The 228,425-nt window shown below is 72.1% G+C and carries 196 protein-coding genes, 1 tRNA gene, 2 rRNA genes, 1 other RNA gene and 2 pseudogenes (1 of these 202 running past the window's edge); 95 read left to right on the top strand and 107 right to left on the bottom strand.

The annotated features are described in order from the left end of the window. Window positions 1-15, bottom strand: an RNA gene (gene rnpB, locus K2F47_RS20875) — RNase P RNA component class A; it reaches 378 nt to the left of the window's first position. Between the two features lie 68 nt (window positions 16-83). Between rnpB and K2F47_RS20870 the strand changes: the two genes are divergently transcribed. Continuing rightward, entirely contained in the window at window positions 84-947 is an 864-nt protein-coding gene (locus K2F47_RS20870; protein WP_242906325.1) for an alpha/beta fold hydrolase, read from the top strand. Here the strand turns inward: K2F47_RS20870 and K2F47_RS20865 are convergent. Genes K2F47_RS20865 through K2F47_RS20855 form a run of 3 tightly spaced genes read right to left on the bottom strand, consistent with a single transcriptional unit; the run spans window position 944 to window position 3,605 of the window. Beyond that, window positions 944-2,047, bottom strand: coding sequence for a bifunctional RNase H/acid phosphatase (locus K2F47_RS20865; RefSeq protein ID WP_242906322.1), 1,104 nt, complete (start codon window positions 2,045-2,047; stop codon window positions 944-946). The genes K2F47_RS20870 and K2F47_RS20865 overlap by 4 nt on opposite strands. Further along, the gene (locus tag K2F47_RS20860) at window positions 2,044-2,787 is read right to left on the bottom strand and encodes a zinc ribbon domain-containing protein (protein ID WP_242906320.1); all 744 of its coding nucleotides are present in this window, start codon (window positions 2,785-2,787) and stop codon (window positions 2,044-2,046) included. Before K2F47_RS20860 ends, K2F47_RS20865 begins: the two co-directional genes overlap by 4 nt. Then, on the bottom strand, window positions 2,784-3,605 hold the full coding sequence (locus tag K2F47_RS20855) for a Nif3-like dinuclear metal center hexameric protein (RefSeq protein ID WP_242906318.1): 822 nt from the start codon (window positions 3,603-3,605) through the stop codon (window positions 2,784-2,786). The genes K2F47_RS20860 and K2F47_RS20855 overlap by 4 nt, the downstream gene beginning before the upstream one ends. Window positions 3,606-3,718: 113 nt before the next feature. On the opposite strand from K2F47_RS20855, the gene K2F47_RS20850 reads away from it, so the two are divergent. The 5 genes from K2F47_RS20850 to K2F47_RS20830 all read left to right on the top strand — a co-directional run bounded on the left by K2F47_RS20850 (window position 3,719) and on the right by K2F47_RS20830 (window position 7,195). After that, window positions 3,719-4,339, top strand: a complete 621-nt coding sequence (locus tag K2F47_RS20850; RefSeq protein WP_242906313.1) for a pyridoxamine 5'-phosphate oxidase family protein — start codon at window positions 3,719-3,721, stop codon at window positions 4,337-4,339. Window positions 4,340-4,400: 61 nt separating this feature from the next. Then, window positions 4,401-4,754 carry a DUF6191 domain-containing protein gene (locus K2F47_RS20845; protein WP_242906312.1) on the top strand — a complete coding sequence of 118 codons (354 nt, stop codon included), beginning with the start codon at window positions 4,401-4,403 and terminating at the stop codon, window positions 4,752-4,754. Window positions 4,755-4,798: 44 nt separating this feature from the next. Next, on the top strand, window positions 4,799-5,197 hold the full coding sequence (locus K2F47_RS20840; RefSeq protein ID WP_242906311.1) for a hypothetical protein: 399 nt from the start codon (window positions 4,799-4,801) through the stop codon (window positions 5,195-5,197). A gap of 3 nt (window positions 5,198-5,200) precedes the next feature. Further along, complete coding sequence (locus tag K2F47_RS41430; RefSeq protein WP_242906310.1) at window positions 5,201-6,475, top strand: DUF2510 domain-containing protein; 1,275 nt, start codon at window positions 5,201-5,203, stop codon at window positions 6,473-6,475. A 60-nt stretch (window positions 6,476-6,535) separates the two neighbouring features. After that, complete coding sequence (locus K2F47_RS20830; protein ID WP_242906308.1) at window positions 6,536-7,195, top strand: DUF1361 domain-containing protein; 660 nt, start codon at window positions 6,536-6,538, stop codon at window positions 7,193-7,195. Here K2F47_RS20830 and K2F47_RS20825 read toward each other — a convergent pair. The 6 genes from K2F47_RS20825 to K2F47_RS20800 form a co-directional block, all read right to left on the bottom strand. After that, window positions 7,192-7,545 carry a hypothetical protein gene (locus K2F47_RS20825; RefSeq protein WP_242906307.1) on the bottom strand — a complete coding sequence of 118 codons (354 nt, stop codon included), beginning with the start codon at window positions 7,543-7,545 and terminating at the stop codon, window positions 7,192-7,194. The two genes, K2F47_RS20830 and K2F47_RS20825, sit on opposite strands and share 4 nt — an antisense overlap. A gap of 215 nt (window positions 7,546-7,760) precedes the next feature. Further along, the gene (locus tag K2F47_RS20820) at window positions 7,761-8,432 is read right to left on the bottom strand and encodes a hypothetical protein (protein WP_242906306.1); all 672 of its coding nucleotides are present in this window, start codon (window positions 8,430-8,432) and stop codon (window positions 7,761-7,763) included. Beyond that, window positions 8,429-9,658, bottom strand: a complete 1,230-nt coding sequence (locus K2F47_RS20815) for a glycosyltransferase (RefSeq protein WP_242906305.1) — start codon at window positions 9,656-9,658, stop codon at window positions 8,429-8,431. The genes K2F47_RS20820 and K2F47_RS20815 overlap by 4 nt, the downstream gene beginning before the upstream one ends. 30 nt (window positions 9,659-9,688) lie before the next feature. Beyond that, the gene (locus tag K2F47_RS20810) at window positions 9,689-9,955 is read right to left on the bottom strand and encodes a hypothetical protein (RefSeq protein WP_242906304.1); all 267 of its coding nucleotides are present in this window, start codon (window positions 9,953-9,955) and stop codon (window positions 9,689-9,691) included. Further along, on the bottom strand, window positions 9,952-14,262 hold the full coding sequence (locus K2F47_RS20805) for a beta-ketoacyl synthase N-terminal-like domain-containing protein (protein ID WP_242906302.1): 4,311 nt from the start codon (window positions 14,260-14,262) through the stop codon (window positions 9,952-9,954). Before K2F47_RS20805 ends, K2F47_RS20810 begins: the two co-directional genes overlap by 4 nt. Then, the gene (locus tag K2F47_RS20800) at window positions 14,259-20,753 is read right to left on the bottom strand and encodes a type I polyketide synthase (protein WP_242906298.1); all 6,495 of its coding nucleotides are present in this window, start codon (window positions 20,751-20,753) and stop codon (window positions 14,259-14,261) included. The genes K2F47_RS20805 and K2F47_RS20800 overlap by 4 nt, the downstream gene beginning before the upstream one ends. Before the next feature lie 276 nt (window positions 20,754-21,029). Between K2F47_RS20800 and K2F47_RS20795 the strand changes: the two genes are divergently transcribed. The 3 genes from K2F47_RS20795 (at window position 21,030) to K2F47_RS20785 (ending at window position 24,190) form a co-directional block, all read left to right on the top strand. Next, a complete protein-coding gene (locus K2F47_RS20795) occupies window positions 21,030-22,796 on the top strand; it encodes a RelA/SpoT family protein (protein WP_242906296.1) in 1,767 nt (588 codons plus the stop codon). 25 nt (window positions 22,797-22,821) lie between these two features. Beyond that, the gene (locus K2F47_RS20790) at window positions 22,822-23,274 is read left to right on the top strand and encodes a universal stress protein (protein ID WP_242906295.1); all 453 of its coding nucleotides are present in this window, start codon (window positions 22,822-22,824) and stop codon (window positions 23,272-23,274) included. Window positions 23,275-23,359: 85 nt separating this feature from the next. Continuing rightward, the gene (locus tag K2F47_RS20785) at window positions 23,360-24,190 is read left to right on the top strand and encodes a hypothetical protein (protein ID WP_242906294.1); all 831 of its coding nucleotides are present in this window, start codon (window positions 23,360-23,362) and stop codon (window positions 24,188-24,190) included. A 12-nt stretch (window positions 24,191-24,202) separates the two neighbouring features. Here K2F47_RS20785 and K2F47_RS20780 read toward each other — a convergent pair whose 3' ends face one another. Next, window positions 24,203-24,850 carry a hypothetical protein gene (locus K2F47_RS20780; RefSeq protein WP_242906293.1) on the bottom strand — a complete coding sequence of 216 codons (648 nt, stop codon included), beginning with the start codon at window positions 24,848-24,850 and terminating at the stop codon, window positions 24,203-24,205. Window positions 24,851-25,012: 162 nt separating this feature from the next. Beyond that, a complete protein-coding gene (gene glnII, locus K2F47_RS20775) occupies window positions 25,013-26,026 on the bottom strand; it encodes a glutamine synthetase (RefSeq protein WP_242906292.1) in 1,014 nt (337 codons plus the stop codon). A gap of 220 nt (window positions 26,027-26,246) precedes the next feature. Here glnII and K2F47_RS20770 point away from each other — a divergent pair, with 220 nt between their 5' ends. The 6 genes from K2F47_RS20770 to K2F47_RS20745 all read left to right on the top strand — a co-directional run bounded on the left by K2F47_RS20770 (window position 26,247) and on the right by K2F47_RS20745 (window position 32,080). Continuing rightward, a complete protein-coding gene (locus K2F47_RS20770; protein WP_242906291.1) occupies window positions 26,247-27,134 on the top strand; it encodes a DUF6891 domain-containing protein in 888 nt (295 codons plus the stop codon). 279 nt (window positions 27,135-27,413) lie between these two features. Then, complete coding sequence (locus K2F47_RS20765) at window positions 27,414-28,070, top strand: Crp/Fnr family transcriptional regulator (protein WP_308198435.1); 657 nt, start codon at window positions 27,414-27,416, stop codon at window positions 28,068-28,070. Between the two features lie 144 nt (window positions 28,071-28,214). Then, on the top strand, window positions 28,215-29,432 hold the full coding sequence (locus tag K2F47_RS20760) for a hypothetical protein (protein ID WP_242906289.1): 1,218 nt from the start codon (window positions 28,215-28,217) through the stop codon (window positions 29,430-29,432). After that, window positions 29,429-30,358, top strand: coding sequence for a hypothetical protein (locus K2F47_RS20755; RefSeq protein ID WP_242906287.1), 930 nt, complete (start codon window positions 29,429-29,431; stop codon window positions 30,356-30,358). Before K2F47_RS20760 ends, K2F47_RS20755 begins: the two co-directional genes overlap by 4 nt. Before the next feature lie 4 nt (window positions 30,359-30,362). Further along, entirely contained in the window at window positions 30,363-30,860 is a 498-nt protein-coding gene (locus tag K2F47_RS20750; RefSeq protein ID WP_242906285.1) for a Pycsar system effector family protein, read from the top strand. 173 nt (window positions 30,861-31,033) lie between these two features. Next, window positions 31,034-32,080, top strand: a complete 1,047-nt coding sequence (locus K2F47_RS20745) for a right-handed parallel beta-helix repeat-containing protein (RefSeq protein ID WP_242906284.1) — start codon at window positions 31,034-31,036, stop codon at window positions 32,078-32,080. 3 nt (window positions 32,081-32,083) lie between these two features. Here the strand turns inward: K2F47_RS20745 and K2F47_RS20740 are convergent, their stop codons facing one another. Continuing rightward, a complete protein-coding gene (locus K2F47_RS20740; protein WP_242906281.1) occupies window positions 32,084-33,049 on the bottom strand; it encodes a helix-turn-helix domain-containing protein in 966 nt (321 codons plus the stop codon). Between the two features lie 75 nt (window positions 33,050-33,124). On the opposite strand from K2F47_RS20740, the gene K2F47_RS20735 reads away from it, so the two are divergent. After that, on the top strand, window positions 33,125-34,498 hold the full coding sequence (locus tag K2F47_RS20735) for an alpha/beta hydrolase-fold protein (RefSeq protein WP_242906280.1): 1,374 nt from the start codon (window positions 33,125-33,127) through the stop codon (window positions 34,496-34,498). Between the two features lie 2 nt (window positions 34,499-34,500). Here K2F47_RS20735 and K2F47_RS20730 read toward each other — a convergent pair whose 3' ends face one another. From K2F47_RS20730 to K2F47_RS20720, 3 genes are all read right to left on the bottom strand, one after another. Further along, complete coding sequence (locus tag K2F47_RS20730; RefSeq protein ID WP_242906279.1) at window positions 34,501-35,094, bottom strand: class I SAM-dependent methyltransferase; 594 nt, start codon at window positions 35,092-35,094, stop codon at window positions 34,501-34,503. 135 nt (window positions 35,095-35,229) lie between these two features. Next, window positions 35,230-38,202, bottom strand: coding sequence for a tetratricopeptide repeat protein (locus K2F47_RS20725; protein WP_242906278.1), 2,973 nt, complete (start codon window positions 38,200-38,202; stop codon window positions 35,230-35,232). A gap of 278 nt (window positions 38,203-38,480) precedes the next feature. Further along, on the bottom strand, window positions 38,481-38,702 hold the full coding sequence (locus tag K2F47_RS20720) for a hypothetical protein (RefSeq protein ID WP_242906277.1): 222 nt from the start codon (window positions 38,700-38,702) through the stop codon (window positions 38,481-38,483). Window positions 38,703-39,488: 786 nt separating this feature from the next. On the opposite strand from K2F47_RS20720, the gene K2F47_RS20715 reads away from it, so the two are divergent. Then, window positions 39,489-41,909 (top strand): NACHT domain-containing protein, encoded by a 2,421-nt coding sequence (locus tag K2F47_RS20715; RefSeq protein WP_242906276.1) that lies wholly within the window; start codon window positions 39,489-39,491, stop codon window positions 41,907-41,909. Between the two features lie 341 nt (window positions 41,910-42,250). Here the strand turns inward: K2F47_RS20715 and K2F47_RS20710 are convergent, their stop codons facing one another. From K2F47_RS20710 to K2F47_RS20690, 5 genes are all read right to left on the bottom strand, one after another. Continuing rightward, window positions 42,251-43,285: an aldo/keto reductase gene (locus K2F47_RS20710; protein ID WP_308198434.1), complete on the bottom strand. Its 1,035-nt coding sequence runs from the start codon at window positions 43,283-43,285 to the stop codon at window positions 42,251-42,253. 142 nt (window positions 43,286-43,427) lie between these two features. Continuing rightward, a tRNA-Val gene (locus K2F47_RS20705) sits at window positions 43,428-43,499 on the bottom strand. 88 nt (window positions 43,500-43,587) lie between these two features. Then, window positions 43,588-45,042, bottom strand: a complete 1,455-nt coding sequence (locus K2F47_RS20700) for an aldehyde dehydrogenase family protein (protein WP_242906274.1) — start codon at window positions 45,040-45,042, stop codon at window positions 43,588-43,590. A gap of 85 nt (window positions 45,043-45,127) precedes the next feature. Then, on the bottom strand, window positions 45,128-46,084 hold the full coding sequence (locus tag K2F47_RS20695) for an AraC-like ligand-binding domain-containing protein (RefSeq protein WP_242906273.1): 957 nt from the start codon (window positions 46,082-46,084) through the stop codon (window positions 45,128-45,130). Between the two features lie 78 nt (window positions 46,085-46,162). After that, window positions 46,163-46,555 carry a nuclear transport factor 2 family protein gene (locus K2F47_RS20690; protein ID WP_242906272.1) on the bottom strand — a complete coding sequence of 131 codons (393 nt, stop codon included), beginning with the start codon at window positions 46,553-46,555 and terminating at the stop codon, window positions 46,163-46,165. 192 nt (window positions 46,556-46,747) lie between these two features. On the opposite strand from K2F47_RS20690, the gene K2F47_RS20685 reads away from it, so the two are divergent. Next, window positions 46,748-48,241, top strand: coding sequence for a GMC family oxidoreductase (locus K2F47_RS20685; protein WP_242906270.1), 1,494 nt, complete (start codon window positions 46,748-46,750; stop codon window positions 48,239-48,241). On the opposite strand, the gene K2F47_RS20680 is transcribed toward K2F47_RS20685, so the two are convergent. The 4 genes from K2F47_RS20680 to K2F47_RS20665 all read right to left on the bottom strand — a co-directional run bounded on the left by K2F47_RS20680 (window position 48,225) and on the right by K2F47_RS20665 (window position 51,508). After that, a complete protein-coding gene (locus K2F47_RS20680) occupies window positions 48,225-49,418 on the bottom strand; it encodes a geranylgeranyl reductase family protein (protein WP_242906268.1) in 1,194 nt (397 codons plus the stop codon). The two genes, K2F47_RS20685 and K2F47_RS20680, sit on opposite strands and share 17 nt — an antisense overlap. A 58-nt stretch (window positions 49,419-49,476) precedes the next feature. Continuing rightward, on the bottom strand, window positions 49,477-50,133 hold the full coding sequence (locus tag K2F47_RS20675) for a dienelactone hydrolase family protein (RefSeq protein WP_242906266.1): 657 nt from the start codon (window positions 50,131-50,133) through the stop codon (window positions 49,477-49,479). Between the two features lie 50 nt (window positions 50,134-50,183). After that, window positions 50,184-51,092: a PAC2 family protein gene (locus K2F47_RS20670; protein WP_242906264.1), complete on the bottom strand. Its 909-nt coding sequence runs from the start codon at window positions 51,090-51,092 to the stop codon at window positions 50,184-50,186. 137 nt (window positions 51,093-51,229) lie between these two features. Then, complete coding sequence (locus tag K2F47_RS20665) at window positions 51,230-51,508, bottom strand: hypothetical protein (protein ID WP_242906262.1); 279 nt, start codon at window positions 51,506-51,508, stop codon at window positions 51,230-51,232. A gap of 179 nt (window positions 51,509-51,687) precedes the next feature. Between K2F47_RS20665 and K2F47_RS20660 the strand changes: the two genes are divergently transcribed. Beyond that, a complete protein-coding gene (locus K2F47_RS20660; protein ID WP_242906261.1) occupies window positions 51,688-52,872 on the top strand; it encodes a saccharopine dehydrogenase family protein in 1,185 nt (394 codons plus the stop codon). Here K2F47_RS20660 and K2F47_RS20655 read toward each other — a convergent pair. The 3 genes from K2F47_RS20655 to K2F47_RS20645 all read right to left on the bottom strand — a co-directional run bounded on the left by K2F47_RS20655 (window position 52,817) and on the right by K2F47_RS20645 (window position 55,697). Then, complete coding sequence (locus K2F47_RS20655) at window positions 52,817-53,689, bottom strand: fumarylacetoacetate hydrolase family protein (RefSeq protein ID WP_242906260.1); 873 nt, start codon at window positions 53,687-53,689, stop codon at window positions 52,817-52,819. The two genes, K2F47_RS20660 and K2F47_RS20655, sit on opposite strands and share 56 nt — an antisense overlap. 28 nt (window positions 53,690-53,717) lie before the next feature. After that, on the bottom strand, window positions 53,718-54,746 hold the full coding sequence (locus K2F47_RS20650) for an endo alpha-1,4 polygalactosaminidase (RefSeq protein WP_242906259.1): 1,029 nt from the start codon (window positions 54,744-54,746) through the stop codon (window positions 53,718-53,720). Between the two features lie 171 nt (window positions 54,747-54,917). Further along, entirely contained in the window at window positions 54,918-55,697 is a 780-nt protein-coding gene (locus K2F47_RS20645) for an IclR family transcriptional regulator (RefSeq protein WP_242906258.1), read from the bottom strand. Between the two features lie 76 nt (window positions 55,698-55,773). Here K2F47_RS20645 and K2F47_RS20640 point away from each other — a divergent pair, with 76 nt between their 5' ends. The 5 genes from K2F47_RS20640 (at window position 55,774) to K2F47_RS20620 (ending at window position 60,834) form a co-directional block, all read left to right on the top strand. Beyond that, the gene (locus tag K2F47_RS20640; RefSeq protein ID WP_242906257.1) at window positions 55,774-56,709 is read left to right on the top strand and encodes a zinc-binding dehydrogenase; all 936 of its coding nucleotides are present in this window, start codon (window positions 55,774-55,776) and stop codon (window positions 56,707-56,709) included. Window positions 56,710-56,737: 28 nt separating this feature from the next. Beyond that, entirely contained in the window at window positions 56,738-57,586 is an 849-nt protein-coding gene (locus K2F47_RS20635) for an MBL fold metallo-hydrolase (RefSeq protein WP_242906256.1), read from the top strand. Window positions 57,587-57,620: 34 nt separating this feature from the next. After that, a complete protein-coding gene (locus tag K2F47_RS20630) occupies window positions 57,621-58,379 on the top strand; it encodes an SDR family NAD(P)-dependent oxidoreductase (RefSeq protein ID WP_242906254.1) in 759 nt (252 codons plus the stop codon). A 21-nt stretch (window positions 58,380-58,400) separates the two neighbouring features. Continuing rightward, the gene (locus tag K2F47_RS20625; RefSeq protein WP_242906251.1) at window positions 58,401-59,693 is read left to right on the top strand and encodes an alpha-glucosidase/alpha-galactosidase; all 1,293 of its coding nucleotides are present in this window, start codon (window positions 58,401-58,403) and stop codon (window positions 59,691-59,693) included. Window positions 59,694-59,814: 121 nt separating this feature from the next. Next, entirely contained in the window at window positions 59,815-60,834 is a 1,020-nt protein-coding gene (locus K2F47_RS20620; protein WP_242906249.1) for an amidohydrolase family protein, read from the top strand. Window positions 60,835-60,894: 60 nt separating this feature from the next. Here K2F47_RS20620 and K2F47_RS20615 read toward each other — a convergent pair whose 3' ends face one another. From K2F47_RS20615 to K2F47_RS20575, 9 genes are all read right to left on the bottom strand, one after another. Further along, complete coding sequence (locus tag K2F47_RS20615) at window positions 60,895-61,704, bottom strand: carbohydrate ABC transporter permease (RefSeq protein ID WP_242906247.1); 810 nt, start codon at window positions 61,702-61,704, stop codon at window positions 60,895-60,897. Then, window positions 61,701-62,645 (bottom strand): carbohydrate ABC transporter permease, encoded by a 945-nt coding sequence (locus tag K2F47_RS20610; RefSeq protein WP_242906246.1) that lies wholly within the window; start codon window positions 62,643-62,645, stop codon window positions 61,701-61,703. The genes K2F47_RS20615 and K2F47_RS20610 overlap by 4 nt, the downstream gene beginning before the upstream one ends. Beyond that, window positions 62,642-63,958 carry an ABC transporter substrate-binding protein gene (locus tag K2F47_RS20605; RefSeq protein WP_242906244.1) on the bottom strand — a complete coding sequence of 439 codons (1,317 nt, stop codon included), beginning with the start codon at window positions 63,956-63,958 and terminating at the stop codon, window positions 62,642-62,644. Before K2F47_RS20605 ends, K2F47_RS20610 begins: the two co-directional genes overlap by 4 nt. A gap of 149 nt (window positions 63,959-64,107) precedes the next feature. Next, on the bottom strand, window positions 64,108-65,166 hold the full coding sequence (locus tag K2F47_RS20600; RefSeq protein ID WP_242906242.1) for a potassium channel family protein: 1,059 nt from the start codon (window positions 65,164-65,166) through the stop codon (window positions 64,108-64,110). Window positions 65,167-65,323: 157 nt separating this feature from the next. Then, the gene (locus K2F47_RS20595; RefSeq protein WP_242906241.1) at window positions 65,324-65,683 is read right to left on the bottom strand and encodes a hypothetical protein; all 360 of its coding nucleotides are present in this window, start codon (window positions 65,681-65,683) and stop codon (window positions 65,324-65,326) included. A gap of 197 nt (window positions 65,684-65,880) precedes the next feature. Next, on the bottom strand, window positions 65,881-66,339 hold the full coding sequence (locus tag K2F47_RS20590) for a peroxiredoxin (protein WP_242906240.1): 459 nt from the start codon (window positions 66,337-66,339) through the stop codon (window positions 65,881-65,883). 147 nt (window positions 66,340-66,486) lie between these two features. Then, on the bottom strand, window positions 66,487-66,915 hold the full coding sequence (locus tag K2F47_RS20585; RefSeq protein WP_214618704.1) for a DUF3052 domain-containing protein: 429 nt from the start codon (window positions 66,913-66,915) through the stop codon (window positions 66,487-66,489). Between the two features lie 243 nt (window positions 66,916-67,158). Then, a complete protein-coding gene (locus tag K2F47_RS20580; protein WP_242906239.1) occupies window positions 67,159-67,566 on the bottom strand; it encodes a secondary thiamine-phosphate synthase enzyme YjbQ in 408 nt (135 codons plus the stop codon). Between the two features lie 107 nt (window positions 67,567-67,673). Then, window positions 67,674-67,880: a DUF1918 domain-containing protein gene (locus K2F47_RS20575; RefSeq protein WP_242906234.1), complete on the bottom strand. Its 207-nt coding sequence runs from the start codon at window positions 67,878-67,880 to the stop codon at window positions 67,674-67,676. Window positions 67,881-68,192: 312 nt separating this feature from the next. On the opposite strand from K2F47_RS20575, the gene aceE reads away from it, so the two are divergent. After that, window positions 68,193-70,982, top strand: a complete 2,790-nt coding sequence (gene aceE / locus K2F47_RS20570; RefSeq protein ID WP_242906233.1) for a pyruvate dehydrogenase (acetyl-transferring), homodimeric type — start codon at window positions 68,193-68,195, stop codon at window positions 70,980-70,982. 75 nt (window positions 70,983-71,057) lie between these two features. Here aceE and K2F47_RS20565 read toward each other — a convergent pair whose 3' ends face one another. Beyond that, a complete protein-coding gene (locus K2F47_RS20565; protein ID WP_242886748.1) occupies window positions 71,058-71,429 on the bottom strand; it encodes a VOC family protein in 372 nt (123 codons plus the stop codon). Then, window positions 71,402-71,899: an ATP-binding protein gene (locus K2F47_RS20560; RefSeq protein WP_242906229.1), complete on the bottom strand. Its 498-nt coding sequence runs from the start codon at window positions 71,897-71,899 to the stop codon at window positions 71,402-71,404. Before K2F47_RS20560 ends, K2F47_RS20565 begins: the two co-directional genes overlap by 28 nt. Window positions 71,900-72,118: 219 nt before the next feature. On the opposite strand from K2F47_RS20560, the gene K2F47_RS20555 reads away from it, so the two are divergent. From K2F47_RS20555 to K2F47_RS20520, 8 genes are all read left to right on the top strand, one after another. Beyond that, window positions 72,119-72,973, top strand: a complete 855-nt coding sequence (locus K2F47_RS20555; protein ID WP_242906224.1) for a helix-turn-helix domain-containing protein — start codon at window positions 72,119-72,121, stop codon at window positions 72,971-72,973. After that, window positions 72,970-73,158: a DUF397 domain-containing protein gene (locus K2F47_RS20550; protein ID WP_242906223.1), complete on the top strand. Its 189-nt coding sequence runs from the start codon at window positions 72,970-72,972 to the stop codon at window positions 73,156-73,158. The genes K2F47_RS20555 and K2F47_RS20550 overlap by 4 nt, the downstream gene beginning before the upstream one ends. Window positions 73,159-73,375: 217 nt before the next feature. After that, the gene (locus tag K2F47_RS20545) at window positions 73,376-73,759 is read left to right on the top strand and encodes a hypothetical protein (RefSeq protein ID WP_242906222.1); all 384 of its coding nucleotides are present in this window, start codon (window positions 73,376-73,378) and stop codon (window positions 73,757-73,759) included. A gap of 49 nt (window positions 73,760-73,808) precedes the next feature. Beyond that, window positions 73,809-73,997 carry a DUF397 domain-containing protein gene (locus K2F47_RS20540; RefSeq protein WP_242906221.1) on the top strand — a complete coding sequence of 63 codons (189 nt, stop codon included), beginning with the start codon at window positions 73,809-73,811 and terminating at the stop codon, window positions 73,995-73,997. A gap of 64 nt (window positions 73,998-74,061) precedes the next feature. Beyond that, window positions 74,062-75,006 (top strand): RNA polymerase sigma-70 factor, encoded by a 945-nt coding sequence (locus K2F47_RS20535; protein WP_242906219.1) that lies wholly within the window; start codon window positions 74,062-74,064, stop codon window positions 75,004-75,006. 80 nt (window positions 75,007-75,086) lie between these two features. Continuing rightward, entirely contained in the window at window positions 75,087-76,268 is a 1,182-nt protein-coding gene (locus K2F47_RS20530) for an NAD(P)/FAD-dependent oxidoreductase (protein ID WP_242906217.1), read from the top strand. 366 nt (window positions 76,269-76,634) lie between these two features. Continuing rightward, window positions 76,635-77,747, top strand: coding sequence for an alpha/beta hydrolase family protein (locus tag K2F47_RS20525; protein WP_242906215.1), 1,113 nt, complete (start codon window positions 76,635-76,637; stop codon window positions 77,745-77,747). 150 nt (window positions 77,748-77,897) lie between these two features. Then, on the top strand, window positions 77,898-79,484 hold the full coding sequence (locus K2F47_RS20520; protein ID WP_242906214.1) for an alkaline phosphatase D family protein: 1,587 nt from the start codon (window positions 77,898-77,900) through the stop codon (window positions 79,482-79,484). Window positions 79,485-79,530: 46 nt separating this feature from the next. On the opposite strand, the gene K2F47_RS20515 is transcribed toward K2F47_RS20520, so the two are convergent. The 3 genes from K2F47_RS20515 to K2F47_RS20505 form a co-directional block, all read right to left on the bottom strand. Further along, entirely contained in the window at window positions 79,531-79,959 is a 429-nt protein-coding gene (locus tag K2F47_RS20515; RefSeq protein WP_242906213.1) for a hypothetical protein, read from the bottom strand. A gap of 163 nt (window positions 79,960-80,122) precedes the next feature. Beyond that, window positions 80,123-80,827 carry a helix-turn-helix transcriptional regulator gene (locus K2F47_RS20510; protein WP_242906212.1) on the bottom strand — a complete coding sequence of 235 codons (705 nt, stop codon included), beginning with the start codon at window positions 80,825-80,827 and terminating at the stop codon, window positions 80,123-80,125. A 36-nt stretch (window positions 80,828-80,863) separates the two neighbouring features. Further along, a complete protein-coding gene (locus tag K2F47_RS20505) occupies window positions 80,864-81,886 on the bottom strand; it encodes a PHP domain-containing protein (protein ID WP_242906211.1) in 1,023 nt (340 codons plus the stop codon). An 81-nt stretch (window positions 81,887-81,967) separates the two neighbouring features. Here K2F47_RS20505 and K2F47_RS20500 point away from each other — a divergent pair, with 81 nt between their 5' ends. From K2F47_RS20500 to K2F47_RS20455, 10 genes are all read left to right on the top strand, one after another. Continuing rightward, a complete protein-coding gene (locus tag K2F47_RS20500; protein ID WP_242906210.1) occupies window positions 81,968-83,248 on the top strand; it encodes a sensor histidine kinase in 1,281 nt (426 codons plus the stop codon). Continuing rightward, complete coding sequence (locus tag K2F47_RS20495) at window positions 83,245-83,910, top strand: response regulator (RefSeq protein ID WP_242906209.1); 666 nt, start codon at window positions 83,245-83,247, stop codon at window positions 83,908-83,910. The genes K2F47_RS20500 and K2F47_RS20495 overlap by 4 nt, the downstream gene beginning before the upstream one ends. Before the next feature lie 334 nt (window positions 83,911-84,244). Continuing rightward, a complete protein-coding gene (locus tag K2F47_RS20490; protein ID WP_242906208.1) occupies window positions 84,245-85,192 on the top strand; it encodes an alpha/beta hydrolase in 948 nt (315 codons plus the stop codon). Then, entirely contained in the window at window positions 85,185-86,330 is a 1,146-nt protein-coding gene (locus tag K2F47_RS20485) for an acyltransferase family protein (protein ID WP_242906206.1), read from the top strand. The genes K2F47_RS20490 and K2F47_RS20485 overlap by 8 nt, the downstream gene beginning before the upstream one ends. 54 nt (window positions 86,331-86,384) lie before the next feature. Further along, window positions 86,385-87,401, top strand: a complete 1,017-nt coding sequence (locus K2F47_RS20480) for an alpha/beta hydrolase (RefSeq protein WP_242906205.1) — start codon at window positions 86,385-86,387, stop codon at window positions 87,399-87,401. Between the two features lie 97 nt (window positions 87,402-87,498). Then, window positions 87,499-88,680, top strand: coding sequence for a PucR family transcriptional regulator (locus tag K2F47_RS20475; RefSeq protein WP_242906203.1), 1,182 nt, complete (start codon window positions 87,499-87,501; stop codon window positions 88,678-88,680). Between the two features lie 102 nt (window positions 88,681-88,782). After that, window positions 88,783-89,706 carry an ACP S-malonyltransferase gene (locus K2F47_RS20470; protein WP_242906200.1) on the top strand — a complete coding sequence of 308 codons (924 nt, stop codon included), beginning with the start codon at window positions 88,783-88,785 and terminating at the stop codon, window positions 89,704-89,706. Beyond that, on the top strand, window positions 89,703-90,671 hold the full coding sequence (locus K2F47_RS20465; protein WP_242906197.1) for a beta-ketoacyl-ACP synthase III: 969 nt from the start codon (window positions 89,703-89,705) through the stop codon (window positions 90,669-90,671). Before K2F47_RS20470 ends, K2F47_RS20465 begins: the two co-directional genes overlap by 4 nt. A gap of 54 nt (window positions 90,672-90,725) precedes the next feature. Further along, window positions 90,726-90,977 (top strand): acyl carrier protein, encoded by a 252-nt coding sequence (locus tag K2F47_RS20460; protein ID WP_156214943.1) that lies wholly within the window; start codon window positions 90,726-90,728, stop codon window positions 90,975-90,977. 74 nt (window positions 90,978-91,051) lie between these two features. Further along, complete coding sequence (locus K2F47_RS20455; protein WP_242906196.1) at window positions 91,052-92,359, top strand: beta-ketoacyl-[acyl-carrier-protein] synthase family protein; 1,308 nt, start codon at window positions 91,052-91,054, stop codon at window positions 92,357-92,359. 198 nt (window positions 92,360-92,557) lie between these two features. On the opposite strand, the gene K2F47_RS20450 is transcribed toward K2F47_RS20455, so the two are convergent. Continuing rightward, entirely contained in the window at window positions 92,558-93,052 is a 495-nt protein-coding gene (locus K2F47_RS20450) for a DUF3145 domain-containing protein (protein WP_214618695.1), read from the bottom strand. Window positions 93,053-93,384: 332 nt separating this feature from the next. Here K2F47_RS20450 and K2F47_RS20445 point away from each other — a divergent pair, with 332 nt between their 5' ends. The 4 genes from K2F47_RS20445 (at window position 93,385) to K2F47_RS20430 (ending at window position 98,222) form a co-directional block, all read left to right on the top strand. Continuing rightward, complete coding sequence (locus K2F47_RS20445) at window positions 93,385-94,524, top strand: S8 family peptidase (RefSeq protein ID WP_242906195.1); 1,140 nt, start codon at window positions 93,385-93,387, stop codon at window positions 94,522-94,524. Window positions 94,525-94,618: 94 nt separating this feature from the next. After that, window positions 94,619-95,140 carry an RNA polymerase sigma factor gene (locus K2F47_RS20440; RefSeq protein WP_242906194.1) on the top strand — a complete coding sequence of 174 codons (522 nt, stop codon included), beginning with the start codon at window positions 94,619-94,621 and terminating at the stop codon, window positions 95,138-95,140. After that, window positions 95,137-95,586, top strand: a complete 450-nt coding sequence (locus K2F47_RS20435) for a hypothetical protein (RefSeq protein ID WP_242906193.1) — start codon at window positions 95,137-95,139, stop codon at window positions 95,584-95,586. Before K2F47_RS20440 ends, K2F47_RS20435 begins: the two co-directional genes overlap by 4 nt. Window positions 95,587-95,612: 26 nt before the next feature. Beyond that, a complete protein-coding gene (locus tag K2F47_RS20430; RefSeq protein WP_242906191.1) occupies window positions 95,613-98,222 on the top strand; it encodes a CHAT domain-containing protein in 2,610 nt (869 codons plus the stop codon). Window positions 98,223-98,289: 67 nt separating this feature from the next. On the opposite strand, the gene K2F47_RS20425 is transcribed toward K2F47_RS20430, so the two are convergent. The 4 genes from K2F47_RS20425 to K2F47_RS20410 all read right to left on the bottom strand — a co-directional run bounded on the left by K2F47_RS20425 (window position 98,290) and on the right by K2F47_RS20410 (window position 104,244). Next, window positions 98,290-99,117 carry a sulfurtransferase gene (locus tag K2F47_RS20425; RefSeq protein ID WP_242906188.1) on the bottom strand — a complete coding sequence of 276 codons (828 nt, stop codon included), beginning with the start codon at window positions 99,115-99,117 and terminating at the stop codon, window positions 98,290-98,292. 106 nt (window positions 99,118-99,223) lie between these two features. After that, window positions 99,224-100,339 (bottom strand): alkaline phosphatase family protein, encoded by a 1,116-nt coding sequence (locus tag K2F47_RS20420; protein ID WP_242907501.1) that lies wholly within the window; start codon window positions 100,337-100,339, stop codon window positions 99,224-99,226. Window positions 100,340-100,482: 143 nt separating this feature from the next. Continuing rightward, window positions 100,483-101,064, bottom strand: a complete 582-nt coding sequence (locus tag K2F47_RS20415; RefSeq protein WP_214618690.1) for a DUF5998 family protein — start codon at window positions 101,062-101,064, stop codon at window positions 100,483-100,485. 732 nt (window positions 101,065-101,796) lie between these two features. Continuing rightward, complete coding sequence (locus K2F47_RS20410; RefSeq protein WP_242906187.1) at window positions 101,797-104,244, bottom strand: bifunctional acetate--CoA ligase family protein/GNAT family N-acetyltransferase; 2,448 nt, start codon at window positions 104,242-104,244, stop codon at window positions 101,797-101,799. A gap of 168 nt (window positions 104,245-104,412) precedes the next feature. Between K2F47_RS20410 and K2F47_RS20405 the strand changes: the two genes are divergently transcribed. After that, the gene (locus tag K2F47_RS20405) at window positions 104,413-105,339 is read left to right on the top strand and encodes a carbohydrate kinase family protein (RefSeq protein WP_242906186.1); all 927 of its coding nucleotides are present in this window, start codon (window positions 104,413-104,415) and stop codon (window positions 105,337-105,339) included. A gap of 755 nt (window positions 105,340-106,094) precedes the next feature. On the opposite strand, the gene K2F47_RS20400 is transcribed toward K2F47_RS20405, so the two are convergent. After that, window positions 106,095-107,132 carry a LysR family transcriptional regulator gene (locus K2F47_RS20400; RefSeq protein WP_242906185.1) on the bottom strand — a complete coding sequence of 346 codons (1,038 nt, stop codon included), beginning with the start codon at window positions 107,130-107,132 and terminating at the stop codon, window positions 106,095-106,097. A gap of 155 nt (window positions 107,133-107,287) precedes the next feature. On the opposite strand from K2F47_RS20400, the gene K2F47_RS40780 reads away from it, so the two are divergent. Further along, window positions 107,288-107,419 carry a hypothetical protein gene (locus K2F47_RS40780; RefSeq protein ID WP_272497281.1) on the top strand — a complete coding sequence of 44 codons (132 nt, stop codon included), beginning with the start codon at window positions 107,288-107,290 and terminating at the stop codon, window positions 107,417-107,419. 306 nt (window positions 107,420-107,725) lie between these two features. Here the strand turns inward: K2F47_RS40780 and K2F47_RS20395 are convergent, their stop codons facing one another. Both K2F47_RS20395 and K2F47_RS20390 read right to left on the bottom strand, forming a co-directional pair. Next, entirely contained in the window at window positions 107,726-108,193 is a 468-nt protein-coding gene (locus K2F47_RS20395) for a winged helix DNA-binding protein (RefSeq protein ID WP_242906184.1), read from the bottom strand. A gap of 1,555 nt (window positions 108,194-109,748) precedes the next feature. Further along, complete coding sequence (locus K2F47_RS20390; protein ID WP_242906183.1) at window positions 109,749-111,842, bottom strand: RecQ family ATP-dependent DNA helicase; 2,094 nt, start codon at window positions 111,840-111,842, stop codon at window positions 109,749-109,751. A gap of 183 nt (window positions 111,843-112,025) precedes the next feature. Here K2F47_RS20390 and K2F47_RS20385 point away from each other — a divergent pair, with 183 nt between their 5' ends. The 3 genes from K2F47_RS20385 (at window position 112,026) to K2F47_RS20375 (ending at window position 114,904) form a co-directional block, all read left to right on the top strand. Next, entirely contained in the window at window positions 112,026-113,354 is a 1,329-nt protein-coding gene (locus K2F47_RS20385) for a threonine/serine exporter family protein (RefSeq protein WP_242906182.1), read from the top strand. A gap of 82 nt (window positions 113,355-113,436) precedes the next feature. Next, window positions 113,437-113,763 carry a DUF8820 family protein gene (locus K2F47_RS20380; protein WP_242906178.1) on the top strand — a complete coding sequence of 109 codons (327 nt, stop codon included), beginning with the start codon at window positions 113,437-113,439 and terminating at the stop codon, window positions 113,761-113,763. A 4-nt stretch (window positions 113,764-113,767) separates the two neighbouring features. After that, window positions 113,768-114,904, top strand: a complete 1,137-nt coding sequence (locus K2F47_RS20375; protein ID WP_242906174.1) for a DUF6745 domain-containing protein — start codon at window positions 113,768-113,770, stop codon at window positions 114,902-114,904. A 13-nt stretch (window positions 114,905-114,917) separates the two neighbouring features. On the opposite strand, the gene K2F47_RS20370 is transcribed toward K2F47_RS20375, so the two are convergent. From K2F47_RS20370 to K2F47_RS20315, 12 genes and pseudogenes are all read right to left on the bottom strand, one after another. Continuing rightward, window positions 114,918-115,772, bottom strand: coding sequence for an STM4011 family radical SAM protein (locus K2F47_RS20370; RefSeq protein WP_242906172.1), 855 nt, complete (start codon window positions 115,770-115,772; stop codon window positions 114,918-114,920). Further along, window positions 115,772-117,061 carry an STM4012 family radical SAM protein gene (locus tag K2F47_RS20365; protein ID WP_242906170.1) on the bottom strand — a complete coding sequence of 430 codons (1,290 nt, stop codon included), beginning with the start codon at window positions 117,059-117,061 and terminating at the stop codon, window positions 115,772-115,774. The genes K2F47_RS20370 and K2F47_RS20365 overlap by 1 nt, the downstream gene beginning before the upstream one ends. Next, window positions 117,061-117,864, bottom strand: a complete 804-nt coding sequence (locus K2F47_RS20360; protein WP_242906168.1) for an STM4013/SEN3800 family hydrolase — start codon at window positions 117,862-117,864, stop codon at window positions 117,061-117,063. Before K2F47_RS20360 ends, K2F47_RS20365 begins: the two co-directional genes overlap by 1 nt. Beyond that, window positions 117,852-118,949, bottom strand: a complete 1,098-nt coding sequence (locus K2F47_RS20355; protein ID WP_242906167.1) for an STM4014 family protein — start codon at window positions 118,947-118,949, stop codon at window positions 117,852-117,854. Before K2F47_RS20355 ends, K2F47_RS20360 begins: the two co-directional genes overlap by 13 nt. Then, the gene (locus K2F47_RS20350) at window positions 118,946-119,893 is read right to left on the bottom strand and encodes an STM4015 family protein (protein WP_242906165.1); all 948 of its coding nucleotides are present in this window, start codon (window positions 119,891-119,893) and stop codon (window positions 118,946-118,948) included. Before K2F47_RS20350 ends, K2F47_RS20355 begins: the two co-directional genes overlap by 4 nt. Before the next feature lie 65 nt (window positions 119,894-119,958). Beyond that, entirely contained in the window at window positions 119,959-121,401 is a 1,443-nt protein-coding gene (locus K2F47_RS20345) for an AAA family ATPase (protein ID WP_242906163.1), read from the bottom strand. A gap of 192 nt (window positions 121,402-121,593) precedes the next feature. Further along, on the bottom strand, window positions 121,594-122,376 hold the full coding sequence (locus K2F47_RS20340; RefSeq protein WP_242906162.1) for a MetQ/NlpA family ABC transporter substrate-binding protein: 783 nt from the start codon (window positions 122,374-122,376) through the stop codon (window positions 121,594-121,596). A gap of 91 nt (window positions 122,377-122,467) precedes the next feature. Next, complete coding sequence (locus tag K2F47_RS20335) at window positions 122,468-123,124, bottom strand: methionine ABC transporter permease (RefSeq protein ID WP_242906160.1); 657 nt, start codon at window positions 123,122-123,124, stop codon at window positions 122,468-122,470. Between the two features lie 431 nt (window positions 123,125-123,555). Then, window positions 123,556-124,527 (bottom strand): annotated as a pseudogene (locus tag K2F47_RS20330) (methionine ABC transporter ATP-binding protein); the annotation flags it as partial. Window positions 124,528-125,090: 563 nt separating this feature from the next. Beyond that, window positions 125,091-125,909, bottom strand: a complete 819-nt coding sequence (locus tag K2F47_RS20325) for a DUF4097 family beta strand repeat-containing protein (protein ID WP_242906157.1) — start codon at window positions 125,907-125,909, stop codon at window positions 125,091-125,093. Then, window positions 125,906-126,553 (bottom strand): response regulator transcription factor, encoded by a 648-nt coding sequence (locus K2F47_RS20320; protein ID WP_242906156.1) that lies wholly within the window; start codon window positions 126,551-126,553, stop codon window positions 125,906-125,908. Before K2F47_RS20320 ends, K2F47_RS20325 begins: the two co-directional genes overlap by 4 nt. Continuing rightward, window positions 126,541-127,812 carry a sensor histidine kinase gene (locus tag K2F47_RS20315; protein ID WP_242906155.1) on the bottom strand — a complete coding sequence of 424 codons (1,272 nt, stop codon included), beginning with the start codon at window positions 127,810-127,812 and terminating at the stop codon, window positions 126,541-126,543. Before K2F47_RS20315 ends, K2F47_RS20320 begins: the two co-directional genes overlap by 13 nt. A 273-nt stretch (window positions 127,813-128,085) precedes the next feature. Between K2F47_RS20315 and K2F47_RS20310 the strand changes: the two genes are divergently transcribed. The 3 genes from K2F47_RS20310 (at window position 128,086) to K2F47_RS20300 (ending at window position 130,070) form a co-directional block, all read left to right on the top strand. Next, window positions 128,086-128,586: a hypothetical protein gene (locus K2F47_RS20310; protein ID WP_242906153.1), complete on the top strand. Its 501-nt coding sequence runs from the start codon at window positions 128,086-128,088 to the stop codon at window positions 128,584-128,586. Between the two features lie 94 nt (window positions 128,587-128,680). Next, window positions 128,681-129,274, top strand: coding sequence for a hypothetical protein (locus K2F47_RS20305; RefSeq protein ID WP_242906151.1), 594 nt, complete (start codon window positions 128,681-128,683; stop codon window positions 129,272-129,274). Between the two features lie 106 nt (window positions 129,275-129,380). Continuing rightward, on the top strand, window positions 129,381-130,070 hold the full coding sequence (locus K2F47_RS20300; protein ID WP_242906149.1) for a class I SAM-dependent methyltransferase: 690 nt from the start codon (window positions 129,381-129,383) through the stop codon (window positions 130,068-130,070). Between the two features lie 24 nt (window positions 130,071-130,094). On the opposite strand, the gene K2F47_RS20295 is transcribed toward K2F47_RS20300, so the two are convergent. Continuing rightward, window positions 130,095-131,261: a lactate 2-monooxygenase gene (locus K2F47_RS20295; protein WP_242906148.1), complete on the bottom strand. Its 1,167-nt coding sequence runs from the start codon at window positions 131,259-131,261 to the stop codon at window positions 130,095-130,097. Between the two features lie 194 nt (window positions 131,262-131,455). On the opposite strand from K2F47_RS20295, the gene K2F47_RS20290 reads away from it, so the two are divergent. Further along, on the top strand, window positions 131,456-133,945 hold the full coding sequence (locus K2F47_RS20290; RefSeq protein WP_242906146.1) for a DNA gyrase/topoisomerase IV subunit A: 2,490 nt from the start codon (window positions 131,456-131,458) through the stop codon (window positions 133,943-133,945). A gap of 98 nt (window positions 133,946-134,043) precedes the next feature. Here K2F47_RS20290 and K2F47_RS20285 read toward each other — a convergent pair whose 3' ends face one another. The 4 genes from K2F47_RS20285 to K2F47_RS20270 all read right to left on the bottom strand — a co-directional run bounded on the left by K2F47_RS20285 (window position 134,044) and on the right by K2F47_RS20270 (window position 138,699). Next, window positions 134,044-134,394, bottom strand: coding sequence for a DUF1801 domain-containing protein (locus K2F47_RS20285; protein ID WP_242906145.1), 351 nt, complete (start codon window positions 134,392-134,394; stop codon window positions 134,044-134,046). 126 nt (window positions 134,395-134,520) lie between these two features. Next, on the bottom strand, window positions 134,521-135,186 hold the full coding sequence (locus K2F47_RS20280) for a response regulator (RefSeq protein WP_242906144.1): 666 nt from the start codon (window positions 135,184-135,186) through the stop codon (window positions 134,521-134,523). Between the two features lie 32 nt (window positions 135,187-135,218). Continuing rightward, window positions 135,219-136,427 (bottom strand): sensor histidine kinase, encoded by a 1,209-nt coding sequence (locus K2F47_RS20275; protein WP_242907498.1) that lies wholly within the window; start codon window positions 136,425-136,427, stop codon window positions 135,219-135,221. 181 nt (window positions 136,428-136,608) lie between these two features. After that, window positions 136,609-138,699: a DNA gyrase/topoisomerase IV subunit B gene (locus K2F47_RS20270; protein ID WP_242906143.1), complete on the bottom strand. Its 2,091-nt coding sequence runs from the start codon at window positions 138,697-138,699 to the stop codon at window positions 136,609-136,611. Window positions 138,700-138,867: 168 nt separating this feature from the next. Between K2F47_RS20270 and K2F47_RS20265 the strand changes: the two genes are divergently transcribed. The 4 genes from K2F47_RS20265 (at window position 138,868) to K2F47_RS20250 (ending at window position 142,236) form a co-directional block, all read left to right on the top strand. Then, entirely contained in the window at window positions 138,868-139,770 is a 903-nt protein-coding gene (locus K2F47_RS20265) for an ABC transporter ATP-binding protein (RefSeq protein ID WP_242906142.1), read from the top strand. Beyond that, the gene (locus K2F47_RS20260; RefSeq protein ID WP_242906141.1) at window positions 139,767-140,840 is read left to right on the top strand and encodes an ABC transporter permease; all 1,074 of its coding nucleotides are present in this window, start codon (window positions 139,767-139,769) and stop codon (window positions 140,838-140,840) included. The genes K2F47_RS20265 and K2F47_RS20260 overlap by 4 nt, the downstream gene beginning before the upstream one ends. Window positions 140,841-140,959: 119 nt before the next feature. After that, window positions 140,960-141,190: a DUF7455 domain-containing protein gene (locus K2F47_RS20255; protein WP_242906140.1), complete on the top strand. Its 231-nt coding sequence runs from the start codon at window positions 140,960-140,962 to the stop codon at window positions 141,188-141,190. A gap of 251 nt (window positions 141,191-141,441) precedes the next feature. After that, window positions 141,442-142,236 (top strand): YaaA family protein, encoded by a 795-nt coding sequence (locus tag K2F47_RS20250; protein ID WP_242906138.1) that lies wholly within the window; start codon window positions 141,442-141,444, stop codon window positions 142,234-142,236. Between the two features lie 77 nt (window positions 142,237-142,313). Here the strand turns inward: K2F47_RS20250 and K2F47_RS20245 are convergent, their stop codons facing one another. The 3 genes from K2F47_RS20245 to K2F47_RS20235 form a co-directional block, all read right to left on the bottom strand. After that, entirely contained in the window at window positions 142,314-143,984 is a 1,671-nt protein-coding gene (locus K2F47_RS20245) for an RNA polymerase sigma factor (RefSeq protein ID WP_242906137.1), read from the bottom strand. 256 nt (window positions 143,985-144,240) lie between these two features. Then, entirely contained in the window at window positions 144,241-146,406 is a 2,166-nt protein-coding gene (locus K2F47_RS20240) for a SpoIIE family protein phosphatase (RefSeq protein ID WP_242906136.1), read from the bottom strand. A 433-nt stretch (window positions 146,407-146,839) separates the two neighbouring features. Continuing rightward, on the bottom strand, window positions 146,840-147,421 hold the full coding sequence (locus K2F47_RS20235) for an HhH-GPD-type base excision DNA repair protein (RefSeq protein ID WP_242906135.1): 582 nt from the start codon (window positions 147,419-147,421) through the stop codon (window positions 146,840-146,842). Window positions 147,422-147,576: 155 nt separating this feature from the next. Here K2F47_RS20235 and K2F47_RS20230 point away from each other — a divergent pair, with 155 nt between their 5' ends. From K2F47_RS20230 to K2F47_RS20185, 10 genes are all read left to right on the top strand, one after another. Next, window positions 147,577-148,281: a molybdopterin-dependent oxidoreductase gene (locus K2F47_RS20230; RefSeq protein ID WP_242906134.1), complete on the top strand. Its 705-nt coding sequence runs from the start codon at window positions 147,577-147,579 to the stop codon at window positions 148,279-148,281. Then, complete coding sequence (locus K2F47_RS20225; RefSeq protein WP_308198433.1) at window positions 148,265-149,089, top strand: formate dehydrogenase subunit gamma; 825 nt, start codon at window positions 148,265-148,267, stop codon at window positions 149,087-149,089. The genes K2F47_RS20230 and K2F47_RS20225 overlap by 17 nt, the downstream gene beginning before the upstream one ends. 142 nt (window positions 149,090-149,231) lie before the next feature. Continuing rightward, window positions 149,232-149,486 (top strand): hypothetical protein, encoded by a 255-nt coding sequence (locus K2F47_RS20220; RefSeq protein WP_242906132.1) that lies wholly within the window; start codon window positions 149,232-149,234, stop codon window positions 149,484-149,486. A gap of 173 nt (window positions 149,487-149,659) precedes the next feature. Continuing rightward, window positions 149,660-151,198, top strand: a complete 1,539-nt coding sequence (locus K2F47_RS20215) for a hypothetical protein (protein WP_242907496.1) — start codon at window positions 149,660-149,662, stop codon at window positions 151,196-151,198. A 94-nt stretch (window positions 151,199-151,292) separates the two neighbouring features. Continuing rightward, window positions 151,293-152,924, top strand: a complete 1,632-nt coding sequence (locus tag K2F47_RS20210; protein ID WP_242906131.1) for a TY-Chap domain-containing protein — start codon at window positions 151,293-151,295, stop codon at window positions 152,922-152,924. A 78-nt stretch (window positions 152,925-153,002) separates the two neighbouring features. Further along, window positions 153,003-154,448 carry a TY-Chap domain-containing protein gene (locus K2F47_RS20205; RefSeq protein ID WP_242906130.1) on the top strand — a complete coding sequence of 482 codons (1,446 nt, stop codon included), beginning with the start codon at window positions 153,003-153,005 and terminating at the stop codon, window positions 154,446-154,448. Next, entirely contained in the window at window positions 154,445-154,813 is a 369-nt protein-coding gene (locus K2F47_RS20200) for a UCP033725 family protein (RefSeq protein WP_242906129.1), read from the top strand. The genes K2F47_RS20205 and K2F47_RS20200 overlap by 4 nt, the downstream gene beginning before the upstream one ends. Before the next feature lie 55 nt (window positions 154,814-154,868). Next, complete coding sequence (locus tag K2F47_RS20195; RefSeq protein WP_242906127.1) at window positions 154,869-155,621, top strand: LamB/YcsF family protein; 753 nt, start codon at window positions 154,869-154,871, stop codon at window positions 155,619-155,621. Then, a complete protein-coding gene (gene pxpB, locus K2F47_RS20190; protein ID WP_242906126.1) occupies window positions 155,618-156,232 on the top strand; it encodes a 5-oxoprolinase subunit PxpB in 615 nt (204 codons plus the stop codon). Before K2F47_RS20195 ends, pxpB begins: the two co-directional genes overlap by 4 nt. Beyond that, window positions 156,229-157,077 carry a 5-oxoprolinase subunit C family protein gene (locus tag K2F47_RS20185; protein ID WP_242906125.1) on the top strand — a complete coding sequence of 283 codons (849 nt, stop codon included), beginning with the start codon at window positions 156,229-156,231 and terminating at the stop codon, window positions 157,075-157,077. Before pxpB ends, K2F47_RS20185 begins: the two co-directional genes overlap by 4 nt. Window positions 157,078-157,108: 31 nt before the next feature. On the opposite strand, the gene K2F47_RS20180 is transcribed toward K2F47_RS20185, so the two are convergent. Further along, a complete protein-coding gene (locus K2F47_RS20180) occupies window positions 157,109-157,855 on the bottom strand; it encodes an SDR family NAD(P)-dependent oxidoreductase (protein WP_242906124.1) in 747 nt (248 codons plus the stop codon). A 107-nt stretch (window positions 157,856-157,962) separates the two neighbouring features. On the opposite strand from K2F47_RS20180, the gene K2F47_RS20175 reads away from it, so the two are divergent. Beyond that, window positions 157,963-158,607 (top strand): TetR/AcrR family transcriptional regulator, encoded by a 645-nt coding sequence (locus tag K2F47_RS20175; protein ID WP_242906123.1) that lies wholly within the window; start codon window positions 157,963-157,965, stop codon window positions 158,605-158,607. Here the strand turns inward: K2F47_RS20175 and K2F47_RS20170 are convergent. Then, entirely contained in the window at window positions 158,596-159,693 is a 1,098-nt protein-coding gene (locus K2F47_RS20170; protein WP_242906122.1) for a winged helix DNA-binding domain-containing protein, read from the bottom strand. The two genes, K2F47_RS20175 and K2F47_RS20170, sit on opposite strands and share 12 nt — an antisense overlap. Before the next feature lie 65 nt (window positions 159,694-159,758). Then, on the bottom strand, window positions 159,759-162,353 hold the full coding sequence (locus tag K2F47_RS20165; RefSeq protein ID WP_242906121.1) for an AAA family ATPase: 2,595 nt from the start codon (window positions 162,351-162,353) through the stop codon (window positions 159,759-159,761). A 672-nt stretch (window positions 162,354-163,025) separates the two neighbouring features. Here K2F47_RS20165 and K2F47_RS20160 point away from each other — a divergent pair. From K2F47_RS20160 to K2F47_RS20145, 4 genes are all read left to right on the top strand, one after another. Then, window positions 163,026-164,012, top strand: coding sequence for a sensor histidine kinase (locus K2F47_RS20160; RefSeq protein ID WP_242906116.1), 987 nt, complete (start codon window positions 163,026-163,028; stop codon window positions 164,010-164,012). 67 nt (window positions 164,013-164,079) lie between these two features. Beyond that, entirely contained in the window at window positions 164,080-164,685 is a 606-nt protein-coding gene (locus tag K2F47_RS20155; protein WP_242906114.1) for a response regulator transcription factor, read from the top strand. Between the two features lie 114 nt (window positions 164,686-164,799). Further along, a complete protein-coding gene (gene rnhB / locus K2F47_RS20150) occupies window positions 164,800-165,558 on the top strand; it encodes a ribonuclease HII (protein WP_372490897.1) in 759 nt (252 codons plus the stop codon). Between the two features lie 91 nt (window positions 165,559-165,649). Further along, window positions 165,650-166,282 (top strand): HhH-GDP family DNA glycosylase, encoded by a 633-nt coding sequence (locus K2F47_RS20145; protein ID WP_242906112.1) that lies wholly within the window; start codon window positions 165,650-165,652, stop codon window positions 166,280-166,282. Between the two features lie 36 nt (window positions 166,283-166,318). Here K2F47_RS20145 and K2F47_RS20140 read toward each other — a convergent pair whose 3' ends face one another. From K2F47_RS20140 to K2F47_RS20130, 3 genes are all read right to left on the bottom strand, one after another. Continuing rightward, complete coding sequence (locus K2F47_RS20140; RefSeq protein WP_242906110.1) at window positions 166,319-166,981, bottom strand: nitroreductase family protein; 663 nt, start codon at window positions 166,979-166,981, stop codon at window positions 166,319-166,321. 91 nt (window positions 166,982-167,072) lie between these two features. Continuing rightward, window positions 167,073-168,587 carry a TerD family protein gene (locus tag K2F47_RS20135; protein WP_242906108.1) on the bottom strand — a complete coding sequence of 505 codons (1,515 nt, stop codon included), beginning with the start codon at window positions 168,585-168,587 and terminating at the stop codon, window positions 167,073-167,075. Between the two features lie 121 nt (window positions 168,588-168,708). Further along, window positions 168,709-169,350, bottom strand: a complete 642-nt coding sequence (locus tag K2F47_RS20130; protein ID WP_242906106.1) for a TetR/AcrR family transcriptional regulator — start codon at window positions 169,348-169,350, stop codon at window positions 168,709-168,711. A gap of 124 nt (window positions 169,351-169,474) precedes the next feature. Here K2F47_RS20130 and K2F47_RS20125 point away from each other — a divergent pair, with 124 nt between their 5' ends. Continuing rightward, the gene (locus K2F47_RS20125) at window positions 169,475-170,602 is read left to right on the top strand and encodes a Gfo/Idh/MocA family protein (RefSeq protein WP_242906101.1); all 1,128 of its coding nucleotides are present in this window, start codon (window positions 169,475-169,477) and stop codon (window positions 170,600-170,602) included. Here the strand turns inward: K2F47_RS20125 and lplAB are convergent. Beyond that, entirely contained in the window at window positions 170,571-171,620 is a 1,050-nt protein-coding gene (gene lplAB, locus K2F47_RS20120) for a lipoate-protein ligase LplAB (RefSeq protein WP_242906099.1), read from the bottom strand. The two genes, K2F47_RS20125 and lplAB, sit on opposite strands and share 32 nt — an antisense overlap. Before the next feature lie 759 nt (window positions 171,621-172,379). Here lplAB and K2F47_RS20115 point away from each other — a divergent pair. Beyond that, complete coding sequence (locus K2F47_RS20115; RefSeq protein ID WP_242906097.1) at window positions 172,380-172,934, top strand: hypothetical protein; 555 nt, start codon at window positions 172,380-172,382, stop codon at window positions 172,932-172,934. A 49-nt stretch (window positions 172,935-172,983) separates the two neighbouring features. Here K2F47_RS20115 and K2F47_RS20110 read toward each other — a convergent pair whose 3' ends face one another. Further along, window positions 172,984-173,451, bottom strand: a complete 468-nt coding sequence (locus K2F47_RS20110; protein ID WP_242906095.1) for a hypothetical protein — start codon at window positions 173,449-173,451, stop codon at window positions 172,984-172,986. 490 nt (window positions 173,452-173,941) lie between these two features. Further along, on the bottom strand, window positions 173,942-174,541 hold the full coding sequence (locus K2F47_RS20105) for a TetR/AcrR family transcriptional regulator (protein ID WP_242906094.1): 600 nt from the start codon (window positions 174,539-174,541) through the stop codon (window positions 173,942-173,944). An 85-nt stretch (window positions 174,542-174,626) separates the two neighbouring features. Between K2F47_RS20105 and K2F47_RS20100 the strand changes: the two genes are divergently transcribed. Next, entirely contained in the window at window positions 174,627-175,319 is a 693-nt protein-coding gene (locus K2F47_RS20100) for an SDR family NAD(P)-dependent oxidoreductase (RefSeq protein ID WP_242906092.1), read from the top strand. A gap of 1,185 nt (window positions 175,320-176,504) precedes the next feature. On the opposite strand, the gene K2F47_RS20095 is transcribed toward K2F47_RS20100, so the two are convergent. From K2F47_RS20095 to K2F47_RS20070, 6 genes are all read right to left on the bottom strand, one after another. Further along, the gene (locus K2F47_RS20095; RefSeq protein ID WP_242906090.1) at window positions 176,505-176,969 is read right to left on the bottom strand and encodes an OsmC family protein; all 465 of its coding nucleotides are present in this window, start codon (window positions 176,967-176,969) and stop codon (window positions 176,505-176,507) included. A gap of 17 nt (window positions 176,970-176,986) precedes the next feature. Next, window positions 176,987-177,613, bottom strand: coding sequence for a GntR family transcriptional regulator (locus K2F47_RS20090; protein ID WP_242906088.1), 627 nt, complete (start codon window positions 177,611-177,613; stop codon window positions 176,987-176,989). Window positions 177,614-178,253: 640 nt separating this feature from the next. Beyond that, complete coding sequence (locus K2F47_RS20085; RefSeq protein WP_242906086.1) at window positions 178,254-178,985, bottom strand: Imm10 family immunity protein; 732 nt, start codon at window positions 178,983-178,985, stop codon at window positions 178,254-178,256. Window positions 178,986-179,129: 144 nt separating this feature from the next. After that, window positions 179,130-179,993: a hypothetical protein gene (locus K2F47_RS20080; protein ID WP_242906084.1), complete on the bottom strand. Its 864-nt coding sequence runs from the start codon at window positions 179,991-179,993 to the stop codon at window positions 179,130-179,132. After that, the gene (locus tag K2F47_RS20075) at window positions 179,990-180,334 is read right to left on the bottom strand and encodes a PadR family transcriptional regulator (protein ID WP_242906082.1); all 345 of its coding nucleotides are present in this window, start codon (window positions 180,332-180,334) and stop codon (window positions 179,990-179,992) included. The genes K2F47_RS20080 and K2F47_RS20075 overlap by 4 nt, the downstream gene beginning before the upstream one ends. Before the next feature lie 169 nt (window positions 180,335-180,503). Next, the gene (locus tag K2F47_RS20070; RefSeq protein ID WP_242906080.1) at window positions 180,504-180,995 is read right to left on the bottom strand and encodes an alpha/beta hydrolase; all 492 of its coding nucleotides are present in this window, start codon (window positions 180,993-180,995) and stop codon (window positions 180,504-180,506) included. Between the two features lie 346 nt (window positions 180,996-181,341). Between K2F47_RS20070 and K2F47_RS20065 the strand changes: the two genes are divergently transcribed. Further along, window positions 181,342-181,551 (top strand): response regulator transcription factor, encoded by a 210-nt coding sequence (locus tag K2F47_RS20065; RefSeq protein WP_242906078.1) that lies wholly within the window; start codon window positions 181,342-181,344, stop codon window positions 181,549-181,551. 105 nt (window positions 181,552-181,656) lie between these two features. On the opposite strand, the gene K2F47_RS20060 is transcribed toward K2F47_RS20065, so the two are convergent. The 3 genes from K2F47_RS20060 to K2F47_RS20050 all read right to left on the bottom strand — a co-directional run bounded on the left by K2F47_RS20060 (window position 181,657) and on the right by K2F47_RS20050 (window position 185,760). After that, on the bottom strand, window positions 181,657-184,458 hold the full coding sequence (locus K2F47_RS20060) for a vitamin B12-dependent ribonucleotide reductase (RefSeq protein ID WP_242906076.1): 2,802 nt from the start codon (window positions 184,456-184,458) through the stop codon (window positions 181,657-181,659). 123 nt (window positions 184,459-184,581) lie between these two features. Continuing rightward, entirely contained in the window at window positions 184,582-185,055 is a 474-nt protein-coding gene (nrdR, locus tag K2F47_RS20055) for a transcriptional regulator NrdR (RefSeq protein ID WP_242906074.1), read from the bottom strand. A gap of 375 nt (window positions 185,056-185,430) precedes the next feature. Next, window positions 185,431-185,760: a LysM peptidoglycan-binding domain-containing protein gene (locus K2F47_RS20050; RefSeq protein ID WP_242906073.1), complete on the bottom strand. Its 330-nt coding sequence runs from the start codon at window positions 185,758-185,760 to the stop codon at window positions 185,431-185,433. Window positions 185,761-185,935: 175 nt separating this feature from the next. Here K2F47_RS20050 and lexA point away from each other — a divergent pair, with 175 nt between their 5' ends. After that, entirely contained in the window at window positions 185,936-186,634 is a 699-nt protein-coding gene (gene lexA, locus K2F47_RS20045) for a transcriptional repressor LexA (RefSeq protein ID WP_242906072.1), read from the top strand. A gap of 161 nt (window positions 186,635-186,795) precedes the next feature. Here the strand turns inward: lexA and leuS are convergent, their stop codons facing one another. Both leuS and K2F47_RS20035 read right to left on the bottom strand, forming a co-directional pair. Next, on the bottom strand, window positions 186,796-189,264 hold the full coding sequence (gene leuS, locus K2F47_RS20040) for a leucine--tRNA ligase (RefSeq protein WP_242906071.1): 2,469 nt from the start codon (window positions 189,262-189,264) through the stop codon (window positions 186,796-186,798). A gap of 231 nt (window positions 189,265-189,495) precedes the next feature. Continuing rightward, on the bottom strand, window positions 189,496-190,194 hold the full coding sequence (locus K2F47_RS20035; RefSeq protein ID WP_242906069.1) for a hypothetical protein: 699 nt from the start codon (window positions 190,192-190,194) through the stop codon (window positions 189,496-189,498). 194 nt (window positions 190,195-190,388) lie between these two features. On the opposite strand from K2F47_RS20035, the gene K2F47_RS20030 reads away from it, so the two are divergent. Both K2F47_RS20030 and K2F47_RS20025 read left to right on the top strand, forming a co-directional pair. Then, complete coding sequence (locus K2F47_RS20030) at window positions 190,389-191,033, top strand: lytic polysaccharide monooxygenase auxiliary activity family 9 protein (protein WP_242906068.1); 645 nt, start codon at window positions 190,389-190,391, stop codon at window positions 191,031-191,033. A gap of 290 nt (window positions 191,034-191,323) precedes the next feature. Further along, on the top strand, window positions 191,324-192,868 hold the full coding sequence (locus K2F47_RS20025; protein ID WP_242906067.1) for a long-chain-fatty-acid--CoA ligase: 1,545 nt from the start codon (window positions 191,324-191,326) through the stop codon (window positions 192,866-192,868). A 25-nt stretch (window positions 192,869-192,893) separates the two neighbouring features. Here K2F47_RS20025 and K2F47_RS20020 read toward each other — a convergent pair whose 3' ends face one another. After that, window positions 192,894-194,897, bottom strand: coding sequence for a glycosyltransferase family protein (locus K2F47_RS20020; RefSeq protein ID WP_242906065.1), 2,004 nt, complete (start codon window positions 194,895-194,897; stop codon window positions 192,894-192,896). 374 nt (window positions 194,898-195,271) lie between these two features. On the opposite strand from K2F47_RS20020, the gene K2F47_RS20015 reads away from it, so the two are divergent. Together K2F47_RS20015 and K2F47_RS20010 are read left to right on the top strand one after the other, a co-directional pair. Further along, window positions 195,272-195,973, top strand: a complete 702-nt coding sequence (locus K2F47_RS20015) for a hypothetical protein (protein WP_242906063.1) — start codon at window positions 195,272-195,274, stop codon at window positions 195,971-195,973. 372 nt (window positions 195,974-196,345) lie between these two features. After that, the gene (locus K2F47_RS20010) at window positions 196,346-196,978 is read left to right on the top strand and encodes a YbhB/YbcL family Raf kinase inhibitor-like protein (RefSeq protein WP_242906061.1); all 633 of its coding nucleotides are present in this window, start codon (window positions 196,346-196,348) and stop codon (window positions 196,976-196,978) included. A 219-nt stretch (window positions 196,979-197,197) separates the two neighbouring features. On the opposite strand, the gene K2F47_RS20005 is transcribed toward K2F47_RS20010, so the two are convergent. The 4 genes from K2F47_RS20005 to K2F47_RS19990 all read right to left on the bottom strand — a co-directional run bounded on the left by K2F47_RS20005 (window position 197,198) and on the right by K2F47_RS19990 (window position 201,693). Further along, a complete protein-coding gene (locus K2F47_RS20005) occupies window positions 197,198-198,463 on the bottom strand; it encodes a class I SAM-dependent methyltransferase (RefSeq protein ID WP_242906059.1) in 1,266 nt (421 codons plus the stop codon). Window positions 198,464-198,533: 70 nt separating this feature from the next. Beyond that, the gene (locus tag K2F47_RS20000; RefSeq protein ID WP_242906057.1) at window positions 198,534-199,901 is read right to left on the bottom strand and encodes an FAD-binding oxidoreductase; all 1,368 of its coding nucleotides are present in this window, start codon (window positions 199,899-199,901) and stop codon (window positions 198,534-198,536) included. 230 nt (window positions 199,902-200,131) lie between these two features. Continuing rightward, on the bottom strand, window positions 200,132-200,659 hold the full coding sequence (locus K2F47_RS19995; RefSeq protein ID WP_242906056.1) for a DUF1707 and DUF4870 domain-containing protein: 528 nt from the start codon (window positions 200,657-200,659) through the stop codon (window positions 200,132-200,134). 278 nt (window positions 200,660-200,937) lie between these two features. Next, window positions 200,938-201,693, bottom strand: coding sequence for a polysaccharide deacetylase family protein (locus tag K2F47_RS19990; RefSeq protein ID WP_242906055.1), 756 nt, complete (start codon window positions 201,691-201,693; stop codon window positions 200,938-200,940). Between the two features lie 636 nt (window positions 201,694-202,329). Between K2F47_RS19990 and K2F47_RS19985 the strand changes: the two genes are divergently transcribed. The 3 genes from K2F47_RS19985 to K2F47_RS19975 all read left to right on the top strand — a co-directional run bounded on the left by K2F47_RS19985 (window position 202,330) and on the right by K2F47_RS19975 (window position 205,752). After that, the gene (locus K2F47_RS19985) at window positions 202,330-202,701 is read left to right on the top strand and encodes a hypothetical protein (protein WP_242906054.1); all 372 of its coding nucleotides are present in this window, start codon (window positions 202,330-202,332) and stop codon (window positions 202,699-202,701) included. 554 nt (window positions 202,702-203,255) lie between these two features. Then, window positions 203,256-204,890, top strand: a complete 1,635-nt coding sequence (locus K2F47_RS19980; RefSeq protein ID WP_272497280.1) for an MFS transporter — start codon at window positions 203,256-203,258, stop codon at window positions 204,888-204,890. A gap of 415 nt (window positions 204,891-205,305) precedes the next feature. Next, entirely contained in the window at window positions 205,306-205,752 is a 447-nt protein-coding gene (locus K2F47_RS19975; protein ID WP_242906051.1) for a DUF6196 family protein, read from the top strand. A gap of 868 nt (window positions 205,753-206,620) precedes the next feature. On the opposite strand, the gene K2F47_RS19970 is transcribed toward K2F47_RS19975, so the two are convergent. Next, complete coding sequence (locus K2F47_RS19970) at window positions 206,621-207,631, bottom strand: DUF4192 domain-containing protein (RefSeq protein ID WP_242906050.1); 1,011 nt, start codon at window positions 207,629-207,631, stop codon at window positions 206,621-206,623. A gap of 60 nt (window positions 207,632-207,691) precedes the next feature. Further along, window positions 207,692-208,184 (bottom strand): annotated as a pseudogene (locus K2F47_RS19965) (phosphoribosyltransferase). Window positions 208,185-208,702: 518 nt separating this feature from the next. On the opposite strand from K2F47_RS19965, the gene K2F47_RS19960 reads away from it, so the two are divergent. Continuing rightward, a complete protein-coding gene (locus K2F47_RS19960) occupies window positions 208,703-210,754 on the top strand; it encodes an ATP-dependent DNA helicase (RefSeq protein WP_242906049.1) in 2,052 nt (683 codons plus the stop codon). Between the two features lie 2 nt (window positions 210,755-210,756). On the opposite strand, the gene K2F47_RS19955 is transcribed toward K2F47_RS19960, so the two are convergent. From K2F47_RS19955 to K2F47_RS19945, 3 genes are all read right to left on the bottom strand, one after another. Then, on the bottom strand, window positions 210,757-211,968 hold the full coding sequence (locus tag K2F47_RS19955) for a pyridoxal phosphate-dependent aminotransferase (RefSeq protein ID WP_242906048.1): 1,212 nt from the start codon (window positions 211,966-211,968) through the stop codon (window positions 210,757-210,759). Window positions 211,969-212,033: 65 nt separating this feature from the next. Further along, on the bottom strand, window positions 212,034-214,544 hold the full coding sequence (locus tag K2F47_RS19950; protein ID WP_242906047.1) for an ABC transporter permease: 2,511 nt from the start codon (window positions 214,542-214,544) through the stop codon (window positions 212,034-212,036). Then, on the bottom strand, window positions 214,541-215,320 hold the full coding sequence (locus K2F47_RS19945; protein ID WP_242906046.1) for an ABC transporter ATP-binding protein: 780 nt from the start codon (window positions 215,318-215,320) through the stop codon (window positions 214,541-214,543). Before K2F47_RS19945 ends, K2F47_RS19950 begins: the two co-directional genes overlap by 4 nt. Window positions 215,321-215,533: 213 nt before the next feature. On the opposite strand from K2F47_RS19945, the gene K2F47_RS19940 reads away from it, so the two are divergent. From K2F47_RS19940 to K2F47_RS19930, 3 genes are all read left to right on the top strand, one after another. Beyond that, window positions 215,534-216,220, top strand: a complete 687-nt coding sequence (locus K2F47_RS19940; RefSeq protein WP_242906045.1) for a TetR/AcrR family transcriptional regulator — start codon at window positions 215,534-215,536, stop codon at window positions 216,218-216,220. 61 nt (window positions 216,221-216,281) lie between these two features. Next, window positions 216,282-217,304, top strand: a complete 1,023-nt coding sequence (locus K2F47_RS19935) for an AurF N-oxygenase family protein (protein ID WP_242906044.1) — start codon at window positions 216,282-216,284, stop codon at window positions 217,302-217,304. Further along, on the top strand, window positions 217,301-218,119 hold the full coding sequence (locus tag K2F47_RS19930) for an SDR family oxidoreductase (RefSeq protein ID WP_242906043.1): 819 nt from the start codon (window positions 217,301-217,303) through the stop codon (window positions 218,117-218,119). The genes K2F47_RS19935 and K2F47_RS19930 overlap by 4 nt, the downstream gene beginning before the upstream one ends. A 4-nt stretch (window positions 218,120-218,123) precedes the next feature. On the opposite strand, the gene K2F47_RS19925 is transcribed toward K2F47_RS19930, so the two are convergent. From K2F47_RS19925 to ctaD, 4 genes are all read right to left on the bottom strand, one after another. Further along, window positions 218,124-219,404, bottom strand: coding sequence for an ABC transporter substrate-binding protein (locus K2F47_RS19925; protein WP_242906042.1), 1,281 nt, complete (start codon window positions 219,402-219,404; stop codon window positions 218,124-218,126). A 19-nt stretch (window positions 219,405-219,423) separates the two neighbouring features. Further along, window positions 219,424-219,807, bottom strand: coding sequence for a DUF742 domain-containing protein (locus tag K2F47_RS19920; protein ID WP_242906041.1), 384 nt, complete (start codon window positions 219,805-219,807; stop codon window positions 219,424-219,426). Next, on the bottom strand, window positions 219,807-222,242 hold the full coding sequence (locus tag K2F47_RS19915) for a sensor histidine kinase (protein WP_242906039.1): 2,436 nt from the start codon (window positions 222,240-222,242) through the stop codon (window positions 219,807-219,809). The genes K2F47_RS19920 and K2F47_RS19915 overlap by 1 nt, the downstream gene beginning before the upstream one ends. A gap of 184 nt (window positions 222,243-222,426) precedes the next feature. Continuing rightward, entirely contained in the window at window positions 222,427-224,085 is a 1,659-nt protein-coding gene (gene ctaD, locus K2F47_RS19910) for an aa3-type cytochrome oxidase subunit I (RefSeq protein WP_242906038.1), read from the bottom strand. An 83-nt stretch (window positions 224,086-224,168) separates the two neighbouring features. Between ctaD and K2F47_RS19905 the strand changes: the two genes are divergently transcribed. After that, window positions 224,169-224,693: a 2-thiouracil desulfurase family protein gene (locus tag K2F47_RS19905; RefSeq protein ID WP_242906037.1), complete on the top strand. Its 525-nt coding sequence runs from the start codon at window positions 224,169-224,171 to the stop codon at window positions 224,691-224,693. Here K2F47_RS19905 and K2F47_RS19900 read toward each other — a convergent pair. Then, window positions 224,635-225,285 (bottom strand): TetR/AcrR family transcriptional regulator, encoded by a 651-nt coding sequence (locus K2F47_RS19900; RefSeq protein ID WP_242906035.1) that lies wholly within the window; start codon window positions 225,283-225,285, stop codon window positions 224,635-224,637. The two genes, K2F47_RS19905 and K2F47_RS19900, sit on opposite strands and share 59 nt — an antisense overlap. Window positions 225,286-225,383: 98 nt before the next feature. On the opposite strand from K2F47_RS19900, the gene K2F47_RS19895 reads away from it, so the two are divergent. From K2F47_RS19895 to K2F47_RS19885, 3 genes are all read left to right on the top strand, one after another. Continuing rightward, complete coding sequence (locus tag K2F47_RS19895; RefSeq protein WP_242906034.1) at window positions 225,384-226,091, top strand: SDR family NAD(P)-dependent oxidoreductase; 708 nt, start codon at window positions 225,384-225,386, stop codon at window positions 226,089-226,091. Window positions 226,092-226,169: 78 nt separating this feature from the next. After that, window positions 226,170-227,039: a helix-turn-helix transcriptional regulator gene (locus K2F47_RS19890; protein WP_242906032.1), complete on the top strand. Its 870-nt coding sequence runs from the start codon at window positions 226,170-226,172 to the stop codon at window positions 227,037-227,039. 85 nt (window positions 227,040-227,124) lie between these two features. Further along, the gene (locus K2F47_RS19885) at window positions 227,125-227,970 is read left to right on the top strand and encodes an oxidoreductase (protein ID WP_242906030.1); all 846 of its coding nucleotides are present in this window, start codon (window positions 227,125-227,127) and stop codon (window positions 227,968-227,970) included. 77 nt (window positions 227,971-228,047) lie between these two features. Here K2F47_RS19885 and rrf read toward each other — a convergent pair. After that, window positions 228,048-228,164, bottom strand: a 5S ribosomal RNA gene (gene rrf / locus K2F47_RS19880). A gap of 161 nt (window positions 228,165-228,325) precedes the next feature. After that, a 23S ribosomal RNA gene (locus K2F47_RS19875) occupies window positions 228,326-228,425 on the bottom strand; the annotation flags it as partial.

Here is a 228,425-nt window from a genome sequence, read left to right as displayed (position 1 = left end):
CGCCCGGCCGGCTCGTCCGCCGTGGGCCCAGCGTACCGCGTGCCCAGGGATTGGACGGTCCGCTCCGGGGTAGCGCGGAGAGAATGATCTTCGAGGGATTCACGCTGGAGCGGATCGACGTGGGCGAGGCGGAGCTGCGGGTCCGGTACGGGGGGACGGGAACGCCGCTGCTGTTGCTCCACGGCCATCCGCGCACGCACGCCACATGGCACAAGGTCGCTCCGCTTCTGGCCGACCGGCATACCGTCGTCTGTCCTGATCTGCGGGGGTACGGGGGCTCGTCCAAGCCGGAGACCGACGCCGAGCACGCGCCCTACTCCAAGCGGGCGATGGCCCGTGATCTCGTCGCCCTCATGCGGGTGCTCGGCCACGAGCGGTTCGCGGTCGCGGGGCACGATCGGGGCGCGCTGGCGGCCTTCAGGACGGCCATGGACCATCCCGACGCCGTGACCGAGCTGGTGGTGATGGACGGCCTGCCGGTCGTCGAGCATCTGGAGCGCTGCGACGCCCGGTTCGCCGCGGCCTGGTGGCACTGGTGGTTCTTCGCCCAGGACGAGAAGCCCGCGGAGCGGATCATCAACGCCGACCCCGACGCCTGGTACACCGCCAGCAGCGAGCACATGGAGCCGGAGGCGTGGGCGGACTTCCAGGGCGCGATCCACAACCCGGCGACCGTGCGCGGGATGCTGGAGGACTACCGCGCGGGCCTCGGCATCGACCGCCGCCACGACGAGGCCGACCGCGCGGCCGGGCGCCGTGTGCGGTGCCCCACGCTCGTGCTGTGGTCCACCAGGGACGATCTGGAGCAGCTGTACGGCGATCCCGTGGCCATCTGGCGCGACTGGGCGGAGGACGTCAGGGGCGCGCCCATCGAGTCCGGCCACCACATGGCCGAGGAGGCGCCCGCCGAGGTCGCCGCCGCGATCGGCGGGTTCCTCGACGGCTAGCGCTCCAGGTGGTGGGTGTCGTTGAACAGGCGGAGGGTCGCGGGGCCGTCGGCGTACCAGTCGACCGCCGACAGGGACGCCACGTCCAGGTGCATCCGGTACAGGGACGGCATGGGCGCGCCCAGGGCGTCCTTCACCAGGAGCTTGATGGGGGTGACGTGCGAGACCACCAGGACGGACCGGTGGCGGTAGCGGACCTTCAGCTTGTCCAGTGCGGTGCGGACGCGGCGGGAGACGGTCGTGAAGCTCTCCCCGCCGGGCGGCGCGGCGTCCGGGTCGGCCAGCCAGGCGTCGAGGGCGGCGGGGTCGCGGTCGCGCGCCTCGGCGAAGGTGAGGCCCTCCCAGGCGCCGAAGTCGGTCTCGCGGAAGCCGTCCTCGACGCGGACGTCCAGGCCGGTGGCGGCGGCGACCTCGGCGGCGGTGTCGCGGCAGCGCGAGAGGGGGGAGGTGACGATCGCGTCCAGGTCCCGGTCCTTGAGGGCGAGCCCGGCCGCGCGGGCCTGGGCGAGGCCGCCCGGGGTGAGCGGTGTGTCGACGGTCCCGGCGAAGCGCTTCTCGATCGACAGCGGCGTCTCGCCGTGCCGGAGCAGCAGCGTGGTCGTCGGTTCGGTCGAGGGGGGCGCGGCGGCCGGGGGCGGCGCGGGCGGGGGCTCCTCCTCGGTCCGGCGCGTCCAGGTCTCGCCGCGCGCGGCGGCGTCCATGGCCTCGTTCGCGAGCCGGTCGGCGTGCGCGTTGCGGCCGCGCGGGATCCAGCCGTAGGTGACCGGGCCGAGGCTCTCGGCCAGCTCGCGGGCCTGGAGCGCCAGCGGGATCATGTCCGGGTGCTTGATCTTCCAGCGGCCCGACATCTGCTCGACGACGAGCTTGGAGTCCATCCGGACCTCGACGCGGGCGGCCGGGTCGATGCCCGCGGCGGCGGCGAGCCCCGCGATCAGGCCCCGGTACTCGGCGACGTTGTTGGTGGCGAGGCCGATCGACTCGGCGACCTCGGCGAGCACCTCGCCGGTGACCGCGTCCCGGACGAGCGCCCCGTACCCGGCGGGCCCGGGGTTGCCCCGGGACCCGCCGTCGGCCTCGATGACCAGCCGCCGCGCCGTCACAGCCCGGACTCGGGGGTGCGGACGAGAATCCGGCGGCACTCCTCGCAGCGGATGACCTCGTCCTCCGCGGCGGCGCGGATCCGGTTCAGGTCGACGGTGTTGAGCGCGAGGTGGCAGCCCTGGCAGGCGCCCCGGAACAGCTTGGCCGCGCCGACGCCGCCGAACTGGCCGCGCAGCTTCTCGTAGAGGCCGAGGAGGTCCTCGGGGACGTCCTTGGCGACGGCGGTGCGGGCGGTGCTCGTCGTGCCGGCCTCGTCGTCGATCTCGTGCTGGGCGGCGTCGCGGGCCTGGACGAGGCCCGACAGCTCCTCCTGCGCGGCGGCCTGCTCGGTCCGCAGCGCCGCCACCCGGCCCTGCGCCTCCTCGGTCCGCTCCATGATCTCCAGGACGACCTCCTCCAGGTCGGACTGGCGGCGGGTGAGCGACTCGATCTCCGCCTGGAGGCCGCTGAGGTCCTTTGCGGAGGTCACCTGGCCGGAGTCGAGCCGCTTGCGGTCGCGGTCGGCGCGGGTGCGGACCTGGTCGACGTCCTGCTCGGCCTTGCGCTGCTCCCGTTCCAGGTCGCCGACCTCGGTCTCGGCCGCCACGATCGCGTCGCGCAGCTCGGTCAGGCGGCCCTCCAGCCGCTCGATCTCCGCCAGCTCGGGCAGCGTGCGGCGGCGGTGCGCCAACCGGTCCAGCGAGCTGTCGAGGTCCTGCAAGTCGATCAGGCGAAGCTGGGCTTGCGGTGCGGCTTTCACAATGCTCCTTCGAAATGCAGGCGCCACGCGTCGGTGACGAGCGTGGACACCCGGGTCTCCAACGTGCCCGCTTCCTTCGACGCCCCGGTGAGCCGCCGCTCCGCGTCGGCCAGCCAGGGCCACTCGGTCGCCCAGTGCGCGGCGTCCACCAGCGCGGGGCCGTCCTGCTCGGTGAACTCCGAGGCGGGATGGTGCCGCAGGTCGGCGGTGAGGTAGACGTCGGCTCCGGACGCGCGCGCCGCGTCCAGCAGCGAGTCGCCCGCGCCGCCGCACACCGCCACGGTGCGGACGGGGCGGTCGGGGTCGCCCGCGGCGCGGACGCCCCACGCCGTGGCGGGCAGCCCGGCCGCCGCCCGCGACGCGAACTCCTTCAGCGTGGCCGGTTCGGCCAGCTCGCCGACGCGGCCGAGGCCGCGGCGGGGGTCGTCGTCGGCCGGGACCAGCGGGTGCAGCCCGCCGGTCAGGCCGACCGCGCGCGCCAGCGCGTCCGACACCCCGGGGTCGGCGCGGTCGGCGTTGGTGTGCGCGGTGTACAGCGCCACCCCGTTCCTGATCATCTGGTGGACGAGCCGTCCCTTGGGGGTGGTGGCGGCGACCGAGTGCACCCCGCGCAGCAGCAGCGGATGGTGCGTGACCACCAGGTCGGCGCGCCACTCCAGCGCCTCGTCCAGGACGGCGGCGGCCGGGTCGACGGCGAACAGCACCCGGCCGACCTCCTGGTCGGGGTCGCCGCAGACGAGCCCGACGGCGTCCCAGGGCTCCGCCCACGAGGGCGGATACAGCTCGTCCAGAACGGCGATCAGGCGGGATAGGCGCACGTCCCGCAGGTTACCGCGCCGAGCCGCTCCCGCGGAGCCACCGAGCGTTACCGCCCGGCGCCGGGGGTCTGAAACGATATGTCCCGGGAGAGCCCGACCGAGGGGAGAACGCCATGTCGGCTTCCGGTGCCGCAGCTCGACCGGAGCCCACCACCGAACCGCGACCCGTGCCCACCCACCCGGACCCCGCGTCCGCGCGGCGGCCCACGCTGCCGTTCGCGGCGCCGGAACGCGCCGCGAACCCCACGGCGGACCGTCCGCACATGCCCGGCTACGGCATCCTGGGCGCGGACGAGGGCAGCGGCCTGCTTCCGTGGGCGTGGGCTGTGGAGCGCCTCCGCGCCGCCCGCAACTTCTGGCTGTGCACGGTGCGGCCGGACGGACGGCCGCACGCGATGCCCGTGTGGGGTGCCTGGTCCGGGGAGGAGCTGATGTTCAGCAGCAGCGTCCCGTCCCGGAAGATGGTGAATCTGAGGGCCAACCCCAACGTCGTCGTGACGACGGAGGAGGCCGAGGAACCCGTGGTCATCGAGGGCACCGCGAAGGTCGTCACCGAACTGGGCGCGCTCCAGCGGTTCATCGACCTCGTCAACGCCAAGTACGCCACCGGCTATCGTGTGGACTTCCTGGACCCCGTGGTGAACGCGACCGTAGCGGTACGGCCGCAGCGGGCGTTCGGGATGCGCCAGGGAGACTTCACCGGATCTCCCACCCGGTGGTCGTTCGGGACCTGAGGTCAGGGACGCCTGTCCGCCCGCCGGGATCAATCTGGAGACTCATCGCGTTGGAGAGTGTGTGAAGTCACCCTTTCGCCGCCGCAAGCGCGTCAAGGGCCGTGCCATGGGCCACAGGTCCGAGCCGGCCGAGCAGGAGATCGTCGAGTGGCCCCGCGAGGGGACGGGCAAGTCGTCCCTGATGGGCGCCATCCGTGGTGACGGCGAGACCGGTGCCGGTTTCGGCGGCGGCATGTTCGAGGATCTCGCCTCCGCGTTCGAGGGCTCCAAGAAGGTCAAACAGGAGGAGCAGCAGCGGGAGCGGATCCTGCGGCAGGACGACCACGAGCAGGCGGGGTCCGGGGAGTCGCGCCGCGACGACCTGGACTCCGGCAAGATCCGCATCCGCCGCACCGAGCCCGGTGTGGCCGACTGACCCTCGTTCGAACACAAGTTCGAACATCGGGTTATCCTGACCGAGTGAGCGCCCATGTCCCGCCCGGCTGGCCCGCGCAGGTGCACCCCCCGGGCACCGACCGCTTCGAGGACACCGCCATGGCCTGGCTGCTCGAACTCGTGCCGCCCGAGTACCGGCGCTACGGGGTCCTGCGCCGCTACCCCCTGACGCTCGCCCGGATGGCCCGCCACCACGTGGCGGCGTCCGTCGAGGCGGCCCGCGAGGGCTTCCGGACGGCCCGCGTCGACCTCGGCGCGCTCGTCCCGCCGCACGGCATCGACGCGGTCATGGACACCTACCGCCGCGAGGGCGCCCGCCTCGTCGCGCTCCAGGAGGCCATCGCGCTCGTCGAGACCGCGATGCGCGCGATCGCCGACCCCGACGACCCGGCGCACCGCCGCCCCTTCACCCCGAAGCTCTGACCGGTGAGCGCCGAGCCCGGGTGGTACCCCGATCCCCACTGGATGGGACGCGAACGCTACTGGGACGGGACCGCGTGGACAGAACAATCTCGCCCCTACGAGGGCAAGCCCGCCCGGATGCACCGTCCCGCCTCCACACCCCCTCCCCGGGAGGCGGCCGCCCCGCCGCCCCGTTCTGACGCGTTCTCCCGTCCGGCACCGGCCGCCCGTCCCGCTCCCCCGGAACCGGCACGGAACTCCCCGCCTCGGGACACGGCCATCCCGCCCACGCCCCCGAGGCCGCCGATCCCGCGTCCTCCCCTGGACGACGACACGTCGGCGAACGACACCGCGGCGAACGACACGGCCTCGAACGACACGTCGGCGAACGGCCTCCCGGAGGACGACGTGCCTTCGCCGCCCGACCTGGTCAAGGCGCCGCCGCGTCCGGCGCCGTCCCCGCGTCCCGCGCCGTCTCCGCAGCGCGGGGCGTCGATCGGCCTTCCCGTCATCCTGGGCGTGGAGGCGGCGGCCGTCGCGCCCGCCTCCTACGCGCTGCACCTGATGTGGCCCGTGTGGGGCCCGGTGGCGCTGGTCGGCGGGTGGGTGGTGGTCACGCTGCTCGCGCTGGCCCCGTCCACCGCGCGCCACGTGCACGGCCACCGCCCCGTCGACGACTCCGAGGCGGCCGGGATCGGGGCGGCGTGGCAGGACGTCCAGGAGCGGCTCGGCCTGCACCCCCGCACCTACCGGCTGCTGGTCACCGACTCCGGCGAGCTGAACGCCTGCGCCCCGGCGGGCCGCGTGATCACGGTGACCTCGCACGCCGCCCGGACGCTGTCGCCCGAGCAGCTCGCGGGCGTCCTCGCCCACGAAGTGGGCCACGCGCTCGGCCCGCGCCTCCTGCCGGTGTTCGTGCACGCCCAGCTCACGCTGCCGAACCGCGCGGCGCAGTGGGTGCTGCGCGCGCTGTGGTCGCCGGTCCGCCCGATGTGGCGGCGGGCCGTCGGCTGGCACCGTCCGGTCGGGTTCGTGCCGGTCTTCCTGTTCGCCGCGTTCGCGTGCGCGGGGTCGCTGCTGGTGGCGATCCCGGCGGCGGCCGCGTCGGCGGCGGCGGTGGTCGCGCGGCTGTTCACCGCCCGCTCCGACGCGCGGGCGGACGTCGTCGCCGTCCGCGCGGGCCTCGGCCCCGACCTGCTGTCGGCGCTGGAGCAGACGCTGGAGGAGGCGAGCGAGCGGGGCGAGGTGCCGGTGCGCCTGGCCCGCCGCACCCACCGCCTCCGCCGCCGCCTTTCCTGAACCCTCGCGCGGCGACGTCCTTTCTCACATTCGTCGGCGGCGGTCATGCATTATGGGGAAATGAACCTTGTGGAGCAGGTGGCGCCCAATCTGGACGGTGTTCTCCGCCGGGACGCCTGGTGGATGGGATGGAATCTGCTGCTGGCATGGATTCCGGTGGGGCTCGGCTGGGTGCTCTTTCGAGGGCGGAGCCTGTCGCGGTCGCCATTCTGGTGGATGGGGCTGGTGCTGTTCGCGCTGTTCCTGCCCAACGCGCCCTATGTGGTCACCGACCTCGTCCATCTGCGCAGTGACATCGTGCTCTCGACGCAGGACGGGCCGGTGGTGACGGCCGTCCTGCCGGTTTACGCGGTGCTCGTCGGATCGGGTTTCCTCGCCTACTATCTGGCGCTCGGCGGGGCGTTGCGCCATCTCACGCGGATCGGGCTGGGGGCGTGGCGGTGGCGCGTCACGGTGGCCGCGCACGCGCTCTGCGCCATCGGGATCTTCCTCGGACGGTGGGCCCGGCTGAACAGCTGGGAACCCGTCGTCGCCCCGCAGGCGGCGCTGGAGCGGATCGTCCTGCACCTGACGTGGCAGCGGGCCCCGATGTTGATCCTCGGGGTCTTCGCGGTGATATGGCTCGGGCACTTCATGACCCGGGCGCTCGCGGTGGCGTTCCGCGACGCCGCCCTGGAGGGGGCGCGGCGGGTTCAGGGTGTCCTGACGACGTCGTCCTAGCCCTGGGGAGCGGGAGGCTGCTGTCCCCAGGGCTGCCCGGGGGCCTGCTGCTGGGGCTGCTGCGCCTGGTAGGGCTGCGGCGGGCCGTAGGGCGCGGGGCCGGGGAGCGCGGCCGGGGCCTTGGAGCCGCCGGTCGCGATCTGGAACCCGACGCCGATGACGATCAACGCCAGCCCGGCGACGCAGTAGTTGAGCATGGCCGAGAGCTGGAGGGTGATCTCCGCCTTGTTCTCGTCGGGGTCGTCGATCCCGGCACCGGCGACGGTGCTGCCGAACAGCGCGAAGCCCACGATGATGAAGCCCGCCGCCGCGAAGATGATGAAGGCTGGGTTGATCTTCGTTCCTGACATGCCGTGCAGAATACCGAAATAGGCGGAGGTCAGAGCGGTGCCGCCTGATATCGGGACAAACGCGGGAGGCGGCCGCGCGTCTCCGGGTCCCCGTGGAGACGGGGGTTATAACCACCCCGCGGACGTCCGCATCAAGGGCAGGGCTCAGCGCGAGTTTTCCGACAGAAGGCGGCGGCCGTCCATTTTTGGTATGTCCGAAATAGCCGCCTGGCCGATCACGCCTTCTCCCTGAGGGGATGGCGGACGTGGGCGAGCGCGACGCCCTCGGCGAGCGTCCGCCACCACGTGTACGGGGTCAGGACGGGACGCAGCAGCGCCATGCGGTGCAGGTCCCGGGGCGACAGCGGCGTCCCGCAGAAGACGACGTAGGGGACGGCGCAGTAGGCGATGACGGCGACCGCGCCCCAGTCGGCAGGCAGCGTCGCCAGCACGGCCGAGAGCGTGCACACCGAGCGGGCGACCGTCCGTCCGACGGAGACGCCCGCCGCCCGCAGGGACGCGGCGCGGCCACGGCACGCGGGCGCGCGCGGGGTCAGGTGGCAGGCGACGACGGCCCGGTCGGACGGGCCGGACCCGCCCCCGACGACGCTCGCGAACCCGGGGTCGTGCGGGGCGCGGGCGAGGTCGAGGGCGCGCACGACCGGGAGGTCCGCCGGGATCAGGTCGAGGCGCCGCAGGTCGCGTCCGTGCGCCAGGGCGGCCTGCCGGGTCTGCGCGGGCAGCACCGCGCCCGCGGCGACGACGAGCGCCCCGGCACCGGCGGCGCCGTCCCAGCGCAGCGGCGCGCGGGGCGGCGCGGGCAGCACCCGCAGCCCGGCGACGCGGCGGCGCAGCCGCGCGGCGTCGGCGAGGAGCAGGGCCGCCACCAGCAGGGGAAGCCAGCTCACGCGAGATCCTCCAGGCGGTCGGCGGCCTCGGCGGCGCCCCCGGCGGCGGCGAGCGAGTCGCGGACGCGGCGCGCGGCGGCCCGGTGCGGCCCGTCGGCGAGCACGGTCTCCAGCGCGGCGCGCAGCTCGTCCGCGCGGACGCGGGCGAAGCGCACCGGGACGCCCGCCCCCGACGCCGCGACCTGCCGGGCGATGACCGGCTGGTCGTCGCGGATCGGCGCGATGACCAGCGGCAGCCCGTGCGCGAGGGACTCGCAGACGGTGTCGTGCCCGCCGTGGCAGACGACGACCGAGAGCCGTTCGAGGAGCTTGCGCTGCGGGACGTGCTCGCGGACGAGGACGTTGTCCGGCACGTCGGCGAGCCGCACCGGCCCCGCGATGACGGCCTGCACGTCCAGCCCCCGGACGGCGTCCGCGGCGACCTCGCTGAATCGCTCGCCGGACGGCCCGTGCCCCGTGCCGAGGGAGAACAGGACGGTGGGCCGCCCGTCCAGCCACTCCCAGGGGAAGTCGGTCGGCGCGGGACGGCCGAGGGCGGGCCCGACGAAGGCGAAGTGGCCGGGGAACGGCGAGGAGCCGCCGACCAGCGCGGAGGTCGAGAAGACCAGCACGAGCCGGTCGGAGAAGCGCGGGTCCGGCGGGCTCTCCACCCCGTGCGCGCGATGGAACGCGCCGATCTGGTCGCGCACCCACCCCTCGATCTGGGGCAGGCCCGCGAGCGGGCGGGCGAGCCCGGCGGACGTCGCGGCCGACGTCGCCCAGGGCAGTTCGCGGAGCCGGGCCGCGACGGGCGCGGCGAGCACGAGCCGGTCGGCGACCACGATGTCGGCGCGGAACCGGTCGATGGCCGTGCCGACGCCCGGCGTCATCGCGTGCCCGAGCGGGACGACGAACTCCTCCCACAGGAACCGGAACGCGGCGGCGCCGCGCATCCTCAGCCGCGCCTCGCGGAGCGCGGGCAGCCGGTCGCCGAACCCGGGATCGACCGAGGTGAAGATCTTGGAGCCGGCGCGCAGGAGCGGTTCGAGGGTGGTGCGGTGTCCCGTCCAGGCGACCTTGTGGCCGCGCCGGACCAGCTCGGCCGCCACCGCCACGGTCGGCTCGACGTGCCCGGTGAGCGGCGGGACGGCGAACAGGAACCGCCGCTCGGGCCGCTTCTCGCGCACGATCCGCGGGCGGGGCCGGTCGCCGAGCAGGGACGGCACCTGGACGCGGCGCGGGCTCATCGCGCTCCCCCGCGACCGGGCGCGATGGGATCAGGCATGCGCGGCCTCGATGTGGGCCACGACGTCGCCGACCGTCAGGCCCGCGATCCGGTCGAGGTCGAGGCCGGCGACGAAGGCCGGGACGTCGGCGTCCGCGTAGCGCTCCCCGAGCAGCTCGACGAGCGCCACGAACTCGATGCTCTCCAGGGCCAGCTCGTCGCCGAACGCGGTGTCCGGACCGACCTCCACGTCCAGGAGGAAGTCCTCGCCCACCACCTCGGTCAGCATCCGGACGACCTCGTCCAGGACGTCGCTCATGCTCTGCTCTCCTCCATGTCGGTGCCTCCGGACGCCGCCGTCCAGGCGACGACGTGCCCGTCCAGCTCGCGGGTCGGCACGGTCGTGACGGTGCCGTCGCCCGCGACCAGGACCCGGCCGGGCTCGACCGCCGTCACGACGAGGTCGGGACGCTCCCGGCCCGCGGGCAGGTAGTGCAGCACGGCCTGCTTCGCCGCGCGGACCTGCGCGTTCTCGATGCCCTCCGAGCAGTCGGCGAGGCCGATGCCCGCCGGTTCGCCGCCCGGCCGGACGATCGCGGCGCCGAGCTCGCCGTCGCAGGCGATCGACAGCGTCAGCGGTTCGGCGAAGCTGTCGTTCCGGGCGGTGCGGGGGGTCGTCCCCTCACAGGAGATAGGCCCGGTGACGGTGGGACGGTGGGCGCCGTCGTCCCGGATGGTCAGCTCGGCGGGGAACAGCGGCCCGTGCCCGGCGCGCCAGAGGTGGTCGCGCACGGCGTCCTTCGCGGCGATCCGGCCGAGCAGCCACGGCCCCTGCGCGAAAGAGGGCAGCGCCTCGTACTCGGCGCGTTCGGCGGCGCACAGGTACTGGCGCATGAGCAGGTCGCGGGACGCGGCGCCGTCCCAGCGCTTGCGGGCCAGGCACCATCCGCCCTCCTGCGGCTCCCCGGTGCCCGACACCTCGGGCGTGAACCGCATCCGCCAGACGGCCTCGTCGGTGTAGAAGCGGTGCGTGGTCCAGCCGTCGACGCGTCCCCACAGGCTCCCGTCGGGGCGGACCATCTCGACCGCGCAGCGCATGGTCGTCTCGGTCAGGGTCTGGTTCCAGACGGTCGTCCTCAGCTCCTCGCCGGCGGGCGGCAGCGGCCCGTAGAGGGCGAGCCGTTCGACGCCCACGGGGAAGACGGTCTGATCGTCCTCGCCGTAGACCTGGAGCCAGTGCCCGCACAGCTGCCCCGCGCCGTCCAGGAGCGCGCCGGGCGCGGGCAGGACGGTGAGGACGCCGCGCAGGCCGTCCTGCGCGAGGGCCGTGATCTCGGTGACGCCGCGGAACAGCGGGCCGTGGAACATCCAGCGCTCCTCGTACAGCCGGTCGGCGGTGACGACGGGCGGGCCCTCGCCGGTGAGCGGCGTCCGGTCGGGGGTCGGCGGCATGGGGTAGGACGCGTCGAGCAGGACGGTCCCGTCGGTGTGGCCGGGGATGACGACCTTCACCCGGCGCGGGCCGCCGCCGTCGTCGACCAGGTGCGCGCGGATGTCGGCGCAGGTCGGCGGCGCGGCCACCACCCACCGGACGGCGCGGACGTCGGCGAACCCGATCACGACCAGGTCCGGGAGCAGCTCGCGGGCGGCGGCGGCCATCACCTCCAGCAGCGTCGCCAGCGGGACGATCGGGAACCGGTCCGACATGTCGGGCCAGTCGGGGGGCTGCGGGAACACGCAGTGGTCGGCGAGGAACGGCATCGCCTCCAGCGAGAACACCCGCGAGACGACCAGCTCGGCCGCGGCGGACGGCGGGCCGCCGGGGGCGGAGCCCGCGCCGCCGCCGCTGCCGAGCGCCTCCAGCACGGTCTGCGCGCCGGACGTCGCGTCGTTGAGCAGCGCCTCCAGCTCCGCGAGGACGGGGTCGCCGTCCGGCAGCTCCGGGACGCCGGAGTCCGTGCCGATCGGCGGGACCGCGCCGTCCAGCCTGACCAGCGGGGTACCGAGGTCGAGCCGCATCCCCCCGGCGGGCTCGGGCGGCGCCGGGGACGCGCCGTACCCGTCGGCCCACAGCGCCGCCACGACCCGGCGCAGCTGCGCCATCCCGTCGCGCTTCGGTGCGTTCACCGCGATCGCGAGGTGCTCGCGCGCGCCGAGCCGGTCGCCGACGAACCCGGTGAGGCCGCCCGGCCCGACCTGGACGAACGCCCGCACGTGCGCGCTCCCGTACAGCTCCTCGATCAACTCGCTGAACCGCACGGGCTCCAGCAGGTGCGCGGCGGCCAGCGCCCGCACCGCCTCCGGCGAGGAGGGGAACGGCGCGACCGTCGTCGCCGACCACAGCGGCACGCGCGGCGCGCGGACCGGCAGCGCCTCGAACGCCCGCCGCACCCGCTCCCCGTAGCCCTCGGCCGCCGGGGTGTGGATGCCGGCCCGGAACGGCAGCTCCCGCCCGATGACGCCCTCGGACGCGAGCCGCCCGAGGATCTCCCGGATATCCTCCGCCGGGCCGCACACCACCGACTGGTGCGGGCAGTTGTCGTGGCTGACGTGGACGCCGGGGCGCCCGCCGATCGCCTCCTGGGCGCGGTCGGCGCCGCAGCCCAGCGCCGCGTACACCAGGTCGGGGGCCTCGCCGGTGTCGTCGTCGAGGGAGGCGACGAACGCCTCGACCGCGTCCGCGTCCCACACGCCCGCGACGGCCATCGCCGTCCACTCGCCGAGGCCGTGCCCGGCGGCCAGGTCGGGTTCGACGCCCAGCTCGGCGAGCGCGGCGGCCAGCAGCCGTCCGACGCCCAGCGCGTCGGCGGCATGGCCGATCATGTCGGTGCGGCCGGTCGGGACGAACGCGGGCAGCCCGAAGTGCCGGGCGACGTCGTCCACCCGGGGGTCGAAGGCGGGCTCGAAGCCGGGGAACAGGAACGCCAGCCGCCCGCCGCCCGCCAGCAGCGGGCGCGGCGCGAACCACACGTCGCTGCGGCCCCGCCAGGCCGTGCCGCGCTGCACGACGGCGCGCGCGAGGTCGAGGCGGCGCGGGGTGGGGCCGACGATCGCCAGCCGCACCGGCAGGTCGGGGACGTGCTCGGGCTGCCGCGCGAGCAGCCGGTCGTCGGGCACGGCGAGCAGCTCGGCCAGCTCGTCGGCGGTGCGGGCCGCGAGCCGCAGCACGCCCTCCTCCGCCGCGTCGGGCGGCCGCAGCCTGCGGGGCGCCCGTGCCGACGGCGGCTCCTCCAGGATCACGTGGGCGTTGGCGCCGCCGAACCCGAACGCGTTGACGACGGCCCGGCGCGGCGCGTCGCCGGTGCGGTCCCACTCCGCCGCCTCCTGGACGAGCCGCAGCCGTCCCCCCTCCAGCGCGGGATGCGGGTCGGTCACGTTCAGGGTGGGCGGCAGGACGCCGTCGCGCAGCGCGAACGCCGCCTTGATCAGCCCCGCGATCCCGGCGGCGGGCATCGCGTGCCCGATCATCGACTTCACGGTGCCGAGCCCGATCGGCGGGCCGCCGGTGCCGAACGCGCGGCGCAGCGTCGCGAGCTCCGCCTCGTCGCCCGCCGGGGTCGCGGTCCCGTGCGCCTCGACCAGCCCGACCGCGCCGGGCTCGGCCGGGTGCAGGCCCGCGTCCCGCCAGGCGCGCTCGACCGCGAGGACCTGCCCGTCCACCAGCGGGCTCATGATGCTGGACGCGCGCCCGTCGCTGGAGGACCCGGCGCCGAGGATCACCGCGTGGATCCGGTCGCCCGCGCGGACCGCGTCCGACAGGCGTTTGAGCAGCACGACGCCGGTGCCCTCGGCGAGCAGCGTCCCGTCGGCGGCGCGGTCGAACGGGCGGATGGTCCCGGTCGGGCTCAGCGCCCTGAGCTGGCTGAACACGCTCCACACGGTCGCGTGGTGGGCGTGGTGGACGGCGCCCGCCAGCATCGCGTCCGCGTGCCCGCCGCGCAGCGCCCGCACCGCGTGCTCCACCGCCAGCAGCGAGGACGCGCACGCCGCGTCCAGCGTGTAGGCGGGGCCGCGCAGGTCGAAGCGGTTGGCGATCCGGGACGCGGCGAAGCTCGGCACGAGCCCGATCGAGGCGTCCGGGTCGTCGGGCCCGAGCCGGTCGCAGAACGCGCGGCGGATCTCCTCCAGCCGCTCCTTCTCCAGACCCGGCAGCAGCTCCCCGAGGACCCCCGCGAGCTGGTGGGACGTGCGGACCCGCTGGTCGAACCGCGCGACGCCCGGCGTGATGTAGCCGCCGCGCCCGATCACCACGCCGATCCGCTCCCGGTCGGGCAGCCGCTCGTCGCCGCCCGCGTCCGCGATCGCCTCGCCCGCCGTCCGCAGCGCGAGGAGCTGGTCGGGCTCCATGCCGCGCACCGCCGCGGGCATGATGCCGAACTTCGCCGGGTCGAAGGTGGCGAGGTCGTCGACGAACCCGCCGCGGCGGCAGTAGAACCGGTCGCTCTGCGGCGCCCGGCCGTAGGCCGCCGGGTCGTAGTACAGCGCGGGGTCCCACCGCCCTGCCGGGACGTCGGTGATCGCGTCGAACCCGGCCAGCACGCCTCGCCACAGCTCGGCCGCCGACCCGGCGCCGGGGAACACCGCGCCCGCGCCGACGATCGCGATCGGCTCCCGCTTGTCGATCACCGGGCGGTCCCGTTCCAGGGCGCGCGGGAGACCGGTGCCCTGCCGGCCGCCGCGGTGAACACGACGTGCGGTTCGTCGCCGTGCGCGATCTCCCGCAGCAGCGCGGCCGTCCCGGCCTCGGGGTCGATCAGCCCGCCGCCGTGCCGCGCCTGCTCGGGAGGCGCCGCCCCGGCGTCCGCCCACGGCCCCCAGTCGGCGACGAGGACCCGGCCTGCCAGGCGCGTCCGCCACACGTGGGCGAGCGTGCCGCACGCGTCGCCGGCCGCCGCGTGGGCGGCCCGCCCCCGGTCGCCGTGCACGCCCGCGGCGCTCCCGAACACGACGAAGAACCCCACGTCGGGACGGATGGACGCCGCGAGCGCGCACGCGCCGTCCACCCTCGTCCGGTACACGCGCTCGAACGAGCCGGGCTCGTCGGCGAGGCCCGCGCCGTGCACGACCCCGTCCAGGCGTCCGTGCCGCAGGTACACCTGCTCGACGACGTCGCGCACGGCCCGCGGGTCCCGCACGTCGCCCGCGTGGTAGCGGACGGACGCCGCGTCCGCGCGCAGCGCCGCCAGGTTCCGGCGGACCTCCCGCTCGGCCGGCACCCGCCGGACCGTCGCCTCGACCTGCGCCGGGGTGCGCCCGCCGCGCGCGATGATCGCACTCCGCAGCGCCGCCTCGTCCTCCAGGCCCTCGAAGGCGGGCTCGGCCTCCCGGGTGCGTCCCATGATCTCGATGTGGCAGCCGCTCGTCCTGGCGAGAGCGCGCGCCACCCGCGCGGTGATGCCCCTGGCCCCGCCGGTGAGCAGCACCACGGCGTCCGGGCCGAGCCCGGTGACGGGCTCCCCCGCGAGTTCGGACGGCGCGACCGTGAGCCCGCGCCGCACGTCCCCCTCGTGCCCGACCACGACCGGCTGCTCCGCGTGCGACAACTCGGTGAGGATGCGCTCCGCGATCGCCCTGGGCGCGTCCTTGGTGTCGACGTCCACGGCGCGGACGAGCGTCTCCGGGTATTCGCACGCGACCGTCCGCGCGAGACCCCGCAGGCCCGCGCCCGGCGCCGGATCGGCGGCGGCGCCATCAGGACCGCTCTCGAAGCCGCGTCCGAAGCCGCCGCCCGCGCCGCTCGCGAGGACCAGCCACCGCAGGCCCTCACCGAGGGCCCGCCGTATCCCCTCGTAGGCGGAGGGCAGCACCGCCGTCGCGCCGGGCCGCAGCGCCCCGAGGTGGACGAGGCCGTCGCACGCCCCGTCGACGGTCAAGGGGGTCCGCACCTGCGCGCCGTGCCGCTCCAGCATGGCGGCCAGCTCCAGCGCGATACCGCCCCCGTCGTCGACGATCAGGAACCGGCGCCCGGCGAACGCCGCGCCCGCCTCGTCCGACACCGGCAGCGCCTCCAGCGGGACGGTCCGCACGACCTGCCGCACGATCCCCCCGCCGCCCGCCGGGCCCGACAGCGCTGACGTGCCCACATGGGTGCCCGGTCTGGGCGTGCCGCGCACCGGGGCGCTGCGTCGCGGCGCCTGGTAGAGGCCGGAACGGGTGGCGCGGGGCGGCGGCACCGGGGCCGGGGACGGCGGCGCGGCCTCGGGCGCGCCGAGGTGGCGCAGCACCACCTCGCGCTGCGCGGCGACCATCTCGCGGCCCGCGCGCAGGAACTCCAGGACGGCGGCATCGGAGCCGGGTTCCGGACGTTCGCTCATCGCTTCTCCTGTAACACGCTGGTCTCCTGTATCGGGCGGGGCGTCGGCATCACGCGGGGCTCCGACGGGCCGGGCTCCTACGGGCTGGGCGGGGCGGAGCGCGCCGTCGGGGTAGCCGCCGTCGGCGGTGCGGACGAGATGGCCGTTCACCAGCCACCCGGGAGCGGGCTCGGGCGGGGCGGGGGCGTCGCGTCCGGCGAAAAGCGGCAGCGGGTCGACCGGCACCCCGGCGGCGGCCAGCTCGGCGAGCGCGAGCAGGAACCGGGGCAGCCCGCGCTCGCCGGGGACGTCGCAGCTCACGGCGGTGTGCGGGCGGCCGTCCAGGATCGCGCCGACGAGGCCGGTCAGCACGCGTCCGGGGCCGGTCTCGACGAACACGCGCGCCCCCGCGGCGTGCATCGCCTCGATCTGCTCGACGAAGCGGACGGGCGCGGCGAGCTGCCCGGCGAGCGTCGCGGCGAGGTCGGCCGGGTCGCCCTCGTAGGGCGCGGCGGACGCGTTGGACCAGACCGGGAACGCGGGCGGGCGCGGGTCGCGGGCGAGGAGGTCGGCGCGGAACGCGGCGGCGGCCGGGGCGACGAGCGGGCTGTGGAACGCGCACGCGACGGGCACGCGCTCGGCGCGTACACCGCGTTCGGCCAGGACGGCGAGGGCGCGTTCGAGCCCCGCCTCGGTGCCGGAGACGACGACCTCGCGGGGCGCGTTGTGGTTCGCGACGACGATCTCGGAGACGCCCGTGAGCGCCGCGCGGACCTCGCGCAGCGGCGCGGTCACCGCCGCCATCGCGCCCGGCTCGGGGCCCGCCGCGTCCAGGACCGCCCCGGCGCGCGCCGCGCTCAGCTCGACCAGTCCGTCCTCGTCGAAGACGTCGGCGGCGCACAGCGCGGCCAGCTCGCCGTGGCCGTGCCCGGCGGCGAGGCCGGGACGCACGCCGGCGGCGGTGAGCAGGCGGTGGACGGCCAGTCCGGCGATGCCGAGCGCGGGCTGCCCGACGCGCGGGTCGGCCAGCGCGTCCCGCTGGCGGCGCTCCTCGTCCGGGGTGAACGCGGCGGGCGGGAACATCGCGGCCGCGTACCGGCCGCCGCCGAGCCGCAGCAGGCGCTGGAGGCGGGGGAAGGCGACGAACAGGTCGGCGAGCATGCCCGGCCGCTCGCTGCCCTGCCCGGGGAAGAGGAACGCGACCTCGGGGGCCGCCGCTTCGTCCGGCGCGACGAACACTCCGGGTGCGGAGCGGAACTCGGCGGCGGCGTCGAGCTTGGCGGCGAGGTCGTCCAGGCCGACGGCCACGAGCGCGACCCGCACCCGGCCCTCCCCGGACGCGCAGGCGCGGGCCCGCGCGCGCAGGCTCCCGGGCAGCGCGCGAATCCGGTCGATCTCGGCGCGCGCGGCGGCCCGGTCGTCGCCGCGCACCAGGAACAGCTCGGCGGGCCACTCGGCCAGCCCCGACACGGGCTCGGGCGCGCCGTCGTACCCCGACAGCACGGCGTGGAAGTTGGCGCCGCCGACCCCGAACCCGCTGAGCCCCGCGTACCGGTCGGCGGGCGCGGCGGCCCAGGGCCGGGCCGTCCGGCCGAAACCGAAGGGGCCGGACGGGTCCCACGCCCTGTTCGGGCGCTCCAGGTGCAGCGTCCCCGGCAGGACGCCGGTGTGCAGCGCGTACGCGGTCTTGATCAGGCCCGCGAGCCCGGCGGCGCACCGGGTGTGCCCGATCTGCGACTTGACCGAGCCGAGCGCGACGCCGCCGGGCGCCGCGCCGGCGAACGCCGAGGCGAGCGTGTCCAGCTCGGTACGGTCGCCGATCTCGCTGCCGGAGCCGTGCGCCTCGACGAGCCCGACCCCCGACGGCGCCACCCCCGCCCGCTCGTAGGCGCGCTCCAGCGCGCGCCGCTGCCCCCGCGCGCGGGGCGCGGCGAGGCCGGGCGAGCATCCGTCGCCCGCCCCGGCGACCGCCCTGATCACCGCGTAGACCCGGTCGCCGTCGCGTTCGGCGTCGGCGAGGCGCTTCAGCGCGACGCACGCGACGCCCTCGCCGAGCGCGATCCCGTCGGCGGACGCGTCGAACGCCGCGCAGCGCCCCGACGGCGACAGCGCCCGGGCGGACGCGAACAGCAGGTAGTCGCGGATGCCGGTGCGCAGGTCGGCGCCGCCGCACAACACCAGGTCGCTGCCGCCCGCCGCGAGGTCCTTGCAGGCGGCGTCGAGCGCGGCCAGCGACGCGGCGCAGGCGGCGGCGACGGTGTAGTGCGCGCCGCCGAGGTCGAGCCGGTCGGCGATCCGTCCGGCGATCACGTTGGTGAGCACGCCGGGCAGGGAGTCCTCAGTCGGGCGCGGGAGCTGCTCGTCCAGGCCGGGCGGGACCTCCCCCAGGTAGGACGGGAGCGTCGCGCGGATGCCGTAGGCGGCGGCGAGGTCGCCCCCGCTCTCGGCGCCGAAGTACACCGACGCCCGGGACCGGTCGAACGGGCGGTCGGCGTACCCGGCGTCCCGCAGCGCGCGGGACGCGATCTCCAGAGCGAGCAGCTGGACGGGCTCGACGCTGCCGAGCGCGTCCGGCGCGATCCCGTACGCGCGGGCGTCGAAGGGGACGTCCGGGATGAACCCGCCCCACCGGGACGGGGTCCGGCCGTCCTCGGCGGGGCCGAAGTACAGCTCCGGGTCCCAGCGTCCGGCGGGGACCTCGGTGACCGAGTCGACGCCGCCGACGATGTTCGCCCAGTACGCGGCCGCGTCGGGCGCGCCGGGGAACACGCAGGCCATCCCGACGATCGCGATGTCGGCGGGCCGCGCCGGGACCGGCCCGGGGCGGGCCGAGATCCCGAGGTCGGCGGCGCGGGCGGCCAGCAGCGCGGTCGCGCCCTCGGTGACCTCGGCGTGCAGGTCCGCGACCGGGACGGCGGCCGAGCGCAGCGCCGCGACCTGGCCCATCAGGAACAGGCCCTCGGCGCGCTGCTCGGCGGCCTCGACCGGCTGCGGGTCGGGCAGCGACGGGCGGCGGCGCAGCCCCTTGGCGGCGACGCGGAGCCGGCCGAGGTTCAGCTCCTCCAGCCGCCGCCACACCTCCCGCTTCGGCATCCCCACCGCCGTCAGCTCGCGGCGGGCCTCCTCGAACGCGATGACGTAGGGGGTGCGGGCGCAGCGGGTCGCGTTCCCGGGGGAGGTCTCCAGCAGCGCCGTCCCGCCGCACTCGACGGCGACCTCCTGGTAGCCGGGCAGGATCGCACCCGCCTCGACCGCCTCGGGCGTGAACAGGTACGCGGTGCCCATCAGCACGCGGATCTCGGCGCCCCGCGCGGCCAGCGGCCCCGCCAGCGCCGCGACCATCGCGGCGGACCGCACGTCGTGGACGCCGCCCGCGAACATCAGCGACAGCTCCGACGCGTCGCCGCCGAACCCCATGAGCCGCTCGACCTGCGCGTCCCAGAGCGGGAAGCTCGCGCGCGGGCCGGCCCGGCCGCCGCACTCCAGCCCCTCGAAGACGAACCGGCGGGCGCCCTCGGCCAGGTATCGCTCCAGCAGTCCCGGCGACGGGACGTGCAGGAACGTGCTGACCCCCACCTCCTCCAACGGTTCCACCTCCGCCGGACCGCAGCCCGCGACCACCGCGAACGGCGGTGCCGCCGCGCGGACCGCCGCGAGCTGCGCCTCGCGGACCTCGCGCGGCGCGGACGCGAGCACGCCCACGCCCCACGGGCGCGTCCCGAGCCGGTCGGCGGTCTCGGCGAGCAGCTCGCGCATCCGGTCGCCGTCCTTGGGCGCGGACGCGAGGAACGGCAGCCCGCCCGCGCGCGCGACGGCCTCCGCGAACTCGGGGCTGTCGCTGACCTGCGTCATCGGTGCCTGCGCGACCGGCAGCGCGGCCGCCGACCGGGGCGCGAGCGGCGCGGCCCGCACGGCGGCGGCGATGTGCTCGGTGATCGCGTTCCGGACGGCCTGGACCACTCCCCCGGCGGTCTTGTACCGCGCGGCGAGGGACGCGGCGAGCGGGCCGTCCTGCCCGACGTGCAGCAGGCCGTCCTCGCCCGGCAGGCCGGGGCGCACGTACACGCGGTGGTCGTCGACGACCACCGTGTCGCCGCCGTCCATCGCCGTGAGCGCGGCGACGACGGGCGCGGGCAGGTCCATCTCCCGGACGAGCGCGAGCTGCGCGTCCAGCACGACCCCCGCCGCTCCGCCCGCTACCGCCGCCCCGGCCGTGTGCGGGCCGATCCCGCCCGCCGCGTACACCGGGACGTCCGCGGCGGGATCGGCGGCGAGGCACTGGAGCAGCACGAACGTCGTCAGCTCGCCGACCCGGCCGCCCGCCTCGCGGCCGCGCGCGATCAGACCCGTCCCGCCGGTTCCGGTGAGGCCCTGGGCGACGGGCAGCGCGGCGGCGGCCTCCTCCGGGGCGACGACCTCGATCAGCAGCCGCCTGCCCCGGGCGAACCCGGCGACGTCCAGCGAGTCGTCGCGGATCAGGGCGGGCGCGTCGACCAGCACGGCCTCGACCGTGTCCGGCAGCTCGGCCGGGCGGACCTCGCAGCCCGCCGGGACGCGGACGCCGAACGGCCCCGTCCACCAGCGGCGCACGTCGGCGAGCGCGGCGAGCGCCGCCGCGCGGCCCGTGCCGAGGTCCAGCACGCCGAGCCCGCCCGCCCGCGCGACCGCCACGGCCAGCCGGGACGCGGGACGGCCGAACGGGGAGACGCCGATGATCTCGGGCGCGCGGCGGCCGTCCGGGCGGCGACCCGGACCCGGCTCGCGCCGCTCCGCCCCGTCCCGGGCCCCGGCCCCGTCCCGGGCCCCGCCCGTGTCCGCCGCCATGCGCTGCCCCCCGACGTCCCGCGCGGCCCGAACCCCGGCGGCGCGGCTTGAAACCCTGGTTCGACGGTGCGCCACACTACGGTCGGTGACATCGTGATCGCGGGGCGACACACCCGGGAACGCGGGTGGAACGGCACCGCAAAGGAGTTTGGGAGTTCCCTTGGCCTGGACAAAACCCGTGCCGGTCGCGCACCGCGACGGAGTCGTCACGCATAATGTCGGATACACCCCGGAGCATTCGCGCGCCGGGGCCCAGGCGGTTCAGGACGGGTGCGTATGGCTACCCTCGATCCGACGAACAGCACACCCGGGATCACGACGGCTACCCCGGGCAGGTTCCGGTTGCCGTTACGCCGCCGAGGCGCGGCCACCCGGGACGGGCCGCTGCGCGCGGCCCTCGCCCCGCTGCTCTCGGCGCACCACGCCGCCCATCCCGGCGCCGACCAGACCGAGCTGCTGCGCGGGTACGCCGTCGCCGAACGGCTCCACCGGGGGCAGCTCCGCCGCTCCGGCGCCCCCTACATCACCCACCCGCTCGCCGTCGCGATGATCCTCGCCGGGATGGGCATGGACACCGCCACGCTCGTCGCCGCGCTCCTGCACGACACCGTCGAGGACACCCCGTACACGATCGGCGAGGTCCGCGCCGGGTTCGGCGAGGAGATCGCCGTGCTGGTCGACGGGGTGACCAAGCTCGACGGCGAGCGCTGGGGCGAGCGCGCCGAGGCCGAGACGTTCCGCAAGATCGTGCTGTCGGCCGCCGCCGACCTGCGGGTCCTGGTGATCAAGCTCGCGGACCGGCTGCACAACCTGCGGACGCTGCGCTACCAGCCCGAGCACAAGCGCGCCCGGTATGCCAAGGCGTCGCACGAGCTGCTCGTCCCGTTCGCGGAGCGGCTCGGCATCTACGTCCTCAAGCGCGAGATGGACGACCTCGCCTTCGCCGCCCGCTCCCCCGACGCGCACGCCGCCACCGAGCACGCCGTCCGCGCCGCGCTCCGCGACGCCGGGGGCGCGTTCGGCCCGGCCGTGCGCCGGGTCCGCCGGTCGCTGGCCGAGCACGGCCTGCGGGCGGCGCTGCGGGTCAGGCCGTCGCACCTGTACGCGGTGCACCAGTCCTTCGGCGGCGAGCTCGCCGGGCTGCGGCCCTGCGAGGCGGCCCGGCTGCTGCTGCTCGTGGACGGCTCCGACCGCGACTGCTACGTCGCGCTCGGCGCGGTCCACGCGGTGCTGCACCCGGTCGCCGGGCAGGTCCGCGACTACATCGCCACGCCCAAGGACAACATGTACCGGTCGCTGCACACGCGGGTGATCAGCCCCGCCGGCGACCCGTTCGAGGTGATCGTCCGCAGCCGCGCCATGCACCCGGTGGCCGAGTACGGCATCGTCGCGCACGTCCGCGACGCGGCGGGCGGCGCGTCCGGCGGCACCGCCACCGCCGTCGCGGGCCGCCGCGACCTGGTCTGGCTCAGCCGCCTGCTCGCCTGGCAGTCGGGCGCCACGTCCGCCGCGTTCCTGGACGGCCTGCGCGCCGACCTCGCCGCCGACCTCGCCGCCGGGAACGTCGCCGCGCTCACCGCGCGGGGCGAGGCCGTCGCGCTGCCCGCCGGGGCGACCGCGCTCGACTTCGCCTACGCCCAGGGCGCCGCCGTCGGCGACCGCTGCATCGGCGCCGTCGTCAACGGGCGGCTCGCCCCGCTGTCGGTGCAGATCCGCAGCGGCAACGTCGTCGAGATCCTCACCGACCCGTCCGCCGCCCCGTCCGAGGACTGGCTCGACCTCGCCGCCACCGTGTCCGCCCGCGTCCACATCCGGCTCGGGCTGGCCAGGCGGCGGGCCGAGGAGGCCGCCGAGGCCGGGCGGCGGCGGCTCGTCCAGGCCCTGGCCGGGCGGCACGTCGACCTGCTCGCCGCCGAGGCGCGCGGGGAGTCCCTCGCCGTCGCCCGATCGCTCGGCTACCCCGAGACCGACGCCATGTACGGCGCGCTCGGCACCGGCGCGCTGCGCCTGGACGACCTGCTCGCCCGCTTCGCCCGCCCGTGATCGCCGCCCCACTACGCTGGGCCGCATGAGCGACGAGAGCCCGTTCGAATACGGCGTCGACGGCCCCAAGGTGATCGTCGTCGGGGTGGACGGGTCGGACACCTCCCTGCGCGCGGGCGCCTACGCCTGGGGCCTCGCCCGGCGCGGCGGCGGCCGGCTGGTGATCGTCCAGGTGACCCCGACCGCCGCGCTGAGCACGCTCACCCCCGGCGGCGCCGCCGTGCTGCGCGAGACCGCCGACGAGACGACCGCCTACCTGCGCGGCGAGCTGGAGCGGGCCGCCGCGAGCACCCCCGTCCCCTACGAGCTGGTCACCGAGCAGGGCGACCCGTACACCGTCCTCGCCCGCGTCGCCGACGAGACCCGCGCCGACGCCGTCGTGGTCGGCGCGTCCGCGCAGGCCGGGCACCGGCTGATCGGCTCGGTCGCCGTCCGGCTCGTCCGGTCGGGGCGCTGGCCGGTCACCGTCGTCCCCTGACCGGGCCCGGTTGGCCCGGCCGCGCAGTGGAAAGGTAACCGACCAGGAGAAGCCGGCTCGGGGATGAGAGCGCGGAGGGGTCGCGATGCCAGATCCATGCCTGACGGAACTCCGCTGGGCGGGGTCGTGCCTGAGAATCGCCGGCCAGATCGAGCGGGGCGCCGCGCCGGTCCCCGAGATCGAGCTGCTGCTGCGCGAGCGCGACGGCGGCTGCGTGCTGCGGGTCCCGGCGTCCGTCGCGGTGCGGGACGGCGCGGTCGGCTTCGCGGCGATGCTGGACGTCGCGTCCTTCGAGGGCGGGTACCCGCTGCCCGGCGGCCTGTGGGACGTGGACGTCGCGATCGGCCGGCCGACGGAGAACGTCGTCCTGCCGCTCGGCCGCGACCACGCGTCCGGCATCGACACCTCGCCGCAGCGCCGGTTCCTGCCCGGCCCCACCACGGTCGTCGCCTACTTCGGCTTCCGGGGCGGGCTCGCGATCGACGTCGGCGGCCGCCCGCACGCCGCCGGGTCCGCCCCCGCCGACCGGCTGGCCTGGGACGAGCGGGACGAGGAGGTCTCGGTCACCGGCCACCTCGACCTCCGGCGGATCACCGCGCCGATCTCCGGCACGCTGAACCTGCTGGAGCGCCGCACCCGCCAGTCCTACCAGGTCATCGCGATGCTGGAGGAGCTCGCGAGCGGCCTCGGCTACACGGCCAGGGTCCCGGTGACACGCGCGTTCATCGACGACCCGCTGCCGCGCGGCACCTGGGACGTCACGCTCTGCCTCGGCTTCTCCGGCCTGCACCGCGAGCTGCGGGTGATGGCGCCCGGCGCGCCCGTCGACGTCCAGGTGCGGCGGCGGCTCCGGCACGTCCGCGTGGTCTCCAGCACCGCCCCCGACCCCCTGACGATCACCGTGGGCCGCGCCTGACCACCGGCGCAGTCAGAGTTCGCCGTGCCGGAAGCGGCGGCGCGGGCGGCGCGCGGCGCGGGCCGCGTCTCCCAGCGACGCGGCCACCACCGCCGCCAGCAGCGCGACCACCGCGGCCCCGCCCGCCAGGTTGAGCCCGGCCGTGACGAGCGCCGCGTCCGGCGGCGCCTGCGGGAGCAGCGGCAGCGCCGCGACGACGAGGACGCCGGCGCCGCCGATCCAGGCGAACGCCCGGACCGGGCGCGCCGCCGTCGCCAGCAGCAGGTGCATCAGCGCGGTCGCCTGGATCGTCCCCGCCATCGCGCACAGCGCGTAGCTGGTCGCCGCGGCGGCCGTGCCGGTGTGCGGCCCGGCGAACACCGGGACCCGCACGTCCAGCATGCCGCGCACCCCCAGCACGACGACGAAGGCGAGGCCGGCCGTGAGCATCGCGCAGGCCAGCCCCGTCCACCACAGCGGGCGCAGCGCCGGGTCGGACCCGGCGGAGATCTCCTCGTGCAGGGCGACGAAGTCCTGGTACCGTCTCGCCGGCGCCTCCGCCGGGCGCCGCCGCGCCGCGGAGGGACACCGGAACGAGCGCTCGAAGGGCCGTGGCGCAGGGCGGCCGGCGTGCCTGCCGGGCAGGCCGCCGGAGTACCGCCCGAATGGCGAATCGGGCATGTCCCCTCCCCCGGTGCGAACGAGTAGGTGCTACCCGGCACCGATCGGTGGAACTCCCCCAACCCGAACAATTTGCCTCCCCTTGGCCACGTCCGGAAAAGGGAGAATCCCGAGGGCGCGGCCCTCGGGATCCTCCGGAACCCGCCTCCCGGCGGGGTCTGCTCAGACCTGCCCGGCGCGCTCCAGCGCCGCGCAGCAGGTGCCCGTGATCAGGCGGGCCACCACGTACGGGTCGACGTTGGCGTTCGGACGCCGGTCCTCGATGTAGCCCTTCTTCTCCGCCTCGACCTGCCACGGGATGCGGACGGACGCGCCCCGGTCCGACACGCCGTAGCTGAACTCGCTCCAGGCGGCGGTCTCGTGCATGCCGGTCAGCCGCCGCTCGATGTCGGCGCCGTACCCGGCCAGGTGCTCCTGCGCCTTCTCCGCGAGCGCCTCGCACGCGGTGATGATGGCGTCGTAGCCCTCGCGCATGGCCTTGGTGGAGAAGTTGGTGTGCGCGCCCGCGCCGTTCCAGTCGCCCTCGACCGGCTTGGGGTCGAGGGTGGCCGCGACGTCGTGGTCCTCAGCGATGCGGTAGAGCAGCCACCGGGCGATCCACAGGTGGTCGCCGACCTCCAGGGGCCCGGCCGGGCCGATCTGGAACTCCCACTGCCCGGGCATGACCTCGGCGTTGATGCCGGAGATCTTCAGGCCCGCGTCGATGCACGCGTCCAGGTGCGCCTCGACGATGTCCCGCCCGAAGACCTCGTCGGAGCCGACGCCGCAGTAGTAGAAGCCCTGCGGGGCCGGGTAGCCGCGCTCGGGGAAGCCCAGCGGGCGCCCGTCCTTGTAGAACGTGTACTCCTGCTCGATGCCGTACCAGGAGTCCTGCGCCGCGTACTGCTCGGCGACCGGGCGCAGCAGGGCCCGCGTGTTGGTCGGGTGGGGCGTCCCGTCCACGAGGAAGACCTCGCACAGGACGAGCTTGTGGTCACCGCCCCGGATCGGGTCGGGACAGGAGAAGACCGGCTTGAGCACGCAGTCGGAGTTGTCGCCGGGCGCCTGGTTGGTGCTGGAACCGTCGAACCCCCAGTCGGGCAGGTCGGCGCCGTCGGCCAGGATCCGCGTCTTGGACCGCAGCCGGGCGGTGGGCTCGGTGCCGTCGATCCAGATGTACTCGGCCTTGTAGCTCAACGTGTTCCCTCCGAGGGCCTTGTGGGTTCCGAGCGCCGTGGTCCGGGACGCCGCGGGTGCGGGCGCCGCGGGTTCCGGCGTCTCCGACGGTGCCAACAGGCCGTTTCGGACCTGTTGCCCAAATGTGAACGGCATGTAAAACGAGCCCTGAGCAGTACGAACACGATGAGATAGTGCTCACACTCACGAAACGTCCCCTGTTCCGGTCATACTCGCGGCCATGGACCACGAGCGCATCCACCTCCTCCTCGCACTGGGGGAGAACGACTTCGACGGCGTCGTCGAGGAGTCCGAGGCCGCCCCCGAGGCCGTCGCCGGGGAGTTCGCCGCCTACCTCGCCGACCAGCGGACCTGGCCCGAGGTGACCGGCACCGACCGGCTCCTGCGCGCCTTCCGCGACCTCGACGTCGCCGGGATCGTGGCCCGCGCCGACTTCGCCTGCTGCCAGAACTGCGGGATCTCCGAGATCGGCGCCGAGGTCCCCGAGGGAGAGCAGCGGCGCGGCTACGTCTTCTGCCACCGGCAGGACGTCGAGCGCGCGGTCGCCGGTGAGGGGCTGATGCTCGCCTACGGCATTTTCCGGGACGCCGAGCACCCGCCCGAGCAGGCCGAGATCGGCGCCGAGGTCGCCGAGGCGCTGCGCCGCCACGGCCTCGACGTCACCTGGGACGGCGACCCCGCCAAGCGCGTCGAGGTCGATCTCACCTGGCGGCGCCGCCGCCACGGCGACCTCGCGACCTGGCCGGGCGCGCCCGAACCCGCCCGCGACCGCGACCTCCACGTCACCTACCACGACTACGCCCGGGGGCGCGGCCTGGAGGACGACACCCCCATGACGCTGGCCGAGGCGCGCGACGTCCTGTACGACCTGACGCCCTACACCGGCAACTTCGTCAACGTCGAGGGCCGGACGGGCGGCGGGTTCAGCCTGATCTGGAACGAGGGCCCCGCCCTGTGGCTGACGATCAACGACCGCGTCAACCGCCGCAGCCACGGCCGGGCGGCCACGCTCGCCGAGGCGGCGGAGATGCTCACCGCGCTCGTCCAGCAGGACGCGGCGGCCCTCGCCGTCCTCGGCGAGCACGAGACCGAGGACTGGCCCGGGTGACACCCGGCCCTCCCGCCCGCCATTGATCGAAAACACGGCGGCATTGATCGAGAACGCTGCGGCATTGATCGAGAACACGGCGGGCCGCCCTCCGCACCTTTCCCATTCATGATCGAAAGCCGCGCCGCACCGTTTTCGTACCGTTCCATACGCGCCGCATTCCGCTTTCTCCTGGAAATGCGTGACCCGCCAGAACCGATGTGGGTATCGTGAGTTCCACCACCGGGTGTGCTCCGAGATCGATATCGGTCGATGACCCCAGACTGGCGCTGATGCGATGTGACCGGTTTCAACTCCATCCTTCCGGAGGGCGGGTGGGCCCGGCTGGCGGGAGCCGGATCCGCCCGGACATTTCTGCCCGGCGAACTCATGCTCCACCAAGGGCGAAAGGACGACCATCTCCTCGTCCTGCTGCACGGGCGCGTCAAAGTGACCTGGAGCGGCGCGGACGGAAATGAGATTGTGCTCGCCGTCCGCGGCGCCGGCGACGTCCTCGGCGAAATCGCCCCGCTCAGCGGCACCGGGCATTCCGCGAACGTCTCCGCGATCGACTGGTGCGCGGTGCGAATTGTTCCGCTGACCGACTTCGACCGGGCGATCAAGGAAATGAACTCGGCGCACGCGCTGATCAACCACGCGGTGAACCGGCTGCGCGAGGGCGAGATCTTCCGGGCCGAACTGCCCACGCTGCCGGCCGAGCAGCGGGTGATCCGGACGCTGCTGCGCCTCGCCGTCTCCCCCACGGCCCGGTACCGCCCGGGGAACGCCGCCGAGGTGCCCCTCGACCAGCGGGAGTTCGGCCGGACCGTGGGGCTGTCGCGGGGCGTGGTCTCCGGCGACCTGGCGAAGCTGGCCGCGCGGGGCCTCATCCAGACCGGCCGCGGCCGCATCCTCATCCACGACCTGGACGCGCTGCGCCGCATGGTGCGCGGCTGACCGCGCCGAATTTCCGGCTGCTACGTCCGATTCAGGACACACCGGAGGCGCGACCTCCCGGAAACTGGCCGGGGGGAGCCGGGTTGCCCGGCCCCACCGCCTGCTGGTTCAACAGATCCAGTACGTTTGCGAGGACCAATTCAAATGCACGCTGACGAGATACTCGCCGAGCATTTCGTGTTCGGCGTCGACATCGAGAACTACGGCGGACGCGGCATCCGGCACCAGGGGCTCCTCCAGGAGCGGCTGCGTTCGATCATCGAGGCCGCCGCGCACGAGGCCGGGCTCGATCCTTCCGGGTGGAAGATCCAGGGCGAGGGCGACCGCCAGTACGTCGCGCTGCCCGGCGGCGCCGACCTCACCCGGGTCGTCGGGACGTTCGTCCGCGCGCTCGACGACCGGCTGCGGCTCCACAACGAGGACCACAGCGCCAGCCTGGAGCTGCGGGCGCGGATCGCGATGCACTGCGACGTGTTCGCGCCCGCCGCCTTCGGCACCGCCGGGCCCGCCTTCGACGAGGTGGCCCGGCTCCTGGCGGCGCGTCCGGCGGGCCAGGCCCTGGAGCGCGACCGCGACGCGACCCTGGTCCTGCTGGTGTCGCCGGAGGTGTTCCGCAAGGTCGTCCGCTCCGACCTCGCCTCCCTGCGCGAGCGGGACTTCACCGAGATCCGGGTCCCCCACCCCGACAGGGGATACGACAGGACGGCCCACATGCACCTGCCCCGCCCCCACCCCCACCACCCCGGCGACGCACCGTCCCCCGAGCCCCCCGCGCAGGCCGCGCCGCAGGGCCCGCCGCCCGGGATCTCGATCTCGGGCGACGGCCACCGCGGCCTCGCCATCGACAACACCGTCGGCGGCGACCTGACCATCCAGGTCAGCGAGGCGGCCAAGGCCGACCCGCACGCGGAGGGCATGACGGCGTTCCGGCACCACGACTACGAGGAGGCGACCGACCAGCTGCGCCGCGCCGCCGCGCAGGCCACGACCCCGCAGGACGCGGCGGGCCTGCGGTTCCGGCTGGCGCTCGCGCTGCTGCACGGGCAGCGGCCCCGCCTCCAGCGGCGGCCGACCATCCAGCGGACCGAGCGGGAGCTCGGCAAGGTGCTCGCCCTCGACCCCGACCACGCCGGCGCCCTGCTGCTCTGGGCGATCATCAAGCAGGACTACTACGAGATGAACGGCTTCGACTACACCGGCCCGCCGCCCGAGCGGATGGTGGCCGCCCTCGTCCGGGCGCCGCTCGGCCGGGGGCCGGCCGAGCTGGCGGCGGAGATCGTCGAGCACGTCCCGGCCTGGGACAACCCGATCTGGTCGTCGCTCCGCGTGCGGATCGCCGCTCCTCCGGGGCAGGGCGGATGACCGCCACCGGCGAGATCGCGACGGCACCGGGGCCCGCCGCGCCGCGTCCGGACTACGCCGTCCGCGCCTACTTCGTGGCCCCGCCGAACCCGCGCGACCTCACGCTCGGACGGTTGTTCCTGGCCCTCGGACTCGGCGCGATCATCGGGAGCTTCGTGCTGTACGTCCTGTCGGCCGGCCTTTCGTACTCGGCGCCGAGCGCGGGCACCATCATCTTGTGGGTCCTCGCGGGGTTCGGGGTCCTGCTCGGGAACCTGGCCGGATGGCCGCTGCTCGTCCTCTCGATCATCCGGTTCCACCGGTACCAGCGCCAGCGGGGCGCCCGCAACGGCGCCGCGTCCGACCAGCAGATGGACTACTGGTTCAGCCACGACATGAACGCGATCGAGCAGCGGGCGTGGCAGGAGATGGGCATCCCGCAGGAGGTGATCACCCGGCGCCCCCTCACCGTCGTGGGGCCCGCGCTGCCGACCGACTACACGATCGGCCTGGACGGCAAGCCCCGCTACGCCAGCTACGAGGTGGCCGTGGTGGTGCTCACCAATATCCAGGTGTGCGTCTACAACTGCGTCCTGAACATGATGACGGGGCTCCGCGAGCTGGAGACGACCCACGAGTTCACGCTCACCGACGTCACCACGATCGGCACGATGAACGACCGGCTGGCGACACACGGCGGCGCCGCCTCCTCCGGCAACCTGACCAGGATGGCGGGGCCCATCGCCATGAGCTATCTGACCCCGGCCGACGTCAGCGTCCGGCAGGAGTTCCGGATCACGCTGACCAGCGGCGACGCCCTCGCCGTCAACGTCGGCTGCCACGTGAACGGCACGACGCTGAGCGACGAGCGGACCCGCCACTACGTGCGCGGCACGGTGCAGGCCCTGCGCGCGACGCTCCGCCAGCTCAAGCAACCGAGGGAGTGAGCGCATGAACCCGACCTCCGACCCCGGCCGCGACCAGAACGACGCCGCCGTCGCGGTGACCGTGATGGCCACCTTCCAGGGCTACGTCCAGCACGCCGAGGCGAAGATCTCCACCCTGCTCGTCGCACACACCGGCGCGATCGTCGCGGTCATGACCGCGCTGCCGTCCCTGCCCGAGCCCGGCGGGCCGTACGGTCTCATGATGTCGGCCCTCTACCTCACGTTCACGATCGCCTTCCTCCTGTCGGGCCACCACCTCATCCAGGCGCTGCGTCCCCGGCCGCACACCCCCGTCCCGCCCAGCGCGTTCGGCGTGTTCGGCGTCTCGTCCCAGTTCCCGTCGGACGGCCAGGCCCAGCGGGACGCGGCGTGGCAGATGGTGCGGCTGTTCGCGTTCCTCGCCGAGACCAAGAACCGGCACGTGGCCAAGGCGATCCCCGGCACGGCCGTGATGCTCGCCTCGTGCCTGGCGTGCATAGCCGCGGGCCCGGTTCTGCACTGAAGCGACGGAGCCAAAAGCGCGCGAAACCGGCCCTTTTCAATCGACCGCCCGTATTTTTTACCGTCCGCACATCGCAGGCAGAACATTCCAGGGTCAGGATGATCACCGAGGAATTCATGACCGCGCCGGGCCCTGGCGGCCCGCGCGGGCGGTAGAAAAACGGGGGAAACAGAATGAGGCGGATTATTACGACCGTACTCGGAACAACGGTCGCCGTCACCGGGATCACCGGGGTCGCGCCCGCGGCGCGGGCGGCGGGGGGTCGGGTGATCGTCGTCCCGCCCGGGCACTCGATCCAGCACGCCGTCGACCGGGCCCGGCCCGGGGACGTCATCAAGCTCAGAGCCGGGCACTACGACGGCGGCGTTCTCGTCCGCAAGAGCATCACCATCCACGGCGAGGGCAACAGGACGATCCTGCGCCCCGGCCACCTGGACCACTGCGCCAGGGCCAAGCACCCCGGCATGGGCATCTGCGTCGTCGGCCGGGCGAAGTACCCGGTCCGCGACGTGACGATCCGCAACCTGGTTGTCCGGGACTTCGCCGACACCGGCGTCTACGGCATCCACACCGACCGCCTTTCGGTACAGGCCGTCCTCGCCCGCAACAACGGCGAATACGGCATCGCCGAGTTCGCCTCCACCCGCGGCCACTTCCGCTGGAACTGGACCGTCGACAACAGCGACGACGCCGGGCTCTACGTCGGCGACACCGTCAACGCGCGCGGCACCGTCGTCGCCGAGAACCATTCCATCGGCAACGCGATCGGCGTCCTCGTCCGGCACGCCCGCCACGTCCAGGTCCACGACAACACCATCGCCTACAACTGCGTCGGCGTCGCGCTCGTCGACGACAGCCAGCCGTCCGGCCAGGGCAACACCGCGGTCTGGAAGAACCACGTCTCGAAGAACAACCGCTTCTGTCCGGCGCACGAGGAGATCCCCGCGCTCGGCGGGACGGGAATCCTGTTCTTCGGCGGCGACCACAACACCGTCGCGCGCAACATCGTGATCGGCAACCGGGGGCAGCTCCCCTACTCCGGCGGCATCGTCCTGTTCCGCGGCACGCCGCCGCGGAACCGGCCCGCGCACCACAACCTGATCAAGTCCAACCACGTCCACGGGAACGCGCCCTACGACCTGGTCGACAAGAGCGGAAGCCGGACGAACCGCTTCCGCGACAACAAGTGCCGCACGTCGAACCCGCGCGGCCTCTGCTGACCGTCAGGGCCCCGTTCCCGCATCCCGGGAACGGGGCCCGGCTCCGCCGCGCAGGAACCGCTCCCCGAGCGGCGTCAGCGCGTGGTGCACTGTCTTGCCCCGGCGCTCGCTGGTGAGGAGGCCCGCGCCGCGCAGGGCCGAGGCGTGCTGGGACGCCGACGCCGCGCTGACCCCGAGCCGGGACGCGAGGGCCCCGGTCGTGAGCTCCCCGTCCGCGCCGACCAGCCGGATCACGGCCGCACGCGTCCGGCCGAACACCTGGGACGGACTGCCCGCGGGCTCGCCGGGCGGCCGGGCCGCGGGAACCACCACGCCCACCGGCCAGTCTCCGGCGACCCGGACGCGTGGCGCCGTGACGAACGGCGAGAACAGGAACTGGAGCCCCCGGCCCCGGAGCCGGACGTCACCGTCGCGCAGCGTCTCGATCTCCAGCACGGGAGGCGCCCAGCGGATGGCGGGATGCAGGCGGCCGAGCGCGGCACCGATCCCCTCGCTCGCCATCGTCCGGGCGACACCGGACGCCTCGGCGCGCAGGTGCGGGGTCAGCACGGCCCACCGGTCCGCCAGCGCGGCCCGGTGGAAGTCGCGGAGCCCGCTGATCAGCGCCCGCATCGTCTCGGCATCCCCCGTGGCGAGGCGGGTCATCCACGCGGTCGGCGGACGCGGGCCGTACGAGCGCTCCAGCTCGGCGCGGATCCGCCGGACCGGCGTCGAGGCGACGGCGTCGAGCTCCCCTTCCAGGCCCGGCGTGTCCGCGTGCGGCGTGAGGAAGTCGGGGAGCAGCCGTCCGGGCGGCGCCAGATCGAGCACCATCCGGGACGGGCCGCCGAGCCGCGCGCGCGTCCGCCGCGCGGCGGGCTCCGGCCCGCGCATGGCCTGGGCGCTGAAGACGGTCTGGGTGATCGGCGAGAGGCCGGGCAGGACGCGGAGGCGGGTCAGATCCTCGTAGTCGAGCCAGAGCCGCAACATGACCGGAACGTACAACATTTCAGCTATTTCCAAAATGATTGCACCCGGGACGGGGCCTCGTGGAGGGTGCGGGCCATGAACCGATTCCGCCTGCTTCGCCTCACCCTCCCCGCGATGGTGGTGGCCGCCGCCCTGGCCCCGGCGCCGCCCGCCGAGGCCGAGACGACCGTCCGCACGGGCAGCCTCGACGGGGTCCCCTACCGGGTCGAGGTTCCGGACCACTGGAACGGAACGCTGCTGCTGTGGAGCCACGGCGCCTACAGCCTGGAGGCCCCGGCGCCCTCGGAGATCGAGCTGACGAACCACCCGGCCACCCGGAAATGGCTGCTCGACCACGGCTACGCGCTGGCGGCCTCGAAACTCCGCACGCCACGCGGCTGGGGCGTGGTCGAGTCGGGCCTGAAGGACCAGATCGACCTGCTCGACTGGTTCACGGCGAACGTGGGCAAACCGAAGCGAACCATCTCGGCGGGCGCTTCCGCGGGCGGCCTCACCGCGGTCCTGCTGGCGGAACGCAACCCGGGCCGCTTCGCCGGCGTCGCCTCCCTCTGCGGAGTCGTCGGCGGCACGACAGGCCACTTCAACAGCGCCCTGGACGCGAACTTCGCGGTGAAGACACTGCTGGCACCCGACCTCGACGTCATCCGGATCAAGGACCCGCAAGCGAACACGTCCAACGCCCGCCGAGCACTCGGCGCCGCCCTGGCCTCCCCCATCGGCCGCGCCCGCCTCGCCCTCGCCGCGGCCCTGGCCGACATCCCCGCCCGCTACACCTCCCGCGCCCCGTCCCCGGGCACGGTCGCCGCCCAGGTGGAACAGCAGACCTACTACGCCGCCTACGACCGCGGCGCCTTCTGGGGGCTGAGCCGCACCGACATCGAGCAGCGGGCCGGCGGCAACCCGTCCTGGAACACGGGCGTGAACTACCGGAAGCTCCTGGCCCGCTCAACTCAAAAGACCCTGGTGGTACGCGCCTACCGCGAAGCCGGCCTCGACCTCACCAAGGACCTCGCCCGCCTCAACTCAGCCCCGCGCATCAAGGCGGACCCGGCAGCCGTCCGATACCTGAACCGCTACGGCACCCCCACCGGCCGGACGCCCTCCCCCGTCGTCACCCTGCACTCAACGGGCGACGGCAGCGTCCCCACCGACAACCAACGCTGGTACGCCACCCAAGTGCACCGCCCGGCGAACCTGAGGCAGCTCTACGTCGACCGCGGCTACCACTGCACCTTCACCGCGTCCGAGGAAATAGTCACCCTGCGAACCCTCCTCACCCGCCTGAGCACCCACCACTGGCCCACCACCCGCCCAACAGCACTCAACAAGTCCGCCGCCGAACTCGCCCCCGACACCCAGACCGTGTTCGACACCGACCCCGAACCGGCCCTGTATCCGACGACCCCGTCCTTCACCCGCCACCACCCAGGCCCCTACCTGCGCCCCTGACCTCAAGCCCGCAGACGCAGCCTGAACCATTGCGGGTTGGTCTTGTTCATCGGCCACCCCAGCCCAGCGGTCTCCGCGGGCTCGGCCGCGAGCATCTCCCATCCAGGAAACGCCTCCTCGACCTCCGCCTGAGACACCCCACCCATACGCGAACTCATCCGGTTGGGCCCGAAGGCAAGCATCAACAAAGTGGCATCAGGCTTGGCAAGGGCAGAAACTCCCCGCCCCACCGCACCCCGCTGATCAGCGCCGAACCCTTGGAAGCAGCCGATATCAAGAAAGAAATCGAACGCCCCCAGATCGCTCGACAGATCCGTCACGTCCCCCACAACGTAGGTCGCCCCACCGGTCTCACGCGCCTTCGCGGCCTCGATCGCGGCCGGCACATAATCAACGCCCACGGCCTCCCACCCCCGTCGCGCGAGCTCCGGCGTGAACTGCCCTCGCCCGCACCCGAGATCGAGCGCACGCCCCAGCGGCCGCGACCGCCCGGCCTCCTCCCGATCCAGCACCGCCGCGATACTGGCCGCCGCCGCCTTCCCGTACCGCTCCCACGGAGTGAACCGCAACCGATACAGCCGAGCGTAGTTAGTCATCCGACCGACCTCCCCCTGCGCGAGCCGGCCCACCCCAGGCCCGAGCCCGACACATCTACTACTGCCGATAGTACTACGACTCGTAGTAGATGACCATGCGGGAAGCCATCTTCGCGACTCCGCATCCGCCGGGGACTACCCGAGCCACTGAGGCAGATCCGTACCTGTGACTCGACGCCAGACAGCGGTGACCGTATCGGCGTCGCGCGCATGCGCATGCCGGAGGAGTTCGGCGCAAGCCTCTGCGATCTCTGTCAGATCATGCTCGGCGGCCAACAGGAATCCCGCTACCAGGTACTGTGCTCCCTCTTCGACTCGATCAAGGCCGACCAATGCCTTGCCCATCGTGAAGAAGCTCTCTGTCAGTGAGGACAGGAAGGACTCCGGCCGGACCTCAGCCAGAACGCGGTAGATCCCCAGCGCCTCGCTGGCCGCCTCCAACGCCTCCTCCCCGCGCCCCGCCTCCGACCCAAAGTTGGACTGGTTGCTCAACGACGCGGCCAAGTGGGGCAGGAAGACATCAGGCCGAGCCTCAGCCAAACCACGGTAGACCCCCGCCACCTCCGCAGCCCTCTCCGACGCCTCCTCCCACCGCCCCGCACCCGCCAGATAGACGGACTGGTTATTCAACGACTCGGCCAAGTTGGACAGGAAGACATCAGGCCGAGCATCGGCCAAAGCACGGTAAATCCCCACCGCCTCGGTGACCACCTCCAACGCCTCGTCCCGCCGCCCCACACCCCCTAGACGGTCGGACTGGCTTCCCAGCGATCTGGCCAGGTCGGGCCGGAAGGCATCAGGCCGGGCCTGGGCCAATCCACGGTAGATCCCCACCGCCTCGGTGACCACCTCCAACGCCTCGTCCCGCCGCCCTACATCCGACAGGTGGTTGGAGTGGTTGTTCAGCGATCCGGCCACGCTGGGCAGGAACGCGTCCGGCCGGGCCTCGGCCAACACGCGGTAGATCCCCACCGCCTCCGCAGCCCTCTCCAACGCCTTCTCCCGCCGCCCCACAACCGACAGACAAGTGGACTGGTTGCTCAACGACCCGGCCAGGTGGGGCAGGAACGCGTCCGGTTGAACCTCGGCCAACACGCGGTAGATCGCCACCGCCTCGGTAGCCGCCTCCAACGCCTCGTCCCGCCGCCCCACATCCGACAGGCAGGTGGACTGGTTATTCAACGATCCGGCGAGGTGGGGCAGGAACGCGTCCAGCCGGGCGTGGGCCAACCCGCGGTAGATCCCCACCGCCTCGGTGGCCGCCTCCAACGCCTCGTCCCGCCGCCCCACATCCGACAGGCAGGTGGACTGGTTGCTCAACGACGCGGCCAGGTGGGACAGGAACGCATCCGACCGGCCCCCGACCAACCCGCAGTAGAGGCCCACCTCCTCGGTGGCCGCCTCCAACGCCTCGTCCCGCCGTCCCAACTGGGTCAAAACGGTCGCGAGTTTCCCGCTCCAGCGGGCGAGGTCCGCAGGGTCGGCGTCAGCCGGCAGGAGCTCCCGCACCCGGCGCGTGGCCGCCGCACCTGCGGAAGCCAGCGCCACCGTCGGATAGGGCATCTGCTCCGCGATGCGCTGAAGATCCTCCGTCCCGACCGGGACGTCCTCCAGAACACCGGCCAGCAGATCGCCCAGCCGGGTACCGGTCTGGACGGCCACCACGATCGCAGCGTCGGCCAACCGCACGAGATCGTGCCGCAACACTTCGTCGAGCAGTTCGGCAGCACGGTCGTGATGGGCGCAGGCACGGGTCAGGACCGTCAGCGCCTGAACCACCCGCCCCGGCTCCTGGTCAGCGAAACAGGCCCGGCGCAGCAACTCGTGCTCGACGAGCTGGTCGGTGGCGTGCCGCTCGGCCACCAGGTCGGGTCGCAGCACGTCCACGCCACCCGCTTGACCCGGGTACAACTGCCGCAGCCACCGCGCCAACGCCCCCACCCGCTCCTCCCGCGCCCCCTCCAGATCCGGGACGCGCCGGATCACCCGCCGGACCGCTGCCTCCCCGGCGTCCTGAACGTCCAGCAGCACCGCCGCCGCAATCACCTGCTCCAACACCGGCAACGCGACCCCCACCCCAGCCCGGCGGGCGGTCTTGTCCCACAGCCGACGCTCATGCCCCAGCAGCCGGTCCAACACCCCCAGATCCGCCGCCGCACGCCCTCCACCGCCGCCCTGCTCGGCGTCCAGTACCGCCACCAGCGCCGCCGCGTGCAGCACCAGTACCGGCAACCGCACCCCTGGACCGACCGTGAACGTCACCCGCGGGACCGGCCGCCCCCGCGCCGCCGCGAAGAACGGCAACGCCTCCTCGATCACCTCGACGTCGCCCCGCTGATCGTCCAGCACCGCCGCCAACTCCAGCACCGGGGTCCGCGCCGCCAGCGCCCGCGTCGCGTCCGACTCGGTGTCCAGCGCGGTCCACCACTCCCCGGCCTGCCGAGCCAGCAGCAGCACCCGTAACCCGCGTGCGTCCCCCGCCGCCTCACGCGCCGCCACCTCGGCCAGCATCGCCGCCAACTCCGGACGTGTCTCGGCATAGTCGACCAGCAGCAGCACCCGCCGCCCCACCCGCCCGGCCGCCTTCACCGCCGCGACCTCATCCCCCGGCCGCACCGGCTGGTACTCCCACCGCTCCAGCGGCAACGACTCGGCCAGCCGCAACGCCAGCCGGGTCTTGCCCACCCCGCCGCGCCCCGTCACCAGCCACACCGGACAGACCGGCCCGTCGTCTGCGCACCACTCCCGCAACCGCCTCAACTCGTCCGCACGCCCGATGAAGTCGACGACCGCACGCTCGGGCCGCAGCAACCCCGCCACACTCCGATCGGACGCGGCCACCTCCCGCGTCGCCGCCAGGGCACCCCGGCGCGACTCCACCTCCGCCACCCGCGCCTGCCGCTCCTCCGCCCTCGTGCGGTGGACGGCGATCACCTCACTGACATACGAACCCGCGGCCCCCGCCGCGATCGCCCCCAGCACCCCGAGCAGCACCCGCAACACCACCGGCCACGTCCCGGGCAGCATCGGCACCACCGCCGCCATCACCCCGGACGCCACCAGAAGCACCACGAACAAAACCAGCCGCCAACGCCCCCCACCGTCCATGCCCCCAGCATCAACGACGACCAACCCCCGCACACCGAAACACCGCCCATGACCCAATACGGCCGCGCCCCTGCCCACGCGGGCAGAAGGGCGTCGCTGTCGGCGTCAACGCGCCGGGTGGCACCGTCGAGCACTCCACTCCCGGGCTAGGTGAGCTGACAGGGCGTCCCGCAAAGTGGGCAGAAGGCGCGCTTGGCCGTCGAAATGACTTCCAATCCGCAGCCGCGACAACGACCCTGTTCATACAGCGCCGGCTCCGGACCGAAGCCACCGTCGTATTAGTCGCGATCGGGCCAGGCGACCGCCTCGATGAACGGCTGCTCGTCGGAGGAGTCTCCGCCTGACCGCCGGGAGACTTCAGCGAGGACCAGCACCGAGGGCACGGTGCCGCTTCGTTCCCCGTGAGCCGGCAGCACACGCTGGAGGACATCGACCAGTTCAAAGACGGTCAGGCGCAGCAATTCCTGCGCCAGACGGTCACGCTCATCATCGTCGGTCACCGGCACAAGCTACTCAAAAGGTACGCGGTGGTCGCCCTCATCGCCTCACGAAGTTTCGCAAGCGGGGGGCAGAGACAAGGCGGAGAGACCTCCTACGTGGCGCGACTCCGCACTACCGGCGAACAACATCTCCCGCTCGGGTGGCCGCTCTCGAAGCAGTCTTCTGCACCAGGAAAGCCGCTTTCGACGTCTTCTACGTCCACTTCGGCGGACGCCGTCACCGGACGCATCTGATACCGACAACAACCCCGGTCTCACCGAATGGTTGACACCACCCCTGTGGGACGACGACGGTTCCGCAGACCAACCCGGCCCACAGCGGCTGGGCCGCGCCAGGTCGGCATCAGCGCCACCACGCTCACCAACGACTGACGGTCCTCCCTCCCACCCGGAAGGGATCAGCGATTCATGACCACCACCGCCGAGAGACCGGTCGGCTCCCGGAGCGTCACCGCCGTTGATCTGCTCGCCGGCGGCCGCTCACCCAACTCTGAAGGCAGAGGTGGTCAAATGCCGCCCGCGCACCTCCCCATCGCCAACCGCCTCGCCGCCGCCCTCGTCGACCAAACCCGCCGCGCCCTCACCGAACTCATCCTCAACCACAGGCCGGCCACGGCACTCCTGGGCCAGATGAGAACTTTTTCCACGTCTTTAAAGGCGTCCGCGAAGCGTCGCCGGACTTCTCGACAGCCAGCTCCCAGGAAACGGATCATGCCGACGTAACCGGGAGCTAACAAGTCGGGTATTCCGGCGCGGTGCCGGCAGATCGTTGACAGCATGTGGTCCGTGGCGGACAAACATAGACCTCACTGGCCTCTCACCCTGGCCACCACAGCAATCGCCATACTGATTCTGGGCACCGATGCCGGCCTGACCTATGTGCTGTGGAGACACGGGCCCGCAGCGGCGACCATCTTTGCCACGCTGGCGGCGGTTCCCCTGGCAGCTGCGGCATTGTTCCCCGCGATAGCCGGCGGATGGCGCAGCCGAGGCGACCAATTGAACGTCTGCACCCCTGAGCAACTCGACCGGGCTCAGCAACTCCTGGCCCGGCTTGTGCTACAGCAGTGGCGCCAGGAGATCATCATCCGTCAGCTGGATGACCCCGCCCCGCTGGCGGTCCGCTGGCGCCTGACCGAGCTGCCCGTCATGGACCATCCCGGCCTGCTCACCCAGCCCAGGTCACTGCGGTCGCTGCTCGCCTTGGGCCAGCCCCGCTTCAGTGGCCGCACCGACCGCATCGCCGACATCGCCGCACAGTTTCGCAACCTCACCCGCCGCCGCCTGGTCATCTTGGGCGATCCCGGTATGGGCAAAACCACGCTGGCCGTGCTGCTGCTGCGCCACCTTCTCCAGCACCCCCAACCCGGCGAACCAGTCCCCATCATGTTCGCCCTGTCGGGGTGGGACCCTGACGCCCAACCCTTTCACGACTGGCTCACCGACCGCCTCAGTGACGCATATCCCGTACTTCGTGCTCACACCCTGGGCCCCAACGCTCCTCAAGACCTGGTCACCGACCGGCGCATCCTGGCCATCCTCGACGGCCTCGACGAGCTCCCCGAAGCCCTACGCCCCAAGGTCATCACCGCACTCAACTCGACCCTCACCACCGCCGACGCCATCATCCTCACCTGCCGCACCAACGAATACGAAGCCGCCGTACGCGCCCGGAAGGGTGACGCCCTGACCGCCGGAGCCGTCATCGAACCCAGTCCCCTCCAACCCGCCGACGCCGCGGCCTACCTGACCCACCTCCTTCCCCCTCGCCCCTCAGGCACCTGGCCCGTCCTCCTCGGCGCCCTTGCCCAGGGCACCACCACCCCCCTCGCCCAGGTCCTCACCACACCGTTGGCGTTATGGCTGCTGCGCAAGGTCTACATCGACGCCCACACCGACCCCGCCCCCCTGCTCACCCCTCACCGCTTCCTCACCCCAGAGCAGATCACCGATCACCTCCTGGACCACCTGACCCAGGCGCTCGTCAACGCCAACCCACCTCATCAGCGCACCAACGGCGGCGAAGACCAGCGCCCCCACCCCTTCCGGCCCCGCTACGCCTGGAAACCCAATGACGTCCAGCGCTGGCTGTCCTTCCTCGCCCGCCACCTTCACACCACCAACACCACCGACGTCGCCTGGTGGCAACTCCACCAAACGCTTTCTTCTCACACCATCAGGCTCACCGCCGCACTCACAGTCGGACTGACGGTCGGGCTCATAGGCGGACTCACAGTCGGACTCACGGGTGGGCTTGTAGGCGGGCTCGCGGGCGGCCTCGCCGTCGGACTCGCAGGTGGGCTCGCGGGCGGGTTCACCGTCGGGCTCTCGGGGAGGCTCACCGGCAGCATCTCGGTCGGACTCGCGGGCGGGCTCGCAGCCGGGCTCGGGGGCGGATTCGCGAGCGGACTCACGGTTGGATTCGCAAGCGGGCCCGTCGGCGAGCCCAAGGGGGGCCTTACAGCAGGACTCGCGTTCGGGCTCGTGTTCGGCCTCGCGGTCGGATTCCAGGGGTGGCTACATAGTTCAGGACCTACCGGCCCCAGTGCTGAACCCTCCTACGCGGACCTACGGCTACGAGGCCGGACGCGCTCACTCATACGCAAGCTCGCGTTCGGCCTCGTGTTCGGACTCGCGTCCGGGCTTGCGAGTGGGCCCACGTTCTGGTTCGGGGGCGAACTCGCGGGTGCACTCACGGTCGGAATGGCCGGCGGGCTTGCGACAGGGCTCGCCGGCGGGCTCGTGTTCGGGCTCCCGACCGGGCTCGCATTCGGGCTCACGGAATGGGCGAAGAACCCACAAGCAAGCGAAACAGCACAGAATCCCCCCGACTCACTTCGCCGCGACATTCAAATAACCTCCCTTGAGTCGCTCGCGGTCGGGCTCGCATTCGGGCTCGGAGGCGGGCTTGCGATCGGGCTCGCAGGCGAGCTCGCGGGCGGACTCGCAGACGGACTTACGGGCGGGCTTGCCGTTGGGCTCGTGGTCGGGCTCGGGGGCGGGCTCACAGGTGCATTCACAAGCGCCAGTGGCACCTACCTCATCACGCTCGTCCACTTGTCCGTCCGCCACCGGGCGCCGCGCCACCTGATGAGATTTTTGGAAGACGCTCACCGGCTCGGGCTCCTGCGCCAAACCGGAGCCGTCTACCAGTTCCGCCATGCCAAACTCCAAGAAAGACTTGCGAACACCCACACCCGTACCTGAGAACCCGACCTCAGACGACGTGACGGATGGTGTCCCATGGCGGTTAGGCGTAATTGAAGCGGAGTTTCGCAGCCTATTGCAGTTGCTTCTACAGTCGAGATAGCCAGGAGACCAGATCTCGATGATCGCACGGCTTTACTCCTCGCCGCGATGGACGGCATCGTCGCTGACGACGAGGCGACGGATCAGGAGCCGTAGCCACCCAGTTAGTCACTCACAAAAGCGAAGGCCATGGTCCAGGTGAGCGGATCATGGCCAGCTCGGTCTTCTACCGGTCGGCCAGCGCCTCCAGCTCCCGGCCGTAGGTCTTGAACGCCTCGCCGGCGCGAGTTCCGTCCAGGTCAGCGGTTCGATCCTGTACGCGTCGCCGGGAAGCCCGCCACAGGCTGCCGCTTGTAGAAGGACTCTTGCAGGTAGGCGGCCTCGTGCGGCTGGTAGGGCTCCTCCAGGTAGGCGGCCTCGTCGTCGTCGAGTTCGACGTCCACCGCGGCGACCGCGTCGGCCAACTGGGCCGGCTTGGTGACCCCGACGATGGGCGAGGTCACCGCCGGGTTGCGCATGACCCAGGCCAGGGCGACCCGCGCCGGGGACAGGCCCCGCTTGCCCGCGATCTCGTGGACGCGCTCGGCCACCGCCTGGTCCTCGTCGCGGTAGAGGATCCTGCCGCCCGCGTCGGTCTCGGCACGCGCCGTGGCGGTGTCCCGGGCCCGCGTCAACCTGCCCCGCGCCAGCGGGCTCCACGGGATCACGCCAATGCCCTGGTCGGCGCAGAGCGGGAGCATTTCCCGCTCCGCTTCTCGGTGGATGAGGTTGTAGTGGTCCTGCATCGACACGAACCGGGTCCAGCCGTTCAGGTCGGCCAGGAACAGGGCCTTGGCGAACTGCCAGGCGTGCATGGAAGAGGCTCCGATGTAGCGGACCTTCCCGGACTTGACCGCGTCGTGCAGCGCCTCGAGGGTTTCCTCGATCGGGGTTTCGTAGTCCCAGCGGTGGATCTGGTAAAGGTCGATGTAGTCGGTCCCCAGTCGCTTCAGAGAGGCGTCGAGCTCGGCGAAGATCGCCTTGCGGGACAGCCCGGCGCCGTTCGGGCCGGGGCGCATCCGCATCCAGACCTTGGTGGCGAGCACGACCTCCTCGCGCCGGGCGAAGTCCTTGACCGCCTGGCCGACGATCTCCTCGCTGCTTCCGGAGCTGTACCCGTTGGCCGTGTCGAGGAAGTTGACGCCGCTCTCAAGGGCCTGCTTGATGATGTCCCGGCTGGCGTCCGCGCCCAGCGACCAGGGCTCGCCGCCCCGGTCCGGCTCGCCGAAGCTCATGCAGCCGAGGGTGATGGCGGAGACTTCCAGTCCAGTCGTTCCGAGTTTGATGTATCGCACGCGTCGAACGTAGGAGCTGGAGTGCGCTCCAACGCAAATGCGGAGGCGTGGGGACTACGGCGCCCCTACCCGCGGGATCTCATGGTCACTCGGATGAGGAAGGGCCATGATCCGCGACTGCGGATCATGGCCTTGTGGCGGGTGGGCGCGGACGGTTTCGAACCGCCGACTCCTCGCTTGTAAGGCGAGTGCTCTACCCCTGAGCTACGCGCCCGCGTGCTCGTGACCGGGAAAGCGTACCCGGTTCGCGGGGGGTATCGCGAAACGGGGCGGAGGCGGCGAACCGGGTACGCGGGGGCGGGTCAGGAGTCGCCCAGGTGGACCCAGACCCCCTTGACCTCGGTGTAGGCGTCGATGGCGTAGGGGCCCATCTCGCGGCCCCAGCCGCTGGACTTGTAGCCGCCCCAGGGGGCGGCGGCGTCGGGGATGGGGAGCATGTTGACGAAGACGGCGCCGGCGCGGATGTCGGCAGCCAGGCGGTGGGCGGTGGCGAGGTCGCGGGTCCACAGGGACGCGGCGAGGCCGAACTCGGTGTCGTTGGCGCGGGCGGCCAGTTCCTCGGGGTCGTCGTAGGCCAGGACGGGCAGGACGGGCCCGAAGATCTCCTCGCGGGCGATCGTCATGTCGTCGGTGACGGAGCCGAAGACGGTGGGGCGGTAGAAGTTGCCGTTGGAGAGGGGGCCGTCGGCGCGGGAGCCGCCGGTGACCAGTTCGGCGCCCTGCTTCTCGCCCGTGCGGACGTAGGAGTCGACCTGGCTGAGGTGCTCGTGGGAGACGAGGGGGCCGATCTGGGTCTCGGGGTCCAGGCCGGGGCCGAGGCGCAGGGAGGCGGCGGCGGCCGCGAGCTTCTCGGTGAACTCGTCGGCGCGGCGGCGGTCGACGTACAGGCGGGTGTAGGCGGCGCAGACCTGGCCGCTGTTCAGCAGGGCGCCCTGGAGGTTGCCGGCGACGGCGAGGTCGATGTCGGCGTCGCGGGCGATGACGCTGGGGGCCTTGCCGCCGAGTTCGAGCGTGACGCGCTTGAGGTTGCCTGCGGACGCGTGGACGATCTCGCGTCCCACGGAGCTGGAGCCGGTGAAGGAGACCTTGTCGACGCCGGGATGGGCGACCAGGGCCTTCCCGGCGGCCGGGCCGCCGGTGAGCAGGTTGACCACGCCGGGCGGGAAGCCCGCCCGCTCGCACAGCTCGACCAGCCGGACGGTGGTCAGCGGCGTCTGCTCGGCCGGCTTGATGATCACGGTGTTGCCGCAGGCGAGGGCGGGGGCGAGCTTCCACGCGGCGATCATCAGCGGGAAGTTCCAGGGGGTGATCAGCGCGCAAACGCCTACCGGCTCGCGGCGGACGTAGTGCAGGGTGTCCGGGAACGAGACCGGGGAGACCGATCCCTCGATCTTGGTGCACCAGCCGGCGAAGTAGCGGAAGTGCTCGGCGGCGCCGGTGACGCTCACCGAGTGCGCGACGCCGAGGGGCTGGCCCTGGTCGCGGGTCTCCAGCTCGGCCAGCTCCGCCTCGTACTCCTCGATCAGGTCGGCGACGCGCCACAGGAGCCGCGCGCGGGCGCTCGGCGGGATCGACGCCCAGGACGGCTCGGTCAGCGCGGCGCGCGCCGCGTCCACCGCCCGGTCGACGTCGGCGGGGCCGGCCTCCGCGCAGGTCCCGAGGACGGCGCCGGTCGCGGGGTCGGTGGTGGTGAACTCGGCGCCGCCCGCGGCGGCCGTCCATTCGCCGTTGATATGGAGCTGGGTACGCGTGGTCATGGTGGGCCTCCCTTTGGGGCCCAGCTTCGAGGGAGGCGGCGTGGAGCGTCTTGTCTGTCGGTGTACGGCGGTTGACCGGTACCGCTCACTCTGCCGTGATCGTCACCCGGTACTCGCGGGGGCTGGCGCCGTAGGCGGCCTTGAACAGACGGCTGAAGTGGGCGGCGTCGACGAACCCCCAGCGGGCGGCGATGGCGCTGACCGGGCGGTTGAGCTGGAGCGGGTCGCGCAGATCGCGGCGGCAGTGCTCTAGCCGGCGCTGCTTGATCCACATCGAGACCGTCGTGCCCTCCTCGCGGAAGAGCTTGTACAGGTGCCGGGACGAGACGAAGTGCGCGGCGGCGATGCCGTCCGGGCACAGGTCGGGGTCGTCCAGGTGGCGCTCGATGTAGGCGCGGACGCGGATCAGCAGCGCGCGGCGGCCCGCGTCGGGGGTGGGGGCGGTGACGTCCAGGCGCTCGGCGAGCAGCGTGACGAGGAGGTCCACGATGTTGTCGCCGAGCCGGACGCCGGCCTGGTCGTCGAGGTCGTCGAGGTTGCGGGCGAGCTGGACGAGGAACGGCGACAGCAGCGCCCCGACGCCCTGGCGGCCGGAGATCCGGGTGGCGGTGATCCCGGCGATGGCCTCCTCGGGCAGGTGCAGGAGGCGGCGCGGGACCATCAGGACGAGCTGCCGGTAGGAGTCGTCGAAGGCCAGCGTGTAGGGCCGGGTGGTGTCGTAGATCGTGAAGTCGCCGGGGACGAGCGCGGCCTCGCGGCCGTCCTGGGTGAGGACGCAGTAGCCGCTGAGCTGGACGCCGAGCTTGTAGTGGCCCGGGTCGGAGCGGGCGATCAGCGGCCCGGTCCGCCGGACGACATGGGGCGTCGCGGCGACCTCCGCCACCTTCAGCGCGCCCAGCTCGCAGCCGCGCATCCGGCCGTCGAAACGGTCAGGGCGCGACGTTTCGGTGCGTAGCGGAACAAACATGTCCGAGACGGAGCTGCGCCAGAACTCGAACCTTTCGCGCGCGGGCCTGTCCGCGGTGGCGATGAGCGTCGACATGCGTGTTTCCCCAGGTGAGATGCCCGGCCTCCCGGTCACATAGTGCCCTGCGGAGGCCGGTCGCACCAGGGGGGCGTTTCACTCCATGGACGCGCGGACGAGCAGCGTGTCGGTGAACTGCTCGAAACCGACGACCTTTCCGTCCCGGACCCGCCAGACATGGGTGAACCGGACGCGCATCGACTTCCCGGTCGCGGCGAAGGTCCCCGCGTAGTGGCCGAGCGCCACGACCCTGCCCTCGTCGCCGTCGATGATCTCCTCGGCGGTGGCGGTGAAGTCCTTCCACTCGCCGTTGAGGCGGCCGAAGACGTTCTCGCGGATCGCGGGGACGCCGACGTAGGTCCCCGCGTAGGGGAACCCGGCCATCTCCGTCCACTCGACGTCGTCGGCGAACGCCTCGACCATGCCGTCCAGGTCGCCCCGGTCGGAGGCCGCGTAGTGGGCCTTGATGATGTCGAGCGCCTCGCTCATGGTCTCCCTCTTCTGTCGCTGGTCTGCGTCCGGTCGAGCACACCACCGGACGCGCGCGCTTCCTTGGCTGTGTCGGAACAGTGCTTGTCTGTGGCGGCACGACCGGCGCCGGACCCGTCGTACCCGGAAGGCGCCGTGCCTACGCTGACCGCCCCGACAGCGGGAGAATCCAGAGGGACGGGAGGCTGCCGGATGAGCGACCATCAGGCGGATGTGATCGTGGTCGGCGCCGGGTCGGCCGGCTCGGTCGTGGCGCGGCGGCTGGCGGACGCCGGGCACAGCGTCCTGCTCGTGGAGGCGGGCCCGTACCGGGAGGCCCCTGAGGTGGACGACCCGGCCCGCATGCACGAGCTGTGGAACTCACCGCTCGACTGGGGGTTCCAGACCGTCCCGCAGGAGCACGCGCACGGCCGGAGCCTGCACCTGCCGCGCGGCCACGTGGTCGGCGGGTCGCATGCGCTCAACGCGATGATCTGGGTGCGCGGCAATCCCGCCGACTACGACCGGTGGGCGGCGCTCGGCAACACCGGCTGGTCGTGGGAGGACGTCCGCCCGGTCTTCGAGCGCGTCGACGGCCTCGGCACCGGGAGGCCCGGGGCGCTCGACGTCCTCACCGGCTACCAGCCCGATCCCGTGCAGTGCTCGATCGTGGAGGCCGCGCAGGAGGCCGGGCTGCCGTTCAACCCCGACTACAACCGGGGGGCGACGCAGGACGGCGTCTCGTTCATGCAGTTCACGATCCGCGACCACGTGCGGCTCACGACGGCCCGCGCGTACCTGGAGCCGGTCCTCGGGAAGGGCGTCACGCTGCTCCCGGACGCGCGCGCCCGGCGGCTGATCCTCGAAGGCCGCCGCTGCGTGGGCGTCGAGTGGACACGCGCCGGACGGCTGGAGCGGGGCCGCGCCGACCAGGTCGTGCTGTGCGGGGGCGCGATCGGGTCTCCGGTGCTGCTGCTGCGCTCGGGCATCGGAGACGCGGACGTGCTCGGCGGCGCGGCCGTCCACCTGCCGGGGGTGGGCCGCAACCTCCAGGACCACTGGCTGGTGCCGGTGATCGCCGCGACCGACCGTCCGCCGACGCTGTCGCGGGGCCTCCCGCACACCCAGAGCCACCTGTTCTGGCGGAGCAGGCCGGGGCTGCCGGTGCCCGACCTGCAACCGCTGCACTTCGGCGTCCCCCTCTACGAGCCGTGGATGCACGGCCCGCCCGACGGTCTCTCGCTGATGGCGGGGCTGGTCCGGCCGGAGTCGAAGGGCGAGGTCCGGCTGTCCGGCGACGCGGAGCCGCTGATCGACCCGCGCGTGCTGTCCGCGGACGCCGACCTGGACGCGCTGTGCGCCGCCGTCCGGCTCTGCCAGGAGATCATCGCGGCCCCCGCGCTGCGCGAGGGCTGGGGCGCCCAGGAGCTGTACCCCGGCCCGCTCGCGCTGGACGAGGCGGGCCTGCGGGACTACGTCCGCAAGTGCGTGGTCACCTACCACCACCAGGCCGGGACCTGCAAGATGGGCGTGGACGACGCCGCGGTCGTCGATCCCGAGCTGCGCGTCCACGGGGTGGAGGGCCTCCGGGTCGCCGACGCGTCGGTCATGCCGGACGTGCCGACCGGCAACACCAACGCCCCCGCCATCATGATCGCGGAAAGGGCGGCCGACCTGATCCTGGGAGGGGTCAGGACGCCGGGGTGATCCGGGCGAGCGCGGCGGCGAGCCGGTCGGGCGCCCGCCGCCCGCGCGGGTCGCCCATCCCGGCGAGGACGGTGAGCGCGACCCGTCCGAGCGCCGGGCGTGACAGCCCGTGCCGGGCCGCCAGCCGCATGACCCAGGGATGCTCGACGGCCTGGGCGACCGCGCGGCCGAGCGTGAACGCGCCGCCGTGCGCCGACTTCAGCGCGGCCGGGTACCGGTGCAGCGCCCGCTCGCGCTGCCCGGCCGTCGGACGGGTCAGTGCGGTCTCGATCGTCTCGGCGGCTAGCCGGGCGGCCTCCAGCGCGTAGGCGATGCCCTCGCCGCTGAACGGGTTGACCATGCCGCCGGAGTCGCCGACGAGCAGGAGCCCGGCGGCGTAGTGCGGCTGGCGGCTGAAACCCATCGGCAGCGCGGCGCCCCGGACGGGCGCCACCGCGTGCTCCTCCGTGAGCCCCCACTCGGGCGGCAGCGTCGCCAGCCAGCGGTCGAGGACCGTGCGGCAGTCGGCGCCGGTGTCGCGCAGCAGCACGACCCCGGCGTTGCACGTCCCGTCGCCCATTCCGAAGACCCACCCGTATCCGGCGGGCACGTCGCCGACCCGGATCTCCAGGTGCGTGTCGTCGTGCCGCGGGCTGCGGTAGTAGCGGCGGGCGGCGGTGCCGATCGGGCGGTCCCGGCGGCGCCGGAGGCCGGTGGCGACCGACAGCCGCGAGGACGCGCCGTCCGCCGCGAGGACCAGCCGCGCGTGGTGCTCCCGCCCGCCGGCGACCACACCGCAGACCTGCCCGGACCGGTTGCGCAGGGGCGCGGTGACCTTGGTGCCCTCGCGCAGCGTGGCGCCCGCCTTCACGGCCTGGTGGGCAAGGAGTTCGTCGAGGTCGGAGCGTGTCCGGGTGAGCCCGAAGGCGGGCAGCGACCCGCCCGGCCAGCCGATCTCCAGCCGGTGGCGGGCGCCGACGAGCCGGAGCCCCGCGTTGCGGAACCAGCCCGGGTCCCCGATGTCGACGCCGAGCGTCACCAGCTCCTGGACGGCGCGGGGCGTGAGCCCGTCGCCGCAGACCTTCTCGCGGGGGAACGTGGCCTTCTCCAGGACGAGCACGTCCAGCCCGGCGCGGGCCAGGTGACAAGCAGCGGCGGAGCCCGCGGGCCCCGCGCCGACCACGATGACATCGGGCATGGACCCATGTTTCCCAAAGGGACGGCCCCAAACCACCCCGAACGACGCAATCGCCCGTTCAGCGCACCGCCGCGCCGCGCAGGTGCAGGTTGAACCACTCCGCGGCCTGCGTGGTGACCTCCTCCAACGCGCCCGGCTCCTCGAACAGGTGGGTCGCGCCGGAGATGACGTGCAACTCGGCGCGGCCGTCGATCCGCTCCTGGGCGCGCCTGTTCAGCGCGAGCACCTCGGGGTCGCGCCCGCCCACGATGAGCAGCACCGGCACCCGGACGCGCGGCAGGGACGGGCCCGCGAGGTCGGGCCGCCCGCCTCGCGAGACGACCGCCGCGACGTCCGACCGGGCCGCCGTCGCGGCCAGCGCCGCCGCCGCGCCGGTGCTGGCGCCGAACAGCCCGAGCGGGAGCCCGGCGGTGTGCGGCGCCGACTCCAGGCCCTCCGCCAACCGGTCGATGGTGCCGATCAGCCGCATCGTCAGCAGTTCGATGTCGAAGCGCAGGGCGGCCGTCGCCGCGTCGGCCCGCTCCTCGCGCTCGGTGAGCAGGTCCAGCAGCAGCGTGCCGATGCCCGCCGCGTTCAGGCCGCGCGCCACGGCCCGGTTGCGGGGGCTCAGCCGGGAGCTGCCGCTGCCGTGCGCGAACAGCACCATCCCGGTCGGCTCGTCCGGGATGACGAGGTCGCCGGTCAGCGTCGCGTCGGCCAGCCCGATCGTGATCATCGAGACTCCCCTCCCGGGTGCTCGCCTACCCCGCCCGGGAGCGGGTCATGTCAGGCGGGCGGCTCGGGACCGTCCTGCTCGGCGAGGAACCGCTCGAACTGGGCGCCGAGCTCCTCGGCGGTCGGCATGTCCTGCGACTCGGCGAGCAGGTTGTCGCGCTCGGCGGCGCCCGCGAACGCGTCGTACTGCTGCTCCAGCGCCCGGACGACCTTCTCGACCTCGTCGTTGCCGTCCACCTGCTCGGCGATGTCGGCGTCGGTGCGGGCGGCGGCCTCGCGCAGCCGCTCGGCGGGCAGCGACAGGCCGGTCGCCGCCGCGATCGCCTCCAGCGCGGCGACGGCGGCGGCCGGATAGGCCGACTGCGCCAGGTAGTGCGGGACGTGAACGGCCAGCCCGATCGCGTCGTGCCCGGCCTCGCCGAGTCGCAGCTCCAGCAGGCCCGCCGCGCTGCCCGGCACCTGCACCTTGTCGAACCAGGAGTTGCGCGTGACCAGCTCGGGCCGCGTCGCGTGCGAGGTCATCCCCACCGGGCGGGTGTGCGGGACGCCCATCGGAATGCCGTGCACCCCGACGACCAGGCCCACCCCGAGCCGCTTCACCAGGTGCAGGACGGACGCGGTGAACCCCTCCCACAGCCGGTCGGGCTCGGGGCCCGACAGCATCAGGAACGGCGTGTCGGCCTCGTCCTGGACGAGCCGGACGACCAGCTCGGGCGCGTCGTAGGCGGCCCAGTGGTCGCGGTCGAAGGTCATGCTCGGGCGGCGGGCGCGGTAGTCGATCAGCGAGTCGACGTCGAACCGTGCGACGATGCGGTGCTCCAGCGCCTCCAGCAGGTGCTCGCGGACGAGCTGCCCCGTGGATCCCGCGTCGACGAAGCCGTCGAGGCTGTGCAGCAGCACCGGCCCGGCCAGCTCCGGGACGTCGGTGTCCAGCTCGTACAGGTCCTCAGGGTTAAGCAACTTCTCCCCCACATCGTCATGTCGATGGTGCCAACACTAGGACATGGGACGCCGCTTCCCCGGCCCGCGTGTGATCACCGTCGCACCCCGGAAGCGCAGCTCCGGAGAAGCCCTTCCGGCGCGGGGCGGGACGCCCGCTAACCGCTCCAGAGCGGGACCGACAGCAGGATCAGGCTGGCGCCGAGCAGCGCCATCGCCGCGAACCGCCCGGCGTCGTCGGGCACCGCCTCGGCGCCGCCTGCGGATACATCGTCCGGACCGGCGGCGTCAAGCGCCGCCTCGGCGATCGCGGCGGTGTCCGGGGCATCCCGGGGCGCGCCGCGCGCGGCCGGGCGGGGCCGGTGGGCGAGGGCATGGGCGAGCCGTCCGAACAGCAACAACGCGGCGACGTCCATCGCCATGGCGAGCCCCGGCACGGCACCGTCCCCCCTCGACCTGGCCACATTAGGACAGCACCGGCCACCGATCCGGGACGCGCCGCCGATACGCACGGCATCGAAGCGATAACGAAGGGTGATCACTGAATTGCGCGGCGCGGCGCGGGCCCCCTCCGCCGTCCCATAGGTCAGGATCGGTTTACACGAGAGGGGTTTGTATGACCGGCGACCGCCCGTACGACATCGTCCTGTTCGGCGCGACGGGGTTCACCGGCGCGCTGACCGCCGAGTACCTGGCGGAGCACGCCGACCCAGGGACGCGGTGGGCGCTGGCCGGGCGGAACCGCGCGAAGCTGGAGGCGGTCCGCGACCGGCTCGCCGCGCTGAACCCCGCCTGCGCCGACCTGCCCCTGCTCCACGCCGACACCGCCGACGTCGGCTCGGTCGGCGAGCTGGCGCGCACGACGCGGGTCGTCATCACGACGGTGGGCCCGTACCTGGAGCACGGCGAGCCCCTGGTCGCCGCCTGCGCCCGCGCCGGGACGGACTACGTCGACCTCGCCGGCGAGCCCACGTTCGTCGACCGCATGTACCTCGCCTACCACGAGGAGGCCGTCCGGACCGGGGCGCGGCTCGTCCACTCGTGCGGGTTCGACTCGATCCCGGCCGACCTCGGCGTCTACTTCACCGTCGGGCAGCTGCCCGAGGGCGTGCCGCTGCACGTGGAGGGGTTCGTGCGGGCGCGCTTCGCGCCGTCCGGCGGCACGGTGCAGTCGATCATCGGAATGTTCGCCGACGTGCCCGGCATGCTGCGCGCCGAGCGCGACCGGAGGAGGGCCGAGGAGGGGCACGACGACGGCGGGCGGCGGGTCCGCGTGGCGCGGAGCCCGCTGCCGAGGACGCGCGTCACCGGCGGCTGGACGCTGCCGGCCCCGACCATCGACCCGCAGGTCGTGGCGCGCTCGGCCAGGGCGCTCGACCGGTACGGCCCGGACTTCACCTACGGCCACCACGTCGCGGTCAAACACCTGGCCGAGGCGGCGGGCATGGTCGCGGGCGCGGGCACGCTCCTCGCCCTCGCGCAGGTCCCGCCCGCGCGGTCGCTGCTGCGGCGGTTCGGCGTGCCCGGCGGGGGGCCGTCGGAGGAGCGCCGCGCGCGCAACTGGTTCAACGTCACGTTCGTCGGCGAGGGCGGCGGCCGGCGCGTCGTCACCGAGGTCGCGGGCGGCGACCCCGGCTACACCGAGACCGCCCGGATGCTCGCCGAGTCCGCGCTCTGCCTCGCCCACGACGACCTGCCCGACACCTCAGGCCAGGTGACCACGGCGGCCGCCATGGGCGACGCGCTCATCGGCCGGCTGGCCCGGGCCGGTCTTGCGTTCCGCGTGCGGAGCACGGGCTGAGCCTGCACTCGTTGCGCAGCACGCCGAGGCCCTCGATCTCGGTCTCCAGGACGTCGCCGGGTTCGAGCCGGATCGGCGGCGTGCGGCTGTCGCCGATGCCCGCCGGGGTCCCGGTGAGGATCACGTCGCCGGGTTCGAGCGTCATGATCCCGCTGATGTAGGAGACGATCTCGTCCGGCGGGAACAGCATGTCGCCGGTCCAGCCGCCCTGCATCTGCTCGCCGCGCACCTTGCACGACACCACCAGGTCGGCGACGTCGTACAGCTCGTCGGCGGTGACCAGGGCCGGGCCGAGCGGCGTCGTCGCGTCGAACGTCTTGCCCTGGAGCCACTGGGTGGTGCGGCGCTGGTAGTCGCGGGCGCTGACGTCGTTGGCGACCGTGTACCCGGCGATGGCCGCGCGGGCCTCGGCGCGGTCGGCGTGCGCGACGCCGCGCCCGACGATGATCGCCAGCTCCGCCTCCCAGTCCATCGCCCCGGACGTGGCGGGCAGCACGATCGGGTCGCGGGCGCCGATCAGCGAGTTCGCGAACTTCGCGAACAGCGTCGGGTGCTCGGGGGTCTCCAGACCGGTCTCGGCGATGTGCCGCTTGTAGTTGAGCCCCACACAGATGATCTTGCTCGGCCGGGGGATCAGCGGCGCGAGCTCCAGCTCGTCGAAGGGGACGAGCGGCCCGGTCGCGGCGGCGCGGGCGCGCCAGTCCAGGCCGGTGGCGAGCAGCGCGCCCACGTCCGGCGCGTCCAGCGGCGTGACCTGCGTGCCGTCGAGGCGCCCCGCGCGGGTGCCGCCCTCGGTGCGGAAGGTGAGGAGTCGCATGGCTGTTCTTTCGTTCGATCCCGCCGGCTCAGCGGCAGGGGGTGTACGGCTGGTCGGTGAGGAGGTAGTCCTCGCCCTTCTTGATGAAGCCGAAGCGCAGCGACACGGCCTCGCGGCAGAAGGCCAGCGGGTCCGGCCCGCGTGAGGGCTTGTACTCGACGCCGAAGACCGGCTTGCCCGCCGCGATGAACGGCTTCAGCCGATCGCACTCGCGGAACTCCCAGCACTCCTCGTTGACCATGAAGTCGAACGAGGAGACGAGCTGGGGGATCTGGCCGAGGTCGTTCTTCAGCCCGGCCGCGAGGCCGTGGCGATGCGCCATGTCAGCGAGCGCGCGGTTGAACACGAGCTGGCTGTCGGCGCTGACCTGCCACCCGGTGACCCCCGCCCCGTCCTCGTGGGCGTTGACGACGTCGAACTCGACGGCGTCGAACCCCGCTTGAACACATTTGCGGACCCGTGCCTCTTGCATTTTGAGCACGAAGTCGCGCTGCCCCTTGTCGTTGTTGATGTTGGCGTAGTTCTCCTCCGGGAAACCCGGATAGGACTTGCCGATCAGTGATTTCCCGTGGGCCTCGTGCCACTCGACGTACTGCGGGTAGTCCGGACGGACCTTCTCCACCGAACCCGAGTCGATGTAGCAGATCGCCTTGGCGCCGCGGGCGTGGATCGCCTTGACGGCGGCGGTGTTGAGCGTGGTGTTGTTGCCGGCGACCGCGGCGTCGGCGTACAGGTCGATGTCGAACACCTCGGGGCGCACGCACGCGCCCGCGCCGACCTTCCCGTCGTCCCCGTCCCCGTCCCCGACCCCGTTCTTGCGCCCGCCCCCGCCGTTGCCGCCACTGTTACTACCACCGGCATAGGGACGCTCGCAGATATCGACGTTGATGCCTCCCGTCCCCGGGAACTTGCGATCACCCGAAAGCTGGTACTGCCACCGGCTGCCGACGACCGGTCTCCACGGAGCGCCCCGTTCCTCCTTCTCGGACGACCCCGTCGAACACCCCGCCCCCGCCAGCGCAAGCAGCAGCCCGAGAATCACCACGACCTTCGCCACTTGCTTCTCTTTCCGTATCACGGAATGGGCTTCCATGAAAGGCAACCAGCATGACTCGCCCGCTGTCAACCATCCGGCACACTGCGGACATGCCCCCGGGGGCGGGGCGGGTGCCCCATGAGGCCCGCCCGGCCCCCTCCCGGGCGGGGCCCCGCGGAGCGCCGGCGGGCCTCACTCGGCCGGGCCTGCGGGTTCGTCCAGCTCGTCGGCCAGGATCGTGCGCAGCCGCAGCGCCACCTCGGTCACCCGCGCCTTCGGGAAGCGGTCCTTCGGCGCGGTGACGCTGATCCCGGCGGACGGCGTGGAGCGGCCGAGGAAGACCGGCACCGCCGCGCAGCGCACGCCCTCCTCGTTCTCCTCCAGATCGAGCGCGTAGCCGCGCTCCCTGATCTCGGCCATCTCCTCGGCGAGCCGGGCCGGCGAGGTGATCGAGTGCCGGGTGACGGGCCGCAGCTCGTGCGCGGCGGCCCACAGCTTGATCGCCTCGTCGGTCGGGTACGTCCAGGCCAGCAGGGCCTTGCCGACGCCGGTGCAGTACGCGGGATTGCGGCCGCCGATCACCGAGGTCATCGTGATCGGGTGGATGGCCTCGACCTTGTCCACGTAGACGATCTCGCCGCCGTCCAGCACGGCCATGTGCGTGGTCTCGTTCAGCTCCTCGCGCAGCCGCAGCAGCACCGGGTGGACGAGCGCGCGCAGGTCGATCCGGTCGTAGTAGCGGAACGCCGCCGCGAGCAGCTCCGTGCCGAGGAAGTAGGGCCCGTTCGGCTCCGGCTGGGCGGCGAAGCCGCGGTGCCGCAGCGCGCCGAGCAGCCGGTGCAGCGAACTGCGCGGGATGCCGGAGCGGACCGCGAGGTCCTCCAGCGTGACGCCGCGCCCGCTCTCGGAGAGCAACTGGATGATGCGCAGCGCCCTGTCCACGCTGCCCACCGGTGACTCGTTCTTCGCCATGCGACCCTCTCCCCTATGTTTCCGCAATACGGAATGCTAGCCCACGATACGGATCGCTGCTACATTCACGGCTGTGATGAAGGCACTCGTTTTCACCGCGCCGAGCGTGGTGGAACTGCATGACATCGACGAACCGTCCGTGAAACCCGATGAGATCCTCGTGGAGGTCGCCGCCGCCGGGATCTGCGGCAGCGAACTGCACGGCGTGCGCACCCCCGGCTTCCGCACCCCGCCGCTCGTCATGGGCCACGAGTTCGCGGGGACGACCCCCGACGGCCGCCGCGTCGTGGTGAACCCCATTCTCTCCTGCGGTGACTGCGATCTGTGTACGCGGGGACGCGGCAACCTGTGCCGCCGCCGCGCGCTGATCGGCGTGCACCGCCCCGGTGGGTTCGCCGAGCGGGTCGCGGTACCGGCGTCCTCGGTCCACGCCCTTCCGGACGCGCTGTCCTGGACGGCGGCCGGCGTGGTCGAGCCGATCGCCTACGCAGTCCACTCGTGGAACGTGGCAGCGGTCCCGGAGGGCGCGCGCGTCGGTGTCATCGGCTGCGGGACGATCGGCCTGCTGTGCGCGCAGCTCGCGCGGCTGCGCGGCGCCGCGTCCGTGGTCGCCGCCGACCTGTCCGAGCGCCGCGCGGCGATCGCGGGACAGTTGGGCGCCGACGCCACCGGCCCGACGCTGCGCGGGGAGTTCGACGTGGTCTTCGACGCGGTGGGGCTGCCGGCGACCCGGGCCGACGCCCTCGCCCGGCTCGCGCCCGGCGGGGTCGCGGTGGCGCTCGGGCTGGCGAGCGCCGACCCCGGGTTCGACGCGAACGACCTCGTCCGGACCGAGAAGCGGCTGCTCGGCTCGTTCGGCTACACCCCCGCGGAGTTCAGCACGGCCGTCGAGCTCGCCGCAGAATGGGACCTGAGCTGGGTGAACACCTTTCCGTTGAGCGATGGCGCCCGGGTCTTCACCGACCTGATGAACGGCGGCACGGAACCGGTCAAGGCCCTCCTCGCGCCATGACCGGTCAGTAGCAGAGGAGGAGTCGGCGATGGGGATCAGTGAGGGCTTCCGGGAACTGGCCGTCCCGCCCGGCATGGTCGGCGTCTGCGCGCTCGGGCAGGCCGGGTTCCTGCTGAAGGGCGCGAACGGCACGGTCGTCGCCGTCGACCCGTACCTGTCGGACCGGCTGGCGGCCGACTCGGAGTTCGGCCCGCCCGGCCGCTGGGCCCGCCGGTTCCCGCCCCCGTTCGGGCCCGCCGACCTGGACGCCGACGTCGTGCTCGTCACCCACGAGCACGCCGACCACTTCGACCCGCACACGCTCGGCCCCGCGCTCGCGCGCCGCCCCTTCACGGTGGTGGCGCCGCCCGTCCTGCGGCAGGACGCGGAGGCGCTCGGCGCACGGTTCGTCCCGGCGCTGGCGGGCGAGCCGCTGGAGATCGCGGGCATTCGCGTCCACCCCGTCCCGGCGGCGCACTCCCCCGAGTACACCGGGCCGCTCTGCTACGACGTCATGGTGCAGGACGGCGCGCACCGCTTCCTCGGCTACGTCGTCGAACTCGACCCGGGCGTGACCGTCTACCACGCGGGCGACACCGTCCCGCACCCCGAGATCGACCGGGCCCTCGACGGCCTGCGGCCCCGGGTCGCGCTGCTGCCCGTCAACGGCCGCGACCGGATCCGCGAGGAGATGGGGATCGTCGGGAACCTGACCGTCCGGGAGGCGGCGCACCTGGCCGCCGGCGCCGACGCGCGCTGGCTGCTGCCGAGCCACCACGACCTGTTCGCGGTCAACGCCGAGTCGGTGACGACGTTCGTCGACGTCCTCGACCGGGGGTTCCCCGACCAGGAGTACCTCGTGCCGAAGGTCGGCCGCCCGGTCGTGCTCGGCGTATGAACCGCTACCGGCCCGACCACGGAAGGACATGGCGATGCGCGGGCTGACCGGAAAGAACGTCCTGATCTCGGGCGGCACCAGCGGGATCGGGGAGGCCGCCGCGCGCCGGTTCCTGGAGGAGGGCGCGCGGGTGTTCGTGTGCGGCCTCGACCGGGTCGAGGACGTCGTCGCCGGGCTGTCCCCGCTCGGCAAGATCAGCGGGACGACCTGCGACGTCAGCCACGAGGACGACGTCGAGCACCTGGTGGCCGAGGCGGTCGCCGCGCTCGGCGGCGTGGACGTGCTGATCAACAACGCCGGGACGGGCTGGCGCGAGCCGTTCCTGGAGATCACCCCCGAGCACTGGGACACGATCATGGCCGTCAACCTGCGCGGCATGTTCCTGGTCGGGCAGGCGGTGAGCCGGCTGATGGTGCGCGAGGGGACGCGCGGCTCGATCGTCAACATGTCCTCCACCAACGGGCTCGGCGGCGAGGAGGACTACGCGCACTACAACGCGTCCAAGGGCGGGGTCCTGCTGCTGACCAAGACGATGGCGGTGGAGCTCGGGCGGCACGGCATCCGCGTCAACGCCGTCTGCCCCGGCTACATCAGCACCCCGCTCAACGCCGGGATCGAGGCCGACCTCGGCCCGGACTTCGTCGCCGCCTACCAGCGCGACCACATTCCCCTCGGACGCGCCGGGCAGGCCGCCGAGGTCGCCGCCGCCTACGCCTTCCTCGCCTCCGACGACGCCTCGTTCGTGCACGGAGCCGAGCTGGTCATCGACGGCGGCCAACTCGCGATCATGTAAGGGACACCGGTAAGGGGCACCATGGCACGCATCGTCTTCATCGGCGCCGGAAGCGTCGAGTTCACCAAGAACGTCCTGTCGGACATCCTCACGCTGCCGGGGCTCGGCGCGTCGACGCTCGTCCTGCACGACATCGACGCCGAGCGGCTCGGCACCGCCGAGACGATGGCGAACTGGATGGTGGCCCACCTCGGGCTGCCCGCCAAGGTCGAGGCGCACACCGACCGGCGCGCGGCCGTCGACGGCGCCGACTACGTGATCAACGAGATCGCGGTCGGCGGGTTCGAGGCCACGAAGATCGACTTTGAGGTGCCGGCCCGCCACGGCATCCGGCAGACGATCGCCGACACGCTGGGGATCGGCGGGATCTTCCGCGCGCTGCGCACGATCCCGGTCATGGTCGCGCTCGGCAACGACCTCGCCGAGCTGGCGCCGGACGCGCTACTGCTCAACTACACCAACCCGATGACGATGGTCCCGCGCTCGGTGTGGGAGGGGACGCCGTTCAAGAACGTGGTGGGCATCTGCCACTCCGTGCGCGACACGCAGGAGCGGCTGGCGAACCTCGTCGGCGTCCCGGTGGACGAGGTCGGCTTCGTCACCGCCGGCGTCAACCACCAGGCGTTCGTGCTGAAGTTCGAGCATGAGGGCGAGAACCTCTACCCGCGGCTCGCCGAGGTCGTCGAGGCCGACCCGAAGCTGCGCGCGACGGTCCGCGCCGAGATCTTCACGCGGTTCGGGCACTTCCCGACCGAGTCCTCGGTGCACGGCTCGGAGTACCTGCCGTGGTTCCTGCGCCACGACGACCAGGTCGAGCACTTCGGCGTGCAGATCGGCGCCTACCTGGAGTGGTCGCGGGAGAACCTCGACTCCTACGCCGAGACGCGCCGCCGCCTCGCCGCGGGCGAGGGCGTGGAGGTCGAGCCGATGTCGGAGCTGGCCTCGGAGATCATCCACTCGATCGAGACCGGTACCCGGCGGGTCGTGCACGGCAACGTCCGCAACGACGGCCTGATCTCCAACCTCCCGCCGGACGCGTGCGTGGAGGTCCCCTGCGTCGTCGACCGGTCGGGCGTGCGCCCGACCCGGATCGGCGCGATGCCGCCGCAGCTCGCCGCGCTCAACCGCACGTTCCTGAACGTCGGGGACCTGACCGTGCGGGCGGCGCTGGAGGGGCGGCGCGACCACGTCCACCAGGCGGCGGCGCTCGACCCGAACACCGCCGCGACCCTCACCCTCCCCCAGATCCACGACCTGGTGGAGGACATGATCGACGCGCACGGCGACTCCCTTCCCGAGGGGATCCGGCGTTGACCGACGGAGTCGCGCAAGGCCTGTGGCGGGCCGCCGCAATGGACGCCGCCATCGACGTCGCCTGTGACGGCGGCCCGCCGCCCTTCTTATTCACGGGCGCCCCATTTCCCGGAGGTGGAGCATGAAGCTGAGCGAGTACCGGCCCCGCGCGCGACTGCGGGTGGAGGAGTCGCACGTCCCGCGGGCGGCGGTGCCGGCGATCGACGCGCACAACCATCTCGGCCGGTGGCTGACCGGCGACTGGACGATCCCGGACGTGAAGTCGCTGCTCGCGCTGATGGACGCGTGCGGCGTCGAGACGATCGTCAACCTCGACGGCCGCTGGGACGCCGAACTGGAGGCCAACCTCGACCGCTACGACCGCGCGCACCCGGACCGCTTCCTGACGTTCTGCCATGTCGACTGGACGCGGATCGGCCGTCCCGGCGCCCTCGCCGACAGCCTGCGCCGGTCGGTGGAGGCGGGCGCGCGCGGGCTGAAGGTCTGGAAGGACCTCGGCCTGCACATCCGGGACGACTCGGGCCGGCTCGTCCTGCCCGACGACCCGAGGCTCGGCGAGCTGTGGGACGCCGCCGCCGACCTCGGCGTGCCCGTGTGGATCCACACCGCCGACCCGATCGCGTTCTTCGACCCCGTCGACGAGCGCAACGAGCGGTACGAGCAGCTGCTCGCCCATCCCGACTGGTCGTTCGCCGACGCGGACCGCTTCCCGCGCTTCGACTGGCTCATGGACTCGCTGGAGGCGCTGGTCGCCGGGCACCCCCGGACCACCTTCGTCGCCGTCCACGCGGGCTGCCAGGCCGAGGACCTCGGCCGCGTCGGCCGCATGCTCGCCGCCTACCCGAACCTGAACATCGACATCGCCGCCCGCATCGCCGAGCTCGGCCGGCAGCCGCGCGCGACCCGCGAGCTCATGCTGCGCTTCCCCGACCGGGTGCTGTTCGGCACCGACGAGTTCCCCCCGTCCGCCGACCTCTACGCGACCCACTTCCGGTTCCTGGAGACGCTGGACGAGCACTTCCCGCACTCAAGCGACGACCCGCCGCTGATGGGCCGCTGGCGCATCAGCGGGCTCGGCCTGCCCGAGGACGTGCTGGCCCGCGTTTACGCGTCCAACGCGGCCCGCGTCCTCGGCATCTGAGAAGGGCCCTGGGCGCCTGTACGGAGGCGGGCGCCCGGGGCCCTTCGCCCTGCCCGGTTCCTATCCCTTGACCGCGCCCGCGAGCGCCTGCACGAAGCGGCGCTGCCCGATGATGAACACGGCCAGTACGGGGACGGTGGTCAGCACGGTCCCGGCCATGATCTTCGGCCAGTCCGCGCGGTGCTGCCCCTGGAAGGTGGCGAGGCCCGCCTGCACCGTGTACTTGTCCTCGGAGGAGATCGCGACCAGCGGCCAGAACAGATCGTTCCACGCGTAGATGAACGTGATCACCGCCAGCGCCGCGAGCGCCGGGCGCGCGACCGGCAGCACGACCCGGAAGAACACCCCGAAGCGGGAGCAGCCGTCGATGCGGGCGGCCTCCTCCAGCTCGCGCGGGAAGTTCTGGAAGAACGAGGTCATCAGGTACACCCCGAGCGCCGACGCGAGCTGCGGCACGATCAGCGCGGGGAGCGTGTTGATCAGGTGCAGCTCGTGGAAGATCAGGAACGTCGGGATCACGGTGAGCTGGAACGGGATCAGCGTCGTCGCGATGACCAGGACCAGCGCGACCTTCCGTCCGGAGAAGCGCAGCCGGGCGAACGCGTAGCCCGCCATGCTGCACAGCACGACCTGCGAGGCCACGATCGCAGCCGAGACGATCACGCTGTTGAGGAACCACCGCGGGAACTGCGAGTCCGACAGCAGCTCCTGGTAGCCGGACAGGTCCACGCCCGGCGGGTACAGCGGCGGCGGGTACCGGTTGATCTGCGCCTGGGTCATGACCGACGCGCCCAGCATGTAGACGAACGGCAGCACCATCAGGATCGACAGCGGCGCCAGCACGAGGTGCCGCGCATCGGGCCTCTTCACAGCAGGAACCCCTTCCGGCGCCCGAACAGCAGCCCGAGGACGATGGCGACGAGGCTGCCCGCGAACAGCGCGTAGGCGACCGCCGCGCCGTAGCCCGCGGTGAAGTACTCGAAGGCGAGCTGCCAGACGTAGTAGACGATCGTGATGGTGGAGTTGACCGGCCCGCCCCTGGTCGAGGTCAGCAGCAGGTCGAAGAACTGGAGGCAGTCGATCAGCCCCCAGACGGCGAGGAACAGCGAGATCGGCCGGACGGAGGGGATGATGATGTGCCGGAACGTCCGCCAGCGGCCCGCGCCGTCGATCGCGGCGGCCTCCAGCACCTCCGGCGCGATGTCCTGGAGCGCCGCCAGGTAGATCACGACGTTGAACCCGAACTGCGTCCAGACGAAGATCCCGGTGATCACGAACATCGCCTGGGACGGATCGTCCAGGAACCCCTGCGCGGGCAGCCCCGCCCGCGTGAGCAGGCCGTTCACCGCGCCGAAGTCCTTGTCGAACACGAAGGCCATCAGCAGGCCCTCGGCGGCGGCCGAGGCGACGAACGGGACGAGGAAGCACGCCCGGTAGAACGCGATGCCCCGGATCGGCTTGTTCAGCAGCAGCGCGACCACGAGCCCGAGCAGCAGCGACGCCGGGATGTACAGGGCGGTGAGCTCCAGCGTGTTGCGGATCGACTTCCAGAAGACGGGGTCGTCGGCGAGCGCCCGGTAGTTGTCGAGCCCGACGCCCTGCCCCTCGGTGACGAGGTCGGAGTCGGTCATCGACAGCCGCAGCGCCCAGCCCATCGGCAGCAGCGAGAACCCGAGGACCAGCAGTGTGGACGGCCCGGCGAACGACCACCCGGTGGCCTGGTCGGCCAGGCCGCGCCGCCTGCGCCGCCTCGGTGCCCGGCCCGGCGGATCGCGCCGCTCGGTCTTCTTCGCGACGACGGCCGCGCTCACTGGCCGGGCACCTTCAGCAGCGCGTCGGACTTGTTCGCCGCGTCGTTCAGCGCGCTCTGCGGATCGGACTTGCCGAGCAGAGCGGCGGCGATCGCCTGCGCGACGAACCCCGAGACCCGCGGGTACTTGGAGATCACCGGACGGATCTGCTTGGCGTTCACGAGGTTCTCGGTGACGACGTCCACCCCGGGGTACTTCTTCGTGTACTCCTGGTAGCCGGGCAGGCTCGTGATCGACTTGCGGGTCGGCAGCGAGCCGGTGTCGTTCATCCAGACCAGCTGCTGCTCGGGCTTGGTGAGCCAGGTGAGGAACTCGACGGCGGCCTTGACCCGGCGGCTGCCGTGGTCGAAGACGGCCCAGTTGTCCATGCCGGACACCGTCTGGTGGTCGCCGTTCGTCCCGGGCATCGGCGCGATCCCGTAGTCGACCTTCGCGGCCTGGACGTCGGGCAGCACCCACGGCCCCGCCAGGAACATCCCGAGGCGGCCGGACTCGAACAGCTTCTGCCCCTTCTCGGCCGGGCTCGTGTCCACGTAGACCGACTTGTCCTGGAGGGTCATCTGCTGGACGAGCGTGAGCGCCCGCACGCCCGCCGGGGAGTTGAAGGCGGCCTTCTTCTCGTCCTTGGACAGGATCGACCCGCCGTGCTGCCACAGCAGCGGCCACAGCAGCCAGGTCGTCTCCTCGCCGCCGCTGACCGCCCAGGTCGTCCCGTAGGTCTTGTCCTCGGCGTTGGTGAGCTTGCGCGCCATCGAGCGGAAGTCGTCCCAGCTCCAGGTGGGCGACGGGGGCTTGAGGCCGGCGTCGGCCAGCAGCTTCTTGTTGTACAGGACGGTCAGGTCGTCGGCCGCGGACGGGAAGCCGATCACCTTCCCGTTGATCGTCGCCGTCGCCCGGCTGTTCGGCCAGAAGTCGTCCCAGTTGACGTCGGACGCGCCGATGTACTTCTTCAGGTTCGGCACCTTCGGGCTCCGCGCGAGCGCCGCGCCCCACGAGCCGTACATGTAGGCGACGTCGGGAAAGGTGCCGGCGGCGAACGCCGCGGTGACCTTGGGCAGCATCGTGTCCGCGGTCGCGCCGCCGGAGTCGGTCTTGACCTTGATGTTCGGGTGCGACCGGTTGAACGACTCGACCAGCTTGTCCATCGACTTGGCCGCGATGTCGTTCTGGCCGTGCCAGAGCATGAGCTCGACGGGGCCTCCTCCCGAGTCCCCGTCCCCGGACGAGCAGGCTGCGGCGGTGGTCGCGAGGAGCACCGCGGCGACGATCGGCATGAGGTTCTTCAACGGGGATCCCTCCGTCAGCTCACGCATCCGCACTTTCCGTCATACGGAACGCTATTCCAGCATGCGGCAAAAGCTAGCAGCCAGTTTCCAAGCAGGTCAAGAGTTCGCAAGGCCCGTGGGGCCGGGCGGGGTCAGCGCGTGAGCCGGACGCGGTCAGCGTGTGAGACCGGGCTGGGTCACAGTTCGTGCCAGGGGATTTCGGGACGGGACTCGGCGACGACGGCGAGCGACTGCCCGCCGCGGACCGTCTCGTCCGGCCGCGCCGCCAACCGGAAGCGGGCGTTCGGACGGTGGGACTCGCCCACCGCCAGCAGCGTGCAGCCGCGCCTGAGGAAGTCGATCGCCAGGTCGAGGCGCGGCCACTCTCCCGCGTCCTCCGGCACGTCGAGGCGGTAGAGCGTCGAGTCCGCGTCCAGGGTGCTGGCCAGGTTGTGGTAGATCGACGCGACGCCCGGGTTGCGGACGGCGACGGCGACGACGGCGGGATCGTCGATGTCGACGGGCTCGATGTCCGGCCCGATCAGGCCGAGCGCCTCGGTGATCTCGGCGCGGCGGCCGCCGTCGTGCACGCCCGCCAGCAGGTGGACGGCCGGGGACCCGTGCCGCCGCAGGTGGGCCACCACCTGGAGCATGACCCGGACGGTCTCGTCGTCGGTGTGGCCGACCACGACGACCGTGCGGGCGTCGCGCAGGCAGGCGCGGTCGAACGCGGTGTCGTCGAAGGCGACCACGTCGTACAGGTCGGGGTCGGGGTTCTCGCCGGCCAGCTCGTCCGGCCAGAAGATCGTGACGACCTTCGCCGCCGCGAACTCGGGGTCGGCGCGCAGCTGCCCGATGACGGCGCGCAGGCCGTCGCGGTCGTAACCGACGGTCACGATGTGCCGCCGCAGATGCAGCCGCGCCTGGCCGGTGGCCCTCATCGTCCTCCCCTTCGCCATCCACAGCGTCAGCTCGGCGAACAGCACGAGCCCGGCGGTGAGCCCCGCCATGATCACGATCGCGCCGCCGATCCGGCCGCCGGCGGAGGTCGGGAACAGGTCGCCGTAGCCGGTGGTCGTGCCGCTGACGAAGAAGTACCAGAGGTACTCGTGCGGCTTCTTGATCTTGGCGCCGGGCTCCTCGAACACCGCGATCAGCAGCCAGCCGACCAGGAACGCCACCGCTAGAACGAGCGCCGGGGCGCGCCAGGAGCGCGCGACGATGCGGTGGGCGAGCCGCCGGAACAAGATCGGCATCCGCGCAGCGTGGCAGCAGGCGAATCCCCACGTCAAGAGCCGTTCTGCTACGGAGAGTGAGGGTCGCACCGATTGGCCGGGGAATGGCGGCCTGTCGGCGGTGACCGAAGACGGCCAAAAGGCGCACGGCCGGGGTCGGCGGGACGCGACCGGGGCGTCAGCCGGAGGGGCGGCGTTTCAGAACGCGGTTCAGGGCCGCCGCCACCTCTTCCGAGAGCCTGCCGTCCCGCTCCGGCGGCAGGGTGTCGCCCGGTGAGGCGGTCGAGCGGACCGGGCCGCCGGACGGGCGGTCGGCGGCGCGGGTGTGGCCGCAGTCGCGGCACTCCACCTCGCCCAGCCGGCACACCAGGGCGGACGAGCCGCAGTCGGCGCAGTGGTCGAGATCGGCGGCCCAGTCGTGGGCGGCCTGGCAGCCGGGGCAGATCAGCACCTGACGGTCGGCCCGGACGCCGCGCTTCCACGGGCTCGCGCCGCGCACCGGGTCGGTCTGCCGCGCCCCGCAGCGAAAGCAGGGCATCACCCCTCCAGAGGTGCGGGGGCCGGTACCGGAGGGCCGGCACCGGCCCGGTTTCTTGTGGGGGGACGACCCCACACGCCCCCGGGCCGATCTGGTTTCCCGTGGGGAGACGATCCCCATACCCCCGGAACGCCTGTGTTTCTCGTGGAGAAGCTCCCACGCCCTGCCGGGGATGCCCCGGCAACGGCCGGTTGGGCTCAGAGGGCGGCGAGCGCCTTGCGGTACTCGCCGATGTCGCGCGCGTCCGGGACGGCGTTGACGACCTTCCAGCGGACGACGCCCTCGGTGTCGATGACGAACGTGCCGCGCGTGGCGATGCCGCGTTCCTCGTCGAACACGCCGTAGCGCTGCGCCGTCCCGCCGTGCGGCCAGAAGTCCGAAAGCAGCGGGAACGTGTACTTCTCCTGCTCGCTCCAGGCGCGCAGGGCGAACACCGAGTCGACCGAGACCGCGAGCACCTGCACGCCGTCGCCGCCCAGCGTGTGCAGCTCGTCCCGGATCTCGCACAGCTCGCCCGTGCACACGCCGCTGAACGCCAGCGGGTAGAACACCAGGACGACGTTGGCGTCGCCGCGGAAATCCGACAGCTTCACCGGTGCGCCGTGCTGGTCCTTCAGCTCGAAGTCGGGTGCGACGTCGCCTACCTCGACCGCCATGCCTCTCCCGCGGTTCGCCCCCGCCGGACACGGGGGAAGTCGGTCGCCCCCACGGCCGTGGGGACGGACCCAGTCTGCCACCCGGACACGGCGACTCGCGGACCGGCGGGCGATCTGGCGCCGGCCGGCCTCGTGGGGACCCCCGGCCTACTTCTTGACCTTGGGTGCGACCAGTCGCGTCCCCGACCACTCCTTGGCGGCGCTGGTGCTGCTCGTCTGGGACAGCCCGGCCGTCTGGGCGGCCTCGCCGATGTCGCTCGGCTCCACGTGGCCCTCGCGGCCCGCCTTGGGCGTCAGCAGCCAGATGTTGCCGCCGCTGGTCAGCGGGAACATGGCGTCGGTCAGCGCCTCGAACAGGTCGCCGTCCTCCTCGCGCCACCACAGCAGCACGATGTCGACCACGTCCTCGTAGTCCTCGTCGACCAGCTCGCTCCCCGTGACGGCCTCGACGGAGCGGCGCAGCTCCTCGTCGACGTCGTCGTCGTAGCCGATCTCCTGCACCACCTGGCCCGCCTTCAGGCCGAGCCGTTCGGCCAGGCTGCGCTCAGACTGCGCCTGACCCGCGGTCGCGCTCACGAAAGTCCTCCCATGGTCGTCAAATCCGCACGGTGCCTTGTGCACGGTGCAACTCCGGCCCCCCGGGACGGGTGGCCCGCCCACACCAGTGCGGTGTTTGCGGGACAGTCCACACAAGTGGGGGCCCCTCGCGCAAGTGTCTTCCCGGCTTTTGGTCGCCTCATTGGCCCGAATACGGAGGCGGCGGTCATCGGACGCCCACAGAGGGTGACAATCCACGCCGATCCCTTAAACAATCCACGCCTATCCCTTTAGCAGCGACAACCTGACCTGTCGGTCGGGGTTGTCCAGGTTCAGATCGACCAGCGCCACCGACTGCCACGTCCCGAGGGCGAGCCGCCCGTCCAGGACGGGGACGGTCGCGAACGGCGCGACGAACGCGGGCATCACATGGGATCTGCCATGCCCACGTGAGCCGTGGGCATGCCTCCAGCGGTCGTCGGCGGGCAGCAGGTCGGCCAGGGCGGCGAGCAGGTCGTCGTCGCTGCCCGCCCCGAGTTCGATGATCGCCACTCCGGCGGTGGCGTGCGGGACGAAGACGTGCAGCAGGCCGTCCCCGCCCGTCGCGGCGGCGAAGCGCTCGCATTCGGCGGTGATGTCGTGCACGGTCTCCCGCGTACCGGTGGTCACCCGGACCACGGTGCTCTCCATGATCACTGGTGTACCCGATCCACGGCGCGAAATCCCCCGGACGCGCCCCGCCGCAGGGCACGCGCGGGGCGCTGTCGCGGTGCGGACGCGGCCGGGGGCGCGCCGGGTCAGCCGGGCAGGCCCTCGGCGGGCGCGGGGCCCTCGATGACCGCGTCCGGCCCCGGGTAGACGAGGGTCTCGTGGCCGTCGGCGAAACGGACGAGGTAGGGCGGCCCGCCGTCGGGCCCGCGTACCTCGATGATCTCGCCCTGCCGGTCGGTCTGGCCGACCACGTTGCCGTGGACGTGCAGCCGGTCTCCGATGTTCGCGTGCATGTCTCCCCCAAGCTCGTCGTCCCGGATGAGACGGGACATTTCGGGCATGGACCTGTTGTCTCCACCTTCATACGTCCGGGGCGCGGCGTCGAGAGGCATCCGGCACCGGCCTCGGGCGATCGGCCCTCAGGGGGTCCGATACCCCGGTTGACCGGGGAGAATGGGTTACCCAACGGTAGAGATGCGTTAGCCGGCGTAACCGGCGACGATGGATCACAACCGAGGCGACCAACGAGTCATACCGGGGGCCCGGTCGCCGGACGTGGCGATCAAGGCCCCACCAGCACAGACGGCAAGCGCAGAGGGGACCCCGTGGCTTCCGGACGTCAACGCTTCTCAATCATCAGCGACGGCCTGCCGAGCCAGCTTCCGGACATCGACCCGGACGAGACTCGGGAGTGGCTGGAATCGCTGGACACGGTCATCAAGACCGAGGGCCGGGGCAGGGCCCGCTACGTGATGCTCAGGCTGTTGGAGCGGGCCCGCGAGCTCCAGGTCGGCGTGCCCGGCCTGCGCAGCACCGACTTCATCAACACGATCCCGCCGGAGTCGGAGCCCTGGTTCCCCGGCGACGAGCACGTGGAACGACGCATCCGCGCCTATATCCGATGGAACGCGGCGATCATGGTGTCCCGGGCGAACCGCCCGGAGCTGGGCGTCGGCGGGCACATCGCCACGTACGCGTCCGCCGCGTCCCTGTACGAGGTCGGGTTCAACCACTTCTTCCGCGGCAAGGACCACGGCGAGTCGGGCGACCAGGTCTTCATCCAGGGCCACGCCGCCCCCGGCATCTACGCCCGCGCCTACCTTGAGGGCCGCCTCCCCGGCGACAAGCTCGACGGGTTCCGGCAGGAGCACTCGCACCCGGGCGGCGGCCTGTCCTCCTACCCGCACCCGCGGCTCATGCCGGACTTCTGGGAGTTCCCCACGGTGTCCATGGGCCTGACCGCGATCGACTCGGTCTACCAGGCCCGGTTCAACCGCTACCTCTACAACCGCAAGATCAAGGACACGTCCCGCTCGCACGTGTGGGCGTTCCTCGGCGACGGCGAGATGGGCGAGCCGGAGTCGCTCGGCGCGATCGGCCTGGCCGCCCGCGAGGAGCTCGACAACCTCACGTTCGTCGTCAACTGCAACCTCCAGCAGCTGGACGGCCCGGTCCGCGGCAACGGCAAGATCATCCAGGAGCTGGAGTCGTTCTTCCGCGGCGCCGGCTGGAACGTCATCAAGGTCATCTGGGGCCGCGACTGGGACCCGCTGCTCGCCCAGGACGTCGACGGCGTGCTCGTCAACCAGATGAACACCACGCCCGACGGCCAGTTCCAGACCTTCACGGTCGAGTCCGGCGAGTACATCCGGGAGAAGTTCTTCGGCGCCGACCCCCGGCTGCGCAAGATCGTCCAGCATCTGGACGACGACGACCTGCGCAAGCTGTCGCGCGGCGGGCACGACTACCGCAAGGTCTACGCCGCGTTCAAGGCGGCCCGCGAGCACGTCGGCCAGCCGACCGTGATCCTCGCGCACACGATCAAGGGCTGGACGCTCGGCTCCGACTTCGAGGCCCGCAACGCCACCCACCAGATGAAGAAGCTCACCAAGGCCGAGCTCAAGGAGTTCCGCGACCGGCTCTACCTCGACATCCCCGACTCGGCCCTCGAAGCCCCGCTGCCGCCCTACTACCACCCCGGCGAGGACTCCGACGAGATCCAGTACATGCGCGAGCGCCGCGCCGCGCTCGGCGGGTTCCTGCCGAAGCGGGTCGTGCGCGCCAAGCCGCTGAAGCTCCCCGGCGACCCCGTCTACGCGGAGCTGAAGAAGGGCTCGGGCAAGCAGAACGTCGCGACGACGATGGCGTTCGTCCGGCTGCTCAAGGACCTGATCAAGGACGAGAACATCGGCGCCCGGTTCGTCCCGATCGCCCCGGACGAGTACCGCACGTTCGGGATGGACTCGCTGTTCCCCACGTCCAAGATCTACTCCCCGCACGGGCAGACCTACGACGCGGTCGACCGCAAGCTCCTGCTCTCCTACAAGGAGTCCGACCAGGGGCAGATGCTGCACGAGGGCATCAGCGAGGCGGGCTCGATGGCCTCCACGATCGCGGCGGGCACGTCCTACGCCACGCACGGCGAGCACATGATCCCCGTCTACATCTTCTACTCGATGTTCGGGTTCCAGCGGACCGGCGACCAGATGTGGGCCCTCGGCGACCAGATGGGCCGCGGCTTCCTGCTCGGCGCCACCGCCGGGCGCACCACGCTCACCGGCGAGGGCCTCCAGCACGCCGACGGCCACTCCCCGCTGCTCGCCGCGACGAACCCGGCCTGCGTCCACTACGACCCGACATGGTCGTTCGAGCTGGCCCACATCGTCCAGGACGCGCTGCGCCGCATGTACGGCTCGTCCGAGGAGCACCCGGGCGGCGAGGACATCTTCTACTACCTCACCGTCTACAACGAGCCGTACCAGCAGCCCGCCGAACCCGACTCGGTCGACGTCGACGGCCTCCTCAAGGGCCTGTACCGCTACAAGGCGGCGCCAGACGTCACGTCCGGCAACGGCCAGGCACCGCACGCGCAGATCCTCGCGTCCGGCGTCGGCGGCCGGTGGGCCCTGGAGGCCCAGCGCCTCCTCGCCGAGGACTGGGGCGTCGCCGCCGACGTCTGGTCGGCCACCTCATGGAACGAGCTGGCCCGCGAGGCCCGCGCGTGCGACGAGTGGAACCTGCTGCACCCCGACGACGAGCAGCGCGTCCCCTACGTCACCCGGACCCTCGACAACGTCGCCGGGCCGATCGTCGCGGTATCGGACTTCACCCGCGCCGTACCCGACCAGATCGCCCCCTGGGTCCACGGCGACTTCTCCTCCCTCGGCACCGACGGCTACGGGTTTTCCGACACCCGCGCCGCCGCACGCCGCTTCTTCCACGTGGACGCGGCGTCGATCGTCCTCGCCGTGCTGACCCGGCTGGCCAGGAACGGCGAGATCAAGCCGGAGACCCTCTCCCAGGCCATCGACCGCTACCGCCTGAACGCGCAGGTCAGCGACGTGTTCGCGGGCGGCGTCGGCAGCGCGGAGAGCAACACCGGCGGCGACGCCTAACCCCCTACAGGGCGGGCGGTGACGAGATCGCGGAGGTGTAGGCCGCGACCCCGGACCGCCCGCCCCCTCTTTTCGTCAGGGCGCGGGTGTGAAAACCCCGAACCGGTTGCCGGACGGGTCCTCCAGGTAGGCGAACCGCAGCCCCGACACCGTCGTCACCGGCGGCTGGGCGACCTTGCCGCCCGCCAGCTCCGTGCTGACGCACGTCGCGTCCACGTCCTCGACGAGCACCAGGAACATGGCGTGGTTCTCGGCCGCGTCAGACTGGTGGAAGAGCCCGCCCTTGGGGGCGCCCTCTCCCGGGTAGCTGATCAGGTCGTAACCGTCCTCGTCGGGGTCGATGGCGAACTGCCACCCGAAAAGGTCGCCGTAGAAACGCCGAGCGTCCTCCGGCGCGTTCGTCCCCACCTGGAACCACGTCACGGTGTTGAACGCGGGAACTGCCATCTCGTGTCCTCCTCGATCGCTGTGGGAGCCAGCATCGGAGGGTCGGGCGACAACCCCCTGTCGGGGTTTTCGGACGAATACGAGAACTCCGCCCACACGACGGTACGGTCCCCGTCCTCCCGGAACCCCCACCGCTCCGCCAGGGCCTCGACCACCCGCATCCCGCGCCCGCTCTCGGACCCGTCCTCGGGCCTGACGTGCGGACGGCGGCCGTCCGCCCCGTCGTCGGCGACCTCGACGCGGCACACGTCGTCCCCGGCGAGCAGGCTGACGGTCACCCGTCCGCCGTCCCCGGACGCCGTGTGCGCGATGGCGTTGCAGACGGTCTCGCTGCCGACGGTCACGACGTCGTCCACGGGCCGCCCGTCCGGCATCACGTCGCGCAGAAACAACCGCGCATGCCGGACGGACTTCTCCACCCCCGGCAACGTGATCGCCCCGACCACGACCAGCCCCCCGCAGCCGCTCACACCCACGACACCCCCCGCCGGACGACCGCGGCCTCCTCCCCGGAAACCGTCCTGAACCGCAGAACCATGTTCATCTCGGACAGACGCATGGTGCGCCCCTTTCCCTCGGGAACGCCGCCACACTCCCCGCCCCCCGCGCCCGTCCGTGGCTCTCTGAACTTTTTCCGGCTGAATATTCAGCCCCGTGCACGCACGGCCACACTCAGTGACACTGGGCAGATGCCCACCGCATACGCCCCCACAGTCCGACAACGCCGGATCGGCTCAGCGCTGCGCAAAGCCCGCCTACACCGCAACCTGACCCTCGCCACCGCCTCCGGACACTGCGGCCGCTCCGCGGGCTGGCTCAGCGTGGTCGAAAACGGCCTGCACCCCATAGCCCCGGAGGAACTGGCCAACCTGCTCGACTACTACGAAGTCCCCGCAGGCCCCCTCCGCGACTCCCTCCTCCACCTGGCCACTCACACTCCCGGCCGCTGGAACCGCGTCTTCGAGCACCGCATCTCCGCCGCAGCACTCGACCTGGCCAGCCTGGAAGAGGACGCCGCCGAGATCTGCGACTTCGAGTGCAACCTCGTCCCCGGACTCCTCCAGACTCCGGCCTACACCCAGGAACTCGTCGTCATCGGCGCAGCCAAGCACCCGCACAACATCAAGAGCCTGGTCGACTTCCGCAAGTCGCGTCAGCAGGTGCTTTTCCGCCCTGATCCGCCTAGCTACAAGCCGCTCATCGCAGAGGCGGTCCTCTACAACCTGATCGGCGGTGACCCCGCGATCCTCCGCGCCCAGATCCGGCGACTGAGTCAAGTCAGCCAACTCAATCACGTGGACCTGCGCGTTCTCCCTCGATCCGCCAGCGCCTACCTGCAACTCATCACACCGTGCCACCTCATCTCCCTGCGCCCACCTGGGCGACTCACCGTGTCCATCGCAGAACTGAGCTCCGGAATCGTCTTCGTAGAGGACGAGGACGAGGTCGCGGCCCATCAGGAGATCTTCGAGCTGATGCGCTCAGCAGCTCTTAGCAGGACGGCTTCACTCGAACTCATCGACGGGATAGCGTCACAATCATGAGCAACCCCCGATCGTCCCAGCCCCAATGGCGCAAGAGCACCCACAGCGGCGGCAACGAGGGCAATTGCGTCGAGGTAGCCGACCTGAACGACCAGATCGCCATCCGCGACAGCAAGGCCCCCGAAACCCCCCACCTCACCCTCACCCGCCAAGCCTTCGCCACCCTCCTCGCCCGCCTCCGCTAGGCGCACGACCAAGGGCAGACCCCGCCCGTCCACGACCGCGTGCCTCTCCTCGCGCTTTTCGAAAGTCCGGTGCGGCGGACGTGGTCGTCTTTGTAAAACGGAAACGTTACAAACAATCACGTCGGCTTTGGTGGCCAGGTTGCGTCAGCGGGCTTTACAGGGGTGTCCGGCGGGCGCAGAATTTGGGTCCCAGTTCGCGGATCCGTAGCAGGAGAATATGATGCGCCGCTCTGTTTTACGATTCTTCTATGCCGTCCTGTCGGTTATTCCGCTGGTCATCGCCCTCGGCGCCGCTCCGGCGCACGCCGGCGCGACGGGTCAGCAGTGCGCGGTGTTAAGCCCAGGCAACTCCTCCCGTGTGCTGGCCTGCCTAACTGTTGCGAATGGGCAGGCGCAGGGATTTATGTACATTGTCGACGCCGCGAGCCTGACCAGGATATGGCTCTCCATGTTCGAGTGCGCGAACCAGGTCTGCACGGAAGTCTCGCTGCCGAGCGGCTACACCATCCCGGCCCAGCCCGGCAGGAGTTACATCGCCTGCGCCAACGCGATCTACTTCGGCAGCCATCAGCGCGCCTGCACCCCGCAGATCCCGGCCTAGGCAGTGTCTGGTGAATGATCCGCTGACCTGGCGCGATAGCGTCGCAGTCATGAACTCCCCCGGCCCGTCCCGGCCCCGCTGGCGCAAGAGCACCCACAGCGGCGGCAACGAGGGCGAATGTGTCGAGGTAGCCGCCCTGAACGACCAGATCGCCATCCGCGACAGCAAGGCCCCGGCTACGGGCCACCTCATCCTCACCCGCCAAGCCTTCGCCGTCCTCCTCACCCACCTCCGCTAGGGGTACTGCCCAGGGAGGTTGGTCAGCGTGGACGTGGCCTGCGGTTATGGCCGATCATGAGGCAATGTCGCTCCATACGCACGAGGCCGATCCGTTCGAGAGTTCCAGGGGTCGCCTGGAGGCCATCGCCTACCGGCTGCTGGGATCGGCCAGTGACGCGGAGGACGCGGTGCAGGACACGTACCTGCGCTGGCATGCGGCGGACCGGGAACGGATCGAGACGCCTGAAGCGTGGCTGACCAAGGTACTCACCAATCTCTGCCTCAACCGGCTTACTTCGGCACGGGCCAGGCGGGAGACCTATGTAGGGCAGTGGCTGCCCGAACCGGTGCTGGACGGGGACCGGATGCTCGGTCCCGCCGACACGTTCGAGCAGCGCGAGTCGGTCTCCATGGCGATGCTCACGCTCATCGAGCGGCTGTCCCCGAATGAGCGGGTGGTGTACGTGCTGCGCGAGGCGTTCGGGTACGCGCACCGCGAGATCGCGAAGATCCTGGACATCACGGAGTCGAACTGCCAGCAGATCTACCGGCGTGCCAGGAAGCATGTCGCCGTCGAACGGTCCCGCACGGTGGTCGATGCGGCCGCCGCGCGGAAGATCGTGGAGGAGTTTCTCGCCGCGGCCCTCAGCGGCGATACCGAGCCGCTGATCCGGCTGCTCGCCGACGACGCGGTCAGCGTGGTGGACGGCGGTGGCAAGATCGCCGCCCGCAGGACCCCGGTCCTCGGGGCGGTGGGCATCGCCCAGTACCTGCGCGGGATGTTCCGGCCGAGCGACTCCAAACGAGCCCTGGTCGGCGGCAGCCCCGCCTTCTACGCCGCGGTCGTCAACGGCGGTCCCGCCGTGCTGGTCGAGGTCGGCGAGCAGGTCATCGGGGTGGTGTGCCTCGATGCGACTCCCGGCGGGATCGCGGCGGTCCACATCCAGGTCAACCCGGACAAACTCCAGCGCATCGCGCGCCAGTGGGCGGCCGCCGGCCCGCACCGTCCGCTGGCTGAGAATTGGTGACCTGGATCATATTCGCTCGTTGTCAGGGATCGCTCGGCTGTCCGGTCTAGGAGGTGACAGCGACCAGATAGGAGCGAGCCATGAAGCACCGCATCGTCGTCCTGGGGGCCGGGTACGCCGGAGCCAACGCCGCCGGCCGCCTCGCCAGGCGGCTGCGCCGCGAGGACGTCGAGATCACCTTGGTCAACGGCGATCCGGAGTTCGTCGAGCGGGTGCGCATGCACCAGCTCGCGAGCGGGCAGCACTTGCGTCCGCGCCCCCTGCGCGACCTCTATGCGGACACCGGCGTACAGGTCCGGACGGCGCGGGTCACCGCCGTCGATGTGGAGGGCAGGACCGTCGATATCGACGGTGGCACCCTCGCCTATGACACCCTCGTGTACGCCCTGGGCAGCACCATCGCCGATCACGGCGTCCCCGGTGTCGCCGAGCACGCCCACAACGTCGCCGGCAAGCAGGCCGCTCTCCGGTTGCGGGCGCGCCTGAGCGAGGTCGAGCCCGGCGGGACGGTGCTCATCGTGGGCGGCGGCCTGACCGGCATCGAGGCGGCCGCCGAGATCGCCGAAGCCCACCCGGATCTCGAGGTCGCGATCGCCGCCCGGGGCCGCGTCGGGGGCTGGCTCAGCGACAAGGCCCAGCGCCACCTGCGCCGCGTCCTGGACCGGCTCGGCATCACGGTTCACGACCACACCGACATCACGCGCGTCGAACCCGAGGGCGTGGTCACCGGCGCAGGCGGGCGGATCCGGGCCCGGGTGACCGTGTGGACCGCGGGTTTCACCGTCCACCCCATCGCGGCCGCCACCGCCCTTGAGGTGTCCGGCGAGGGCCGGATCGTCGTGGACGCCGGCATGCGATCGGTCTCGCATCCCGACGTGTACGCCGTCGGCGACGCCGCGCTCGCCGAAGGAGCGGGCGGTAAGCCGCTGCGGATGTCCTGCGCCGCGGCGACCCCGATGGCGTGGCTGGCAGCCGACGTCATCGCCGCCCGCCTGACCGGCCGCGAGGTTCCTCAGACCACGATCGGCTACTCCGTGCAGTGCATCAGCCTCGGTCGCCGCGATGGAATCATCCAGCGCGTGACCGCCGACGATCAGGTCACGTCGACCGTCATCACCGGCCGAACCGCCGCACGGATCAAGGAGATGATCTGCGCCGGCGCGGCCTGGACCATCTCCCACCCGACCATGATGATGCCGAGCCGCCGCCGCCACCTCGCGGTCACCGGCGCGGCGGAGACCGGGCTCCTCGTCCGGTCATGACGAAGATTCGCCGGGCGAGCATGTTTGCGGCTCGCCCGGCTGGCGTGCTCCCAAGGCTGTGCTCATGTCCTGGAGCCGACCGGGCCGGAGGCAGTGGAACAGGCGGCCGAGCACGCGGTCGAGGATGTGGCGCAGACGCCGGGCAGGCTGCCCCTGGGGGGTGGCTCAGGGATGTCCCGGGCTCTACCCCGAGATCGTCGACAACGGCTGTTCTCGCCATCGGCGTGCTGCGACCGTCGAGAAATGATCTCTCAATTTCCGGAGCCGTCCGGCCCGAGGCGCCGATCCGTTCTGGTCGCGGTGGGCGCGGCGGGATTGCTCCTCGCCATCGGGGAACCAGCCGGGGCGACCATTCGCGGGAAGCGTGTGCGGTTGTCGCTGCCCGCGCCGAGTGGTCCGCAACGAATTGGAACGACAGCCCTGCATCTGGTCGACCATTCTCGTCGGGACCCGTGGACCGCGCCCGCGCCGCGCGAGCTGATGATCAGTCTGTGGTACCCGACGCTGAATGCCGATGCGCACAGGCGTGCCCCGTGGCTCACTCGGGCGGCGGCGTCGCAGTATCTGAAGAAGGCCGGTAAGGACCTCCGGACGCCGTTGGACGACGTCGTCCTGCCGATGACGCATGCGGGGCAAGGCGCTCCCGTCAGGGCGCACGCGCGCGGGAATCCGGTGGTGCTCTTCTCCCCCGGTTATGGTTCGATGCGTGCGATGGGCACCGCCCTGGTCGAGGATCTCGCCAGCCGCGGATATGTGGTCGTCACCATCGACCACACTTACGACTCACAGTTCGTGGAGTTCCCCGGCGGCAGGCTGGAACTGACCCGGAAACCGGCCGAGCAGTCCGAAGAGGCCGTCGCCAAGGCGTCGAAGGCCCGCCTGGACGACACGAGGTTCGTCCTGGACCAACTCGCGGCCCTCAACGCCGGACGGAACCCCGACGCCGAACAGCGCGGGCTGCCACGCGGGCTCAAGGGCTCCTTCGATCTCTCAAGGATCGGCATGTTCGGTCACTCGCTCGGCGGCGCGGCGGCCGCGGACATCATGGCGGAGGATTCGCGGGTCCTGGCGGGAGCCGACCTGGACGGCACCATTCCGGGGACCGTCGCCGACACCGGCCTCGACCGTCCCTTCCTGCTGATGGGCAACGCCACTCATGGCCGTGACAACGATCCGGACTGGGAGAAGTTCTGGTCGCACCTGCGCGGCTGGCGCCGTGAACTGCGCCTGCGCGACTCCGGGCACCAGACCTTCACCGACCTGTCCCCGATGGGGCAGCAGCTGATGCGGGCGCTCCCGATCCCGCCCCCGGTCGCCGCGCGCCTGACCGAGTCGATCGGCACGATCGACGCCGGACGGGCCGTCGCCGCACAACGTGCCTACATCGGCGCGTTCTTCGACCTTCATCTACGCCACCGCGACGATCACCTGTTGTCCGGCCCGTCCCCGCGATATCCCGAAATCCAGTTCGTGCCTTAACCGTCATCCCCGGGCAGACCCCAGTAGCGAACGCACAATTCGTCCGACCACAGATACCTCTACGAATTGCGATGATCACAGGCTGACCATCGACGGCACCTCGTTCAGGTGGTTTGGTGGTGACTAAACGATCTTGGATCGGAGGGGCCTGTGGGAGCTGTTTCGCGGCGGGGGTTTCTTGGGGTCGGCGGGGCGGCGGCGGCCGCGCTGGTGGTCGGGACCGGGGTGTGGGGGGCGGCGGGGGCTCAGGCGTTCGCTGAGGGGAGGAGTCTGTTCACGCTCGGGATCGCTTCCGGGGATCCGGCGCCTGACGGGTTCGTCCTGTGGACGCGGCTCGCCCCCGATCCGTTCGCGCCTGACGGGAAGGCGGGGATGCCGGAGCGGCCGGTCAAGGTGGAGTACGAGGTCGCGCTGGACGAGGGGTTCCGGCGGGTCGTCCGGCGGGGGGCCGCGGTGGCGACGCCGGAGTTCAACCATTCGGTGCATCCGGAGATCCAGGGGCTGTTGCCCGGACGGGAGTACTTCTACCGGTTCCGGGCGTGCGGGCAGATCTCTCCGGTCGGCCGGACGAGGACGATGCCGCCGGTGACGGCGGATCCCGCCAGGCTCGGGTTCGTCTTCGCGTCCTGCCAGGCTTGGGGGGACGGCTACTACACCGCCTACGACCACCTCGCCGAAGAGGATGTCGAGCTGGTCGTCCACCTCGGCGACTACATCTACGAGACCGAGATCACCGACTCGAACCTGCGCGGGGTCAAGGTGCCGTCGCAGTTCGGTACCGAGGCCAAGGACCTGGCGCGGTACCGGATCCAGTACTCGCTCTACAAGGCCGAGGCGCCGTTGCAGAAGGCGCACGCCCGTTTTCCGTGGATCGTGACGCTGGACGACCACGAGGTCGTCAACGACTGGGCGGGCGACACCGTCATCCTGGGACGCGACCCCAACCCGCCGCCGGAGGTGTTCGCCGCGCGCAAGGCCGCCGCGTTCCAGGCGTTCTACGAGAACCTGCCGCTCCGGCGCGCCCAGATGCCGGACGGGCCGCGCATGATGCTGCACCGGCGCCTGCCGTACGGCAGGCTGGCGACCTTCACCATGATCGACACGAGGTCGTACCGGGACACCCAGGCGTGTGGTGCGGGCGGCCCGATCGCGGACTGCGATGAGCGCCTTGACCCCGCTCGGACGCTGCTCGGCGCCCCCCAGCGCGAATGGCTGGTCGAGGGGTTCCGGACGTCCGGGGCTCGTTGGCATGTCCTCGGCAACCAGGTCCCGATGGCCGAGACCGACTGGGACCCGGGGCCCGCCGAGAAGTTGGCGATGGACCCGTGGGACGGCTACGCCGCCGACCGGGCCAAGGTGCTCGGCGAGGCGCGCGACCGCGGGGTGCGGAACCTGGTCGCGATCACCGGCGACCGGCACCAGAACTACGCCTGCGACCTCAAGCGGGACTTCAACGAGGACGACTCGGCGACGGTCGGCAGCGAGTTCGTCGGGACGTCGCTGACCAGGGGCGGCAACGGCGCTGACATGACCGAGGAGGGACGCAGGTTCCTGGCGGGCAACCCGCACATGAAGTTCTTCAACGGGCAGCGCGGCTATGTGCGGGTCGACATCGACCGTGAGCGCTGGCGGAGCGACTTCCGCGTCCTGCCGTATGTGCAGGAGCCCGGCGCGCCCGTGTCGACGCGCGCGTCCTTCGTGGTGGAGGACGGCAGGCCGGGCGTCCAGCCGGCCTGAGGGGTAGGGCCCGGAGACCCCCGCGGTCTCCGGGCCCCGGTCCCCCCTAGCAGGTCACCTGCACCGAGAACGGCCGGTCATCGTCGACGATCTTGTTGCCCGAGGCCGAGGGCGTGGCGGTGCGGACGAACAGCGTCCGGCTGTCGACCGCGCCGACCAGGATCGAGGAGCTGCCCGGCCCGGGGTCGTTGCCGCCGTTGGTGTTGATCGTCCCGATCAGCGCGCAGCGGCTGATGTCGGTGCTCGCCGTCAGGTTGTAGCGGCCGCCGCCGAAGTGGTTGACGTTGCCGATGCCCGACGAGCTGAGCAGGGCGCCGTTCGCGCCGACCTTGGCGAACAGCGTGGTCGTGGCGATCCGCGTGGTGGGGCGCGACGCGGCGCCGGTGTCCGCCGACGCCCCCGAGACGGCGAAGGCACCGCCCGCGATGGCCGCGGACGCCCCGACCGTCATGAGAATACGTACGGAATTCTTCATGCCTGCCTCCATGAGAATTGCGCTGGAATGCCACATCGGCCCGAGTGAGCACCGGTGAAGTGATCTTGACCGTCCCCCGGTCTCGGGCTTTCCATGACTATGCGCGGTGGCCGCGGGAGGGCGACAGCCCCAGAAACTGGGGGGTTGACAACGCCGTTACCGATCAGACGAATTCGAGGCGGCGGACGACGTAGTCGGGCGGGCCGGAATGCAGGTCCTCGAAGCGGCGTTCGGGTGCGGGCTCGTCGAGCAGGGCGGCGCGGCGGACGCGGTCGATGCGGAACGCGCGGTAGTCGCCGCGCAGGCGGCACCAGCCGAAGTAGTACCAGCGGCGGGACGCGCCGGTGAACGCGACGGGTTCGACGTCGCGCTCGGACTCGGTGCCGCCGCCGTCGACGTAGCCGAGCCGGACGACGCGGCGCGCCGAGACGGCCTCCTCCAGGACGGCCGGGACCGAGGCCGGCTCGTCGACGTCGGGCGGGGTAAGGAAGCGGATGCGGTCGGCCAGTTCGCGGGCCGAGGCGCCGTCACCGTCCGACATGGCGGTGACGATCTTGTGGAGGGCGGTGCGGGCGGCACGGGAGTAGGGGGACCCGTCGGCGCGGGCGAGCGTGATCGCGATCGCGACGGCCTCGGCGGGGGTGAAGTTGAGCGGGGGCAGCGTGCGGCTCTTGTCGAGGGTGTAGCCGCCGCCCCGGCCCACGTCAGCGAAGATCGGCACACCGGCCTGCTGGAGCGCGCCGATGTCGCGCTCGATGGTGCGGACGCTCACCTCGTAGCGGGCGGCCAGCTCCCGGGCGCTGACCCGGCGCGGCGCGCGGGCCCGCAGCTCCTCCACCAGGGCGTACAAGCGGTCGGTGCGGTTCACGCGCCGACCGTACGCGCCCCCTCCGACATTTCCCGGCTAGCGGGCCGTCCAGGCGAGGAGGTCGGCGGCCGGCAGGGTGTTGACCACCCGGTCGGCGGGGACGGCGCAGCGGGCGGCGCGGTCGCAGCCGTGGGGCTGCCAGTCGAGCTGGCCGGGGGCGTGCGCGTCGGAGTCGATCGCGAAGCGGCAGCCCGCCTCGACGGCGAGGCGCAGCAGGCGCTTGGGCGGGTCGAGGCGCTCGGGACGGGAGTTGATCTCCACGGCGACGTCGTAGGCGGCGCAGGCGTCGAAGACGAGCGCGGCGTCGAACTCCGACTCGGGGCGCAGGCCGCCGCGCTTGCCGCCCGCCTTGACGATCCGTCCGGTGCAGTGCCCGAGGACGTTCACGCGCGGGTTCGCGATCGCGGCGACCATGCGCTTGGTCATCGCGACACGGTCCATCCGGAGCTTCGAGTGGACGCTGGCGACGACGACGTCGAGCCGGTCGAGGAGGTCGGGCTCCTGGTCGAGGGCGCCGTCCTCCAGGATGTCGACCTCGATACCGGTCAGGATGCGAAAGGGCGCCAGCTCCTCGTTCAGCTCGGCGACGACGTCGAGCTGGCGGCGGAGCCGGTCGGCCGACAGGCCGTTCGCGACCTTGAGGCGCGGCGAGTGGTCGGTGAGCGCGATGTACCCGTGGCCGAGGGAGCGGGCGGTCTCGGCCATCTCCCGGATCGGGGACCCGCCGTCCGACCAGTCGCTGTGCACATGCAGGTCACCCCGTAGGGCCTGGCGGAGCGCGGCGGCGGCCTCGTCCGGCGGCTCGCCCTCGGTCGCCTCCAGGCGGCGCAGGTAGATCGGGGTCTCGCCGCGCAGCGCCTCCTCGATCACCAGGGCGGTGACCTTGCCGATGCCGGGCAGGGCCGTCAGCGTGCCCTCGCGGGCGCGGGCGGCGAGGTCGTCCGGGGGCGTGCGCTCCACGAGATCGGCGGCCGAGCGGAACGCGCGCACACGGAAGGTCGGCTCGTGTGCGCGTTCCAGCAGGAAGGCGATGCGGCGCAGGGCTTCGACGGGCTCCACGCCCCGACCGTACCCAGGTATGACGGCGGGTGGCACCGCGGTGTCATCCGGCGGGTGCCCCGATTCTCTAGCCTGGGGCTCATGTCCAGCGAGAACACCCACCTGCTGCGGCAAGTGCTGCGGGACGGGATCCTCGCCGCCACCGTGACCGGCAAGGCCGACCCGGCGCCGCTGAACCGCCCCTGGCCGCTGCTGCTGCGCTGGACGCGCTTCATCGGCGTCGGACGGCTGCCCTACGGCGTCGTGGCGAACCTGTTCGGGCTCATGCTGACGGTCGGGCTGATCGCCGGAACCGTGTCGCTGCTCACGACGGAGACGACGCGGCGGGGCCTGGACGTCTCGGGCGGCACGAAGTTCTTCGTCGCGCTCGCGGTGACCGCCCCCCTGGCGCTGCGCGAGCGGTATCCGCTCGGCGCGTGGCGGCTGAGCTTCGTGTCGATGGCGCTGGTGGACGTCAGCGACTGGCTGACCGTCCCCTACGTCCCGGCGGGGGTGTTCGCCGGGATCGTGACGCTGTACACGGTCGCCGAGCGCTGCCCGCGGGACATCACGCTCGGCGTCGGGATCCTGTCGTTCACCGGCGTCTGGATCAAGGATCCGCAGACCGGGGCGGGCGCGTCGGTGCTGCTCCTGCTGCCGCTGATCGCCGGGTACGCCGTCCGGGTCCGGCGGACGGCGCGCCGCGAGCTGGCCGAGCAGGAGCGGCGGCACGCCGACGCCGAGGCGGTGCTGACCGAGCGGCAGCGCATCGCGCGGGAGCTGCACGACGTCGTCGCGCACCACATGTCGATGATCGCGATCCAGGCGGAGGCGGCCCCCTACAAGGTCGACTCGGTGCCGGACGAGACGCGCCGCGACCTCGCCGAGATCCGCGCGACCGCGCTGGACGCGCTGACCGAGCTGCGGCGAATTCTCGGCGTGCTGCGTTCGGAGGACGGCGCCGAGACCGCGCCGCAGCCGAGCCTGGAGCGGCTGGAGGAGCTGCTCGGCAACGCGCGCGCCGCCGGACTGCGGGTGTCGGCGCGGCTGGACGGCGACCTCACCGGGCTCCCGCAGGGCGTCGGCCTCAGCGCGTACCGGATCTTGCAGGAGGCGCTGAGCAACGCCATGCGGCACGCGCCGGGGTCGCGGGTGGAGGTCGAGGTCGTCCGGGACGACGGCGTGGTGTGGCTCGGCGTCGTCAACGGCCCTCCCGGTGAGGGCCATGTGCCGACCCCGTCCCCGCCCGGCGGCGGGCACGGGCTGGTCGGGATGCGGGAGCGGGCCGCCACACTGGGTGGGGAGCTGACCGCCCGTCCGACGTCCGAGGGAGGATTCGCCGTGACCGCCACCCTGCCGGTGAACGCGAAGGACGCCGCATGAGCGTGCGCGTGGTGATCGTCGACGACCAGGGCATGGTGCGCACCGGGTTCGGGGTGCTGCTGAACGCCCAGCCCGACATCGAGGTCGTCGGCGAGGCCGTCAACGGCGAGGAGGGGCTGGCGCGGGTGGCCGAGCTGCGTCCCGACGTGGTGCTGATGGACGTCCGGATGCCGGTGATGGACGGGCTGGAGGCCACCCGGCGGCTGCTGGCCAACGCGGCCGAGGACGCCCCGAAGATCCTCATGCTCACCACGTTCGACCTCGACGACTACGTCTACGAGGCGCTGCGGGCCGGGGCCAGCGGGTTCCTGCTGAAGGACGCCTCCGCGTCCGAGCTGGCCGAGGCGGTGCGGGTGGTCGCGGCGGGCGACGCGCTGCTGTCCCCGTCGATCACCCGGCGGCTGATCGCCGAGTTCTCCCGGCTGGGGGCGCCGCGCGCGCCGTCCCGCAAGCGGCTGGACGAGCTGACCGAGCGGGAGACCGAGGTGCTCGCGCTGGTGGCGCGCGGCCTGTCCAACGGCGAGATCGCGGCGGAGCTGGTCGTCGCGGAGCAGACCGTCAAGACCCATTTCGGGCGGATCCTGATGAAGCTCGGCCTCCGGGACCGGCCGCAGGCGATCGTCTACGCCTACGAGATCGGCCTGGTGCGCCCCGGCGACTAGTCAGTGTTCATTGCAATCTCGGCCCAGCGTGCTCGCCTGGCGGCTCGCACACTGACCGATCCTGTGCGGGCGCGGATCGCTTCGCGATCTTCGCGGTGGGGCCTCGCCTCCGGCGTCGGCCCCACCGCTCAGCTACGCGCCCGCGTGACGGCTGAGGTCGCTGCGGAGGGCGTCCTAGCCCTCGCGGCGGACGCGTCTGATACCTGGCGGGGTGCCGGTAGTACCGGGGGGCGACGGCGCAGGACGGCACCGCCGGTTGATCCGCTCTACAGCGCCCGATTTCTACCTTTCTGGTCAGTGGTTCCCCACATGACCCGACCAGGAAGGACGTCCCATGCGCAGCCGCATCCGCCGCACCGTCGCCGCCGTGGTGGTGCTGGCGGTGATCGGCTCGACCACCGCCGCGACGGGACGTCCCGACCCCTACGGCGCGCCGGGGCCGCTTCCCGGGCTCTCGCCGGCCACTCTCCACGCCCGCTTCGAGGCGACAAGCCGGGAGATCGTCCGCGCGCGGGACACCGCGCGGCGGGTGGGCGACGGCGGGCGCGTCAAGGCGCTCTCGGCGTTCCTCTCGCCCGGACGGCGGTTCCTGTCGTTCGACGCGCGCGGGCACGGACGGGCGGTCGAGGTCATCGGCGACCTCGTCCACGCCGACCGGGTCGCGGTCGTGGTGCCCGGCGCGGACAGCACCCTGACCTCCTACGACTCCGGCAAGTTCGTCGGCGGCGGCAGCCGCGCGCTGTACGACCGGGCGGGCGGCGCCGGGGCGCGGCTCGCGGTGATCGCCTGGCTCGGCTACGACACGCCGTCCACGCTGGGCCCGGGCGTGCTCACCGCCTCAAGGGCCGGGGACGGCGCGCGCGGCCTTCGACGGCTCGTCGGCGACCTCCACCGGACGAACGCGCACGCCCGGTTCGCCCTGCTCTGCCACAGCTACGGGTCAGTGGTGTGCGCCAAGGCCGCGCACCCCCTCGCGTCACTGCCGGTGGACGAGATCGCCCTGTTCGGCAGCCCCGGGACGACCAAGCGCGACGCGTCCGACCTCGGGACGCCCGCCCACGTCTGGGCCGGACGCGCCCACGGCGACTGGATGGGCTACGTCCCGAACGTCCGGTTCCTCGGAGTCGGCTTCGGCGCCGACCCGGTCTCCCGGGACTTCGGCGCCCAGATCTTCGACGCCGGGAGCGGCCCGCACAGCGGCTACCTGAAGCCCGGCTCGCGCGCGCTGGCCAACCTCGCGCTGATCGCTCTCGGCCGCGACCAGGAAGTCACCCATGCGTGACCGGGCGGTCGACGCGTTGCGGGCGTTCGCGATCCTCGGGGTCGTGCTCGGGCACTGGCTGGTCACGGCGTTCGTCATGCCCGGCGGTACCGGCGACGTCCGGGTGGCCAGCCCGCTCGCCGCGATGCCCGGGCTCGTGCCGATCTCCTGGGTGCTCCAGACGCTCGCGGTGTTCTTCCTGGTCGGCGGGTACTCGGCGGCGAAGGGCCTGCGCCGGGGCGAGCCGTGGGGCGTCCGGCTGCGGCGGCGGCTCGCGCGGCTGGCGCGTCCGCTGCCGGTGCTGCTGGTCGCGTGGGTACCGGCGCTCGCCGTCCTCCGCCTCGCCGGATACACCCCGGACAGCCTGTACACGCTGGTCAAGCTGGTGGTGAGCCCGCTGTGGTTCCTGTGCGTGTACGTCGTCCTGACCGCGCTGGCCCCGGCGGTCGCGGCGCTGTGGAGGCGGCTCGGGATGTGGGGCGCCATCCTGCTCGTCGCGGCGACCGGGCTGATCGACGCCGGACGGTTCGCGCTCGGCGCCCCCGGCTGGATCGGCTGGGCCACGGTCCTGACCGGCTGGCTCGTGCCGTTCCACCTCGGCGTCGCCTGGGCGGACGGGGCGCTGCGCGGCCGCCGCGCCGGGCTCGTCCTGCTCACCGGCGGCACCGCCGCGACCGCGCTGCTGATCGTCTGCGCGGGATACCCGGTGAGCATGGTCGGGGTGCCGGGCGCCGCGATCTCCAACCTCAGCCCGCCGACGCTCGCCGCCGTCACGTTCGGGCTCGCCCAGACGGGCCTGGCGCTGCTCCTTCACGGCCCGCTCACCCGCTGGACGCGACACGCCCGGAACCACCGCGCGGTCGCCGCCGCGAACCGCTCGGCGATGAGTGTCTTTCTGTGGCACCAGACCGCGATGATGGCGGTGACGGTCGGCGCGTTCGCGGCGGCCGGAACGTTGCCAGGGCTGCACACCGCCCCCGACCGGCCGCTGTGGCTCGTCGAGCGGCTGCCCTGGCTGGCCGCCTTCGCGGCGGTACTGGCCGGGATCGGCGCGCTCGTCCACCGGTTCGAACGTCCCGGGGCGCCCCCCGACCGGCCCGCGCCGGCGCGCTCCCCGAACCCCGCCCGCGTTCCGGACGTCACACGAGCGACCCCCTGAATTCCAGAACCAGCCGCCCCCGCCGGACGATCACGGATGGTAGAAAGACGGACGATGCCGCCGCCACGCCACACGCCGCCACCGCGCGCCCGACGGCTCAGAAGGATCGCGGCCTGCGCCGCGACCATCTCGGGGCTCATGCTGACCACGGCCGGGACCGGACACGCCGACCCCTACGCCGCGCCCGCCCCCGTCCCCGCCATGGCGCCGTCCACGCTGGACGCCCGGTACGCCGCCGAGCGCGGCTCCATCGAGGCGGCGCTGCGGACGGCGCAGGCCGTCGGCGACCGGCACCGGCAGCGCACGCTCGGCGCGTTTCTCACGCCCGGCAGGCGGTTCCTCTACTTCGACGCGCGCGGGCGCGGGCGCGCCGTCGAGGTCGTCGGCGACCTCGCCCGCGCGCGCCGCGTGGCGGTGCTCGTCCCCGGCGCCGACACGACGCTGACCGGCTTCGACGACCGGGGCGACAAGCCGTGGTCGACGCCGGGCGGCGGGGCGCGCGCCGTCTTCGAGCAGGCCCGCGCGATGACGCCGCGTCCCGGCCTGGCGGTGGTCGCGTGGCTCGGATACGCCGCGCCCAAGACGTTCAGCAGCGACGTCCTCACCGCCGAGCGGGCCGACGAGGGCGCGCGTGAGCTGCGCGCGTTCCTGAGCGGCGTGCGCAACGTGAACCCCGCCGCGCGGATCGGCCTGCTCTGCCACAGCTACGGCTCGGTGGTCTGCGGGCGGGCCGCCCTCGCCGATTCCGCGCCTGGACGGGCCGCATGGAGGCAGGTCACCGACATCGCCCTGTTCGGGAGCCCGGGCACCACCGCGTGGTCGGCCGCGCGGCTCGGCGGCACCGCCCGCGTCTGGGCCGGACGCGGCACCGCCGACTGGATGGAGGACGTCCCGCACGTCCGCATCCTCGGCCTCGGGCTCGGCCCCGACCCCGTCTCCCGCGACTTCGGCGCCCGGATCTTCGACGCGGGCGAGGCCGGGCACAGCGACTACCTCGCGCCGGGCTCGCCGTCCCTGCGCAACCTCACCGGCATCGCGCTCGGCCTTCCCAAGACGGTCATAACACGCTGACCCTCCGTCTACAGAACACTGACCGACAGTGCCGGACAGCAGGCGGGCCGTCCGCTACGGGACAGGTCATCCCCCGGGTGGTGGCACCCTTGGGATCGTGGACAACGCGAACGAGGCCGAGATCCGCGAGCAGACCACCCAGCGCCTGGAGAAGGCCATGGGCACGTTCGGCACCGCGGCCCTGACCAGCATGGAGGAGCAGCTCCCCTGGTTCAGGCGCATGCCCGCCGACCAGCGCTCCTGGATCGGCCTGGTCGCCCAGGCCGGCATCGCCGCGTTCGTGGAGTGGTTCAAGAACGACGAGCGGACCCGCCCGGCGATCGCGGGCGAGGTGTTCGGCACCGCCCCCCGCGAGCTGCTGCGCTCGATCAAGCTCCAGCACACCATCGACATGATCCGCGTGATCATCGACGTGGTGGAGACCCGGCTGGACGAGCTGGCCGCGCCCGGCGGCGAGGCCCAGCTCCGCGAGGCCATCCTCCGCTACACCCGCGACGTCGCGTTCGGCGCCGCCCAGGTCTACGCCCGCGCCGCCGAGACCCGCGCCGCGTGGGACGCCCGCCTGGAGGCCCTCGTCGTGAACGCCGTCCTGCGCGACGAGGTCGATGACGGCATGCACTCCTGGGCCGCCGCCCTCGGCTGGACGTCCAAGCCCGTCACCGTCATCGCCGGGTTCACCCCCGAGGACGAGGAGCCCGAGGTCACCATCGACCAGATGCAGATCGCGGGCCGCCGCGCGCGCGCCGACGTGCTCGCGGGCGTGCAGGGGAACCGGGTCATCGTGATCGTCGGCGGCGAGACCGACCCGATGGAGGCGGCCCGGCCGATCGCGGCCAAGTGCGGCCCCGGCCCGGTCGTCGTCGGCCCGCAGGTCGGCGACCTCTACGATTCCACCCGCTCCGCCCACGCCGCCGTCGCGGGGCTGCGCGCCGCCGCGGGGTGGCCGGACGCGCCGCGGCCCGTCCACGCGTCCGAGCTGCTGCCCGAGCGGGCCCTGGACGGCGACGACGAGGCCCGCCGCCACCTGGTGGACAACGTCTACAACCCGATGCTCGCCGCGGGCGCCCCGCTGCTGGACACCCTCACCACCTACCTGGAGCAGGGATCGTCGCTGGAGGCCACGGCGCGGCTGCTGTTCGTCCACCCCAACACCGTCCGCTACCGGCTGCGTCGCGTCACCGAACTGACCGGCCTCGCCCCCACCGACGGCCGCAACGCCTTCACCCTGCGCATCGCCCTCGTGCTCGGCCGTTTCGTCAAGCGTCCCGTACGTGGCTGAGAGAGGTTCATTGGCCCTTGTAGGGGTCGTACAAACCCCTATGACCAAAGTTCGTGCCGATCGGCATCGGAATGTGGGGGCGATAGCGGCAGGCTGGTCGGCGTGATCCTCCTCGCATCGCCCGGCCAGGGCGCCCAGACCCCCGGCTTCCTCCAGCCGTGGCTAGAGATACCCGGAGTCGCCGACCGCCTGGCCTGGTGGTCGGCCGTCACCGGCCTCGACCTGGTCCGCTACGGGACGACCGCGGACGCCGAGGAGATCCGCGACACCGCCGTGGCCCAGCCGCTGCTGGTCGCCGCGGCGCTCGCCGCCTTCGAGACGCTCTACCCGGCCGACGAGCCGGGCAAGCCGGACGTGGTCGCCGGGCACAGCGTCGGCGAGCTGTCGGCCGCCGCGATCGCCGGGGTGCTGACGCCCGAGGCGGCGCTGGTGCTCGTCCGGGAGCGGGGCCGGGCGATGGCCGAGGCCGCCGCCGTCACCGAGACCGGCATGACCGCCGTGCTCGGCGGCGAGCCCGACGAGGTGCTCGAATCGATCGACAAGCACGGGCTGACCCCCGCCAACGTCAACGGCGCGGGCCAGGTCGTCGCCGCCGGGACGGTCAAGGCCCTCGCCGCGTTCGCCGAGGACCCGCCCGCCAAGGCGCGGCTGCGGTCCCTGTCGGTCGCCGGCGCGTTCCACACCGAGCACATGGCCCCCGCGGTCGACCGGCTCCGCGCGCTCGCACCGGGCGCCCCCGTGGCCGACCCGCGCACGACGCTGCTCCAGAACCGGGACGGTGCCGCCGTCGCGTCCGGCCGGGAGTTCCTCGGACGGCTCGTCGAGCAGGTCAGCGCCCCCGTTCGCTGGGACGCGTGCATGGACACGATGCGGGAGCTCGGCGTCACCGCGATCATCGAACTGCCGCCCGCCGGGACGCTGACGGGCCTCGCCCGCCGCGCCCTCGACGGCGTGGAGCGGCTCGCCCTCAAGACACCCGCCGAGCTCGACAAGGCCCGCGAACTGATCGAGGCTCACACGTCATGACCCCCGCACTGCGCATACCCGAGGTCACCGCCGGCGCCCGCATCCTGGCCTTCGGCGACTACCAGCCCGCCCGGATCGTCACCAACGACGAGCTGTCCAAGACCGTCGACACCACCGACGAGTGGATCCGCAGCCGCGTCGGCATCGCCGAGCGGCGCGTCGCCGGCGACGACGAGGGGATCGTCGAGCTCGGCGTGCAGGCCGGCGCGAAGGCGCTCGCCGGCAGCGGGCTCGCCCCGTCCGACATCGACCTGGTCATACTCGCGACCTGCTCGGCCGAGTCGCCGATGCCGGGCCACGCGCCCGCCGTCGCGCACCGGCTCGGCATCGAGGCGCCCGGCGCGTTCGACATCAACGCCGCCTGCGCCGGGTTCTGCTACGCGCTCGGCACCGCGAGCTCGGCGGTCCGCGCCGGCAGCGCCCGCAACGTGCTGGTGATCGGCTCGGAGAAGATGTCCCAGTGGATCGACTGGACCGACCGCTCCACCTGCATCATCTTCGCCGACGGCGCGGGCGCGGCGGTCGTGACCGGCAGCGACTCCCCCGGCATCGGCCCGGTCGTGTGGGGCAGCGCCGGGGACGGCTTCGACAAGATCATCATTGACGACCGGCACTCGTTCATCCGGCAGGAGGGGCAGGCGGTGTTCCGCTGGGCGACCACCGCCATCGCGCCGATCGCGCGGGAGGCGTGCGAGCGCGCCGGCATCGCCCCCGAGGACCTCGCCGCGATCGTCCCGCACCAGGCCAACCTGCGGATCATCGAGGCGATCGCCCGCAAGATGAAGGCGGTCAACGCCGTCGTCGCCGACGACATCATCCGCTCGGGCAACACCTCGGGTGCCTCCATCCCGCTCGCCCTGTCCCACATGATCGAGCGCGGCGACGTGCCGTCCGGCGCCCCGGCCCTGCTGGTCGGGTTCGGCGCGGGGCTGTCCTACGCCGCCCAAGTCATCCAGATCCCGTAGGCGCGTCCGCGCCCGCACAGCTCTGGACCAACCCACCGAAGGAGAACCCGCACCATGGCAGTCGCCACCGAAGAGCAGATCCTCGCCGGCATCGCCGAGATCATCGACGAGATCGTCGGGGTCGACAAGGCCGAGGTCACCCCGGACAAGAACTTCATCGACGACCTCGACATCGACTCGCTGTCGATGGTGGAGATCGCCGTGTCCGCGCAGGACCAGTTCGGCGTCGAGATCCCCGACGACGAGCTGCGCAACCTCAAGACGGTCCAGGACGTCATCAACTTCGTCCAGAAGCTACAGAGCTGAACCGCGGGGACGGCGCGCCGCCGAGCGGTGCGGCGCGCCAGGCCCATCCGCCCCGTTCGCAAGGAGCAGCACGCATGAGCACGAGCAAGACCACAGTCGTCGTGACCGGTTTCGGGGCCACGACCCCGCTCGGCGGGGACCTTCCGTCGACGTGGTCGGCCCTGCTCGCCGGCAAGTCCGGCATCCGCCCGCTGACCTGGGAGGGCGTCGAGAACCTGCCGGTGCGGTTCGCCGCCACGCTCGCGGTCGACCCCTCGGAGGTGATGCCGAAGCAACTCCTGCGCAAGCTCGACCGCAACCAGTCGATCGCGCTGATCGCCGCGCGGGAGGCGTGGACGAGCGCCGGGTTCGCCAAGCCCGTCACCCGCCGGTCCCGCAAGGAGGAGTCGCCCGCCGGTGTCGACGGCGGCTTCACGGTGGACGGCGAGCGCCTCGGCGTCGTGGTGTCCAGCGGCATCGGCGGCCTGCACACGGCGCTGGACAGCTACGACGTGTACAAGGAGAAGGGCTGGTCGCGGGTCTCGCCCTTCACGGTCCCGATGCTGATGCCGAACGGCGCGTCCGGGCACGTGGGCATCGAGTTCGGCGCGATGGCCGGATCGCACGCCCTGGTCAGCGCCTGCGCGTCCAGCGGCGAGGCCGTCGGCTACGCCGTCGACATGATCCGCGCGGGCCGCGCCGACGTCATCATCTGCGGGGGCACCGAGTCGTGCATACACCCCCTCCAGATGGCGTCGTTCGGTTCCATGCGCGCCATGTCCACCCGCAACGACGAGCCGGAGCGCGCGTCGCGTCCCTACGACAAGAACCGTGACGGGTTCGTCCTCGGCGAGGGCGCGGCCGTCATGATCCTGGAGTCGGAGGAGCACGCCCGGGCGCGCGGCGCGGACATCCACGGCATCGTCGCGGGCTGCGGCTACTCCGGCGACGCCTACGACATCGTCCTGCCCGACCCCACCGGCGCGGGGCAGGCCAAGGCGATGCGGCGGGCCCTCGCCGACGCCGAGCTGGCGCCCGAGGAGATCGTGCACATCAACGCGCACGCCACCTCCACCCCCGCGGGCGACGTCGCCGAACTGGCCTCCATCAAGGCCGGGCTCGGCGAGGAGGCGGCCCGCAAGGTGATCATCACCGCGACCAAGTCGATGACCGGGCACCTGCTCGGCGGCGCGGGCGCACTGGAGTCGATCTTCACGATCCTCGCGCTGCGGGACGGGATCGTGCCACCGGTCGCCAACCTGGACGACATCGACGACGAGGTCGATCTCGACATCGCGCGCGGCGAGCCCCGCAAGCTCCCCGACGGCCCGGCCGCGGCGCTGAACAACTCGTTCGGCTTCGGCGGGCACAACGTGTCGGTCGCCTTCCGCCGGGCGCTCTGACACACGCGCATCTGACACACGCGCATAGGACGGCCCGGTGAGCTTCCGCTCACCGGGCCGTTCCGCGTCGTGGAGGGGCCCCTCGGGCATGGACTGCGGCGCCCCGGCGCTCTGGTGAGCGGCGGGGCGCACGCGCCGTGAAGCCGACGTGGTGCGGGGCGCGCACGGTGCGGGGACGGGCGCGCTCCCCCTCCGGCGTCAGACCGCGGCGTGCAGCCAGCGGACGGGTGCCCCGTCGCCGGCGCGGCGGAAGGGTTCGAGCTCGTTGTCCCACGGGGTGCCGAGGAGACGGTCGAGCTCGTGCTCCAGCGTCGCCTTGCCCACGGCGGCGTTCGCCATGACCGAGCGGAGCCGGTCCTCGGGGACCATGATGTCGCCGCTGGCGCCGATCACGCCGGTGAACACCCCGAGGGACGGGGTGAAGCTGTAGCGGACCCCGTCGCACCCTGGCGTGGGATCCTCGGTGGCCTCGAATCGCAGCAGTTTCCAGTTCCGCAGCGCGGACGTGATGCCCGCCGCGGTGCCCGGCTTGCCCTCCCAATGAAGCTCGGCGCGCAGCGTTCCCGGCGCCGCCGCCTGATCGGCCCATTCAAGGGAAACGGGCACACCGAGAACACCTGCGGCGGCCCACTCGACATGCGGGCTCAGCGCAGGTGGCGCGGAGTGGACGTAAAAAACGCCACGTGCGGTCACCGGACCTCCTGGATCTGTACCGAGGCTCGTCTTCCCCTACGGCCTCGTACGTCCCAAGACGGCGTCCGCGTCCCTCATTGTGCATCATCGGCACCTGTCGCACCACCGTGAGTTCGCTGTTTGTCGAACCCTTGACCACGGGATGCGCACCGTTCACGGTTCCCGACCGTCCAGGGTAGGGCGCGGGAGCGGGACCGCGCAGCGCAAGGGGCCGAAGGGCGGCGGCCCCGCGGACGGCTTTCGCGATCAAGCGTTACCCCGTGTCACAGGTCCGGCACGATGAGTGCGGGAGCGGGATCTCACACATGGGAACACAGCGAAAGCGAGGATCGATGTTCGATCAGCAGGCACGGCTGGAGCGGGTGCTGGAGCGGCACCCGGACGCCGTGGTGGTGGAGCCGGTGCCGGGACGTCCCGCGCTGGTCCGCCGTGACCAGATCCTCGTCACCGGGCACGACGCCGGCCTGGCGCAGGACCGGGTCCGCCGCTGGTTCGAGTCGCGGCACGACGAGGAGGGCGTCACGCGGCTGCGGCTGCGGGCGCCGCTGAAGGTGGACGTGTGCGAGCTCACCGCCGAGCTGGCCGGGGACGGGCGGCACCGCCGGATGAGCGTGGCGCCCAACCACCTCGTGCTGGGGCAGCCGCTCTGGTGGAGCGGGCCGGCCGACCTGGCGCGTCCGGCGGACCCGGTCCCGGCGCCCGAGGGCGAGCCGGGGCGGCGGGACGTCACGGTGGCGATCCTGGACACCGGCCTGTCGCCGCACCCCTGGTACGAGGACGCGGACTGGTTCCGCGAGCAGCGCGAGGAGGTCGCCGAGGTCCTGGACGCCGACTTCGACGCCGAGCTGGACGCGCAGGCCGGGCACGGCACGTTCATCGCGGGCGTGGTGCTGCGGCACGCGCCGTCCGCGCGGCTGCGGGCCCGGCGGGTGATCGGCGGCGACGGCGTCGGCGACGAGGCGGCGGTGATCCGGGCGCTGACGTGGCTGGCGGCGTGGGGCGGCGCGGACGTCGTCAACCTCTCGCTCGGCTGCCACACCTTCGACGACCGGCCGTCCCCGGTGCTGGCGCGGGCGGTCGCGGCGCTCGGCCGCCGGACGGTCGTGGTGGCGTGCGCGGGCAACGCCGCGTCCGACCGGCCGTTCTGGCCCGCCGCGCTCGGGCCGGTGGTCGGCGTCGCGGCGCTGGACGGCGCGGACCGCGCGCGGTTCTCCAACTACGGCTGGTGGGTGGACGCGTGCGCGCAGGGCGTGGACGTGACCAGCAGCTACGTGGAGTTCAACGGCCGGGCGGCCGACTTCCACGGCTACGCGAGCTGGAGCGGGACCTCGTTCGCGGCCCCGGCCGTCGCGGGGAGGATCGCCGGGCTGGCCGCGCGGGAGGACCTCGACGCGGTGACGGCGGCCGACCGGGTGCTGGATCCGACGCACCGCCCTACCCTTCCCGACCTCGGGGTAATCATCAGTTCTTGAGCACGGCACGGACGCGAACCGGTAACCGTGGGTGCCGGGACCGTCACCGAACCCCTAGATTGAAGGGAGCGGGGGGCCTCCGGAGGAGACTTCGATGGCCCTGCAAGACGGGACGGACGAACTGATGAACCGGGCCCGCGACGGCGACGGCGCCGCGTGGGCCCGGCTGGTCGAGCGCTACAGCGGCATGCTCTGGGCGATCGCGCGCGGGCACGGGCTCGGCGACGCCGACTCCGGCGACGTGGTGCAGACCACGTGGCTGCGGCTGGTGGAGCGGATGGACGGGCTGCGCGCCCCAGCGGCGGTCGGCGCGTGGCTCGCGACGACCGCGCGGCACGAGAGCGCGCGGCTGGCGGCGCGGGCGGGCCGCGACCTGCCGCCGCTGGTCGTGGCGGCGCCCGAGTCGGCGCCCGACCAGGTGGTGGTGGCCCGGGAGCGCCTCGGGCAGGTCGCCACCGCCATCGCGACGCTCCCGCGGCGCTGCCAGGTGCTGCTGCGGATGGTCGCGCAGAACGCGGGCCAGGCCGATCTCGCGGCGGCGCTGCGGATACCGGTCGGCAGCGTCGGGCCGACCCGGGCGCGCTGCCTGGAGACGCTGCGCGGGCTCGTCCGGTGAACGACGACGAACTGCTCGCGCGCGTGCGGGCCGCGTTCGACACGCTCGACCCCCTCCCGGAGGCCGTCCTCGCGGCGGGACGCTCCGCGCTCGCCTGGCGGACTCCGTCGGCCGTGCTGGCGGCGCTCACCGGCGACCTGGCCGGGCGGGTCGCGGGCACCGTCCGCGGCGGCGGCGTCCGCGCGCTGACGTTCACCGGCCCCGGCCTGACCGTGGAGGTCGAGGTGGCGCGGTCCGGGTGGGACCGCGAGATCACCGGGCGGCTGATCCCGTCCGCGGACGTCGTCGTGTACGTCCGCCACCCCGACCTCGCGCCGGGCGAGGTGACGGCGCGCGTGGAGGCGTCCGGGCTGTTCTGCCTGCCGCGCGTCCCCGACGGCGTCGTCAGCCTCGACCTGCGGTTCCCGGACGGGACGTCCGTCGTCACGAGTTGGATCCGGTTGTGATGGGGCCCGTGGTGAAACCCCCTGTTGTGAAGGGGCAGGGAGAGCGCGCGCTGCTGCGGCTGGTGGCCATGTCCCCGGTGGCGGCCCGCACCCGCGCGTTGTCGCTTCTGGAGAGCGCGTCCGTGCCGTCCGAGGAGATCCTCGCGCTGCGCGTGGCGGGGCTGGCGTCCAAGGAGCAGGGTCTGCTGGACGACGGCCTGCGCTATCTCCGCAGCGCCCTGGACCTGGCGGAGGGCCGCAGGGGGGCGTCCGTCCCCGACCCGCTGGACCTGCCGTTCGGCGTGGCCGTGCCGCCCGAGCCTTCGGAGGGCTGGGCCGATCCGTACGCGGCGGCGCAGGTGAGGATGAACCTGGTCGGGCTGCTCGCCGCGCGGGGCGAGCCGGGCGCGGCGCTGGCGTGCGCGGGAGCGGCGGCGCCCGTCCTGCGCGGAGCGGACGCCGACCGGCTCGCCGCGAACACGGCGTGCGCGCTCGCCCGCGCCGGACGGCTCGCCGAGGCGCAGGACGTGGCGGCGCGGGCCCTGCGCAAGCTCCGGCGCGGGGACGATCCCGCGACGCTCAACGGCCTGCTGGCCAACCTGGGCCTGGCGCAGGCGCTCGGCGGGGACCTCGACGGCGCGGAGGCGGTCCTGGCGGAGGCGATCGCGGTGGGCGAGGCGGCCGGGCTCGCGCACCAGACGGCGACGGCCAAGGCCAACCTGGGCTTCGCGATGTCGCGGCGCGGGGACCTCTCGCGCGCGCTGCGGCTCTTCGCGGAGGCCGAGCCCGGCCTGGTCGGCGAGCGCCTGGCGCAGTGCCGGTTCGACCAGGCGGAGGCCCTGATCATGGCTGGCCTGGCAGACGAGGCGCGCCCGCTCCTCAAGGACGCCCTCGCGGCGGTCACGGCGAACGGGTACCGGTGCGACGTCGCGGACGGCCTGCTGCTGCTCGCCCACGCCGAACTGGCGGGCGGCCAGGCGGTGCGGGCGGTCGGGACGGCCGAGCGCGCCCGGATCAAGTTCGCCGAGCAGGAGCGCATCGGCTGGATGCTGCTGGCCGAGCACCTGCTGCTGCGGGCCCGCTGGACGTGCGGGGAGCGGTCGCCGCTGCTGTACCGGACGGCCGTGGCCACGGCGGATCGGCTCCAGGACGGCGGCTGGGTCGTCGCGGCGGCCGACGCCCGCGTCGTCGCGGCGCGCGTGGCGCTGGCGCAGGGCCGCCCGGCGGGGCACCTGCTGTCGACGATCGGGAGCATGCGCGGCCCGGCGTCCGTGCGGATCTCGGCCTGGCACGCGATCGCGCTCGAACGCCGCGCGATGGAGGACCACAAGGGCGCGATGGACGCCGTCCGGATCGGGCTGGAGATCGCCGAGGACCACGCGGAGGCGCTCGGCGCGCTCGACCTGCGCGCGCGGGCGGCGGGGTTCACCACGGAGCTGGCCGCCCTCGGGCTCGGGCTGGCCCGCTCCGCGCAGGAGCTGTTCGCGGTGGAGGAGCGGCGCCGCGCGGTGGCCCGCCCGGCGCGGGTGCGCCCGCCCCGGGACCCCGAGCGGGCCGCCGCGCTGGCCGCCCTGCGCGCGCTCAGCGTCGAGCACACCGCCGACACGGCGCGCGGGGGCCTCGGCTCCGCGCTGTCGAACGAGCTGGCCGTCCTGGAGTCGCGGGTGATGGCGCACACCCGGCGCCGCGCCCCCGACGGCCTCGCGCGGCGCTCCCCGGAGCTCGACGACGTCGTCGCGGCGCTGGCCGGGCGGGCGCTGGTCGAGCTGGTCGCGGTCGGCGGCGACCTGCACGCCGTGACGATCGCCGACGGGCGCGTCCGGCGGCGCCGCCTCGGGACGTGCGCGGCCGCCGTCCACCACCTCACGCTGGCGCGGCTCGCGCTCCGCCACCTCGCGGCGGCGGAGGACGACGCGTCCGCCGCGCAGACGCTCGCCCGCTCCCGCGAACGCCTCGGCCGCCAGCTGCTGGGCCCGCTCCAGCTGGACATCGGGGACCGCGAACTGGTCATCGCCCCGCCCGGACGGTTGCACGGCCTGCCGTGGGCGGCACTGCCGCCGCTGGCCGGACGCCCGTTCACGGTCGTCCCGTCGGCGGGGGCGTGGCTGCGGGCCGCGGCCGTCGAACGGGCGGCGGGGCATACCGTGCTGGCCGGAGGGCCCGGCCTGGAGCACACCGCGCGCGAGCTGTCCGCGCTGCGGCGCCTCTATCCGCGGGCGGTCGTCCTGGACGGTCCGGGGGCGCGCGCGGAAGCCGTCCGCGACGCCCTGGACGGCGCCGCGCTCGCCCACATCGCCGCCCACGGGGAATTTCAGCCTGGCAACGCCCTGTTCTCGCGCCTGCGCATGGCGGACGGCCCGCTCATGGTCCACGACCTGGACGAGCTGACCACCGCACCGCGCGTGGTGGTGCTCTCCTCCTGCGACGGCGGACGCGCGGACGAGGGCGACGCCGTCCTCGGCATGGCGGGGGTCCTGCTCGCCCTGGGCACGGCCACGGTCATCACCAGCGTCACCCCCGTCCGGGACGAGGCGGCACCGGAGTTCATGGCCGCCTTCCACACCGCCTTGGCCGGGGGCGGGTCACCGGCGCGCGCGCTGGCGTCCGTCCCGCGAACCCCAGGTGTGATGGGCTTCCTCTGCATGGGACTGGGCTGACCGCCCGCTCAGCACGTCGTCGGCCCCGGGCGCGGCGCGGCCGAAGCCGCGCCGCGTCCGGGGCTGCTCAGTCGCCGGTGGCGACCGGACGGGACGGGTCGGTCACCCAGTGGGACCAGGAGCCGACGTAGAGGGCGGCCGGGATTCCGGCGAGGTTGAGGGCGAGGATCTCGTGCGCGGCCGTCACACCGGAGCCGCAGTAGGCGCCGACGTCGAGCGCGTCGGTCGCGCCGAGCTTGGCGAACCGCTCGCGCAGCAGGCTCGGCGGCAGGAAGCGGCCGTCCACGCCGACGTTCCCGGACGTGGGGGCGTTCCGCGCCCCCGGGATGTGGCCCGCGACGGGGTCGATGGGTTCCCGCTCGCCGCGGAAGCGCTCGGCGGCCCGCGCGTCGAGCAGGACGCCCGCACCGGCCAGCGCGGCGGCGCCGTCGGCGTCCAGGACGGGCAGCCGTCCGGGATCGGCGATGAAGTCGCCCGGCTTGACCTCCGGCTCGGCGGTGGTCACCGGGTGGCCCGCCTCCGTCCACGCCCTGTACCCGCCGTCCAGAACCCGGACGCGGTCATGGCCGAAATAGCGCAGCGCCCACCAGAGCCGGGCGGCGGCGGTGGAGTCGGCGTCGTCGTAGACCACGACGAGCTTGTCCGCCGACACCCCGGCGCGGCGCATGGCGGCCTCGAAGTCGCCGGACTCGGGCAGCGGATGCCGCCCGCCCTCGCCGGGCGGCCCCGCGACGTCCCGGCCGAGGTCGACGAAGACCGCCCCGGGCAGGTGGCCCCGGCGATAGGACTCGATCCCGGGCGGGCCCCCCAGATGCCATCGCACGTCCAGCAGGACCATGGGGGTCTGCTGCCGGAGCAGCCGGTCCAGCGCGGGCACTTCGATGAGAGGATGCACCTCGCCAGTTTGACCGGCCTTGCCCCGATTCGGGAGGGGCGAGTTCTGGTTCGTCACAACTCGTAGCCTAGGCCGCCGCGCACCGCGCCGCCGTTGACCGTGCCGGTCAGGGGCGCGACGTACTCAGCAGCGGGATCAGCAGCTCGGCCGGGACGAGCGAGCCGTGCATGCCGACCATCCGCTCCAGCCACGGCTCCCGCTCGGACGCGGTGATCGCCAGCTCGCCGCGCGCGACCGCGACCACGTCGCCGATCCGCTCCGCCATGCCGGGCGCGAGCTCGCCGAACCAGCCGCTCGCGGCGGCCTCGTCGCGGGACACGACCCAGGCGCGGTCGCCGAGGACGTCCGTCCACGCCGCCAGGACGTCGTCGTGCGCGCCCGGCTCGCTGTAGACGTACCGGCAGCGCGCGTCGCCGCCGAGCAGCGCGACGCCCTCGCGCAACCCGGGGACCGTGTCGGCGTCCACCCGCTCGGACGGGTCGACCATGCCGTGGTCGGCGGTCACGTAGAGCGCCGCCCCGGCGGGCAGGACGTCCGCGATCCGCCGCGCGAGGTCGTCGACGAACCGCAGCTGGACGCGCCAGTCGGCGGACGCGACGCCGAACCGGTGCCCGGTCGAGTCGAGGTCGGGATGGTAGACGGTGACGAACGACCGGTCGCCGAGGCCGAGCGCGTACTCGGCCCGCCCGACGAGCTGGCCGAGGCTGTCGGCGGGCAGGTAGGTCGCACCCCGGGTGGTGGCGCGGCTCAGCCCGGACCCCCGGTAGTAGCCGAGCCCGACGTAGGCGACCTCGACGCCGTCCGCCGCCGCGCGCTCGTACACGGTCGGGGCGGGCTGGAACGTCGCCGGGTCGACCGAGTCGTCCCGCCAGCGCAGGCAGTTGAGCAGCCGCCCGGTGCCCGGCACCGCCACCTGCACGCCGAGCAGGCCGTGCCCGCCGGGCGGCAGGCCGGTGGCGAGCGAACCGAGGCTCGTGACCGTCGTCGCGGGGAACCCGGCCGTGATCGCGCCGCCGTCCATCGCGTTCAGGAACGGCGCGTCGGCCGGGTGGGCGCGCAGCAGCTCCCAGCCGAGCCCGTCCACGATCAGGACGCACACGCGCGGCACCGACGGCAGGCCGAGCACGTTCACCCCGCCCGGCACGCCCAGCGCGGACAGCACCGACGGCGGAAGATCGGCGAGCGCCCCCGCCCCATACCGAGGCGCCTCCGGCCGCGCCACCGAACCCGGGGCGGCGGCCGGACGCGGGGACAACGCGCTCACCCCGGGATCGCGGGCGCTCACCTCGCGGTCCCGGGCGCTGACCACGGGATCGCGGGGGTTCGCCTCGCGGTCGCGGGCGTCCGCCTCGCGGTCGGCGGTGCTCACCGCGCCGTCGCGGTCGAGAGCTCCTCGGCGAAGGCGAGCACCTGCGCGACCGCCTCGGCGCCGTCGGCGGCCTCGCTCACCCGCAGCGACAGGTCGTCGGCGGTGACGCTGCCGGTGTAGCCGTGGTCGGCCTCGCAGTTCTCGTCGCCACAGGTCGCGGGCTCCAGGTCGATGTGGGCGATCGCGCCCCAGCCGATCGTCAGCACGACCTCGGTGGGCGGCACCCCCGGCACGTAGGACGCGGGGTCCGGGACGACCCGGGTCACCGCGACCGACTGGACGCGGTCCAGCTTGACGGCCTCGGTGGTGGTGGACGCGTGCGGCTGGGCCATGCCCTCGCCGGGCGGGTGCTCGTCGGTGTGGCACACCAGCAGCCGGCTCGCCGACAGCACCAGCACGGTCACGTGCCGGCGCACCTCCATCGCGGGGTCGAAGGTGGCCTCGTGGTGCACCACGTAGGCGATGACGCGCTCGTCACCGACGGCCGACTCCACCGCGTCCGCGACCAGTACCGGATAGTAACCGCTGCGCTCGATCGCCGTGCGCAAACCGTGATCGGTCGCTCGGGTTTCCCTCATGGCCCCCATCCTGCCCTGTCCGGGGGCGGGCGCGCACATGCCAGAACCGGCACATGCCCCTGGGACGTGGTCAGGGGACGGGACGCGGGGTACGGGAGGGGTATGGACAAAGATCCGCTGCCGTCCCCGCCCCCGGTTCCGCCGCCCACGCCCGACCCGGCTCCCACGCCTCAGCCGCTGGTGCCGCCCCCCGAGCCGCCGCCCGGACCGGCCCCGCAACCTCCCGGCCCGGTGCCGCCGGGACCCGCACCCGACCCCGTCCCGCCCGGCCCTCCGCCGGAGCCGACACCCCCGGGGCCTCCACCGGACCCGAGCCCGCCGAGCCCACCGGAACCCGACCCCGTCCCGCCAACGCCGGAGCCCAGCCCACCCCCACCGCCCGGCTGAGGTCTCAGCGCAGCCGCCCGGCCGAACGATCAGGGCCGGTGCCCGCCTGACAATCAGGGCCGGTGCCCGGCTGAAGACTAAGGCAGGCGCCGGGCTGACGATCAGGACGGGTACCCGGCGGACGATCAACGCCGCCGCCCAGCTGAGGGGTCAGGGCAGGCGCCCGGCCAACGATCAGGGCCGGTGCCCGGCTGAGGGGTCAGGGCAGGCGCCCGGCCAACGATCGGGGCGGGCGCCCGGCCGACGATCAACGCCGCCGCCCGACTGAGGATCAACCCCGCCGCCCGGCTGAGCATCAAGGCGGGCGCCGGGCTGACGGTCAGGGCAGGGCGCCGGGGGGAGGGGTCAGGGCAGGCGGCGCGGGCCGAGTTCGGGGCGCGGGCCGAGCGGGCGCTCCAGTCGCAGGGTGACGCGGCCGACGGCGGCGCCGGACGCGTCCGCCATGACGGGGTTCAGCTCCAGCCGCGCCACCTCGGGGATCTCGTAGCCGAGCCGCGACACCCGGACGAGCAGCCCCTCCAGCGCCGCGAGGTCGACCGGTTCGGCGCCGCGATGGCCGAGCAGGAGCGGGGCCGTCCGGATCGCGCGGACCAGGTCGGCCGCCTCGGCGTCGGTGAGCGGCCCGAGCCGGTAGGCGCGGTCGTCCAGGAGAGCGGCGGTCTCGTCGGCCAGGCCGAACGACACGACGGCGCCGAACGACGCGTCCTCCATGGAGACGATGCGGGTCGGCACTCCCCCGCCCTCGCCGCCGGCCTCGATGCCGTAGCAGGCGAGGAGTTCGGCGGCCTGCTCGGACGTGACGTGCACCGGGCCCCCGTCCCCGAGTCCGAGCCACTCCTCCACCAGGCCTCGCGCGCGATCGCGGTCGGCGTCGGGCAGGTCCGGGAGACGCCCCACCGGACGCTGCCGCCACTGCGCGTACCGGACGACGTACGCCAGCGCCCGCACCGCGTCCTCCGGCGCCGCGTAGGACGGGACCGACCCCTCGGCGGCGGACCCGTCCGGCCCCGGGACGCGCAGATCGGCGGGCATCCCCTCGAACCCCAGGTACGTCGCCACGATCGGCTTGGACGACCCCTCCGCCAGCCGCACGATCCGCTCGGGGACGCGCAGGTCGTAGCCGCCGATCGTCGGGGGCGTGAACAGCGCGACGACCGCGTCGACCGCGTCGTCCGCGAGCGCCCCGGCGAGCGCGGCCTCGTACTCCTCGGCGCCCGCGCGGGGCCCGAGGTCCAGGCGCGGCCTGACCTCCAGGCCGAGCGCGGTCGCCGCGTCCTGCGCCAGCAGCCCCAGCGAGTCGGAGTTGTCGATGATCGCGATACGGTCCCCGGCCGGGAGCGGCTGGTAGGCAAGCAACTGCGCGACGTCGAACAGCTCCGACAGGTCCTCGACGCGGATGACGCCGGCCTGCGCGAACAGTGCGCTGACCGCGTGGTCGGGCAGGGTCAGCGCCCGCGCCGAGTGCCCGATCGGAACACCCTGCGTCCCGCGTCCGCTCTTCACCGCCACGATCGGCTTACGGCGGCCGAGCCTGCGCGCGAGCCGGGCGAACTTGCGCGGGTTCCCCAGCGACTCCAGATACAGCAGGACGGCCTTGGTCGCCGGGTCCTCCTCCCAGTACTGCATCAGGTCGTTGCCGGACACGTCGGCCCGGTTCCCGGCGGAGACGAACGTGGACAGCCCGAGGCCGCGCGCCGCCGTCCGCTGGAGGATGGCGATGCCGAGCGCGCCGGACTGCGAGAAGAACCCCACCGGGCCGCGTCCCGGCAGGGTCGGCGCCAAAGTCGCGTTCAGCCGCACGTCCGGGTCGGTGTTGGCGATGCCGAGGCAGTTGGGCCCCACGACCCGCATCCCGTAGGCGCGCGCGAGCCGGACCAGCTCCTCCTGGCTCGCCCGCCCCTCCGGCCCCGTCTCCCCGAAGCCGGACGACACCACCACCAGCCCACGCACGCCCTTGCCCGCGCATTCGTCCACCACCCCGTGGACGGCATCCGCGCGGACGGCCACCACGGCGAGGTCCACATCGTCCGGGATCTGGAGGACCGACGCGTACGCGCGCACACCCGCCACGGCCATCGCGGTCGGATGCACCGGATACACCGGACCGGTGAAGTTCCCGCCGAGCAGGTTCCGCAGGACCGTGTGCCCCACGCTGTGCTCGGCCCGGCTCGCCCCGATCACCGCCACCGACCGCGGGAACAGCAGCCGCTGGATCGACCGCGACTCCGCCCGGTGCTCGCGCGCCGTCATGACCTCCAGCGACGTCTCGGTGGGCGCCAGGTCCAGGACGAGCTCGATCACGCCCTCCTCGAACCGCTGCCCGACCTCGTAGCCCGCCTCCCGGAACACCCGCGTCATCCGCCGGTTGTCGGGCAGCACGTTCGCCACGAACCGCCGCACGCCCCGCTCCCGCGCCGCCGCCGCGATGTGCTCCAGCAGCACCGCGCCGAGCCCCCGTCCCTGGTGCGCGTCCTCCACCAGGAACGCGACCTCCGCCGTCTCCGGACGGTCCTCGAAGCTGTCGTACCGGACGACCGCCACCATCTCCTCCCCGATCGTGGCGATCAGCGCGACGCGCCGGTCGTGGTCGACCGACGTGAAGTGCTCGACCTCACGGTCGGTGAGGCTCGGCCGGGGCGAGAAGAACCGGTAGTAGATCGACTCCGGCGACAGCCGCGCGTAGAACACCCGCAGAATCTCGGCGTCCTCGCTCCGGATGGGCCGCAGATGGGCCGTTCCGCCGTCGCTGAGGACGACGTCGGCCTCCCATTGATCCGGGTAACGCTCGGTCACGTACCAGAGCGTAAGGCACGCCGCCCCTGGTGAGCTTGCCGGGAAAAAGGAGGGCTTCCTTGCTTTCGCTGCGCGTTCGAGACCTCTTCGGGGGGCAAGAGCTGTTACGGTCGAGCACACGCCCAGGATGCCGCTCGCGCGGGCCGTGTTGATCGAGGTGATGACTCCATGACGCGCGTGGTCGTGGTCGGCGATCTTATGACAGACACCGTGGCCCGTGCCGCGTTCCCCCTGGCCAAGGGCAGCGACACGCCCGCCGCCGTGACGATCCACGGGGGCGGCTCCGGCGCCAACGTGGCCTCGTGGCTCGCCCTCGAAGGGGTCGAGGTGGCCTTCGTCGGCCGCCGCGGCGCCGACATCGCGGGCCGCAACCGCGACATGGAGCTGATGGGGTACGGGGTCGACGCCCGCCTCGTCATGGACCAGGAGCGCCCCACCGGCACCTGCGTGGTCATGGTCACCCACAAGGGCGACCGCACCATGCTGTCGGACCCGGGAGCCAACGGCGCCCTCCTCCCCGAGGACATCGAGCGCTGCAAGGACCTGTTCGTCCAGGGCACCCACCTGCACCTGTCCGGCTACTCGCTGATCAACGAGGGCTCCCGCAAGGCCGCCCGCCACACCCTGGACCTCGCCCGCCAGGCGCAGATGTCCATCTCCGTGGACGGCGGCTCGTCCTCCCCGCTCAAGCGCATGGGCGCCGAGCCCTTCCTGGAGTGGACGCAGGGCGCCCGCCTCCTGGTCGTCAACCACACCGAGGCCGAGATCCTCACCGGCCGCGACAACCCCGACCAGGCCGCCAAGGTCCTCACCGCCTGGTATCCGCAGGTCGTCGTCAACGTCGGCGCCGACGGCGCCCTCTGGTACACCAACGGCCGCCCCGAACCCGTCACGGTCGCCGCCGAACCCGTCGAGAAGATCATCGACGGCACCGGCGCGGGTGACGCGTTCGTGGCCGGCTTCCTCCCGCCCTGGCTGGACGGCAAGCAGCCCGCCGACGCCCTCACCGCAGGCTGCCGCCTGGCCGCCCAGGCCCTGCAACACCTGGGCGCCCGCCCGTCCCTGGACGTGGTGGACAACCAGATCAAAACCTGACCCACCCCCGTCCCCAACCACTGCCGCCCACACGGGCGGCCAGCCGAACGGGCAACGGGCAGCGAACCGCAGGCACACACGGACCGTGGACGACGCACCACAGGCGTACACGCCCGACAAGCCACACCGACAACGCGCGGACGTCGGACGCGCGCGCCACGCCCGGCGGACGCAGCCGGACGACGGACGCGGGGCCCGTGACCGCCGAACGCAGAACGGCGAACACAGGAAGGCCGTGACTGGCGGACGCAGGAGGCCGTGACCGACGGACGCGGCCGGACGCCGGACACGAACCTGTAACCGACGGACGCAGACAGACGATGGACGCGGGGCCCGTGACCCCCGGACGCAGAACGGCGAACGCCGGGAGGGTGTGACCGGCGGACGCAGAAGGCCGTGACCGACGAACGCGGCCGGACGACAGTCACAGACCTCCAACCGACGGACGCGGAAGGATGGCGGACGCGGGCCTATAACCGACGGACACCGGGGCCGTAGCCGACGGGCGCGAGACCTGCGGATGCGAGAGCCGCGGACGCGAGAGCCACGGACGCGAGAGCCACGGACGCGAGAGCCACGGACGCGAAAGCCGCGGACGCGAGAGCTACGGGTTCGAGAGCTGCGGACGCGGGGGGCGGCGGACGCGGGGGGCGGCGGACGCGGGGGGCGGCGGACGCGGGGGGCGGCGGACGCGAGCCGAAGGTCAGGCAAGGAGGCTGGCCTAGTGGGTCAGGCAGCGGGGGTGGCCTGGGGGGTCAGGCGGAGGGGGTATAGGTGCGGACGTCCTCGCGGACCGCGTCCCACAGGCGGTTGAGCGGGTGGCCGGCGTCGTAGCGTTCGAGGTCGGCGCGGCGGACGAACGCGCCGGTCATCAGCTCGGCCCTGGGCTCCATGTCGTCGCGCAGCTTGATCGCGCGCAGCGGGACCGCGTCGGGATCGTCCTGCCCCGCCATGCCGCGCCCGATCGACCCGGTCACGATCATGCAGCCGCGGACGAAGCCCGACTTCAGGAGCGACAACCCGTAGTGGACGTCGTCGATGTCGGCGACCACGCTCAGCCGGTCCCGGAAGTTCGGACCGTACCAGGTGGCCAGCAGGTCGGCGACGAGCCCGGCGGGCGGCACCACCAGCGGGACGCCGGCGAGGCCGCTCGTGCGCACCGGTCCGTCCGGCAGCTCGTTCTCGGACAGGTTCGTCAGCAGCAGCGCCTGCCCCCGCGCGTACTCGATGACCTCGTACTCGTCGAGGCGGCGGTCGCCCTCCGGCGTGCTGACGATGCTGCCGCAGATCAGATCGACCTGCTTGGTCTCCAGGCGCGACCACAGGTCCTTGGTGCGGACGTGCGCGACCTTGAACTCCACCTCGCGCTGCCGGAACTCCTCCGACACCCGGTCCCACGCCCGCGACACGATCGGCAGCGTGAACTCGGTCGTACCGACCGTCAGCATGCGGCCGAGCCGCCGACGGCTCCAGTGGATGGACTCCAGCCAGCTCCCGATCGTCTGCCTCGCCAGCTCGACCGTCGTCTCGCCGGTGGGCGTGAACAGGAAGTCCTTCCCGCGCCCCTGCCGGACGGTCAGCACCTCCCCGCACAATGCCTGACTGTTGCGGTTCAGCGTGTCGAGCTGCTTCTGCACGCTCGACTGCTCCCGTCCGAGGACCCGCGCGGCACGCAGCGCCGACCCCGTTGAGTGCACCACGAGCAGCGTCCGGAGCTGGTCGAACGTGGTGTCGAGCAGGCCGGACGGGCAGTCGAGAAGCTCGTCGAGGGACGGGGCCACGAGGGGTGACATTACTACCTGCTCCCGAAATGGCCGAGCGTGCATCCCGGCGGGAAATGATGACATTTCCCGCCCAACTTATCTCAAGATGTTCTTTGAAACAGCTGGACAGCGTTTCCTAACCTCTAGAACACTTTGGTCTCGCCCCCGACCGAGGAAGTGCACCCGTGAGCCCGTCCGCCCCCGAGCGCCCCGTCCAGCCCAAGGACGTCCCCGCGAAGATCGTCGCGTCCGTGCCGTCCGAGGTGGTCGTGGAACCGGCCGACAAGCTCGTGTACTCCGGGAAGGCGGCCACCTAGGAACTCCCGGTTCGCCGCGGCTCTTCTCCGCCGCGGCGCCCCGGGCCGATCGTCGGTCCGTGCGCGGGGCCGCGCGCACGGACCGGCCCATCGCCCACCCGCGCCGACAGGGGCGCGCGGGCGGGGCGGCACCGGGCACCAGCCCAGGCCCCACCTGGACTGGCGCCCGCCGCCCCCCGCCACCACAAGTCGCAGAACGCTCCGCCCCGGACCGACCACCCACAGGGAACGGCGCACGCAGGTAACCACGGAGGGGTCCCCCTCACGGCCTCGTGATCGGCTATGAGAACGCCCGTGGTCACCGCCTCAGGCGGGAGTGCCGCCGGTGTTGCGGATCATCCGCTGGAGCACCTGCAACGCGGTGACGTAGTCGGCGTCGTCGATGCCCTCGTGGATGCGGGCCCGGATCGCCGGGGCGTGCCGTCCGAGATCGACCCGCGCCCGCTCCCCCGCCTCGGTGATCCACAGCCGCCCCTCGGCGTCGCGGGTGAGCCAGCCGCGTTCCAGCAGGACCTCCGCCTCGGCCTTCAGATCGTCCTCCGGCCTGATGTAGGAGCGCATCGCGTCCTGCAACTCAGGAATGGTCATGCCGTGGCCGTCAGGCGAGATGTCGTTCTTGGACAGATTGCGCAGCAGCCAGAACTGCGGATGGGTGTAGCCCTGCTCGGCCTGCCGGGCTCGAGTGAACGCGACGAGGGCCTCGTAGGCCAGTCCGGTCCAGTAGGCGGCGGGCTGTGCGGCCAGCTCGGCGTCGGCGGTCTCCTGAGTCGGCATATCTGCTCCCGTTAGGTGGTTGCGTATTCAACCACCGTAGAACCTAGAGCTAAGTTGAGGTCAAGCCGCAAAGCCGCGAACCCGTCCTCCTGGTCGCCGCCAGCGCATACCCCACCCCCAGGCCACGCCGCTGACCGTCTTCGGCCGCCGCCCCAGCACCAACTCTGCACGGAGCTGCGGAACTGGTCACCCCTTCCTTAGGACGGGATCGCGAAAGTCAGGGCAGGACGCCGGAAGCTCGGCCTTGCCGAAAAGGCGGCGGCCACGGTCATAGCCCAGGCAGCCTCCACAAATGTCGGGCCCTTCGGTTCACCGCCGCCAGAGCACGGCGCCCATGATCTTTCCTCCGTGACGCGCTTGTCGGTCCCTTTGGTTCAACGTCGCCAGAGCCATCGCGAGCGCGGCGACGGCTCCGGCCTCCCGGAAGGGAAGCGGCCCACGACCATCGTCCGGGCAAACCCCATCCGCCAGCCGGCACCCTCCTAGGTCAGCGTCACCAGAGCCAGCAGAAGCACGGCAGGAGCTCCGCTTCACTGAGAGTCGGTCGGCGGATGGCCGGAGGCTGGACAGCCTCCATACGCGCATCGGCACCCTCCCCTGTTCGGCACCCCTGTGTTTGGCACTCCCCGTTCGGCAGCGTCGGAACAAGGGAGCATGGCGAGGGGGCCAGCCTCCCTGAGCGTAAAGCGGCCCATGGCCTGTCCGGGCAACCCCATACGCCCGTCGGCACCCTCCTAGGTCAGCGTCACCGGAGCCAGCGGGAGCACGGCGGGGCGCTCCGGCTCCCCGGGGTTCGGTCGGCGGAGGGCCGGAGGCTGGGCAGCCTTCATACGCGCATCGGCACCCTCCCCTGTTCGGCACCCCACTGCTCGGCACCCCCTGCTCGGCGCTACCTCTTCGGCGCTTCCTGCTCGGTACCGCTGGAACGAAGGGAGCGCGGCGAGGGCTCCAGCATCCCTGGGGCCAAGCGGCCCATAGCTATAGTCCGGGCGACCCCCATTTGCCAGTTGGCACCCTCCTAGGCCAGCGTTCCCACGGTCAGCGAGAGCACGGCGGGCGCTCCGGCTCCCCGGGGGTCGGTCGGCGGATTGCTGTAGGCCGGGCAGTCTCCGTACGCGCAGTGGCCCCTCCGCTAGCTCGGCTCACCCGTTTGGCGCCGTTGGAACCAGAGGCGGTGTGGCGAGAAGTTTGGCCTCCTTTGGGAGGTCAGCGGCCCTGGGCAGAGGCCAGCTGATTCTCCGTCGGTGGGACGGCACCTCGCTAGGCCGACGCCGCCAGGGGAGGACGGCGGGGTTCCGGCTTCGCTGGGGAGAGACAGCGGTCCGGGGCCACAGTCTGGACGGTTTCCGCAGTCTGGACGGCTTGCGTGTGGCAGTTGGCGCCCTCCTTGGTCGGGTCGCGAGCGTCGGGGGGAGGGCTTGGTGGGGAGGTAGGTGAGTTGGGTGTAGGGCGGGTGGTTGTGGGTGTCGAGTGGGTGGCTGTGGGTGGGGCCGGTGGTTTGGGTGGGGCCGGTGGTTTGGGTGGGGCCGGTGGTTTGGGTGGGGGTGGTGGCTTGCTAGTTGGGGGTGGCGAGGGTTAGGGGGAGTACTGCGGGGGCTCCGGAGTCTTTGAGGAGGCGGGCGGCGACGGTCATGGTCCAGCCGGTTTCTATGCGGTCGTCCACCAGGAGGACGGGGCCGGGGGCGGTGGAGAGGGCGGTGGCCAGGTCGGGGGGGACGGTCAAGGAGTGCCAAACCGAGCGGAGGCGCTGGGCGCTGTTGTGGCGGCGGGGGACGGGGGCGCCGGTGGGGGTCAGCTCGCCCAGGTAGGGCAGGCGGCCGATCTCGGCTATGCGGTGGCCCAGGCTGGTGACCAGGCGCGGGCGGGAGTGGGAGCCGATCGTGACGACGCCGGCGGGACGGGCGGGCCAGTCCCAGGCGGCGAGGACCTTGACGACCGCGTCGACCATGTCGGTGGGGACGTCGGTGTCGGCGGAGGCGAACAGGTCGCGGAGGCGGTTGCCCCAGCCGATATCGGTGAGGCGGCCGAGGGCGCGGCCCGTCTCGGCGAGGTGCTCGGGTTTGATGCGGCCGGAGACGCCGAGGTCGTCCTTGACGCCCGTGGGCCACATGCGGCGCGGGGCCAGGTCGACGCCGGGGCGGTGCAGGCGGTCGCGGGCCTGGGCGGCGCCCTGGGGGGTGACGTCGGCGGACCGGTGGTCGCCGGTGCAGTTGTCGCAGCGGCCGCAGGGGGCGGCGGACGGGTCGTCCAGCTGGTCGCGGAGGAACTTCTCCCGGCAGGTGGTGGCGGCGATGTAGTCGAGCATCGCCTGCTGCTCGCGGCGGCGTTCGGCGGTGACGCGCTCGTAGCGTTCGCGGTCGTAGGACCAGGGGCGGCCGGTGGCGGTCCAGCCGCCCTTGACGCGGCGGGCGGCGCCGTCGACGTCGAGGACCTTGAGCATCATCTCCAGGCGGGCGCGGTTGAGGTCGACCTGCGGTTCCAGGGCGCCGGTGGACAGGGGGCGGCCGGCGTTCTCCAGGACGTCGAGCGTGGCGCGGACGATGTGCTCCGGCGGGAAGGCCAGGCTGGCGAAGTAGGCCCAGATGTCGCGGTCCTCGGGGCCGGGCAGGAGGATGACCTCGGCGCGGTCGACGCCGCGGCCGGCGCGGCCGATCTGCTGGTAGTAGGCGACCGGGGACTGCGGGGCGCCGACGTGGACGATGAAGCCGAGGTCGGGCTTGTCGAAGCCCATGCCGAGGGCGCTGGTGGCGACGAGGGCCTTCAGCCTGTTGCCCTGGAGGTCCTGCTCGGCCTGGAGGCGCTCGGCCTGCTCGGTCTGGCCGGAGTAGGCGGCGACCTCGTGGCCGCGGTCGCGCAGGTAGCCGGTGATCTCGTGGGCGGCGGCGACGGTGAGCGTGTAGATGATGCCCGAGCCGGGCAGGTCGGCCAGGTGCTCGCCGAGCCAGGCGATGCGCTGCTCGGCGCTGGGGAGCTTCACCACGGCCAGGCGCAGGGACTCGCGTTCGAGCGGGCCGCGCAGGACGAGGGCGTCGTCGCCGGCGAGCTGTTCGGCGACGTCCTTCGTGACGCGCGCGTTGGCGGTGGCGGTGGTGGCGAGGACGGGGATGCCGGGGGGCAGGTCGGCGAGCAGCGTGCGCAGCCGCCGGTAGTCGGGCCGGAAGTCATGGCCCCAGTCGGAGATGCAGTGCGCCTCGTCGACGACGACCAGGCCCGCGCCGGCGGCGAGCTTGGGCAGCACGAGGTCGCGGAAGTCGGGGTTGTTGAGCCGTTCGGGGCTGACCAGCAGGACGTCGACGACGCCCGCCTCGACCTCGGCGAAGACCGCCTCCCAGTCATCGGTGTTGGCCGAGTTGATCGTGCGGGCGTGGATGCCGGCGCGGTCGGCGGCGTCGATCTGGTTGCGCATGAGCGCCAGCAGCGGCGAGACGATCACGGTGGGGCCCGCGCCGCGCTCGCGCAGCAGCCGGGTCGCGACGAAGTAGACGGCGGACTTGCCCCAGCCGGTGCGCTGGACGACCAGCGCGCGCCGCCGCTCGACGACGAGGGCCTGGATCGCGGTCCACTGGTCGTCGCGGAGCCGCGCGCCATCGCCCGCCAGGGCGCGCAGACACCGCTCGGCCTCACCTCGTAGCCCCTCGAAATCGCTCATGCGTCCTTGGTATCAGCGCCCGCCGACCACCCGCACCAGAATCCCGTTCTGTGGATAACCCCAATGATTGTGGGCGGCGACGACCTGGGTAACCTGCCCAGGAAGATCAAGTCCTACGGGTGAAGGGACGCGGGGCGGCGGATGGGCGCGGCGGAACGCTTGCGACGAACTTGGCACACGCTCATGGACGGCCATTCGCCCGAGCCCCCCGAGGACGAGCCGGGCGAGACGGTCGACCCGCGGGCGATCGACCTCGTCCTGCGGGTGGGCGAACTCCTTCTGGCCAGCGGCGAGACGACCGAGCGGGTGAACGAGGCGATGCTCGGGCTGGCGGTGGCCTACGAACTGCCGCGCTGCGAGGTCCAGGTCACGCTCACGAGCCTTCTGGTGAGCGCGCATCCGGGGAAGGGCGCGGCGCCGGTGACGGGGTCGCGGGCCATCCGGCGCCGCACGCCCGCGTACTGGCGGCTCACTGCGCTGCACAACCTCGTGCAGGAGGCGTCCATCGGGATGGTCGAGCTGGAGGAGGCGCACAGGCGGCTCGCGGAGATGAAGCGGGGCCGTCCTCCGTATCCGGCCTGGCTCGTCGTCATGTCGCTGGGGTTCATCGCGGCGTCGGCGAGCGTGCTGTCGGGCGGCGGTCCGCTCGTGGCGGGGACCGCGTTCGTCGCCACCCTGCTCGGCGACCGCGCGGCGGCGGCCCTGGCGCGCCGGGGTGTGGCGGAGTTCTTCCAGCTGACGGTGGCGGCGGCGATCGGCGCGACGGGGGCGGCGCTGGTGGTGGCGATGGGCAACCCCGCGCACGCGGCCACGATCGTCACGGGCGCGATCCTGGCGCTGCTGCCGGGACGTCCGCTGGTCGCGAGCATCCAGGACGGCATCACCGGTGACCTGGTGAGCGCCGGAGCGCGGATGCTGGAGGTCTTCTTCATGATCGCGGCGATCGTGGCGGGGCTGGGCGGGATCGTCTACATCGCGATCCAGCTGAACGTGCCGATCGACGTCAGCCATCTGCCGAGCGCTCCGGCGACGCTGAAGCCCGTCCAGCTACTAGCGGCGGCGGCCGTGTCGGTGACGTTCGCGGTGTCGCTGGCGGCGCCCCGGGACGTCCTGACCGCGTCGGCCCTGGGCGGAGGGCTGATCTGGGTCCTTTACGTGCTGCTCCGAGGGTGGGACCTCCCTCCGGTGCTCGCGTCGGCGGTGGCGGCGACCGTCGTGGGCGTGCTCTCGAACTGGCTCGCCAGGCGCCACCAGGCGCCGGTGATGCCCTACGTGGTCCCGGCGATCGGCCCCCTCCTGCCCGGAACCATGCTGTACCGGGGCATGGTGGAGTTGAACACGGGCGCTCCGGAGGACGGCGTGCTGAGCCTTATTGGAGCGCTCTCGGTGGCGCTCGCCCTGGGCGCCGGGGTCAACCTCGGCGGCGAACTCGTCCGGGCCTTCCAGCGCGTCGGACTGAGCGCCTCCGGCCGCTGGGCCCGCCCGGCCGCCCGCCGCACGCGCGGCTTCTGAGGCCGGACGAGGACGGACCCGGCCCGGACGCGGCCCGGACGCGGCCCCGAGAACTGTCGGTGGCGGGCGTTACGTTCACCGCATGTACCGACAAGGAGACATCCTGATCCTGCCCGTGCCGGAGGAGTCCGTCCCGCAGTCCGTGCGGGAACTGCCGGCCGCCCCCCGCGACGGACGGGGGCGCATGGTCCTCGCGCTCGGCGAGGCGACCGGGCACGCGCACGCGCTGACGGCGCCCGGTTCGCTGCTGCGGGTGCCCGACCCGCTCGCGCCCGACCACCTGCACCTGCCGTCCGGCGGGCGGCTCGTGCACGAGGAGCACGCGGCGATCACGTTGCCCAAGGGCTGGTACCGGGTGATCCGGCAGCGCGAGTACGTGCCCGGCGCCGTCCGGGTCGTGGCGGACTGAGGCCGTGCTCACCGAAGCGCCCCGTGCGGCGCACTTCGTGGTCGGTGACTGGCAGTCGGCGGCGTTCGGCACCGGGCCCGCAGACCGTGCCCGGGCGGAGGCGGGCGTTGCCGCCGCCTACGCGTCCGCCGGTCTGGAGGCGCCCGCGCGGTTCGTGTGGGTGCCCTCCCCCGCGCGCGGGGCGGCCGCGGCGGCCATCCTGGCCGGGCACGGCGACGCGCTGAGAGCGGCCGGTCTGGACGAGCTGGTCGATCTCGCCCACAAAGACCTCGGGGACGTCTCCGCGGGGGTGAGCGTGCTGGGCGAGGTCAGGACGCGTCCGTGGGAAGCGGCACGTGCCGCCGCCTGTTCCGAACAGGGGCCGGAGCAGTGGCCGCGTGTCTGGGGCGAGACGGGTGGTCTGCTCTGGAACCAGGTCCAGTCGCTGGTGACGCGCGTCCGCGCGGCCATCGGCGACCTGGCGGGCGGGGGCGGCGAGGACGCCTCGGCCGCCCAGAACGAGGCCGGGACCCTGCTGCGCGCCGCCACGCTCGACGCCGTCCTCGGCCAGCACGACGGGCCGTGGCTGGCGCTGTTCGAGGCGCTCGGACGGCTCGGCGGCCCGCTGGCGGGCCTGGCGGAGGTCGCGCGTTCCGCGGGCTGGTGGTGGCCGTACGAGGGGCTGGTGATCCTGTCCGAGCGCCCCTCGGACCTCTACCGCGACGAGCCGGGACGGCTGCACCGCGGCGACGGCCCGGCCCTGGCCTACCCGGACGGTTTCGCCCTGCACGCCTGGCGCGGCATGCCGATCCCGTCCGATTTCGTGGAGTCGCTCACCGGCCTCACCGCCGCCCGCATCTCCACCGAGGAGAACGCCGAACTGCGCCGGGTGATGCTGGAGATCTTCGGATACGACCGCTACCTGGCCGAGACCGGCGCCCGGCCGCTGCACCGGGACGAGACGGGCGTGCTGTGGTCCATCGAACTGCCCGGCGACGAGCCCGTCGTCATGGTCGAGGTGGTCAACTCCACGCCCGAGCCCGACGGGACGCACCGCACCTACTACCTGCGCGTGCCGCCCACCACCCAGACGGCGCGCGCGGGCGTCGCGTGGACCTTCGGTGTGGACGAGGCCGACTACGCCCCGCAGAAGCAGACCTGACCTTCACTCCCCCTCACGGGAGGTGGAGCAGGGCGGGGATGCGTTCGAGAATGCCCCCGGCGAACGTGTCGTAGAGGCCGAGCGGCTCCAGGTGCACGTAGCCGATATGGCAGTCGCAGGTGTCCAGCGGGCAGGGACGCGGGGCGAGCGCGTCGAGGTAGGTGCCGTCGTAGAGGTTGCCCAGGACGGACGGGACGAAGTGGCAGCGGCGCACCGTCCCGTCCCCGTCCACCGACACGACGGACTCGCCCGTGCGGCACGGTAGGCCGCGGCTGGCGTGCGGGCGGCGGCTGACGGGGAACAGGGGGTCGATGCGGGTCCAGGCGTCGGCCTCGGCGTCGCTGTACCGGCGCCCCTCCTCCGCGTTGACCCACAGGTAGGTGCCGGTGGGCAGGTCGGCGCGGAGGCGGCGGGCGGCGTCCAGGTGGTCGGGGTGCCCGACGATGCCGACGCTGAACCGGATGCCTCCGTCGGCCAGCTCGCGGCATTTGCCCAGGAACCGCTCGTAGGGCACCTGGCCGGGGTGGTAGGTGGCCCAGAGCGCGAGCCGCAAGGGGTCCGCGTCCGACGTCCACGACACGCGGTGGCTCAGGTTCGTCTGGATCGCGACGCGTTCGACGTGCGGGAGGTGGCTGAGCTCCACCAGGGCGCGCCGGTACCAGGACCGGACGAGCCCCTCCCCCCACGGCGTGAACAGGACCGACACGCGGTGGTCGCGGCCGGAGACCCAGCCGGTGAAGCGCTCGAGCGCCGCGCGGTCGGCGCGGAGCTGCTCCGGCGTGTCGCGGCGCTTGGCGAACGGGCAGTACGGGCAGTCGTAGTCGCAGCTCGCGAGGGGACCCCGGTAGAGGATCGTCAGGTGTTCCATCAGCGTGCTTCGTAGGACGCCATGCGCTCCCGCACATCACGCGAGAACAGCGCCGGGCCTATGGCGTCGGAGTGGGCGAGCCCTTCCGGGGTGAGTTTGATGGTGTCCGGCGTCGATTCGATCCATTCTCGCTTGGCGAACGATGTGAGATCGGCGTTGTAGTCCTCGAACGGGTCCGTCGCGAAGCGCGCGCGGTAGGAGGTCCGATCCAGGCCGGTCGCTTGCAGAAGTGACTGGACGAGGTGACGGCGGCGGCGTTCGTCCTCGTCCAACTCGAATCCCACGCGCGCGCTGGTGAAATCGTCCTCGCGCACGTAGTCGTCGATGATGGCGCGTACCGATTTCGCCTTGACCGCGTACTCGAACGAGTAGTGCAGGGCGGCCGTGTAGGAGCGGGCGCCGCATCCCAGGCCGACCATGCCGTCCGTCTGGCAGCAGTACTCGGTTCCGCCCGCGTCCGGGGACGGCAGGCGGAACATCCGCATCGACACCTGCTCGTAGCCCTCGGCCAGGAGGTGGTCGCGGCCGAGGCGGTAGAGGGCCAGGCGCCAGTCGTCCCACTCCCGGTCCAGCAGGGCGAGGCCGGTGTTCGGGCGGACGTACAGCGGATACAGGTAGATCTCCTCCGGGCGCCACGCCAGCGCGGCGTTCAGCGAGTACAGCCATGTCTCGGGCGTCTGCCCCTCGATGCCGTAGATCAGGTCGATGTTCAGCGTCGGGAAGCCCACGGCCCGGATGCGGTCGAGCGCGGCCTCCACCTCGGCCCGCTTCTGCGGACGGACGGCCGCGCGCGCCTCCTCGTCCACGAACGTCTGCACGCCGATGGAGACGCGCGTGGTCCCCCGTTCGGCGAGGACGGTCAGCCGGTCGGTCGTGGCGGTCTTCGGGGACGTCTCCACTCCCAGCGGGCCCTTGCCGAACCCGGAGAAACGTTCGGCGATGTCGCAGAGGCGTTCCAGTTCGGAGGCGGTCAGATACGTCGGCGTCCCTCCCCCGAAGGCCGCCGTGGCGAAAGTCCCGTTCCCCTCCAGCGCGTCCAAGACGGCGGTGGCCTGACGGTCGAGTGCGCCGAGGTAGGCGCTGGTCAGTTCTTCGGGCGCGCCCGTCCGGGTGAAGAGGTTGCAGAACCCGCACCGCATCTCGCAGAAGGGGATGTGCATGTAGAGGAAGAGCGCGTCGAGGTTCTCGCCCGCCCACACCTCACGCAACGGACGCGGCGGGCGCAGTTCCCTATACGCGGTCTTGTGCGGGTAGGCGTAGACATACGCCTCGTAGGTCTCGGTGGTCATCACGGCAGTACGAACTCCCCGTACGGAACGGTCCAGACGACCTCGTGGCCGATGCGGTGCCCGGTGTGCCCGTCCTCCCCGTAGGCCGTCCCGTGATCGGAGCAGACGATCACGAAGCAGGGGCGGCGCATGAGGGCGAACAGGCGGCCCAGATGGGCGTCGACGTGCCGCAGTGCCGCCGCGTGGCTCGCACGCGTGTCGTCCCGCGAACCCCCGGCGGCCGGGTCCAGGTAGAACCAGTTGGGCTGGTGCAGCGACGCGACGTTCACCAGCAGGAACAGGCGCCGCGTGGCGGGCAGCCGGGAGGTCACCTCGGCGACGCGGTCGATCTGGTGGGGCAGGGACGCCGGGTCGGTGACGCCGAACCCCGGCTCCCAGTGGCTCTCGGCGAACAGCGACGGCAGCGCCGAGCCGAGCGGTGTGAGCTTGTTGAAGAACCCGACACCGCCCACGCATACCGTGTGGTATCCGGCGGCAGCCAGCCCGGACGGGAGGTCAGCGGCGTCGAACGTCCACGTCCCGGGGGCGGTCGTCTCGCTGCCCGGGAACGCCCCGGCGAACAGCCGGGGATGCGGACCCGGCGTTGCCGGGGTCGGCAGGAAGCCGGCCAGCATGGCGGCGTGCGCGGCGTAGGTGAAGCTGCCCGGCGTGTGGCGGCGCTCCCACCGTCCGCCCGGCAGGAGCCCCACGAGCGTGGGCGTCTCGCCGGACGCCGCCAGTTCGGCGGCCACGTCGTAGCGCAGCGTGTCGAGCGTCACCAGCAGCACGTCGTGGCGGCCGATGATCTGGTTCATGTCGTACATGCGGGGACGTACTCCGGCAGAATGGCTCTGACCTGGGCAGTGTAGGTGTCGAGCCCTTCGGCGGGGCCGCCCGGCAGGCCGGTCAGCCCGGGCAGCAGGTCACCGAACGCGTTGACCTCGCCCACCGCGAACCGCCGCATCCCCGTGTGGACGAGCAGGTCCACGCCCACCATCGGGCTCGCGGGGAAGCACGCGGCGGCCCGCGCGCACACGTCCAGCGCCCGCGGCCAACCGCGTTCGCCGAGCGCGCGCCGCACCGCGCCGAGGTCGCCCCTGGCGCCGCCGAGGTGCAGGTTGGTCATCGGGTTGCGGCTCGTCCGGACCACCGCGTGAGTGGGTTCGCCCGCGATGACGACCACGCGCAGGTCGAAGACGCGTCCGCCGATCGCGGCCTTGGGCAGCCACCGCTCCACGTGGAGACCGTCCGGGGCGAGCGCGTCGATGAGCGCCGCGACGTCGGCGTGCGTGTCGTAGGTCTGCACCCGCAGCGAGTTCACGAGGCCGGACGGCGTCCTCACGGCGGAGGTCACAGCCTTGACCCGCGTTCCTCCATGCGCGGCAGGGGCGGTCTGCATGGCGACGACACCCGACGCGGACGATCCGTGCGCGGGCTTGACGAAGACCCGCCGCACGCGCGCCTCGTCCATGCGCCGCCGTAGTTCGTCATAGCTCCGGACGGGCGGGAGCGCAGCCGGAACCGGGACGCCCGCGTCCAGCAGGCGGGCATGCGTGCGGCGCTTGTCGAACATGACCGCGATCTCCCCGGCGTCGCCGAGCAGCCGCGCCCCGGCCCGCGCGGCGGACGCGGCGATCCGCTCCACCGCCGCCGTGAACGTCCGGTACCAGCGGGCGCCTCCGCCCACGCGCGCCGGATTCCCGGGTCCGCGCAGGAGGGCGTCCGCCTCCGGGTCCTCCCCCGGCGAGTCCACGCGGAGCACGTCTCCCGGCCCGAGGGCGAGGGGGGCGCCCCGCAGCACGTCCGTCCAGGGGATGAGGCGCGGCTCGGGGAACCCGGACGACCGGCACGCCGCCGCGTAGAGCGCGGCCCGCCGGTCGCCGGGCGTGCCGACCACGGCGAGGGTCATTCCGACACCGCGATATAGCGCCAGTCGTCGTTCGGCTTCTCCTGCTCGCTCAGGTCGACCTCGACCCCCGGGAGCGCGGCCTTCAGGCGCGCGACCATGGCGTCGGACAGGAAGTGGTGGTGCAGGTCGAGTTTGCGCAGGTGCGTGAGCGGCTGGCCGGACAGCAGCGCCTCGGCGCCCTGGTCGGTCAGGATGCCCATCGCGAGGCTCAGCGACTCCAGCCGCGCCACGACGGGCGCGCCCGCGACCGCGGCAGCGATCTCGTCCTGGATCTGGCTGTCCTCCAGGCCGAGGTGGCGCAGCGCGGGCAGCCGCTCGCCGCCGAGGAACGGCGCGAGGTCGGCGACCGTGGCGTCGCCGCCGTAGTTCTCCTCGCCGAGCCACAGGTCGAGGTGCTCCAGGTTCGGCAGCTCGCTCGCCCCCACCGCCTGGACGATCCGCGCCGGAAGCCCGCCCGACTCGAACCGCAGCACCTTGAGCGCCGCGCTCCTGATCGGCGCGAGGACGAGACCCTCCGAGCCGCGGATGTCGAACCGCTCCAGCGCGGGGAAGGCCGTGAACAGCGGCGAGATGTCGCCGTGCTCGATCCAGGAGATCTCCGACTCCTCCATGGTCATGTCGCCGAGGAACAGCGACCGGAGGGCCGGGAACGACGCGGCGGACTCGGTCAGCAGCGCCGCCGGATCGGCGCTGTTCTCGTCGTAGGACGCGCCCCAGTAGCCGATGACGAGCGCGGTGACCTGCGTGGTGTCGACCGCCTCCAGGAACCGCGCGAACACCGCGTTGAACGGCTCCTCCTCGTACATCGTCCCGACGTACCAGGCGACGTCGGCGGGCGCGGGGAGCTCCTCGCCGTCCGCCACCTCCTCGACGCCGTCCTCGCGGTACGGGAACCGGTGCACCGGCAGACCGGCATATTCGTCCAGATGCTGATTTACGGTCATGGGTCCCCTTCACGTGATCGTTGGGTCCCTGTCCTATCAGCACCGGCGGACACTACGCGCGCGCTTCAGCCGTCCTCGCCGACCCCCAGGAACATGCCGTCGAACTCGTCGGGCTCCTCGGGGTCGCGCGCGGCGCCCAGCAGGCCCCGGGTGAGCGACTGCGCGGGATCGAACATCTCGTCGACCGCCGCGCCGAAGTGGGCGTCGGTGAGGCTCTCGGGCGCGTCCAGGGTGGTGCCCTCGCGGAGCGCGACCAGCACGGCGCGGCGGACGAGCTCCTTGATGAAGGAGGCCGTCACCCCCTCGGTGCGGGCGGCGACCTCCGCCAGGTCGGCGTCGAGCCGGAGTTCGCGTCCGTACAGGCGCAGGAGGCCGATACGCCCCTCCATGTCCGGACGGGGGATCTCCACAGCGAGATCGATGCGTCCGGGACGTTCCGCCAGGGCGCGCTCCAGCATCTCCACCCGGTTGGTGGTGAGGACGAACACGACGTCGGCGTCACCGGAGATGCCGTCCATCGCGTCCAGGAGCGAGAACAGCAGGGGGTTGGCGCCGTCGTCGACGAGGTCGCGGTCCTCCGCGACAAGGTCCACGTCCTCCACGATGACCACGGCGGGCTGGAGGCTGCGGGCCAACGCCACAGCCTGCCCCAGGAACCGCATGGCGGGACCGGTGAGCTGGATGACCGTCGCCCCGAGGAGCCGTCCCATCAAGTATCGGACCGTATGGGTCTTCCCCGTTCCGGGCGGCCCGTACAGCAGCAGCCCGCGCTTGAGGTGCTGCCCCGCGGCGAGAAGCTGCTCGGCGTGCTCGGCGATCCCGACCACGTGCGCCTCGATCGCCTCCAGCCGCCCGTCCGGCAGGACGACCTCGGACGCGGCCAGATGCGGCCGGGGCAGGAACGACACCAGCGCGTTCTCGTGGTACTCGCTCGCGCCGAAGCCGAGCACCTGGCCGCGCATCACGTCCCGCTCGCGGCGGAGCCGGTCCACCTCGTCGCGGACGGCGGCGGCTGTGGCCCGGTCCCGGGCGAAGACGTTGAGCACGCACATCGCCTCGTAGGACTCGCGGGTGAGGACGCCGAGCACGACCGGCGACCCGTCCGGCGCCGTCGTGGGCACCAGCCCGAGCTCCACGACCTCGATGGACTCCTCGGGGCCGACGGCGGCCGTGCCGTACTCGGGACGGCCCAGCGTGTACGTCCCGAGCATGACCGCCGCGCCGATCATCGCACTGAGGTTGTCGTAGTGGCGTTCCGTCCCGGCGATCCCGAACCACTCGGCATCGGGCGTACGGGACGCGAGGTAGGCGTCGATCCCGCGTTGCAGGCACGCGTGCTCCCACGACCAGTACTCCTGGCCGACCATCACCAGGTCGTGGAACGGGACGCCGACGTGCCCGCAGATGCGGCTTACCAGCGGCGAGGCGGCGTTGTCCTCGGTGATCCGCTCCCCCGCCGTGCGGATGAGCCGCTGGAGCCCGGCGGCCAGGGAGCGCGCCGTCTCCAACTCGATTTCCCCGTCTCCGGGGTTTGTCAGGGCATCGGTCACAGGTGTCCCCCAGTTTGTCCGGCCGCCCCCCCGGTCAGCTTAGGCAGCGCCCGCGCGCGCTTGCGACCGGTTAAACAAAGGGACGAGAAACCCCTGGGCGGACGGTCGCACCGTCCACCCAGGGGTCGCCCGATTCGCCGCGACAAGGCGTCACGATGCGATGAGCACGGAGCCCTTGAACTTGTCCTGGACGAACTTCTTCACCTCGGGCCCGCGGAGCAGGTCGACCAGCTTCTTCACGCGCGGGTCGTCCTTGTTCTCCGGAAGGGTGACGATGCCGTTGGCGTAGGGGTTGCCCTCGGCCTTCTCGGCGGCGAGCGCGTCCTTGTTCGGCGCCAGGTTCGCCTCAAGGGCGTAGTTGCCGTTGATGACCGACAGGTCCACGTCGTCCAGCGAGCGGGGAAGCTGCGCGGCCTTCAGCGGCTTGAACTTCAGGCCCTTGGGGTTGCTCGCGATGTCCTTCTCGGTCGCGCTCGTGCCCGCGCCCGGCTTCAGCGTGAGCACGCCGTTGTCGGCGAGCAGCTTCAGCGAGCGGCCCTGGTTGGCCGGGTCGTTCGGCACCGCGACCGTCGCGCCCTGCGGGACGGCCTGGAGGCTCTTGACCTTCTTGGAGTAGACGCCGAGCGGCTCGAGGTGGACGGGCGCGACGAACGCCAGCTTCGTGCCGGACTTCTTCTCGAACTCCTGCATGAACGGCACGTGCTGGAAGTAGTTGGCCGTGACCTGCTTCTCCTTCAGCGACGTGTTGGGCTGCTGGTAGTCGTCGAAGGTCACGATGTCGAGCTTCAGCCCCGCCTTGGACGCCAGATTGTCCTTGACGTACTTCAGGATGTCCCCGTGGGGCACGGGGTTGACCGCGACCTTCAGCGGGGCGTCCGCGTCGTTGGACGCCTCGGACGAACCGCACGCGGTCAGCCCCGCGAGGAGGCTCACGGAGGCCAGTGCGATGGATAGCTTGCGAAGCACGAGGAGTGCCTTTCTGTGCGTTGCTTGCAGGTTCTTATTCGGCCGTGCGTTATCTGTGTTATTTGTGCGTCAGACGCCGGGCGACGAGGTCGCCCACCGCCTGGACGAGCAGGACGATCACGATGAGCAGCACCACGGTCGCGACCATGACCTTGGTCTCGAAGCGCTCGTAGCCGTAGGTGACGGCGAGGTTGCCGAGGCCGCCGCCGCCGACCGTCCCGGCCATGGCCGTGTAGCCGATCAGCGCGATAATGGTGACGGTCAGTCCCGACACCAGCCCGGGCCGCGCCTCGCGCAGCATGACCTTGCCGACGATCTCCCGCCGGGTCGCGCCCATCGCGCGCGCGGCGGCGATGACGCCGGGGTCCACCTCGCGCAGCGCGATCTCGACGAGCCGCGCGTAGAACGGGATCGCGCCGACGGTCAGCGGGACGATCGCCGCCGCGTTGCCGATGCTGGTGCCGACGACGATCCGGGTGAACGGGATGATGGCCACCATCAGGATCAGGAACGGCAGCGACCGCCCGATGTTGACGACCACGCCGAGCACCGCGTTGGCGGGCGGCGCGGGCAGCAGCCCGCCCCGCTCGGTGATCACGAGCAGGATGCCGAACAGCAGCCCGAGCACCGCCGTGAACAGCGTCGCGACCCCGGTCATGTAGAGCGTCTCCCGCGTGGCGGGCCACAGCAGCGGGGTCACTTCGTCCCAGGTCATCGCGTCTCCTCCTCACTGGTCACCGCAGCGCCCCCGGCGCCCGGGGCGTCGCCGTCAACGCGCGCATCACCGTCAACCCGGGCATCGCCATCCACGCTGGCCTCACCCCCGGCGGCGCCCTCACCATCGGCGGCGGACGTCTTGGCCGCCCCGCTCGCCCCGGTGGCCCCGGTGGCCCCGGTGGCCCCGGCGGCCCCGGCGGCCCCGGCGGCCCCGGCGGCCCCGGCGGCCCCGGCGGCCCCGGCGGCACTGGCCGCACCGGCCGCACCGGCCGCACCGGCCGCCTTGGTCTCCTCGGTTGCCCCAGTCGCTGCGGGCGGCTCGGTCGCCTCGGTCGGTGTCTTCTCGTCGGCGGGGGGAGCCTCGTCCCCGGGCGCGCGGGGGCCGCCGTGCACGGTGACCGGCTCGGTCTCCGTGATGGGGGTCTTGACCTCCACGGTGAGGCCGGCGTCACGGAGGAAGGCCAGTTGCGCCGCGTTGACGTGCGGGTCGCCCGGCAGTTCCAGTTGCATGCGTCCGACCCGTTCGCCGCCGATGGTCTCGACGGCGCCGCCGAGGATGTTGACGTCCAGCGAGTACTTGCGGGCCAGCGCCGACACGAACGGCTGGTCGGTGGCGCCGCCGACGAAGGTGACCTCGACCACCGTCGCTCCCGCGCGCGGCGTGACGGGCGGAAGGGGGAACAGTCCCCGCGCGAGCTCCGACCCCGGGCGCGCGAGCAACTCGGTGACCGGTCCCGACTCGGTGAACCGGCCGTCGCGCATGATGGCGGCCGAGTCGCAGATGCGCTTGACCACGTCCATCTCGTGGGTGATCAGCAGGACCGTGAGGCCGAGCCGCCGGTTCAGGTCCCGCAGCAGCTCCAGGATCGAGGCGGTGGTCTCGGGGTCGAGCGCGGAGGTCGCCTCGTCCGACAGCAGCACCTTCGGCCGTCCGGCGAGCGCGCGGGCGATGCCGACGCGCTGCTTCTGCCCGCCGGAGATCCGCGCGGGATGGGCCCGGGCGTGCTCGGTGAGCCCGACCAGGTCCAGCAGCTCGGCGACGCGCCGTTTCCGCTCGGCCCGCGGGACGCCCATGACCTCCAGCGGGAACGCGACGTTCCCGGCGACCGTCCGGCTGCCGAGCAGGCCGAAGTGCTGGTGGATCATGCCGATGCCCTGCCGGGCGCGGCGCAGTTCGGCGCCCCGGAGCGCGAGCAGGTCGCGCCCGTCGATGAGGACGCGCCCCTCGTCCGGCCGTTCGAGGAGGTTGACGCAGCGCAGCAGCGTGCTCTTACCGGCGCCGCTGCGTCCGAGCACGCCGAAGATCTCGCCCTCGGGGACGGTGAGGTCGACGCCGTCGACGGCGGTCACCTCGCGTCCTCTGGCGCGGTAGACCTTGCGAAGTTTTTCGATCTGAATCACAGAGAATCATCCGTGCGTGCGGGCGCCGCTGTGCAGCGACGGCGCGGTGGACCGGAACGGGTGCGGTAAGGAACGGGTGCGGTGGGAACGTGCGGTGAGAGCATGAAGGTGCGGGCGGTCACGGCGTGCGGACCACATTTGACGCGCAAGCCGGGAACGACACTGCCTCGCGCGGACTAACACAGGCCGGGCGGGTACGGAGCGTGGCTCAGCAGGTGGCGTTGGAAGATCATGCGCGACTCGGGTCTCGGGACGGCTCGCTTCGGGGCGCGAGGCTCAGACGGGGGCCCTCAGCGGTCACACATTCGACGGCAGCGCGCACGCCCCATGGCCCGCCGGGTCGGCGGTCCGTAGTGAGGGCATGGGCGTATCGCGGTCATGTCATCAGTTAACCCGCTCGCGACAACTGGCGCAAATCGCGAGATAAGCACGGCGCCATTCCCGGCGCGCACACAGCGTGATCACCCCCCTCGCGACACCCCCCACCGGCCCGCGCGCGGCGGCAGGTACCGGTGGGCGCGGGCGGTGGCACGCTTAGCGGGCGGGTGGGGTGATGGGGCTTGTTAGTCGTCTTTGTCGTCCAGGTAGGTGTGGCCGGAGCCGCCGCGTAGGGAGATCACTTGGGTGGAGCGGTCGTCCAGGATGGCCTGGCCCAGGTGGGACGGGGCGGGGCCGAGCAGGCGGTAGTGCGAGCCCGGCGGCACGATGATCTTCGCGGAGCCGGAGCCGACCGCGGCGTCCACGGTGTCCGGCGGCTCGGTGTAGCGCAGGTCCAGTTCGCCGGAGCCCACCTGCGCCTGGGTCATGGACGCGGTGAGCCCGGTCCCCCTGACCGTGCCGGAGTTCGCCTTCAGGCGCAGGCGGCCCTGGACGTCGGCGACGGTGATCTCGCCCGAGCCGGTCCGCAGGTCGAGGTCGCCGGTCAGCCCCCGGACGTCGATCTGCCCCGACTCGGACACCGCCGACACGCGCACGCCGCGCGGTACCCGCACGTCGATGTCGCCGCCGCATTCGAGGCCCCCGTAGATCCTCACGGTGCTGTTGCAGCGGAACGTGATGTAGAGCACGCCGTTCTTCAGCGACTCGTGCACGGTCGGCTTGGTCGGCGCCCACGTCAGCTTCTTGTAGACCGTGCCCTCGCCCTCGGGACCGGCGCTGACCGTGACCCGCGCGTCGCCCATGTCGAGCCGGACGTCCTTGATCGCATGCCGGTACGGGGTCGTCTCCGTGGAGGTCTGCCGGAAGGCGAGCACCCCGACCCGGAACCCGATCGGCGCGACCAGGACGACCGCCGTCGCGATCGCCAGGAAGATCCACACGCCGCGCCTGCGCGGACGGGCGGGTGCCCCGGGGACCGTGTCCGTCCCGGCGTCCACGGTCATGTCTCCCCCTCCAGGAACCGCAGGACGGCCAGCACGCGGCGGTGGTCGCCCTCGGCGTGCGGGAGGTCGAGCTTGGCGAAGATGCTGTTGATGTGCTTGGCGACCGCGCTCTCGCTCACGACCAGCGCCCCGGCGATGCCCGCGTTGGAGCGCCCCTCCGCCATCACCGCCAGCACCTCCTTCTCGCGCGTGGTGAGCCGGTCGAGGGGGTCGCGGTGGCGGCGCAGGAGGAGTTGGGAGACGACCTCGGGGTCGAGCGCGGTGCCGCCGGCGGCGACCCGGCGCAGCGCGTCCAGGAAGACCGAGACGTCGGCGACGCGGTCCTTGAGCAGGTACCCGATGCCGCTGGTGCTGGTCGAGAGCAGGTCGGCGGCGTAGCGCTCCTCGACGTACTGCGACAGCAGCAGCACCGCGACCTCCGGCGTCTCCCGCCGCATCACCAGCGCGGCGCGGACGCCCTCGTCGGTGAAGCCGGGCGGCATCCGCACGTCCACGATCGCCGCGTCCGGACGGTGCTCGCGGACCGCCGCGAGCAGCCCCTCGGCCTCGCCGACCGCCGCCGCCACCTCGAACCCCGAGGTCTCCAGCAGCTTGATCAGCCCGGCCCGCAGCAGGACCGAGTCCTCGGCGATCACAATGCGCACGGCAACTCCACGGTGACGGTCGTCGGGCCCCCGGCGGGGCTGGTGATCCGGAAAGTACCGTCCACCGAGCGGACGCGGCGCGCGAGCCCGGTCAGGCCCGTCCCGCCGGACGGGTCGGCGCCGCCCACGCCGTCGTCGCCGACCGTCAGCCGCAGCACGTCGCCCCGGCGCAGCACCTCGACGTCCACGGACGTGGCGCGGGCGTGCTTGACCACGTTCGTGAGCGCCTCGGAGACGACGAAGTAGGCGACGGCCTCGACGGTGGACGAGGCGCGCGGCTCCACGTCGACCTCCATCCGGACGGGCAGCGGCACCCGCGCGGCGATGCCCGACAGCGCCGCGTCCAGACCGCGGTCCTCCAGGACGGCCGGGTGCAGGCCGCGGATGAGCGTGCGCAGTTCGGTGAGCGCCTCCTTGGCCTGCTCGTGCGCCTCGATGATCACCTCCATGGCGTGGTCGGGGACGTCGTCGAGCGTCTCGCGGGCCAGCCCCAGGTGGAGGGCGAGCGAGACGAGCCGCTGCTGCGCCCCGTCGTGCAGGTCGCGTTCGATGCGGCGGCGCTCGATGTCGGCGGCGTCCACGACGCTGGCGCGCTTCTCGGCGAGGTCCTCGACGCGGCGCTCCAGTTCGCGGGCCCGGTCGGGGCCGAGCAGCGCGGCGGCGGCGCGCGCGTCCAGCCGCCGGACGCCCGCCGCCGCCCACGGCGTGATCACCAGCAGCAGGAGACCGGCCAGGGTGAGCCACAGCAGCTGGTTGGCGTACGCCTTGTCCGACAGCTCCGGCGAGCTGGTCGCGGGCAGGGCCCACGCGTAGGCGCTGTAGCTTCCGAGGACCACCCCGGTCCCCCACCCCGCGACCACGGCGAAGCCCCCGCATGCCAGCAGCGGCCCCACGAGCAGGTGGTACTGGAGGACGCGCCACAGCTCGGGTGAGCGGAGGTCGCGCAGCGCGTCCCAGGGGCGGCCGCCGTCGAAGCCGGGCATCGGCGCGATCTCGATGCCGAGCAGCGCCCAGCACCGTTCCCGATGCCACGCGGTCAGGGGCCGCGCGGCCAGCAGCACCAGCGCGACCGTCGCGAACGAGAGGACGAGGACCGGCGTGAGGTCGATCGGCGTCCAGACCGTCCAGAGCACGCTGACGATCGTCCAGCCGGCGCACTGCAACGGCACCCCGGAGGCGACGAACACGGTGTCGCGCCACGCCGTCCTGGACCACGGGGCATGCGCGAGGGCGTGCCGGGCCAGGGAGATGGATGCCATGGGGCAACCGTATGGGCCGTGCTCAGCGCGCCGCCATGCAGCTTGTTTCAGCCCGGGGGGTGAACCTAGTGCCACCCCTGAACGGATATCGGCGCTACTGAAGGTGACCGGCGCCTCGGCCAGGGTTGAGGAGGCGCCGGGGAACCGGGCGCCGCCACCCGTCACCGCAGGGAGCACATCGTCATGGTCGTTGAGACGTCGCCGCTGAGGGCCCGCCGTTCGTCGATCTACGGCCCGCCCGCCCGGTCGCGTTCCGTACCCGGATCACGTTCCGTGCCCGGACCTGCGCCGCGTCCCGTTCCGCTGGAGCGGGGCGGGCGGCGGCTCGGGTGGGCCATGATCGGCGGCGGCGCGGCGCTGGTGCCGTGGATGTGGGCGCTGGCCAGGCGCCTCCCGTCCACCACGCAGGTGTCGCACTGGTCGACGGCGTGGGTCGGGCTCGACCTGATGCTGGCGGCCGGGCTGCTCGGCACCGGCGTCCTGCTCACCCGGCGTGACCCCCGGCACGGTCCGGTGGCCGCCGCGACCGGCGCGCTGCTCGTGGCCGACGCGTGGTTCGACGTGATGACCGCTTCGTCCGGTGCCGACCGGGCTCTGGCGGTCGCGCTCGCCGCCGGAATCGAGATTCCGCTAGCGATCCTGTGCGGGATGCTCGCGGCCCGCGCGCTTCCGCAGGTCCCCTCGCGTGGCGCCGCCGCCGGACATGACCGGCACGCCGACCCGCAGGTTAAGCCCGGATGGCAAAGCATCAACGGGAGTACTCCAGACGGGTGAAACCAGACGAGCCGGACCTCTAGAGTGAGTCCCACAGCGGGGCCCTCTTGCGGGAGGGCCCCTCGCCCTGCCTGCACGATCAGAGGTCCCGGACATGAACGACCACGAGGTGCACGAGGAGTGCCTGCGGCTCCTGCGGGACGGCCTGCCCGATCCCGCACCCGACGTCTTCGACGAGGGTCGGGACTTCCTGCCGCTCGGCCTCGACAAGGACGGCGACGTCGCCGCCGTCACCTTCCTGCACCAGCGGGGGGACGGCGCGGCCGACACGGGAGCGTTCATCGAGGGGTGGACGTTCCACCGCAGGGACGGCGAGTGGATGGAGCTCGGCGGCGCCGGCGGGTCGGCGCCCGACCAGCCCCTCACCCGCCGCTCGTCCGGGGAGCTGGGGCGGCACCTGCACAAGTACGGCTCGGGACGGACCGTCCGCAACGCGGGCCGGCTGCTGCCGTGGGGCGCGAAGTGGGTGAACGAGGCGCGGCTGCGCGCCTCGGCCGAGGTCGCGGCGGTCCGCGTCGGCAAGCGGGTGCTGGACGTCCCCGGCCACGGGCACATCGTCGTCGTGTGGTCGGCGCGCCGCGGACCCATCGTCGAGGCGCTCGCCGCCGACGGCGCGGTGCTGGACCAGCTGGACCTCGACCGCCCGTCCGTCCCGGGACGCCCCGCGGCCGATCACGCCGATCTCTGACGGTCTCTTACTGGAGCGTTCTACATTCGGTGCGCGCCCGTGTCGCGCCCGTAGCGGCGTGGGCCGGGCCACGCTTTCCCGGCCGCTCGCTGGGCAGACTCCACACATGGCCGTAACGCGCGACTACGACGCCGACCCGGAGCGCTTCCGCCTCGCGACGCGGGTGACGCGCCAGTACCTGATCGGGGCTCGGAGCCTCCACGAGCACATCTCTGTGAAGCTGCTGAACTCGGCGGTGTCGCGCGTCCTGGACATCGGCTGCGGGGAGGGCGCGCTGGCCGGCGCCCTGCCGGGCCGTCCGCCGTTCCAGCTGGTCGGAGTGGACGCGTCCGCGACCATGCTGCGCGCCCACCCCTCGCCCCGGGTCCGGGCGGACGCGGTGCGCCTGCCCTTCGGCGACGGCGTCTTCGACGCGGCCGTCGCGGTGAACATGCTCTGGCACCTGGACGACCCCGCGCTCGTGCTGCGGGAGGCCCGGCGCGTCCTCGCCCCGGGCGGGCTGCTGCTCGTCACGGCGGTCTGCCGGACCGACAGCCCCGAACTCGCGCCGGTCTGGCGGCCCGCCCCGACCCCGTTCGACGCCGAGGACGCGCCCGCGCGGGTCTGCGAGGTGTTCGGCGAGGTGGAGGTGGAGCGCTGGGACGCGCCGCTGATCACCCTGCCCGACCGGGACGCCGTCCGCGACTACCTGATCGCCCGGCAGGTGCCCCGCGCGGAGGCCACCGAGGCGGCGCGGCGGATACGCACACCGCTCCCGGTGACCAAACGCGGCGCCCTCGTCCTGGCCCGCCGCTAGCGAATGCCAGGGGCGCCCCGGAAGTCACGCTGACGTCAGGATCTCGGGGGTGAGCTGCTCCGGGCGGGTCAGGCCTGACAGAGCCAGGGTCAGTTCGAGTTCCGCCTGGAGGCAGCGCAGCACGTGCTGGACGCCCGCCTGCCCGCCCAGCGCCAGACCGTAGGCGCAGGGGCGTCCGATCAGGACGGCGCGGGCACCGAGCGCGAGCGCCTTGACGATGTCCGCGCCCGTCCGGACGCCGCTGTCGAACAGCACGGCCGCACGCCCGGCGACCGCCTCCACGACGGCGGGCAGCGCGTCCAGCGCGGCGATGGCGCCGTCCACCTGCCGTCCGCCGTGGTTGGAGACGATGACCCCGTCCATGCCCGCGTCCACCGCCCGCCGGGCGTCGTCCGGGTGCTGGATGCCCTTGAGCGCGATCGGGCCGTCCCAGTGTTCTCGCAGGAAGGCCAGATCGTCCCAGGTCAGGCTCGGGTTCCCGAAGTTCGCGACCCAGTGCAGCAGCGCGGCCTGCCGGTTGGCGGCGGTGACCGGCCCGCCGACCGCGCGCTGGAACACCGGGTCGGTGAAGTAGTTCGCGACGCCGATGCCGCGCAGGAACGGCAGGTAGGCGTGGTCGAGGTCGCGGGGGCGCCACGCCAGCGTGAACGTGTCGAGGGTGACGACGAGGGCGGTGTACCCCGCGGCGCTCGCGCGGCTTAGGAAGCTCACGGCGAGGTCGCGGTCCTTCGGCCAGTAGAGCTGGTACCAGCGGGGCGCGCCGTCGCCGGCCGCCTCCGCGACGTCCTCCATCGAGTAGGACGAGGCCGTGCTCAGCACCATCGCCAGCCCCTCGGCGGCCGCCGCCCGCGCCGTCGCGAGCTCCCCGTCCGGATGGAGGATCGACTGGACGCCGACAGGCGCGAGCAGCACCGGCGCGGGCATCGTGGTACCCAGCACGTCCACCGACAGGTCCCGTTCGGCGACGTCCCGCAGCATTCGCGGGACGATCCGCCGCCGGTCGAACGCCGCGCGGTTGGCGCGCGCGGTCGCCTCGCTGCCCGCCGCGCCCGCCACGTACCCGAACGCCCGCGCCGACAGGACGCCCTCGGCGAGGCCCTCCAACCGCGTCAGGTCCGTGGGCAGCTCCGGCCGGGCGTCCCCGAGTCCCCGCAGGTAGATCGAGTTCTGGAAGTCGGCGAGCGGGCTCAAGCGACACCTCCGGCGTGACGTGGGCGGCCGGCCGGACCCGGAGGAACGGCCGGTCGGGACCGCCCGATACGTTCCCTGCCTCCTCAATCTGTCAGTTCCGCGGCGGGTGACGGAACGGCCTCGATCCGCCCGATCGGGCGGCGCGCCCGGCGGTCGGGCGAAAGATGTCCCCGGGACCGGCCACAATGTGGGGCATGGCACGACGCGGATCCCAAGCCCCTCCACCGCCGCCGGACTTCGAAGAGAACATCATCGACGTCGATGTCTCCGAGGAGATGCGCGGCAGCTATCTCGAGTACGCCTACTCCGTCATCTACCAGCGGGCGCTGCCCGACGCGCGCGACGGGCTGAAGCCCGTCCAGCGGCGGATCCTGTACTCGATGAACGAGATGGGCCTGCGCCCCGACCGGGGGCACGTCAAGTGCGCCCGCGTCGTCGGCGAGGTCATGGGCAAGCTGCATCCGCACGGTGACAGCGCCATCTACGACGCGATGGTGCGGATGGCGCAGCCCTGGGCGATGCGGATGCCGCTCGTCGACGGGCACGGCAACTTCGGCTCGCTCGGCGGCGACGACATGCCCGCCGCCATGCGCTACACCGAGGCGCGGCTGTCGCGCGAGGCGATGCTCATGGTCGCCTCCATCGACGAGGACACCGTCGACTTCCGGCCGAACTACGACGGCCAGGAGACCGAGCCCGAGGTGCTGCCGTCGGCGTTCCCGAACCTGCTGGTGAACGGCGCGTCCGGCATCGCGGTCGGGATGGCCACCAACATGGCGCCGCACAACCTCGGCGAGGTCATCGCCGCCGTCCGGCACCTGATCGACCACCCGGACGCCTCGCTGGACGACCTGATGCGCTTCGTCCCCGGCCCCGACCTGCCCACCGGCGGCAAGATCGTCGGCCTGGACGGCATCCGCGACGCCTACGAGCGCGGCCGGGGCACCTTCCGCACCCGCGCCACCACGACGATCGAGAACGTCACGCCCCGCCGCAAGGGCATCGTCGTCAGCGAACTCCCCTACGCGGTCGGCCCGGAACGCGTCAAGGCCAAGATCAAGGAACTCGTCAACGCCAAGAAGATCCAGGGCATCGCCGACCTGAAGGACCTCACCGACCGCAACGTCGGCCTCCGGCTCGTCATCGAGATCAAGAACGGCTTCAACCCCGAGGCCGTGCTGAACGACCTCTACCGGCTCACGCCGATGGAGGAGACGTTCGGGATCAACAACGTCGCGCTCGTCGACCGGCAGCCCCGCACGCTCGGGCTCCGCGAGATGCTCCAGGTGTACATCGACCACCGCCTGGAGGTCGTGCGGCGCCGGTCGATGCACCGCCGCAAGAAGCGCGAGGACCGCCTCCACCTCATCGACGGCCTCCTCGTCGCGCTGCTGAACATCGACGAGGTCATCCAGGTCATCCGGCAGAGCGACGACGCCGCCCAGGCCAAGCAGCGGCTCATGCAGATCTTCGAGCTGTCGGAGATCCAGGCGCAGTACATCCTCGACACGCCGCTGCGCCGCCTCACCCGCTACGACCGGCTGGAGCTGGAGAAGGAGAAGGACCAGCTCGCCAAGGAGATCGCGAAGCTGACCGCGATCCTGGAGTCGGAGAAGAAGCTGCGGGCCCTCGTGTCCAAGGAGCTCGGGGAGGTCGCGGCCGAGTTCGCCACGCCGCGCCGCACCGTCCTGCTGGAGTCCTCCGGGCACACGGCGGCGGCCGCCGTGCCGCTGGAGGTCGCCGACGACCCGTGCACGGTCCTGCTGTCCACCACCGGGCTGATGGCGCGCACGCACGGCGCCGGCCCGCTGCCCGACAGCGGCCCGCGCGCGCCCCACGACGTGCTGCTGTCGGTGGTGCCAGCGTCCGCGCGCGCCCAGGTCGGTGCGGTGACCTCGCTCGGACGGGTGATCCGCGTGGACGTCCTCGACCTGCCGACGCTGCCGCCGACCTCGACACCTCCGTCGCTGGCGGGCGGGGCGCCGGTCACCGAGTACGTCGACCTCGAACCGGACGAGACCGTCGTCGGCATCGCCGCGCTCGACGACAGCGGCGGCGGGCTCGCGCTCGGCACCGAGCAGGGCGTGGTCAAACGGGTCGTCCCCGACTTCCCCGCCAACCGCGACGAGTTCGAGGTGATCGGCCTCAAGGACGGCGACCGCGTCGTCGGCGCCGTCCAGCTGGTGTCGGAGGAGCAGCACCTGGTGTTCGTCACCACCGACGCGCAGCTGCTGCGGTTCGCCGCGTCCAACGTCCGCCCGCAGGGCCGCGCCGCAGGCGGGGTGGCGGGCATCAAGCTCGGCGCGGACGCCCGGGTGCTGTGGTTCGGGGCGCTCGACCCCACCCGGGAGGCGCGGGTCATCACGGTCTCGGGTGCGTCCTCGGCGCTGCCCGGCACCCAGACCGGCGCGATCAAGCTGGCCGACTTCGCCGACTTCCCCAGCAAGGGCCGCGCGACCGGCGGCGTCCGCTCGCACCGCTTCCTCAAGGGCGAGGACGTCCTGCTCCAGGCCTGGGTGGCGCACACACCGCTGCGCGCCTCGGGCGCGAACGGCAGGCCGGTCACGCTGAACGCCGCCCTCGGACGCAGGGACGGCTCCGGCGAGAAGCTCGACAAGCCGATCGCCGCGATCGGCGGTCCCCTGGGGCCGCCCCCCGAGGACGAACCGTCCGAGGAGGAGTGACGCCGGTGTCCCGGGCCTGGTGAGGCCCGGGACACCCCTCTCCCTGGCGCCGCGCGGGCGGCCCGCGCCGATCAGGTCGCGTCGGCGGTCCGCGCCGGTCAGGTCGCGTCGAGGCGGACGGCCTGCTCGATGTAGTCGCGCAGGGCGTCCCCGTCGAGGTCGTCCAGGCTTTTGATCTTGACGTGCCGGGTCCGCCTGCCCACGCCCTCCAGCAGCCCGTGCTCGTCCCTGAACTCGGCGCCGCGCTCGAACGCGAGCGTGAGGTGGGTCTTGCTCTGGCTGATCACGGCGAGGACCTCCGCGCCCCGCCACGCCGGGGACCCGGACGCGAGGCCCTCGACGGCGCCCGGCGCGTGCGCGGCCATCAGCGTCCGCAGGGCGTCGAGGATGCCGGCGTACTTCGGGTCGAGCTGGCCGGCGATGTAGGCGTCGATCTCGTTTCCGGGCATGACGCTGGGTCCCTTCCGTCCGATGCGTCCCGCCGGCCTGACGGCCGATCCGGCCACGCTAGGACGGGCGGAAGCCGCCGCATCAGGGCCCTAGGACCCCAACCCCCGCCCCAGGGGCCCACACGTTCAGGGGGCCAGGTCGTGTTTGAACGCGTAGGTGACGGCCTGGGCGCGGTCGCGAAGGTTCGCCTTGGCGAAGAGGTTGTTGATGTGCGTCTTGACCGTGGCCTCGCTGATGAACAGGTCCCCGGCGATCTCCGCGTTGGAGCGGCCGCGGGCGATCAGTGCGAGGACCTCGGCCTCGCGGCGGGTCAGGCCGTCGGGCAGGTCGCCGCCGCGGCCCCCGCGCCGGGCGGGACGCTCGTCCGCGGCGACCGCCTCGACCAGGCGCCGCTGGACGGCGGGGTCGAGCTGCGCCGCGCCGCCGCGCACCGCCGCGACCGCCCGCGCGATCTCCTCGGCCCCCGCGTCCTTGGTGAGGTAGCCGCGGGCGCCCGCCCGCAGCGCCGCGAAGATCGACTCGTCGTCGGCGTAGGTGGTCAGGACGACGACCTCGACCTCCGGATGGGCCTGTTTGATCAGCCGCGTGGCCGCCACCCCGTCCACGCGCGGCATCCGCAGGTCCATCAGGACGACGTCGGGCCGCAGCTCGCCGACCAGGGCGAGCGCCGCCTCGCCGTCCCCGGCGGACCCGGCCACCTCGATACCGGGGAGCAGTTCCAGCAGCAGGACCAGGCCCTCCCTGACCACCGTCTGGTCGTCGACGACCAGGATCTTCGTCACGTCGCTCACAGCGTCCCGTTCTCGTTCGTCCTCCGGGCGGGTCAGGCGGGCACCCGGAGTGACACCCGGAAGCCCTTCCCGTCCGGCCCGGTCTCCAGCGTCCCATCGATGAGCTCGGCGCGCTCCCGCATGCCCGCCAGGCCGTATCCGCCGCTGTCCAGGCCCAGGTCCAGGCCCGGTTCGGTGGCGCCGGTGTCGGTGACCTCCAGCTCCACCGCGGCGCTCAGGTAGCGCAGGGCCACGTGGGCGCGCGCGCCCGGCGCGTGCTTGCGGACGTTCGTCAGCGCCTCCTGCGCGGTCCGGACGACCGCGAGCCCCGCCTGCGGGGACAGCTCGCGCGGCGTCCCCGTCACCCGCACGTCGCAGGGGCGGCCGGTCCCGGCGTAGAACTCCTCCGCCAGCCCGGCGATCACCTCCTTCGGCTCCGGGATCTCGCCGCGCAGCGTGGCGAGCGCCCGCCGGGTCTCCTCCAGGCCGGATCTGGCCAGGTTCCGCGCGCGCTCCACCCGGTCCAGCGCCTGGACGCGGTCGCCGTCGCGCGACAGCAGCAGCCGCGCCCCCTCCAGGTGGACGAGCTGCGCCGACAGCGAGTGCGCGAGGATGTCGTGGATCTCCCGCGCGATGTGGGACCGCTCGGCCAGCACCGCGTTCGCGGCCTCGGCCCTCCGGGTCGCCTCCTGCGCGATCGACGCCTGCCGGCTGGCGAGGCCGCCCAGCGTCATCCCGGCGAACGCGGCCATCAGCCCGAAGTCGATCTCACCGCCCGGATGCGTCGCGCCCACGGCACCGACCGCGAGGGTCGTGAGCACGCCCACGCCGATTCCCCAGAGCACCGGTATCCGCCGCAGCAGCACCCACAGCGGGACCATGGCGATGAACGTGACCGTGTGCCGCGCGACCGCGTAGAGCGGGACGACCGTCGCGACCGACGCCAGCAGCAGGACGATCCCGTGCCCGCGCCACCGGGAGCCCTTCCCGCGTCCCACCAGCAGCCCGGCGGCCCCCAGCGCGAACATGACCACGTTGAGGACGACGACCGCGAGCCCCTTCCCGTGCAGGGCGGGCTCGGGCGTGTTGTTGAGGAGCGTGCGCACGTACGCCGCCAGCCCCCACAGCGGCATCACGCAGAGGACGAACACCTTCATGATCCGCTCACCGGTGACGGCTCCGCCCGCCCTCACCACGCGCATCCTCACCGCGCCCGTCTTCACGGCGTCACCCTTCGCGGCGTCCATCTTCAGGGCGCCCATCCTCACGCGCCCGCCTTCACGGTGCCGACCCTCGCGGCGCCGAGCCGGTCGGGCCGCCGGGGGGCGGGGTGTCCTGCGAGTTCATGCCCCCGAAGCTACGTGACCGCCGGACCTGCGGGCATCGGCGCGGGGCTGGACATCCCCGTCTCCACCCGGAGGTGGAGCCCCCGCGCGGGCGTGCTCAGACGTCGATGCGCTCGGTGTCGAGCTCGGTGGCGCCCGCGGTGATGAACTCGCGGCGGGGGGCCACGTCGCTGCCCATCAGCAGGTCGAAGATCTTGGCGGCGGCGTCGGCGTCCTCGATGCGGATGCGGCGCAGGATGCGCTGCCGGGGGTCCATCGTGGTCTCCGCGAGCTGGTCGGCGTCCATCTCGCCGAGGCCCTTGTAGCGCTGGACGGGCTCCTTCCAGCGCTGGCCCTTGCGCTCGAACTCCACGAGCTTGCGGGTCAGCTCGCCGTCGCTGTAGCAGTAGACGTACTTGTCCTGCCCCTTCTTCGGCTTGACCAGCTCGATCCGGTGCAGCGGTGGGACGGCCGTGAAGACCCGGCCCGCCTCCAGCATCGGACGCATGTAGCGGTACAGGAGCGTGAGCAGCAGGGTCCGGATGTGCGAGCCGTCGACGTCGGCGTCCGCCATCAGAATGATCCGGCCGTAGCGGGCGGAGTCGAGGTCGAAGGTGCGGCCCGAGCCGGCGCCGATCACCTGAATGATCGCGGCGCACTCGGCGTTCTTGAGCATGTCGGCGACCGACGCCTTCTGCACGTTCAGGATCTTGCCGCGGATCGGCAGCAGCGCCTGGAACTCGGAGTCGCGGGCGAGCTTGGCGGTGCCGAGCGCCGAGTCCCCCTCGACGATGAACAGCTCGCTCCGGTCGTCGGCGGTGCGGCAGTCGACGAGCTTGGCGGGCAGCGCCGAGTTCTCCAGGGCGTTCTTGCGGCGCTGGTTGTCGCGCTGGGTGCGGGCGGCGATGCGGGTCTTGGCGGCGCCCGCGACCTTCTCCAGGACGGCGCGCAGCGGCTGCTTCTGGCCGCGCGGCGGGTTCTCGAACACCGCGCGCAGCTCGCGCATGACGACCTGGGAGACGATCCGGGTGGCCGCGGACGTGCCGAGGATCTCCTTGGTCTGCCCCTCGAACTGCGGCTCGGGCAGCCGGACCGTCACGACGGCGGTGAGCCCCTCCAGGACGTCCTCCTTGATGACGTCCTCGTCGCTGCTCTTCAGCAGCCGCGCCGCCCGGAGCTGCTCGTTGACCACCTTGAGCACGGCGCGGTCGAAGCCGCGCACGTGGGTGCCGCCCTTGGGGGTGGCGATCACGTTCACGAACGAGCGGGTGATCGTGTCGTAGCCGGTGCCCCAGCGCAACGCGATGTCGACCTCGAGGTCACGTTCCACGTCGGTGGGGGTGAGGTGGCCCTGGTCGTCCAGGACGGGCACGGTCTCGGTGAAGTGGCCGCGGCCCTGGAGGCGCAGGACGTCGACGATGGGGGCGTCCTTGGCGAGGTAGCTGCAGAACTCGCCGATGCCGCCGTCGAAGCGGAACCTGGCCTCGGCGACCTCCTCACCGCGCTCGTCGCGGACGTCGATGGTCAGCCCCGGGATCAGGAACGCGGTCTGGCGCATGCGGTCCATGACGAGGGCCTGCTCGACCGTCGCGTCCTTCAGGAAGATCTGGAGGTCGGGCCAGAACCGGACACGGCAACCGGTGACCTTCCGGGCGACCTTGCGGATCTGCCGCAGCCCCGACTTCTTCTTGAAACGTGCGTTCGGACGGCCGTCGTCGGCGAACTCGCCGGGCAGGCCGCGCCGGAAGCTGATCGCGTGGGTGTGCCCCTCGCGGTCGACCTCGACGTCCATCCGGGCGGACAGGGCGTTGACGACGGACGCGCCGACGCCGTGCAGCCCCCCGGACGCGGTGTAGGACACGCCGCCGAACTTGCCGCCCGCGTGCAGCCTGGTCATGACCAGCTCCACGCCCGGCAGGCCCGTCCTCGGCTCGATGTCGACGGGGATGCCGCGGCCGTTGTCACCGACCTCGAAGGAGCCGTCGGCGTGCAGCGTCACGCTGATGTGCGTGCAGTATCCGGCGAGGGCCTCGTCGACGCAGTTGTCGACGATCTCCCAGAGGCAGTGTGCGAGGCCTCGGCTGTCGGTCGACCCGATGTACATGCCGGGTCGCTTCCGCACGGCCTCCAGCCCCTCCAGCACCGAAAGGTGCCGGGCGGAGTAGCCGTGCGGGTCGTCGGTGCTGGCTTCGGCGGTCGCGGCGGTCAACTGCGTGTGCTCCTCGGGGGTAGGACATTCGGCAGCAGAGTACCCCCGGCCGCCGACAATCTTTCGCGAGGCTCGCCGCCGCGGCCCGTCCCGCGGCCGGGTGGAGGTGCCGAATGTCCACCTATGGGTGGGTGCATGCACCTTCACTCGTTCCCTAACCTCCTCCGCATGACGCAAACAATCGAGGTCACCGGCCTCCGCAAGCGATACGGAGACGTCCAGGCGGTGGACGGGGTCACCTTCGCGGTCGAGGAGGGCGAGTTCTTCGGCATCCTCGGCCCGAACGGCGCCGGGAAGACCACGACCCTGGAGATCGTCGAGGGGCTCCGGGAGGCCGACGAGGGCGAGGTGTCGGTCCTCGGGACGTCGCCGTGGCCGCGCAATCCCGGGCTGCTGAACCGCGTCGGCGTCCAGTTGCAGGCGTCCTCGTTCTTCGAGCGGCTGACCGCGCGGGAGCAGCTCCAGACGTTCGGGTCGCTCTACGGCGTCCCGGCGGCGAAGGCCGACACGATGCTGGAGGCGGTCGGGCTCGGCGACAAGGCCGACGTCCGCGTCGAGAAGCTGTCGGGCGGGCAGGCGCAGCGGCTGTCGATCGCGTGCGCGCTCGTCCACGACCCCGAACTGGTCTTCCTGGACGAGCCGACCGCGGCGCTCGACCCGCAGGCCCGCCGCAACCTCTGGGACATCCTCCGGGAGATCAACACCGAGGGCCGGACCATCGTGCTCACCACCCACCACATGGACGAGGCGGAGGTCCTGTGCGACCGCGTCGCGATCATGGACGCGGGGAAGGTGCTGCGCCTCGGTCCCCCGGCGGTGCTGGTGCGGGGCCTGGACGCGCCCGCGCGGATCAGCGTGGCCAGCGGCGTCCTCGCGCTGGACGACGCGCGCCTGCTCCCCGGCGCGGACGGCGCCGACGACGACGGCGTGTCCCTGACGATCTCCACCCGGGACCCGTCGGCGGTGGTGGCGGCGATGGCTTCCAGGGACGCCCTGGACGGCGTCCAGATCCGCGGGGCGACGCTGGAGGACGTCTTCCTCGATCTGACCGGACGGGAGTTCAGGCCGTGAGCACGTTCGCCAGCTTCAAGAGCCTGTCGCGGGCGATGTTCCTCGGCTTCAGCCGGGACCGCGGCGCGCTGTTCTTCACGATCCTGTTCCCGCTGATGTTCCTGGCGATCTTCGGCGGGGTGTTCGGGCACCAGACGACGTCCAAGGTGAAGGTGCTGGAGGTCGGCCGGGCGGCCGTCCTGGACCAGGCCGTCGCGCACGACTCGGGCGGGCTCGGCAAGGTCATGAAGGTGACCAGGGCGTCCGACCGGGCGGCGGCCCTGCGCAAGGTGGAGAAGGGCGACGCGGACGCGGTCGTGGAGCAGCGGGGCGGGGAGCTGGTCGTCCACTACTCGGCGGCGGACCAGGTCAAGTCCGGGACGGTGCGGGGCCTGATGGACTCCCTCGTCCAGTCGGCGAACCAGTCGGCGTCCGGGAAGCCCCCCGCGTACAGACTGGCCACCCAGCAGGTGGAGGACGACTCGCTCAAGGCCATCCAGTTCTTCACGCCGAGCCTGCTGGGCTGGGCGCTGGCGTCCGCCGGTGTGTTCGGCGCGTCCCAGACGCTCGTGACGTGGCGGACGAAGGGCATCCTGCGCCGCCTCCAGCTCTCCCCCGCGCCGATCCCGACCGTCTTCGCGGCCCGGGTGGCGGTCAGCCTGGCCGTGGCGCTCGTCCAGTTCGCGCTGTTCGTGCTGGTGGCGCAGCTGCCGATGTTCGGGCTGAAGCTCGGCCACTCGTGGTGGATGGCGATCCCGATGGTGATGGCGGGCGTCCTAGCGTTCCTGTCGATCGGGATGATGATCGGCGCCTGGGCCAAGACGCAGGAGACCGCGCAGGCGATGACGCAGCTGATCGTCCTGCCGATGGCGTTCCTCGGCGGCTCGTTCTTCCCGCTCGACGCGTCCCCCGGCTGGATGAAGGCTCTTTCCTACATCTTCCCCCTCCGTTATCTCAACGAGGGCATGCTGAACGTCATGGGACGCGGCCTCGGGCCCACGTCCGCCTTGCCGCAAATCGGCGTCCTGCTGGGCGTGGCGGTGGCCGGGGCCCTGATCGCGACACGGTTGTTCCGCTGGGACGCGGTCTGATGTGACCTCGGTCACTAATTGGTCCATTCTGCTCTGGGCGTACGAAGAAACAGGTTGGGAACGTCCACGTCGGGTTAGATGTTCTCCTAAGTACCGACCCCGAGCATGAGGAAGGTGCCGTGACTGGAGCCCTTGCCCCAACCAAGCCGTTGACCGTCGCCGACCGTTGCGACCGCTGCGGCGCCCAGGCCTACGTCCGTGCAGTCCTTGTAGGCGGCGGCGACCTTCTGTTCTGCGCCCACCACGGACGCAGGTACGCGGAGGCCCTGCGCGCCAACGGGGCCGACATTCAGGACGAGACCGACAGGCTCAACGAAACCCCGGCAACCGCTACGGACGACGAGCGGTAGGCATGAAATAGAAGTTCCCCTGTACGGCGGTCACCGGACACGGTGGCCGCCGTTCGCATTCCGCCCATCGGGCAACTCACCAGCCAATTAGGCTTGACTGCACAGTGTCATTAATTGGTCACATAGTGTATCGACGGCGACCGTCCCGGTGACCGGGCCCACCGGCTTCCGTAGGCTCCCGACCAGCCGTGACGGCGTTCGCCCGGCGACAGATCCGCCGGGCACCACCTCGTACCGCGTCTGGGGAGATCGTGCACATCCTGCTTCCGCCATCGGAGAAGAAGGCCACCGAAGGGGACGGCCCCCCGCTCGACCTGGCATCGCTGAGCTTCCCCGGGCTGAACCCCGTCCGGAGACGCGTCCTGGCGGCCCTGGGCAAGGCGGGCCGACGCGACGACGCGGCGGAGATCCTGGCGCTTCCCGCCGGTCAGGTACAGGACGCGCTGGCCCGCAACAAGGTCCTGCGCAAGGCGCCGACCCTGCCCGCGGCGCGGCTCTACACGGGCGTCCTGTACGACAACCTGGACCTGCCGAGCCTGGACGCCGACCTCGCCGCCGACCGGGTCATCGTCTTCTCGGGCCTGTGGGGCGCGCTGAGACTCACCGACCGCGTCCCGCCGTACCGGCTGGCCATGGCGGTGTCGCTGCCGCCTGAGGGCCCGCTGAGCGCCCTCTGGCGCCCGGCGATGCTGAAGGCCCTGAACCTGGAGGACAGCAGGGCCAGGCGAGCCCCGCGAGCACGCTCCGGCAGCGGCCCGGGCGCCCGCCTGATCGTCGACATGCGGTCGGGCCCGTACGCGGCCGTCTGGAAGGCCCCCGCCCCCGCCGTGGCGGTGCGGGTGTTCCGGGAGGCGGTCGTGGGCGGCGTCCCCAAACGGACGGTGGTCAGCCACATGGCCAAGGCGACGCGCGGGCGGATCGCGCACGACCTGCTCAAGGCGGGCGCCGCGCCGAGCACTCCGGACGAGCTGCTGAAGACCGTCGCCGACCTCGGCCACACGGTCGAACTGAACGGCACGAACCTGGACGTGATCCTCCACGCCTGACCTCGTCGCGCGGTCGCGCGCATGCGTTCGGGCCCCCGTCCGATAGTGGACGGGGGCCCGGAACGGCGTCTAGCGGCTCAGTCGAGGTAGTCGCGCAGGACCTGCGAGCGCGACGGGTGGCGGAGCTTCGACATGGTCTTGGACTCGATCTGGCGGATGCGCTCCCGGGTCACCCCGTAGACCTTGCCGATCTCGTCCAGCGTCTTGGGCTGGCCGTCGGTGAGGCCGAACCGCATCGACACCACGCCCGCCTCGCGCTCGCTGAGCGTGTCGAGCACCGAGTGCAGCTGCTCCTGCAACAGCGTGAAGCTGACGGCGTCGGCCGGGACGATGGCCTCGGAGTCCTCGATGAGGTCGCCGAACTCGCTGTCGCCGTCCTCGCCGAGCGGGGTGTGCAGGGAGATCGGCTCGCGGCCGTACTTCTGCACCTCGACGACCTTCTCCGGGGTCATGTCGAGTTCCTTGGCCAGCTCCTCCGGGGTGGGCTCGCGGCCCAGGTCCTGGAGCATCTGCCGCTGGACGCGGGCGAGCTTGTTGATGACCTCGACCATGTGCACCGGGATACGGATGGTGCGGGCCTGGTCGGCCATCGCGCGGGTGATCGCCTGCCGGATCCACCAGGTGGCGTAGGTGGAGAACTTGTAGCCCTTGGTGTAGTCGAACTTCTCGACGGCGCGGATCAGGCCGAGGTTGCCCTCCTGGATGAGGTCCAGGAACAGCATGCCGCGCCCGGTGTAGCGCTTGGCCAGCGACACCACGAGCCGGAGGTTGGCCTCCAGCAGGTGGTTCTTGGCGCGGCGGCCGTCCTCGGCGATCCACTCGAAGTCCTCGGTGTCCTCCTCGGACATCGCGGGGCCGTCGGCGGCGAGGCGCTCCTCGGCGAACAGGCCGGCCTCGATGCGCTTGGCGAGCTCGACCTCCTGCTCGGCGTTGAGCAGCGGGACCTTGCCGATCTGCTTGAGGTAGTCCTTGACCGGGTCGGCGGTGGCGCCGGCCGCGGCGATCTGCTGCGCGGGCGCGTCGTCCTCGTCGTCACCGAGGGTGAACGACTCCTCCTCGTTCGCCGGCGCGGCGCCGTCGGCGCCCGGCTTGCCGGCCGGGGCCTTGGCGGCGGCGGGCGCGGCGGCGACGGGCTCGTCCTCCTCGGGCTCGGGCGCCACCTCCGGCTCGTCGGCGGTGTCGACCGCGAGGTCGGCCTCGAGGTCGGTGAGGTCCTCGTCGAGGTCGACCTCGACGTCGTCCTCGAGCTCGGGGTCGTCGCCGGCCTTCTTGGCCGGGGCCGCCGCACTCGGGGCGGACTGCGCCGCGCCCTTCTTGGCGGCGACGGGCTTCTTCGGCTTGGCCCCCTTGGCGGGGGCGGCCTTCCTGGCCGCGGGCCTGGGGGCCGCGGGACGCGGCTCGGCGGCGGTCTCCGCGGGGACCTCGTCGTCGCTGACGACGGCGGTCACGGTGTCGGGCTGCTCCTTGGCTGCAGCGGCTGTCTTGGGCCTGCGCGCCGGCGGCGTCGCGCGCTTGCGCGGCCGCTTGGGCGCTGCGGAGTCGGCAGCGCTCACCATGACGGTCACACCCTCCTTGCTAAGGCTCCGCAAGATGCTGGAGGCCTTCGACACGGGGATGTCGGCCTCCTCGAACGTACGTCGTACGTCGTCGGCTTCGAGGTAACCCTGGGACCGTCCACGCTCGATCAGTTGCGCGATGACGTGCTCGTGCAGATCTGACGCTTTCGAGGTCGAGCTAGCAGGCGACACAAATACCTCTCGAACGAACGTGTGGCTGGGCTGACCCAAGTGCCCTGACGGGCCCGGCCTCACACTGGGTGGGACCACACACTGGGCGGGACCTCCCCGTGCGGGACCGCAGCGTACCCGCTCTCACTAGGGTCAAGCATTCTGGCACTGCTGCGCATTCCGCTTCTGGAGTCCTGCCCGGTAACACTCCACCTTAGAGGGCGCTGGACGGTCCTTCGTACGTACTACACCGTCTTCGCGCCGCCGTCGGCGGGTGTCACGCGGGCTTGGGCGGGACGTGCAGGGCGAGCACGGTCACATCGTCTACCTGCTCATACCCGGCAAGCATCCGATCGACCAGGAAGTCGACGAGTCTTTCTGGATCTCCTACCACCTCGGGCGGGGCGTCCGCCGCCACGGCGACGAGCTCCTCCAGCCCGGCATCCACCCCGCGTCTACGGTTCTCCACAAGTCCATCGGAATAGAACACCACAGTGTTGCTGGTCTCGATGGAAAAATTTGTCTGCTGTCTCTGGCTCGGCCAGCCGAGCGGGGTCCCGGGCTCCAGCGCACTGACCCGCGCGGGCGCGTCGGGCGAGATCAGCAGGGGCGGCGGATGGCCGGCGTTGCTGAAGGCGCCGTGCCCGGTCTCGGGGTCGATGACCACGTACGCGACGGTGGTGAACTGCTCCTCGTCCTCGGTCGCGCTGAAGAGCCGGTCGAGCCCGGCGAGGACGGCGGCCGGGCGCGGGTCGTTCAGCGCCAGGGCGCGCAGGGCGTTGCGGACGCGTCCCATTCCGGCCGCGGCGAGGACGCCCTTGCCCATGACGTCGCCCACCGCGACGGCGAGCCGGTCGTCGGGAAGGCGGAACACGTCGTACCAGTCGCCGCCCACCTGCACGTGGCGCGTCGCCGGGTTGTAGCGGGCGGCCAGCACCATGCCGGGCAGCTGCGGAAGGTCGCTCGGGAGGAGGCTGCGCTGGAGCTCCTCGGCGGTCTTGTGCTCGCGTTCGAAGAGCAGGGCACGCTCCACCGCGAGGGCGCACTGGCCGGCGAGCGCCTCCAGGAAGACCCGCTCCTCCTCGGTGATCTCCCTGGGCCGGGTGAAGGAGAACCGCAGCGCGCCGATCGGGGCACCGGCCGCCAGCAGCGGCAGGCCCACCCAGGCGCGCTCCTCGGTGTGCTGGCTGAACAGGCCCTTCTCGTCGCGTCCCAGCTGGAGGCGGAGGCTGTCGGGGTGCTCGGCGAGGAACGGGCGGCTCTCGCGCACCGCCACCGACATCACGGTCGGGTCGCCGACCTTGATGTCGTCCCGGACGATCGGCCGCACCTCGCCCTCGGCGCCCGGCTGGGACGGCGCGACGATGCTGAGCCGCAGCTTGTCGTCGTCCAGGAGCGCGACGGCGGAGTAGTCGGCGCCGATCGCCGACCGCCCGACCTCGGTGATCACCTGGACGACCTGGGAGACGGTCAGCGCCTCGGCGAGCATCGAGGTCGCCTGCTGGAGGCGCGCCGTGCGCAGCGCCGCCGCCGAGAGCTGCTCGGTCAGGCGGCCGCGCATCTCCTCGGCCTCGCGCTGGCCGGTGACGTCGGTGTTGGCGCCGACCCACTCGATGACCGCGCCGCCCTGCCAGATGGGCACGGCCCGGACGTCGAAGTGGCGGAAGGTGCCGCTCTTGGTGCGGACGCGGTAGTTGGTCTCGAAGACCCGGTTCTCCGCCACGCACTCTCGCCAGGTGCTCTCGATGCGGGGGCGGTCCTCCGGGTGGACGACCGACAGCCATCCGCCGACCGCGTAGTCGTCGGGCGTCTGGCCGGTGATCGCGCGCCACTCCGGCGCGTCGTCGATCACGCCGCCGCCGGGCGCCGCGACCCACACCACCTGGGCGCTGGCCTCCACGAGCGAGCGGTAGCGCTGCTCCTTGCGGCGGATGACCTCCTCGGCCCGGCGCCGCTCGGTCACGTCCAGGGCGGTCAGGACGACGCCCAGGGCCTCCCCGTCGCCGCCGCGGGCCGGGAGCCAGGTGCAGGCCAGAATCCGCTCCTCGACCGCCGTGGCGAGCGCTGAGGCGTCTCCGGGCGGGCCCGGCGGGCCGGGGGGTGCGGCCGTGGCGCCGCTCTCCGCGGCGGGCACGACCAGGTCGAGGTCGCTGATGGGGCGGTCCTCGTCGAGGACCTTGCGCAGGGCCGTCTCGAACGCGGTCGCCACCTCGGCGGGCAGCGCCTCGGCCGGGCGCCGCTGCTGGAGATCGCGGACGGGGACGCCGAGCAGCGCCGCGAGCGCGTCGTTCGCCCTGCGGCAGCGCAGGTCTCCGTCGAAGAACGCGAGCCCGCCCGGCGCCTCCTTGAGCAGGGTCGCGTACAGCGCGGCGTCGGACGCATCCATGGGCTGACCCTCCATCCCCGAGACGCGGGGATGCGGAACGGACGTTTCGGTGCTCATGGACAACACCTCCGCCCCAGAAGGTCCCGTACCGCGCGGCAATTTTTCATCACTATGAGTGAATGGGAGCAGGCTAGCGCTCCCGCCTCCATCACAACACCGGTCGGAGTCAGGTATTCATCATCCCGATCGTTCGCCTCGGACGGAACCCCTGATGGACAACCTTGTCCCTGGGGCCCCCTGCGACGACCTCGGATTCGGACGCCGTCTCCGCGGCGCGCCGGGAGCGGTCCGCGGGGAGGGCGAGTACGAGATGTTACGGGGCCCGGGGGCCACAGGCAGTGAACCCGGCCGGTTCGGCGAGTTCCGGCCACCGGTGAACCGGTCCGGATTCCCGCCCGCATCACCCGTCTCCCTACGGCAAAAAGATGGCAAAACTCAACTTGCGGCTCGGCCGAAGGGGCGGCAATTTATCCGAGTTGTCGGATTTGGCCTATTTGCCGGTTTTGGCCGCCGCCTTCATCTCCGCCTTGAAGGCCCGGACCTTGGCGAGGGACTCCGGGCCGGTGATGTCGGCGACGGACCGGTGCGAGCCCTCCTCGCCGTACGCGCCCGCCGCCTCGCGCCACCCGTCCGGGCGGACGCCGTACTGCTTGCCGAGCAGCGCCAGGAAGATCTGCGCCTTCTGCTTGCCGAAGCCGGGCAGGGCGTTCAGGCGCTTGAACAGCTTCTTGCCGGTGGCCACGTCGGCCCACACCTTCGCCGCGTCGCCGTCGTAGTTCTCCACGAGGTACTGGCACAGCTGCTGGATCCGCTTGGCCATCGACCCGGGGTAGCGGTGGACGGCGGGCTTCTCCGACAGCAGCGCCGCGAACCGCTCCGGGTCGTGGGCGGCGACCTCGTGGGCGTCCAGGTCGCCGGTGCCCATCCTCTGGGTGATGGTGTAGGGCCCGGAGAACGCCCACTCCATCGCCACCTGCTGGTCGAGGAGCATACCCACCAGGGCGGCGAGCGGGCTGCGCCCGAGCAGTTCGTCGGCCTCAGGCCGCTGCGCTAGTTGAACCTTCGTGGCCATGGGCCCAGCTTAGGACCGCCCGTTACGGCGCGAGGCGGGGCCGCCCGGGCAGCTCCGTGCGAGGGGGTCCGCAGGAGATGGTGCAGATCTGTCCGAAGTGTTACGGACGGGCCGAGGGCATGGCGGCGCGGGGACCCGGGTGTTCGAATGAAGGGGTGAACGAGGAGGAGCAGGCAGAAGGCAGTCCGGTCGGTCGCCGCGTGGTGCTCGGGATGCTCGGCCTGGGCGTGGCGGGGGCCGCCGTGGGGGCGGCGGTGCAGCAGAAGGTGAACCATGCCCTGGCGCCGGTGGGCGGTCTCAGTGACGTCCTACCGGCGGCCGGTGGTTTTCGGTACTACACGGTCACCGGGAGCGTGAAGAAGTACACGGCGGCTACCTGGCGTATGGAGGTGACGGGTCTGGTGCAGGCCCCACGGACCTTCACGATGGCCGATCTCGCGCGGATGCCGCAGACGGCGCTGGACAAGGACTTCCAGTGCGTGACGGGCTGGCGCGTCCCGGACGTCCGCTGGTCGGGTGTGGCGCTGCCCGACCTGCTGCGAACGGTGGGCGTGTCGCCGCAGGCGAAAGCGGTGCGGTTCACGTCGTTCGACGGCACCTACACGGAGTCGCTGACGCTCGACCAGGCGCGGCGTCGCGACGTCCTCGTGGCGACGCAGATGCAGGGCGGGTCCGTCAGCCACGACCACGGTGGGCCCGTGCGCCTGTACGTGGCGCCGATGTACGGCTACAAGTCGCTCAAGTGGCTCGGCGGGATCGAACTGACCGACAAGGTCAGGCCCGGCTACTGGGAGCACCGCGGATACGACGTGGACGCCTGGGTGGGACGGTCGAACGGACGCGATGATGCCCCTACATGAGCCGACCCCCGATGACACGGGCCGCCGCGAGCCCGACCAGGGGGATGCCCGAGTTCGTCCTGGAGCGGTGTGGCTGGCGCGTTTCACACGGGCCGAGCGGTCGATCCACCATGTGACCGCGTTGCTCATGCTGGTGTGCCTGGTGACGGCGGCGTTCCTGTACTTCCCGTTCCTCGCCACGATGGTGGGACGCCGGGAACTGCTCAAGACGGTGCACGTGTGGTGCGGGTTCGCGCTGCCCGTCCCCATCGTCCTCGGTCTTCTCTCCCGGGCGTTCCGGGCGGATCTGCGTCGGTTGAACAGGTTCGCGCCCCACGACTGGGAGTGGCTCCGGCGCGGCGACCGCAGGGCCGTGCGCGCGGGACGCGGGGTACTGCCGGTAGGGAAGTTCAATGCCGGGCAGAAGCTCAACGCCGCGTTCACCGCCGGGGCGATTCTGGTCATGCTCGGGACGGGTGAGGTGCTCACCTTCCCCGGCCCGTGGCCCGACCGGTGGAGGACGGGGGCCACGTTCGTCCACGACTGGCTCTTCCTGCTGATCCTCGCGGTGACGATCGGGCACTTGTGGGAGGCGCTGCGTGACCGCGGCGCGCTCACCGGAATGCTCACCGGGCGGGTGGACCGCGAGTGGGCGGCACGGCATCACGCCGGCTGGGTGGACGTCGCGCCGCAGGCACGGACCGCGCAGGCACGAGCCTCGCAAGCACGGACCGCGCAAGTACAGGTCAGTGACGATTCCCAGGAGACCGCTGGGGCGTCTCCTGGGGAGGATCCAGAATTTGCGAAACGTCGTCCCGGTATGTCTTGACTCTCCTCGCAAAAGCGCTGGAATGGGACACCGAGGCGAAGTCCGGTTGGAAGCTCCCAGCCAGGGTCGGTCCGACGCGCTCCGTCTCGACCCGGCGGTTCGGCCCCGTCCGCCGAAGTCCCGTGCGCGGAGGTTTTCGCAGATGCCCGCACTGACCGATCACCGGAGAGCGGCACACGACGCGCTGACCCGCCTTTCGGAGGAGTTCACGAGCTTCTCCACCGAGGCGGTGAGGCGCTGCGTCACCGACGTCCAAGCGTGCATGACGCATCTGGGGCTCGACGCGTCCCCGGACAAGGTCGAGCGCATGGCGCGCGAGCACCTGCTGGGGATGCTGAAGTCGGAGCCGCCCTCCGGGAGGACTCGGGCGTCCGGCGGCGACGGGGACGCTCGGTAGAGCGGCCTGTACCGGCTCGTCCCATTGCGGCCTTCGCCGGTGTCTTGGACATCGCCCGGCGCCGGATCTGAGAAACTGGGGGCGTGAGTCCCCGCAGCCGCCACCGCTCCCCCGGGGATCCGGCAGGGGACGGCCCGCGTCCCCCCGACGAGGTCTCCGCGATTTTCGACGGCATGCTCCAGCACGCCCGCGAGTTGCTGGCCGTGCGGAGCCCGCTGGACGCCGAGCTCATCGTCAGCGAGATCCTCGGCTCCTGGTGGGGGCACCACGTGCCCGGCGGCGACGTGGAACAGGTCATCGGCGAGGCCCTGGTCGACTACGCCGCACGCGCCGGGACGCCCGCCGCGCTGGCGCTGCTGACGGGAATGGCCTATCTGGGCACCCCCCGGCAGGCCGTGAAGGCCGAACGCGCCGCGTTGGAGCTGATGGAGAACGGCGTGGCCAGGCCCGGGTGGGCCGACCGCGTCGGAATGGTCGCTCCCGAGGAGTGCTACGTCTCCAGGGACGTCTACGGCGACCAGGACTCCATCGTCTGCACCTACACCTACGGCGGCGCGGAACGGCACGCCCTGGTCGTGCTGGTCGACCGCAACAGGGCGGGCGCCGTCCAGAACGTGGGCATCCCGTTCACGACCCCCGCGCGCAGCGGACGGCCGCCGACGAGCGGCATGGTCCGGGACGCATGGGTCTCCTCCCAGGTCGGCAAGCTCCTCGACCACTGCCGCCAGGAGGGCCGCGCCAACCCGCTGATGCGGTTCGAGCAGCTGGACCCGCGCGACACCAAAGCTTTGCTGCAAAGCGCCCTGAATCTCACTGACGAGACCGACGACCCGCCGGTGAACGAGAACTTCGGCTCGTACCACGCGTTCGCCCGGGCCCGCGTGGGAATCCTCCCGCCCGGCGGGCGCCTTCCCCAGCCGCCCGTGTACGGGAACGACCGGCGCGCGGTCATCGCCGCCCGGTTCCTGGCGTCGGACGAGGCGGAGGAGCTGTCCGACCGGTCGGCCGCGCTCCGCTGCGTCGACCGCATCATCGACTACGGCTGCGCCCACGACTTCGGGCGCCCGCTCCGGGTCAGCCCCATCAAGTGCGAGATGTTCCTGCTCGACTGGCTGCCCCGCAAGGTGCTGCTGTCGCCCACCGAGCAGGAGGCCGTGCCGCACGTGCTGGCCGCCTGGGTGCGCTGGGCGGGCAAGCGCACCGGCCTGCCCGACGAGGGCATCAGGGCGACGCTGGACGCCGTCTGGGACGCCACGGCGAAGTTCGCCGAGGCCTACCGCGACCCCGCCGCGTTCGGCCTCGACCGGGAGCTGGTCGACCGGCTGCTCCCCGACGGCGAGCTCGACGCGCTGCCCCGGCGCGCGTTCGCGCTGCCATTCCTTTCGGGCGTCCACCGCCAGAGCGGGCGGCACGGGTCCATCGACCTGTCCACGCTCGACCCCGCGGACCCCGACGACCGCCGGATCCTGCTGGAGTTCGAGCACCCCGGCGCCGACACCGAGCACCTGGACGCCCACGAGCGCCTCGCGGAGCGCCTGTGGAACGGCGACCCTCCCCAGCTGTGGGACACCGCCCAGGCGCTCCTCGACGTCGGCTACGAACGCCACGAGATCCTGCACCGGCTCATCGACGTCCTCGACGCGCACGGAGCCGATCCGGAAGCGCTCCGAGACGCGCTGCGTGTGCTGCGTCACGAACCGCCGCCCGAGTGAACTCCCGGTTTGCGCGTCGCGTCTGCGGCGACAATCATCGGGTCTCGGGCAGATCTCGCGGGGCCGGGGGCGCCCCCGGCCGTAGGGAGTGATCTTGTTGGAGTGGTCCGAGTTCGCCCGGCGGCTGGGTCGCGAGCTGGCGGGTCTCGAACGGGACACCATCCTCATCGTTCGTGAACGCGATGAGAGCCGCCACTACGTCCAGGCCATGCGCGAGCCCGACCGGCTCTACGCCGAGGCCGTCAGCAACAACTTCCTCGACGGCCCGCTGCTGCTCACGCTGGCCGACGAGGAGGTCATGAGCGAGGCGGGCTGGCGCCCGCCCGCCGAGCCCGCGCCCCGCAACTGGTGGACCGAGCTGCCCGAGGCGGGAGTGCCCGGCGGCATGCAGGCGGTCTCGCTGGGCGACTACTCCCGCCTCGCGGACGTCATGGTGACCGCGCTGCGGGACGTCCAGGGCGTCCGGCGCCCCTCCGACCTCGTGTACGAGTCGTTCCACCGGCAGGGGACCGGGCTGATCGAGCTGGTCGACTTCGGCATCGAGACCGCCGACGCGTCCCGGGTCGCCCGGCGCCGCTCGTCCGCCGAGACGTCGGGCACGGGCACGGGTCCGCTGCCGGCGGGAACGCCCCCGGGGGGCACGCCCATGCCGCTGCCGCCGGACGGCGCGCCCGCCTCCGGCGCCGACCTCCTCGAACCGCGTCTCGCCGAGGCCAAGGCGCACGGCGACCACACCACCTACTTCGACCTCCTGGCGAACGCCGACCCGGTGCTCCCGGCGAGCGGGCCCGCGGTGGAGGATCCCGACAGCGCCGAGCTGCCGACCATCACGCTCGGCTCCGTCACCTACGTCACGGTGTTCACCTCGCCCGGGGCGCTCGCGCGCACCGCGAACCCCGGCCTGTACCGGCGCACCTCGTTCGCGTTGCTGGCCTCCGGTTGGCCCGATCCCACCTGGCGGCTCGCCATCAATCCGGGGCTGCCCAGTGAGGTTCTCCTGGACGCCTCGTCCCTTGCCCGCCTCAACAGCGCGCCGGCGCCCGAGGTGGGTGTCCCGAATCCGTATGGGAACGTCGACCCACACGCGCTTTCCGGGCCGAACCCCGTCGCGGGTGGGGCCATCCCCAGCGTGAACGGTTCCGCTCCCAAGGCGAGCCCTGCCTCGAACGGGATTCCCTACAGCGACGACCACACGGCGGTCGATTCCTACACGCTGGACGAGCTGCGGGCCGCGCTCGAATCCGGTGGCGTGCCGAGCGGTGAGCCCGCGAGTGGCGGTGCCCGGACCGGCTCCGCCCCCGGCGGCGGCGTCGTCGGGGGCCACGGCCGGGGCCCCGGTGTCACGAACGCCGATTTCGACAGAAGCGTCGCAGGCGGTGTCGCGAACAGCGGCGGCCCGAGCGCGGTCCCGGGGGGCGGAGACGGCGGCGTTCCCGTGGACGGGCCCCGCCCGACCGCGCCGGAGCCGCAGCCCGAGGTCGCGCCGCTGGGCGCCCCGACGGACCGCGTTCCCGGGCCCGTCCCTGTTCCTGGACCTGTGCCCGCCCCCGGGCCCGGGCCCGTCCCGGAACGGCAGGTCGGGGTGCCGCTCCGGCCGCCGCACGGCGCCCGGCTCTGGCAGTCGACCGGGACGGGTGAGGAGACTCCGCTGGCGGTCTACGACGCCATCGGCGGCGTCTGGACCCCGGTACGCACGGACGCCGTTCCGGCGCCCCACACCGAGTAGGGCGGGGCCCGGCCACCGTCGAGCACGCGGGAGCGACGGGCACGCGGAACCGCCCACGGACGCGAGAGTGGATCCCGATTGGACTGGAACGACTTCGCCAAGCGGCTGACCCTGGAGCTCTCGCGGCTGCCGGTCGGGGCGTTCCTCATCGTCCAGGACGCGAGCGGGCTCCCCTACGTCCAGACGATGCGTTCGGAGGGCGTCCTGGAGGCGGAGGCGGTCGGCAGCGCGTTCCTGCCGCGTCCGCTGGCACCCCACCAGGAGCGCCGGCTGAGGGCACTCGGCTGGGAATCCCCGGACGAGGGCGAGCGGCGCAACTGGTGGCGGTGCTACTCCCTCCGCGACCCCCGCCGTGACCGGGGCGCGCGTGCGTCCGGCGAGAACCTGGAGTCGTGCGCGCTGCTGGCGGGGCTGATGGTCGGCGCCTTCCGGGACGTCTACGGCGTCGGGTCCCCGCTCGGGCTCGTCTACCAGGCCGAGCGGGCCGGCGCCAAGGGCGGCGCGAAGGGCGGCCCGCTCGCGCTGCCCGGTCTCGGGCTCTCCCCTGCGGCCTCCGAGAGAGACCGCCCCACGGAGCGCAACCCCTCGGTCTACAGCCTGAAGACCGCGCTCTCTGAGGCGTGTGAGCAGGGCGACCAGCGGAGGTACCTGGAGATCCTCGCCGATGCCGTCCTGTACCTGCCCGCCCTCGGCGGCCCCGAGGACGACCGCCGGTTCGCCACGGCCCGGTTCGGCGAGGGCACGTTCGTCCTGGCGTTCACCTCGCCCGAGGCGATGGACCGCTCGTTGCAGGGGCAGGCGGTCCGGCACCGGCGGGTGTCGCTGGCCGAGCTGGCGGGCGGCTGGCCCCATCCGAGCTGGCGGCTCGCCGTCGATCCGGGCCTGCCCAGCGCGTCCTACCTGGACGCGAACGCGATCTCCGACCCCGGCGGCGGCGTGGCGTTCGCACAGGTCCCGGCCCCGCGTTCGTCCGCCGAGGGGCGCGCGGCGGGCCGATCCTGGCTTCGGCGCCGGCGGTCACGAGCACGCGTTCCCGAACCGGAAGCGGCGGCGTCCGACGCGCCACCGCGCCCCACCGAGAACGATCATGGTCCGCTCGCCGCCGACGGCGAGGTCGTGATCGTGCAGAAGGTGCTCCGGGACGAGCATGTGCGCCACTACCTGGAAGGCGGCTACGACCTCGTCGCGGGACGCGTCCACCGCCTCCGGGACGTGCGGGAGCTGACTACGCCCGAGGCCCTCGTCCGAGGGCTGGGCCTGCTCTACGAGGGGTCGCCCTTCGCGCCCTCCGCCGAGAGGATCTTCGTGATCCGCTGGGCGGCGGTGTGCCCGTCCCTGTTCCGGGGGTCGGCGTACGCGCCGGGCGGGGCGACCGCGATCCCGGAGTTCACGATCGAGAGCCAGCGGCTGCCGCACGGCGCGGAGCTGCTGCGGATCGAGGCGTCCGGCACCGCGTCGCCGGTGGCCGTGTACGACGCCGATCTGCGCAGGTGGCCGGTCCGGTTGCCGGAAGAGCGGGCATGAGCGTCAGGCACGGCTTCTACGCGGACTGGCGCGGCGGCGAGTACGAGGCGAGCCCGGACGGCGACCGCGTGCGCCTCTACGCGACGCGCGACGCCGACGGCTTCCACCGGACGGGCCCGGACCGGTTCGTGCGGGTGGTACCCGAACCCGACGTCGACCGGCTGTTCTACGTCAGCACCCGTTGCGTGTGGCGCGGCGAACCGTTCGTCGTGCTCGGCGAACAGGACGGCTGGTTGCGGCTGGAGTACTCCGGCGGCGACGCGCGCATAGCGCAAGGAATGGGACTCGAACTGTTCGACAGGGACGTGTACCAGGCGTGGGCGGCACGAGACGAGGTAAGGGACATGCACGAGGAGGTCGTTTGATCTCCCCGTCCGGGCCGGGCGGAGCGCGCACAGGAGACGGTGGTAGTTCTTGAGCATGGCGATCATCGACATCAACGCCGACCTCGGCGAGGGGTTCGGCATCTGGGAGCTGGGCGACGACCTCGCCCTGCTCGACGTGATCACCAGCGCGAACGTGGCGTGCGGGTTCCACGCGGGCGATCCGCTCATCATGCGGCGGGTGTGCGCCGCCGCGGTCGAGCGCGGGGTGACGATCGGCGCCCAGGTGTCCTACCGCGACCTGCCCGGCTTCGGACGGCGCGAGATGGACGTCGCCGCGCCCGAGCTGACCGCCGAGATCCTCTACCAGCTCGCCGCACTGGACGGGATCGCCCGTACCGAGGGCGGACGTGTCGCGTACGTGAAGCCTCACGGCGCGCTCTACAACCGCGTCGCCCGTGACCCGGTGCAGGCCGAGGCCGTCGCGGACGCGGTTCGCGCGTACGACCCCGCGCTGCCCCTGCTGACCCTCCCGAACTCGGCGTTGCACGACGTCGCCGGTGGGCTGGAGGTCGTCGCGGAGTGTTTCGCCGATCGCGCCTACACACCGTCGGGGGCGCTGGTGTCCCGCCGTGAGCCGGGGGCCGTCGTGCACGACGCGGAGGCCGTGCCCCGCAGAGCCGTACGGATGGCCGTGGACGGCACCGTCCAGGCGGTGGACGGCACGGAGGTCGCCCTGCGCGCCCGTTCGATCTGCGTGCACGGCGACACACCGGGCGCGGTGGCGCTGGCCCGGTCGGTCCGGTCGGCGCTGTCCGACGCGGGCGTCTCGCTGGAGGCGTTCGCGTGAAGGTGCGGCGGGCGGGAGACACCGCACTGCTCGTGGAGACGGGCGATCTCGCGACGGCGCACCGGTTGAACATCGCGTTCCGGGACGCGGCACCCCCCGGCATCGTGGACGTCGTGCCGGGCGAGCGGACCGTCCTGGTGGTCGCCGAGCCCGGCACCGACCTCGACCGGCTCGCCGCCCTGCTGCCCGGCCTGCCGCTGCCCGAGGACGCCGCGGGCGGTGCCGAGCCGGTGGAGATCCCCGTCGTGTACGACGGCGACGACCTGGACGAGGTCGCGCGGCTGACGGGCCTGTCCCGCGAGGAGGTCGTCCAGCGGCACGCGTCGGCCGCCTACACGGTCGCCTACCTGGGCTTCTCGCCGGGCTTCGCCTACCTCACCGGCCTCGACCCCGCCCTGCACGTGGCGCGCCGCGAGTCGCCGCGCACGGCCGTCCCGGCGGGTTCGGTCGCGATCGCCGGCCCCTACGCGGCGGTCTACCCGTCGCGCTCGCCGGGCGGGTGGCGGCTGCTCGGCCACAGCGGGTTCGCGTTGTGGGACGTGACGCGCGATCCGCCGTCCCTGCTGCGTCCCGGTACACGTGTCCGTTTCGTCCGCGAGGAGCGTCGTTGATCGAGGTCGTGCGGACCGGGCCCCTGGCGACCGTGCAGGACCTCGGCAGGCCGGGCCACGCCCACCTCGGCGTCCCGCACTCCGGGGCCGCCGACGCGCGCGCCCTGCGCCTGGCGAACCGTCTCGTCGGCAATCCCGAGGGCGCCGCGGGCGTGGAGTTCACCCTCGGCGGCGCCACGCTGCGCTTCCACGCGAGCGCATGGATCGCCGTCACCGGCGCTCCGGCACCGCTAAGTATCGGCGGGCGCGCCTACGGGACGAACAGCCCCTGCCACGTTCCCTCTGGCGCACTCGTCGAGTTCGGCATGCCGCCCTCAGGGCTGCGCAGCTATCTCGCCGTCCGTGGCGGCGTCACGGTGGAGGAGGTCCTCGGCAGCCGCTCCACCGACCTCCTGTCGAGCCTGGGACCCGACCCGCTCAAGCCCGGCGACCGCCTCCCGGTCGGCTCCGTTAAGGGTTTGGACGACATCACGGTCGATGTCGCGCCGGTGTCGCCCATCCCCGACACGCCCGTGCTACGTGTCCTACCCGGCCCGCGCGAGGACTGGTTCCAGCAGGACGCGCTGGAGACACTCACGTCCACCCCCTACACGGTCACGCCGGACAGCAACCGTGTCGGCGTCCGCCTGGACGGCCCTGCCCTCGCACGCGCGCGCGACGGCGAGCTGAGCAGCGAGGGCATGGTGACGGGCGCGCTGCAAGTTCCCCCCAGCGGACTGCCCATCATCTTCCTGGCCGACCACCCGACGACGGGCGGCTACCCCGTCATCGCCGTCCTCGCCTCGTCCTCGTTGCCCGCCGCCGCGCAGCTGCGTCCCGGCCAGACGATCCACTTCCACCTCTAGCCGAACCCGCCTGGCGCGGGGCCGGAGGGTCTCAGGCCAGGGCGCCGCCGTCGATGTCGAGGACGGCGCCGGTCACGAACGACGCCCCCGGCCCGGCCAGGAACACGACGCCTGCGGCGATCTCCTCGGGGCGCCCGTAGCGTCCCATCGCGTTGCTCGCCCGCTGCGCGTCCGCGCTGGGGCCGTCCTCGGGGTTCATGTCCGTGTTCACCGAGCCGGACCTGATGACGTTCACGGTGATGCCACGCGGGGCCAGGTCGCGTGCTGCGCCCTTGCTGTAGCCGATGACGGCGGCCTTGGTCGCCGCGTAGTCGGCCACACCCGGAGCCCCCGTCCGCTGCGACAGGTTCGACCCGATCGTGATGATCCGGCCGCCCCGCTGTAGGACGGGCGCCGCCGCGCGCACCGCCGCCACCACACCGCCCACGTTGACGTCGTACTGGCGCCGGAGTTCCTCCGGGGACGCCCCGTCCGCGTCGCCGAGCACCTCCCGGAGGATCACGCCCGCGTTGTTGACGAGCACGTCGAGCCGTCCGAAGTCCTCCGCGACCCGGGCGACCAGCCCCGCCACCTGCGCGGGGTCGGCCTGGTCCGCCTGGTAGGCCGCGGCCCTGCGGCCGAGCGCCTCGATCTCGCGGACGACCTCCTTCGCCTTGCCGGCGGACGCGGCGTAGCTGATCGCGACGTCCGCGCCCTGCTCGGCCAGCGCGCGCGCCGTCGCCGCCCCGATTCCCCGCGACCCGCCCGTCACCAGCGCGACCTTGCCCTCGAGTGCCATCGTCGTCTCCTCGTCCAGATGAGCGTCCACTTTATGTACCGATCGGTACTAAAGTCGGTAGCGTACTATACCGTTCGATACACAAGCGCAGGAGTGGAGCACGCCACATGGCCACCGGACGCCCCCGCGAGTTCGACGTGGACGAGCGGCTCGACCGTGCCCTCACCGTCTTCTGGCGGCAGGGGTACGAGGGCACCGCCCTGTCGGACCTGACCCGGGCGATGGGCATCAACCGCCCGAGCCTGTACGCGGCCTACGGCAACAAGGAGACCCTCTTCCGCAAGGCCCTCGACCGCTACGTGGAGGGCCCGGCGTCCTACGTCCACACGGCCCTGACCAAGCCCACCGCGCACGCCGTGGCCGAAGCCCTACTGTTCGGCGCCGTCGAGGTGGTCACGCGCGGGCCCGGCGGATGCCTCATCGTGCAGGCCGCGCTCGCCACGGGCGAGCAGAACAACGCCGTCCGCGAGGAGATCGCGTCCCGGCGCCGCGCGGGTGAGTGCGACCTGGCCGCCCGCTTCGAACGTGCCCGGGCGGAAGGGGACCTCCCTCCGAACATCGACTGCGACGCGCTGGCCCGCTATGTCTGGTCGATCTCCTACGGCGTCTCCGTCCAGGCCGCCGGCGGCGCTTCCCGCGACGACCTGCGGAAGGTGGTCGAACTGGCCCTCGCCCTGTGGCCCGAACAGGGCGCGCCCGACGCCGGACGGCCCGCCGCCGGACAACCCACCGCCTCCGCGTCAGCGCGGTAGCGACCGCATGCGCGCCTTCTCCGCCTCCAGCAGGTCGGCGGGGACGTCCTCGAACGCGGTGACGGCGATGTCGCCGTCCATGTCCTCCCAGACGCCCGCGACGCGCCCTTCGTGCAGGACGACCGGGGAGATCCACCCGCCCGCGCGGCTGACCGCCTTCCGGTGCTCGGCGGGGACCAGATAGGTCGCCCCCGTACCGGCCCCCAGCACGTACTGGTCGAACGCGCCGAGCAGCCTGACGGACGACGTGGGTTCCGTGGCGAGCAGCTCGTCCCTGTGCCCCTCCTGCACGTACATGGGGACGCCCTCCACGTCGACCATGGCGAGACCGTCTTCAGCGGCGGCGAACCACGCTTTGACGTCGCGCTTGCGGTTCGCCTTGCGCATCAGCCAGTTGTCGAACTGGTCGGGTGTCGCGGGCCCATGCGCGCCGAGGTAGGCGTGGACGACCGTCCGGGCGGCCTCGTCCATCGGGGGAAGGCCCTTCCAGCCCGGGAGCCACCCTTCAGGCGATGTGAAGGTGACGTTCGTGCCCCGGGGCGGGCCGTAGCAGAGCACGCCCCACCAGGCGAGCGGCTTGAGGAGTGTGCCCCAGCCGGAGCCGAGCACCTCGGCCAGGTGCCGCGACCCCGTCTCCTCCACGACGGCGGTGGTGAGCTCCTCGCGGGTGAGCGCGGCGCCGCCCGCGAGCGCCCCGGTCGCGGCTTCCGCGATGGCCTCCAAGTCGGCCGGGGTGGCGCCGAAGGTCCGCTGCCAGGTGCCCTTCTCCCAGTTGCGGACCGCCGAGCACAGCACCAGGTAGGCGGCGGCCTCGTCCACGGGGAGCAGGTGCAGCGTGCCCCGCATCGCCCAGGTCTTGACGAGGGCCCGTTCGTCCAGGAGGGCATGCGTCACCTCCCCTGGGACGGGTTCCGTCCGCCGTAGCGCGACGGCGGTCTCGGCGGCGGACGCCACCTGCGCCTGCACACCGGCCAGCCGCCGCGCGACGTCCGTCGCCGACGCCGCGCCCGCCGATTCGCCCGCCGGTTCGAGGTACTGCCGCCGCATCCGCCAGGCCAGCACCTGCGCCCATGTCACCGAAGCCATGCCTCGATTACACCGCGTCCCACCGACAGTGCGAACCACCGGGCGCCCGCCCGTGACGGCCCAGGTCAGACGAGGCGGTGCGCGAGGTCGGCGAAGGCGTCCCGGACGTCGTCGGTGGTGAGCAGCGTGAGGTCCGCGGTGGTCGCGGCGGAGCCGAGCTTGGCCGCGCGCAGGGCACGGCACGCGCACGCCTTCTCGTACATGGACCGGGCGAAGCGTCCATTGCCGAGTTCGTCGATCCGGCCCGTCCCGCATGCGCGCTGGAACACCAGGGCGAGGTCGTCCAGGGCCTCTTCCTCCCACTGGTCACCGCCCTGCTCCGCGATGAGCTGCGCTATGCGGAGGAGTTCGTCGGGCCCGTAGGAGGGGAAGTCCACGCGCACGTCGAAACGGGAGGACAGCCCGGGGTTGGACGAGAGGAAACGGTCCATGTCGGCCTCGTATCCGGCCAGGACGACCACGAGCCGGTCCCGGTCGTCCTCGGCGCGCTTGAGCAGTGTCTGCACCGCCTCCGCCCCGAACGCGTCACCGCCCGAGTAGCCCGCGTTGGTCAGCGCGTAGGCCTCGTCCACGAACAGGACGCCGCCGAGCGCGGAGTCGATCACCTTGTTCGTCTTGAGCGCGGTCGCGCCGAGGTGCTCGCCGACCAGATCGGCGCGCTGGGCCTCGACGACCTCCGGGCGGGCCAGCAGCCCGGCCGCGGCGAAGATCCGGCCGAGCACCCGCGCGACCGTGGTCTTGCCCGTGCCCGGCGGCCCGGTGAACACGAAATGCCTGGTCGGCGGGCGGGTGACGAGCCCCTGCTCCTGCCGCATCCGGGCGACCTGGAGCTGCGCGGCGATCTCCCGGACCTGCCGCTTCACCGGTTCCAGGCCGATCATCGCCTCCAGGGAGCCCAGCGCCTCGTCCAGCGTCGGAGTCTCGGCGTAGCCCCGGTACCTCTCGGTGACCTCCGCGAAGGCCGCCTCGACGTCCTCAGCGCGCAGCGTGACCAAGTCCTCGGCGCTGGGCCGGGCCGGTTCGCCGGACGACGAGGCGGACTCGACGACCCGCACGTCGCGAGCGCGCGCCGCCGCCTCGGTGAGCGTCCGGACGAAACGTCCGTTGCCCAGCTCGTCGATGATCCCGCGCCGCTCGACCTCCTCGAACCGGTCCGCGAGGCGGCGCCGGGCCTCCGGGTCGAGCCGGTCCTCGCGGAGGCCGGTGTGGTAGTCGGCTATCCGCAGCAACTCGTCGGGACGGTAGGAGGGGAAGTGCACGCGCGTGCCGAATCTGGACGCGAGCCCAGGGTTGGACGAGAGGAACTCCTCCATCTGCGCGTCGTATCCGGCGAGGATGATGACGAGGTTGTCGCGGTCGTCCTCGGCGCGCTTGAGCAGCGTCTGCACCGCCTCGTCCCCGAACCGGTCGGGCTGGCCCTCGGCCGAGTTCACCAGGCCGTACGCCTCGTCGATGAACAGCAGCCCGCCGAGCGCCGAATCGACGAGCCGGTTCGTCTTGAGGGCGGTGGCGCCGAGGAACTCCCCGACCAGGTCCGCCCGCTGGGCCTCCACCACGGTCGGCTCCGGCAGCAGCCCGAACGCATAGAAGATCTTGGCGAGGACGCGCGCGACGGTGGTCTTGCCCGTACCGGAGGGCCCGACGAACACGAAGTGCCGCATGGGCTTCTCCGTGGGCACCCCGGCGGCGGCCCGCATATGCGCCGCCTCTATGGACGCGGCTATGGAACGCACCTGGCGCTTGACCGGTTCGAGCCCGATCATGCCTTCGAGTTCCTCCAGCGCCTCGGCGACCGACAGCGACGGCGCCTCCTCAGCACGTCCTTCCGGGGAGGACCCCTGTTCGGGTACGGGCGCCGCGTCAACCGCCTGCGCGGCGGCACGCTGCTCTTGGGCCGACTGCGCGGACGCGGGTGTCATGTCCGCCGGCACGAGGTCGTCCCCGGGCGGTGCGCCGCCCGGCTTGTCGTTGGACCCCGCTCCCCCACCGCGCCGGTCGCGCTTGTCGGGTCCTGACGGGTTCTTGGACGGCCCGGGCACACTGTCCCCCTTGGGGTTGGACTGCTCCTGGACCCAGCCCGTCTCGTACGCCTCGGCGGGCACCGTACGCCGCGCCTGGTCCCACCGGTAGAACAGGACGGCCAGCGCGGCGGCCCAGCCCGGCGCCACGTGGGCGGCCGGAAGCGGATGCACGACGGCGGCCGTGACGACCCCGGCCGCGCCCAGGGCGAGCGTCGCGGTCCGCCAGGGCGCGTATCCGCGGAGGCGGAACGCGACGAACGCGACGGGGAGGGCGAGCACGGCGAGCAGCAGGGCAGGGCTCAGGTACGGCGGGTGCCCCTCGTCCGGATAGAGGCCCCCCAGCGGAATCGACAACGCGAGCCATGTCGTCATCACGGCGATGGTGGCCATGCCGCTGGGCGAGCGCAGGGTCAGGTGGACGACGACGAGCAGGATGACCGTGAACGCCGCCGTGCCCAGGGCCGGGGCCGGGCCGTCCAGGAAGACCACGGCCGAGAGCACCAGGGCGACGACCAGCACCCCGCCCAGGAATCGCAGACCCGGGGCGACCTGGAAGTAGCGCACCCGCAGGCGCTCGAATAGATCCCGTGCCCGGGCGCCCTTCGCCGGTCGGGAGCGTGACCTGCCGAACAAAGCCATCAAAGCCGAGTAAAGCGCAGGACGTGCCAGAACGGGACTCCCCACACGGGGTTCCTTGCCACATGGCAGGAGGGACCCGTGCCCGTTCATGGGCGCACCGCGTATGGCACCGGGACATTTGTACTGCCCACAAGCGGATGTCCGGCTCTGTGGAAGGGAGGAGCCGAATCCCTAGCGTCATCCCTAGCGCCGCCACGGGGAAAGCCGGGCGCCGCCGGAACGCGAGGGCCTCGTGCCCACCGATGTGACCAGAAGCTGCGGAGCGATACGAATGGTGAAGGAGTTGCGGCGCTCACCACGGGCCGATGACGCCTTCCGCCCGCTCGGCTGCGGCGGTGGCACCGGTGTTCGCACCGGTCAGGAGGAGCCCACCCGTCCACATACGGTGTTCCCCGTAACGAAGGAGGGTGGCAGGTGAGCTTCTGGAAGGGACCGCCGACCCCACGGCTTCCCGACCTGGATCCGGAGAAGGTGGAGCGGAAGGGGCCCGGTAGGCGAACGTTCCTTTTCTGGATGGTCCTGCTTGCCTGGCCCATCTATGACATGGCCAGCGGCCGCACCGAGCCGCTGTGGTTGGGGTGCATCGCTCTCCTCGCAGTGGCCATGGTGCATACGGCCATCGTCCTGACCGCGTTCGACGGGCGTGTACCCATGCGGCTCCCCATTAGCCTCGTGGCAGTCCAGACGGGGCTCGTCTCCGTTGTCGCGGTCGGTTTCCAGGACGGCTGGTACTCGCTGTTCCCGCTGCTGGGCCTCGCCACCGGCGTCGTCGTGGGCCACGCCTCCAAGCAGACGCGGGGCCCGGAAGCGTCGATGCTGCTGGGCATCGGCGGCGTGTCGCTCGTCAGCGCACTGGCCGGGTGGGTGGGCGGCGAGGACAGCGTGAGCATCCTCGGCAACTCCTACGGGACGATCACGGCGGGGCTGGTGACCGCCGTCATCCTGCGCCTCTTCAGCGCTATCAGGCTGCTCCGCGACGCGCGCGAGGAGCTCGCCGAGGCCGCCGTGACGCAGGAGCGGCTCCGCTTCTCTCGGGACCTCCACGACCTGCTCGGCCACACGCTCTCGCTCATGGTGGTCAAGGCGCAGGCCGTCCGGCTCGTCGCGGACCGCGATCCCGCGCTCGCCGCCGAGCAGGCCACCGACATCGAGACCGTCGGACGGCGGGCGCTGAGCGAGGTGCGGCAGGCGGTGAGCGGCTATCGCGGCCGCGGCCTGGCGGACGAGCTCGACGCCGCCCGTACGGCGCTGTGCGATTCGGGCGTGGACGCGACCGTGCGCCGCTCCGGCCCGCCCCTCCCCACGGGGCCCGACGCGCTGCTGGGCTGGGCGGTGCGGGAGGGCGTCACCAACGTCATCCGGCACAGCGGCGCCCGCCATTGCGAGATCACCGTCCGGAACGAGGGCGAGCGCGTCGTCCTTGAGCTGAAAGACGACGGCGTAGGCCCGAATGGTGCATCGCCTGGCACGAACCTCCATACGGGACTGGACGCGCCTCACGTCAACGGTTTCCATGCGGAGTACGGTGCGCGGGGTGGGCACGGCCTACGCGGGCTCACCGAGCGGATGGCGGTGGCCGACGGGACGGTGGAGGCTGGGCCCGCACCGGGCGGCGGTTTTCTCCTGACCGTCACCGTCCCTGTAGTCCCGTCCCTATGAGCGCCGTCATCCCTGTGAGCGCCCGCCCTATGACCGTGCTGGGGACAATGGGGCCGGGAGGTGGCACGTGATCAGAGTTCTGCTCGCCGAGGACCAGGGCATGATGCGGAGCGCGCTCGCACTCCTGCTGGGCCTGGAGGACGACATCGAGGTCGTCGCGCAGGTGGGGAACGGCACCGACGCCCTGGCCGAGGCGTTGCGGACGCGACCCGACGTGGCCGTGCTCGACATCGAGCTACCCGGCCGCAGCGGCCTGGACGTGGCCGCCGACCTGCGCGAGGAACTTCCCGCATGCAAAGTCCTCATCGTCACCACGTTCGGGCGTCCGGGTTATCTGCGTCGTGCCATGGAAGCGGGCGTCAGCGGCTTTCTCGTCAAGGACGGCCCCATCGAGGACCTCGTCTCGGCCCTGCGGCGGATACTCGCCGGGGAACGCGTCGTCGACCCCGCGCTGGCCACCACCGCCCTCTCCGTGGGGCCGAACCCGCTGACCGCCCGCGAACGGGACGTCCTCACCGCCGCGGCGGACGGATCGACCGTGGCCGACATCGCGGGTCGCCTGCACCTGTCGGAGAGCACCGTCCGCAACTACCTGTCCGCCGCGATTGGGAAGACGAACGCGCGCAACCGCATCGAGGCCGTGGGCACGGCCCGCCACAATGGTTGGCTATGACCGCGCCTCGTGTCGTCGCGCATGCGCCTTGAGGCCGGCCCAGAGCTGTATTCGTGAGCAGTACATGCGCGTCTGCTTCCTGAGGGGGACTCCTTGACCGACCCGACCGGTTTCCTGCCCGGTCTCAGCTCCGCCTCCGCCCCGCGTCCGCGGTTGCCCCGTGTCGCCGGTTACGAGATCGAGCACGAACTCCGGGACGCGCTCGCGGACGGGGACCGCCCCCTCCGGATCGCGGGCGTCGACGAGGTCGGACGCGGCGCCTGGGCCGGGCCCGTCGTCGTGTGCGCGGCGGTCGCGGACCTGAGCCCGCCGCCCGTCCTGCGGGGGCGGGGCGAACGCACCGTCGGCCTCACCGACTCCAAGCTCCTCACCGAGACGCACCGGGAGTCGTTCGCCGAACTGCTTCCCGAATGGCTGGACGCGCACGCCATAGGCGCGTCCTCTCCGGAGGAGATCGACGAGGTCGGCATGACGGAGGCGCTCCGCCGCGCGGCGGTACGCGCGCTCGAAGCGCTGCCCGTCCCGCCCGACATCGTGATCCTGGACGGCAAGCACGATTTCCTCCGCCGCCCCTGGCGGGTGCGGTGCGAAGTCAAGGCGGACCAGCGGTCGGTGACGGTCGCGGCGGCCTCCGTCCTGGCGAAAGTGCACCGGGATCGGCTCATGACCGTCCTGGACGAGGAGTTCCCCGGGTACGGCTTCGGGGAGAGCGCCGGTTACCCGTCCCCCGTCCATCAGCGGGCGTTGGAGGAGTCCGGGCCCACCCCGCACCACAGGATGTCGTGGTCCTACCTGGACGACCTTCCGCGCTGGCGCCACCTGAAGAAGCACCGCGACCCGCTCGCGGGGGAGGGTCAGCTCAGCCTCCTGTGACCTTTCCCGGCGCTCTGCGGTATCGCTCCCAGCCGCCCATGAGTCACCTCTCCCTGCTCGGGTAGGGCGGCGCCAACGGGAGGTACGTGCCATGAACACCACCACCAGGAAGTTGCTGCGGGAGTCCGGCGGGACGTTCGCCGAGGAGGCCGGAATCCCGCTGAAGGACCAGCCCGCCGCGTTGTTCAAGCTGCTGGTCCTCGCCAACCTGCTGAGCGCCCGCATCTCCTCGGGCGTCGCCCTGGCCGCCGCGCGCGAGCTGTTCGACGCGGGCGGCGGGACGCCGCGCGGCATGAGCGGGCTGACGTGGCAGCAGCGGGTCGACGCGCTGGGCCGGGGCCACTACGTCCGCTACGACGAGAGCACCGCGACCCGCCTCGGCGAGGTCGCGCAGATCGTCCAGAACAAATACAGGGGCGATCTGCGCAGGCTCGCCGCCGAGGCGGACCACGACCCGAAGAAGGCCGCCGAACTCCTGAGGGAGTTCCCCGGCATCGGCCCCACCGGCGTCGACATCTTCTGCCGGGAGGCGCAGGCCGTGTGGCCGTGGCTCCGCCCCTACGTCGACTCCCAGGTGAAGAAGGGCGCCGAACGGGTCGGCCTGCCCAGCGCCCCGGACAAGCTCGCCGCGCAGGTACCGGAGAAGGACCTGGCGCACCTCACGGCCGCCCTCGTCAGGGCGTCCCGCGACAGGAAGCTGGCCGAGTCGGTCAGGGCGTCCTGACCTCCGCGGATCATCGCGACGCGGTGGCGCCCGGCATCACAGCCGGACGATGACCTCGTCGATCGGCTTCCGGGTGATGTCGGGGACCATCGCGTCGTCCGCCGGATAGCCGACCGGGATCACGACGTACGCGCGTTCCTCCTGCGGCCGGTCGCAGACCTCGTTCAGGAACCGCATGGGGCTGGGGGTGTGGGTGAGCGTGGCCAGGCCCGCCTGGTGCAGGCCCGCCAGGAGGAACCCCACAGCGATCCCCACGGACTCCTTCACGTAGTACGGACGCGGCGTCTCCGGGCCCTTGTGCACCTCGAAGACGATGATGACCGCGGGCGCGTCCTCCAGGAAGGGCTTGTGCCAGTCGGTGCCCAGGGGCGCCAGCGCCTCCAGCCACTCCGGCGACGCCCGCCGCTCGTAGAACTCGCGCTCCTCCTCCTCGGCGGCCTCGCGCAGGCGCCTCTTGCGCTCGGGGTCGGTCACCACCACGAACCGCCACGGCTGGAGGTTCGCGCCGCTCGGCGCGGTCGCCGCCGCCCGGATCGCGTGATCGATGACCTCCGGCGGCACCGGGCGGCTGGAGAAGTCGCGCACGGTACGGCGCAACGTCATCGAGTCCGCGAACGCCTGCGCGCGCTGGACCGCCTTCTCCCCCGGCACGTCGAAATGGGGCGCCGGAACGACCGGGTACTGCCACTGAGTGCTCATGGGACAGTTCCTACCGCGCGCCTCCGGCCCCGGACAACAGGCAAGACCAGCCAACGTTCCGGGGCCGTTCCAGCAGCAGCGGCGGTGACGCTCAGTCCTTGCCGCGCGAGGCCACCCAGTCGAGGTTCCAGCCGTATGCCTGGTCGACCGTCATCTTCCCCCAGCGCGGACGTCCCGGCGGCGGCAGGACGTAGCGGCCCTCCCGCCGCACGACCAGCTCGCCGTTCACGTTCTCGATGAGCGCGAGCACCGCGTCACGCGAGGCGTCCATGCAGTCGTTCATCTGCATCTCAATGGGAGGAGACCCCACCGGGTACAGCGTGGCGACCGCGTCCAGGCCGCGGAAGTCGTCCGCGCCGTCGTAGATCTCGGCGAACACCAGGATCCGCTTGAACTTCGCGGTGTGGTCGAGGTTGATGGTGAGGTTCTCCCCCGACTCCACCGCGCCCGTGCGATCGTCCTTGTCGAGCTTGATGAACGGCGGGCGGTCGAGCGCGCCCATGTCGCCGAGCGCGTGGATGATGCCCTTCCGGCCGTCCATCAGCTCCCACAGGCAGCACAGGTCCAGGTCGAGGTCGACGCCGCGCCGGCGCTTGCCCAGCCGTCCCTTGGCGACGCCTTCGCGCGCGGTCCAGTTCAGGTTGACGCGCATGTGCCCGGACGTCGCGCCGTGCTTGGTGAGCGACACCGACGGCGAATTCTTGGTGAGGGAGATCTTGCCGCCCTGCGGCTGCGGCGGCGCGCCCTGCGGCTGACCGTACGCGGGCGCGGCAGGCGGGGTGTACTGCCCGGGCTGCGGCGGTGGCGCGTACTGCTCCGCGGGAGGAGGCGTGTACTGCCCGGGAGGAGGTGCCGAGTACTGGTTGGGAGGGGGCGGCGTGTACTGCCCGGGCGGGGGCGGGGTGTACTGGCCGCCGGGCGGGGGCGGCGGAGGCGCGTACTGCCCCTGCTCAGGAGGAGGCGGCATGTACTGGCCCCCCGGCGGGGGCGGCGGCTGCTGCGCCTGCGGCTGAGGGGGCGCCGGCTGCTGCGGAGGGGACGGCTGCGCGGGGGCCGCCGGAGGCGGGGTGGCGCTCTGCCCCGGATCGTCCACCGAGATACCGAAGTCGGTCGCCAGCCCCCCGAGGCCCGAGTCGTACCCCTGGCCGACGGCGCGGAACTTCCACGCCCCCTGGCGCCGGTACAGCTCGCCGAGGACGAACGCGGTCTCCGTGGTGGCGCCCTGGCTGTCGAACCGGGCGACCTCCGTTCCGGCCGCGGCGTCCACCACGCGTACGTACAGGCCCTGGAACTGGCCGAAGGTGCCGCCGTCGGAGGAGGCCGCGATCACGATCTTCTCGATGTCGGGCTCCACCCGCGCGAGCTCCACCGACAGGACGTCCAGGACCGTCGGCCCCTGCTGCTTGCCCTCGTGCCGGACGGCACCCGAACCGTGCGCGGGCTGGTTGTAGAAGACGAAGTCGTCGTCCGAGCGCACCCGTCCCGTGGCCGCGAGCAGGAGCGCGGACGCGTCCGCGTCCGGCACGCCCGGACCACTCTGCCAGCCGAGCTCGACCCGGACCGAGGGAACCGGCACCGCGGTGTTGGCGCCCTTCTGCATGGACATGAACGCTCCTCATCATCAGCCGACGTGACAAACCTAGGGGCAGCCGCGCGGCCCCGCGACCTGCCACGAGGGGAGGACGGACGACACCGTCGCGGAGTTCCGCGCGCCCAGGCCGCCCGGCCTACAGGTGCTTGGCGGTGTCAACGGGAGGAGTGCCCGGTAGGGGCGCCGGCTCGGGCGTGCGGAGCCCGTCCAGGACGACCTGGAGGTTGCGGTCCCACTGCCGGTGGCCCGCGCGGAGGCCCAGCGTGTGCCCGGTCGTGGCGACCGACACCAGCAGGAAGGCGACGTCCTTCCAGGTGACGTCGGCGCGCATGGCCCCGGCGTCCTGCGCCCGCTCGACGAGCATGCGGATGCGGTCGCGCAGCTCGGAACGGGCGTGGTCGAGGGGTCCGCCGAGCGCCTCGTTGATGTCGCACAGCTCGTTGCGCAGGCGGATGTAGGCCCCGGCGAACCCGGTGAAGCCCGCCCAGGGGTCGGGCTCGGCGAGGCCCTCGTCGCCCTTGGCAACGATCTCCTCCAGCACCTCGGCGAGGACCGCTTCGAGCAGCAGCTCCAGGGTGCTGACGCGCCGGTAGAACGTCCCCACGCCGACCCCGGCGCGGCGGGCGATCTCGTGCGCGGTGACCTCGCCGCCGACCTCGGCGGCCGCCTCCCGGGCCGCCCGGACGAGGCGCTCCACGTTGCGCCGGGCGTCGGCGCGCGGCCGGCGGCCCGACCCGTCGTCGAGCAGCCGGTCGACGGCGCTGAAAGTCGAGGTCATGGCCCCATTCTAGCGATAAGCGGACACTTGCGGTCCGATTTAAGTGGACAACTCGCGTCCGGTTGAGCTAGGGTCGGCGAAAGCGGACTCCAGTTGTCCGTTTAGATCGCCAGGGGGGCCACGTATGACCAGCCAGAACATCCGCGTCGGCATCGTCGGTGCGAGCCCCGACCGGGGGTGGGCGGCACGGGCGCACATCCCCGCGCTCCGCGCCCTGCCCGGGTACGAGATCACCGCCGTCGGCACCAGCCGCCGCGCCAGCGCGCAGGAGGCGGCCCGCCGGTTCGACGTCCCCCACGCGTTCACCGACGCGCGGGAACTGGCGGAGCACCCCGAGGTCGACCTGGTCGCCGTCACCGTCAAGGTGCCCATGCACGACGAGCTCGTCCGGGCGGCCCTGGACGCGGGCAAGCACGTGTACTGCGAATGGCCCCTGGCCCGCACCACCGCCGAGGCCGAGGAGCTCGCGCGGCTGGCGCGAGACGCCGGGGTCCGGCACGCGGTGGGCCTCCAGTCCCGCTTCTCCCCTGCCCTCCGGTACGCGCGCGACCTCGTGGCCGACGGCTATGTCGGACGGGTGACCTCCGTCAACGTCTACTCCGCACGCGGCAAGGGCGGCACCGGGGAGATCCCGCCGTGGTGGGCCTACACCTTCGACCCGGTCAACGCCGCGGGAGCGCTGGAGGTGGGCGCCGGCCACACCCTCGACGCCCTGGAGTTCCTGGCGGGCGAGATCTCCGAGCTCTCCGCCTCCCTCGCGGTCCAGCGCACCGAGTACACCGTCCAGAACACCGGTGAGGCGATCACGGCGACCACCCCCGACCAGATCGCCGTCACCGCCACCCTGGCCGGCGGCGCGACGGCCGTCGTCCACGTGCACGACGCCAAGGTCAGCGACGCCCGCACCCGCATCGAGATCGCGGGCACCGAAGGCGACCTGGCGGTGCTCTCCAGCGGCCCCGCCGCCTCCCAGGGCGTCCAGATCGGCGAGCTGGCCGTGCACGGCCGGGGCTCCCGGCTCCCGATCCCCGACCGCTACCTGTGGGCGCCCGAGGCCGCGCGCGACGTGGAGATCGTCAACGTGGCCCAGTTCTACGCCCGGCTCGCCGACGACATCCGCACCGGCACCGACCACACGCCCGACTTCGACCAGGGCGTACACGTCCACCGCCTGCTCGACGCCGTCCGCGAGTCGGCCGGGACCGGGAGACGGCGACCGGTCACGGCACCCGCCCGGTCCACTCCGGCGTAGTGAACTTGTCCGTGACGTACTTGCCGGCCAGCCGCAGCTCGTCCTCGCTCGTCCGGTCGTCCACCAGCCCGTACCGGCCCCGGAAGTGCCCGATCATCCGATCGATGATCTCCTCCCGGGCCAGCCCGGTCTGCCGGCGCAGCGGATCGACCCGCTTCTTCGCGCTCGCGATGCCCTTGTCCGAGATCTTCTCCCGGCCGATCCGCAGCACCTGCGTCAGCTTCGCGGCGTCGATGTCGTAGGCCATGGTTACGTGATGCAGAACCGCCCCCGACGCCAGCCGCTTCTGCGCCGCCCCCGCGATCTTGCCCTGGTCCGAGGTGATGTCGTTCAGCGGCTGGTACCAGGCCCGCACGCCCATCTCACCGAGGGCGCCCAGCACCCAGTCGTCGAGGAAGGCGTAGCTCTCGGCGAACGACATGCCCGCCACCAGCGTCTCCGGCGCGTACAGCGAATAGGTGATCGTGTTGCCCGGCTCGATGAACATCGCGCCGCCGCCGCTGATCCGGCGGACGACCTCCACCCCGTACCGCTCCGCGGCCTCCGCGTCGACCTCGTTGCGCAGCGACTGGAAGCTCCCGATGACCACCGCGGGCGCCGCCCACTCCCACACCCTCAGCGTGGGCGGCCGCCGCCCGGCCCCGACCTCCTCGGCGAGCACCTGGTCGAGCGCCATGTGCAGCGCGGGCCCCTGCGGCTCCTCATGGATCAGCCGCCACTCATGGTCGCGCCAGTCCGACGCCCGCGAGACCGCCCGCCGAACCGCGATCCCCACGGCCTCGGCGGTGATCCCCAGCATCACCGTCCCCGGCGGCAACCCACCCTGGACGCGCGCGCCGACCTCCCGGGCCTCCAGCCCGGCGGGCAGCCCCTCCAGAACGGCGTTGACAGCCTCCAGCGCCTCGTCCGGCTCAAGGAAGAAGTCCCCGCTCACCCGCGGGCCGCGCAGCAGCCCGTCCACGACATCCACATCGACGACCACGAGCTTGCCGCCGGGCACCTTGTATTCACCGTGCATCACACACCCTCAAACCCCGCCACTCCCCCACCGATTCCGTCCCCGCCCAGCCCCACCGCCCCAACCCCAACCCCAACCCCGAAAGCCTGCCACCACTTAACGACGCCTCACCGGACCCGGAACACCGACACACCCGCCCCCGGCAAACTCCTCCAAGCCCCCACCGTCGCGGCCCCCCCGAACGACGGCACCCTCAAGAACGCCCCCGTCCCGCGCACCCCACCGAGACCGGCGCCCAATGCACCTCCGCAACCCCACAAGCGCCCAGTGACGCCAGTCGATCACCAACCCCAGCCCCCACCCGCCCGAGCCCTAGCCCCGGCCACTCCGCCCGACTCCCCAGCCACGCCCGCCCAAGCCCTCCACCTCACCCCTCCGCCCGAACCTTCCGGTCACGCCCGCTCCACCGCCGCCCCAGGCATGCCTGCCCGCCCCCATCCCAGCCACGTCCACCGGCGCCTGGGCTCGTACCGCGCTGCATGCCCTGGGCTGCCCGCCCCCATCCCGGCCACGTCCGCCGCCAGCCCATCTCGCTTGAGCCCCCACCAGCCACGCCGCCCTAACCCTCACCTCAACCACGCCTGACCTACCCCACCGGGGCTACGTCCTCCCAAACCGGCACCCCGACCGCTCCACCTGAACCCCCTGCCGTGCCCACCCGAGCCGCCGCCCTCGTCGCGGCCTGGTCGGCGAGCCGGTAATCAGCACCAGCCCGAAATCGAATCGCGCCACGCGCCCTCCGGCTGTCACGCTGCCCTGATGAATCATGCGGAGGTACTGCTCATCGGAGGCCGGGCGGGGGTCGGCAAGACGACGTGCGGATGGGAGGTCTCGGCCCTGCTACGTGACGCGGCCGTCCCCCACGCGATCATCGAGGGCGACTTCATGGGGCAGGTGCACCCGGCGCCGGAAGGAGACCCCGACCGCGCGAAGATCACCGAGAGCAACCTGACCGCGATGTGGGCGAACTACACCGAGCGGGGTTATCACCGCCTGATCTATACCAACACCCTCAGCGTCCTCCCCGAGACGACACCCATGTTCCAGCGCGCACTGGGCACCGGTGCGCGGATCATACGAGTGCTGCTCACCGCGTCCGACGAGACGGCCCGCGAGCGCCTGCTGGGCCGGGAACTCGGGTCGGAACTGGAACAGGAGTTGCGTGGCGGTATCCGCAAGGCGCGGCTCCTAGACCAACGGGTCTCCACCCAGACGGTGCGCGTGGTGACCGACGGGCGAGCGGTCATGGACATCGCCCAGGAGGTGGCATCCGCCACCGGCTGGCTCAACCCGGCCCACACCCGCAAAAACTAATCGCAATAACACCCAGAGAGACGGCAAAACGCGCCCCTGCGCTTGCCATTCAATCTTTGGGCTTGTCCGGGCAGTCGGTCTCGATCCACGAAGCGTAGAGATCACGGCAGGTGATGTTCAGGGAGCCTGATGTGAAGGCGAACTCGTGCGTGCACCCGTTCGGGTGCGGAAGGATCTCGTCGAGGACGACCGGGCCGGGCAGCGCCTCGTCCTCTGCGGTTTCGACAGCGAAACGCGTGACGCCTTCGTAGCGGATGAGCAGGTCTTCCTCATGCTTCCAGCAGTTATGCCGGAAGAAGAGCGTGAGATCGCCATTGTCAGGCCCGTCGATCCGAGCAAGTTGCAGGTCTTTGACGCACCGTTCGCCCACGAAGTCGTAGTGGTCGACGTCGGCGGCGAAGGCCCGCGCCCCGACGGGCAACGCGGCGCCCAACTCGGGAAGCAGGTCGAGGTAGGACTGCGGGGAGATGACCCCGGTCACCCCGTTGACGGTGGCGTTGAGGTCGACGTACTTCATGCGCTCCTCGCCCTCGAAATATCCAGTATGGCGCACCTAAAATACCGCGTTTCGGGCCCGATCTAAAGGTGAATCTGGAGGCCGCGACACCCCTGCCCAATCATGGACTCTGACGAAAGCGCGCCATCGCAACGAACTCCGCCGACGGTTCTGCCTGCTGGATGCGCGAATACGCCATGAGGCATTGGGCTCCCGTCAGGTTTCCGAACAGAATTTCACAGGGACCACGAGCGAGCAGATGCACTGTCGGAGTTGCGCCGAGGCGATGGCGCGCATGAACGGGCCGGTGCGGACACTGCTGCATCTGTCGCTGGCACCGGAGCATCGACTTCCCCATGGGGCAACGCATTACGTATTGAACCGCGGCCAAATCGACTTGGCTCGCTTGCGGCGGGCGGTGGACGCCCTGCCGCTGCCTCGGGCGGTGAATGGGTGACGTCCAAGCCGGTACTTGTACGGGCGGCCGACCGGGGCAGGGTGGCGTTGACGCTCAGTCCGAGCGGGGTCTGAGCACGTCCTCGACGAGGGTGTCCACCAGGCCGCGCGGGATGGTTGAGCCGGTCAGCGCGCAGTAGACGATCGGGCCGACGAGCGCGTCCATCGTGGCGTCGGGGCCGAGTTTCGGCGCGAACTCGCCTGCCTCGATTCCCTGCGCGAGCATGTCGCGTTCCCGACCACGGCGCGGACCGAAGTAGCGCGCGTGGAAGCTCTTGGCCGTCTCGGGGTCGTGCTGCGCCTGGGCGATGAGCGCGAGCAGAACCTTTCCGGCGGGATCGCGGGTGAGGAACCGCGCGAAGCCGCGGAGGTAGCCGCGGACGCTCTCCACCGTGGACTCCCCGGCCGGGACGGGGATGCGCTTCTCGCTGTCCTCGATGAGCGTGTCCAGCAGGATCTCGACCTTGGACGGCCACCAGCGGTAGATCGTCTGCTTGGCGACCCCGGCGCGGCGGGCGATCGCCTCGATGGTCAGGGCGCCGAAGCCGTGCTCGACGAGCAGGTCGTCTGCGGCGTGGAGCACGGCCAGGCGCGCGGCCTCGTCGCGACGGCTCCCGGAGCGCGGCCTGCGGGGCTGAGAGCTCGTGGCGGGCATGCGGGACACCATACCGCCAGCGGCTTCGTCGATTTGTTTAGACGCAACGTCGCGTCTACTCTAAGGGCTCGCCCACCATGAAGGAGTGATCGTGTCCGACCGCCAAGCGCTCATCATCGGAGCATCCCGGGGCTTGGGGCTCGTCCTCGCCGACGAACTTGCCCGGCGCGGTTGGCGGGTCATCGCCACCACGCGCGAGGTCGGCGGCGAGTTGCAGGCTCGCGCCGATGCCTGGAGCGGAATGCTGGAAATCGAGTCGTTGGAGATGACGAGCGCCGAGCAGTTGACCGCCCTGCGCGAACGCCTGGACGGCCGCCGCCTCGACCTGCTGTTCGTCAACGCCGCGATCGACCGGGGCGACCTGCCCATCAACGAGGTGCCGACCGAGATGTTCACCGGGGTCATGGTCACCAACGCGTTGAGCCCACTGCGCGCCCTCGAAGCCCTGCGCGGGCTCGTCGCTCCCGCCGGAACCGTCGCGGTCATGTCCTCCGAGCAAGGCAGCATCTCGCGAAACACCGAGGACGGCTACGAGCTGTACAAAGCCAGCAAGGCCGCGCTCAACCAGCTGATGCGCAGTTACGCCACCCGCCATGCCGACGATGGACATACCAAGCTGCTCATCGATCCCGGCCACAACAAGACGCGCCTTGGCGGATTCGACGCGCCGCTCATTCCACAGGAGAGCATCCCGGCGGTCGTTGACGTCCTCGAAGCGCAAGCAGGCGCTCCAGGCCTCCAATTCCTGGATCTGCACGGTAAGACCGTTCCGTGGTAAGCGCCAGGCCAACCCCTCGAAGTCGCGCCCCTTGCCGGCCCCGTTCAGCAACCGGCCCGCACCTTCGCGAACGCACCGTCTCCGCCGACTGCACCGCGCCGTTTGCCGACACGCCGCGCCGAAGAGCGCCGGAAAGCCCAACTCGTGCGATGGGCCCTGCCGACGCCCGGACCCCAGCCCCGGAGAGCGGCACCACCTAATCCAGCCAGCCCGGCTCGGCCGCCTGAAGGACGAGCACCGAAGACCCGACTCGCCCCGCCGAGGCCGGCCGCAGTGCCAAGGAGCGCCGCCGTACCAAGCCAGCCAACTCGGTTCGGCCTTCTGAAAGAGGAGCACGGAGAGCCCGACTCGGTCCGCCGGGCTGGGCGCAGGTACCAGGGGGCCGCCGCTCCAAGCCAGCTAGATCGGGTCGGCCGTCGGTAGGAGGGCGCCGGATGGGTCGATTCGCTCCGCCGGGGCCAACCGCAAGCGCCAGGGAACGCCGCCGCACCGATCCAGCCAGCTTGATCGGGTCGGCCCTGTGAAGGAGGAGCACCGGACGGGGCGACTCGCTCCGCCGGGGCCAGTCACAAGGCCAGGGAGCGCCGCCGTACCAAACCAGCTTGATCGGTTCGGCCGTCTGCCGGAGGGGGCCGGATGGGACGAGTTGCTCTGTCGGGCCCGGTCGCAGAATTTGGGGAGGACGGCCACCGCATTCGGCCAGATCGGTTTGGTCGTCCGAAGCTGGACGAGAGCCTGACGCGGGTAACTGGTGGATTCAGAACAGCCAGATAGCGTCGCGGCGGTGCCGGGCGGGTGTTAGCGCGGTGTCGAACGTCTGGGAATGTAGGACGGCGCGGATCTCAAGGCGGAGGCGTTGCCGTGCACGGCGCTCCTGGAGCCTCGACCATTCGGACACCTCTCGATTGCGCGGGTCCGTGCGCGCCCAACTGTGGACGATGGCCCTCCGCCGAACCAGCTCGGGAATGGGACGCCGTCCCTCGCGGGCGGCCTGCGTTCTGCGGGCGGAGCTGTAACGCAGGTCGAAGAGGATGGAGACGCGTTGTGCTGGCCTGACGTCATCGCCGGTCGCACAGCGACTCAAAGGAACATGGTGTGCGGTACGGGACATGCTCCCCCATCGATATCGGGGCTCAGACGGGTTCCAAGATCTCAGCATCCCATCAACCGGGGAACGCGTCGTCGTTATTCGCTGACTGGCTCGTGCCGGACGGGGAAGTTCACCGAGTTCGCGATGAAGCACAACTCGTGAGCACGTTCGTGCAGCTCGCCGACCCGGTCGGTCTTCGCGGGGTCGGCCAGGGTTACGCGGGGGCGCAGGACGACTTCCTCGAACCGTCCTCCGCCGTCCGGGGTTTCGGTCATGGTTCCGTGGGGCGTATCGGTGTAGGAGGTGACCACGATCTTTTCGGTGGCGCACAAGTGCAGGAACCACAACATGTGACACTGCGACACGGACGCGACGAGCAGTTCCTCGGGGTTCCACCGCGCCGGGTCGCCGCGGAAACCGGGGTCGGCGCTCCCCGCGATCGGCGCCTTTCCCTCCGCCGCCACCTCGTGGGCGCGCTCATAGGCACGATAGGAACTCGTTCCCGTGCCCGTGTTCCCGGTCCAGGTCACGGACACTTCGTAGTGGTGGCTCTTCGACATCCCGCAGTCCTTTCCAGTTAGTCCAGGGTCGCCCTGGTGGCGCGTGCATGGTCACCGGCGACCCGTCCCGCCCGAACCCGGTCGCCCTCGGCGATCGCCCGCAGCAGCTCCCGGTGCTCACCCGCGACCGTTTCCGGGCGTTCCGGACGGACGAGCGACACCCGCGTGGAGACGATGATCCGGTCCCACAGCCGTTCGAGGCTCTCCAGCGCGATCGGATTGCCCGCCAGTTCGGCCACCCCCCGATGGAACCGGCGGTTCAGCTCGATCGCGCGATCCAGCTCACCCGCGGCGGTCACCTCCTCCAGATGCGCCGCGTCCCGCTCCAGGTCGGCGAGCGCCGCCGGGGCGATCCGCCCGGCCCGCCACCGGTCGGCGGCCAACTCGGCGGTGAGGGCCTCAAGCGCCGCCCGCACGTCGTAGGCGTGATCCAGGCACTCCGGCGTCATGACGTCCACGACGACACCGCGTCCGACACCGAGGACCAGGCCGTCGCTCTGCAAGCGCCGCAGCGCCTCCCGGACGGGCGTCCGGCTCACCGCGAGCGTCTCGCTCACCGCCATCTCCGTGAGCCGCTCGCCAGGCGAGTACTCACCGGCGACGATCAGCTCCCGAAGCCGCCGGTAGACCGTGTCGACCTGCATACCCACCCCCCATTTTGCATGCAAAGCATACATTGCATGCAGAAGGCCTGGAGCAGCAGCCAGTAGCCCCCAGGGCAGACTCGCTCTGACGCGGTTGGATGCGTACGCTGCCCGCTAGTCGCAATCCCGTCGACGGCGTAACCGCCGCCCCATCGGCCTTGGGACATGCATAGCGAGACCCGGCGCCACCTACAGCATCTCGAGCGCCGAACCTCCACGGTCGCCGAGCTGCGAATGCTCAGGGGGCCTCGTATTCGGCCGCACCCACCGTCTGCGAGCGACCGCCGCTACGTCCGCGTCCTGATAGGCGACGTACCGCTCGAAACTCGTCCACGGTTCGACCTTGAGCGCACCACAGACACTCAGGTGTGGCAGATGTCCTCATCCGCACGCGCCTACGCCACCCAGTGCGGCCAAGACGTTCGAGGCGCACAATTGCGCGCTCGTCTCGTATCGAGACAACGGCTTTTCGCTACGGGAGGCGACACTTGCGCCACGCGCCGCTCGGGCGCTCCCTCCTCGCGTACCTCACACCAGGCACGCGCTCAGCGGATTCGCGGACTAACCGAGAGGAAGTCACTTGCTGCTTGTTCTGGAGGGAGCGCCCTGAGCAGCGCCTATTTGGTGGTTGCAGTGTTGCTCAGAGCTCCAGCCGCTTCGGGTGACTACGGCGGGGGCCTGAGGTGAGTACTCGGCGAAGGCCGTTCCGTAGTTCTTCGAGAGCGGACGCCTCGGGAAGCTCAAGTGTGATGGTGAGTTCTGGGCCGATGCCGAGTTCTTCTGCTGCGGCTCGGCTCAGCTTGATTCGCAGGAGGTCGCCCTCCAGGACGCATTCGCGTACACCTCCGTAGTACGTAGCTGCGGTTTCTGTGCAGAGACAGTAGGTCTCGGTGTCCTCCTCATCGGCGAGCGGGGTCGTGAAGAGCAGCCCCTGGCCACTGCCGTCAGGGTGCTCGGCCAGCCCGACGGTGAAGGTGTCAGGGTCTTCGGAGGTCCCGACGAGCCGCATTGTGGGGGTGCCCGACGGCGGTTCGGGTGGGTCGAGTTGCCACTGCACCTCAGCCCAGAACGCGTCAAGCGGGTCACTCGCAGGAGGAACGGTGTCGAAAGCATCCGCCGTCGCGAAGAACTCGCCCTCCGCCTGGATGTCCAGGCCGGGGTAGAGGTACTTCAGCCGCGTGGAACTGGCAAGCCAGATCATGGCTTCCGCAGCCGTTTTCGGCGGGACGATGAAGAACCGCCGGAGTTCGAAGTCGTCCCCGTGCTGTTCTCTGAGCTGAGCGAGTTCGGCGCTGGCGGCCGCACAGATCGCGGCGCCGTCTTCGACGCGAAACTTGATGGCGTTGAGGAGGTAGTACTCGTCCGAGGTCATGCTCAATGATCTTCCATTGCCCTCGATGACGCCACTTCAACGGGCCCCACGATTCCGCCTGACGACCACGACCCAGTGCCTAATTTGACATGCAGTCCAAAAGCTGAGTTCGCGCACGGTGCGACGGTGCGATTCGTGCTTCGGCTATCGCGGGTGGCGTGTTTCGGGGACGGGGCGGGCTTGCCATGCTGTTGCGGTCATGGCGAGTAGGAGCCCGGTGAGGATCAGCCAGTAGTCGAGGTCCTGTGTGGTCGACGGCGGGTTGACCAGTTGACGCGTCACACCGGGTAGGACGTAGATGGCCGCGGCCAGTGCCCAGCGTGGGGTGCGTGCGACCGCGGTGGCCAGCAGTCCGGCGAGCAGGAGGACGCTTTCGGTGCCCGCCCTGAACAGTTGCCATACCTCGCCGTACTCCCAGGTCCCGGGCAGGTAGGTCAGCGCCAGGGCGGCCGCGGGGATCACGAGCCACCACAACGGCCGGGCACGCAGGTTTCGTGGACGGGCGGCCGCGAGTGCGATGGCTCCGACCGCCAGTACACCGTAGGGGGCCAGCGAGATCCAGTTGTGGTACGCCGGTCCAAAGATCTGTGACGGCCAGGTCGTCGCCTCCATGCCCACGAGCATGGCCCGGCCGGTGGAGAACGCCACGGCCAGGGCGAGCGGTAGGGCCATCAGCACCCAGCCGCGCAGAAGTGCCAGGACGAGCAGTGCCGAGGCGGCCAGCCAGCCGAGGGAGGCGTGGTCGGCGATGCCGTATGCCAGATTGGCCAGCGCCAGCGTCGACAGGCCGAGTCGCACGCCGTCCGTCCACCACGGCGTGGTGGCCGCGCGGGCCCTGGCGGCCAGGCCCGCGGTGAGGAGTCCGGCCGTCTCCCGCGGCGAGGGCACGCGGCGCGGGGTGTCGTTCAGCAGCGTGCCGAGGATCTCGGCGCCGTACTCGGCGCGGTGGCCGGGCGGGAATGCCCGCAGGGCCAGCCGGTACCAGCGTTCGGTGAAGGTTCCGCTCATGCTCCGGCGCTCCCCAGCCGCGGGGAGGTGCGGCCCGTGACGACCTGGGCGGCCTGCTGCAACCGCTGGGCCTCCCGGTGGACGGCCGAGCGCCCGTCTTCGGTCAGCCGGTAGTAGCGGCGCGGACGGCCCTGGACGGTCTCCTCGCCGTCCACAACGATCAGCCCGTCGCCGGTCAGCCGGTCGAGCGCTCCGTAGAGGGTGCCGACGGCCACGCGGACCCGCCCGTCCGACAGCGCCTCCGCCCGCTTGATGATCCCGTAGCCGTGCACCGGCCCGTCCAGCAGCGCGGCCAGCACGAAGTACGTGGGCTCGCTCATCACCGTGGTTCGTTTGACCATACGCGGGACGATATATCGTCCTGCGAGGTATCGGAAGGGGGTTCGATCGCGGTGGCAGCCGCCTGACATCCCGTGTTGGCGACGCGGGGAGGTGCGTTCTCGGAATTCGTCCACGGGAAGTTGGGGGGACGCGCACAACTCCGGCCTGGTCAGGGTTCGCGGTCGCAGGTCACGTCCGTGTGGGGTGCCTGTCGGACGCCAGGTAGGCGTTGACGGCGTCGGTGACGCAGCGGTTCGGGTGCATCCCGTAGACGCCGTGGTGCCGGACGTTCCGGAACGTGACCATGCGGGAGGCGGGCAGCGCGCGGTGCAGGGCCCCGGCGCCCTCGTACACGGTCCGGGTGTCGCCGGTCGTCTGGACGATCATCGCCGGGTGGCCGTCGCCGACCCTGGTCGGAGCCTCCAGCGGCTTTCTCGGCCAGAACGCGCAGGGGAACACGGTGTTGGCGAGCGGACCGTAGACCGGCTGCGTCGCCCGGCTGCGCTGGACGTTGCGCCAGTACCAGCCGAGGTCTCGGGGCGCGGACGCGTCGCCGCAGAAGACGGCGATGTTCATCGACAGCGCGTTGTCGAGCTCGCCGTCGGGCGGGCTGAGGTACTCGCGCAGCAGCTCGGACGGCTCGAACCGTTCGCCCCGCGCGGCCCGGTGCAGCTCGCGCACGATTCCGGCCTGCTCGGCGAAGTGGCGGTCGTCGGCGAGGATCCCGGCCAGGAGCGAGGGGATGATGTGCTCGTCCGCCCGGTACTTTCCGATCAGGAGCAGCCGCCGGGCCGCCTGCGTGCGGCTGGCCGCACCCCGGCCCGCCGACCGCGCGTGATCGTGCTGACGACGAGTACGTGCAGGCGGCGCTCCGCGCGGGTGCGAGCTGCTTCCTGCTCAAGAACTCCTCGCGGGCGCCGTCCGCGCGGTCGTCCGGGGCGAGACCGCGCTCGCGCCGCCGATCACCGGCCGGCTGGTCCGCAGCTACGTCGCGTCCCCGCCGCCCGTCGAGGACGACCCGCTGGAGTTGCTCACCGACCGCGAGACCGACGTCCTGCTGCTGATCGCCCGGGGCCGGTCGAACGCCGAGATCGGCGCGGAGCCGGGCCTGTCCGCCCCGGCCGTGATGAGCCGCGCTAAACGGATCTTCGCCCACTTGGGCGTCACCAACCGCGTCCAGGCCGCGCTGCACGCCCACCGCGCGGGCCTGCTGGACCACGACGGCCCGGCCCCCTGATGGCCCGGTGGTGCAGCCCATCTACCAGCCGGGAGGCGTTGGTGAGGTCCAACGACCGCCTCACCAACGCCTCGCCGCAAGCCGTGCCCTGTCAGATCAGGGCGTTCAGCTGCAACCGCTGGTGGAGCCACAGCCTTCGCAGACGTAGCAGCTGCCCGCCGGGCGCATCTTGGTACCGCACGTGAGGCAGAGCGGCGCGTCGGCGGTGCGGCCCTGGCGGCTCTCGATGACCTCCATCGAAGAGTGCGCCTCGCGGGACGGGGCGGGCGCCGGCCTGGTGATCTCCGCCGACTGGGCGAGGGTCTCGTGGGCGACCTCGTCCTCGGCGGGCGCGGCGCCCGGGTCCTCGCCGTTGGCCTGCATCGCGCGCTCGTCGGCGGTGAAGATGCCGAGGGCGGCGCGCTCGTCGTAGGGCAGGTGGTCCAGGGCGAGGCGGCGGAAGATGTAGTCCATCACCGAGGTCGCCATGCGGATGTCGGGGTCGTCGGTCATACCGGCGGGCTCGAACCGCATGTTGGTGAACTTCTCCACCCAGGTCTCCAGCGGGACGCCGTACTGGAGGCTGATGGAGATCGCCATGGAGAAGGCGTCCATCACGCCGGCGAGCGTGGAGCCCTGCTTGCCGAGCTTGAGGAAGACCTCGCCGAGACCGTCGTCCGGGTAGGACGAGGCGGTCATGTAGCCCTCGGCGCCCGCGACGGAGAAGCGGGTGACGGTGGCGGGGCGCTGCTTGGGCAGCCGCCGGCGGACGGGACGGGTCTCCGCCGGGGCCTCGGCCTTCGGCTCCTCCTTCTTGCCCGCCGCCGAGAGCGGCTGGCCCACCTTGCAGTTGTCGCGGTAGATCGCCAGGGCCTTCAGGCCGAGCTTCCAGCCCTCGAAGTACACCTTCTCGATGTCCTCGATGGTGGCCTGCTCGGGCATGTTGACGGTCTTGGAGATCGCGCCGGACAGGAACGGCTGGGTGGCCGCCATCATCCGGACGTGCCCCATGGGGCTGATCGCCCGCTCGCCCATCGCGCAGTCGAACACCTCGTAGTGCTCGGGGCGCAGCCCGGGGGCGTCCACGACGTGGCCGTTCTCGGCGATGTACTCGACGACGGCCTCGACCTGCTCCTGCTGGTAGCCGAGGGTGGCGAGGGCGCGCGGCACGGTCTGGTTGACGATCTGCATGGAGCCGCCGCCGACCAGCTTCTTGAACTTCACCAGCGCGAGGTCGGGCTCGATGCCGGTGGTGTCGCAGTCCATCATCAACCCGATGGTGCCGGTCGGCGCGAGCAGGGACGCCTGGGCGTTGCGGTAGCCGTGCTTCTCGCCGAGCTTCAGGCAGTCCTGCCACTGCTTGGTGGCGGCCGCGTGGACGGCCTTGTCCACCGAGTCGAGGGTGCGGATCTCGTCGTTGGCGGCGGCGTGCTTGCGCATGACGCGCTTGTGGCCGTCGGCGTTGCGCGCGTAGCCCGCGTACGGGCCGACGACACCGGAGAGCTCGGCGGACCGGCGGTAGGCGACGCCCGTCATCAACGAGGTGATCGCGGCGGCCAGCGACCGTCCGCCCTCGGAGTCGTAGGCGTGGCCGCTCGCCATGAGGAGGGCGCCGAGGTTGGCGTACCCGATGCCGAGCTGCCGGTAGTCGCGGGTCGTCTCGGCGATCTTCTCGGTGGGGAAGTCGGCGAAGGTGATCGAGACGTCCATCGCCGTGATGATCAGTTCGGTGAGCTTGACGAACCGCGCGACGTCGAACGACCCGGAGTCGGTGAGGAACTTCAGCAGGTTGATGCTCGCCAGGTTGCAGGACGAGTTGTCCAGGCTCATGTACTCCGAGCACGGGTTGGACGCGGTGATCCGGCCCGTCTCGGGGTTGGTGTGCCAGGCGTTGATCGTGTCGTCGTACTGGATGCCGGGGTCGGCGCACTCCCAGGCCGCCTTGGCCATGAGCCGGAACAGGTCCTTGGCCTTGACGGTCTCGACGACCTCGCCGGTCATCCGGGCGCGCAGCCCGAACTCGCCGTCGGCCTCGACGGCGTGCATGAACTCGTCCGAGACGCGGACGGAGTTGTTGGCGTTCTGGTACTGGACGCTGCCGATGTCCTTGCCGCCGAGGTCCATGTCGAACCCGGCGTCCCGCAGCGCGCGGATCTTGTCCTCCTCACGCGCCTTGGTCTCGATGAACTCGGCGACGTCGGGGTGGTCCACGTCCAGGACGACCATCTTCGCGGCCCGCCGCGTCGCACCGCCCGACTTGATCGTTCCGGCGGACGCGTCGGCACCGCGCATGAACGACACGGGCCCGCTCGCGGTGCCGCCCGAGGACAGCAGTTCCTTGCTGGAGCGGATGCGCGACAGGTTCAGGCCGGCGCCGGAGCCGCCCTTGAAGATGACGCCCTCTTCCTTGTACCAGTCGAGGATCGACTCCATCGTGTCGTCCACCGAGAGGATGAAACACGCCGAGACCTGTTGCGGGGACTTGGTGCCGACGTTGAACCAGACCGGGGAGTTGAAGCTGAACAACTGGTGGACCAGCGCGTACTTCAGTTCATGGTCGAAGATCTCCGCGTCCTCTTCGGAGGCGAAATAGCCCTCGCGCAGTCCGGTCTCGGTATACATCCGGACGACCCGGTCGACGAGCTGCTTGAGGCTCCACTCGCGTTGGGGCGTTCCGACCGCGCCGCGGAAGTACTTGGACGTGACGATGTTGACCGCGTTCAGGGACCAGAAGTCGGGGAACTCCACCCCGCGCTGCTCGAAGTTCACCGAGCCGTCACGCCAGTTGGTCATGACGACGTCACGACGCTCCCAGCGCATCTCGTCGTACGGATGCACGCCGGGCGTGGTGAAAATGCGCTCGACCTTCAGCCCTTTGCGGCCCCCCTTGCCGCGCCGTGCCGCCGAGCCGCTCACCGTCTCCGTCATGACCTTCCCCCTCTCGGGCCCACCCGCCGGGCCCTGTCCAGGAACAACTCCGCCGCCGCGCGGGCGATGCCCGGCGCGGTGGCGCTTTCACATGTGTGCTGCTGTGTACTGCCAGACCCGTCCCTACCGGGACGGACCGGACTCCCCCGAGGAGTCTGACCTGCGCAGTGATTCGATCTCCTTGGCGAAGTCGTCCAGCGACTCGAAGCTCCGGTAGACCGAGGCGAATCGCAGATAGGCGACTTCGTCGAGTTCGCTGAGCGGCCCCAGGATCGCGAGACCGATCTCGTGCGAGGGGATTTCTGCGGAGCCCGACGATCTGATCGCCTCTTCGACCCGCTGCCCCAGCTTCGCGAGCGCATCCTCGTCGACCGGGCGGCCCTGGCAGGCCCTGCGCACCCCGGCGATGATCTTTTCCCGGGAGAACGGCTCGGTGACCCCGCTGCGCTTGGCCACCATGACGAGCACATTCTCCTGCGTCGTGAATCGCTTGCCGCATTCCGCGCACGCCCGGCGGCGCCGAATGGCGCCCCCGTCGTCGGTCGACCGGCTGTCGATCACTTTGGTGTCAGGGTTGCGGCAGAACGGGCAATGCACGTCTGGTTCCTCCCCTGACGTAAACGCGTCACACCTCTGAACGATGCCATATATAGGTGAAGTACATCGGTGTGACTACTAGATGTTGTGGTCAACCGTACGGGGACGCGCAGGCGTACGCAACCTGTGCCGGCCGCCTCAGACGTTGACCCGCGTCACATCCGCCACGTCCGCCCAGGTCACGACGAAGCTGATGGATCTTGGTCCGGGCGTGTCGCGCGGCGGCCCGGCAATGTGCCCCTCACCAGGACAACCACGGCGGGACGCGACGTCGCGCCCGCTTGGAGGCCCTGTCGCATAAGGCGTCCCGAGACGGCACGGCCCCGACCGTCGAGCCGTGCCACGAGCGGTCGGTCGGGGGCGGTCGCGGGCGCGTCAGCCCGCGGGAAGGCGGATGTGCTGCCCCGGCTGGACAGTGGGGTCGCCCCCGAGGCCATTGAGGTCGATGATGCGCTGGACGACGATGCGCGGGTCGGAGCGGGGGTCGGCGGCCGTGGCGATCTCCCAGAGGGTCTCTCCGGGCTCCACGACGACCGTCTCGCCCGGATCGGACGTCCGGCCGCCCTCATGTCCACCCGCCAGGGCTCCGGGGCCCCTGGTGAGCCAGAGCGCGAGCAGGGTGAGGACGGCGGCGCCGGTCACCACGACCACGCGGCCCCGGCGCGTCAGCCGAATCGGGACATGTTCATGGGGTGAACCGGACATCTCTCCCCTCTCGACGTCGAATGCATTTTCGATCGAACGCCTGTACGATGTTGTACCGCAGGGCACCCGGAAAACGCGACCCCATCTTCGAACAATTGTTTGATCATCGGCGCGGGACGCGATAGCGTTCCATGACAAGGAGTGACGGATCGAGGCGCCCGGGAGGCGACAAGCGATGAGCAAGGTCCGGGAGCTGCCCGACGGGCCCATGGACGAGACGGGCCTGACCCAGCGGCAGCGCATGGTGCTGGAGGTGATTCGCGACTCCGTCCAGCGCCGGGGCTACCCGCCCTCGATGCGCGAGATCGGCGAGGCCGTGGGCCTGACCAGCACCTCCAGCGTGTCGCACCAGCTCCGGGCGCTCCAGCGCAAGGGGTACCTGCGGCGCGACCCCAACCGCCCCCGCGCGGTCGAGGTGCGGGTCCCGGGCACGACGCCGGTGCGGACGGACTCCGACACCTACGAGGGGCTGGGCGGCCAGCCGACCTCCACGCAGCCCGCGCCCGCCTACGTGCCGCTCGTCGGCCGGATCGCCGCCGGTGGCCCGATCCTGGCGGAGGAGGCCGTCGAGGACGTGTTCACGCTGCCGAAGCAGCTCGTGGGCGAGGGCACGCACTTCCTGCTGAAGGTCACCGGCGACTCGATGATCGAGGCCGCGATCGCGGACGGTGACTGGGTGGTCGTCCGGCAGCAGCCGGTCGCCGAGCAGGGCGACATCGTCGCCGCCATGATCGACGGCGAGGCGACGGTGAAGACGTTCAAGCGCAAGGACGGCCACATCTGGCTGATGCCGCAGAACTCCGCCTACGAGCCGATCCCCGGCGACGAGGCGTCGGTCCTCGGACGGGTGGTGGCGGTCCTCCGCAAGATGTGACCCGCAGCGCGACCAGGCCTACCGAAGGCGGTCTCCCCCACCCGGGGCGACCGCCTTCGGCCTGTTCCCGCCCGATTTCCGCTCGCGCCCGACCGCGCCGGGCCGGACACGGCCGGTACCCCGGCCGGGAGAAGCCCGCCGGGGTACCGGATCGTGCGACGTCAGCGCTTAGGGACAATGTTGACGATCTTGGGGGCGCGCACGATGATCTTGGCGATGTCGGCGCCGGCCAGGGCGTCCTGGACCTTGGCAGAGGCCAGCGCCAGCCGCTCCAGCTCCTCGTCCGCGATGGTCGGGGAGATCTCCAGGCGGTCGCGGACCTTGCCCGCGACCTGGACGACGCAGGTCACCGACTCCTCGACCAGCAGCGCCGGGTCGGCGGACGGCCAGCCCGCGCGGATCAGGGGCGCGGTGCCGCCCAGCAGCTCCCAGGCCTCCTCGGCGGTGTAGGGGGCGAACAGCGACAGCACCACGGCGATCGCCTCGGCGGCCTCGCGGACGGCGGGGTCGGCGGCGCCGGGGCCGGAGTCGATGGCCTTGCGGGTCGCGGTGACCAGCTCCATGATCCGCGCGATCGCGACGTTGAAGCGCTGCGTCTCGACCAGCTTGGTCGCCTCGTCGACGGCGCGGGCGGTGGCACGGCGCAGGTCCACGTCACCGGACGCGGCGTCCGCGCCGGGCGCGGAGGAGACCTCGGAGGCGATCCGGTGCACGCGGGCCAGGAATTTGGACATGCCGTGCGGGGACACGTCGGCCCAGTCGATGTCGTCCTCGGGCGGGCCGGAGAACAGCATCGCCAGCCGGACGACGTCCACGCCGAACTCACCGATCTGCTCACCCAGGTCGACCAGGTTGCCGGTGGACTTGGACATGCCGCTGCCGTTCAGGATCACCTGGCCCTGGTTCAGCAGGCGCCTGAACGGCTCGGTGAAGTCCACCATGCCCATGTCGTACAGGACCTTGGTGAAGAACCGGCTGTACAGCAGGTGCAGGATCGCGTGCTCGACGCCGCCGGTGTACTGGTCGACCGGCATCCACCTGCGGACCTGCTCGACGTCGAACGGGCCGTCCTCGTAGCCGGGCGAGCAGTAGCGGAAGTAGTACCAGGACGAGTCGACGAAGGTGTCCATGGTGTCGGTGTCGCGCTGGGCGGGGCCGCCGCACTTGGGGCAGTCGACGTTCACCCAGTCGGACGCGGCGGCCAGCGGCGAGGTGCCCTTCGGCGCCAGGTCGGCGCCGCGCAGGCCCTCGGGCAGCCGCACCGGCAGCTGCTCGTCCGGGACGGGGACCTCCCCGCACGCCTCGCAGTGGACGATCGGGATCGGGCAGCCCCAGAACCGCTGCCGCGACACCAGCCAGTCGCGCAGCCGGAAGTTCACGGCAGCGCGTCCGGTGCCGCGCTCCTCCAGGACCTCGATGATCTTCGCGATGCCCTCGGACTTGGCCAGCCCGTCGATCGGGCCGGAGTTGACGATCGCGCCGTCGCCGGGGGTGGCGACGCCGGTCTCGGCGGGGTCGGCCTGGCCGGTCTCGACCACGACGCGGACGGGCAGCCCGAACTTCAGCGCGAAGTCCAGGTCGCGCTGGTCGTGCGCGGGCACGGCCATGATCGCGCCGTGTCCGTACTCGGCCAGCACGTAGTCCGACGCCCAGACCGGCAGCCGTTCGCCGTTCACCGGGTTGACCGCGTAGCGGCCCAGGAACACGCCGGTCTTCTCACGCTCGGTGGACAGCCGCTCGATCTCGCTCTCGCGGGAGACCTCCTCGCGGTAGGCCTCGAACGCGGCGCGCTGCGCGGGCGCGCAGACCTCCTCGGCCAGCGGCGCGTCGGCGGCGACGACCATGAACGTCGCGCCGTACAGGGTGTCGGGGCGGGTGGTGTAGACGGTGACGGGCTCGTCGCGTCCCTCGATGACGAAGTCGACGTCGGCGCCGGTGGAGCGGCCGATCCAGTTGCGCTGCATCAGCAGGACGCGCTCGGGCCAGCCGCCCTCCAGCTGCTCCATGTCCGCCAGCAGCCGGTCGGCATAGTCGGTGATCTTGAAGTACCACTGGGTCAGCACGCGCTTCTCGACCAGCGTGCCGCAGCGCTCGCAGTGCCCGCCGACGACCTGCTCGTTGGCCAGGACGGTCTGGTCCTTCGGGCACCAGTTGACGTGGCCGCCCTTGCGGTAGGCCAGGCCCCGATCGTAGAAGCGCAGGAACAGCCACTGCGTCCACCGGTAGTACTCGGGGTCGGAGGTGTGCAGCCGCCGCGTCCAGTCGAAGGACGGCGCGTACCGGTGGAACGAGTTCGCCTGCGTCTCGATGTTGGCGTAGGTCCACTCGGCGGGGTGGGAGTCGCGCTTGATCGCGGCGTTCTCGGCGGGCAGGCCGAAGGAGTCCCAGCCGATCGGGTGCAGGACGTTGTAGCCGCGCTGGAACCAGTAGCGGGCGACGACGTCGCCGATCGCGAACGCCTCGGCGTGCCCCATGTGCAGGTCACCGCTGGGGTAGGGGAACATGTCCAGCGCGTAGCGGCGCTCGCGGCCGTCGCCGGCCTCCACGGCCTCGAACGGGTCGAGCTCGGCCCAGCGGGCCTGCCACTTGTCCTGAACCGCCCGTGGGTCGTATTGCTCGTCGCTGCTCACGCTTCCAGACTCCGCATTCTGCTCAACTGGGTCGTCCCCAGACCGCCCGCCGACATGAAACGGCCCCTCGCACAGGAGGGGCCACCACGCTGACGTCGATCCGTCAGCGCGGTCGTATAAGGAGCAGCCTGGCTGGCATACAGCAAGCGTAGCGCAACCGCAAGCCCTCCCGCCGAGAGTTCCGGACCCCTCCTCGGTGCCCTCCTCGGTGCCCGGGCCCAGTGCCTGAACTCAGTGCCCGGACGACTGGCGCGCGAGCGAGACCACGCCGGTCACCTGGACGTGCGTCAGGCCGAGGTCGGCGCCCACGGCGGAGAGCGTGCCCTCCTCGGTGACGCTGAGCGGCCCGTCGGTCAGCGCGACCTCGGCGGCGGCGCGCAGGATGCTCTCCCTGGCCTCGGGCGCGAGCGCGGAGGAGGCCCGCGCCATCTCGACGCGCACCTCGTCGAAGGGGCGGCCGAGGTCGGCGGTGAGCGCGCCGTCGTCGTAGGACGCGTCGCCCGCCTCGCGGACGACGGTGACCGCGCGGCCCCGCGCGGCCGCGTGGGTGTAGTCGCCCGAGCGCAGCACCTGGGCGATGGCCATGCGCAGCAGCATCGCGGGCATCAGCGCGAGCTGGGCGGTGGTCGGCACCTCCAGGATGCCGAGGTTCCAGCGGCCGCGGCAGGTGTCGCACTCGACGAACTCGCCGCCGGTCTTGTTGAGCGGGATGACCGGGATGAAGAACAGCGTGAAGAAGTTGCGGCCCTGCCGGCGCCGGTACTCGCGGTCGCCGCCGCAGTCGGGGCAGTGGAACACACCCCTGCTCAGGGTGAAGAAGACCACCCGCCAGCCGAAGATAATCAAGATCTCGGACCCTTTCTCGGTGAGGCGGCACATCGTAACGGGGACGTGGGCGCCGCCGTGGGGCGGACGGGACACCCCGGCCATGCCGGACATCCCTGGCCGTATCCGGCCAAATATTTGAAACCTTGACGAGACGCCGGTTCGCGCCGAAACTAATAGGAAGGTTTCTTATTAGAAATGGAGGCCGTCCCCGGACCGCTCTTCTCCCCCACCCCGTCGTGGCTACCGACTCCGATCCGGACCCCACCCCTCCAGTCCCCCCGCCAGGAGGATCGCGTATGCCCAGCCAGCCCCGTTCACCCAGCCCGTCCCGTCCAACCCGTAGGTTCCGCTCGCCCCGTAAGAGGGCACTGGCGCTCGCCGCCGTCGCCTCGGCCGGACTCACCGTGGTCGTCGCCGCCCCCGCCTTCTCGCACGGCTACACCAACACCCCCGTCAGCCGCGCCCTGTTCTGCAAGCAGGGCACGGTGAAGGACTGCGGGGAGGTCAAGTACGAGCCGCAGAGCGTCGAGGGCCCGAAGGGCTTCCCCAAGTCCGGCCCCCGTGACGGCACCATATGCGCCGCCGGTGACAGTCGCTGGGCGCCGCTCGACGACCCGCGCGACGGGCAGTGGCCCGCCACGTCCCTGACGAGCGGGCAGTCCTACACCTTCGCCTGGACGCTCACCGCGGCCCACTCCACCGCGTCCTTCCGGTACTTCATCACCAAGGACGGCTGGGACTCCAAGCGGCCGGTGACCCGCGCCGCGCTCGACCTGACGCCGTTCCTGCGCCTGGACTACGGCAACAAGCAGCCGCCGCGCGACTTCTCCCACTCCGGCACGCTCCCCGTCCGGCACGGCCGGCACCTGATCGTGGCCGTCTGGGACATCGCCGACACCGGCAACGCCTTCTACCAGTGCTCGGACGTCGACTTCGGCTGACCTCGACCTCACCCTGCGGGCTGCCGCTCTGCGCCCGCGCCGGGGACCGGACGGGCCCGCGCACCCGTCCGGCCCCCGGCCCCCTCCGGCCGACCGCCTCGTCCCGCCGCCCGGCACGGCGGGGCGGGGCGGTCGCTCTCGGTGACCGGGAGCGGAGGTTCCGCGAAGAACGGCACGTCACGGCACACGGCAGGGGATGGCGCGGGCCGAACCGCATGGAGCAGGATGAGCGGGACGGTTCCAACACTCGCCGGTAACAACCGGCGCGTGCCCACCCCGCGAGGAGTGCCATGCTCAACCTGTCCGTGCTGCTGGAGGACGCCGCTCGCGAGACGCCGGACCGGGACGCCGTCGTGTTCGGCGACATCAGGCTCACCTACGCCTTCGTCGACGGGGTCGCGAACCAGGTCGCGAACCTGCTGCGCTCGCGCGGCATCGGGCCGGGCGACAAGGTCGCGCTCTCGTCGCCGAACCTGCCCTACTTCCCGATGGTCTACTTCGGGGCGCTGAAGGCGGGCGCGGTCGTCGTCCCGCTGAACGTGCTGCTCAAGCCCCGCGAGGTCGCCTACCACCTGGCCGACTCCGACGCGAAGGCGCTGTTCTGCTTCGAGGGCACGCCGGACTTCCCGCTCGGCGAGACGGGCCGCGCCGGGTTCGCGGAGGTGGACGGCTGCGAGCACCTCTTCCTGCTCCCCGCGAGCCTCGCGGCGACCGAGTCGCCGGTCGAGGGCGCCGAGCTGTTCTGGGCGGCGCTCGCGGGCCAGCCCGACACCTTCGACACCGTCCGCACCGAGGCCACCGACACGGCGGTGATCATCTACACCAGCGGGACGACCGGGCAGCCGAAGGGCGCGGAGCTCACGCACGGCAACCTGGTCATGAACGCGATGGTGGACGACACGCTGTACCGGCGCACGCTGCACGACACGTTCCTCGTGACGCTGCCGCTGTTCCACATCTTCGGGCAGACGTGCGTGATGAACGTGGGGCTCTACCGGCGCGCGACGCTCGTCATGCAGGCGCGGTTCGACGCCCGGCAGACCGTCGAGCTGATGGTCGCGGAGAAGGTGAACTTCTTCGCGGGCGTCCCGACGATGTACTGGGGGCTGCTGCACGCGGAGGCGTCGCCTGAGGAGATCGAGGCGATCCGCGCCGAGCTGCGGGTGGCGGTGTCGGGCGGGGCGGCGCTGCCGATGGAGGTCATCAAGGGCGTCCGGGACCGGTTCGGCGTGAACATCCTGGAGGGGTACGGGCTGTCGGAGACCTCGCCGGTGGCCTCGTTCAACCGCCCGGACCGTCCGACCAAGCCGGGGTCGATCGGGCTGCCCATCTGGGGCGTGGAGATGCGGCTGGTCGACGAGGACTGGAAGGCGATCGAGGGCGAGGGGCCCGGGGAGATCGCAATCCGCGGGCACAACGTCATGAAGGGCTACTACGGCCGCCCGGAGGCGACCGAGGAGGCGATCCGGGACGGCTGGTTCCGCACCGGCGACGTGGCCCGCCGCGACGACGAGGGCTACTACTACATCGTCGACCGCTCCAAGGACATGATCATCCGTGGCGGCTTCAACGTGTACCCGAGGGAGCTGGAGGAGGTCCTGATGACCCACCCCGAGGTGTCGCTCGCGGCGGTCGTCGGCGTCCCGCACCCGTCCCACGGCGAGGAGGTCAAGGCGTACGTGATCCGCACGCCGGACGCCACCGTGACCGAGGACGAGCTGGTCGCCTGGGGCAAGGAGCGGTTCGCGTCCTATAAGTACCCGCGGGTCGTCGAGTTCCGCGACGAGCTGCCGATGACCGCCACCGGCAAGATCCTCAAGCGCGAGCTGCGCTGACGGCGGTCTTCAGGTCGCCAGGCCGTCAGAAGAGGATGTGGTCCCTGGCGAAACCGTAGAACGCGACGCGGCTCTCGGAGAGGAGTTCCAGGTCGCTCGGACGCCAGGTGTGGCGCCCCGCGTCCGCGTGCCGGATCGTGACGAAGGAGAACCGGTCGGCGGCGTAGACGCGCACGCCGTCCGCGCGGAGCCGTCTGAACAGGTCGGTGTCCTCGCCGCGGCCGCGGTCGGCGAACCGGTAGGCGCGCATCAGATCGCCCTCGCCGAGGAACGCGCCGCCGCGCAGGACGTCCACGTAGCGGTTCTCCAGGTCGGGGTAGCGCAGCAGCGTCGCGTCGATCGAGTCGAGGTGGGCGTAGTGGGCGAGCTTCCCGACCACGCCCGCGTCGGTGTAGGAGAACGCGGGGACGAGGTCGGTCAGGTAGTGCGGCCCGTACAGCTCGTCGTCGTCCACCTTGCCGACGTAGTCGCCGTCGGCGGCGCCGACCGCCATGTTCAGGCAGGCGCCGAGCGTGCGGGACCGGTCGGCGGCGAGCACGACGACGTCGTCCAGCCCGGCGGCCATGGCCTGCTTCTGCACCTCCAGCGGGTCGAGGTCCAGGCCGTGCAGGACCATGACGAGTTGCAGGGGGCGCCATCGCTGCGCCGCCATCATCTCGACCGCGGGGGCGATCTGCTCGGCGCGGCAGGTCGAGAGCACGAGCGAGACGGTGGGCGGCGCGTCCTGCCGCGCGACCCCCAGTTTCTCCAGGACGGTGTCGACCCGATGCCGGTAGGTGTGCGCCGCGTGGATCTCGCGCAGGGCGAGGTGGGCCTGCCGATCACGCAGCTCGGGGGCGTGCAGGAGCGCGCGGAGGATGCGTCCCGCGTCCTTGCCGTCCTCCACGGCGGGCCCGAAGGGCACGGCGCCCGTCCTGTGGTGGACGATCGGAACCCCGGCGGCGGCCGCCTCGTACGCCCGCCGCCCGTCCGGGGCGAGCATGACCCGGTAGCGCTTGCGAGCGGACGCGGCCTGCTCGTGCGGCCATGCCGGGACGACCCGCTGCCGGTACAGGTACGGGACCCCGGTCGCGGCGAAGTGCGCGCCGAGCCGGGGCGCGGGGGCGATCAGCGGTTCGGCCGCCGCGTCGTACTCCCCCTCGTACAGCAGCGGGTACCGGCCGTGGTCGTGGACGCGGACGGGGTTGTGCAGGCGCGGCTGCGCGGCGAACGGCAGGTGCGTGACGCGGTCGTGGCCGAGCCGCCGCCGGTGCTCGGGGACGGCGCCGGAGTCGACGGTGAACACGTGGTCGAAGTCCCCGGCGGCCTCGCCGAGGCCCGCCCCGGTGTCCCAGTACGCGGACGGGACGCCGCGCTCGCGGCACCAGGCGACCATCTCGGCGACGGGCAGGCCGGTGTCCACCGACTCGACGAGCAGCAGCCCAGGGCGGCTCGCCTCCAGCGTCTCCCGCCAGTCGCGCGGGTCGAGGCCGCCGACCTGCGTCCACTCGTAGCGCAGGGCCGCCTCCAGGACGGGCCCGAGCACGACCGCCGCGACGAGGTCCGGGCGGGCGACCGGACCGTCCGGCGGACGCGGCACGCCCCCCGGCGGTTCGACCGGCTCGGTGTCGGTGACGCGGACGTCGGGGCGGCGCGTCCTGCGGGGTTCGGCCGGGGGCTCGGGCGGCAGGGGGCGCTCGCACAGCGCGTCCCGGACGCGGCGGAGCGCGGCGGGCGCGAGAGGCCTGCGGCGCAGCGCGGTCAGCGCCGCGCCGAGCCGCGTCCAGCGCCGCAGCCGCAGCGCGTCGCACCGCCACCGCTCGGCGTCGGCGCGGTGCTCCTCGGCGGCGCGGGCCCGGTCCAACTCGCCGATGCGGCGCGCGGCGTCGTTGAGCGAGCCGATCAGCCGGCCGATCTGCTCGTCGCGCTCGTCCCGCTGGCGTTCCAGCTCGGCGAGGCGCGTCCGAACGGCGGCGTTGTCGGCCGCGAGCCGGTCGCCGCGCGCCCGCAGGCCGTCGACCTGGTCGGTCGTCGGGTCGATGTCCGGCACGGCAGGCTCCCCGGGGTGCTGGTCGACGGAGTGTGGTGGAGGGGGCGGCGGCGCGGTGGAGGCGGCCGCGCGGCGGCGGGTCCCCCACGGTCACGCTAGGCGGCCCGTGCCCGCCGTCTCCCGTACCCGGCCGGGTCACCGCCCAACGTTCACCGGAGCTTCGCCGGCTCGTCCCGCCGTGGCCGGGCTTTCGACTCGAACTCCGGCATCCGGGCTGGATCGTCCTAACCAGGGCGGACGAACCGGACAAGTGCGTCCCGAACTCCCCTCCCGGACATGGGTCGACGTGACACAGGTCACACAGCGAGGGTTGAACCGAGTGGACGGATAAAGCATCTCTTTTCCACACACTGTGTTGCGAAAGGAACCCCCTGATGGTCCGCCGGTTGATCGCCTGCGCGGTCGTGGGCACCGCAGCCGCCCTCTCCCTCACCGGTTGCCTGGGCGACAAGAAGGACGAGGCCGCGCCCCCGGCCCCGCCCACCCCGCCCAGCAGCGCCCCGTCCCAGCCCTCGTCGCCGCCCTCGTCCGCCTCGACGAACGGCGGCACGCCCGCCGGCTGGAAGACCGTCGGCGGGCCCGAGAACGGCGTCCGCATGTCGATCCCGGACGGCTGGATGGAGATCGACCTCACCAGCGGCGAGGCCGAGCAGGGCCTCAAGCGCCTCGGCCTCCAGGGCGCGAACGAGGAGCTGCTCCGGCAGAGCTTCGCCTCCCTGGAGAAGCAGAAGGCCGTGTACGCGGTCGAGACCAGGGCCGCCGAGCGCGGCTACGCCACCAACGTCAACGCGCTCTGCACGCCGACCCCCGTCTCCTCGGTCGAGGCGCTGGAGGCCGGCACCCGGGCCGGCATGAGCCAGCTCGGCGCGCAGGACGTCGAGATCACCCGGACGACCGTCGCCGGCCGCGCCGGCATCCGCACGACCTACACCCTGCGGACCGCCGCGGGCACCCTCACCGGCCGCCAGGTCCAGGTCGCCGACGGCTCCCGGGCCTGCTCGCTGACCGTCACGGCCAGGGACGGCGAGATGCCGGGCAACGCCGACCAGATCATGGGAACGCTCGAACTCCTCTGACCGCTTCACGCGGGGCCGGGCGCCCCGCGGCCGAGCCCGATGATCTCGGCCGCGGGAATTGCCCGGCCTTTCGCTTTTCACCGGCGACCGCGGCGGCCCGCCATCCCCGCCGATTGTGTTCGCCTTTGTCGATGCGTGCCACGGCGATCTGTATTTCCCTGCCACAATGGCGCGGCACGGGCGCCGGCGTACGCCGCAGATGCCAACAAAAGCCCGAGAAGTGCCCAGAAGTTTCCTACTCGACCGGGTCGGCCGGGACGGGACGGTGGCGCCCCGAAAGCGCTGTCCCTACACTACGAGACGACCAACGTGAATATCAGGGGTAAACGGGGGGAGCACCGAATCCGGAACCGTCCTTCTGAGGAGCACCCCGTGATCACCAGCCGAGTCCTGTTCTGCACACTGCTCGCCGCGGGAACCGTCGGCACCGCGACCGCCGCCGACGCCGCCTCGTCCCCCGCCGCGACGTCCCCCGCCGGCTCGTCCCGCGCCGCCGCGTCCCCGACCGCCCCGAGGGCCGCGTTCTCCATCACCAGCAGCGCCTTCCGTCCCGGCGGGATGATCCCCAAGGTCCACCTGTGCACCAGCGACGGCAGCGGCGACCCGGCCCAGAAGAACGAGTCGCCGCCGTTCACGTGGACGGGCGGGCCCGCCGAGGCCAAGAGCTACGCGATCATCATGCGCGACCTCGACAACAACGCCCTGCTGCACTGGATCATCTACGACATTCCGGCGACCGTGGGCTCGCTCCCGCAGAATGTCGAGCACGTCTACCAGCCCACCGTCCCCGCCGGGTCGAGGCAGATCTACTACCGCGGCAGCGCGAGCCTGTTCGGATACCAGGGCCCCTGCTCGCCGTCCTCGATCAACACCTACGAGTTCACGGTCTACGCGCTGAACAAGGCGACCCTGTCGGAACTCAACCAGAACTCCTCCATCCGGACGGCCGCCCAGGCCATCATGAAGGCGTCCATCGGCTCGACCGCCGTGTCCGGGGAATCGTGAGCCGTCCGGCAGCCCGAAAGGAACACGCGAAACGCCGGGAGCACGAGAAACACAGGTAACACGAAGAAACAGCGGAAACGCGGGCAGCACGGGTAACGCGCGGCACGCGCGGCGAAGGCGCGCGGCCGGGGCGCGCCGCGTCCTGACCGCCGCCGGACGACGACGAGCCGGCCCAAGGCGTCCGGCCGGCTCGTCGTCCCGCGGGGAGCGACTCCCTGGTCACACTCCCCAGTCGGGACGCAGCGGCATGTGGCTGCCGCCGTCGTCGTCCAGCTTGACGCCGAGCGTCTGGTGCAGCTGGATCCAGTTCTGGTTGAACCCGATCACGCAGCCCGCCATGTACACGCGCCACACCCGCGCCGTGCCCTCGCCGACCTCGGCGACGGCCTCGTCCCAGTGCGCGTCGAGGTTCTCGACCCAGCCGGTGAGCGTCCGCGCGTAGTGCTCGCGGAGGTTCTCCTGATGGCGGATCTCGAAGCCCGCGTCGTTCATCTGCGACTGGACGTACCCGGGGCCCTCCAGCTCGCCGTCGGGGAACACGTACCGGTTGATGAACCCGCCCTGCTTGATGGCGGGCGCCGCGTTGTCGGGACGGGTGATGGTGTGGTTCAGCATCCGCCCGCCCGGCTTGAGCTTGCCGTACAGGAACCCGAAGTAGGACGGCAGGTTCTTCTTGCCGATGTGCTCGGTGAGCCCGATCGAGCTGACCGCGTCGAAGCCGGTCTCGGACACGTCCCGGTAGTCCAGGTGCCGGACCTCCGCCAGGTCGGACAGGCCGCGGTCGGCGATCGCCTTCTGCGCCCACTCCGCCTGCTGCTTGGACAGCGTCACCCCGAGGGCCCGCACGCCGTACTCCTTGGCGGCGTGCATCACCATGCCGCCCCAGCCGCAGCCCACGTCCAGCAGCCGCATCCCGGGCTTCAGCCCGAGCTTCTTCGCCACCAGGTCGTGCTTGTGGAACTGCGCCTGCTCCAGCGTCGCGTCCTCGGACGGGTAACACGCGCAGGTGTAGGCCATGGACGGGCCCAGCACCCACTCGTAGAACGTGTTCGACACGTCGTAGTGGTGCGAGATCGCCTTCGCGTCACGGCGCTTGGAGTGCCGCAGCCACGTGGGGACGCGGCTGAACGGCGCCTCCTGCGGCGGCGGGTCCAGCCGGCGCGACATCGCCGCGCGCAGCAGCGGGTCGCCCAGCACCCCGGCGACGATCCGCGCCTTGTCGCGGGGCGTCACGTCGCCGAGCACCTGCTGCATCGTCGTCAGCGCCCGCACCATGTCGCCGCTGACGTCGATCATGCCGCTGACATAGGCGCGGGCCAGGCCCAGCGCCCCGGGCGAATGCAGCAGGTAGGACACCGCGTACGGGGAGCGCACGTCGAACCGGATGTCGGCGCCCGGCACCCCCGCCCGGGACCCGTCGTAGGCCGTGAACTCCACTGGCGCCTCAGCCCCGGCGAGCTGCTCGAAGACCCTGGCCAGCGTCATCTTGATCCCTCCTGTCTCTCCGCCCCGTCGGCCACCAGCCCTCCGAGGCACCCCCCGATCGGACGCCCGGTCAGCGTCCACGCACGCACTTGTCGTAGAGGTCCAGCAGCCGACCCCGGGAATCGTAGGTCCCCTTGAGGCGCCGGTAGGTCTCCCCGTCGTAGTACCGCCAGAACTCGTCCCGGGCGTAGAACGCGGTCGAGTACAGCGACTTGTGCCCTTCCAGCGCGGCGACCTCGCGTTCGATCAGCCGGTTGTGGTGCTCGGGGATGCGTCCCGGTGGGAGCCGCACCGTGCCCCAGAAACCCGCGTTCACATACGTCCGGCCCACTTCGAGGGGGTAGAGCGGCCACCGCTCCTTCGCCCGGAGCGGGCAGAGCCAGATGGGGCTCATCCCGACCTCGTCGTGGAAGAACTCCAGGAACTCCGGCAGCCGCTCGACGGGGACCTCGATGTCCTGGATGACGTCCTCACGCGGCCGCAGCCCGCGCCAGCGCTCCACGCGCGCCACCAGATGGTAGCGGCGGTCGTAGGCGACGAGCTTGCGGTACACGTCCGAGCGCTTGTACTTGTCGGGCCACAGCCGCCTGACGGTCGGGTTCTGCACGCCGAACGCGCCCGAGCACCAGAACCAGTCGGTGTCCCAGCGCCAGATGTAGTCGCGGATCGTCAGGAAGTCGATCGAGCGCTCCTGGATCGACCGGTAGTAGATCTTCTGGCCCTTGTAGTCGGACGTGTAGGGCGCGTCGTCGGCGAAGAAACCGAGCGTGATGTACTGCTCGGCCTTGCTGAAGACCGTCCCGTCCATGAAGTCGACGGTCTCACCCTCGTAGACCCCCGACTCGGTGATCTCCGCCATCGCCTTCGCCAGCACGGTCGCGTCGCCGAACCGCAGGTGGCGGAGCCGCACGTACGGCCGCACCGGCCGCAGTTCGATCTTCAGCCGCAGGCTGTAGCCGAGCGTCCCGTAGGAGTTGGGGAAGCCGTAGAACAGGTCGGAGTGCTCGTTGTCGCGGGACGCCGTGACGATCTGGCCGTCCCCGGTCAGGACGTCCATCTCCAGCACGCCCTCGTGCGGCAGGCCGTCCCGGAACGAGGTGGACTCGATCCCGAGCCCGGTCACCGCGCCGCCCAGCGTGATCGTCTTCAGCTGCGGGACGACCGTCGGCATCAGCCCGTGCGGCAGCGTGGCGTCCACCAGCGCCTCATAGGTCGTCATGCCCTGGACCTGCGCCGTGCGCTCCTCGGCGTCCACGCTCAGCACCCGGTCGAACCCGGACACGTCCAGGCCGGGCGCCTCCGAGGGGTCGCGCCACCGGAACAGGTTCGAGGTCCGCTTCGCGAGCCGCACCGGTGCCCCCGCCGGAATCGCCTCGTAGGACCTCTTGAGCGACTCCACCGCCCGCTGGTGATCGCCCTTGATCGCAAGCTCCGTCATCTACCCCTCCCCGGACACAGTAAATCGATCATCCCATGTACGTTCCATGTAACTCGGACGTTAGGGTCATCACAGGTCGAGAGGGGAATAAAGCCACAACGCATGCGTGCATCTCCGAGCAGCCCTCTCCAGGTGGCGACGGTGCCGCGTAGAGGCGGCCACGTCAACCTTTCCCCGAAGGCGCACGGCGACAAACCCGTTCGCCGCTTCCGTCAGCCGGAAGCGAATCGTTACCGCACCAGCCGCAGGATCCAGGGGTAGCGGAACGACTGGCCGGTCAGCGCGTACACCGCCGCGATCGCCGCGAAGATCCAGGCCACCGCGTACAGCAGCCCGCCGACACCGAACGTGACGATCGTGACGAGCAGCAGCGTCACCTGGAAGTTCACCGCCTCCTTCGCCTGCGTCCGCACATACTCCGACCGCTTCCCGCTGAGCAGCATCAGCACCAGCGGTCCCACGAACAACGTCGGCACCGCGACGGCGTGCGCGGCCGCCGCGAGCATCCGGTCCTCCCCGGTCGGCTGCCCCGGCACGGCCCCCGGGAGCAGCGCCCCCCGCTGCTGGACGGGGACCAGGTCGCGCGTCACCGTCCCCAGGTCGTCGCGCGTCTTGGCCGTCATGGCCAGGTGGACGCGCATGTCGAACTCGTCGTGGTCGATCCGCCCCTCGGCGTAGGCCTCCTGGAGCCGCTCCAGGACCGGCTCGCGCTCGGCGTCCGAGACCCGCAGATGGCCCGCCGCGTAACTGCTGTCCATACCCTCCATGGTCGGAGGCTCCCTTCCCCACGACCATCGGGGATGACCCTGGCCTTCCCCCCACCCGTCCGGCCCCCGCTCAGGGTCGCCGCCGCCCCGAGGCCTCTCGGACGCCAACGCCGGGCTTCGGCGCCGAACGTGGAACCGGGCTTCAGCGCCGAACGTGGAACCGGGCGGCAACGCTGAGCGTAGACCTGGGCCTCGGCGCCGGACGTGGAACCGGGCGTCAACGCTGGGCGTAGAGCCGGGGCCTCGGCGCCGGACGTGAAGGCCGGGCGTCAACGCTGGGCGTAGACCTTGCCGGGCGTCATAGTCCCGCCGAAAAGCTCCGTGACCGTGACGAACACGTACCCCTCCTCCTCCAGCCGGTCGAGGATCTTCGGCACGGCCGCGACCGTCGTCGGGTGGATGTCGTGCATCAGCACCACGTCGCCGGGCCGCACCGACCGCATCACCCGCCGCTCCACCGAGCGGCTGTCGCGGACCGCCCAGTCGAGCGGATCGACCGTCCACAGGACCTGCGCCAGCCCCATCCGCCGCGTGATCGACGTCAGCCGCTTCCCCGTCGACCCGTACGGCGGACGCAGCAGCACCGGCGTCATCCCGATCGCGCGCCGGATGGCCTCCTGCGTGCCGGTGAGCTCGGCGTCGACCTTTTCCTCCGGCGCGTGTCCGAGGTCGGCGTGCGTGTAGCTGTGGTTGGCGATCTCGTGCCCCGCCGCGTACTCGCGCCGCACCAGCTCGGGACGTTCGGCGGCGTTCTTGCCGATGAGGAAGAAGGTGGCCCGCACCCGCCGCGCGGCGAGGATGTCCAGCAGCTTGGGGGTGCTCTCCATCGGCCCGTCGTCGAAGGTCAGCGCCACGCACTTGGCCCGGGCGCAGTCCACGGCCGTGCCGCCCTGCTTCGGGCTCTCCGCCGGACCGGCGTGTTTCGGGCTTTCCACCAGATCGGCTTGCTTCGGACTTTCCACCAGACCGGCGGGCCCCATGACGCCGGGCGTGTCGAACGCCCGCAGAACCCGCTGGGTGACCACGTAAGGGTCGCTGCCCGCATTTGCCCGCGCCTTTACCTGGGACGCTTCGGGCCCATGGCCGGACGCGGCGCTCGGATCGCCCATTCCACCGGGCACTGGCGGCGCCTTGGAGCCCTCCACCGCGCCCGTCCGCGGGCCGTTCGGCACTTCCGGTCCACCATTGCCCTTTACCGAACCCTGGCCGGAAACCGGTCCCCGCCCGACCGCCCCGGAGGACGCGCTTGAGGAAGCGTCCGCGGACGCACCCGCGGAGGCACCCGCCCCATTCCCCGGCCCATTCCCGGACGGCCCGCGCGCATCGGATGAACCGCGCGCGCTCCGCGGCGACTTCGACGGAGGAACGTCCTGCGCCGCCGCTACGAGCCCCACATGCCCGGAATCTGGAGACAGCACGCTCAACGCCCCGCACAACGCCGCCGCGAGCACGCCGAGCGCCCCCCGCCGGACCAGGCACGGCCCGTCCATCAACACCCCCGCCGCCGATTTCCCCGTTCCGCCAGTCTAGGGCTCACGCCCTTGAGCACCTTGAAGGCCGCCGCTGTGTCGGGAACCCGCCGACCGCGAACGATCGTTATCGTCGTACACCAAAACCGGCCCCGGAACGGTTCCGGGTGCCCAGACACGACGGGACAGATCATGAGGTTCCGCGACCGATTCGGGATCCGCAAGAACCGTGGTTCTACGGTGACGAAACTCGACCGGGAGGCAACAGACTCCGACATCGAGGCACTTATCGCCTTCGCCCGCGCCCGCCGTGGCGTGGAGTTCTTCGTCGAACCGGAGACATTCGCCACCGACACCACGGCCGTCGCCGTCGCCCACGACGGCGAATGGACCCGCCGCCGCGTCGGCTCCCCCAAGGTGATCGGGAAGGTGGCCCGCGACCTGGGGCTGCCCGTGTACGACGTCCAGATCGTCGGCTACCCGCCCCGCATGCGCGCCTGGAACGAGCGCAACCGCGACCGCCGCATCGACCCGGGCACCCCCGGCCAGGCCGTCGCCCCCTGACCCGGGACCCACCCGGGCCGGCCCGCCCGGGAGGCGGTCCCAGACTCGTCCGCTCACCCGACGCCGTCGACGAGGTCCGGCGCCCGCAAAGGACAAGTCACCGCATTCCCGCACCACCGAGGCCTGCGGGAACGATCCATGCGAACGGTACGAAAGAACGGCGCCCGGAGCGGGCTTGCGAAACGCCGCCCGGCACCTGCTATGCTCCCTCGCGATATCTCACCAGGGGCCATGCCTCGCCAATCAGCTTCCCGTGTCCGATGGCACGAGGAAGGTGAGAGTCACACGACATCCTGACAAGGCGTCTTGCGATGATTGTGACTTTCCGGCGAGCCCTGACATTGCGCCGCCCCACCTCGGCCCTTTCGCGCGTTGACCGCGCGCCGGCCCCTCGATCCACCGAAACTGCGCCCCGCCCCTAGCGCGCCCGGAACGGAATCCCTCATGGCACAACATGAGGGCCCCCAAAATCCGAACCGGTCGGTGGATCCCGAGCCAGAACCAGATACCAACCTCATTCCACCGGCCGGTGCCCCCATGCGGAGGTCACCGGAATGCCAGCCCCGAAATCGCCCCCGCAACGACCATGGCTGACCCTTACCATCCTGTGCGTCGGCTTCTTCATGGCCCTGCTGGACGGCAGCATCGTCAATATCGCCGTTCCGTCCCTGATCACCGACTTCCACGCCTCCTATGACGAGGTGCTGTGGATTATCGACGCCTACATGCTCGTCTTCTCGACGCTGCTGATCACCACGGGAAAGCTCGGAGACATCTTTGGCTACCGGCGCCTTTTCCTGATCGGCGTCTCCGTTTTCACAATGGCCTCCATCCTCTGTGGAATCTCCGGCTCCCCCGAGCAACTCCTCGCGGCACGCGCCCTCCAGGGCACCGGCGCCGCGATCCTCTTCCCACAGGTGATCTCGTCGATTCTGGTCACCTTCCCACCCCCCATGCGCGGGCGCGCCTTCGGCGTATTCGGCGCGATCGCAGGGTTCGCACCGATCATCGGCCCGATCATCGGAGGATTCGTCCTCGCGCACCTCACCTGGCGCTGCATCTTCCTCATCAACGTGCCCATAGGCGCCACGACCCTAATGCTGGCACGCGTATTCATCCCAGACGCCCACCCCCGCCGCGTCCACAAACTCGACCTGACAGGTGTCGCACTCGTCACCACAGGGCTGAGCTGCCTCGTCTTCGCCCTGATCGAAGGCCAGCGCTACAACTGGGGAAGCATCTGCGGGCCGATAAATATCACCTCGCTCATCACCACAGGCGTCCTACTCATACTGCTGTTCGTCATCTGGCAACGCGTCCAGCGAGGCGAGCCACTAATGCCATGGGAACTGTTCACCTCCGAGCGCAACTTCCCGTCCGGAAATTGGATCGGCTTCGTCTTCCAGTTCGGGATGATCGGCATCTCCCTGGTACTCGTCCTCTACCTCCAACTGGCACGCGGATATTCACCACTGCAAACAGGGCTGTTCCTGCTACCCAACGCCGTCCTCACGGCCGCCGGCTCGGCCTTCGCGGGACGCCTGTCAGACCGAATCGGCGGCAGGCGCGTCCTTATGGCCGGACTGACCGCCCTGGCCCTCGGCCTGATCGTTCTCGCCCTGACGACACGCGCCGACTCCAGCGCGTGGCACCTCCTCCCCGGCCTACTGATCATCGGCCTCGCCAGCGGCGCGACCTTCGCACCCCTGCAACAGGTCACGATGGAACACGTCGACACGCGCCTGGCGGGCGCCGCGTCCGGCGTGGCCAACACCACCCGCCAGATCGGCGGCGTGATAGGCACCGCGGCAATAGGCGTCCTGCTGTCCAGCCGCCTGAATGCGGCCCTCCACCACGAGGCCACCCGGCAGGCCAAAGATTTGCCCCCGAATCTACGTACGCAATTCATCAAAACCACGACGGCCGCCAGCCATCAGGTCAGCCCACCCACCCCACCAAGCGACCTACCTCCCGCCGAAGCGTCCCTGCTAACCGACATCGGCCACAAAACTTTCGCCGCCGCCTACGCAACCGCGATGCAAGCAACACTCCTGACCTCAGCGGCAATACTCGCCACAGCCGCCCTCTTCTGCCTAACCCTAAAAGCACCCACCAAAACCAATTCCCAAGGCGATCGACCCACCCCAGACCCTGATGACGGCACGCCCGAAGCCGCAGAAAGTCGATGACAAGTGGAGAACCACAAACGACGCTCACCCGCGACACCGCCCCCAGCAACCCAACCTCAACTCAGGCACGACCTACCACCCCTGTCTGGCCGAGCCGGACCGAGGCCACGTCACGAGCACACTTCATCGAACCCAGCCAGCTCGCCTACGTTGATGCGCAGGGACGGGGATGGGTACAGGCAGTAGACATACAGAGGTGGACCAGCGCGCCAGCCACGGTGACGGCTGCATACACACCGGTGATCGGCTACCCAGCCAGAGGGCCACCTTGTTGCCCGAATCCGCGCACCCACAGACGGCTGAAGGACGGGACAGAGCAGGGCCACCGCCCCCGCCCCCGTCCGAGACGAAATGAACAAGCCATACACAAGGTTGAGGTTGATCGTTGGCCGGACGGAGTTACGGAGGGGCACCCATGGTCAGTATCAGCGTCGAGACCACGGAGCAGACTGAGGCCCGCCTGCGCGGTGTGATCGCCCAAGCCGAGCTCACCGTGCACGACGGCGTCTGGTGCTTCGAGGAGTTCCCCGCCGACCGGACCCCCGAACTCACGGCGGACACCCTCGCGCTGATCCGCGACGAGGAGAGCTGGAGCCGCCTGGTCCCCTTGCCCCCTGGGCACGGTGCCGCCGAACAGTTCGGGATCTTCTCCTTCCACTTCCCTGCCGACCAGGACAACAGTGGTTTCGTCGGCTGGCTGGCCACCCACCTCAAGGCGGAGCTGGGCACCGGCGTGTTCGTCATCTGCGGCAGCAACCGGGCCCGCGGCGGCATCTATGACTACTGGGGCTGCCCCATCGACATGCTGAACAAGGCGGTCGCAGCAGTCGAGGCGCTACGCACCGCCCGCCCCAGCCAGTAACCCCAAACAACCAATGCGGCACTCCACGGACCCCCAGCGCCAACGGACGGTTCGCCGTGCACCGAAACAGGCGCGGGGCCGGATGTCCCCTCCAGCATGGGGCACGGTAGGTGCCGGGACACCCGCCGAGGGCTGGTGGGTGCGCGCGTGGGCGGGCTTGGATCGGGCGCGGGCGGTCTTGTAGGCGAGGACGGCAGCTTCGCTTCGGCTCTCGCCAGTTCGGCAGCAGTAGCGTCCAAAGGATTGCTGTGGCGGGACATCACCGACCGACATCAGAGCGGCAAGGCCTCCGCCGGGGGCTCGGGTACGCATGTGGCGGCCGGATATGGCGCGGCCGGACTACGGCGCGGGCTCCAGCCCCGGGGACGCCCCGACTTCAATGTGCCAAAACGCCCGGTCGGTGACGTTCGGCCGCCGCGAGCCGTTCGACGCTGCTGCCGCCGAATCGGCACTGGCCAAACCCGTCCCCCCTGCCCATCCTCGCCTGCAAGACTGCCCGCGTTCGACCCTGGTCCGGCCGCGTCGGATCCAGCCGGGTTCGCCTGCGCAGCCCCGGCCGCCGACGGACGCTTCGGCATCGACGGCCCTCCGACTTGGCGGTGACGACCCGCTGCCGTTCGGCGTTCAAAGCTACTGCCAGCATGTTGGCGCCGGTCAGAGCAAAGCCCCCCATCCTCGCCTGCGAGGCGGATCGCGACCGAGCCCGACCGCTCGCGTGCGTGCCCGACCGGCCGCGTACGTGCCCGACCGGCCGCGTACGTGCCCGACCGGCCGCGTGCGCGCCCGACCGGCCGCGTGCGTGCCCGACCGGGCACACCGGGTCTCGCCGGGACGCGTGTGGGCGCGAAGGGCTTTGGCGGCTACGGGGTCAGCTGGCTTGGCGGGTTTCGTCTTCGTGGTAGGCGGCGGCTAATTCTTCGGGGGTCATGCGCATGCGGGCTTTGGTGGGCGGGATGCCGGCGGCCATCACCTCGCGGAGGATGACGGCCATCGAGTAGGTGGGGTCGGCGTCCAGGGCGCGGTCCAGGGCTACGTTGGCCAGGCCGCCGTTGCCCGCGGCGTAGGCGGCGAAGGCCAGGAGGGCGGCGGGGGCGGCCGCGTAGGGGGGTTCTACGCGGCGGACGACGTCGCGCCAGAAGTCGATGTCGGCTGTCGGGTCGTCCTCGTCGATGCGGACCCAGGCTTCGTCGCGCACGCGGAGTTCGGTGAGGAGGAAGGCCAGGCGGGCGACCTCGTCGTTGCTGGGGCGGGTGCCCGCGCGGGCTTGGGCCAGCAGGACGGGGACGACGGCGACGCCCTCCTGCACGAGGAGCGCCTGGAACTGGAACGAGGACGTGCCGTCGCGGGCCCAGCCGAGGAAGCGTCGTTCGGCTCGGAGGGTGGCCTCGCACATGGCCTGGCGGGCGGGGCCGGTGAGGGGACGGAGGGAGTCGGCCAGGTCGGTGCGGTCGGGGAGGGCGACGTGGCCCGCGAGGGTGGCTTCGGCGGCTAGGACGCTGCTCTTGATATCGAACGGGATGCCTTCCGGTGGGCAGCAGTCCTCGTCGCAGGTGAGGGACCACCAGCGTCCATCGGACACGCGGATCGCCTGCATGACCTCGATGCCGGCGGCTGCGAGGGCGGCGCGCATGGTGGTGGTGGCCGGTGTGGACTCCTCGGGCGTGCCGTAGGCGAGCAGGAGGACGCGGAGGTAGCCGTTGCCCGCGAGCATGCCGGACACGTTGACGGGATCGGGTGACGGTAAGTCGACGCGGACCGCGCATGTGCCGTCCGGGCCGTCGAAGGCGATCACGACGAGGCTGCCGGACGGGTGGAACCCCAGGAGGTAGGGGACGACGGCGATGGCGTCTTGCGCTGAGCGAATGACCAGTGGGTTCATGCCTTTGAGGCTCGCAGGGGCGGGCTGGTCAGCGCATCAGAATCGCGTTCTGTGGATAAGTCAGGCGTCGAGGATGCGGGGCGTTACCACCGGGGGTTCTGTCGACCACGGGAAATTGATCCAGCGGTCGGTGCGGCGCCAGACATATTCGCATTTGACGGTCGAATGGGGCTTTTCGTAAATGACCGCGCAGCGGACGTCCGCGACGTGGTCGGCGCAGAAGTCGCGGACTAGGTTTGAGGGTGGCGCCCGTGTCGGCGACATCGTCGGCCACCAGGACCTTCGCGCCCGACAGGTCGATCGCGTTCGGGACGGGTGGGAGCATCACCGGGAGATCGAGGCGCTCGTCGACGCCGGTGTAGAACTCGACGTTCATGACGTGCAGGTTCTTCACGTCCAGCGCGTAGCCGAGGGCCCCGGCGACGAACAGGCCGCCGCGCGCGATGGACAGGATCAGGTCGGGACGGTAGCCGCTGTCGGCGACCTCCTGCGCCAGGTCGCGGCTCGCGGCCCCGAACAACTCCCAGGTCAGGATTTCTCTCTCTGTGGGCACGAGGCCATTTTGGCCGATGGGGCGGCGGCGGGAACGCACCCGTCCCCGGCGGCCCGCGCCCCCAGCGTTCGAGGGGCGCGGCCGCGGTGCATCTCGACAGCGGGACGGTGCGACAGTCCGGCGGGAAGGCAATGCGGCGGTGGGGGGGGCGGAGTCGACGGCCGGGGGTGCGATGGCCTCACGGGGGGTTCTGTTGTCGTTGTCCGGCTGGTTGTGGTCTGCGGCGCTGTAGGGGTGTGGCCCGGAAGAGGAACCAGCGGAGGAGGCCATGGTGCGCGCGTCTGCGGGCGCTGTAGGGGTGTGGCCCGGCGGCACCGCGCCGCGAGTAGTGCCTGTACACCGGTCTGCGGGCGCTGTAGGGGTGTGGGCTGGAGCTTCGGGGGGTGGCCGTATTCGGTCATGGTCGGCGCGAGCGGTTCGCGGGGGCGGACGGACGCGGGTGTCCCTCGTGGGCGGTAGCGTTGGGCGGCGTGCCCGCCCCTGATCTGCTGACCGGCAGCGATACCCAGATTCCTGACATGACGGCCCTGTTGTCCGCGGCCGTCGAGGCCATCGGCGGCGCCACGCGCCCCGGGCAGGTCGATATGGCGCGGGCGGTGGAGAAGGCGATCGCGGACGGGGAGCACGTCGCGGCCCAGGCGGGCACCGGTACCGGGAAGTCGCTGGCCTATCTCGTTACGGCGATCCGGTACGCGGTGGAGAAGCAGACCACGGTGGTGGTGTCGACGGCGACGATCGCGTTGCAGCGGCAGCTCGTCGACCGGGACCTGCCGCGGCTGGCGGAGGCTCTCGGGCCGATGCTCGGGACGGAGTTGAAGTTCGCGATCCTCAAGGGGCGCCGCAACTACCTGTGCCTGCACCGGGTGCAGACGGGCGTCCCGGACGAGGACGAGCCCGGCCAGAGCCTGTTCGACCCGCAGCAGCTCTCCGCGATGGGACGGCAGGTCAAGCGGCTCAACGAGTGGGCCGACGAGACCAGGACCGGGGACCGCGACGAGCTGGTGCCGGGGGTGAGCGAGCAGGCGTGGCGGCAGGTCGCGGTGACGGCGAAGGAGTGCCTGGGCGCGACGCGCTGCCCGCAGGGCACCGAGTGCTTCGCGGAGCTGGCGCGGGCGGAGGCGGGTGAGGCGCATATCGTCGTCACCAACCACGCGTTGCTGGCCATCGATGCGCTGGAGGAGTTCCAGGTCCTGCCCGAGCACGACGTGGTGATCGTGGACGAGGCGCACGAGCTGGTCGACCGGGTCACCTCGGTCGCGACCGGGGAGTTGAGTGCGGCGGCCGTGGAGACGGCGGCGCGGCGGTGCGGGCGGTTGATCGAGGAGGCGACCGCCGACCGGCTCAAGGAGTCGGCGGAGGGGCTCGGCATTCTGCTGGAGGATCTGCCCGCGGGGCGTATGGACGTCCTGTCCCCCGCGCTGGGCACCACCATCACCGTGGTCCGGGACGCCGCGCATGCGTGCATCTCGGCTCTCGGGCCCGACAAGAAGGAGAAGGACCCCGGCGACATGGCGGCGCGCAAGGCGGCGCGTTCCTCGCTGGGGGATCTGCACGACACGGCGGTGCGGTTGCTGGAGGCGTTCCAGCCGGAGATCGCGCAGCGGTTCGACGTGGTGTGGCTGGAGAAGCCGTTCGTCCCGGAGGGGCGTCCGAAGCGTCCTCCGGCGTTGCGGGTCGCGCCGATTGGGGTGGGCGGCCTGTTGCGGAGCACGTTGTTCGAGCGGCGCACGGCCGTGCTGACGTCGGCGACGCTGACGTTGGGCGGGTCGTTCGAGCCGCTGGCCCGGCAGTGGGGGCTGCCGCCGCTGCCCGAGAGCGGTTCCCGGGACGCCAAGACGGCCGCCGAGGGCCTCGCCCACACCGCGACGAAGGACGGCAAGGACGACAAGGAGCTGGTGTGGACGGGCCTGGACGTCGGTTCCCCGTTCGACCATCCGAAGGCGGGCATCCTGTACGTGGCACGGCATCTGCCGCAGCCGGGACGTGACGGCCTCGCCGACGCGTATCTGACCGAGATCACCGAGTTGATCGAGGCGGCGGGGGGCCGCGCGCTCGGGTTGTTCTCCTCGATGCGGGCCGCCCGGCAGGCCGCCGACGAGCTGAAGGACCATCTGTCGCATCCGCTGCTGTGCCAGGGCGAGGACTCGACGTCCCTGCTGGTCAAGCAGTTCGCCGAGGATGAGCGGACGTGCCTGTTCGGCACGCTGTCGCTGTGGCAGGGCGTGGACGTGCCGGGTCCGTCGCTCCAGCTGGTGATCATGGATCGGATCCCGTTCCCGCGTCCGGACGACCCGGTGACCTCGGCCCGCTCGCGCGCGGTCGCGGCGAACGGCGGGAACGGCTTCATGGCCGTCGCCGCGACGCATGCCGCGCTGCTGCTGGCGCAGGGCGCGGGACGGCTGCTGCGGTCCATGGACGACCGCGGCGTCGTCGCCGTGCTCGACCCGCGGCTGGCGACCGCGCGGTACGGCGGTTTCCTGAAGGGGTCGCTGCCGCCGTTCTGGGCCACCACCGATCCCGAGGTCGTGCGGGGCGCGCTGCGGCGGCTCGACCAGGCCGCGACCGCCTGACCTCAGCGGCGGTAGGCCTGGAGGAACTCCCCGATGCGGCCCACCGCGTCCTCCAGGTCGTCGGCGTACTGGAGGGTGACGACGCGGAAGTGGTCGGTGGAGGGCCAGTTGAACCCCGACCCCTGGACGACCAGGAGCTTCTGCTGTTCCAGGAGGTCGAGGGCGAAGCGCATGTCGTCCTCGATCGGGTACATCTCGGGGTCCAGGCGCGGGAACACGTACAGGGCGCCCTGCGGCCGGACGCAGCTCACGCCCGGCAGGTCGTTCAGCAGCTTCCAGGCGCGGTCGCGCTGCTCGCCGAGGCGGCCCGTCGGCAGGACGAGGTCCTCGATGCTCTGGTGGCCGCCGAGCGCGGCCTGGATGGCGTGCTGGCCGGGGACGTTCGGGCACAGCCGCATGTTGGCGAGGATGTCCAGGCCCTCGATGTAGGACTCGGCGTGCTCCTTCGGGCCCGACAGGACCACCCAGCCGGAGCGGAACCCCGCGACGCGGTAGTTCTTCGACAGCCCGCCGAAGGTGAGGCACAGCAGGTCGGGGGCGAGGGACGCGATCGGGACGTGCTCCGCGCCGTCGTAGAGGATCCGGTCGTAGATCTCGTCGGCGAGGATGATCAGGTTGCGGCGGCGGGCGACCTCGACGACCCGGGTGAGGACGTCGCGGGAGTAGACGGCGCCGGTCGGGTTGTTCGGGTTGATGATCACGATGGCGCGGGTGCGGTCGCCGATTTTGGACTCGATATCGTCCAGGCTGGGCTCCCATCCGGCGTCCTCGTCGCACAGGTAGTGGACGGGGGTGCCGCCGCACAGCGACGTCGCGGCCGTCCACAGCGGGTAGTCCGGCGTGGGGATCAGGACCTCGTCGCCGTCGTTGAGCAGCGCCTGGAGGGTCATCACGATCAGCTCGGACACGCCGTTGCCGAGGTAGACGTCCTCGACGTCCACGCCGGTGACGCCGTTGCCCTCGCAGCGCTGCACGATCGCGCGGCGGGCGGCCAGGATGCCCTTGGAGTCGCTGTAGCCGTGCGCCTCCGGCAGGTTGCGGATCATGTCCTGGAGGAGTTCCGGCGGGGCCTCGAAACCGAACGGCGCGGGGTTGCCGATGTGCAGTTTGAGAATCCTGTTCCCCTCGGCCTCAAGCTGCTTGGCGCGCTTGAGCACCGGTCCCCTGATGTCGTAACAGACGTTGGCCAGCTTGCCCGACTGGTTGACCTGCATGGGGACACCCTATCCACGCGGGGGGCCGGTGCCCCCGGGGCGAGCCCCGGGGGCACCGGGCGGCCTCACACCGAGGCGATCGCGGACAGGATGCCGAGCCGCGCCGCGCGCCGGGCCGGGCGGATCGCGGCGAGCGCACCCGCCACGGTCCCGACCAGGGCGATGACCGCCACCTGGACGGTCTGCGGCGCGAACGGGTTGCCGAGCGCGGTGCCGAGCCCCCAGCCGAGGAACAGCCCGAGGCCGAGCCCGCCCGCCGTGCCGAACAGCGCGACGATCACCGACTCCCACCGGACCATCGACCTGACCTGCGGACGGGTCGCGCCGACCGCGCGCAGCAGGCCGAGCTCGCGGGTCCGCTCGTGCACCGACAGCGAGAGCGTGTTGGCGATGCCGAGCAACGCGATGACGATCGCGAGGACCAGCATCCCGTAGACGACGCCGATGAAGCCGTTCATATCCTCGGTCTGGCGGGAGACGAAGGCGTCCCGGGTCTCCACCTCCGGCGCCCCGTACGGCTTGGCGAGCGCGGTGAGCGCCTGTTTCGCGTCGCTCACCGACGCGCCGGGCCGCAGCTCGACGAACGTCATGAGGTCGAGCGGCTGCCGGGTGTGGGCGTTCCAGACCGTCCTCGGAACGAGGTAGTCGCCGACGAGGTCGGCGTTCTCGTAGACGGCGCCGATCTCCAGCCGCTGCCGGGCGCCGTCGGCGAACTGGACGGCGACGGTCGATCCGGGCTCCCACCCCTTGTCGTCGGCGACCTTCTTGGACACCGCGAACGTGCCGGGGTCGACGAGGCCGCCCTGCCGCAGGCCCAGGTCCAGGACGCGGCGCAGCGCGGACGGGTCGGCGACGCGGACGGCCGCGTTCTTCCCGTCCACCCGCATGTTGCCGTTCCCGAGGCCCGCCGCGTTCTGGACCTGCGGGAGGCGCGCGGCCTGCCCGGCGAGCGCCGTGCTGAACCCGGCGGTCTCGTTGCTGCCGCCGTCGACGACGATCGCTCCCTTGAACGACCCGGCGACGCCGTCCTCCAGGGAGGCGCGCAGCGAGCCGATGAACACGGTCAGCAGCGTGACGACGCCGACGCCGATCATCAGGGCGGTCGCGGCGCCGGCGGTGCGGGCGGGGCTGCGGCCGGCGTTGTCGCGGGCGAGCCGCCCGGCGACGCCGCGCAGCCGCGCGGCGGGCCCTCCGGCGAGCGCGGTGACCGGGCGGGCCGCGACGGGCCCGAGCACGACCATCGCGACGACGGTGAGCACCGCGCCCGCGGCGGCCATCGCCATCTGCTCGCCGACCGCGCCGAGCACGACGGTCCCCGCCGCGATCAGCGCCAGCACGCCCCCGACGATGACCCGCGTGTCGGACGGACGGCCCGCCTCTACCGCCACCTCGCGCAGCGCGGCCAGCGGCGGCACCCGCGACGCCTTGAGCGCGGGGCCGAGGGCGGCGACCAGCGTCACCGCGATCCCGACCGGTGCGGCGATCAGCGCGGACGTCGCCGACACGACGAGGCCCTCCATCGCGATCCCGATCCTGAGCTGGGTGAACAGCTGCCGCAGCAGGGCCGCGAACCCGAGGCCGCCCGCGAGCCCGGCGAGCGTCGCGGCGCCGCCGACCACGAGCGCCTCGAAGCCGACGATGGCCACGACCTGGCGGCGGCCCGCGCCGAGGGCGCGCAGCAGCGCCGACTCGCGGGTCCGCTGCGCCGTCGTGATCGCGAACGTGTTGTGGATGCTGAACGCCGCGACCAGCAGCGCGACGCCGCCGAACGCGCCGAGCACGATCCGGAACACGCGCAGGAAGCCGTCCTCGACCATCGTCATGCCCTCGTCGACCTGCGCCTTGCCGGTGACGGCCTCGGTGCCGGGCGCGAGGACGGGTCTGACGCGGGCGGCCAGCTCGTCCTGGCTGACGCCGTCCTCAGCGCGCAGCCAGACCCCGGTGACGAGGCCGGGCGCCCGGGCGACGAACCGGCGCGCCCCCTCCAGGCTGAAGGCGGTGAACGAGGTCTCGCCGAAGGCGTCCTGGTCGCCGAACCTGCTGATGCCGACGACCGTGACGGGGACGCGCTCGGGGGTGAGCACCGCGGTCCGGTCGCCGACTTTCAGCTTGCCCTCGTCGGCGAACATCTTGTTGATGACGACCTCGTTGGGCGCGCGCGGGGCGCGTCCCTCGGCGAGCCGGTACGGGTTGAGCTTGGGGTCGGTCATCCAGTTGCCCGCCGTGCGGGGGCCGCGCGACTCGATCGTCGTGCCGTCCTTGGCGAGGAGCTGGCCCGAGCCCTGGATGTAGGGCTCGGCGTCGGCGACGCCGTTCACCTTCCTGACGCGTTCCAGGACGGACGCGTCGATCTCCCCGCGCGCGCCCCACGGCTCGTCGCTCACGCTGGTCGCGTTGCGGATGCTGACGTCGGTCTCTCCGTAGGCCCGGGAGAAGTAGCCGTCGATACTCCCCGCGAGCGTGTCCCCGAGGACGAGCGTGCCCGTCAGGAACGTCACGCCGAGGAACACCGCGATCAGCGAGCCCGCCAGGCGCCGCTTGCGGCCCCACAGCTCCTTGAGCACGATGCCGATCATGAGTGGTCCCCCAGTCCGCGCATGCGGTCCAGCACCCGGTCGGGCGTGGGCGCGTCCATGACGTCGACGATCCGCCCGTCGGCGAGGAACACGACCGCGTCGGCGCGCGCCGCCGCGACCGGGTCGTGGGTGACCATCGCGACCGTCTGGCCGAGGTCGTCCACGGCCTCGCGCAGGAGCGTGAGCACCTCGGCGCCGGTGCGGGAGTCGAGGTTGCCGGTCGGCTCGTCGGCGAACACGATCCGCGGCCGGGTGACCAGCGCCCGCGCGAGCGCGACCCGCTGCTGCTGCCCGCCCGACAGCTCCGACGGACGGTGCGTGAGCCGCTCCCCCAGCTTCAGGACGCGCACCACCGTGTCGAACCACTCCCGGTCGGGACTGGTCCCCGCCAGCGTCATCGGCAGCGTGATGTTGTCGCGCGCGGTCAGCGTCGGGAGCAGGTTGAACGCCTGGAACACGAACCCGATCCGCTCGCGCCGCAGTTTGGTCAGGGCCCGGTCCGACAGCGCGCCGAGCTCCTGGTCGCCGACGTAGACCTGGCCGGAGGTGGCCGCGTCCAGCCCGGCCACGCAGTGCATCAGCGTGGACTTCCCCGCGCCGGACGGGCCCATGATCGCCGTGAACCGGCCGTCCGGGAACTCCACGCTGACCTCGTCCAGGACCCGGACGGCCATGTCGCCCGAGCCGTAGACCTTGCTGAGCCGGACCGTCCTGGCCCCTCCCCGTCCCGCCTTCTCGTCGTTGGTCGATTGCCTTGTCCGTGCCGCGTTTGCCATGTCCGGGATCGTGTCGCCGGGACGTGCCGCCCGTCGTCGGGCCAGGAGAGGCACCCGGGCTGCTCCTCCCGGGGGTACCCGCACCGCCCCGGCTACGCCCCGCGCGGTACGGCCGGAGAGATCAAATCAGACGCGGCGTCCAATTGTGACCGGCGCAACATACATGCAGGCTTGCTTGCTTGTTTGTGCGCTCGTACCGTCGGGGTTGTGCCAGTGAGACGCCGCCGTCACGGCGGGAGCCGCCGTACCCAGGAGGAACGCCGCTCCCAGACCCAGGCCAGGCTGCTTGAGGCCACCATGGACTGCCTGGTGGACCTCGGCTGGTCCGGGACGTCCACCACCGAGGTCGCGCGCCGCGCCGGGGTGTCGCGCGGGGCGCAGCAGCACCACTACCCGACGAAGATGGTCCTGGTCGCGGCGGCGCTGGAGCACCTGCTGGAGGCGCAGCGGCTGGCCTACGAGCGGGCGTTCGCGGTGCTTCCCGCGGAGCGGCGCGACGTCGCGGGCGCGCTCGACCTGCTGTGGGAGGTGTTCCGCGACAAGCCCGCCAAGGCGCTGACCGAGCTGGCGGTGGCGGCCCGCACCGACGACGAGCTGCGCCCGCTCTGCCGCGACCTCAACGAGCGCGTCCTCCAGGTCATCGTGGAGACGTTCGAGCGGCTGTTCCCGGCGAACACGCTCACGCCGGAGTTCACCGACAGCGTCCTGCGCGGCGTGTTCGCGATGTTCGTCGGCCTGTCGGTCCAGAACGCGCTGGACGACGACGAGAGCGGTCACCAGGAGGCCGTCCTGCGCACGCTCAAGGATTTCGCGCGGCAACTCGTCCCCGAGCCCGGCACGACGCCTGAACCCGGCACGACACCCGAGCACGGCACGACCTCCGTCCCCGTCCGAACCTGAAGGCCCCCGACACCGCACGCCCGGCGGCGACGCCGCCTGTACCAGCCCGAGGGAGTCCGCCATGCCGAAAGCCCCCACCGAACTCGCCGACGAGGTCCGCGCGCAGGTCACGGACGCGAAGTCCTACCTCGCCGTCATCGACCGGCTGAACAGGGCGTCGGTCGACAAGCACTGGGAGGCCTACGCCGACATCCCGTGGGAGGACCCGGAGTTCGCGGTCGACAAGAACGACCCGCGCTGGGTACTGCCGCCGTTCGACCGGCTCGGCGAGACCGCCTGGTACCGGGCGCAGCCGCCGGAGGTGCAGGCCCAGATCGGGCTGTGGCGGGTCGCGACCGCGATGAAGATCGGGCTCCAGTTCGAGAACCTGCTGAAGCGGGGCCTGCTCAACTACGCCTACCGGCTGCCGAACGGCCGCCCGGAGTTCCGGTACGTCTACCACGAGACGACCGAGGAGTGTCATCACGGGATGATGTTCCAGGAGTTCGTGAACCGGACGGGGATGCCGATCCGGGGCATGCCGCGCTCGCTCAACCTGATCGCGCAGGCCGCACCCTGGATCCCGCTGATCAATACCGAGATGTTCTTCGTGTTCGTGCTCGGCGGCGAGGACCCGATCGACTACGTCCAGCGCAAGTCGCTGAAGGGCGGGCACATCAAGCACCCGCTCGAAGAGACGATCATGAAGATCCATATCGCGGAGGAGGCCCGGCACATCTCGTTCGCCCGGCACTACCTGCGGCACCGGGTGCCCGCGATGAAGCCGCTGCGCCGCCGCATCCTCGGGGTCGCGACCCCGGTCGTGCTCGGCGTGATGGCGCGGATCATGCTGGCCCCGCCCGGCCCGATGGTGCGGCACTTCGGCATCCCGAAGGACGTGGTCCGCGCCGCGTACCGGAGCGAGGCGTCGCGGGCCGAGATCTCCAACTCGGTCGGCAAGATCCGCGACCTGATGGCCGAGCTCGGCGTCGTCGACCCGGTCAACCGGCGGATCTGGCAGGCGTTCGGGATCTGGGACGAGCCGAAGACGCGCCGCACCGTCGAACCGTCGGGCGGAGCGGCCTCGGGCGGGGCGCGGGCATGAGCGTCGCGATCGTGACCGGGGGCGCGTCCGGCATCGGCCGCGCCATCGCGACGTCGCTGGTGGCGCGCGGCGACACCGCCGTCGTCGCCGACATCGACGCCGCGGGCGCCAAGGCGGTCGCCGACCGGCTGAACACCCTGCGCCGGGGCACGGCAGTCGCCGCGCCGCTCGACGTCACCGACGCCGCCGCCGTCGCGGCGCTGTACGGCGGCGTGCGGGACGAGCACGGACGCCTCGACCTCGTGTTCAACAACGCGGGCATCGCGATCGGCGGGCTCGCCGAGGAGCTCACGCTCGACCACTGGAACCGCGCGATCGACGTCAACCTGCGGGGCGTCGTGCACGGCGTGCACGCCGCGTACCCGATCATGCTGGAGCAGGGGCGCGGGCACATCGTCAACACCGCCTCGCTCGCCGGGCTCGTCCCGATGCCGGCCGGCATCCCCTACACCGCGACCAAGCACGCGGTCGTCGGGCTGTCGCTCGGGCTGCGCGCCGAGGCGGCCGGACGCGGCGTCCGGGTCAGCGTCGTCTGCCCGAGCTTCGTCGACACGCCGCTGCTGCGCAACATCAACCCGGACCTGCCGGAGACGCCGATGAGCGGCGACGCGTCCGACGAGATCGCGCGTGCGGCGCCCCGCCCCTACACGACCGGCAGGCTCGCGCGCGACATCATGCGGGGCGTCGCGCGCAACCAGGCGCTGATCGTGGCACCGGCGCACGGCCGGGCCGCGTGGCGCGGCGTCCGGCTGAGCCCGGGGGCCGCCGTCCGCGTCGCCCAGTTCGCCGCCGACCGCATCCGCGCCGGCCGGTGAGCGGTCATTTGCCGGCGAGGCAGGGCTGGTCGAGGCGGTAGCCCTTCGCGGTCGGGCCCTCGGTGAAGTCGGTGAGCACCTTGAGGCCGGAGAACTCGTGGTCGTCCGGCCTGGAGAACACCGTCTTGCGGAACGCCGAGTCGTTCGGGGTGCCGGAGGAGTTGCCCGCCTCCGACGGCAGGATGCCCTCGTAGTCGACGTAGGTGATCTCGCGGACGGCCGCGAACAGGCCCGCGCGGGACAGGTCCTTCTTCTGGACCGCCCGTTGCAGGGCCGCCTTCAGCGGATACGACAGCGCCCACCCCGAGACGAGGTTGTCGTCGGGTTCAGTCCGGCCGACCGCCTGCCGCATCGCGGTATGGCCCGGCGAGTCGGTCGCGTACGGCTTCCAGGGCGCGACCTGGAGGTAGCGCGACTTGATCGCGTTCGCGGACGGGTCGCGCAGCATGCTCCGGTCCCACGTCGGGTTGTCGCCGATGAAGCGGCCCCGGAACCCGGCGTCGACCGTCCTGCCGATGATGGACGCGGCGTCCGCGGGCGACACGGTCAGCACGACGAGGTCGGGCCTGCGCGACATGATGGCCCGCACGGCGGCGTTCTGCACCGCCGCCCCCTGCGTCGTCGGGACGTCGGTGAACGACAGCCCGCGCACCCGCGCGCCGATCCGCGCGCCCGCCGCCGCGTCGTCGCCGTAGTCGCCGGTGTAGTGGATCGCCATCACGCTCTTGGCGCCGTACTCGTCCACGCCGTAGTCGACGGCGTTCATGGCCTCGAAGCAGTACGAGGACCCCGACTCGACGATGTCGTCGTCGAACTCCCACCGCGACGTCCAGGAGACGGGCAGCGCGATCATCTTCTTCGCGTGCAGGTCGCCGAGGATCGCGTCGGTCTCGGGCGATCCGAACGTCTGCGCCAGCGCCAGGACCTTGTCCTTCATCTCGTTGTAGGCGCGGACGTGGGCCTGCGGCTGGTAGTGGTTGTCGCGGACGTAGGTCACGACGTCGATGTCGTAGCCGCCGATGCCGCCCTGCCGGTTGACGCGGTCCCAGAACGCGCGCTGCGCCTTGGTCACCGCCGACCCGAGCGCCCGGAACGGGCCGCTGGTCAGGTCGGAGATCGTGCCGAGGTAGATGCAGCCGTGGTCCTTGTTCACCGCGTTCGGGCACGGCTTGTCGGTCACCCCGGGCGCGCCCGCCTCGACCCGTCCCTCGCCCGAGCCGCACCCGGCCGCCGCGACCACCGCCAGCAGCGCGGCGCTCGCCATCAGGGCCTTGAGCCTGTTCACGCCGCACAGCCTCACCAGGTCACAGCGCACGGAGACCATCGATCACTTCCTTGAGAAGACCCGGGTCGGGGCGTCCGGTGGCGGTCGCGGCGGGCCGGTTCACGGTCACCAGCCCCCGCCGCAGCAGGTCGCTCAGCAGCACCCGGACCACCCCGACCGGCAGGCTCAGGTCGGCGGCCAGCTCGGCGACCGACCGGGGACGCAGGCACAGCTCCAGGATCCGCTCGTCCTCGGGGCCGAGCGTGCTCGGGTCCGGCATCGGCACCTCGGCGGTGACGACGATCGCGATGAGGTCGAGCTCGTCCGCGCCGCTCTGCCGCGTCCGGCCGCCGGCCACGGCGAACGGGCGCACGACGGGCCCGGCCATCTCGTCGACCCACAGGTCGTCCGGCTCGTCGGGCATCACTCACCGCCCGGCCCAGGGGGCGTCTCCGGCTCCGCGGCCGCGCCGTCACCGCCCCGCTCCGGCTCGGCGTCGTCCTCCCGGCCGCGCCGCCATCCGCTCTGCATCGTCGACATGAGCCTGCGCGCCGCCTCGGGCGAGCGCTCGGCGGGCGTCTCGCCGGAGTCGGTGGGCGCGGCCTCCCTCAGCTGCGGGGCGATGTTCTGCTGCCGCCGCCTCCTCGGCAGCCCGCCGGGGGCGGTGCCCGGCGCGGCCCCGTCCTCGCGGTCCCCGCGCCGCGACGGCAGGACGGTCGGCGCCGACGGCCCGAGCTTGGGCGTCACGGGCGCCCGCTCTCCCGCACGCTCCCCCGCCGGTTCCATCGTCGTGCGGGAGACGGCCACCAGCGGCTTGTACTCGCCCGAGCCGCCGGACGGCGCGCCGGAGGCACCGGAGCCCGGCGCCGCGTCCTGCGCGTCGACGACGAGCGCGTGCGGGATCAGCACGATCGCGATCACACCCCCGTACGCCGAGGACCGCAGCGAGACGCGGATGCCGTGCCGCGCCGCGAGCCGCGCGACGACGAACAGCCCGAGCTGCACCGAGTCGTCCAGCTTCAGCTCGGGGTCGGTGGCCAGCAGCCGGTTCAGCCGCGCGATCTCCTCGCGGGTGAGGCCGAGGCCGCGGTCCTCGATCTCGACCGCGAAGCCGTGCGCGACCTCCCCGCCGGTCACCCGGATCCGCGTGGTCGGCGGGGAGAACGCGGCGGCGTTCTCGACCAGCTCGGCCAGCAGGTGGATGGTGTCGGCGACGGCGCGGCCCGACAGCGCCGCCCGGCCCATCGGGACGACGTCCACCCGCGTGTAGTCCTCGATCTCCGACGCGGCGGCGCGCGCCACGTCCATCAGCCGGACGGGATGCCGCCAGCTCCGTCCGGACGGCCGCCCGGAGAGGATGACCAGGCCCTCCGCGTGCCGCCGCATCCGGGTCGCGAGGTGGTCGAGCTCGAACAGCGCGGCGAGCGCGTCGGGGTCCTCGGTCCCGCGCTCCATCGCCTCCAGCCGGCCGAGGAGCCGCTGGAGCAGCGACTGGTTGCGGCGCGCGAGCGTCACGAACACGTCGTTGAGCCGCTTGTGCGCGGCGGCCTCGCCGGAGGACGCGCGGATGACGGCGCGGCGGGCCTCGGCGAACGCCTTGTCGATCCGGCTGATCTCGGTGACCGTGAACCCCGGCTGCGGGGGCGCGGCGGCAAACCGCGCGAACCAGGCGGGCGGGCCCGGCGGCTCGTCCTCCCCGGGCTTGGGCGGCTCGGCGGGTTTGACCTCCCCGGCGAGGACGATGTCCTCGTCCGGGACGGGCTCGCCGCGTCGGGCGCGCTCGGTGATCGCGGGCAGCCGGTCTCGGGTGAACGCGGTGACGGCGTCGGCCATCTCGCGGCTCTCGCGGATGAGGCGGCGCGCCATCCGCACCGCGACGACGACCGCGACGATCACGGCGAGCAGGCCCAGGCCGCCGGTCAGGTACAGACGGAGCAGGACGGCGTCGGCCTTCCGCGCGGCGCGGTCGGCGGTGGCCGAGCGGATGCCGGACGACAGCTCGGCGAGCTGTGTGTTCACGGTCTCGATCGAGGTGTGCCACGCGCCGATGTCCAGCGGCGGGTGCCCCTGCGCGGCGCCGGCCTGCATCAGCTCGTCCTCCAGCCTGCGGAACTCGACGAACGCGGCGCCGGACACGATCGCGTCGTAGCGGACGCGGTCGCCCGGCGGCAGCGCGCGGGTCGAGTCGTCGTAGAGGAACGCGCGGGCGCCGACGAGCTGCACGAGCCGCAGGTGCTCGGCCTGGCTGATCTTGCGCGCCGCGAGCGCGCCGGTGACCAGCGCGTCCTCGCGGGACATGCTCTCGCGGGCCCGCTCCAGACCGAGCAGGAGCCGGGTGTCGCGGACGATCCGGTCGTCGTCGGAGCGCGGCTCCTCGTAGATCTCGGCCGCCCGGTCGATGAAGGCGGTGTAGCGGCCGAGCGCCTCCGAGCGGTCGATGAGCCGCTTGTCGACCGAGGTGCGCACCGCCTCGATCTCGCCGAGCGAGGCCGCCAGGTCGGCCATCCGCTCGCGCGTGCGCCGCGCGGCGGCGCCCCGGACGGACGGGTCGGAGGCCGCCTTGCGGAACGCCGCGCGGGTCCGGTCGGTCCGCGCGCGCTGGGCGTCGAAGCCGGACCGGCCGATCGTCCGGTCGTCGCCGAGGTAGGACAGCGACATGCGGCGCTCGTCCTGCAACGCGGAGATCATGGCGTCGGTGGGCTTGATGACCTTGTCGGTGAAGGTCTGGGTCCGGGTCTGCCGGAGGGTGTCGCCGAGCGTGGCCGCCGCCGTGAAGCCCCACAGCACCACCAGCGCCGCGATCGGCGGGACCAGGAGGAACACGATTTTCGTCCGGACCGACCGTGTCCGCCTGGCCATCACGTCTCCCCGCTGCCGCGTCCGTCGCTCACGCCTGGCCGCCCCCTGTGATGCAGCTCACCGTCACGCGGGAACCGTAGTGCCCCGGGGCGGAGCGACTCGTCTGATTTGTCAGGAAGGCCGAGATTGTTACGGCGGCGTTATCGTCAGGGTTCTCGATCGGCAAGGACGGGAACCGGAGGGCTCAGCCGGGGTCCGTGCCGTCGCCGGCCGCCTCCAGCTTCGGGTAGTGCAGGTCGAACGCCGGACGCTCCGAGCGGATCCGCGGGATCGCGTCGAAGTTGTGCCGGGGCGGCGGGCACGAGGTGGCCCATTCGAGCGAGTTCCCGTAACCCCACGGATCATCGACCTGCACCCGGACGCCGCGCCGCGCCGTCCGGTACACGTTGTAGAGGAAGAACAGCGTGGAGACGCCCAGGATCAGCGCGCCCGCGCTGGAGACGCGGTTCAACGCGGTGAACTCCTTGGGGTAGTCCGCGTACCGGCGCGGCATCCCCTGCGCGCCCAGCCAGTGCTGGACAAGGAACGTCGTGTGGAAGCCGACGAACAGGAACCAGAAATGGACCTTGCCGAGCCGCTCGTCCAGCATCTTCCCGGTCATCTTCGGCCACCAGAAATAGAAGCCCGCGAACATCGCGAACACCACGGTCCCGAAGACGACGTAATGGAAGTGGGCCACCACGAAGTAGGAGTCCTGCACCTGGAAGTCCAGCGGCGGCGACGCCAGGATCACCCCGGTCAGCCCGCCGAACAGGAACGTCACGAGGAATCCCACCGCGAACAGCATCGGGGTCTCAAAGCTCAGCCTGCCCCGCCACATCGTCCCGACCCAGTTGAAGAACTTCACCCCGGTCGGCACCGCGATCAGGAACGACATGAACGAGAAGAACGGCAGCAGCACCCGGCCGGTCGTGAACATGTGGTGCGCCCACACCGACATCGACAGGCCCGCGATCAGGACCGTCGCCCCGACCATGCCGAAATAGCCGAACAGCGGCTTGCGGCTGAACACCGGAACGACCTCGGTGATGATGCCGAAGAACGGGAGCGCGATGATGTAGACCTCGGGGTGCCCGAAGAACCAGAACAGGTGCTGCCAGGTCAGCGCACCCCCGTACGCCGGGTCGAACACGTGCGAGCCGAACCGCCGGTCCGACTCCAGCACCAGCAGCGCGGCCGCGAGAACCGGGAAGGCCATCAGCACCAGCAGGCTCGTCAGGAAGATGTTCCACGTGAAGATCGGCATCCGGAACATCGTCATCCCCGGCGCCCGCATGCCGATGATCGTCGTGATGAAGTTGACGCCGCCGAGGATCGTCCCGAACCCCGACAGCGCCAGGCCCATGATCCACATATCGGCGCCGATCCCCGGCGAGCGGATCTGGCTCGTCAGCGGGGCATAGGCCGTCCAGCCGAAACTCGCCGCGCCGCCCGGCGACAGGAACGCCGCGAAGACGATGAGGCCGCCGAACAGGAACAGCCAGTAGCTGAGCATGTTCAGCCGGGGGAAGGCCACATCCGGCGAACCGATCTGCAACGGCATGATGACGTTGGCGAACCCGACGAACAACGGCGTCGCGAACAGCAGCAGCATCACCGTGCCGTGCATCGTGAAAAGCTGGTTGAACTGCTCGTTGCTCACGATCTGGTGGCCCGGCGACGCCAACTCCCCGCGCAGCACCATCGCCATCAGCCCGGCGAGGAGGAAGAACGCGAACGATGTGATCAGATACAGATACCCGATCACCTTGTGGTCGGTCGTGGTCGCCCACGACACCAGTACCGAGCCCCGAGGGCGCGCGGGGGCGGGCGCCTCGGGGAGTGTGCGGCCGAGAAGGACCATTGCCGGTCTCCCTGCGTGCGGCGGTCGCCCCCACTATTCGCCGGTGCGGGGAGTCAGGCAAGTGGCCGAATAGGCTGGAGTGCGTGGAACGCATACTGGTCAGTTCTTGCCTGATGGGAAGGCCGGTCCGATACGACGGAGCGGCCAAGCCCGTGGAGGCCGACCTCTTCGGACGCTGGCGGGCCGAGGGGCGCCTCGTCCCGTTCTGCCCCGAGGTATCCGGCGGCCTGGCCGTCCCGCGCCCACCCGCCGAGATCGTCGGCTCCGGCCCCGTCCTGGACGGCGCGGCCCGCATCGTCACCACCACCGGCGTGGACGTGACGGAGGCGTTCCTGCGCGGCGCCCACCTCGCCCTCGCCGCCGCCCGCCGCGCCGGGGCCCGCGTCGCGCTCCTCAAGGAGGGCAGCCCGTCCTGCGGCAGCCACCGCGTCTACGACGGGACGTTCACCGGCACGTCGGTCCCCGGAGCGGGCGTCACCACCGCGCTCCTCGAACGCTCGGGCATCCGGGTCTTCAGCGAGGACGAGCTGAACGCGCTGGAGTCCTGCCTCATCTCCCTGGAGAACCCGCAGGGTCCCCCGGACGGCCCTCAACCTGCTCCTGGGTGAGCGGCGCGGCGGACACCGGACGCGCGGCGTCCGCGCGCAACCCGTCCAGATGGAACGCGAGGAAACGGCGCCAGGCGTCCGGGGCGACGTCCGCCGTCTCGCGGATGATCTGCGACATCGCCCAGATGAGCGGCACCATGTCCGGCGCCTCGAAGTCGTCCCGCAGCCCGGCGCCCCGCGCCCGCTCGATGATCTCCACCAGGTGCACGAACCCCCGGTGGCAGGCCCCGCTGAGCTCCGAGGACGCCGGGTAGCTCCGGGCGAGCACGTCGTTGAGGCCGCGATCCCGCGCCTGCAACTCGAACAGCCCCTCGACGAAGCACACGAACCCGTCCCAGGGATCGGGGTCGGCGAGCGCCGCCTCGGCGACCCGCTCCAGCGCCTCCAGCCGCATCGGGAAGATCGCGTCGATGAGGTCCTGGCGCGCTGGGAAGTGGTTGTAGAGCGTGCCGATGCTGACCTCCGCCCGCCGCGCGACCTCCTCCAGCGGGGCGTCCACCCCGCGCTCGCCGAAGACCTTCGCGGCGGCGGCCAGCAGCTTGTCCCGGTTGCGCGCCGCGTCGGCCCGGGGCGCACGGCTCGTCCTCGCCATGGACGCCATTCTACGAACTTGAGGTCGCCCTCAAGTTTCGGCTAACTTGAGGGCGACCTCAATTTTGAGGGCACCCTCAACTTCATGGAGGCACACCCATGCCCACGACCGTCGTCATCGGAGCGGGCCCCGGGCTCGGCATGTCGATCGCCCACCGCTTCGGCCGCGAGGGCCACGACATCGCGTTGCTCTCCCGCAACGCGTCCCGCCACCCCGGCTACCTCGCCGCGCTGGACGCGGCGGGCATCAAGGCCACCGCGCACCAGGCCGACGTCCGCGACCGGGCCTCACTGCTCGCGGCCCTCGACGCCGCCGCCGAACACCACGACTCCGTCGACGTCGTCTACTACGGACCGGGCGCCGCCGACCCGGACGCCCTCCCCGCACCGATCACCTCCACCGACGTGACGTCCGCGAAGGAGGCGATGAGCTGGATCTACCCCGCGATCGACACCGTCGGCGCCGTCCTGCCGGACATGCTGGAGCGCGGCGACGGCGGCCTGCTGTTCGCCGCAGGCCTCAGCGCCGTCGTCCCGTTCCCCTCCCTCGGAAGCCTCGCGGTCTCGTCCGCCGCGCTGCGCAACTACGTCCTCACCCTGCACGCGGGCCTCGCCGACCAGGGCGTGTACGCGGGCATCCTGACGATCGGCGGCCTGATCGAGCGCGGCGACATCCACCGCATGATGACCGCCATGCCGGGCCCGCCCCCCGCCGGCACCCTCGACCCCGACGCGCTCGCCGACACCGCCTGGACCCTCTACAGCGAACGCGACACCCCCGAAGCGACCTTCAACGCCCTCCTCTGACTCGGCGCGGGACGGTAGGAGTATCACGGCCCCCTTCCGGGCTCCTCCCCACGGCGATCGACGCCTAGTGTCGAAGGCATGGACAGCGACAACCTGCTGGGACAGTTCCTCCGCGCCCGGCGCGCGCGGGTGCGGCCCGAGGACTCGGGGCTGCCCGTCGGGGGCCGGCGCCGGGTGGCGGGGCTGCGCCGCGAGGAGGTCGCGATGCTGGCGGGCGTCAGCACCGACTACTACGTCCGCCTGGAGCAGGGCCGCGAGCGCCACCCGTCCGCGCAGGTGGTCGACGCGCTCGCACGGGCACTGCGCCTGGACGTGGACGAGGCGGCGCACCTGCACCAGCTCGCCCACCCCGGCCCGGCCCGGCGGCGCCCGCGCGTCCGGCGCGAGCAGGTCAGCCCGACCCTGCTGAGCATGATGGCCGGCTGGCACCGCACCCCCGCGATCGTCCTCGGCCGCTGCCTGACCGTCCTCGCCCACAACGCGCTGGGCCGGGCCCTGTTCGCCGGACACGCCTACAGCGGCGATCTCGTCCGGCTCGCGTTCCTCGACCCCGACGCGCGCGACTTCTACCCGGACTGGGAGCGCGTCGCGATCAACACCGTCGGCGGACTCCGCTCCGCCGCCGGGACCGACTACGACGACCCCCAGCTGATCGACACGGTCGGCGAGCTCTCACTGAAGAGCGAGGACTTCCGCCGCCTGTGGGCCCGCCACGACATCCGCCAGAAGACGCACGAGACCAAACGGTTCCGGCATCCGCTGGTCGGGGAGCTGACGCTCGACTACGAGTCGCTGACCGTCAACAGCGCCCCCGGCCAGCAGCTGGTCGTGTACGAGGCCGCGGCGGGCAGCCCGTCCGAACAGGCGCTCGCCCTGCTGGGCAGCCTCACCGCCGGCGAGACGCCCGAGCACGCGCCGACGGAGAACACCCCGACCCGCGACCACTGATCACACTCTCCCGCACGACACAGGGTCGACCCATACCCTCAGGCAGGCCGCCCGCGTACTCACCCATCAGAGAAGGACATGCCGCATGAGCACGAACTCCCCCGCCTGGTTCATCACCGGCTGCTCGACCGGTCTCGGACGGGCACTGGCCACCGCCGTCCTCGACCGCGGCTGGCGGGTCGCGGTCACCGCACGCGACACCCGCACCATCGCCGACCTCGTCACCGGACGCGAGGACCGCGCCCTCGCCCTGCCGCTCGACGTCACCGACAAGGCCCAGATCACAGCGGCCGTCAAGGAGGCCGAATCGGCTTTTGGACGCATCGACGTCCTCGTCAACAACGCCGGGTACGGCTACCTCGCCGCCATCGAGGAGGGCGAGGACGAGGAGGTCCGCGCCCTGTTCGACACGAACGTCTTCGGCCTGGTCGACACGACCCGCGCCGTCCTGCCGGGCATGCGCGCGCGGCGGAGCGGCCACATCGTCAACATCTCCTCGCTCGGCGGCCTGGCCGCCTTCGGCGCCACCGGCTACTACCACGCCACCAAGTTCGCCGTCGAGGGGCTGTCGGAGTCGCTCGCGGCCGAGGTCGCTCCCCTGGGTATCAGGGTGACGATCGTCGAACCCGCGGCGTTCCGCACCAACTGGTCGGGCCCGTCCATGCGCCAGTCGGGGAACACGATCGACGACTACGCCGAGACGGCGGGCGCACGGCGCACGAGCACGCTCGCCACCTATGGCAACCAGCCGGGAGACCCGATGCGTGCCGCAGGGGCCATCATCGACGCGATCGGCTCCGAGGAACCGCCACTGCGGCTACTGCTCGGCAAGGCTGCGTTCGACATCGCCACGGCCAAGCTCGACACCCTCAGGATGGCATTCGACACCTGGCGAGACGTCACCCTCAGCGCCGACTACCCGAAGGAGTAACACCGGCGCCAACGGAAAAGCCCCGTGAAATGAGAAAGGGCCCCGCCGGTAACGGCGGGGCCCTTCCATCAATATGAGTCCGGCGGCGTCCTACTCTCCCACACAGTCTCCCATGCAGTACCATCGGCGCTGAGAGGCTTAACTTCCGGGTTCGGGATGGGACCGGGTGTTTCCCCCTCGCCAAAACCACCGAACGACCAACCCCAACACCCCCTCATGTTCCAGGGGTGCGGGAAACTCGTTACGAGCGACCAGGCTCGAAATTCAATTATCAACAACGGGTTCCCGTTTGTTTTCCGGGAACCACACAGGGACGCGAACACCACACAGCAGCGATATGTTTTGAACGTATTGTGTGGTCAAGCCACTCGGCCTATTAGTACCGGTCGACTCCACACGTTACCGCGCTTCCATCTCCAGCCTATCAACCCGATCATCAACCGGGGGCCTTACCC

It is taken from the genome of Actinomadura terrae (genome assembly GCF_022751215.1).
Taxonomy (GTDB): domain Bacteria; phylum Actinomycetota; class Actinomycetes; order Streptosporangiales; family Streptosporangiaceae; genus Spirillospora; species Spirillospora terrae.
The sequence above is the reverse complement of the archived record's forward strand: the minus strand, read 5'-3'. Positions and strand labels throughout refer to the sequence as shown.

What these genes read in the sequence shown, in the direction of transcription:
- K2F47_RS20445 (WP_242906195.1), top strand. Translation starts at nt 93,385, where the DNA reads ATGTTCGATCAGCAGGCACGGCTGGAGCGGGTGCTGGAGCGGCACCCG.
- K2F47_RS20690 (WP_242906272.1), bottom strand. Translation starts at nt 46,555, where the DNA reads ATGAGCGAGGCGCTCGACATCATCAAGGCCCACTACGCGGCCTCCGAC.
- K2F47_RS19900 (WP_242906035.1), bottom strand. Translation starts at nt 225,285, where the DNA reads ATGGCGAGGACGAGCCGTGCGCCCCGGGCCGACGCGGCGCGCAACCGG.
- K2F47_RS20600 (WP_242906242.1), bottom strand. Translation starts at nt 65,166, where the DNA reads ATGCCGATCTTGTTCCGGCGGCTCGCCCACCGCATCGTCGCGCGCTCC.
- K2F47_RS20390 (WP_242906183.1), bottom strand. Translation starts at nt 111,842, where the DNA reads ATGAGCGATTTCGAGGGGCTACGAGGTGAGGCCGAGCGGTGTCTGCGC.
- K2F47_RS19985 (WP_242906054.1), top strand. Translation starts at nt 202,330, where the DNA reads ATGAGGTTCCGCGACCGATTCGGGATCCGCAAGAACCGTGGTTCTACG.
- K2F47_RS20165 (WP_242906121.1), bottom strand. Translation starts at nt 162,353, where the DNA reads ATGGCTTTGTTCGGCAGGTCACGCTCCCGACCGGCGAAGGGCGCCCGG.
- K2F47_RS20060 (WP_242906076.1), bottom strand. Translation starts at nt 184,458, where the DNA reads ATGACGGAGACGGTGAGCGGCTCGGCGGCACGGCGCGGCAAGGGGGGC.
- K2F47_RS20680 (WP_242906268.1), bottom strand. Translation starts at nt 49,418, where the DNA reads ATGCCCGATGTCATCGTGGTCGGCGCGGGGCCCGCGGGCTCCGCCGCT.
- K2F47_RS20785 (WP_242906294.1), top strand. Translation starts at nt 23,360, where the DNA reads ATGCCAGATCCATGCCTGACGGAACTCCGCTGGGCGGGGTCGTGCCTG.
- lexA (WP_242906072.1), top strand. Translation starts at nt 185,936, where the DNA reads ATGAGCAAGGTCCGGGAGCTGCCCGACGGGCCCATGGACGAGACGGGC.
- K2F47_RS20660 (WP_242906261.1), top strand. Translation starts at nt 51,688, where the DNA reads ATGACCGGCGACCGCCCGTACGACATCGTCCTGTTCGGCGCGACGGGG.
- K2F47_RS20400 (WP_242906185.1), bottom strand. Translation starts at nt 107,132, where the DNA reads ATGTCACCCCTCGTGGCCCCGTCCCTCGACGAGCTTCTCGACTGCCCG.
- K2F47_RS20655 (WP_242906260.1), bottom strand. Translation starts at nt 53,689, where the DNA reads ATGCGACTCCTCACCTTCCGCACCGAGGGCGGCACCCGCGCGGGGCGC.
- K2F47_RS20090 (WP_242906088.1), bottom strand. Translation starts at nt 177,613, where the DNA reads ATGCAGGTCGACACGGTCTACCGGCGGCTTCGGGAGCTGATCGTCGCC.
- K2F47_RS20415 (WP_214618690.1), bottom strand. Translation starts at nt 101,064, where the DNA reads ATGAGGGAAACCCGAGCGACCGATCACGGTTTGCGCACGGCGATCGAG.
- K2F47_RS20225 (WP_308198433.1), top strand. Translation starts at nt 148,265, where the DNA reads ATGATGCCCCTACATGAGCCGACCCCCGATGACACGGGCCGCCGCGAG.
- K2F47_RS20550 (WP_242906223.1), top strand. Translation starts at nt 72,970, where the DNA reads ATGAGCAACCCCCGATCGTCCCAGCCCCAATGGCGCAAGAGCACCCAC.
- K2F47_RS20735 (WP_242906280.1), top strand. Translation starts at nt 33,125, where the DNA reads ATGAACCGATTCCGCCTGCTTCGCCTCACCCTCCCCGCGATGGTGGTG.
- K2F47_RS20005 (WP_242906059.1), bottom strand. Translation starts at nt 198,463, where the DNA reads ATGACGCTGGCCAGGGTCTTCGAGCAGCTCGCCGGGGCTGAGGCGCCA.
- lplAB (WP_242906099.1), bottom strand. Translation starts at nt 171,620, where the DNA reads ATGCACGGTGAATACAAGGTGCCCGGCGGCAAGCTCGTGGTCGTCGAT.
- K2F47_RS20080 (WP_242906084.1), bottom strand. Translation starts at nt 179,993, where the DNA reads ATGAGCGGAACCTTCACCGAACGCTGGTACCGGCTGGCCCTGCGGGCA.
- K2F47_RS20830 (WP_242906308.1), top strand. Translation starts at nt 6,536, where the DNA reads ATGAACCTTGTGGAGCAGGTGGCGCCCAATCTGGACGGTGTTCTCCGC.
- K2F47_RS20755 (WP_242906287.1), top strand. Translation starts at nt 29,429, where the DNA reads ATGACCGCCACCGGCGAGATCGCGACGGCACCGGGGCCCGCCGCGCCG.
- K2F47_RS20480 (WP_242906205.1), top strand. Translation starts at nt 86,385, where the DNA reads ATGCCGCCGCCACGCCACACGCCGCCACCGCGCGCCCGACGGCTCAGA.
- K2F47_RS20110 (WP_242906095.1), bottom strand. Translation starts at nt 173,451, where the DNA reads ATGAAGTACGTCGACCTCAACGCCACCGTCAACGGGGTGACCGGGGTC.
- K2F47_RS20490 (WP_242906208.1), top strand. Translation starts at nt 84,245, where the DNA reads ATGCGCAGCCGCATCCGCCGCACCGTCGCCGCCGTGGTGGTGCTGGCG.
- K2F47_RS20360 (WP_242906168.1), bottom strand. Translation starts at nt 117,864, where the DNA reads ATGTACGACATGAACCAGATCATCGGCCGCCACGACGTGCTGCTGGTG.
- K2F47_RS20135 (WP_242906108.1), bottom strand. Translation starts at nt 168,587, where the DNA reads ATGTCCATGCAGAAGGGCGCCAACACCGCGGTGCCGGTTCCCTCGGTC.
- K2F47_RS20595 (WP_242906241.1), bottom strand. Translation starts at nt 65,683, where the DNA reads ATGCCCTGCTTTCGCTGCGGGGCGCGGCAGACCGACCCGGTGCGCGGC.
- K2F47_RS20695 (WP_242906273.1), bottom strand. Translation starts at nt 46,084, where the DNA reads ATGTCGACGCTCATCGCCACCGCGGACAGGCCCGCGCGCGAAAGGTTC.
- K2F47_RS20240 (WP_242906136.1), bottom strand. Translation starts at nt 146,406, where the DNA reads ATGAGCACCGAAACGTCCGTTCCGCATCCCCGCGTCTCGGGGATGGAG.
- K2F47_RS20115 (WP_242906097.1), top strand. Translation starts at nt 172,380, where the DNA reads ATGAATCATGCGGAGGTACTGCTCATCGGAGGCCGGGCGGGGGTCGGC.
- K2F47_RS20730 (WP_242906279.1), bottom strand. Translation starts at nt 35,094, where the DNA reads ATGACTAACTACGCTCGGCTGTATCGGTTGCGGTTCACTCCGTGGGAG.
- K2F47_RS19895 (WP_242906034.1), top strand. Translation starts at nt 225,384, where the DNA reads ATGCCCACGACCGTCGTCATCGGAGCGGGCCCCGGGCTCGGCATGTCG.
- K2F47_RS20105 (WP_242906094.1), bottom strand. Translation starts at nt 174,541, where the DNA reads ATGCCCGCCACGAGCTCTCAGCCCCGCAGGCCGCGCTCCGGGAGCCGT.
- K2F47_RS20500 (WP_242906210.1), top strand. Translation starts at nt 81,968, where the DNA reads ATGTCCAGCGAGAACACCCACCTGCTGCGGCAAGTGCTGCGGGACGGG.
- K2F47_RS20370 (WP_242906172.1), bottom strand. Translation starts at nt 115,772, where the DNA reads ATGGAACACCTGACGATCCTCTACCGGGGTCCCCTCGCGAGCTGCGAC.
- K2F47_RS20220 (WP_242906132.1), top strand. Translation starts at nt 149,232, where the DNA reads ATGCCCGCACTGACCGATCACCGGAGAGCGGCACACGACGCGCTGACC.
- K2F47_RS20200 (WP_242906129.1), top strand. Translation starts at nt 154,445, where the DNA reads ATGAGCGTCAGGCACGGCTTCTACGCGGACTGGCGCGGCGGCGAGTAC.
- K2F47_RS20395 (WP_242906184.1), bottom strand. Translation starts at nt 108,193, where the DNA reads ATGCCGACTCAGGAGACCGCCGACGCCGAGCTGGCCGCACAGCCCGCC.
- K2F47_RS20405 (WP_242906186.1), top strand. Translation starts at nt 104,413, where the DNA reads ATGACGCGCGTGGTCGTGGTCGGCGATCTTATGACAGACACCGTGGCC.
- K2F47_RS19915 (WP_242906039.1), bottom strand. Translation starts at nt 222,242, where the DNA reads ATGGCCAGGCGGACACGGTCGGTCCGGACGAAAATCGTGTTCCTCCTG.
- K2F47_RS20740 (WP_242906281.1), bottom strand. Translation starts at nt 33,049, where the DNA reads ATGTTGCGGCTCTGGCTCGACTACGAGGATCTGACCCGCCTCCGCGTC.
- K2F47_RS20290 (WP_242906146.1), top strand. Translation starts at nt 131,456, where the DNA reads ATGGCACGACGCGGATCCCAAGCCCCTCCACCGCCGCCGGACTTCGAA.
- K2F47_RS20825 (WP_242906307.1), bottom strand. Translation starts at nt 7,545, where the DNA reads ATGTCAGGAACGAAGATCAACCCAGCCTTCATCATCTTCGCGGCGGCG.
- K2F47_RS20215 (WP_242907496.1), top strand. Translation starts at nt 149,660, where the DNA reads ATGCTCCAGCACGCCCGCGAGTTGCTGGCCGTGCGGAGCCCGCTGGAC.
- K2F47_RS20075 (WP_242906082.1), bottom strand. Translation starts at nt 180,334, where the DNA reads ATGGTCAAACGAACCACGGTGATGAGCGAGCCCACGTACTTCGTGCTG.
- K2F47_RS20085 (WP_242906086.1), bottom strand. Translation starts at nt 178,985, where the DNA reads ATGACCTCGGACGAGTACTACCTCCTCAACGCCATCAAGTTTCGCGTC.
- K2F47_RS20195 (WP_242906127.1), top strand. Translation starts at nt 154,869, where the DNA reads ATGGCGATCATCGACATCAACGCCGACCTCGGCGAGGGGTTCGGCATC.
- K2F47_RS20780 (WP_242906293.1), bottom strand. Translation starts at nt 24,850, where the DNA reads ATGCCCGATTCGCCATTCGGGCGGTACTCCGGCGGCCTGCCCGGCAGG.
- K2F47_RS20175 (WP_242906123.1), top strand. Translation starts at nt 157,963, where the DNA reads ATGGCCACCGGACGCCCCCGCGAGTTCGACGTGGACGAGCGGCTCGAC.
- K2F47_RS20590 (WP_242906240.1), bottom strand. Translation starts at nt 66,339, where the DNA reads ATGGCGGTCGAGGTAGGCGACGTCGCACCCGACTTCGAGCTGAAGGAC.
- K2F47_RS20635 (WP_242906256.1), top strand. Translation starts at nt 56,738, where the DNA reads ATGGGGATCAGTGAGGGCTTCCGGGAACTGGCCGTCCCGCCCGGCATG.
- K2F47_RS20810 (WP_242906304.1), bottom strand. Translation starts at nt 9,955, where the DNA reads ATGAGCGACGTCCTGGACGAGGTCGTCCGGATGCTGACCGAGGTGGTG.
- K2F47_RS20285 (WP_242906145.1), bottom strand. Translation starts at nt 134,394, where the DNA reads ATGCCCGGAAACGAGATCGACGCCTACATCGCCGGCCAGCTCGACCCG.
- K2F47_RS20460 (WP_156214943.1), top strand. Translation starts at nt 90,726, where the DNA reads ATGGCAGTCGCCACCGAAGAGCAGATCCTCGCCGGCATCGCCGAGATC.
- K2F47_RS20745 (WP_242906284.1), top strand. Translation starts at nt 31,034, where the DNA reads ATGAGGCGGATTATTACGACCGTACTCGGAACAACGGTCGCCGTCACC.
- K2F47_RS20140 (WP_242906110.1), bottom strand. Translation starts at nt 166,981, where the DNA reads ATGAGCACTCAGTGGCAGTACCCGGTCGTTCCGGCGCCCCATTTCGAC.
- K2F47_RS20850 (WP_242906313.1), top strand. Translation starts at nt 3,719, where the DNA reads ATGTCGGCTTCCGGTGCCGCAGCTCGACCGGAGCCCACCACCGAACCG.
- K2F47_RS20540 (WP_242906221.1), top strand. Translation starts at nt 73,809, where the DNA reads ATGAACTCCCCCGGCCCGTCCCGGCCCCGCTGGCGCAAGAGCACCCAC.
- K2F47_RS20675 (WP_242906266.1), bottom strand. Translation starts at nt 50,133, where the DNA reads ATGATCACGATCGGGCTGGCCGACGCGACGCTGACCGGCGACCTCGTC.
- ctaD (WP_242906038.1), bottom strand. Translation starts at nt 224,085, where the DNA reads ATGGTCCTTCTCGGCCGCACACTCCCCGAGGCGCCCGCCCCCGCGCGC.
- K2F47_RS20035 (WP_242906069.1), bottom strand. Translation starts at nt 190,194, where the DNA reads ATGGCCGGGGTGTCCCGTCCGCCCCACGGCGGCGCCCACGTCCCCGTT.
- K2F47_RS20750 (WP_242906285.1), top strand. Translation starts at nt 30,363, where the DNA reads ATGAACCCGACCTCCGACCCCGGCCGCGACCAGAACGACGCCGCCGTC.
- K2F47_RS20130 (WP_242906106.1), bottom strand. Translation starts at nt 169,350, where the DNA reads ATGACCTCGACTTTCAGCGCCGTCGACCGGCTGCTCGACGACGGGTCG.
- K2F47_RS20870 (WP_242906325.1), top strand. Translation starts at nt 84, where the DNA reads ATGATCTTCGAGGGATTCACGCTGGAGCGGATCGACGTGGGCGAGGCG.
- K2F47_RS20385 (WP_242906182.1), top strand. Translation starts at nt 112,026, where the DNA reads ATGGACGGCCATTCGCCCGAGCCCCCCGAGGACGAGCCGGGCGAGACG.
- K2F47_RS20625 (WP_242906251.1), top strand. Translation starts at nt 58,401, where the DNA reads ATGGCACGCATCGTCTTCATCGGCGCCGGAAGCGTCGAGTTCACCAAG.
- K2F47_RS20350 (WP_242906165.1), bottom strand. Translation starts at nt 119,893, where the DNA reads ATGACCGTAAATCAGCATCTGGACGAATATGCCGGTCTGCCGGTGCAC.
- K2F47_RS20555 (WP_242906224.1), top strand. Translation starts at nt 72,119, where the DNA reads ATGCCCACCGCATACGCCCCCACAGTCCGACAACGCCGGATCGGCTCA.
- K2F47_RS19975 (WP_242906051.1), top strand. Translation starts at nt 205,306, where the DNA reads ATGGTCAGTATCAGCGTCGAGACCACGGAGCAGACTGAGGCCCGCCTG.
- K2F47_RS20535 (WP_242906219.1), top strand. Translation starts at nt 74,062, where the DNA reads ATGTCGCTCCATACGCACGAGGCCGATCCGTTCGAGAGTTCCAGGGGT.
- K2F47_RS20095 (WP_242906090.1), bottom strand. Translation starts at nt 176,969, where the DNA reads ATGTCGAAGAGCCACCACTACGAAGTGTCCGTGACCTGGACCGGGAAC.
- K2F47_RS20515 (WP_242906213.1), bottom strand. Translation starts at nt 79,959, where the DNA reads ATGAAGAATTCCGTACGTATTCTCATGACGGTCGGGGCGTCCGCGGCC.
- K2F47_RS19980 (WP_272497280.1), top strand. Translation starts at nt 203,256, where the DNA reads ATGCCAGCCCCGAAATCGCCCCCGCAACGACCATGGCTGACCCTTACC.
- K2F47_RS19950 (WP_242906047.1), bottom strand. Translation starts at nt 214,544, where the DNA reads ATGATCGGCATCGTGCTCAAGGAGCTGTGGGGCCGCAAGCGGCGCCTG.
- K2F47_RS20305 (WP_242906151.1), top strand. Translation starts at nt 128,681, where the DNA reads ATGAACGACCACGAGGTGCACGAGGAGTGCCTGCGGCTCCTGCGGGAC.
- K2F47_RS20275 (WP_242907498.1), bottom strand. Translation starts at nt 136,427, where the DNA reads ATGGGCGCCCTGAAGATGGACGCCGCGAAGGGTGACGCCGTGAAGACG.
- K2F47_RS20355 (WP_242906167.1), bottom strand. Translation starts at nt 118,949, where the DNA reads ATGACCCTCGCCGTGGTCGGCACGCCCGGCGACCGGCGGGCCGCGCTC.
- K2F47_RS20030 (WP_242906068.1), top strand. Translation starts at nt 190,389, where the DNA reads ATGCCCAGCCAGCCCCGTTCACCCAGCCCGTCCCGTCCAACCCGTAGG.
- K2F47_RS20605 (WP_242906244.1), bottom strand. Translation starts at nt 63,958, where the DNA reads ATGCGTGAGCTGACGGAGGGATCCCCGTTGAAGAACCTCATGCCGATC.
- K2F47_RS20325 (WP_242906157.1), bottom strand. Translation starts at nt 125,909, where the DNA reads ATGACCGTGGACGCCGGGACGGACACGGTCCCCGGGGCACCCGCCCGT.
- K2F47_RS20000 (WP_242906057.1), bottom strand. Translation starts at nt 199,901, where the DNA reads ATGACGGAGCTTGCGATCAAGGGCGATCACCAGCGGGCGGTGGAGTCG.
- K2F47_RS20645 (WP_242906258.1), bottom strand. Translation starts at nt 55,697, where the DNA reads ATGGCGAAGAACGAGTCACCGGTGGGCAGCGTGGACAGGGCGCTGCGC.
- K2F47_RS20580 (WP_242906239.1), bottom strand. Translation starts at nt 67,566, where the DNA reads ATGGAGAGCACCGTGGTCCGGGTGACCACCGGTACGCGGGAGACCGTG.
- K2F47_RS20630 (WP_242906254.1), top strand. Translation starts at nt 57,621, where the DNA reads ATGCGCGGGCTGACCGGAAAGAACGTCCTGATCTCGGGCGGCACCAGC.
- K2F47_RS20300 (WP_242906149.1), top strand. Translation starts at nt 129,381, where the DNA reads ATGGCCGTAACGCGCGACTACGACGCCGACCCGGAGCGCTTCCGCCTC.
- K2F47_RS19920 (WP_242906041.1), bottom strand. Translation starts at nt 219,807, where the DNA reads ATGCCCGACGAGCCGGACGACCTGTGGGTCGACGAGATGGCCGGGCCC.
- K2F47_RS20790 (WP_242906295.1), top strand. Translation starts at nt 22,822, where the DNA reads ATGAGCGACGAGAGCCCGTTCGAATACGGCGTCGACGGCCCCAAGGTG.
- K2F47_RS20685 (WP_242906270.1), top strand. Translation starts at nt 46,748, where the DNA reads ATGAGCGACCATCAGGCGGATGTGATCGTGGTCGGCGCCGGGTCGGCC.
- K2F47_RS20125 (WP_242906101.1), top strand. Translation starts at nt 169,475, where the DNA reads ATGACCAGCCAGAACATCCGCGTCGGCATCGTCGGTGCGAGCCCCGAC.
- K2F47_RS20365 (WP_242906170.1), bottom strand. Translation starts at nt 117,061, where the DNA reads ATGACCACCGAGACCTACGAGGCGTATGTCTACGCCTACCCGCACAAG.
- K2F47_RS20545 (WP_242906222.1), top strand. Translation starts at nt 73,376, where the DNA reads ATGATGCGCCGCTCTGTTTTACGATTCTTCTATGCCGTCCTGTCGGTT.
- K2F47_RS20170 (WP_242906122.1), bottom strand. Translation starts at nt 159,693, where the DNA reads ATGGCTTCGGTGACATGGGCGCAGGTGCTGGCCTGGCGGATGCGGCGG.
- K2F47_RS20235 (WP_242906135.1), bottom strand. Translation starts at nt 147,421, where the DNA reads ATGGCCACGAAGGTTCAACTAGCGCAGCGGCCTGAGGCCGACGAACTG.
- K2F47_RS20455 (WP_242906196.1), top strand. Translation starts at nt 91,052, where the DNA reads ATGAGCACGAGCAAGACCACAGTCGTCGTGACCGGTTTCGGGGCCACG.
- K2F47_RS20530 (WP_242906217.1), top strand. Translation starts at nt 75,087, where the DNA reads ATGAAGCACCGCATCGTCGTCCTGGGGGCCGGGTACGCCGGAGCCAAC.
- K2F47_RS19890 (WP_242906032.1), top strand. Translation starts at nt 226,170, where the DNA reads ATGGACAGCGACAACCTGCTGGGACAGTTCCTCCGCGCCCGGCGCGCG.
- K2F47_RS20265 (WP_242906142.1), top strand. Translation starts at nt 138,868, where the DNA reads ATGACGCAAACAATCGAGGTCACCGGCCTCCGCAAGCGATACGGAGAC.
- K2F47_RS20760 (WP_242906289.1), top strand. Translation starts at nt 28,215, where the DNA reads ATGCACGCTGACGAGATACTCGCCGAGCATTTCGTGTTCGGCGTCGAC.
- K2F47_RS20575 (WP_242906234.1), bottom strand. Translation starts at nt 67,880, where the DNA reads ATGCACGCGAACATCGGAGACCGGCTGCACGTCCACGGCAACGTGGTC.
- K2F47_RS20815 (WP_242906305.1), bottom strand. Translation starts at nt 9,658, where the DNA reads ATGAGCCCGCGCCGCGTCCAGGTGCCGTCCCTGCTCGGCGACCGGCCC.
- K2F47_RS20485 (WP_242906206.1), top strand. Translation starts at nt 85,185, where the DNA reads ATGCGTGACCGGGCGGTCGACGCGTTGCGGGCGTTCGCGATCCTCGGG.
- K2F47_RS20700 (WP_242906274.1), bottom strand. Translation starts at nt 45,042, where the DNA reads ATGACCACGCGTACCCAGCTCCATATCAACGGCGAATGGACGGCCGCC.
- K2F47_RS20050 (WP_242906073.1), bottom strand. Translation starts at nt 185,760, where the DNA reads ATGTCCGGTTCACCCCATGAACATGTCCCGATTCGGCTGACGCGCCGG.
- K2F47_RS19885 (WP_242906030.1), top strand. Translation starts at nt 227,125, where the DNA reads ATGAGCACGAACTCCCCCGCCTGGTTCATCACCGGCTGCTCGACCGGT.
- K2F47_RS20495 (WP_242906209.1), top strand. Translation starts at nt 83,245, where the DNA reads ATGAGCGTGCGCGTGGTGATCGTCGACGACCAGGGCATGGTGCGCACC.
- K2F47_RS20015 (WP_242906063.1), top strand. Translation starts at nt 195,272, where the DNA reads ATGGTCCGCCGGTTGATCGCCTGCGCGGTCGTGGGCACCGCAGCCGCC.
- K2F47_RS20565 (WP_242886748.1), bottom strand. Translation starts at nt 71,429, where the DNA reads ATGGCAGTTCCCGCGTTCAACACCGTGACGTGGTTCCAGGTGGGGACG.
- K2F47_RS19935 (WP_242906044.1), top strand. Translation starts at nt 216,282, where the DNA reads ATGCCGAAAGCCCCCACCGAACTCGCCGACGAGGTCCGCGCGCAGGTC.
- K2F47_RS19995 (WP_242906056.1), bottom strand. Translation starts at nt 200,659, where the DNA reads ATGGACAGCAGTTACGCGGCGGGCCATCTGCGGGTCTCGGACGCCGAG.
- K2F47_RS19945 (WP_242906046.1), bottom strand. Translation starts at nt 215,320, where the DNA reads ATGGCAAACGCGGCACGGACAAGGCAATCGACCAACGACGAGAAGGCG.
- K2F47_RS20145 (WP_242906112.1), top strand. Translation starts at nt 165,650, where the DNA reads ATGAACACCACCACCAGGAAGTTGCTGCGGGAGTCCGGCGGGACGTTC.
- K2F47_RS20725 (WP_242906278.1), bottom strand. Translation starts at nt 38,202, where the DNA reads ATGGACGGTGGGGGGCGTTGGCGGCTGGTTTTGTTCGTGGTGCTTCTG.
- K2F47_RS20025 (WP_242906067.1), top strand. Translation starts at nt 191,324, where the DNA reads ATGCTCAACCTGTCCGTGCTGCTGGAGGACGCCGCTCGCGAGACGCCG.
- K2F47_RS20795 (WP_242906296.1), top strand. Translation starts at nt 21,030, where the DNA reads ATGGCTACCCTCGATCCGACGAACAGCACACCCGGGATCACGACGGCT.
- K2F47_RS19960 (WP_242906049.1), top strand. Translation starts at nt 208,703, where the DNA reads ATGACGGCCCTGTTGTCCGCGGCCGTCGAGGCCATCGGCGGCGCCACG.
- K2F47_RS20380 (WP_242906178.1), top strand. Translation starts at nt 113,437, where the DNA reads ATGTACCGACAAGGAGACATCCTGATCCTGCCCGTGCCGGAGGAGTCC.
- K2F47_RS20620 (WP_242906249.1), top strand. Translation starts at nt 59,815, where the DNA reads ATGAAGCTGAGCGAGTACCGGCCCCGCGCGCGACTGCGGGTGGAGGAG.
- K2F47_RS19970 (WP_242906050.1), bottom strand. Translation starts at nt 207,631, where the DNA reads ATGAACCCACTGGTCATTCGCTCAGCGCAAGACGCCATCGCCGTCGTC.
- K2F47_RS19955 (WP_242906048.1), bottom strand. Translation starts at nt 211,968, where the DNA reads ATGCAGGTCAACCAGTCGGGCAAGCTGGCCAACGTCTGTTACGACATC.
- K2F47_RS20335 (WP_242906160.1), bottom strand. Translation starts at nt 123,124, where the DNA reads ATGACCTGGGACGAAGTGACCCCGCTGCTGTGGCCCGCCACGCGGGAG.
- K2F47_RS19930 (WP_242906043.1), top strand. Translation starts at nt 217,301, where the DNA reads ATGAGCGTCGCGATCGTGACCGGGGGCGCGTCCGGCATCGGCCGCGCC.
- K2F47_RS20440 (WP_242906194.1), top strand. Translation starts at nt 94,619, where the DNA reads ATGGCCCTGCAAGACGGGACGGACGAACTGATGAACCGGGCCCGCGAC.
- K2F47_RS20315 (WP_242906155.1), bottom strand. Translation starts at nt 127,812, where the DNA reads ATGGCATCCATCTCCCTGGCCCGGCACGCCCTCGCGCATGCCCCGTGG.
- K2F47_RS20770 (WP_242906291.1), top strand. Translation starts at nt 26,247, where the DNA reads ATGGACCACGAGCGCATCCACCTCCTCCTCGCACTGGGGGAGAACGAC.
- K2F47_RS20465 (WP_242906197.1), top strand. Translation starts at nt 89,703, where the DNA reads ATGACCCCCGCACTGCGCATACCCGAGGTCACCGCCGGCGCCCGCATC.
- K2F47_RS20640 (WP_242906257.1), top strand. Translation starts at nt 55,774, where the DNA reads ATGAAGGCACTCGTTTTCACCGCGCCGAGCGTGGTGGAACTGCATGAC.
- K2F47_RS20800 (WP_242906298.1), bottom strand. Translation starts at nt 20,753, where the DNA reads ATGGCGGCGGACACGGGCGGGGCCCGGGACGGGGCCGGGGCCCGGGAC.
- K2F47_RS20180 (WP_242906124.1), bottom strand. Translation starts at nt 157,855, where the DNA reads ATGGCACTCGAGGGCAAGGTCGCGCTGGTGACGGGCGGGTCGCGGGGA.